Annotated in this window: 207 protein-coding genes, 1 other RNA gene, 2 pseudogenes and 1 riboswitch (2 of these 211 running past the window's edge); of the genes and pseudogenes, 77 read left to right on the plus strand and 133 right to left on the minus strand. The window is 70.5% G+C overall.

What is annotated here, in order from left to right:
- Positions 1-527: the start of a glycosyltransferase family 2 protein gene (locus Q9R13_RS06825; protein ID WP_310964314.1), read on the minus strand. 1,795 nt of this gene lie to the left of the window's left edge; only the first 527 of its 2,322 coding nucleotides appear in the window; its start codon is at positions 525-527; its stop codon lies off the left edge, out of view.
- A gap of 123 nt (positions 528-650) precedes the next feature.
- Here Q9R13_RS06825 and Q9R13_RS06830 point away from each other — a divergent pair, with 123 nt between their 5' ends.
- The 6 genes from Q9R13_RS06830 to Q9R13_RS06855 all read left to right on the plus strand — a co-directional run bounded on the left by Q9R13_RS06830 (position 651) and on the right by Q9R13_RS06855 (position 10,310).
- Positions 651-1,889 (plus strand): MFS transporter, encoded by a 1,239-nt coding sequence (locus Q9R13_RS06830; protein WP_310964315.1) that lies wholly within the window; start codon positions 651-653, stop codon positions 1,887-1,889.
- Positions 1,886-5,590, plus strand: coding sequence for a nitrate reductase subunit alpha (locus Q9R13_RS06835; RefSeq protein WP_310964316.1), 3,705 nt, complete (start codon positions 1,886-1,888; stop codon positions 5,588-5,590). The genes Q9R13_RS06830 and Q9R13_RS06835 overlap by 4 nt, the downstream gene beginning before the upstream one ends.
- Before the next feature lie 14 nt (positions 5,591-5,604).
- Positions 5,605-7,335 (plus strand): nitrate reductase subunit beta, encoded by a 1,731-nt coding sequence (gene narH / locus Q9R13_RS06840; protein ID WP_310964317.1) that lies wholly within the window; start codon positions 5,605-5,607, stop codon positions 7,333-7,335.
- Between the two features lie 8 nt (positions 7,336-7,343).
- On the plus strand, positions 7,344-8,024 hold the full coding sequence (gene narJ / locus Q9R13_RS06845) for a nitrate reductase molybdenum cofactor assembly chaperone (protein WP_310964318.1): 681 nt from the start codon (positions 7,344-7,346) through the stop codon (positions 8,022-8,024).
- Positions 8,021-8,737, plus strand: coding sequence for a respiratory nitrate reductase subunit gamma (narI, locus tag Q9R13_RS06850; RefSeq protein WP_310964319.1), 717 nt, complete (start codon positions 8,021-8,023; stop codon positions 8,735-8,737). The genes narJ and narI overlap by 4 nt, the downstream gene beginning before the upstream one ends.
- A gap of 142 nt (positions 8,738-8,879) precedes the next feature.
- Positions 8,880-10,310: a S53 family peptidase gene (locus Q9R13_RS06855; protein ID WP_310964320.1), complete on the plus strand. Its 1,431-nt coding sequence runs from the start codon at positions 8,880-8,882 to the stop codon at positions 10,308-10,310.
- A gap of 96 nt (positions 10,311-10,406) precedes the next feature.
- Here the strand turns inward: Q9R13_RS06855 and Q9R13_RS06860 are convergent, their stop codons facing one another.
- Positions 10,407-10,679, minus strand: coding sequence for an acylphosphatase (locus Q9R13_RS06860; protein ID WP_310964321.1), 273 nt, complete (start codon positions 10,677-10,679; stop codon positions 10,407-10,409).
- Between the two features lie 30 nt (positions 10,680-10,709).
- A complete protein-coding gene (gene hppD, locus Q9R13_RS06865) occupies positions 10,710-11,942 on the minus strand; it encodes a 4-hydroxyphenylpyruvate dioxygenase (protein ID WP_310964322.1) in 1,233 nt (410 codons plus the stop codon).
- Between the two features lie 82 nt (positions 11,943-12,024).
- On the opposite strand from hppD, the gene Q9R13_RS06870 reads away from it, so the two are divergent.
- Together Q9R13_RS06870 and Q9R13_RS06875 are read left to right on the plus strand one after the other, a co-directional pair.
- Positions 12,025-12,486 (plus strand): Lrp/AsnC family transcriptional regulator, encoded by a 462-nt coding sequence (locus tag Q9R13_RS06870; protein WP_310964323.1) that lies wholly within the window; start codon positions 12,025-12,027, stop codon positions 12,484-12,486.
- 139 nt (positions 12,487-12,625) lie between these two features.
- A complete protein-coding gene (locus tag Q9R13_RS06875) occupies positions 12,626-13,558 on the plus strand; it encodes a right-handed parallel beta-helix repeat-containing protein (protein WP_310964324.1) in 933 nt (310 codons plus the stop codon).
- 19 nt (positions 13,559-13,577) lie between these two features.
- Here the strand turns inward: Q9R13_RS06875 and Q9R13_RS06880 are convergent, their stop codons facing one another.
- The 6 genes from Q9R13_RS06880 to Q9R13_RS06905 form a co-directional block, all read right to left on the minus strand.
- Complete coding sequence (locus tag Q9R13_RS06880; protein WP_310964325.1) at positions 13,578-15,389, minus strand: bifunctional metallophosphatase/5'-nucleotidase; 1,812 nt, start codon at positions 15,387-15,389, stop codon at positions 13,578-13,580.
- Positions 15,390-15,453: 64 nt separating this feature from the next.
- The gene (locus tag Q9R13_RS06885) at positions 15,454-17,199 is read right to left on the minus strand and encodes a DEAD/DEAH box helicase (RefSeq protein WP_310965051.1); all 1,746 of its coding nucleotides are present in this window, start codon (positions 17,197-17,199) and stop codon (positions 15,454-15,456) included.
- A 53-nt stretch (positions 17,200-17,252) separates the two neighbouring features.
- Entirely contained in the window at positions 17,253-18,176 is a 924-nt protein-coding gene (locus tag Q9R13_RS06890) for a zinc metalloprotease (RefSeq protein WP_310964326.1), read from the minus strand.
- A 32-nt stretch (positions 18,177-18,208) separates the two neighbouring features.
- Positions 18,209-18,442, minus strand: a complete 234-nt coding sequence (locus Q9R13_RS06895) for a DUF3039 domain-containing protein (RefSeq protein WP_310965052.1) — start codon at positions 18,440-18,442, stop codon at positions 18,209-18,211.
- Between the two features lie 116 nt (positions 18,443-18,558).
- Positions 18,559-19,113 carry a YqgE/AlgH family protein gene (locus tag Q9R13_RS06900; RefSeq protein WP_310964327.1) on the minus strand — a complete coding sequence of 185 codons (555 nt, stop codon included), beginning with the start codon at positions 19,111-19,113 and terminating at the stop codon, positions 18,559-18,561.
- A 127-nt stretch (positions 19,114-19,240) separates the two neighbouring features.
- Positions 19,241-19,789, minus strand: a complete 549-nt coding sequence (locus tag Q9R13_RS06905; protein ID WP_310964328.1) for a hypothetical protein — start codon at positions 19,787-19,789, stop codon at positions 19,241-19,243.
- Between the two features lie 172 nt (positions 19,790-19,961).
- On the opposite strand from Q9R13_RS06905, the gene Q9R13_RS06910 reads away from it, so the two are divergent.
- The gene (locus Q9R13_RS06910; protein WP_310964329.1) at positions 19,962-20,687 is read left to right on the plus strand and encodes a TetR/AcrR family transcriptional regulator; all 726 of its coding nucleotides are present in this window, start codon (positions 19,962-19,964) and stop codon (positions 20,685-20,687) included.
- 9 nt (positions 20,688-20,696) lie between these two features.
- On the opposite strand, the gene Q9R13_RS06915 is transcribed toward Q9R13_RS06910, so the two are convergent.
- From Q9R13_RS06915 to Q9R13_RS06925, 3 genes are all read right to left on the minus strand, one after another.
- Positions 20,697-21,722, minus strand: coding sequence for a DUF3048 domain-containing protein (locus Q9R13_RS06915; protein WP_310964330.1), 1,026 nt, complete (start codon positions 21,720-21,722; stop codon positions 20,697-20,699).
- Between the two features lie 94 nt (positions 21,723-21,816).
- Complete coding sequence (locus Q9R13_RS06920) at positions 21,817-22,572, minus strand: SDR family NAD(P)-dependent oxidoreductase (RefSeq protein ID WP_310964331.1); 756 nt, start codon at positions 22,570-22,572, stop codon at positions 21,817-21,819.
- 125 nt (positions 22,573-22,697) lie between these two features.
- Positions 22,698-23,117 (minus strand): HIT family protein, encoded by a 420-nt coding sequence (locus Q9R13_RS06925; protein WP_397219158.1) that lies wholly within the window; start codon positions 23,115-23,117, stop codon positions 22,698-22,700.
- 100 nt (positions 23,118-23,217) lie between these two features.
- Here Q9R13_RS06925 and Q9R13_RS06930 point away from each other — a divergent pair, with 100 nt between their 5' ends.
- The gene (locus Q9R13_RS06930; protein WP_310964332.1) at positions 23,218-23,550 is read left to right on the plus strand and encodes a hypothetical protein; all 333 of its coding nucleotides are present in this window, start codon (positions 23,218-23,220) and stop codon (positions 23,548-23,550) included.
- Positions 23,551-23,619: 69 nt separating this feature from the next.
- Here Q9R13_RS06930 and ssrA read toward each other — a convergent pair.
- Positions 23,620-23,991: a transfer-messenger RNA gene (ssrA, locus tag Q9R13_RS06935) on the minus strand.
- A gap of 143 nt (positions 23,992-24,134) precedes the next feature.
- Between ssrA and Q9R13_RS06940 the strand changes: the two genes are divergently transcribed.
- Positions 24,135-24,779, plus strand: coding sequence for a class I SAM-dependent methyltransferase (locus tag Q9R13_RS06940; RefSeq protein ID WP_310964333.1), 645 nt, complete (start codon positions 24,135-24,137; stop codon positions 24,777-24,779).
- Here the strand turns inward: Q9R13_RS06940 and Q9R13_RS06945 are convergent.
- Genes Q9R13_RS06945 through ftsE form a run of 5 tightly spaced genes read right to left on the minus strand, consistent with a single transcriptional unit; the run spans position 24,763 to position 29,123 of the window.
- The gene (locus Q9R13_RS06945; RefSeq protein ID WP_310964334.1) at positions 24,763-25,650 is read right to left on the minus strand and encodes an amidohydrolase family protein; all 888 of its coding nucleotides are present in this window, start codon (positions 25,648-25,650) and stop codon (positions 24,763-24,765) included. The genes Q9R13_RS06940 and Q9R13_RS06945 overlap by 17 nt on opposite strands.
- Before the next feature lie 15 nt (positions 25,651-25,665).
- Positions 25,666-26,142: an SsrA-binding protein SmpB gene (smpB, locus tag Q9R13_RS06950; RefSeq protein WP_310964335.1), complete on the minus strand. Its 477-nt coding sequence runs from the start codon at positions 26,140-26,142 to the stop codon at positions 25,666-25,668.
- A gap of 32 nt (positions 26,143-26,174) precedes the next feature.
- Positions 26,175-27,443, minus strand: coding sequence for a peptidoglycan DD-metalloendopeptidase family protein (locus Q9R13_RS06955; protein WP_310964336.1), 1,269 nt, complete (start codon positions 27,441-27,443; stop codon positions 26,175-26,177).
- Positions 27,444-27,501: 58 nt separating this feature from the next.
- The gene (ftsX, locus tag Q9R13_RS06960) at positions 27,502-28,422 is read right to left on the minus strand and encodes a permease-like cell division protein FtsX (RefSeq protein ID WP_310964337.1); all 921 of its coding nucleotides are present in this window, start codon (positions 28,420-28,422) and stop codon (positions 27,502-27,504) included.
- A gap of 11 nt (positions 28,423-28,433) precedes the next feature.
- A complete protein-coding gene (gene ftsE / locus Q9R13_RS06965; RefSeq protein ID WP_310964338.1) occupies positions 28,434-29,123 on the minus strand; it encodes a cell division ATP-binding protein FtsE in 690 nt (229 codons plus the stop codon).
- A gap of 150 nt (positions 29,124-29,273) precedes the next feature.
- On the opposite strand from ftsE, the gene Q9R13_RS06970 reads away from it, so the two are divergent.
- Positions 29,274-29,876, plus strand: a complete 603-nt coding sequence (locus tag Q9R13_RS06970) for a hypothetical protein (protein WP_310964339.1) — start codon at positions 29,274-29,276, stop codon at positions 29,874-29,876.
- A 22-nt stretch (positions 29,877-29,898) separates the two neighbouring features.
- Here Q9R13_RS06970 and prfB read toward each other — a convergent pair whose 3' ends face one another.
- The 6 genes from prfB to Q9R13_RS07000 all read right to left on the minus strand — a co-directional run bounded on the left by prfB (position 29,899) and on the right by Q9R13_RS07000 (position 36,164).
- Entirely contained in the window at positions 29,899-31,011 is a 1,113-nt protein-coding gene (prfB, locus tag Q9R13_RS06975; protein WP_310964340.1) for a peptide chain release factor 2, read from the minus strand.
- Positions 31,012-31,104: 93 nt separating this feature from the next.
- On the minus strand, positions 31,105-32,274 hold the full coding sequence (locus Q9R13_RS06980; RefSeq protein ID WP_310964342.1) for a hypothetical protein: 1,170 nt from the start codon (positions 32,272-32,274) through the stop codon (positions 31,105-31,107).
- Entirely contained in the window at positions 32,267-32,968 is a 702-nt protein-coding gene (locus Q9R13_RS06985) for a response regulator transcription factor (RefSeq protein WP_310964343.1), read from the minus strand. The genes Q9R13_RS06980 and Q9R13_RS06985 overlap by 8 nt, the downstream gene beginning before the upstream one ends.
- Before the next feature lie 40 nt (positions 32,969-33,008).
- Complete coding sequence (locus tag Q9R13_RS06990) at positions 33,009-34,838, minus strand: Ig-like domain-containing protein (protein WP_310964344.1); 1,830 nt, start codon at positions 34,836-34,838, stop codon at positions 33,009-33,011.
- On the minus strand, positions 34,835-35,482 hold the full coding sequence (locus Q9R13_RS06995) for a signal peptidase I (protein ID WP_310964345.1): 648 nt from the start codon (positions 35,480-35,482) through the stop codon (positions 34,835-34,837). Before Q9R13_RS06995 ends, Q9R13_RS06990 begins: the two co-directional genes overlap by 4 nt.
- 142 nt (positions 35,483-35,624) lie before the next feature.
- Complete coding sequence (locus tag Q9R13_RS07000) at positions 35,625-36,164, minus strand: TasA family protein (protein ID WP_310964346.1); 540 nt, start codon at positions 36,162-36,164, stop codon at positions 35,625-35,627.
- Positions 36,165-36,305: 141 nt separating this feature from the next.
- On the opposite strand from Q9R13_RS07000, the gene Q9R13_RS07005 reads away from it, so the two are divergent.
- Positions 36,306-36,947 carry a LysE family translocator gene (locus tag Q9R13_RS07005; protein WP_310964347.1) on the plus strand — a complete coding sequence of 214 codons (642 nt, stop codon included), beginning with the start codon at positions 36,306-36,308 and terminating at the stop codon, positions 36,945-36,947.
- Between the two features lie 19 nt (positions 36,948-36,966).
- On the opposite strand, the gene Q9R13_RS07010 is transcribed toward Q9R13_RS07005, so the two are convergent.
- The 8 genes from Q9R13_RS07010 to Q9R13_RS07045 all read right to left on the minus strand — a co-directional run bounded on the left by Q9R13_RS07010 (position 36,967) and on the right by Q9R13_RS07045 (position 41,934).
- Positions 36,967-37,245 (minus strand): excalibur calcium-binding domain-containing protein, encoded by a 279-nt coding sequence (locus tag Q9R13_RS07010; protein ID WP_310964348.1) that lies wholly within the window; start codon positions 37,243-37,245, stop codon positions 36,967-36,969.
- A gap of 167 nt (positions 37,246-37,412) precedes the next feature.
- Positions 37,413-37,841, minus strand: a complete 429-nt coding sequence (locus Q9R13_RS07015; RefSeq protein WP_310964349.1) for a pilus assembly protein TadG-related protein — start codon at positions 37,839-37,841, stop codon at positions 37,413-37,415.
- On the minus strand, positions 37,838-38,290 hold the full coding sequence (locus Q9R13_RS07020; protein WP_310964350.1) for a hypothetical protein: 453 nt from the start codon (positions 38,288-38,290) through the stop codon (positions 37,838-37,840). Before Q9R13_RS07020 ends, Q9R13_RS07015 begins: the two co-directional genes overlap by 4 nt.
- Complete coding sequence (locus tag Q9R13_RS07025) at positions 38,287-38,688, minus strand: TadE family protein (protein WP_310964351.1); 402 nt, start codon at positions 38,686-38,688, stop codon at positions 38,287-38,289. The genes Q9R13_RS07020 and Q9R13_RS07025 overlap by 4 nt, the downstream gene beginning before the upstream one ends.
- A complete protein-coding gene (locus Q9R13_RS07030; RefSeq protein ID WP_310964353.1) occupies positions 38,663-38,824 on the minus strand; it encodes a hypothetical protein in 162 nt (53 codons plus the stop codon). The genes Q9R13_RS07025 and Q9R13_RS07030 overlap by 26 nt, the downstream gene beginning before the upstream one ends.
- 34 nt (positions 38,825-38,858) lie before the next feature.
- Entirely contained in the window at positions 38,859-39,797 is a 939-nt protein-coding gene (locus Q9R13_RS07035) for a type II secretion system F family protein (RefSeq protein WP_310964354.1), read from the minus strand.
- Positions 39,794-40,642 carry a type II secretion system F family protein gene (locus Q9R13_RS07040; RefSeq protein WP_310964355.1) on the minus strand — a complete coding sequence of 283 codons (849 nt, stop codon included), beginning with the start codon at positions 40,640-40,642 and terminating at the stop codon, positions 39,794-39,796. The genes Q9R13_RS07035 and Q9R13_RS07040 overlap by 4 nt, the downstream gene beginning before the upstream one ends.
- A complete protein-coding gene (locus tag Q9R13_RS07045; protein ID WP_310964357.1) occupies positions 40,642-41,934 on the minus strand; it encodes a CpaF family protein in 1,293 nt (430 codons plus the stop codon). Before Q9R13_RS07045 ends, Q9R13_RS07040 begins: the two co-directional genes overlap by 1 nt.
- 383 nt (positions 41,935-42,317) lie before the next feature.
- Here Q9R13_RS07045 and Q9R13_RS07050 point away from each other — a divergent pair, with 383 nt between their 5' ends.
- Positions 42,318-49,646, plus strand: coding sequence for an IPT/TIG domain-containing protein (locus Q9R13_RS07050; protein ID WP_310964358.1), 7,329 nt, complete (start codon positions 42,318-42,320; stop codon positions 49,644-49,646).
- On the opposite strand, the gene ligD (Q9R13_RS07055) is transcribed toward Q9R13_RS07050, so the two are convergent.
- The 4 genes and pseudogenes from ligD (Q9R13_RS07055) to ligD (Q9R13_RS07070) all read right to left on the minus strand — a co-directional run bounded on the left by ligD (Q9R13_RS07055) (position 49,630) and on the right by ligD (Q9R13_RS07070) (position 52,200).
- A complete protein-coding gene (gene ligD, locus Q9R13_RS07055; protein WP_310964359.1) occupies positions 49,630-50,562 on the minus strand; it encodes a non-homologous end-joining DNA ligase in 933 nt (310 codons plus the stop codon). The genes Q9R13_RS07050 and ligD (Q9R13_RS07055) overlap by 17 nt on opposite strands.
- A 34-nt stretch (positions 50,563-50,596) precedes the next feature.
- Positions 50,597-50,923 (minus strand): rhodanese-like domain-containing protein, encoded by a 327-nt coding sequence (locus Q9R13_RS07060; RefSeq protein WP_458295169.1) that lies wholly within the window; start codon positions 50,921-50,923, stop codon positions 50,597-50,599.
- Positions 50,906-51,265 (minus strand): annotated as a pseudogene (trxA, locus tag Q9R13_RS07065) (thioredoxin); the annotation flags it as partial. The pseudogene trxA and the gene Q9R13_RS07060, both read right to left, overlap by 18 nt.
- The gene (ligD, locus tag Q9R13_RS07070; RefSeq protein ID WP_310964360.1) at positions 51,262-52,200 is read right to left on the minus strand and encodes a non-homologous end-joining DNA ligase; all 939 of its coding nucleotides are present in this window, start codon (positions 52,198-52,200) and stop codon (positions 51,262-51,264) included. The gene ligD (Q9R13_RS07070) and the pseudogene trxA, both read right to left, overlap by 4 nt.
- A gap of 17 nt (positions 52,201-52,217) precedes the next feature.
- On the opposite strand from ligD (Q9R13_RS07070), the gene ku reads away from it, so the two are divergent.
- The 3 genes from ku (at position 52,218) to Q9R13_RS07085 (ending at position 55,413) form a co-directional block, all read left to right on the plus strand.
- Positions 52,218-53,222, plus strand: coding sequence for a non-homologous end joining protein Ku (gene ku, locus Q9R13_RS07075; protein ID WP_310964361.1), 1,005 nt, complete (start codon positions 52,218-52,220; stop codon positions 53,220-53,222).
- Between the two features lie 216 nt (positions 53,223-53,438).
- Positions 53,439-54,758 (plus strand): hypothetical protein, encoded by a 1,320-nt coding sequence (locus Q9R13_RS07080; RefSeq protein WP_310964362.1) that lies wholly within the window; start codon positions 53,439-53,441, stop codon positions 54,756-54,758.
- A gap of 7 nt (positions 54,759-54,765) precedes the next feature.
- Positions 54,766-55,413: a class F sortase gene (locus Q9R13_RS07085; protein ID WP_310964363.1), complete on the plus strand. Its 648-nt coding sequence runs from the start codon at positions 54,766-54,768 to the stop codon at positions 55,411-55,413.
- Positions 55,414-55,423: 10 nt separating this feature from the next.
- Here Q9R13_RS07085 and Q9R13_RS07090 read toward each other — a convergent pair whose 3' ends face one another.
- From Q9R13_RS07090 to Q9R13_RS07125, 8 genes are all read right to left on the minus strand, one after another.
- A complete protein-coding gene (locus Q9R13_RS07090; RefSeq protein WP_310964364.1) occupies positions 55,424-56,356 on the minus strand; it encodes an SDR family NAD(P)-dependent oxidoreductase in 933 nt (310 codons plus the stop codon).
- Between the two features lie 37 nt (positions 56,357-56,393).
- On the minus strand, positions 56,394-58,268 hold the full coding sequence (locus tag Q9R13_RS07095; RefSeq protein ID WP_310964365.1) for an ABC transporter ATP-binding protein: 1,875 nt from the start codon (positions 58,266-58,268) through the stop codon (positions 56,394-56,396).
- Positions 58,265-60,031, minus strand: a complete 1,767-nt coding sequence (locus Q9R13_RS07100) for an ABC transporter ATP-binding protein (RefSeq protein ID WP_310964366.1) — start codon at positions 60,029-60,031, stop codon at positions 58,265-58,267. The genes Q9R13_RS07095 and Q9R13_RS07100 overlap by 4 nt, the downstream gene beginning before the upstream one ends.
- Before the next feature lie 60 nt (positions 60,032-60,091).
- Positions 60,092-61,492, minus strand: coding sequence for an amidase (locus tag Q9R13_RS07105; protein WP_310964367.1), 1,401 nt, complete (start codon positions 61,490-61,492; stop codon positions 60,092-60,094).
- 12 nt (positions 61,493-61,504) lie between these two features.
- Positions 61,505-62,593 carry an ABC transporter permease gene (locus Q9R13_RS07110; protein WP_310964368.1) on the minus strand — a complete coding sequence of 363 codons (1,089 nt, stop codon included), beginning with the start codon at positions 62,591-62,593 and terminating at the stop codon, positions 61,505-61,507.
- A complete protein-coding gene (locus Q9R13_RS07115; protein WP_310964369.1) occupies positions 62,590-63,486 on the minus strand; it encodes an ABC transporter ATP-binding protein in 897 nt (298 codons plus the stop codon). The genes Q9R13_RS07110 and Q9R13_RS07115 overlap by 4 nt, the downstream gene beginning before the upstream one ends.
- Positions 63,487-63,508: 22 nt before the next feature.
- On the minus strand, positions 63,509-68,332 hold the full coding sequence (locus Q9R13_RS07120) for an NAD-glutamate dehydrogenase (RefSeq protein ID WP_310964370.1): 4,824 nt from the start codon (positions 68,330-68,332) through the stop codon (positions 63,509-63,511).
- A 97-nt stretch (positions 68,333-68,429) separates the two neighbouring features.
- Positions 68,430-69,278: a tryptophan 2,3-dioxygenase gene (locus Q9R13_RS07125; protein WP_310964371.1), complete on the minus strand. Its 849-nt coding sequence runs from the start codon at positions 69,276-69,278 to the stop codon at positions 68,430-68,432.
- Between the two features lie 117 nt (positions 69,279-69,395).
- Between Q9R13_RS07125 and Q9R13_RS07130 the strand changes: the two genes are divergently transcribed.
- Positions 69,396-69,878: a DUF2505 domain-containing protein gene (locus tag Q9R13_RS07130; protein ID WP_310964373.1), complete on the plus strand. Its 483-nt coding sequence runs from the start codon at positions 69,396-69,398 to the stop codon at positions 69,876-69,878.
- Positions 69,875-70,360 carry a DUF2505 domain-containing protein gene (locus Q9R13_RS07135; protein ID WP_310964374.1) on the plus strand — a complete coding sequence of 162 codons (486 nt, stop codon included), beginning with the start codon at positions 69,875-69,877 and terminating at the stop codon, positions 70,358-70,360. The genes Q9R13_RS07130 and Q9R13_RS07135 overlap by 4 nt, the downstream gene beginning before the upstream one ends.
- Positions 70,361-70,515: 155 nt before the next feature.
- On the opposite strand, the gene pruA is transcribed toward Q9R13_RS07135, so the two are convergent.
- From pruA to Q9R13_RS07150, 3 genes are read right to left on the minus strand one after another with little or no spacing between them, the layout of a single operon-like run.
- Complete coding sequence (gene pruA, locus Q9R13_RS07140; protein WP_310964375.1) at positions 70,516-72,153, minus strand: L-glutamate gamma-semialdehyde dehydrogenase; 1,638 nt, start codon at positions 72,151-72,153, stop codon at positions 70,516-70,518.
- Positions 72,154-72,211: 58 nt separating this feature from the next.
- Positions 72,212-72,535, minus strand: coding sequence for a DUF6912 family protein (locus Q9R13_RS07145; RefSeq protein WP_310964376.1), 324 nt, complete (start codon positions 72,533-72,535; stop codon positions 72,212-72,214).
- Positions 72,532-73,980, minus strand: a complete 1,449-nt coding sequence (locus Q9R13_RS07150; protein WP_310964377.1) for a WS/DGAT/MGAT family O-acyltransferase — start codon at positions 73,978-73,980, stop codon at positions 72,532-72,534. The genes Q9R13_RS07145 and Q9R13_RS07150 overlap by 4 nt, the downstream gene beginning before the upstream one ends.
- Positions 73,981-74,110: 130 nt before the next feature.
- Here Q9R13_RS07150 and Q9R13_RS07155 point away from each other — a divergent pair, with 130 nt between their 5' ends.
- Positions 74,111-74,521 (plus strand): hypothetical protein, encoded by a 411-nt coding sequence (locus tag Q9R13_RS07155; RefSeq protein WP_310964378.1) that lies wholly within the window; start codon positions 74,111-74,113, stop codon positions 74,519-74,521.
- 1 nt (position 74,522) lies between these two features.
- A complete protein-coding gene (locus Q9R13_RS07160; protein WP_310964379.1) occupies positions 74,523-75,863 on the plus strand; it encodes a hypothetical protein in 1,341 nt (446 codons plus the stop codon).
- On the opposite strand, the gene Q9R13_RS07165 is transcribed toward Q9R13_RS07160, so the two are convergent.
- From Q9R13_RS07165 to Q9R13_RS07180, 4 genes are all read right to left on the minus strand, one after another.
- Positions 75,842-76,213: a hypothetical protein gene (locus Q9R13_RS07165; protein ID WP_310964380.1), complete on the minus strand. Its 372-nt coding sequence runs from the start codon at positions 76,211-76,213 to the stop codon at positions 75,842-75,844. The genes Q9R13_RS07160 and Q9R13_RS07165 overlap by 22 nt on opposite strands.
- Positions 76,214-76,240: 27 nt before the next feature.
- The gene (locus tag Q9R13_RS07170; RefSeq protein WP_310961331.1) at positions 76,241-77,539 is read right to left on the minus strand and encodes an ISL3 family transposase; all 1,299 of its coding nucleotides are present in this window, start codon (positions 77,537-77,539) and stop codon (positions 76,241-76,243) included.
- A gap of 103 nt (positions 77,540-77,642) precedes the next feature.
- Positions 77,643-78,500 carry a hypothetical protein gene (locus tag Q9R13_RS07175; protein ID WP_310964381.1) on the minus strand — a complete coding sequence of 286 codons (858 nt, stop codon included), beginning with the start codon at positions 78,498-78,500 and terminating at the stop codon, positions 77,643-77,645.
- A 3-nt stretch (positions 78,501-78,503) separates the two neighbouring features.
- Positions 78,504-79,151 (minus strand): CpaB family protein, encoded by a 648-nt coding sequence (locus tag Q9R13_RS07180; RefSeq protein ID WP_310964383.1) that lies wholly within the window; start codon positions 79,149-79,151, stop codon positions 78,504-78,506.
- A gap of 95 nt (positions 79,152-79,246) precedes the next feature.
- Between Q9R13_RS07180 and Q9R13_RS07185 the strand changes: the two genes are divergently transcribed.
- Complete coding sequence (locus Q9R13_RS07185) at positions 79,247-79,507, plus strand: helix-turn-helix domain-containing protein (protein ID WP_310964384.1); 261 nt, start codon at positions 79,247-79,249, stop codon at positions 79,505-79,507.
- A gap of 8 nt (positions 79,508-79,515) precedes the next feature.
- Here Q9R13_RS07185 and Q9R13_RS07190 read toward each other — a convergent pair whose 3' ends face one another.
- Positions 79,516-80,061, minus strand: a complete 546-nt coding sequence (locus Q9R13_RS07190) for a hypothetical protein (RefSeq protein WP_310964385.1) — start codon at positions 80,059-80,061, stop codon at positions 79,516-79,518.
- A 127-nt stretch (positions 80,062-80,188) separates the two neighbouring features.
- On the opposite strand from Q9R13_RS07190, the gene Q9R13_RS07195 reads away from it, so the two are divergent.
- Together Q9R13_RS07195 and Q9R13_RS07200 are read left to right on the plus strand one after the other, a co-directional pair.
- A complete protein-coding gene (locus Q9R13_RS07195) occupies positions 80,189-80,854 on the plus strand; it encodes a LysM domain-containing protein (RefSeq protein WP_310964386.1) in 666 nt (221 codons plus the stop codon).
- Positions 80,851-81,357, plus strand: a complete 507-nt coding sequence (locus Q9R13_RS07200; protein ID WP_310964388.1) for an Rv3235 family protein — start codon at positions 80,851-80,853, stop codon at positions 81,355-81,357. Before Q9R13_RS07195 ends, Q9R13_RS07200 begins: the two co-directional genes overlap by 4 nt.
- A gap of 27 nt (positions 81,358-81,384) precedes the next feature.
- Here the strand turns inward: Q9R13_RS07200 and secA are convergent, their stop codons facing one another.
- From secA to Q9R13_RS07275, 15 genes are all read right to left on the minus strand, one after another.
- A complete protein-coding gene (gene secA, locus Q9R13_RS07205) occupies positions 81,385-84,165 on the minus strand; it encodes a preprotein translocase subunit SecA (RefSeq protein ID WP_310964389.1) in 2,781 nt (926 codons plus the stop codon).
- A gap of 60 nt (positions 84,166-84,225) precedes the next feature.
- Complete coding sequence (locus Q9R13_RS07210; protein WP_310964390.1) at positions 84,226-84,858, minus strand: class I SAM-dependent methyltransferase; 633 nt, start codon at positions 84,856-84,858, stop codon at positions 84,226-84,228.
- Positions 84,855-86,066, minus strand: coding sequence for a winged helix-turn-helix domain-containing protein (locus tag Q9R13_RS07215; protein ID WP_310964391.1), 1,212 nt, complete (start codon positions 86,064-86,066; stop codon positions 84,855-84,857). Before Q9R13_RS07215 ends, Q9R13_RS07210 begins: the two co-directional genes overlap by 4 nt.
- Positions 86,067-86,156: 90 nt before the next feature.
- Complete coding sequence (locus Q9R13_RS07220) at positions 86,157-86,849, minus strand: response regulator transcription factor (RefSeq protein WP_310964393.1); 693 nt, start codon at positions 86,847-86,849, stop codon at positions 86,157-86,159.
- A gap of 106 nt (positions 86,850-86,955) precedes the next feature.
- Positions 86,956-87,567, minus strand: a complete 612-nt coding sequence (gene hpf / locus Q9R13_RS07225) for a ribosome hibernation-promoting factor, HPF/YfiA family (RefSeq protein WP_310964394.1) — start codon at positions 87,565-87,567, stop codon at positions 86,956-86,958.
- 346 nt (positions 87,568-87,913) lie between these two features.
- Complete coding sequence (locus tag Q9R13_RS07230; protein WP_310964395.1) at positions 87,914-88,645, minus strand: ComF family protein; 732 nt, start codon at positions 88,643-88,645, stop codon at positions 87,914-87,916.
- A gap of 189 nt (positions 88,646-88,834) precedes the next feature.
- Positions 88,835-90,604: an LpqB family beta-propeller domain-containing protein gene (locus Q9R13_RS07235; protein ID WP_310964396.1), complete on the minus strand. Its 1,770-nt coding sequence runs from the start codon at positions 90,602-90,604 to the stop codon at positions 88,835-88,837.
- The gene (gene mtrB, locus Q9R13_RS07240) at positions 90,601-92,238 is read right to left on the minus strand and encodes an MtrAB system histidine kinase MtrB (RefSeq protein ID WP_310964398.1); all 1,638 of its coding nucleotides are present in this window, start codon (positions 92,236-92,238) and stop codon (positions 90,601-90,603) included. Before mtrB ends, Q9R13_RS07235 begins: the two co-directional genes overlap by 4 nt.
- Positions 92,219-92,956, minus strand: a complete 738-nt coding sequence (mtrA, locus tag Q9R13_RS07245; RefSeq protein WP_310964399.1) for an MtrAB system response regulator MtrA — start codon at positions 92,954-92,956, stop codon at positions 92,219-92,221. Before mtrA ends, mtrB begins: the two co-directional genes overlap by 20 nt.
- Positions 92,957-92,975: 19 nt before the next feature.
- Entirely contained in the window at positions 92,976-94,415 is a 1,440-nt protein-coding gene (gene ahcY / locus Q9R13_RS07250) for an adenosylhomocysteinase (protein WP_310964400.1), read from the minus strand.
- A gap of 120 nt (positions 94,416-94,535) precedes the next feature.
- Positions 94,536-95,480, minus strand: coding sequence for a cation diffusion facilitator family transporter (locus tag Q9R13_RS07255; RefSeq protein ID WP_310964401.1), 945 nt, complete (start codon positions 95,478-95,480; stop codon positions 94,536-94,538).
- Positions 95,480-96,496: an SIS domain-containing protein gene (locus tag Q9R13_RS07260; RefSeq protein WP_310964402.1), complete on the minus strand. Its 1,017-nt coding sequence runs from the start codon at positions 96,494-96,496 to the stop codon at positions 95,480-95,482. The genes Q9R13_RS07255 and Q9R13_RS07260 overlap by 1 nt, the downstream gene beginning before the upstream one ends.
- Positions 96,497-96,510: 14 nt before the next feature.
- Entirely contained in the window at positions 96,511-96,681 is a 171-nt protein-coding gene (locus Q9R13_RS07265; RefSeq protein WP_310964403.1) for a Trm112 family protein, read from the minus strand.
- A 2-nt stretch (positions 96,682-96,683) separates the two neighbouring features.
- Positions 96,684-98,048 carry a phosphomannomutase/phosphoglucomutase gene (locus Q9R13_RS07270; RefSeq protein ID WP_310964404.1) on the minus strand — a complete coding sequence of 455 codons (1,365 nt, stop codon included), beginning with the start codon at positions 98,046-98,048 and terminating at the stop codon, positions 96,684-96,686.
- A gap of 45 nt (positions 98,049-98,093) precedes the next feature.
- Positions 98,094-98,456, minus strand: coding sequence for a DUF3499 domain-containing protein (locus Q9R13_RS07275; RefSeq protein WP_397219406.1), 363 nt, complete (start codon positions 98,454-98,456; stop codon positions 98,094-98,096).
- Positions 98,457-98,511: 55 nt separating this feature from the next.
- Here Q9R13_RS07275 and Q9R13_RS07280 point away from each other — a divergent pair, with 55 nt between their 5' ends.
- Positions 98,512-98,955, plus strand: coding sequence for a metallopeptidase family protein (locus Q9R13_RS07280; RefSeq protein ID WP_310964406.1), 444 nt, complete (start codon positions 98,512-98,514; stop codon positions 98,953-98,955).
- A 16-nt stretch (positions 98,956-98,971) separates the two neighbouring features.
- On the opposite strand, the gene Q9R13_RS07285 is transcribed toward Q9R13_RS07280, so the two are convergent.
- The 3 genes from Q9R13_RS07285 to Q9R13_RS07295 all read right to left on the minus strand — a co-directional run bounded on the left by Q9R13_RS07285 (position 98,972) and on the right by Q9R13_RS07295 (position 103,513).
- Entirely contained in the window at positions 98,972-100,396 is a 1,425-nt protein-coding gene (locus Q9R13_RS07285) for a DUF5719 family protein (protein ID WP_310964407.1), read from the minus strand.
- Complete coding sequence (locus Q9R13_RS07290) at positions 100,393-103,167, minus strand: glycosyltransferase (RefSeq protein WP_310964408.1); 2,775 nt, start codon at positions 103,165-103,167, stop codon at positions 100,393-100,395. The genes Q9R13_RS07285 and Q9R13_RS07290 overlap by 4 nt, the downstream gene beginning before the upstream one ends.
- A 91-nt stretch (positions 103,168-103,258) precedes the next feature.
- Positions 103,259-103,513, minus strand: a complete 255-nt coding sequence (locus tag Q9R13_RS07295) for a WhiB family transcriptional regulator (protein ID WP_310964409.1) — start codon at positions 103,511-103,513, stop codon at positions 103,259-103,261.
- A 211-nt stretch (positions 103,514-103,724) separates the two neighbouring features.
- Between Q9R13_RS07295 and cofD the strand changes: the two genes are divergently transcribed.
- Complete coding sequence (gene cofD / locus Q9R13_RS07300; protein ID WP_310964410.1) at positions 103,725-104,729, plus strand: 2-phospho-L-lactate transferase; 1,005 nt, start codon at positions 103,725-103,727, stop codon at positions 104,727-104,729.
- On the plus strand, positions 104,726-105,679 hold the full coding sequence (gene cofE, locus Q9R13_RS07305; RefSeq protein WP_310964411.1) for a coenzyme F420-0:L-glutamate ligase: 954 nt from the start codon (positions 104,726-104,728) through the stop codon (positions 105,677-105,679). Before cofD ends, cofE begins: the two co-directional genes overlap by 4 nt.
- 77 nt (positions 105,680-105,756) lie before the next feature.
- Here the strand turns inward: cofE and Q9R13_RS07310 are convergent, their stop codons facing one another.
- Positions 105,757-106,851 (minus strand): mannose-1-phosphate guanylyltransferase, encoded by a 1,095-nt coding sequence (locus Q9R13_RS07310; protein ID WP_310964413.1) that lies wholly within the window; start codon positions 106,849-106,851, stop codon positions 105,757-105,759.
- A gap of 49 nt (positions 106,852-106,900) precedes the next feature.
- Between Q9R13_RS07310 and Q9R13_RS07315 the strand changes: the two genes are divergently transcribed.
- Positions 106,901-107,653 (plus strand): TIGR03089 family protein, encoded by a 753-nt coding sequence (locus Q9R13_RS07315; protein ID WP_310964414.1) that lies wholly within the window; start codon positions 106,901-106,903, stop codon positions 107,651-107,653.
- Here Q9R13_RS07315 and Q9R13_RS07320 read toward each other — a convergent pair.
- The 7 genes from Q9R13_RS07320 to Q9R13_RS07350 form a co-directional block, all read right to left on the minus strand.
- On the minus strand, positions 107,650-110,727 hold the full coding sequence (locus tag Q9R13_RS07320; protein ID WP_310964415.1) for an FG-GAP-like repeat-containing protein: 3,078 nt from the start codon (positions 110,725-110,727) through the stop codon (positions 107,650-107,652). The two genes, Q9R13_RS07315 and Q9R13_RS07320, sit on opposite strands and share 4 nt — an antisense overlap.
- 156 nt (positions 110,728-110,883) lie before the next feature.
- Positions 110,884-111,672 (minus strand): ABC transporter ATP-binding protein, encoded by a 789-nt coding sequence (locus Q9R13_RS07325; protein ID WP_310964416.1) that lies wholly within the window; start codon positions 111,670-111,672, stop codon positions 110,884-110,886.
- Positions 111,673-112,722 (minus strand): ABC transporter permease, encoded by a 1,050-nt coding sequence (locus Q9R13_RS07330; RefSeq protein WP_310964417.1) that lies wholly within the window; start codon positions 112,720-112,722, stop codon positions 111,673-111,675.
- Positions 112,719-114,704, minus strand: a complete 1,986-nt coding sequence (locus tag Q9R13_RS07335) for a glycosyltransferase (protein WP_310964418.1) — start codon at positions 114,702-114,704, stop codon at positions 112,719-112,721. The genes Q9R13_RS07330 and Q9R13_RS07335 overlap by 4 nt, the downstream gene beginning before the upstream one ends.
- On the minus strand, positions 114,704-115,891 hold the full coding sequence (glf, locus tag Q9R13_RS07340) for a UDP-galactopyranose mutase (RefSeq protein WP_310964419.1): 1,188 nt from the start codon (positions 115,889-115,891) through the stop codon (positions 114,704-114,706). Before glf ends, Q9R13_RS07335 begins: the two co-directional genes overlap by 1 nt.
- A gap of 57 nt (positions 115,892-115,948) precedes the next feature.
- Entirely contained in the window at positions 115,949-117,763 is a 1,815-nt protein-coding gene (locus tag Q9R13_RS07345) for a glycosyltransferase (protein WP_310964420.1), read from the minus strand.
- A gap of 59 nt (positions 117,764-117,822) precedes the next feature.
- On the minus strand, positions 117,823-119,271 hold the full coding sequence (locus Q9R13_RS07350) for an LCP family protein (RefSeq protein WP_310964421.1): 1,449 nt from the start codon (positions 119,269-119,271) through the stop codon (positions 117,823-117,825).
- 167 nt (positions 119,272-119,438) lie between these two features.
- Between Q9R13_RS07350 and Q9R13_RS07355 the strand changes: the two genes are divergently transcribed.
- From Q9R13_RS07355 to Q9R13_RS07365, 3 genes are all read left to right on the plus strand, one after another.
- Positions 119,439-120,653 carry an LCP family protein gene (locus Q9R13_RS07355; RefSeq protein WP_310964422.1) on the plus strand — a complete coding sequence of 405 codons (1,215 nt, stop codon included), beginning with the start codon at positions 119,439-119,441 and terminating at the stop codon, positions 120,651-120,653.
- Positions 120,650-121,516 carry a crotonase/enoyl-CoA hydratase family protein gene (locus Q9R13_RS07360; RefSeq protein WP_310964423.1) on the plus strand — a complete coding sequence of 289 codons (867 nt, stop codon included), beginning with the start codon at positions 120,650-120,652 and terminating at the stop codon, positions 121,514-121,516. Before Q9R13_RS07355 ends, Q9R13_RS07360 begins: the two co-directional genes overlap by 4 nt.
- Before the next feature lie 161 nt (positions 121,517-121,677).
- Positions 121,678-123,519, plus strand: coding sequence for a S53 family peptidase (locus Q9R13_RS07365; protein ID WP_310964425.1), 1,842 nt, complete (start codon positions 121,678-121,680; stop codon positions 123,517-123,519).
- 39 nt (positions 123,520-123,558) lie between these two features.
- Here Q9R13_RS07365 and paaI read toward each other — a convergent pair whose 3' ends face one another.
- Genes paaI through Q9R13_RS07380 form a run of 3 tightly spaced genes read right to left on the minus strand, consistent with a single transcriptional unit; the run spans position 123,559 to position 126,243 of the window.
- Entirely contained in the window at positions 123,559-124,008 is a 450-nt protein-coding gene (gene paaI, locus Q9R13_RS07370; protein WP_310964426.1) for a hydroxyphenylacetyl-CoA thioesterase PaaI, read from the minus strand.
- Positions 124,005-124,754, minus strand: a complete 750-nt coding sequence (locus Q9R13_RS07375) for a dienelactone hydrolase family protein (protein WP_310964427.1) — start codon at positions 124,752-124,754, stop codon at positions 124,005-124,007. Before Q9R13_RS07375 ends, paaI begins: the two co-directional genes overlap by 4 nt.
- Before the next feature lie 10 nt (positions 124,755-124,764).
- Positions 124,765-126,243, minus strand: a complete 1,479-nt coding sequence (locus Q9R13_RS07380) for a M1 family aminopeptidase (RefSeq protein WP_310964428.1) — start codon at positions 126,241-126,243, stop codon at positions 124,765-124,767.
- A gap of 335 nt (positions 126,244-126,578) precedes the next feature.
- Here Q9R13_RS07380 and Q9R13_RS07385 point away from each other — a divergent pair, with 335 nt between their 5' ends.
- Positions 126,579-128,417, plus strand: coding sequence for a hypothetical protein (locus Q9R13_RS07385; protein ID WP_310964429.1), 1,839 nt, complete (start codon positions 126,579-126,581; stop codon positions 128,415-128,417).
- A 181-nt stretch (positions 128,418-128,598) separates the two neighbouring features.
- Here Q9R13_RS07385 and Q9R13_RS07390 read toward each other — a convergent pair whose 3' ends face one another.
- On the minus strand, positions 128,599-129,783 hold the full coding sequence (locus tag Q9R13_RS07390; protein ID WP_310964430.1) for an acyl-CoA dehydrogenase family protein: 1,185 nt from the start codon (positions 129,781-129,783) through the stop codon (positions 128,599-128,601).
- Positions 129,784-129,829: 46 nt separating this feature from the next.
- Between Q9R13_RS07390 and Q9R13_RS07395 the strand changes: the two genes are divergently transcribed.
- The 4 genes from Q9R13_RS07395 (at position 129,830) to Q9R13_RS07410 (ending at position 133,514) form a co-directional block, all read left to right on the plus strand.
- Complete coding sequence (locus tag Q9R13_RS07395) at positions 129,830-131,134, plus strand: MFS transporter (protein WP_310964431.1); 1,305 nt, start codon at positions 129,830-129,832, stop codon at positions 131,132-131,134.
- Positions 131,135-131,144: 10 nt separating this feature from the next.
- A complete protein-coding gene (locus tag Q9R13_RS07400; protein ID WP_310964432.1) occupies positions 131,145-131,600 on the plus strand; it encodes a CoA-binding protein in 456 nt (151 codons plus the stop codon).
- Entirely contained in the window at positions 131,593-132,024 is a 432-nt protein-coding gene (gene arfB / locus Q9R13_RS07405; protein ID WP_310964433.1) for an alternative ribosome rescue aminoacyl-tRNA hydrolase ArfB, read from the plus strand. Before Q9R13_RS07400 ends, arfB begins: the two co-directional genes overlap by 8 nt.
- Positions 132,025-132,131: 107 nt before the next feature.
- A complete protein-coding gene (locus tag Q9R13_RS07410; RefSeq protein WP_310964434.1) occupies positions 132,132-133,514 on the plus strand; it encodes an HNH endonuclease signature motif containing protein in 1,383 nt (460 codons plus the stop codon).
- Positions 133,515-133,525: 11 nt separating this feature from the next.
- Here Q9R13_RS07410 and purE read toward each other — a convergent pair whose 3' ends face one another.
- From purE to Q9R13_RS07435, 5 genes are all read right to left on the minus strand, one after another.
- Positions 133,526-134,062: a 5-(carboxyamino)imidazole ribonucleotide mutase gene (gene purE, locus Q9R13_RS07415; protein ID WP_310965056.1), complete on the minus strand. Its 537-nt coding sequence runs from the start codon at positions 134,060-134,062 to the stop codon at positions 133,526-133,528.
- Position 134,063: 1 nt separating this feature from the next.
- A complete protein-coding gene (locus Q9R13_RS07420) occupies positions 134,064-135,227 on the minus strand; it encodes a 5-(carboxyamino)imidazole ribonucleotide synthase (RefSeq protein ID WP_310964435.1) in 1,164 nt (387 codons plus the stop codon).
- Positions 135,228-135,253: 26 nt separating this feature from the next.
- Positions 135,254-136,255: an adenylate/guanylate cyclase domain-containing protein gene (locus Q9R13_RS07425; protein WP_310964436.1), complete on the minus strand. Its 1,002-nt coding sequence runs from the start codon at positions 136,253-136,255 to the stop codon at positions 135,254-135,256.
- Complete coding sequence (locus tag Q9R13_RS07430) at positions 136,242-136,733, minus strand: PH domain-containing protein (RefSeq protein WP_310964437.1); 492 nt, start codon at positions 136,731-136,733, stop codon at positions 136,242-136,244. Before Q9R13_RS07430 ends, Q9R13_RS07425 begins: the two co-directional genes overlap by 14 nt.
- Before the next feature lie 78 nt (positions 136,734-136,811).
- Entirely contained in the window at positions 136,812-137,603 is a 792-nt protein-coding gene (locus Q9R13_RS07435) for a biotin--[acetyl-CoA-carboxylase] ligase (RefSeq protein ID WP_310964438.1), read from the minus strand.
- A gap of 41 nt (positions 137,604-137,644) precedes the next feature.
- Between Q9R13_RS07435 and Q9R13_RS07440 the strand changes: the two genes are divergently transcribed.
- Genes Q9R13_RS07440 through Q9R13_RS07455 form a run of 4 tightly spaced genes read left to right on the plus strand, consistent with a single transcriptional unit; the run spans position 137,645 to position 140,975 of the window.
- A complete protein-coding gene (locus tag Q9R13_RS07440; RefSeq protein ID WP_310964439.1) occupies positions 137,645-139,273 on the plus strand; it encodes an acyl-CoA carboxylase subunit beta in 1,629 nt (542 codons plus the stop codon).
- A complete protein-coding gene (locus tag Q9R13_RS07445) occupies positions 139,270-139,500 on the plus strand; it encodes an acyl-CoA carboxylase subunit epsilon (RefSeq protein WP_310964440.1) in 231 nt (76 codons plus the stop codon). The genes Q9R13_RS07440 and Q9R13_RS07445 overlap by 4 nt, the downstream gene beginning before the upstream one ends.
- Positions 139,501-139,504: 4 nt before the next feature.
- Complete coding sequence (locus Q9R13_RS07450; protein WP_310964441.1) at positions 139,505-140,314, plus strand: HAD family hydrolase; 810 nt, start codon at positions 139,505-139,507, stop codon at positions 140,312-140,314.
- 58 nt (positions 140,315-140,372) lie between these two features.
- Positions 140,373-140,975: a Maf family protein gene (locus tag Q9R13_RS07455; protein WP_310964442.1), complete on the plus strand. Its 603-nt coding sequence runs from the start codon at positions 140,373-140,375 to the stop codon at positions 140,973-140,975.
- 25 nt (positions 140,976-141,000) lie between these two features.
- Here Q9R13_RS07455 and Q9R13_RS07460 read toward each other — a convergent pair whose 3' ends face one another.
- The gene (locus tag Q9R13_RS07460; RefSeq protein WP_310964443.1) at positions 141,001-142,206 is read right to left on the minus strand and encodes an acyl-CoA dehydrogenase family protein; all 1,206 of its coding nucleotides are present in this window, start codon (positions 142,204-142,206) and stop codon (positions 141,001-141,003) included.
- Between the two features lie 46 nt (positions 142,207-142,252).
- On the opposite strand from Q9R13_RS07460, the gene Q9R13_RS07465 reads away from it, so the two are divergent.
- The 5 genes from Q9R13_RS07465 to efeB all read left to right on the plus strand — a co-directional run bounded on the left by Q9R13_RS07465 (position 142,253) and on the right by efeB (position 148,755).
- Positions 142,253-142,705, plus strand: coding sequence for a DUF2269 family protein (locus Q9R13_RS07465; RefSeq protein ID WP_310964444.1), 453 nt, complete (start codon positions 142,253-142,255; stop codon positions 142,703-142,705).
- Between the two features lie 71 nt (positions 142,706-142,776).
- Positions 142,777-144,573 carry an acetyl/propionyl/methylcrotonyl-CoA carboxylase subunit alpha gene (locus tag Q9R13_RS07470; RefSeq protein ID WP_310964445.1) on the plus strand — a complete coding sequence of 599 codons (1,797 nt, stop codon included), beginning with the start codon at positions 142,777-142,779 and terminating at the stop codon, positions 144,571-144,573.
- A 93-nt stretch (positions 144,574-144,666) separates the two neighbouring features.
- Positions 144,667-146,247: an iron uptake transporter permease EfeU gene (efeU, locus tag Q9R13_RS07475; protein ID WP_310964446.1), complete on the plus strand. Its 1,581-nt coding sequence runs from the start codon at positions 144,667-144,669 to the stop codon at positions 146,245-146,247.
- 55 nt (positions 146,248-146,302) lie between these two features.
- Positions 146,303-147,475, plus strand: a complete 1,173-nt coding sequence (gene efeO, locus Q9R13_RS07480; RefSeq protein ID WP_310964447.1) for an iron uptake system protein EfeO — start codon at positions 146,303-146,305, stop codon at positions 147,473-147,475.
- Complete coding sequence (gene efeB, locus Q9R13_RS07485) at positions 147,475-148,755, plus strand: iron uptake transporter deferrochelatase/peroxidase subunit (RefSeq protein ID WP_310964448.1); 1,281 nt, start codon at positions 147,475-147,477, stop codon at positions 148,753-148,755. The genes efeO and efeB overlap by 1 nt, the downstream gene beginning before the upstream one ends.
- A 15-nt stretch (positions 148,756-148,770) precedes the next feature.
- Here efeB and Q9R13_RS07490 read toward each other — a convergent pair whose 3' ends face one another.
- Together Q9R13_RS07490 and Q9R13_RS07495 are read right to left on the minus strand one after the other, a co-directional pair.
- Positions 148,771-149,505, minus strand: a complete 735-nt coding sequence (locus Q9R13_RS07490) for a maleylpyruvate isomerase family mycothiol-dependent enzyme (RefSeq protein ID WP_310964449.1) — start codon at positions 149,503-149,505, stop codon at positions 148,771-148,773.
- Positions 149,506-149,576: 71 nt separating this feature from the next.
- A complete protein-coding gene (locus Q9R13_RS07495; RefSeq protein WP_310964450.1) occupies positions 149,577-150,788 on the minus strand; it encodes a SpoIID/LytB domain-containing protein in 1,212 nt (403 codons plus the stop codon).
- Between the two features lie 276 nt (positions 150,789-151,064).
- Between Q9R13_RS07495 and Q9R13_RS07500 the strand changes: the two genes are divergently transcribed.
- Positions 151,065-152,459: an IS1380 family transposase gene (locus Q9R13_RS07500; RefSeq protein WP_310965057.1), complete on the plus strand. Its 1,395-nt coding sequence runs from the start codon at positions 151,065-151,067 to the stop codon at positions 152,457-152,459.
- 160 nt (positions 152,460-152,619) lie between these two features.
- On the opposite strand, the gene Q9R13_RS07505 is transcribed toward Q9R13_RS07500, so the two are convergent.
- On the minus strand, positions 152,620-154,017 hold the full coding sequence (locus Q9R13_RS07505; RefSeq protein ID WP_310964451.1) for an NAD(P)H-quinone dehydrogenase: 1,398 nt from the start codon (positions 154,015-154,017) through the stop codon (positions 152,620-152,622).
- A gap of 39 nt (positions 154,018-154,056) precedes the next feature.
- On the opposite strand from Q9R13_RS07505, the gene Q9R13_RS07510 reads away from it, so the two are divergent.
- From Q9R13_RS07510 to Q9R13_RS07530, 5 genes are all read left to right on the plus strand, one after another.
- Positions 154,057-154,512: a gamma-glutamylcyclotransferase gene (locus Q9R13_RS07510; RefSeq protein WP_310964452.1), complete on the plus strand. Its 456-nt coding sequence runs from the start codon at positions 154,057-154,059 to the stop codon at positions 154,510-154,512.
- A 32-nt stretch (positions 154,513-154,544) separates the two neighbouring features.
- On the plus strand, positions 154,545-155,339 hold the full coding sequence (locus tag Q9R13_RS07515; protein WP_310964453.1) for a purine-nucleoside phosphorylase: 795 nt from the start codon (positions 154,545-154,547) through the stop codon (positions 155,337-155,339).
- Positions 155,340-155,407: 68 nt separating this feature from the next.
- Positions 155,408-155,737 (plus strand): hypothetical protein, encoded by a 330-nt coding sequence (locus Q9R13_RS07520; protein ID WP_310964454.1) that lies wholly within the window; start codon positions 155,408-155,410, stop codon positions 155,735-155,737.
- 27 nt (positions 155,738-155,764) lie between these two features.
- Positions 155,765-156,262, plus strand: coding sequence for a thiol peroxidase (gene tpx, locus Q9R13_RS07525; protein ID WP_310964455.1), 498 nt, complete (start codon positions 155,765-155,767; stop codon positions 156,260-156,262).
- Positions 156,263-156,316: 54 nt separating this feature from the next.
- Positions 156,317-157,117: a crotonase/enoyl-CoA hydratase family protein gene (locus Q9R13_RS07530; RefSeq protein ID WP_310964456.1), complete on the plus strand. Its 801-nt coding sequence runs from the start codon at positions 156,317-156,319 to the stop codon at positions 157,115-157,117.
- 28 nt (positions 157,118-157,145) lie between these two features.
- On the opposite strand, the gene Q9R13_RS07535 is transcribed toward Q9R13_RS07530, so the two are convergent.
- Complete coding sequence (locus tag Q9R13_RS07535; RefSeq protein WP_310964457.1) at positions 157,146-157,625, minus strand: SRPBCC family protein; 480 nt, start codon at positions 157,623-157,625, stop codon at positions 157,146-157,148.
- Positions 157,626-157,666: 41 nt separating this feature from the next.
- Between Q9R13_RS07535 and Q9R13_RS07540 the strand changes: the two genes are divergently transcribed.
- The gene (locus Q9R13_RS07540; protein ID WP_310964458.1) at positions 157,667-159,349 is read left to right on the plus strand and encodes a phospho-sugar mutase; all 1,683 of its coding nucleotides are present in this window, start codon (positions 157,667-157,669) and stop codon (positions 159,347-159,349) included.
- A 12-nt stretch (positions 159,350-159,361) separates the two neighbouring features.
- Here Q9R13_RS07540 and Q9R13_RS07545 read toward each other — a convergent pair whose 3' ends face one another.
- Entirely contained in the window at positions 159,362-159,937 is a 576-nt protein-coding gene (locus tag Q9R13_RS07545) for a hypothetical protein (RefSeq protein ID WP_310964459.1), read from the minus strand.
- Positions 159,938-159,976: 39 nt separating this feature from the next.
- Here Q9R13_RS07545 and deoC point away from each other — a divergent pair, with 39 nt between their 5' ends.
- From deoC to Q9R13_RS07590, 9 genes are all read left to right on the plus strand, one after another.
- The gene (deoC, locus tag Q9R13_RS07550) at positions 159,977-160,963 is read left to right on the plus strand and encodes a deoxyribose-phosphate aldolase (RefSeq protein WP_310964460.1); all 987 of its coding nucleotides are present in this window, start codon (positions 159,977-159,979) and stop codon (positions 160,961-160,963) included.
- 4 nt (positions 160,964-160,967) lie between these two features.
- Positions 160,968-162,458, plus strand: a complete 1,491-nt coding sequence (locus tag Q9R13_RS07555) for an aldehyde dehydrogenase family protein (RefSeq protein WP_310964461.1) — start codon at positions 160,968-160,970, stop codon at positions 162,456-162,458.
- The gene (locus Q9R13_RS07560) at positions 162,455-163,312 is read left to right on the plus strand and encodes an aldehyde dehydrogenase family protein (RefSeq protein WP_310964462.1); all 858 of its coding nucleotides are present in this window, start codon (positions 162,455-162,457) and stop codon (positions 163,310-163,312) included. The genes Q9R13_RS07555 and Q9R13_RS07560 overlap by 4 nt, the downstream gene beginning before the upstream one ends.
- A 7-nt stretch (positions 163,313-163,319) precedes the next feature.
- A complete protein-coding gene (locus Q9R13_RS07565) occupies positions 163,320-163,937 on the plus strand; it encodes an ATP-binding protein (RefSeq protein ID WP_310964463.1) in 618 nt (205 codons plus the stop codon).
- 73 nt (positions 163,938-164,010) lie between these two features.
- Positions 164,011-165,636 (plus strand): hypothetical protein, encoded by a 1,626-nt coding sequence (locus tag Q9R13_RS07570; protein WP_310964464.1) that lies wholly within the window; start codon positions 164,011-164,013, stop codon positions 165,634-165,636.
- An 11-nt stretch (positions 165,637-165,647) separates the two neighbouring features.
- Positions 165,648-166,268 carry a phosphatase PAP2 family protein gene (locus tag Q9R13_RS07575; RefSeq protein ID WP_310964465.1) on the plus strand — a complete coding sequence of 207 codons (621 nt, stop codon included), beginning with the start codon at positions 165,648-165,650 and terminating at the stop codon, positions 166,266-166,268.
- A complete protein-coding gene (locus Q9R13_RS07580) occupies positions 166,265-167,011 on the plus strand; it encodes a polyprenol monophosphomannose synthase (RefSeq protein WP_310964467.1) in 747 nt (248 codons plus the stop codon). Before Q9R13_RS07575 ends, Q9R13_RS07580 begins: the two co-directional genes overlap by 4 nt.
- Positions 167,012-167,045: 34 nt before the next feature.
- Entirely contained in the window at positions 167,046-167,720 is a 675-nt protein-coding gene (locus Q9R13_RS07585; RefSeq protein WP_310964468.1) for a response regulator transcription factor, read from the plus strand.
- On the plus strand, positions 167,717-169,102 hold the full coding sequence (locus tag Q9R13_RS07590; protein WP_310964469.1) for a sensor histidine kinase: 1,386 nt from the start codon (positions 167,717-167,719) through the stop codon (positions 169,100-169,102). Before Q9R13_RS07585 ends, Q9R13_RS07590 begins: the two co-directional genes overlap by 4 nt.
- Here Q9R13_RS07590 and Q9R13_RS07595 read toward each other — a convergent pair.
- Positions 169,092-170,174: an adenosine deaminase gene (locus Q9R13_RS07595; RefSeq protein WP_397219202.1), complete on the minus strand. Its 1,083-nt coding sequence runs from the start codon at positions 170,172-170,174 to the stop codon at positions 169,092-169,094. The genes Q9R13_RS07590 and Q9R13_RS07595 overlap by 11 nt on opposite strands.
- Positions 170,175-170,204: 30 nt before the next feature.
- On the opposite strand from Q9R13_RS07595, the gene Q9R13_RS07600 reads away from it, so the two are divergent.
- Positions 170,205-170,657, plus strand: a complete 453-nt coding sequence (locus Q9R13_RS07600) for a MaoC family dehydratase (RefSeq protein WP_310964471.1) — start codon at positions 170,205-170,207, stop codon at positions 170,655-170,657.
- Here the strand turns inward: Q9R13_RS07600 and Q9R13_RS07605 are convergent, their stop codons facing one another.
- The 14 genes and pseudogenes from Q9R13_RS07605 to Q9R13_RS07670 all read right to left on the minus strand — a co-directional run bounded on the left by Q9R13_RS07605 (position 170,658) and on the right by Q9R13_RS07670 (position 188,179).
- Positions 170,658-171,947 (minus strand): thymidine phosphorylase, encoded by a 1,290-nt coding sequence (locus Q9R13_RS07605; protein WP_310964472.1) that lies wholly within the window; start codon positions 171,945-171,947, stop codon positions 170,658-170,660.
- Entirely contained in the window at positions 171,940-172,389 is a 450-nt protein-coding gene (locus Q9R13_RS07610) for a cytidine deaminase (protein WP_310964473.1), read from the minus strand. Before Q9R13_RS07610 ends, Q9R13_RS07605 begins: the two co-directional genes overlap by 8 nt.
- On the minus strand, positions 172,376-173,683 hold the full coding sequence (locus Q9R13_RS07615) for an ABC transporter permease (RefSeq protein WP_310964475.1): 1,308 nt from the start codon (positions 173,681-173,683) through the stop codon (positions 172,376-172,378). Before Q9R13_RS07615 ends, Q9R13_RS07610 begins: the two co-directional genes overlap by 14 nt.
- 46 nt (positions 173,684-173,729) lie before the next feature.
- Positions 173,730-174,971, minus strand: coding sequence for an ABC transporter permease (locus Q9R13_RS07620; protein WP_310964476.1), 1,242 nt, complete (start codon positions 174,969-174,971; stop codon positions 173,730-173,732).
- A complete protein-coding gene (locus tag Q9R13_RS07625; protein WP_310964477.1) occupies positions 174,968-176,488 on the minus strand; it encodes an ABC transporter ATP-binding protein in 1,521 nt (506 codons plus the stop codon). Before Q9R13_RS07625 ends, Q9R13_RS07620 begins: the two co-directional genes overlap by 4 nt.
- A gap of 153 nt (positions 176,489-176,641) precedes the next feature.
- The gene (locus Q9R13_RS07630) at positions 176,642-177,721 is read right to left on the minus strand and encodes a BMP family lipoprotein (protein WP_310964478.1); all 1,080 of its coding nucleotides are present in this window, start codon (positions 177,719-177,721) and stop codon (positions 176,642-176,644) included.
- 111 nt (positions 177,722-177,832) lie between these two features.
- A complete protein-coding gene (locus Q9R13_RS07635; RefSeq protein WP_310964479.1) occupies positions 177,833-179,020 on the minus strand; it encodes an amidohydrolase in 1,188 nt (395 codons plus the stop codon).
- A 106-nt stretch (positions 179,021-179,126) separates the two neighbouring features.
- The gene (gene meaB, locus Q9R13_RS07640) at positions 179,127-180,242 is read right to left on the minus strand and encodes a methylmalonyl Co-A mutase-associated GTPase MeaB (RefSeq protein ID WP_310964480.1); all 1,116 of its coding nucleotides are present in this window, start codon (positions 180,240-180,242) and stop codon (positions 179,127-179,129) included.
- Between the two features lie 8 nt (positions 180,243-180,250).
- Positions 180,251-182,359 (minus strand): annotated as a pseudogene (scpA, locus tag Q9R13_RS07645) (methylmalonyl-CoA mutase); the annotation flags it as partial.
- A gap of 77 nt (positions 182,360-182,436) precedes the next feature.
- Positions 182,437-184,206 (minus strand): methylmalonyl-CoA mutase family protein, encoded by a 1,770-nt coding sequence (locus Q9R13_RS07650; RefSeq protein ID WP_310964482.1) that lies wholly within the window; start codon positions 184,204-184,206, stop codon positions 182,437-182,439.
- 66 nt (positions 184,207-184,272) lie between these two features.
- Positions 184,273-184,575, minus strand: coding sequence for a hypothetical protein (locus Q9R13_RS07655; RefSeq protein ID WP_310964483.1), 303 nt, complete (start codon positions 184,573-184,575; stop codon positions 184,273-184,275).
- 75 nt (positions 184,576-184,650) lie between these two features.
- Entirely contained in the window at positions 184,651-185,427 is a 777-nt protein-coding gene (locus tag Q9R13_RS07660; protein WP_310964484.1) for a succinate dehydrogenase/fumarate reductase iron-sulfur subunit, read from the minus strand.
- Positions 185,427-187,340: a fumarate reductase/succinate dehydrogenase flavoprotein subunit gene (locus tag Q9R13_RS07665; protein WP_310964485.1), complete on the minus strand. Its 1,914-nt coding sequence runs from the start codon at positions 187,338-187,340 to the stop codon at positions 185,427-185,429. Before Q9R13_RS07665 ends, Q9R13_RS07660 begins: the two co-directional genes overlap by 1 nt.
- Positions 187,341-187,342: 2 nt before the next feature.
- Positions 187,343-188,179 (minus strand): hypothetical protein, encoded by an 837-nt coding sequence (locus Q9R13_RS07670; protein ID WP_310964486.1) that lies wholly within the window; start codon positions 188,177-188,179, stop codon positions 187,343-187,345.
- 156 nt (positions 188,180-188,335) lie between these two features.
- Between Q9R13_RS07670 and Q9R13_RS07675 the strand changes: the two genes are divergently transcribed.
- Genes Q9R13_RS07675 through Q9R13_RS07690 form a run of 4 tightly spaced genes read left to right on the plus strand, consistent with a single transcriptional unit; the run spans position 188,336 to position 192,860 of the window.
- Positions 188,336-189,067, plus strand: coding sequence for a succinate dehydrogenase cytochrome b subunit (locus tag Q9R13_RS07675; protein WP_310964487.1), 732 nt, complete (start codon positions 188,336-188,338; stop codon positions 189,065-189,067).
- A gap of 40 nt (positions 189,068-189,107) precedes the next feature.
- Entirely contained in the window at positions 189,108-191,126 is a 2,019-nt protein-coding gene (locus Q9R13_RS07680) for a fumarate reductase/succinate dehydrogenase flavoprotein subunit (protein WP_310965058.1), read from the plus strand.
- On the plus strand, positions 191,126-191,869 hold the full coding sequence (locus Q9R13_RS07685) for a succinate dehydrogenase/fumarate reductase iron-sulfur subunit (protein ID WP_310964488.1): 744 nt from the start codon (positions 191,126-191,128) through the stop codon (positions 191,867-191,869). The genes Q9R13_RS07680 and Q9R13_RS07685 overlap by 1 nt, the downstream gene beginning before the upstream one ends.
- Before the next feature lie 28 nt (positions 191,870-191,897).
- Positions 191,898-192,860, plus strand: a complete 963-nt coding sequence (locus Q9R13_RS07690) for a CAP domain-containing protein (protein ID WP_310964489.1) — start codon at positions 191,898-191,900, stop codon at positions 192,858-192,860.
- On the opposite strand, the gene Q9R13_RS07695 is transcribed toward Q9R13_RS07690, so the two are convergent.
- Entirely contained in the window at positions 192,844-193,374 is a 531-nt protein-coding gene (locus tag Q9R13_RS07695; RefSeq protein WP_310964490.1) for a 2'-5' RNA ligase family protein, read from the minus strand. The genes Q9R13_RS07690 and Q9R13_RS07695 overlap by 17 nt on opposite strands.
- A gap of 10 nt (positions 193,375-193,384) precedes the next feature.
- Positions 193,385-194,425 carry a tryptophan--tRNA ligase gene (gene trpS / locus Q9R13_RS07700; RefSeq protein WP_310964492.1) on the minus strand — a complete coding sequence of 347 codons (1,041 nt, stop codon included), beginning with the start codon at positions 194,423-194,425 and terminating at the stop codon, positions 193,385-193,387.
- A 98-nt stretch (positions 194,426-194,523) separates the two neighbouring features.
- On the opposite strand from trpS, the gene Q9R13_RS07705 reads away from it, so the two are divergent.
- The 3 genes from Q9R13_RS07705 (at position 194,524) to Q9R13_RS07715 (ending at position 197,353) form a co-directional block, all read left to right on the plus strand.
- Positions 194,524-195,018 carry an RNA polymerase sigma factor gene (locus Q9R13_RS07705; protein ID WP_310964493.1) on the plus strand — a complete coding sequence of 165 codons (495 nt, stop codon included), beginning with the start codon at positions 194,524-194,526 and terminating at the stop codon, positions 195,016-195,018.
- Complete coding sequence (locus tag Q9R13_RS07710; RefSeq protein ID WP_310964494.1) at positions 195,011-196,156, plus strand: beta propeller repeat protein; 1,146 nt, start codon at positions 195,011-195,013, stop codon at positions 196,154-196,156. Before Q9R13_RS07705 ends, Q9R13_RS07710 begins: the two co-directional genes overlap by 8 nt.
- A gap of 72 nt (positions 196,157-196,228) precedes the next feature.
- A complete protein-coding gene (locus tag Q9R13_RS07715; protein WP_310964495.1) occupies positions 196,229-197,353 on the plus strand; it encodes a GNAT family N-acetyltransferase in 1,125 nt (374 codons plus the stop codon).
- Here the strand turns inward: Q9R13_RS07715 and Q9R13_RS07720 are convergent.
- The 5 genes from Q9R13_RS07720 to Q9R13_RS20350 all read right to left on the minus strand — a co-directional run bounded on the left by Q9R13_RS07720 (position 197,340) and on the right by Q9R13_RS20350 (position 205,344).
- Entirely contained in the window at positions 197,340-198,845 is a 1,506-nt protein-coding gene (locus Q9R13_RS07720) for a cellulase family glycosylhydrolase (protein WP_310964496.1), read from the minus strand. The genes Q9R13_RS07715 and Q9R13_RS07720 overlap by 14 nt on opposite strands.
- Positions 198,846-198,876: 31 nt before the next feature.
- The gene (locus Q9R13_RS07725) at positions 198,877-200,121 is read right to left on the minus strand and encodes an MFS transporter (protein WP_310964497.1); all 1,245 of its coding nucleotides are present in this window, start codon (positions 200,119-200,121) and stop codon (positions 198,877-198,879) included.
- 49 nt (positions 200,122-200,170) lie between these two features.
- Positions 200,171-202,399, minus strand: a complete 2,229-nt coding sequence (locus tag Q9R13_RS07730; RefSeq protein ID WP_310964498.1) for an NADP-dependent isocitrate dehydrogenase — start codon at positions 202,397-202,399, stop codon at positions 200,171-200,173.
- Positions 202,400-202,544: 145 nt separating this feature from the next.
- Positions 202,545-204,731 carry a catalase/peroxidase HPI gene (gene katG, locus Q9R13_RS07735; RefSeq protein ID WP_310964500.1) on the minus strand — a complete coding sequence of 729 codons (2,187 nt, stop codon included), beginning with the start codon at positions 204,729-204,731 and terminating at the stop codon, positions 202,545-202,547.
- Positions 204,724-205,344 (minus strand): Fur family transcriptional regulator, encoded by a 621-nt coding sequence (locus tag Q9R13_RS20350; RefSeq protein ID WP_310964501.1) that lies wholly within the window; start codon positions 205,342-205,344, stop codon positions 204,724-204,726. Before Q9R13_RS20350 ends, katG begins: the two co-directional genes overlap by 8 nt.
- Before the next feature lie 177 nt (positions 205,345-205,521).
- Here Q9R13_RS20350 and Q9R13_RS07745 point away from each other — a divergent pair, with 177 nt between their 5' ends.
- Entirely contained in the window at positions 205,522-206,511 is a 990-nt protein-coding gene (locus Q9R13_RS07745) for a malate dehydrogenase (RefSeq protein ID WP_310964502.1), read from the plus strand.
- Positions 206,512-206,529: 18 nt separating this feature from the next.
- On the opposite strand, the gene Q9R13_RS07750 is transcribed toward Q9R13_RS07745, so the two are convergent.
- The 5 genes from Q9R13_RS07750 to Q9R13_RS07770 form a co-directional block, all read right to left on the minus strand.
- Positions 206,530-206,919: a DUF3017 domain-containing protein gene (locus Q9R13_RS07750; protein ID WP_310964503.1), complete on the minus strand. Its 390-nt coding sequence runs from the start codon at positions 206,917-206,919 to the stop codon at positions 206,530-206,532.
- A gap of 2 nt (positions 206,920-206,921) precedes the next feature.
- Positions 206,922-207,767 carry a bifunctional methylenetetrahydrofolate dehydrogenase/methenyltetrahydrofolate cyclohydrolase gene (locus Q9R13_RS07755; protein WP_310964504.1) on the minus strand — a complete coding sequence of 282 codons (846 nt, stop codon included), beginning with the start codon at positions 207,765-207,767 and terminating at the stop codon, positions 206,922-206,924.
- An 18-nt stretch (positions 207,768-207,785) separates the two neighbouring features.
- Complete coding sequence (gene purH, locus Q9R13_RS07760; RefSeq protein WP_310964505.1) at positions 207,786-209,378, minus strand: bifunctional phosphoribosylaminoimidazolecarboxamide formyltransferase/IMP cyclohydrolase; 1,593 nt, start codon at positions 209,376-209,378, stop codon at positions 207,786-207,788.
- 24 nt (positions 209,379-209,402) lie between these two features.
- Positions 209,403-209,499: riboswitch (ZMP/ZTP riboswitch) on the minus strand.
- 12 nt (positions 209,500-209,511) lie between these two features.
- On the minus strand, positions 209,512-210,120 hold the full coding sequence (gene purN, locus Q9R13_RS07765; RefSeq protein WP_310964506.1) for a phosphoribosylglycinamide formyltransferase: 609 nt from the start codon (positions 210,118-210,120) through the stop codon (positions 209,512-209,514).
- Between the two features lie 9 nt (positions 210,121-210,129).
- Complete coding sequence (locus Q9R13_RS07770) at positions 210,130-211,344, minus strand: cell division protein PerM (RefSeq protein WP_310964507.1); 1,215 nt, start codon at positions 211,342-211,344, stop codon at positions 210,130-210,132.
- A gap of 66 nt (positions 211,345-211,410) precedes the next feature.
- Here Q9R13_RS07770 and Q9R13_RS07775 point away from each other — a divergent pair, with 66 nt between their 5' ends.
- The 3 genes from Q9R13_RS07775 (at position 211,411) to Q9R13_RS07785 (ending at position 214,778) form a co-directional block, all read left to right on the plus strand.
- On the plus strand, positions 211,411-213,246 hold the full coding sequence (locus Q9R13_RS07775; protein WP_310964508.1) for a SigE family RNA polymerase sigma factor: 1,836 nt from the start codon (positions 211,411-211,413) through the stop codon (positions 213,244-213,246).
- Positions 213,243-214,502 carry a kynureninase gene (gene kynU, locus Q9R13_RS07780; protein ID WP_310964509.1) on the plus strand — a complete coding sequence of 420 codons (1,260 nt, stop codon included), beginning with the start codon at positions 213,243-213,245 and terminating at the stop codon, positions 214,500-214,502. The genes Q9R13_RS07775 and kynU overlap by 4 nt, the downstream gene beginning before the upstream one ends.
- 99 nt (positions 214,503-214,601) lie before the next feature.
- On the plus strand, positions 214,602-214,778 hold the full coding sequence (locus Q9R13_RS07785; RefSeq protein ID WP_310964510.1) for a hypothetical protein: 177 nt from the start codon (positions 214,602-214,604) through the stop codon (positions 214,776-214,778).
- 93 nt (positions 214,779-214,871) lie between these two features.
- Here the strand turns inward: Q9R13_RS07785 and sucD are convergent, their stop codons facing one another.
- From sucD to Q9R13_RS07800, 3 genes are all read right to left on the minus strand, one after another.
- Positions 214,872-215,765: a succinate--CoA ligase subunit alpha gene (sucD, locus tag Q9R13_RS07790; protein WP_310964511.1), complete on the minus strand. Its 894-nt coding sequence runs from the start codon at positions 215,763-215,765 to the stop codon at positions 214,872-214,874.
- Between the two features lie 31 nt (positions 215,766-215,796).
- Complete coding sequence (gene sucC / locus Q9R13_RS07795; RefSeq protein ID WP_310964512.1) at positions 215,797-216,978, minus strand: ADP-forming succinate--CoA ligase subunit beta; 1,182 nt, start codon at positions 216,976-216,978, stop codon at positions 215,797-215,799.
- A gap of 153 nt (positions 216,979-217,131) precedes the next feature.
- Positions 217,132-217,518 carry a cobalamin B12-binding domain-containing protein gene (locus tag Q9R13_RS07800; protein ID WP_310964513.1) on the minus strand — a complete coding sequence of 129 codons (387 nt, stop codon included), beginning with the start codon at positions 217,516-217,518 and terminating at the stop codon, positions 217,132-217,134.
- 232 nt (positions 217,519-217,750) lie between these two features.
- Here Q9R13_RS07800 and Q9R13_RS07805 point away from each other — a divergent pair, with 232 nt between their 5' ends.
- The gene (locus Q9R13_RS07805) at positions 217,751-218,638 is read left to right on the plus strand and encodes a M23 family metallopeptidase (protein WP_310964514.1); all 888 of its coding nucleotides are present in this window, start codon (positions 217,751-217,753) and stop codon (positions 218,636-218,638) included.
- Between the two features lie 60 nt (positions 218,639-218,698).
- Here Q9R13_RS07805 and pcrA read toward each other — a convergent pair whose 3' ends face one another.
- The 3 genes from pcrA to Q9R13_RS07820 are packed head-to-tail and all read right to left on the minus strand — an operon-like array spanning position 218,699 to position 222,172.
- Entirely contained in the window at positions 218,699-221,152 is a 2,454-nt protein-coding gene (gene pcrA, locus Q9R13_RS07810) for a DNA helicase PcrA (RefSeq protein ID WP_310964515.1), read from the minus strand.
- Positions 221,153-221,201: 49 nt separating this feature from the next.
- Positions 221,202-221,762, minus strand: coding sequence for a nucleoside/nucleotide kinase family protein (locus Q9R13_RS07815; RefSeq protein WP_310964516.1), 561 nt, complete (start codon positions 221,760-221,762; stop codon positions 221,202-221,204).
- Between the two features lie 41 nt (positions 221,763-221,803).
- Positions 221,804-222,172: a hypothetical protein gene (locus Q9R13_RS07820; RefSeq protein ID WP_310964517.1), complete on the minus strand. Its 369-nt coding sequence runs from the start codon at positions 222,170-222,172 to the stop codon at positions 221,804-221,806.
- A 218-nt stretch (positions 222,173-222,390) separates the two neighbouring features.
- Here Q9R13_RS07820 and Q9R13_RS07825 point away from each other — a divergent pair, with 218 nt between their 5' ends.
- A complete protein-coding gene (locus Q9R13_RS07825; RefSeq protein ID WP_310964518.1) occupies positions 222,391-222,765 on the plus strand; it encodes a hypothetical protein in 375 nt (124 codons plus the stop codon).
- Between the two features lie 65 nt (positions 222,766-222,830).
- On the opposite strand, the gene Q9R13_RS07830 is transcribed toward Q9R13_RS07825, so the two are convergent.
- Both Q9R13_RS07830 and Q9R13_RS07835 read right to left on the minus strand, forming a co-directional pair.
- Entirely contained in the window at positions 222,831-224,402 is a 1,572-nt protein-coding gene (locus Q9R13_RS07830) for a phytoene desaturase family protein (protein WP_310964519.1), read from the minus strand.
- Between the two features lie 32 nt (positions 224,403-224,434).
- On the minus strand, positions 224,435-225,598 hold the full coding sequence (locus Q9R13_RS07835) for a nuclease-related domain-containing protein (RefSeq protein WP_310964521.1): 1,164 nt from the start codon (positions 225,596-225,598) through the stop codon (positions 224,435-224,437).
- Between the two features lie 140 nt (positions 225,599-225,738).
- On the opposite strand from Q9R13_RS07835, the gene Q9R13_RS07840 reads away from it, so the two are divergent.
- Positions 225,739-226,503, plus strand: a complete 765-nt coding sequence (locus Q9R13_RS07840; RefSeq protein WP_310964522.1) for an enoyl-CoA hydratase-related protein — start codon at positions 225,739-225,741, stop codon at positions 226,501-226,503.
- A 22-nt stretch (positions 226,504-226,525) separates the two neighbouring features.
- Here Q9R13_RS07840 and Q9R13_RS07845 read toward each other — a convergent pair whose 3' ends face one another.
- From Q9R13_RS07845 to fdxA, 3 genes are read right to left on the minus strand one after another with little or no spacing between them, the layout of a single operon-like run.
- Complete coding sequence (locus Q9R13_RS07845) at positions 226,526-226,666, minus strand: hypothetical protein (RefSeq protein WP_310964523.1); 141 nt, start codon at positions 226,664-226,666, stop codon at positions 226,526-226,528.
- A gap of 38 nt (positions 226,667-226,704) precedes the next feature.
- Entirely contained in the window at positions 226,705-227,364 is a 660-nt protein-coding gene (locus Q9R13_RS07850; RefSeq protein WP_310964524.1) for a helix-turn-helix transcriptional regulator, read from the minus strand.
- The gene (gene fdxA / locus Q9R13_RS07855) at positions 227,361-227,705 is read right to left on the minus strand and encodes a ferredoxin (RefSeq protein ID WP_310964525.1); all 345 of its coding nucleotides are present in this window, start codon (positions 227,703-227,705) and stop codon (positions 227,361-227,363) included. Before fdxA ends, Q9R13_RS07850 begins: the two co-directional genes overlap by 4 nt.
- 57 nt (positions 227,706-227,762) lie before the next feature.
- Between fdxA and Q9R13_RS07860 the strand changes: the two genes are divergently transcribed.
- The gene (locus Q9R13_RS07860) at positions 227,763-228,308 is read left to right on the plus strand and encodes a hemerythrin domain-containing protein (RefSeq protein WP_310964526.1); all 546 of its coding nucleotides are present in this window, start codon (positions 227,763-227,765) and stop codon (positions 228,306-228,308) included.
- A gap of 17 nt (positions 228,309-228,325) precedes the next feature.
- Here the strand turns inward: Q9R13_RS07860 and Q9R13_RS07865 are convergent, their stop codons facing one another.
- Together Q9R13_RS07865 and Q9R13_RS07870 are read right to left on the minus strand one after the other, a co-directional pair.
- Entirely contained in the window at positions 228,326-230,023 is a 1,698-nt protein-coding gene (locus Q9R13_RS07865) for a TM0106 family RecB-like putative nuclease (protein ID WP_310964527.1), read from the minus strand.
- Positions 230,020-230,053, minus strand: partial view of a DEAD/DEAH box helicase gene (locus Q9R13_RS07870; RefSeq protein WP_310964528.1) — the 3' end only. The gene runs 3,254 nt beyond the window's last position; only the last 34 of its 3,288 coding nucleotides appear in the window; the start codon falls outside the window, past its right edge; its stop codon occupies positions 230,020-230,022. Before Q9R13_RS07870 ends, Q9R13_RS07865 begins: the two co-directional genes overlap by 4 nt.

The raw sequence follows: 230,053 nt of genomic DNA on the forward strand, positions 1-230,053 counted from the left end.
GGGTGCCGGACGTCCGCGGCGGCGGTCGGCTCCACGCCGGATCCGCTCCGACGGGCCCAGTGCTCGCGTCCCAGGACGTCACACAGCTCCCACAGGTAGGCACAGGCCAGCACCGCCGCGAACGCCTCGAGGGCGAGCAGCACGAACGCGCCCACCGTGCCCGACACCCCCAGCGGGCTTGCCAGGGTCCACTGGAACATGAACGCCAGGTAGACCACGAAGAGTGCGACGTTCATCGACCAGCACAGGTGCCCGCGCGCGTTCCATCGCCGGGTCAGCGGCAGCCATATCGCGCTCCCCGCCAGCAGCAGCACGAATGCGACCTCGACCGTGCGCATCCCGTGGTGGTACAGACGGATCCCGGCCGCACCCAGCACGGCGAGCACCACCGTGCCGAGGACGCTCAGCGCAAGCCGTCGCGTCCATAGCCACGCGCTGCTGCCGAAGCGCTGGGGCAGGGGCAGGAAGAGAGCGGCCGTGGCGAGCACCGCGGCGATGATCGCGGACAGCAGAAGACCGGAGAACACGGTCGCCGCGTACCCAATCGTCGTGCTGATGATCCCGTGTGCTGCGACACGCCGAGGACGGGCCGATGGTCCCTTGCCCGGATGCACGGATGTCGGGTTTGGTGGGGCATCGGGAGGACACAGATGAGAGAAGCCGCGAACAAGGCCCTGAGCACCGATGCGGTCGGGAGCGAGCGCGGGGGGTCACCCGGCAGGATGCTCGGGCTCGCGACCGTGGGATTCGCGGTGAACTTCTGGGCATGGGCGCTGCTCAGCCCACTGGGCCCGATGTTCCGCACCCAGGGGACCCTCGGCGCGCTGAGCGACTCGGACGTGGCGCTGCTGGTCGCCGTGCCGGTCATCGTCGGGTCGCTCGGACGCATCGTCGTGGGTGCCCTGACCGACAGGTTCGGCGGTCGCGTGATGTTCCCGCTGGTCACCGCGGCGACCATCGTGCCCGTCCTGTTCATCGCGTTCTTCGCGCTGGACTCCTACGCCCTGCTGCTGGTCGGAGGCTTCTTCCTCGGCATCGGCGGCACATCGTTCGCGATCGGCGTGCCGTTCGTCAACGCATGGTTCCCCCCGGAGCGGCGCGGCCTGGCCGTCGGCGTCTTCGGCGCAGGCATGGGCGGGACGGCGGTCAGCGCGCTGACCACCGTTCGGCTCGTCGACGGTCTCGGCTCCCGCGCACCGTTCCTGATCACGGCAGTGGCGCTGGCCCTGTACGCCGTCGCGTCGGCGCTGCTGCTCCGCGACGCCCCCGGCAGGCAGCGCCCCACCACCGGGTTGCTGGCCCGGATGCGCTCCAACGCCGTGCTGCCCATCACCTGGCAGGCGTGCATCCTCTACGCGGTCGCCTTCGGCGGGTACGTCGCGTTCTCGGTCTACCTACCGGCCTACCTGAAGACCCAGCACCACCTCACCCCGACCGACGCCGCCAACCGGATGGCCGGGTTCGTGGTGGTGGCGGTGCTGGCCCGCCCGGTGGGCGGTTGGGTCGCTGACCGGCTCGGACCGATCCCCGTGCTCGGCAGCTGCTTCGCCGTCGTCACGGTGTGCGCCGCGCTGGACTCGGGAGCGCCGCCGTTGCACATCGCGGGCACGATCATCTTCCTGCTGATGGCGGCTGCACTCGGGGCCGGCAGTGGCGCCACCTTCGCGCTGATCGCGCGCAGCACCGACCCGACGCGGGTCGGCGGAGTCACCGGCCTCGTCGGCGCGGCGGGCGGGCTCGGGGGCTTCGTGCCACCCCTCGTCATGGGCTACGTCTATGGTCGAACTGAGTCCTACGCGATCGGACTCTGGTTGCTGGCAGTCACCGCAGCACTGACTCTCTTGCTGACGGTGACCGTCGTACGCCGAACGGCACAGGAGGCATCATGACCGCAGATCCCCGGCCCGAGCCGGGACTGGACAACGACCTCGTCGACGCACTCGTGCGGACCCGGCGGTTCTTCACCCGGAGCGAGGTCAGTCCCGATCTGCGGACCATGCACAAGTCGGGCGGCCGCACCGCCGACGACTTCTACCGCGACCGGTGGAGCCACGACAAGGTCGTCCGCTCCACCCACGGCGTCAACTGCACCGGCTCCTGCTCGTGGAAGGTGTACGTCAAGGACGGCATCATCACCTGGGAGACCCAGCAGACCGACTACCCCACGACCGGTCCGGACCGCCCCGAGTACGAGCCGCGCGGCTGCCCTCGAGGGGCAGCGTTCTCCTGGTACACCTACTCCCCCACCCGGGTCCGCTACCCCTACGTCCGCGGCGTGCTGCTGCAGATGTTCCGCGAGGCCAAGCAGACCCACGGCGGCGACCCGGTGGCGGCCTGGGCCGATATCGTCGAGGACGCCGATCGCGCGCGCAGCTACAAGTCGGCGCGCGGCAAGGGCGGTCTGGTCCGCGCGACCTGGGACGAGGCCGTCGAGCTGATCTCCGCGGCGTACGTGCACACCATCGAGAAGTGGGGCCCGGACCGGGTCGCGGGGTTCTCGCCGATCCCGGCGATGTCGATGGTCTCGCACGCCTCGGGTGCCCGGTTCACCTCGCTGGTCGGCGGCGAGATGCTGTCGTTCTACGACTGGTACGCCGATCTGCCGGTCGCCTCGCCGCAGGTCTTCGGCGACCAGACCGACGTGCCCGAGTCCGGCGACTGGTGGGACGCGGGCTATCTGATCATGTGGGGCACCAACGTGCCCCAGACCCGCACCCCGGACGCGCATTGGATGACCGAGGCCCGCTACCGCGGCCAGAAGGTCGTGGTGGTGGCCCCCGACTATGCCGACAACGTGAAGTTCGCCGACGAGTGGCTGGCCGCGAACCCGGGCACTGACGCTGCGCTCGCGATGGCGATGGGTCACGTGATCCTCAAGGAGTTCTTCGTCGACCGCAGCACGCCGTACTTCGACGACTACGTCAAGAGGTTCAGCGACCTGCCCTACCTCGTCGAGGTGGTCGATGGGAGACCCGGCAAGTTCCTCACCGCGAGCGACGTCCCCGAGCTGGCCGGGGCCGAGAACGCGACGTTCAAGACCGTCCTGGTCGACGCGAGGAACGGCGAGCTGTTCGTGCCGAACGGATCCCTGGGACACCGGTTCTCAGCGTCGGACCGCGGCCGCTGGAACCTCGACCTCGGCGATGTCGACCCGCTGCTCACCTTGATCGGCTCCCCGGAGTCGACCGAGGTGCGGCTGCCTCGCTTCGACGGGGTCGAGGGCGCCACCGTGACGCGCGGCGTCCCGGTTCGTCGCATCGGCGACCGCATGGTCACCACCGTCTTCGACCTGCTGCTCGCCCAGTACGGCGTGGCGAGGCCCGGTCTGCCCGGTGAGTGGCCCACGTCGTACGACGACCCCAGCCAACCGGGCACTCCTGCCTGGCAGCAGACGATCACCGGCGTCCCGTCGGCCGCGGCGGAGCGGATCGGGCGGGAGTTCGCCCAGAACGCCGAGGAGTCGAGGGGCCGGTCGATGATCCTGATGGGCGCCGGCACCAACCACTGGTTCCACTCCGACACGATCTACCGCACCTTCCTCGCGCTGACCACGATGACCGGCTGTCAGGGCGTCAACGGCGGAGGGTGGGCGCACTACGTCGGCCAGGAGAAGGTCCGGCCCCTGACCGGCTACAACCAGCTCGCCAACGCACTCGACTGGTCGCGCCCGCCGCGCACGATGATCGGCACCGCGTTCTTCTACCTGCACACCGACCAGTTCCGCTACGACCACTTCGGGGCCGACGTGCTCAGCGCCGACGGACATGGGGGTCGGTTCGAGGGACTGACCGCGGCCGACCTGATCGCCAAGAGCGCTCGGATGGGCTGGATGCCGTCGTACCCGACGTTCAACCGCAACCCGCTCGACCTCGCGGACGAGGCCGCCGCTGCCGGGCGCGACGCGGCCGACCATGTCGTCGCCGGGCTCCGATCGGGTGAGCTGTCGTTCGCGGCCGAGGATCCTGATGCGCCGGAGAACTATCCCCGGGTGCTGTCGGTGTGGCGCTCGAACCTGCTGGGCTCGTCGGCGAAGGGCGATGAGTACTTCCTCAAGCATCTCCTCGGCGCGGACCACTCGCTTCGTGCGTCCGAGGCGCCCGAGGACCGACGGCCCCGCGATGTCCGATGGCGCGATGCCCCCGAGGGCAAGCTCGACCTGCTGATGACGATCGACTTCCGGCAGACCAGCACGACCGTGTTCTCCGACGTCGTACTGCCGGCAGCCACCTGGTACGAGAAGCACGACCTGAACACCACCGATATGCATCCCTTCGTGCACTCGTTCAACCCGGCGATCGCGCCACCGTGGCAGACCCGCACCGACTGGGACATCTGGCAGACGATCGCGGCGAAGTTCTCCGAGCTGGCCGGGCCACGGCTGGGCACCCGCACCGACGTGGTCGCCGTACCGCTGATGCACGACACCCCGGACGAGCTGGCCAACCCGCACGGCGCGGTGCGGGACTGGAAGTTCGGCGAGTGCGAACCGGTCCCGGGCAGCACGATGCCCAGGATCGTCACCGTCGAGCGGGACTACGGAGCGATCGCCGACAAGATGGCCTCGCTCGGCCCGCTGATGGACAGTCTCGGAGCCACGACCAAGGGCGTCACGTTCGATGAGTCCGGGCCGGTCGACTACCTCGGCAGGAAGAACGGGCTGCGCCGAGGCGGGGCTGGCAACGGTCGCCCCTCGCTGCTGCACGCCCATGAGGCCTGCGAGGCGATCCTGGCGATGTCGGGCACCACCAACGGACACCTGGCCGTGCAAGGCTTCCGCGAGCTCGAGGAGCACACCGGCCGACCGCTGCAGGATCTTGCCGCCGAGCACGAGGGCAAGCAGGTCACCTTCGCCGACACGCAGGCGCGTCCGACACCCGTGATCACCTCGCCGGAGTGGAGCGGGTCCGAGAGCGGTGGCCGACGCTACTCGCCGTTCACGATCAACGTCGAGCGACTCAAGCCGTGGCACACCCTGACCGGTCGGCAGCACTTCTACCTCGACCACGACTGGATGACGGAGCTCGGTGAGGGACTCCCGGTCTATCGGCCACCGCTGAACATGGCGACGCTGTTCGACGAGCCCGCGATCGGCAGCATGGGCGCGATCGGTGGTGTGTCAGGGGGTGACGAGCAAGGCATCACGGTGCGCTACCTGACGCCGCACAACAAGTGGTCGATCCACTCGGAGTACCAGGACAACCTGTTCATGCTGTCGCTGTCCCGGGGTGGCCAGGTGATCTGGATGAGCGAGATCGATGCCGCCAAGGTCGGGATCCGCGACAACGACTGGATCGAAGCCGTCAACCGCAACGGAGTGGTCGCCGCCCGAGCCATCGTCTCGCACCGGATGCCCGAGGGCACGGTGTACATGTACCACGCCCAGGACCGGCTCATCGACGTACCGATCAGCGAGACCTCCGGCAAGCGCGGCGGCGTGCACAACGCCCTGACCCGACTGATGATCAAGCCGACCCACCTCATCGGTGGCTACGCCCAGCTGTCCTACGCCTTCAACTACCTGGGTCCGACGGGCAACCAGCGCGACGAGATCACCGTCATCCGCAGACGTACCTCGCCGGTCGAGTACTGAGAAGGAGCAGGAACATGCGCGTCATGGCACAGATGGCGATGGTGATGAACCTCGACAAGTGCATCGGCTGCCACACCTGCTCGGTCACCTGCAAGCAGGCCTGGACGAACCGCGCCGGGACCGAGTACGTCTGGTTCAACAACGTCGAGACCCGGCCCGGACAGGGCTATCCACGCACCTACGAGGACCAGGACCAGTGGAAGGGCGGCTGGGACCTGAACAAGCGCGGCCGGCTGAAGCTCAAGGCCGGCGGCCGGTTCAAGAAGCTGCTCACGATCTTCGCCAACCCGAAGCTGCCCAACATCCGCGACTACTACGAGCCCTGGACCTACGACTACTCCACGCTCACCGACGCTCCGGCCCAGCAGCACGTGCCGGTCGCTCGTCCTAAGTCGCTGTTGACCGGCAAGGACATGCCGATCACCTGGTCCGCCAACTGGGACGACGACCTCGGCGGCTCCGAGGCGACGTACGAGAAGGACCCGGTGCTGCAGAAGATCTCGGCGGAGGTGAAGCGCTCCTTCGAGGAGACCTTCATGTTCTACCTCCCGCGCATCTGCGAGCACTGCCTGAACCCCTCCTGCGCGGCGTCGTGCCCCAGCGGCGCGATCTACAAGCGCGAGGAGGACGGCATCGTGTTGGTCGACCAGGACCGCTGCCGCGGCTGGCGGATGTGCATCTCCGGCTGCCCCTACAAGAAGATCTACTTCAACCACCGCACCGGCAAGGCGGAGAAGTGCACGTTCTGCTTCCCGCGCATCGAGGTCGGCATCCCGACGGTCTGCTCGGAGACCTGCGTCGGCCGGCTGCGCTACATCGGCCTGGTGCTGTACGACGCCGACAAGGTGCTCGAGGCCGCGTCCACCCCGGACGAGCACGACCTCTACGAGGCGCAGCGCGCCGTCCTCCTCGACCCCGACGATCCGGAGGTGCAGCGCGCGGCGGAGCAGGCCGGCATCCCGCACGACTGGGTCGTCGCGGCCCAGCGCTCTCCCATCCACGCGCTGATCAACAAGTACAGGGTCGCCCTCCCGCTGCACCCGGAGTACCGCACCATGCCGATGGTCTGGTACATCCCGCCGCTCTCGCCCGTCGTCGACGTGGTGCGCGACACCGGCGAGGACGCCGAGAGCAAGCGCAACCTCTTCGCGGCCATCGACGCCCTGCGGATTCCGATCGAGTACCTCGCCGGCCTGTTCACCGCCGGCGACACCGTGCCCGTCGACCGGGTGCTGCGCAAGCTGGCCGCGATGCGGTCCTACATGCGTGACATCAACATGGGGCGCGATCCTGACGGATCGATCCCCGCGGCGGTCGGGATGAGCGAGGAGGACATGTACGACATGTACCGCCTGCTCGCTCTGGCGAAGTACGACGAGCGGTACGTCATCCCGTCCGCGCATGCCGAGCAGGCGCACTCCCTGGAGGCACTCGGCACCGAGTGCCCGGTTGGCTCGGGACCCTTCGGGGAGGGTTCCGGGTCGCCAGTCCCGATCGCGGTGGAGAACTTCGCGATGCTCCGTGACCGGCAGACCGCGGACACGATGGCTGCGCCGGACGAGAAGGGCGGGCGCGTCAACCTGCTCAACTGGGACGGCAAGGGTCGGCCCAGCGGGCTGTTTCCGGCGGCCGGCGACGTCCGGGCGCCGGACGGCAGCGAGGCGAGCACACCGGACACCTCCCACGACGGATCCACCGGACCCGGAGGTACCGGCGGCCTGACCGGAGGGGCGGACTTCAGGTGAACACCCCGATGAGCAGGCATCCCTCGCCAGCACTGCCCGCCGATCAGCTCACCGTGGCCTGGCAGTCGGCGTCGCTGCTGCTGTCCTACCCCGACGAGGCGCTGCTCGAGCGGCTCCCGACGATCAGTGCGGCGCTCGACCTGGTGCCTGCGCGGATCCGCGACGCCCTCAGGGGGGTCGTCGACTTCCTCGCCTCGGGCGACCTCACCGCGATGCAGCAGCAGTACGTCGAGACCTTCGACAGCCGCCGGCGCACCAACCTCTACCTCACCTACTTCGCCCACGGGGACACGCGCAAGCGCGGCCTCGCCCTGCTCCGGTTCAAGCAGACCTATCTGCGCTCGGGCTTCGTCCTCGACGCCGGCGAGGCGACCGGCGGTGAGCTTCCCGACCATCTCTGCGTGGTTCTCGAGTACACCGCCTGCGTCGACCAGCGGCTTGGCTGGAAGCTGGTGCTCGACCACCGCGCCGGTCTCGAGCTGCTCCGGCTGGCGCTCCGGGAGAGCGGGTCCCCGTGGTCCGGTGCCGTGGAGGCGGTCTGCGCGACGCTGCCGAAGATCCGTGGCGAGGAGATGGAGGCCGTGCACCGACTCGCCGCGGAGGGGCCGCCGGCCGAGGAGGTCGGGCTGACGCCGTACGGCACCCCGGCCTTCGACGCCGCCCTCGAGGAGCGAGGAGTCCACGCATGAACACGTTCTGGTGGGTGATCTACCCCTACATCTGCCTGACCTTCTTCGTGCTCGGACACATCTGGCGCTACCGGTACGACAAGTTCGGCTGGACCACCCGCTCCTCGCAGCTCTACGAGGCCCGGCTGCTGCGCTGGGGCAGCCCGCTGTTCCACTTCGGCATCCTGTTCGTCTTCCTGGGCCACGTGATGGGCCTCGGTGTGCCGGAGTCGTGGACGCAGGCGGTCGGGATCTCGGAAGGGATCTACCACGCGATGGCGATCGGCATCGGCTCGGTCGCGGGCTTCTCGACCATCGTCGGGATGGTCATCCTGATCTACCGGCGGCGCACCGTCGGCCCGGTCTTCAGCGTGACCACCAAGATGGACAAGTTCATGTACGCCGTGCTCGCGTCGGTGATCGTCCTGGGCCTGGTCAACACCGCCGGCCAGATGATCAACGACTACAACTACCGCGAGGGCGTGTCGATCTGGTTCCGCGGCATCTTCCGCTTCCAGCTCCATCCCGGCCTGATGGAGCACGCGCCGCTGAGCTTCCAGCTGCACGGCGCCCTGGCGATGTTCCTGTTCGCCCTGTGGCCGTTCACCCGGCTGGTGCACGTGTTCAGTGCACCGGTGGGCTACCTGACCAGGCCGTACATCGTCTACCGGAGCCGGACCGTCACCGCTGCCGGCACCCGGCGGGAGCGGCGCGGCTGGGAGCAGCCCGGCTGAGCCGGCGATCGGCGAGCACGGCGTCTGCTGATGCAGACAATGCGCGGCAGGTCGTTGCCACGGGCAAGTAGTGGGTGTTGAATCCGAGGGTCAACACCCCGCTCTCGTTGGGGACCACCACAGCACACGAAGGAGGCGCGTCGTGCATCCACGACGTTCTCGGGGCCTTGTCGCGGCAGGAGCAACCCTCGCTGCCGTCGCCGCCCTCATCGCAGCCAACCCAGGCGGCACCACCGCCGCAGCGGCGCAGTACCCCACACCCCACCAGATGCTGCCCAAGCACGTGCAGTTCATCTCCGGCGAGGGCGCCGCCCCCGGGCCGGCCTACCGGGCCACCTCGCGGCGGTTCACCCCACCAGGGATCCAGGGGTCCTACAACCTCAAGGCGCTGTACGACGAGGGCCTGGACGGCAGCGGGAAGACGATCGCGATCGTCGACTCCTTCGGCTACCCGCAGGCCGGCGCCGATCTGAAGCAGTTCAGCCAGGACTACGGGCTTCCACTGATGTGCGGCATGCCCGACGTCGCCTGCCAGGACGGGATGGCGAAGTTCTCGACGCTGACGTTCGGCAACCACCAGGTCAAGGCCTCACCGGACAGCTCCTCGCCCGGCCAGGAGGACTCCAATGCCTGGTCCGTCGAGGTCGCGCTCGACATCGAGTACGCCCACACGATCGCGCCGGGTGCGAACATCCTGCTGGTCGCCACGCCCACGGCGGAGACGCTCGGGGTACAAGGGTTCCCGAACATGATGAACGCCGAGCAGTACGTCGTCGACCACCACCTCGCCGACGTGGTGACCCAGAGCTTCGGCGCGGCCGAGGACTCCTTCGGATCGGCGCAGTCGCTGCAGAGCCTGCGGCACGCGTTCGAGTCCGGCACGGAGCAGGGCATCACGTTCCTGGCCTCCTCGGGCGACTCCGGCAGTGTGGGCTCCTCGAAGACCCCCGTCAGCCAGGGCGGCTCGCAGCTCGACACCCCGCAGGTGGGCTGGCCCGCCTCCGACCCGCTCGTGACGGCCGTCGGCGGCACCACGCTGTGCACAGACGTGTTCACCGGCCTGACCGTCGACTCGGCGAACCCGCCGGCGGACTGCCAGCAGAACCCCGGCCAGCGTGAGGTCGGCTGGAACGGCTCGGGTGGCGGCTTCAGCCACGTCTTCGCCCGCCCGTCGTACCAGGGCACCCTGCCGGCCGGCTCGACGAGCATCCCGGACTCCGCCCGCGGCGTCCCGGACATCTCGATGAACGCGTCCTGCACGTCCTACGTGGTCGTGCTGGACACCGCGCCCGGGTACGGCGGCTACTACGGGGTCTGCGGGACCTCCGAGGCCTCGCCGATGTTCGCCGGCGTGGTCGCGATCGCCGACCAGGCCGCCGGACACGACCTCGGGCTGCTCAACAAGTTGCTCTACGGCACGCCCGCGCCGAAGTACGACGTGGTCTCCGGCAACAACACCCAGGACGGCTCGGGAGTCCCCGGCTACGCCGCCGGCACCGGCTGGGACGCCGTCACCGGTCTGGGAACGCCCGCCGACGCGCACGCCTTCGTGCACGCGATCGCCGGACGCTAGTCCCTCCCAGGTGGTGGAGCCCCCGGCCGGTCGGCCGGGGGCTCCGTCGTCGTGTCGGACGGCGCCCGATGCCGCGCCCGCTGGACGAGTGGCGGCTCAGCGAGCCTCGAAGCCGGGAGCATGCTCCACAACCGCATCACTGAGCGCGACCCGGTCCACCCGCGACCGCGGGCTCCCCTCGCGGCACCACGAAACCAGGGCGTCGACCGCCTCGGCGGCGCCCTCGAAGTGACCGCGCACCGACCCGTCGTACTCGTTGGCGACCCAGCCGCGCACCCCGAGTCGCCGAGCCTCGTCCGCACACCGGGCGCGGAAGAAGACGCCCTGCACCAGTCCGGTCACGACCACCTCGACGGCACGCTCAGCCATGACCCCATGCTGCCGCATGCCGTGATGCGCTCACAGGTTGCCGCGCAGCTCCTGCTCGCGCTCGATCGCCTCGAAGAGCGCCTTGAAGTTGCCCTTGCCGAACCCGAGCGAGCCGTGCCGCTCGATCAGCTCGAAGAACACCGTCGGCCGGTCGCCGATCGGCTTGGTGAAGATCTGCAGCAGGTAGCCGTCCTCGTCGCGGTCCACCAGGATCGCGCGCTTCTGCAGCTCCTCGATCGGCACCCGCACCTCACCGATGCGGGCTCGCAGCTCGGCGTCCTCGTAGTAGGAGTCCGGCGTGGCCAGGAACTCCACGCCGTTGGCACGCAGCGCGTCGACGGTCGCGAGGATGTCGTTGGTCGCGAGCGCGAGGTGTTGGGCGCCGGCGCCGCGGTAGAACTCGAGGTACTCGTCGATCTGTGACTTCTTGCGGGCCACTGCGGGCTCGTTCAGAGGGAACTTCACCCGGTGGTTCCCGTTGGCCACCACCTTGCTCATCAGCGCCGAGTAGTCGGTGGCGATGTCATCACCGATGAACTCCGCCATGTTCACGAAGCCCATCACCTTGTTGTAGAACGACACCCACTCGTCCATGTGGCCCAGCTCGACGTTGCCGACCACGTGGTCGAGGGCCTGGAACAGTCGCTTCGGCTGGTCCGCCTTCCGCGCCCAGGTGCTGCGCTTCTCGACGTAGCCCGGCAGGTAGGGGCCGTCGTACCGGCTGCGGTCGACGAGGGTGTGCCGGGTTTCGCCGTACGTCGCGATCGCGGCGATCCGGACCGTCCCGTGCTCGTCCGAGACGTCCTCGGGCTCGCGCACGACCGTCGCCCCGGCCCTGATCGCCTGCGCGACGCACTTGTCCACGTCGGGCACCTCCAGGGCGATGTCGGTGACGCCGTCGCCGTGCCGACGGTGGTGGTCGGCGAGCGGGCTGTCGGGGTCCACAGCGCCCTCGAGCACGAAGCGGATCGAGCCCGAGCGCAGCACGAACGACTTGTGGTCGCGGTTGCCGTTCTCGGGGCCGGAGTAGGCCTCCAGCTCCATCCCCCAAGCCGATTGGTAATAGTGCGCTGCCTGGGTGGCGTTGCCGACGCAGAACACGATCGCGTCCCAGCCGGTGACCGGGAAGACATCGCTGTCCTCGTCGTACTCCACGAGGCCGACGAGCTGCTTGAGCTGGTCCAAGGAGAGCCCGGCCTGGACCTCCTCGTCGGTGAGCGCGGTCAGGGTGCTGGCGTGGGTGGTCTCGGTGGGGGTGGTCATGGCCTGATGGTCCCCGGTGGCGGACATTGTGTGCAACAGTGGACGGATAGACTGTGCAACTTGTCCACTGTTTGAGGGGATCATGGACCAGATCGACCGCAACCTGATCGCCGTGTTCGCCGCCGAGCCGAGGATCGGTGTGCTCGAGGCGAGCCGGCGCCTCGGCGTGGCGCGCGGCACCGTGCAGGCCCGACTGGACAAGCTCCAGCGCCGCGGGGTCATCTCCGGCTGGGGACCCGAGCTCGACCCGGCGGCGCTCGGCTACCCGGTGACGGCCTTCCTCACCCTGGAGATCCGCCAGGGCGCCGGTCACGAGACGGTGGCCGCGACCTTGGCCACCATCCCCGAGGTGCTCGAGGCACACACCATCACCGGGGCGGGCGACATGTGGGCCCGGGTGGTCGCCCGCTCCAACGCCGACCTGCAGCGCGTGATCGATCAGGTCGTCGCCGACGAGCACATCGTCCGCTCCTCGACGGTGATCGCCCTGGCCACCCAGGTGCCCTACCGGGTGCTGCCGCTGGCCGGGACGAGCTCCTCCTGAGTCGACCGGCCGCCATCTCGCGGTCAGTCCCTTTCGCACCACCCGACGGTCGAAACGGGCCTAGCCTGTTGACGGGCTCCGGGGCCCGAACGGGCCTCGCGACGCTCCTCGACAGGGACGAACAGCAAGGAGGCGCATGATGAGGACAGGAACGTTGCAGGCTTGGCGGCATGCGGGTGTGTGGCTGTGTGTCAGCGGCGGGGCGGCGACCGGGCTGCTGGCGCTCGGCGTCTGGCCCGCGGGGGCGACGACACTCAGCTGCGGCAGCGTGGTCACCGAGAGCGTGACGCTGACGAACGACCTGACCGGCTGCACGGGAGACGGTCTGGACATCGGCGCCGACGGCATCACGATCGACCTCAACGGCCACACCATCAGCGGGACGGGCTCCGGCCTCGCGGGCGTCAGCAGCGGTGGACACAGCGGCGTCACGATCGCGAACGGGACCGTGCGGGGCTTCATCGCCGGCGTCACCCTCCAAGGCGGCTCTGACGGCACCGTTCGGTCCGTCACCGCGACCGGCAACCAGTTCGGGATCATCGCGACCGGCACCAGCGACGCGGCCATCACCGGCAGCACCGCGGTCAAGAACGGCCTCCCCGGCGACAACGGCAACGGCATCTCGGTCGTGGACGCCACGAACACGCTCGTCTCCGACGATGTGGCCAACGGCAACGGCTTCGGTGGCATCAATGTCATCGGCGGAGACGGGACCACCGTGGAGAGGTCCGTGGCCAACAGCAACCACGTCAATGGCGTCCTCGTCCAGGGCGCGGCCGACACCACCGTGACGGGGGTGACCGCCAACGACAACATCGACAACGGGTTCTTCGTGCGCAGCGACGCCTCGAACACGTCGATCGCGCAGAGCCGGGCGAATGCGACGCGCGAGTACGGCGGGACGAACGGCAACGGGATGCTGATCCAGAGCCCGTCAACCGTCCTCAGCGACACGGTCACCAATGGCAACCAGGCTCACGGCATCGACGCGGTGACCGGCGTGACCGCGACGCACGCGATCGCGCACGGCAACAAGGCGCCGGCCGATTGCATGAACGTCGCCTGTTCCTGACGGTTCGGTCAGGTGGCCGTCAGGTGACCGTGATCGGCTGGCCGTTCGACACCAGGCGCCAGTCGGCCGAGGCGAACTGCGCCGGGTCGATCACCTTGTTCGCGGTCACCCAGTCGATGAGCAGCTGGGTGATCGCGACCTGACGGTTGTAGACGACCGGCGCCGTCGCCACGTGTGGGAACCCGCCGCCGCCGGACTGACGGTAGTTGTTGATCGCCATCAGGAACTGCTGGTCATCGGCGACCGGGGCTCCGGCGTACTGCAGGTTCTTGATCCGGAAGCCGACCGGTTGGGCGATGTCGATGTCGTAGCTCAACGGCGCGTCCAGCCCCGCGATGGTGTCGAAGTTGTAGTCGGGGGTGCCGTTCGGCGCCGTCGGCGTCACCGCGTTGGTGACCTGGTCCATGCTGAACGGCCCGGCGCCGGACACCTGCTGGAAGTAGGCCATGTCGTATTCCAGGTAGTCGCGCACCTGGGCGCCGGTGATCTGGATGCCGAGCAGCGTGTTGTCGTAGATGTACAGCCCGGCGACGTCGCGCAGCGTGACCTGGCCGGCGGGGAACGTGGCGGACCGGTTGAACGGTGCCGCGATCGAGAGCATCGGAAGGCTGGTGCCGGTCGCGGCCTTCACCGCGTCTGCCTGCACGTAGTTGATGAAGTCGATGACCGGCACGTCCTCGACCACGGCCCGGGCTGCGGAGAGCTCCTCGGTGCAGGTTCCGATCGGCGAGTTCACGTAGTCGATGACCGTCTGGTGCTGCCGGCGTACCGCTGCAGCGACGTCCGGGCGCTCGCCGACCGTGTTGGAGTTGAGATTCTGGGAGGACGACGACGCCACCGCCCACCGGCCGCGACGCAGCTCGAGGTTCAGGTCCATCACGGCCAGCCGCATGCCCCAGTAGTCGGGCTCGCACAGCAGCACCCGGCGGCCCGTCTGCTCGTTCTCGACGAAGCGCTCGGGGATGTCCACATGAGCATGTCCCACGAGGATCGCGTCGACGTCGGGGACCTGCTGGGCGACCAGGGTCGAGGCGTTCTCGGGGTACGGCAGTGCATCGCCGTACGACGAGCTGGTGTCCATGCCCGAGTGCGCCACGATCACCACGACGTCGCAGCCCTTCTGCTTCAACTCGGGCACGAAGACCGTCGCCTGCTCCACCAGGCCGGGGAACTCCACCTTGCCCGTCACGTTCGCCTTGTCCCAGATCGCGATGCCAGGGTTGGTCAGCCCGAGGACGCCGACGGTCAACCGGGGGCCGTCCGCCGGGCGGAAGTGCCGGATCAGGTACGGCGGAAACACCGGCAGCTTCGTCGCCGGGTCGACCGCGTTCGCGCCGAGCAGGGGGAAGTTCACCTGACTCTGGAAGGTCCGCAGCAGCGGGACGCCGTAGTTGAACTCGTGGTTGCCCAGCGCGGCGGCGTCGTACCCCATCAGGTTCATCGCGTTCGCCATCGGGTGCACGTTCGTGCGGCTGATCGGGTCGACCACCGCGTAGTACTGCGCCAGCGGCGTGCCCTGGATGGTGTCGCCCGCGTCCAGCGTGAGCAACGGCTCGCCCCGGCGTTGCTCACGCATCGCGTCGATGAGGGTGGCCACCTTCGCCACCCCGACGTCGTTGTGCGCCGGGTCGTCGTACTCGGTGTTCTTGTAGTAGTCCCAGTTGAAGACGTGCCCATGCAGGTCGGTGCTGCCGAGCAGGGTGAGCCGGGTGCGCGGGCGTCCGTCGTCGCTACCTGCCCAGGCGGGGCTGGGGACGAAGCCTGCGGCTGCCAGCGCCGCGGCTCCGGTGAGGACCGATCGACGGGTGGCCGGATGGTCGGACATGTTCATCTGTATCTCCCGAGAGTTCTGCGGCCAGGCTGGTGGTTCCGCGCCGCCCCGCCGTTCTACCACCTCATCCGGTGCGTCGGGCAGCCCATTTCCGCAGCGTGTCGATGCGCTGCTGCAGCTGGGGAGCGCTCGCTGTCGCCGCCGCCGGACCGCCGCACTCCTTGCGCAGCGCGGAATGCGTCACCCCGTGGGGTTGGCCGGTGCGGTGGTGCCAGGCGGCGACCAGCCCATTGAGCTCACGGCGCAGCAGGGCCAACTGCTCGTGGGTGGCGAGCTCCTCGACCGCCGGTGCCGCCACCTGGCGACGCGTGCGGGCGCGATCGGACTGGCGCTGTCGGAGCAGGTCGCGCACCTGGTCGGCGTCGAGGAGCCCGGGGATGCCCAGGAAGTCCATCTCCTCCTCGGACCCGACGTGCACCTCTCCGGCGTGACCGAACTCGGCCCCGTCGTAGAGCACCCGGTCGAAGGTCGCGTCCGAACCGAGGGCCTCGAAGGCCGCGAGCTCGTCGGCGGAGGCGGACTCGACCTGCTGGGCCTGCTGCAGCAGGGCGTCCTCGGCGGCGAACAGGTCGGTCTCGTCGGTGATCTTGCGCGCGAGGACGTGGTCGCGCTCGATCTCCATCTCCGCGGCGAAGCCGAGCAGGTTGGGCACCGAGGGCAGGAAGACCGAGGCGGTCTCGCCGCGCTTGCGCGCCCGGACGAAGCGGCCCACGGCCTGAGCGAAGAACAGTGGTGTCGAGGTGGTCGTCGCGTAGACCCCGACGGCCAGCCGCGGTACGTCGACGCCTTCGGAGACCATCCTGACCGCGACCATCCAGCGCCGGTCGCCGATGGCGAACTTCGCGATCCGCTTCGACGCCGCCTTCTCGTCCGAGAGCACCAGGACCGGCCTCTCGCCGGCGATCCCGGCGAGAAGGTCGGCGTAGGCGCGAGCCGACTCCTGGTCAGAGGCGATCACCAGACCGCCGGCATCGGGAACGTGCCGGCGGACCTCGGACAGCCGGGTGTCCGCAGCAGCGAGCACCGACGGGATCCAGGAGCCGTGCGGGTCGAGGGCCGTGCGCAGCGCCTGCGCGGTGAGGTCCTTGGTCAAGGGCTCGCCCAGTCGGGCCGCCACCTCGTCCCCGGCCCGGGTGCGCCACTGCATCGTCCCGCTGTAGGCCAGGAACAGCACCGGACGGACCACGTGATCAGCCAGTGCGTCGCCGTACCCGTAGCTGTAGTCGGCCACGCTGCGCGGCACGCCGTCGCGGTCCGGCGCATAGCTGACGAACGGGATCGGGTTGATGTCGGAGCGGAACGGCGTGCCGGTCAGGCAGAGGCGTCGACGCGCGGGCTCGAAGGCCTCCCGGACCGCCTCGCCCCAGGACAGCGCATCGCCCGCATGGTGCACCTCGTCGAGGATCACCAGCGTCTTCTGCCGCTCGGTGCGGATCCGGAAGGCGAGCGGGTTGCTGGCCACGCCGGCGTAGGTCACCGCCACCCCGACGAAGTCCTTGCTGGAGCGGCTGGTCGGCGAGTACGTCGGGTCGAGCGGGATCCCCACCCGATCCGCCGCCTGGGCCCACTGGACCTTGAGGTGCTCCGTCGGCGCCACCACGGTGACCCGGTCGACCAGCCTGCGTCCGAGCAGCTCCGCGGCGACCGAGAGCGCGAAGGTGGTCTTGCCCGCTCCCGGCGTGGCCACGGCGAGGAAGTCCCGCGGGCTGCGCTCGAAATACTCCCCCAGCGCGGCCGACTGCCAGGCGCGGAGCCGACCGGCGGTTCCCCACGCCGCGCGGTCGGGGTAGGCGGGCGGCAGCTCGCTCAGGGGTTCGGGGGCCAGGGGTTCGGGGCTCTTCGGGTCCGGTGCGGGCCCGGGGCTCACCGGCGATACTCCGCGAAGACCCGGTCCATTCTGGCCACCTGGCCGGCGGTGAAGTGGTTCATGCAGCTGTCGTAGGAGTAGTCCATGAAGTCGTGGATCGGGTCGTTGCCGGGCTTGGAGCAGGTGTCGGCGTACCTCTCGCAGCGGTAGCTCGGGACGCCCTCGTAGGGGGTGTCGGCCACCCGGTCGCCGGGCCGGCGGCAGCCGTTCTGGAAGGTGTGGAACAGGCCCATCCAGTGCCCGGTCTCGTGGATCACGGTGTCGCCCTTGTCATAGTGACGCAGGGTGCCACCGGGCAGCGCCCGCCAGTTGACGCTGACCCCGTCCAGCCTCGGGTGGTGCCGGTACTGCCATGGGAAGCGCGACCAACCGAGCACGGGGTTGCCTCGCGGGCCACCGCCGTTGATGTAGAGGTTGAGGTCGCCGCGTCCCCCGCGATGCAGTGACTTGCGCATCCGCGTGTCTCGAGGCCCGAACAGGTAGGCGTGGTACCAACCCTCGCGCTTGGTGTAGTCGATGTGGCGGAGCACGAACGTGTACCGGGTGCGGTGCGCGTCGCGGCTGCGCTGCTTGCCGTGGAAGCCGCCGTTGAGGATCCGGATGACCCGCTTGACCTTGCGGGGGCCCGCAGGGACCCGTTCGCCCTTGTGGGTCCCCTTGATGACGTGCACGTAGACCGGGATCCGCACCTTCGCCGGGAGCCGGAGCAGCATCGGCCGACCGTTCGCCCCCGTCGTGGAGTTCACCACGGCGTCCAGATCGCGTCCGGTGACCCGCGGGGTGTCGTCGAGGCGGTGCACCGCGGGCACATGGGTGTCCGCGCTCACGATGCAGGGGGCCGCGGGCGCGGTGGCAGAAGCGGGCGTGGCGCCGGCACTCGGCTGCACGAGCAGCACGCCGCACAGGGCGAACGAGGTCACCGCGCCACTCAGGACGCGGTGTCGGACCGGCGTCACTCGTCCTCGCCCTTGCGGAGGCTCTCCCAGATGTCCTTGCACTCCGGGCAGACGGGATACCTCTCGGGGTCGCGGCTGGGCACCCAGACCTTGCCGCACAGCGCGATGACGGGCGTGCCGTTGACCATCGCGTCCATGAGCTTGTCCTTGGGCACGTAGTGCGAGAAGCGCTCGTGGTCGCCGTCGTCGGTGGGCACCACGCGCTCCTCGACGCGGGTGTCCTCCAGCACGCCGGTACCGAAGCCGGCGGGCCTGGACTCCGCGCGCGCGGGCTGTGGCTGCCCTGTGGTGGGTTCCCCGGGAATCGCAGTCACCGAATCATCGTAACCGCCGAGGTCCGAGGACGTCAGTTGACCGTGGGATCCAGCGGCATCGTGAGCAGCAACGACAACGGCTCGGGCTGTCGGCGCAGCACCTGGCGCCAGAGCACCTCGGGGTCGGTGGCGCACACGTCGCCGGGCGCCGCGGGTACGACGTACCAGGCGCCCTCGGCGACCTCGGCCTCCAGCTGGCCGCCGCCCCAACCGGCGTACCCCGCGTAGATCCGGACGCCGGCGAACGAGCCGACCTCCGGGTCCTCCAGGTCGATCACGCCGGCCCGGTCGAACACCGGCCGCCACCCGCGGGGTGCAGGCGCGCCCTCCGCGAGGACCCCGACGCCGAGGGCCCCCTCGGGCTCGACCGGACCACCCTGGAAGAGCACGGCGGGCTCGCAGGCGAGGCTGGACCACGGGTCCAGCACGCCGTCCAGGCTGACCTCTGTGGGTCGGTTGAGGACCACGCCGAGGCAGCCGGTGTCGTCGACATCGAGGAGCAGGACCAAGGAGCGCGCGAAACTCGAGTCCTCGAGCTTCGGCGACGCGATCAGCAGCTGACCCGCGGCCAGGTTCCCTGCAGCCATGGCCCCATGTTGGCACGCCAGGGAGCGCGTCCCGGGCCGACACAGGGAGGGAGGTTGCGGAAGGGAGATCCGCGTGGGGGTCGGCCCGGGACGCGCTGGTCTGTCGGGGCCCTGACGGGCCGGTCGGTCAGGCGGCGAGCACCGCCCGGATCCGCTCGACGAACGACAGGGTCGCCGCGGAGTCCTCGCTGCCGGTGTCCTGGCCGGCCAGGGCGGCGTCCAGCGCGCGAGCCTCCTGCTCGACCCGGCGGCCGGCCCGCGCCGCGGCTGCGCTCTCGTCGTTGGCGAGGCCGGCGGCCGCCGCCAGCCGGATCCACTCGCGCTCCTGTGCGCGGGAGACCGCAGTGGCCATCTCCGCGTCGTCCGGGTGATCACTGCAGCGGTCGATCAGCAGCCGCACGCCGGGCAACTCGTCCGCGGTACGACGCCAGGCGCGCGCGACCGCCAGCTCAAGGTCCATCGGCTCACGCATCAGCTCGCGTTCGATGCTTGCCGAGAGGCGGGCGTGCCACTTCAGCATCAGCGCGGAGAGCAGGTCGAGCTCCCCGTCGAAGTTCTCAGCGACGCCGGGGACGTCCATCGGCAGGACGCCGTCGCGTCGGGCGTCGGCAGCGGCGACAACGGCACGGAGGATCTCTCCGCGGTGGTGGAAGGCGTTCCAGGTCATGGTCGTCATTCCTCTCTGTTCACATACCGCTAGTACGTACTCAGGGTATGCACCGTGCCCGGCCCAGACAAACCCCTCGCTGGTGACGTGGCGCACAGCCCGAGGCCGCCGTCTCCTAAGGTGTGCGGGTGATCACCTCAGGACGCGTACCGCCCCGCTCATCGGGCCGAGGGGACGAAGCGTGACGAGCCGATCGCACGCGGAGAAGCTCCTCACCGGGATCCCCAAGGCGGGCCGCCGAGCGCAGTACTCCTCCTCGACCCGTCGAGCGCTGATCGACGTCGCGGCCCGACTGTTCGCGCAGTACGGCTACGCCGGGACCAGCCTGGACGCGATCGTCTCCGGTGCCCGCGTCACCAAGGGAGCGCTCTACCACCACTTCAGCGGCAAGCAGGCGGTCTACGAGGCGGTCTTCGAGAAGATCGAGAACGACGCCTCGGCGCGGATCAAGAAGGCGCTTCGCCGGCCGCGGGACCCGTGGGAGAAGGCCACGATCGGGCTGCGCACCTTCCTCGACGTGGTGCAGAACCCGTCCTACCAGCGTGTGGTGATCCAGGAGGGGCCGGCGGTCCTCGGCTATGAGCGGTTCCGTGAGCAGGAGGAGCGCTCCAGCTTCGGCCTGGTCCAAGATCTGGTTCGCACGGTGCTCTCCGCCTCGGACTACAACCTCAGCGAGGAGATGGTCGAGACCTTCTCGCGGATCTTCTTCGGCGCGATGTCAGCGGCCGGCGAGGCGATCGCCACGGCAGAGGACCCTGCCGCGGCGGTCGCCAGGGTCGAGGCTGCCCTCAACTTCATCCTGACTGGATTGCGCTCGTTGGCCGACGCCGGCGTCGAGCTGCCCGATCCGGTCACTGCGGAGCCCAAGCCGGAGGCCGAGGCCGAGGCTCCGCAGGAGAAGGACTGACGTCGCCCGCTACTTGGTCCAGCTGACGTGGCCACCGGCGTGGTCGACCGGCGTCAGCTCGAGCCAGACGTGCCCGGCCGGAACCTTCAGCGCGCCCTTCTTGGTGCGCAGCACCAACTGGCTGCCGAGCTTCTTCTTCGACCACGTGCCACGCTCGACCTTGCCCTTGTGGAAGAGCAGCAACGCGCCCTTCCCCTGGAAGATCGTCTCCGGGACCGGGTTCCCGGCCGGGTCGAGGTAGCCGGCGTTGCCCTCGCGGACACGCAGCACCAGGACGCTGTCGGGGTTGAACCGGTCGTTGGCAGGCGCGTAGGAGTTGGTGTTGTGGTACTTGCCGCCGGCGTACTTCCACTGCGTGGTGTGCCCGGCGGAGAACTTGACGGCGATGTTGCCCGCACGCTTCGTGCCCGCGAAGTCCTTCTCGGCACCCCACGGCAGATAGTTCGCGGGGACGACGGTCTTCTTCTTCATCGAGGCCACCAGCTGACGCAGGTGCACCATCAGGTTGTACGGCGCCGCCGAGCTGTCCCGGAAGTAGCCCGGCCCGCCGGTGTAGAACGGGATGTGGGCGTGGCTCAGCCGGCGCAGGGTCGGCGGCGCGGCACCGCTGGACACCAGGACCGCATGCAGCGGCTTCACGATGCCCATGTCGGAGGCGCGCATCGAGCGCACCGGGCCCACCAGCGACGGAACCCTGGAGTAGTAGAAGACGGCAAGCCGGGTGATCCCGCCCTCGACGAGCTCCTCGCTGACCATGTCGGCCGCCGACATGCCGGTCTGCGGGTAGCTCTCGGCGGTGTTCGGGATCTTGACGGCGAGGACGCGGTGCTTCGGCGTCTTGTTGCCGGCGGGAAGGCCGGTCAGCGGCCAGACGGCAGCGAGCGTGGAGCCGCCCTGGATGGGCTGCGACTCGGGTCGGCTCTGGGCGGGCTTCTTGCTCCCGCCGCAAGCGGCCAGGGACAGGCCGAGCGCGAGGGCGAGCAGGACGAGGGCGAACGTGCGCGTGCGCCTCTGGGGAAGTCGTGCGGAACTCATGGGCCCAAGCATGAACGAACGGGCCCCCCGATCAAGGGAGGCCCGCCCGTTTCTCACCTGAAGAGTGCGTGATGACGCACGCCATGCGGTGGTGTCAGATCTTGGCTCCGCCATCGACGTACAGCGTCTGACCGGTGATGTAGGACGCCTCGTCGCTGCACAGGAAGGCCGCTGCGGCGGCGATGTCCTCAGGGTGCCCGATCCGCTTGACCGGGTTGGCCTCGGCGTTGAGCCTGCGGAACTCGTCGACGTCCATCTTCAGCCGTCGCGCGGTGTCGTCGGTCATCTCGGTGGCGATGAAGCCGGGGGCGATCGCGTTGACGTTGACGCCGAACGCACCGAGCTCGAGGGCCAGGGTGCGGGTGAAGCCCTGCACGCCCGCCTTGGCCGCGGAGTAGTTGGCCTGACCGCGGTTGCCGTTGGCCGAGACGCTGGAGAGGTTCAGGATCTTGCCGTACTTCTGCTCCACGAACGTCTTCTGGGCTGCGCGCGACATCAGGAAGGCGCCGCGCAGGTGCACCCCCAGAACCGCGTCCCAGTCGTCGACGGTCATCTTGAACAGCAGGTTGTCGCGGGTGATGCCGGCGTTGTTCACCAGCACGTGCAGACCACCGAGCTCGGCGACGACCCGGGCGACGGCGTCCTGCACCGAGGCCTCGTCGGTGACGTTGCAGCCGACGCCGAGGGCCTTCGCCGCGCCCAGCCCACCTGCCGTGGCCGATGCCTGACCCTCGTCGAGGTCGAGCACGGCGACCGCCGCCCCCTCATCGGCGAAGCGCTTGGCGATCCCTGCGCCGATGCCGCGTGCGGCTCCGGTGACGATCGCGACCCGTCCGTCGTACCGACCCATCGATGCTGCCTCCTGTTCCGGGCGCGGAGCCCTGCTGGCCCGCACGATCTCGCCGGTCACTCTATGACCCGATCCGCGGGCGGCCCCGGCGGGCTCGGAACCGCGGAGCTCGCAGCCCTGCGTCGTCAGCGACAGCCGGCCGCCACGCGACTGGCGAAGTCCGCGCGCTCGGCGTCGTCGGCGTACCTGGTGCGCGGCCAGAAGAACCCGCGCAGGCCATCGCCCTTGGTGCGGGGCACGACGTGCAGGTGCAGGTGCGGCACGCTCTGGGAGACCACGTTGTTGACGGCCAGGAAGGAGCCCTGCGCGCCGAGCCCGTCGACCATCGCGCTGGCCAGCCGCTGGCCGGCGGCCAGGAACCCGTCGCGCAGCGACGGCGGCAGGTCTGGGAGGGTCGCCACGTGGCTGCGCGGGACCAGCAGCGTGTGGCCCTTGAACACCGGACGTACGTCGAGGAAGGCCAGGAACTCGTCGTCGGACCAGACCACGGCCGCGGTCTCCTCACCGGTGGCGATCCGGCAGAACAGGCAACGCACCTCGCTCACGCCGCCACGCTATCGGTCCTGAGCGGTGCGGCTGGACACGGCTCGGCATAGCCCGCAGTGGTCCCGGGTACCGAAACGGGTCATCCGGAGGAGGAGGGTCATGACCACTGACGAGTTACCGCTGCCGGGCTACGACGAGCTTCCCGAAGGCACGATCGAGGCCCGGATCCGCAGTTTGGACCACGACGGCGTGCAGCAGGTCCTCGACTACGAGCGATGCCACGCGGCGCGGCCGGCGATCATCCAGATCATCGAGCACCGTGCCCAGGAGCTGGCCGACGGCGCCGAGCCGACCCCCGGCGCGCCGGACGCCTTCGCCCCGGGGCCGAGGCTCGGCACCACCGCGGCTGAGGAGGCGGCCCGCATCGAGGGGCCACCGATCAACCCGCCGCCGGACGGTGAGCCGAGCGGGCCGTCATCGAACCAGCTCTGACGCCGGCGGTCACGACGATGAGGTGCGAGGTGCCCGCCCGCCGGGAACCGACGGACGGGCACCTCACCTCGGTGGAGCTGGCGGGAATCGAACCCGCGTCCTCGAGCGCCGAACCAGGTCTTCTCCGGGTGCAGTCCGCGAGGTCGCTTTTCTCGGCCCCGGCGCTGGCACGGACACGTGCGCCGACGGGCTCAGTCAGGAAAGAGTCCCGATCAACCCTCCTGACAGAGGTTGATCAGCAAGCCTCCTAGATGAGGTCAGGATCCGGGACGGAGGCAGATGCCCGGTCTGACCCTTCGATCACTGCTCAGGCAGCGAGAGCGAAGTCGTTGCGGTTTGAGTTGGCAACTATTGATTTCCAGCGAACGTTTACGAGATGACGCTGGCTTCTCGACCCGCTTCTCCTGGGACTAGCGTCCCCAGTCGAAACCAATCAGCCCCTCTTGAGTTGTGCTTCCAGCATACGCATCAACGCCCCGGCGGCCGACCGATATTCCCGGCGGGAGCCACCGGTGCCCGGCCACGGCGTCGCTCGTCCGGAGCCCTCCATGGCGGTGCCGGGCGGGCTCGGGCATGCTGGAGCGGTGACCGATCACGAGCCCACGAGCCCCGAGACCGCCGCACACTGGGATGCCCGGTACGCGGAGCGGGAGCGGATCTGGTCCGGCCGACCGAACCAGGCGTTGGTGGCGAGCGTCGAGGGCATGTCGCCCGGGCGGGCACTGGATCTCGGCTGCGGCGAGGGTGCAGACAGCCTCTGGCTGGCGGCCCGCGGCTGGCAGGTCACCGGCGTCGACGTCTCCGCGACGGCGATCGCCCGCGCCCGTGGGGCGGCGGCGGGCCAGGAGCTGATCGGAGCGGTGGAGTGGGTCGTCGCGGACCTCGCAGACTGGGTGCCTGAGCAGGGCAGGTTCGACCTGGTCTCCGCGTGCTTCCTGCACTCCAACATCGGGTTCTCGCGCACCGCGGTGCTCCGCCGGGGCGCCGACGCCGTCGCCCCGGGCGGTCATCTGCTGCTCGTCGGTCACGCTGCGCCGCCGCCGTGGGCCGCCGGTCTCCACGAGCACGCGCACGAGCTCCTCGGGCCGGCCGAGGAGCTCGCCGAGCTCGGCCTTCCCGACGACGACTGGGAGACGGTCGTCGCCGAGGTGCGTCAGCGGGAGGCGACCGGCCCCGACGGCGAGCAGGCCCTCCTCGACGACAGCGTCGTGCTCATCCGTCGCCGCTGACCGGGCCCCCGAACAGCCTGCTGCCGTTGTCCCAGCAGACCGCCCGCAGCCAGTCGGCCCCGAGGTCGAGCCGTTCCAGCGCCTCGAGCTGGTGGGCGTAGGCGTAGGGGATCGTCGGGAAGTCCGTGCCGAGCAGGATCTTGGGCTGGAGGTCGACCAGCCTTGGGAGCAGGGCGCGCGGGAAGGCCCCGGACTCCTCGAAGAAGTCGGTGAAAACCATGGTGGTGTCCAGCCGCGTCTCGTCGTACCGGTCGGCGAGGTCGAGGAACTCGGCGTACTCGGGCGCGCCGAGGTGGGCGACCACGACGCGCAGACGCGGATGCGCGCGCAGCAGACGCTCGAGGTGGGCGGGTCCGGTGAAGGCGTTGCCGACGGGCCCGGAGCCGACATGGATCACGACCGGGGTGCCGGCGTCCTCGAGGATGCCGAACGGGGTGTCCAGCAGCGCATCGTCGAGGGCGAACTCCCCCACCTGCGCATGCAGCTTGAACACCTCCACTCCCGCCTCGACCAGCTCAGCGACGGAGCCTGCCGCCTCCGGCTCGGGGTAGAAGGTCGCCGACCACAGGCACTCGGGGACCTGCGCAGCGAACTCACGCGACCAGTCGTTGAGGTAGCTCGCGATGCCGGGCTTGTGGGCGTAGGGAAGCGAGCTGAATCGGCGTACGCCGAGCGCGCGCAACTGGGCGACCCGCTCGTCGTGGCTGCCGCGGTAGCGGATCGGCCACGGACGGCCGATCTTCGGGCCGGCCCGGTCGAACTGGGCGAACACCGCCGCCTGGATGTTCGGAGGCAGGAAGTGCACATGCACGTCGAAGAGACCTGGCAGGCCCAGCGACTGCCACCAGCCCGGGACGTCGTCGTCGTTCACGGCGCGTCCCCGCCCTTAGTCCATGCCCTTGAGCCGCCGCCCGAGCGCCTGCTGCTTCTCCCGGTCGTCCTGGCGCTCCCGGAGCGACTGGCGCTTGTCCCAGTGCTTCTTGCCCTTGCCCAGCCCGATCTCGACCTTCGCGCGACCGTCCTTGAAGTACAGCGAGAGCGGCACGATCGTGTAGCCCTTCTCGGACACCTTGCGCTCGAGCTTGTCGATCTCGACGCGGTTGAGCAGCAGCTTGCGCCTGCGGCGCGCAGCGTGGTTGGTCCAGGTGCCCTGGGCGTACTCGGGGATGTGCACCGAGTGCAGCCATGCCTCGCCGGCGTCGATCTCCACGAAGCCGTCGACCAGTGAGGCGCGACCCAGTCGCAGCGACTTCACCTCGGTGCCCTGGAGCACCAGCCCGGCCTCGAGGGTGTCCTCGATGGCGTAGTCGTGTCGCGCCTTCTTGTTCTGCGCGATCAGCTTGCGCCCCTGCTCCTTGGCCATGAGCGCGATTGTCGCAGCCGCGGGCAACCCGGTCACATGTAGTTCATCGGGTTCACGGCCACGCCGTCGCGCATCACCGTGAAGTGCAGGTGGCAGCCGGTCGACCAGCCGGTGGTTCCGGCGTACGCGACCGTCTGGCCGCGCCGGACGTGCGCACCGCTGCCGACCGCGTACCGGGAGATGTGGTTGTAGATCACCGTGAAGTTGTGGCCGTTGATCTTGCCGAGATCGAGGTAGAGCCGGTTGCCCCAGACGCTGGAGTAGTACTCCGAGATCACAGTCCCGCCGTCCGCCGCGCGCTCCGGTGTGCCGCACGGCGCGTGGAAGTCGTCGCCGTCGTGGAGGCCCCAGTAGTGGTAGATCGGGTGCATCCGCCAGCCGTACGGCGAGGTGATGTAGCCCGGGACCGGGCGGAAGAGCATGCCACCGGTGTCACCGACGTGCCGGCTGTGCTGGTGGCGTGCCCTGGCCAGGATCTGCCGCTTGATGCGGGCCTCCTGGTGCTGCAACCGCTTCAGCTGGCGTACGTCGTGGGCGCGGATCCGGGCTGCCTTCGCGCGCGCGTGCTTGCGGGAAGCGACCAGTGAGACGACCTGGTTGCGCTGCCGCGCGGCCTGCTCCTCGATCGCCCGCTTCTTCGCCAGGTTGCGGGCAGCCTCGGCCCGCTGGGCGGCGACGTCCTGCTTGGCGGCCGCGACCTTGACCTCCTGCGCCGCGAGCGCCGCCTCCGTGGCCTTGAGGTCGTCCAGGTTGCTCTTCTCCCGTGCGGCGAGCGCGTGCACGGTGTTCATCTGGGTGGTGACGTCATCGGGGTTCCCGGAGCCGAGCATCGCCACCAGGCCGAGCAGCTGTGGGCTGCCGTACTCGTAGCTCTGTGCCGCCAGCACACCGATCTGGCGACGCTGGTCGGCTACGGCCGTCCGGCTCCGCTCGAGCTCGGCCTGCGCCTGCTGCAGGGCACGAACCGCCCGGTCGAGTCGCGCCTGCATCCGCTGGTCGACGACCCGGGCGGCCGCGAGCCGCGTCCTGGTCGCCTGCAACGTGCTGCGGGCGTGCGCTAGCCGGGTGCGCGCGACCTCGAGGCGCTGCCGGGCACGGGTCAGCGCCCGGCTGGACTCGTCGAGGTCACCGCGGGCGTGCTGCACGCTGCGGTGCACCTTGTGCTGTCGGTGCTTGAGGCCTCCGTGGTCGGCGAAGGCGGCATGCGACAGAAGTGGGAGGCCGACCGCAAGGCAGGTGGCGGCGGCCACGAGCGCGGATCGACGCCATGGGCTCGTGCGCAGGGGGAAGATGCGAGACACCGGGTTGCCCGTTCGTTGGGGGAAGCAAACTTGGCCCCACGAAGGTAACCGACGGTCCTCAGACTTTGAGGTATTTGCGCGTCATCACGAGTGTCGGAATCAGCGTCAGCAGGATGCCGAGCACCGTCACCTCACCGAAGGCGGCGAGCGTGTCGTGCCAGTCGATCCATTCGGTGATCCGGGAGCTTCCGCGCAGCTTTCCGTAGATCACGAAGTAGGTGAACGCACTCAGGGTCAACCCCGCCAACACGATGCCGATCAGTGCCGCGACGAGCGTCTCCATCAGGAACGGCAAGGAGATGTAGAGGGTCGAGGCACCGACCAGCCGCATGATGCCGATCTCCTTGCGACGGGCGAAGGCCGCCAGCCGGATCGTGTTGGCGACCTGCAGGATCGCAGCCACCAGCAGGAAGGCGGCGATGCCGATCGCGGCATTGCGCAGCGTCGTCATCCAGAAGTAGATCGGCTTGAGCACCGTGCGTAGGTCGCGGACATTGTCGACGCCCTGCATCCCCGACAGCTGCGACTCGATGCCCTGGAACTTCTGCGGGTCCTTGAGCTTTATCCAGTAGGACTCCTGCATGTCGCTCGGGGTCACCGTCGAGTAGATCTGCTTCTGCGACGAGTCGGTCGGTGCGTAGACCTTCTTCCAGGTGTCATAGGCCTGCTGCTTGGTCTGGCTGTAGTACGACGCCACCTCTGGGTTGGTGTCGAGCACCTGCTTGATCGCGGACTTCTGCTGCGCCGTGACGTTCGTCTTGTTGCAGTTGGGCGACTGCGAGTTCTGGTTGCACAAGAAGGCGGTGATCTGGAGCTTGCTGCCCCAGGACTGCTCGGCCTTGTGCGCCTGGGAGTTGAGAAGCAGGCCCATGCCGACGAGGGTGAGCGAGACGAAGATCGTCACGATCAACGCCACCGACATGGAGACGTTGCGGCGCAGGCCGGTGCCTGCCTCGGTGAAGACGTACTTCAGTGCCATCGGAGATTCCCTCAGTCCTGGTAGCCGTAGACGCCGCGTGACTGGTCACGCACGACCAGGCCGTCGTCGAGCTCGATCACCCGCTTGCGCATCTGGTCCACGATGCCCACGTCGTGGGTGGCCATCAGGACGGTGGTGCCGGTGCGGTTGATCCGGTCGAGGAGCTTCATGATCCCGACCGACGTGTTGGGGTCGAGGTTGCCGGTGGGCTCGTCGGCGATCAGGATCATCGGTCGGTTGACGAACGCCCGGGCGATCGCCACCCGCTGCTGCTCGCCCCCGGACAGCTCGTCGGGCATCCGCTGGCCCTTGCCCTCGAGACCGACCAGCTCCAGTGTCTCGGGCACCACCTTGTTGATGTGTGCGCGGGGCTTGCCGATCACCTGCAGCGCGAACGCGACGTTCTCCGACACCGTCTTGTTGGGCAGCAGCCGGAAGTCCTGGAAGACCGTGCCGATCTGACGGCGCAGGCGAGGCACCTTCCAGCCGGCGAGCCGGTTGAGCTCCTTGCCGGCGACGTACACGCGACCGGTGCCCGCCCGGGTCTCTCGGAGCACCAGTCGCAGGAAGGTGGATTTGCCGGACCCGGAGGGACCGACCAGGAAGACGAACTCGCCCTTCTCGACGTCGAGTGTGACGTCCTTGAGCGCGGCCTTGGTGTGGCCGGGGTACGTCGCGGTGACGTTCTCGAATCTGATCACAGGGCTGGGGCTGGCCGGTTTCGGGGAATGGGGGCTTGCACGCGCAGGGCGTCCGACCGCTGGTTGAGTCTAGGTGAGTCTGCCAACCGGGTCGGGGAACCCCCGCGCCTCGGTGTTTCGCCCTACGACGATGACCTAGGGTGGCGGGCTGTGACGCTCCGTGCCCTTGCGACCGTGTGTCTCGTGGTCGCGCTGTCGGTCCTGACCGGCTGCGCCAGCGCGACGGAGCCCCATGTGGTGGCGTCACCGACGCCGATCGCGCGACTGAACACCGCTGCGATGTCGCTGCCGCGGATGGACTTCTGCTCGCTGGTGCCGACGAGCGCCGTCTCCGCCGTGCTCGGCGGCCACAGGACCGGCTCCTCGACGTGGCGCAACGGGCAGCGTGCCGACGTCACCGGATCGGGGGCGGACGTTGTCGCCGAGCACGGCTGCAGCTGGACCGGCCCGGCCGGCTCCCGGGCGCGCGCCTGGGTCTTCGCCCGACCGGTGAACCGCGGTCTGGCCCGGCTCGTGGTGCGTGAGGCCGGCAGCGAGAAGGGCTGTCGGGCGGTGCACGGGCCGCGGTTCGGTGACCCCACCATGACCCAGCGGTGCCGGGTCGGCGGCGCCGTACGCGTGCGCCACGCCGGTCTGTTCGGCAGCACCTGGCTCAGTTGTGAGCTCCAGGCGAGCGGTCCGGTCGCCGCCGTGCGACACCGGGCCGACGCGTGGTGTGTGACGGTGGCGAACGTGCTCAACACCAGCCGCTGAGGCGGGCAGCGGCGGTGCGAGGTCAGGCCTTGGACTCGGCGCCTCGGCGCCACCGGATCCCTGCCTCGAGGAAGCCGTCGATCTCGCCGTCGAAGACGGCCTGGGGATTGCCGACCTCGTAGTCGGTGCGCAGGTCCTTGACCATCTGGTACGGGTTCAAGACGTAGTTGCGCATCTGGTCGCCCCAGCTGGCCTGGACGTCGCCCCGCAGCTCATCGAGCTGGGCCTTCTCCTCGGCCTTCTTCAGCGCGAGCAGCTTGGCCTTGAGGATCACCATCGCCGAGGCCTTGTTCTGCAGCTGTGACTTCTCGTTCTGGCAGGACACCACGGTGCCTGTCGGGAGGTGGGTCAGCCGCACCGCCGAGTCGGTCGTGTTCACGGACTGACCACCCGGCCCGCTGGACCGGTAGACGTCGACCCGGATGTCCTCGTCGGGGATGTCGATCTCGTCGGTCTGCTCGAGCACCGGCACCACCTCGACCGCGGCGAAGCTGGTCTGCCGGCGCCCCTGGTTGTCGAAGGGGCTGATCCGGACCAGTCGGTGGGTGCCGGCCTCCACGCTCAGGATCCCGAAGGCGTACGGCGCGTGCACGGCGAACGTGGCCGACTTCAGACCGGCCTCCTCGGCGTAGGAGGTGTCGAAGACCTCGATGGGGTACTTGTTGCGTTCCGCCCAGCGGGTGTACATCCGCATCAGCATCTCGGCGAAGTCGGCCGCGTCCACTCCCCCGGCACCCGACCGGATGGTGAGCAGCGCCTCACGGGCGTCGTACTCACCGGAGAGCAGGGTGCGGACCTCGAGCTGCTCCACGGCCTTGTGGATCCGGTCCAGCTCGGCCTCGGAGTCGGCGAGGATCTCGGCGTCCTCCTCCTCGCGAGCCATCTCGATCATCAGCCCGAGGTCGTCGAGGCGGGTCTGCAGGGAGGTGAACCGGTCGAGCTCGCCCTGGAGGACCGACAGCCGGCCGGTCACGCGCTGGGCGTTGGCCTGGTCGTCCCAGAGGTCCGGAGCCGCGACCTGCTCGGCGAGATCGGCGATCTCAGCGCGCATGCCGTCCAGACCGAGCACCTTCCCGATCGTCGCCATGGTCGCCTGGAGCTGCTTGGTCTCGGAGTCGAAGTCACGGGTGGCCACGGGACGAGGTTAGCGAGCACCCACTGAGCCCGCTCGTCGCGGTCGGCCGCCGCGATCCGGTCGACGCGCGCGCAACGAGGATCGGCACGCGGGTCAGCGGCGGGGCAGCCAGACCTGCAGGCCTCGCGCGTGGGTGAGGTCACCGGCGACCCGACCGCCGAGAACCCCGGCGAGGTCCGCCACCGCAGCTCTGGAGGCCGGCCGGGAGGACGACCCGGGGGCGGCGATCCTGAGCGTGACGCGCTCGTCGGCGCCGGTGAACTCGATCACCACCTCGCGCGCGTTCCGACTGATGCCGGTGCGGACGACGTCGAGCAGCTGCTCGACCGGACCGGGTGTCAGCATCAGCCGCTCCTGCTCGACCTCGCCCCGCACGAGCAACGGTGCGAGGGAGGAGCTCCAGTCGTCGAACACCCGCTGGGCCAGATCTCCCAGCGGCACCTGCGCGTCCTCGACCACCGCATGGCGACCCGTTGTGGCGACGTACTCCCCCACGCGCGCGTGCACGGCGTCGAGCGCTTCGATGCCGCGGGCGATCACGGCGCGATCCTCCGAGTCCAGGCCGGGGCGACCGGCGAGGTCCTCCAGGTCCATGCGCAGGCTGGTCAGCGGGGTCCGCACCTCATGGGAGAGCCGGAGGAGGTCGGCCCGGTCCTGCTGCAGCCGGGCTCTGAGCTGTCGGGCGCTTGCCCGTAGCGCCTCACCGATCGCCCGGGCCTCGGGCAGCCGGGTCTCGGGCAGGTCGAGGTCGAAGCGTCCGCGGCCGAGCGCGGTGGCCGCCACGGCAAGACGCGAGAACGGCGCGGCCAGCAGTCTGGCCGCCACGACACCGAGCAGCGTGGTGACGCCGAGCAGCACCAGGGTGAGGACCACCAACGAGCTGAGCCCGATCCGTACGGCGTCACCGAGCACGGAGGCGGACTGGCGCATCTGGACCGTCATGCCTCCGACCGCCGCGGAGGCGCTGACCGCTCCGTCGGCGCGGTAGTCAGCGCCCTGTGCGGACAGTGCCGGCCGAGAGGCCGGTCGCACCACGACCGCCTCGTCGAGGGCGACCAGACCGGCGAGCTCCTGACGCGAGACCGGGTGAGGAGTGTCCTCTGCGCGGGCGACGTAGCGGGCGACCAGTCGGGCGTCCTGGCGCAGCGTCGACTGCTGCTCGACACGGAGAAGGTCGTGCAACGCGAAGGCGCGCACCACGCTGAACACGATGAGGACCGTCACGGTCATCACCAGGAATGACGCAGTCAGGCGCCTATGCATCTCCGGGGCCCTCGAGGCGGAACCCGACCCCGCGGACCGTGATCACACGCTGGGCGACGTCGAGGTCCTCCAGCTTCTGACGCAGCCGGCCGACCGTCACGTCGAGGGTCTTGGTCGACCCGAACCAGTTCTCGTCCCACACCTTGGCCATCAGATCCTCGCGGGACACGACGGCTCCGGGGTGCTCGGCGAGCAGAGCCAGCACGTCGTACTCCTTCGCGGTCAGCGCGATCTCGGCATCGGCGTGGGTGACCCGTCGGGCCGCTCGATCGATGTGGAGCCCCTCGGGTGCCGTCTCCTGCTGCGTCGGTCGCGCTGCGCTGGTACGGCGTACCAGCGCGCGCACCCGGGCCTGCAGCTCGGCCAGGCTGAACGGCTTGGCGAGGTAGTCGTCGGCGCCGTAGTCGAGGCCGACCACTCGGTCCAGCTCATCACCCCGTGCGCTGAGGATGAGGATGCCGCCGGTGTAGCCGGCCTCGCGGGCACGCGAGCACACGTCGAGACCATCCATGTCGGGCAGACCGAGATCGAGGATCACCGCGGCCACCTCACCGGCCTCCTCGGAGGCCAGCCGGTCGAGCGCGGCCTGCCCCATGTCGACCCAGCTGACCTCGTAGCCCTCCCGGGTCAGCGTGCGCATCAGCGGCGCCGCGATGTCCGGATGGTCCTCGACGATCAGCACGTGGTCCGCCATGGCTGTCGATCCTATGCACCCCACACCTCCATCGCCCTGGTCACAGGTCCTTGTCCGACGCGCCGTACTCGGTCGCGGGTGAGATCGAGCACGCAAACCCGTTCGGGCTCTTCACCGCGGCCGACGGCACCCAGGTCATCGCGGCCGCTGCGCTCGAGGTGCCGAGGGTGCCACCGCCGGTCACGGTTCCCAGCGTCACGGTCACCACGGTCACCTGGACCCCAGCCACCGTCTGCGTCGCCGCGGACATGGTCGCGGTGAAGCTCGCAGACTTCTTCGCCTTGACGTAGTCCTGCCCGAAGCTCACCAGGCCGAGCCTGGTGGTGCCGAAGCTCGCCCAGTCCTCTCCGGAGACCGGACCGCCACTCACCGCCGCGTCATTGAAGACGACCGTGATCGGCGTGGCCGCGCCGGTCCAGCCGGGCAGCACGGTGCCGGTGTCGACCAGGGTCGAGTAGGTGAAGATGAGGCTGTCCCCGTTGGCGGGCTTGCCCAGCGTGGTCACGTTGGTGGCCTGGATGTCCTGGGCGCGCAGCACCGAGTTGTCGATCGTGACGGTCACCGTCGCGCTCGTGGTGACCACGCCACCACCGTCGGTCAGGACGGCGTGCAGGTCATAGCTGCCCGTCGTGATCGCGCTGCTGTCCCATGCACAGCTGTACGGCGCGCTGGTCACGGTGCACAGCGGGGTCCAGGTGCTCGATCCCGTGAGTCGGCCCTCGAAGGCGACCTTGGTGACCCCGCGGGGCGAGCTGGCGTCCGCGGTGATCGTGGTCGTCCCGCGCACGATCGCGCCTGCACTCGGCGCGGTGACCGTGACCGCGGGCGCGGAATTGTCGACCGTGCGGGTCTGGGTCGCCGCCGTGAACGCGTTCCCCGCGAGGTCGGTGGCCACGAGCCGGAAGTCGTGGCTGCCGGAGGCCAGCTTGGTGGTGTCGACCAGGCAGGAGTACGTCATCTGCGTGGTCAGTGTGCAGAGGGTGTTCCAGCTGCCCGTTCCCACCCGCTCCTGGAAGACCACGCCCGCGACGCCCGAGTCCGCGTCCGCCGCCGTGGCGGTGAGCCGGACGGTGCCGGTCAGGGTGCCCGGGGGGACGGTCAGGGTCGCCGTGGGAGCGGTGTTGTCGATGGTCACGTCGCTCTGCACGTCGTACACCGTCTGGACGAGGTTGGTCGCCACCGCACGGACGTCGTACTCCCCGGTGAGGGTCGACGCCCATGAGCAGGTGCGGGTGGAGGTGAGGGTGGCGTTGTAGCCGCACCCCGGCACGGAGGTCCACACGTTGCTGCCGGCGACGGCGTACTGGAAGTACACGCTCATCGGGAGCAGCGCGCTGTTGAGATAGGTGGCGGTGAGGGTGATGGTGCCGCTGACGGGGTCAGGCACGTCGCCGAGGACGACCGCGAGATTGTTCACCACGCGCGTCGAGCTGGTGTCCGAGGTCGTGACGAAGCCCGCGTTGTCGGTGGCGACCGCGCGCAGGTCGTAACGTCCGTCGGTGACGGACGTGGTGTTCCACGCGCAGGAGTACGGCGCGGTCGCGTCGGTGCACAGGGTGGTCCAGGTGCCGGAGTCGGTGACGGAGTACTGGATCACCACGTTGTTGACACCGCTGCCGCTGTCGGTCGCGATCGCCGCGACCTGGACGCTGCCGGTGAGCGTGCTCCCCGGGCTGGTCACCGTGACCACCGGCGGCTCCCAGTCCGGAGCGGCGCCGACGCTGACCCGGTGAGTGGTCGTAGCGGTGTAGGTGGCTCCACTGAGCCCGGTGCCGTTCAGGGCGAGCAGCGCGAGGGCACCGGCGACGAGCGGACCGACGACCCTGACCAGGGTGCGGCGGACACGGCGGTCGGCGTGCCGGGAGCTCATGTTCCGACCCGGTGCCTCGGTGCGCTCGACTGGGCCTGGATCGGCTCCCCGAAGCTGCGCGGCACCAGGGCGACGGGCGCCGGGGCCGCGGCACTGGTGGGCGCGCTCGGCGAGGAGCCCTTGCGACGGCGAAGTCCCCGGAAGAGGTCACGGGCGCTGGACAGCGCGACGAGCAGCGCGGGAATGCCGATCACCGCCATCCGGGTGGTGCGGTCCTGGAGAGCGAGCAGCGGCCAGCCGGCGTACGGGACTCCGAAGACGACGCGTGCCTGGGTCGCCCCTGTGAGCTTGAAGGTCCATGGGTCGGGATCGGGGTTGGCGTCGCCCTTGGTGCGGAACACGTCACCGTGGATCCGGACGATCCGGTGCGTGACCAGGTGCGGGATTCCTGAGTCGGCGGGGGGCAGGTAGGTGATCACGTCGCCGACCCGGAGGTCGGAGACCGGGACGACCTTGTCGAGGACGACCGACCCGAGGTCGTAAGTGCCGGTCATCGACTCGCCGGCGATCACGTAGCGGTGCAGGCCGAACGCCGCTGGCGCGATGAACGCGATCGCGGCGAGGGTGACGAGGATGGAGGCCACATTCACCAGGACGCGACGGGTGCGACCCCGTCGCGGGTTGCGGGTAGCGGTCAGCTCCATGGCCTGATCCTCGAGACGCTGTCGGTGGTGGGTGGTGCATCGGGTTGTTGCGGTAGGTGGGGGCCGGCCCGCCGTCGTACGGGACGACGGGCCGGCTCCTCCCACCCAGGAGGTGGTGCGCTCAGGCACCACGCTGAGAAGCTCAGACGCCCGAGACCCAGTTCAGGACGCCCCCGTTGGTGTTCGTCTGGGTGGTGACGTAGCTGAAGCTCGCTGAGGCCGACTTGCCCTGGTTGGTGTTGTCCGCGGTCGATGCCATCGACACGGTGTAGGTCAACGTGTCGGTCTGCCCGACGGGCAGGGCGCCGAGGTCCCAGGCGGTGCCGGTCGTCATCGCGCCGATGTCGCCGTTGTAGACGACGGTCGTGCCGTTGGTGATCTCGAGGTTGACCGCACCGGTGGCGAATCCGCTGGAGGCGGCGGTCGGGGTGAGCGCGAGGGTCGAGTCCAGGTTGCCGTCGTTCTTGATCGTCAGGGTGCCGGACTGGGTGTCGCCGGGCTTGAGGTTCGAGACGGTCAGGGTCGCGCCGTTCTGGCTGTTGGTGTGGTGCAGCGTGCCGCTGGTCACCGAGACGGAGTGCGCCGACTCTGACGTGAAGGTCGCGCCCGACCCGACGGCGACGGCGCCGGCGGCGATCAGGGTGGCGAGCGGGACGAGGATCTTGGCTCGGGTGGTGGCCATGTTGCTTCTCCTGTGGTGGGACGATCGGGTTGACCGCCGTTGCGAACAACCTCTCAATCCGGACACCACGGGACCGTCACACGAGAGCAACAGGACCTCCACATCTCGTTAACAGACGCCGCGACCTGCGACGATGACCCGATGGTCACCTCGCATCAGGTCGTCGCGTTCGGCGTCGCGGCGTTCGTGCTGATCGCGATCCCCGGCCCGAGCGTGGTCTTCGTGATCGGCCGGGCGCTCGCCTATGGGCGAGCCACCTCGCTGGCGACCGTTCTCGGCAACACTGCTGGCCTGGCCGTCGTGATGGTCCTGGTGGCCCTCGGGCTGGGCACGATCGTGGCGGAGTCACAGATGGTGTTCACGGTGGTGAAGCTGGCCGGGGCGGCCTACCTGGTCTGGCTCGGCGTCCAAGCCATCAGGCACCGGCATGCCCTCCACGTCACGGAGCAGTCATCGGCGCGGCCGCCGTTGTCGATCGGCCGGGCGGTTCGGGAAGGTGCCGTGGTCGGGGTGTCGAACCCGAAGGCCTTCATCATCTTCGCCGCGGTGCTGCCGCAGTTTCTCGACCGCGGTGCCGGTCACCTGACCGTCCAGATGGTTCTGTTGGGTGTGATCGCGCTCGTCATCGGGCTGCTGTCAGACAGCGTCTGGGCGATCGCGTCGAGCGGGCTGCGAAGCTGGTTCAACTCGCGCCCCTCGCGCGGTCGCGCGCTCGGCATGGCCGGAGGTGTGTCGATGATCGGACTCGGAGTCGGGCTCGCGGTCAGTGGCCGACCCCGGTGAACGCGGGTGAGCCTGACCTTCAGGCCTTCTCGCAGGCGATGCCGTCCTTGTCGCGGTCGAGACCCTTGTTGTGGCGCATCGCGACCTTGTAGATCTTGGTGGAGTGCTTGAAGTTCCGTACCGGTGTTCCCGAGGTGTGGTCATGCGCGTGCGCCCGACCGACCCCGTGCGGGTACTTGTGGTTGAGCTTCGTGCAGTTCTTGTAGATCCCGGTCGCGCCGGCGTCGGCGGGCGCCGTTCCGAGGGCCGCCACGGCGAGCCCCAGAGCGGCGGCTGCGGCCAGCTTCTTGGCGTTCATGCGCGCCAGTCTCGCAGCGGAGTCGTCGCGTGTCCGGCAAATCGGGCGAGCCGACCGAGCGGCTGGGTCGTCGTCGAGGAAGGCAGGCCGCGCATCGCGTACGACGCCCACAGCACTCCTGCCGACAGGAGGTTCCTGCCTAGGAGCCTGCCTTTCGCAGGGCGCAGTCAGTCGACCGCGATCACCGACGCGGCGGTCGCGACGATGCGCACACGGCGACCGACCCCGGCCACATGGAGCGGCAGGCGCATCGGCGCCGACACGTCCACGACGACGGTGTCGGCGCGGGTGCTGACGTGGAACGTCAGACCCGGATAGCGCGCCCGGATGCCGCTGGCGTCGACGTACGCCGCAACGTAGCTGCGCGCCGCTGCCGGGTCGACATCGAGCTGGGCACCCACCCCGTGCGTGTAGATCGCGTCGCCGGCGGCGCCGTCGGTGGCGGCCAGCGCCGCGGAGTCGGCGAACGCATCCAGCTCCTGGCGGCGCAAGAACGCAGCCGACGCATCCACCACGGCAGCGACCAGCACCGCCAGGACCAGCGCCATGCCGAGAATGAGCGGCGCCACGCTCCCGCGCTCGTTGCGCGCGCTCATGGTCGGGCCGCTCGATAGGTGCCGTACGGCGAGCTGTGCTCCGCGCTGACCGTCAACCGCGGAGCGTGGTCGCCGAAGACGACCGGCATCAACGGCAAGACCGCGGTACCGCTGACCTCCGCGGTGACCACCGATCCCGGCGTCAGACAGGCGTCCGGTGTCGGCGAGCAGCGGATCCGCAGATGCACGGGGCCGGTCAGCCGCTGGTCGTCGTACGCCAGTCTCGCCGCTACCTCGGCGCGCCGGTATGCCTCGGCGGAGGTGGGTGCGGTCACGAAGGCCCGGCCGGCCGATCGCGCGGCCGCGGAGGCCGCATACGCCGCGCGCTGGGTGTCGAACACGGCGAGCACCACGTAGACCATCGGGATCAGCAGCAGCACCGCCAGCCAGACGAACTCGACGATGGCGGTGCCGTCCTCGCCCCGCGGACGCCTTCGGTGCCGCGTCACTGTGCCTCCTCGACGCCGTGGCCGACGACGTCGAAGCTGACGCTGGGACCCCAGAGCCCCAGCGGCGGCACCTCGGCGTGGACGTGGACCACCACGGCACGCAGACCGTCGACAACCTCCTCGTCGGCGCTGACCCGGGATGCGTACCGCGCCGCCAAGGCATCGTTGATGCGCCGGCGTGTGTGCGCCGCGCCAGCGGCCGGACCCCGGTCGATGGTCGCGGCATACCGCGCACCTTCGGTCGCGGCAGCCGCGAGGGTGCTGCGTACGTGCATCACCAGGGCGACCTGGACGATGCCGAGGAATAGCGGGACCAGCACGATGGCGACGAGGACGAAGTCGACGACGGCGGCCCCTCGCTGGTCACGTCGCTCAGCCGGTGACCGAGTGGAGCGCATTGGTGAGCAACGAGCTCAGCTCGGGCTTGGCCACGGCGTAGAGCGCCGCCACGAGACCAGCGGTCATGACCGTGATCAGGACCCAGCCAGGGACGTCGCCCCTCTCGTTGCGGCCCCACCTGCGAAACATCTTCATCGGACTCTCCTCATCTTGTGCTCACCCGTTCGGCTCACACCACCATCCGGAGCCCGATCAGCCCCGGGAAGAACGCGAAGACGACGACGGTCGGCATCACCAGGAAGACGACCGGCACCATCATCAGGACCTCCTTGCGGGCCCCGGTCTCGATCAGCGCCCGTCGGCCGGCCTCGCGTACGTCGCCGGCCTGGGCATGGAGGACGTCGGCCAGCGGGGTGCCCCGCTCGACAGCGATCGCGATGCTCTCCGCGAACCGGGCCACCACCGGTAGACCGGTCCTGCCGGCGAGGTCATCGAAGGCGGTTGTCACCGGTACTCCGGTCTGAACGGCCGCCAGCACCGCGCGCAGCTCGGTGGCGAGCGCGCCGTGGGCACGGGCCACGACGCGGGCGAGGGCTGCGGCCGGGCCCTCTCCGGCGGCGACCGCCAGGGCCAGAAGGCCGGCGACGGCCGGGAACTCCTGCAGCATCTGACGCTCGCGGGCGACCATCGCCGCACTGAGACGGTTCTCGCGGAGCAGCACCCCGAGCACCCCGGCCGCCAGACAGAAGACAACCAGCGGCACGGTCCGGTCCGGTGCGTCGAGGGCCACCAGCGCCGCAGGTACGGCGGCGGCCGCGAACCCGATCAGCCCCCAGACCACCTGACTGACCCTGAAGTCGTGCACGGTCAGGTCGAGACCCGCACGCACGAGTCGGCGCTCGATCGACGAGGACCCGCCCAGGATGCGCTCGACGACTGCTGCTCCCCGACCCAGCAGCGGCTCGAGGAGGGCCCGCCATGTGGGCAGCGGCCTGTTGCTGAGGAGGGGGCGTCCTGCTCCTCCGCCCGGGCCGGGAAGGTCACGGATGTAGGGCAGCACCCGTAGCGGGATCGAGGTACGCCGCGCGCCCATCACGAGCCCGGCCGTGCGCCACAGGGCGAGGCCGAAGACCGCCCCGAGCAGCGCTCCCCCGAATGCCGGACTCACGAGAGGATCCGCCTCTCCACGGGCAGCCGGCCCAGCCGTAGCATCATCCGGTAGGCCACCAGGCAGCTCAACGCTCCGCCGATCAGGACCACGACTCCCGCGGGGGTGGCGTACCGGTGGATGACGTCGGGCTGGAAGCACAGCAGGAGCAGCACCAGCCACGGAGCCGCCACGGCGAGCCGGGCACCATTGACCGTCCAGGCCTGCCGGGACTCCAGCTCCGAGCGGGTCCGGGCGTCGTCACGCAAGAACCCGGAGAGACTGCGCAGCAACCGACCCAGGTCGCCACCGCCGACCTCGCGGGCGATGCGCAGCGCCTCGACGACCTGATCCCCGACGGGGTCGGCGAGCCGCACCTTCAACCGGTCCAGGGCATCGGAGAAGCGGCCGCTGACCTGATAGTCGAGGGCGAAGTCGGCGAAGGCCGACCGGAGAGGACCGGGCCCGCGTTCGGCGAGCCCGGCCAGGGCCTCGGGCAGCGAGAGCCCAGCACGGACGGCCGAGGACAGGTTGTCGACAGCCTCGGGCCAGACCTCCGCCAGCTCTCGCTGCCTGCGCCTGGCCCGCCCGCGGACACTGGCGAGCGGCAGATAGCCGGCGGCGCATCCGAACACGAGCGCCACCGGCACGGTGTGTGAGGCCACCTGCATCACCAGCGTCGCGACCACTCCCGACCCCAGGCAGGTGCCGACGAAGGCTCCGGGCCGAACGGCGTGCAACCCGGCGGAGTCGAGCAGCAGCCGCAACCGACCCTCCTGCCGAGGCCGATGCGCACGCGGCACGGCGTACGCCGACCAGGCCAGAAGCAGTCCCGCACCGAAGCACAGGCCGATGACGGCGCCCATCAGTCGGTCTCCGCCAGAAGGTGCGCCACGTCGATGCCGGCCCGCGCGAAGGCCTCGGTCCGCGTCGGCAGGCCTCCCGCTCTCACCAGCGCACCGGCGCGACGCCAGAAGATCGGCTCGATCTCGATGATGTCGTCCTCGGCGCGGCCCGGCACCGAGACGATCTCGTTGACGTGCCGAGCACCGGAGTGGTCGAGCCCGAGGTGCACCACGATGTCGACGGAGCTGGCGACTGTGGGGACGACGAAGCGCGCGGACACGTTCTCGCCGGCCAGCAGCGGCAGCGTGCACATTTTCACCAGCGCCTCCCGGGCACTGTTGGCGTGCAGGGTGGCCATCCCGGGAAGCCCGCTGTTGAGCGCCAGCAGCAGGTCGAGGCACTCCGCTGCGCGGACCTCTCCGACGACGATGCGGGTGGGCCGCATCCGCAGCGCCTCGCGGACCAGGTCGCGCAGGCTGACCTCCCCGGTGCCCTCCAGTCCGGCCTGCCTGGTCTGCAGACCCACCGTGTCGGGATGGTCGAAGCGAAGCTCGAAGACCTCCTCCGCCGTGATGATCCGGTCGCTCCCGGGCACTGCAGCCGCGAGGCAGTTCAACATCGTGGTCTTTCCTGTCTGCGTGCCGCCGGCGACGACGATGTTCAGGCCGGCACGCACGCATGCCTCGAGAAAGTCGGCGGCGCCACGAGACAGCGATCCGAGCGCGACGAGGTCGTCGAGGCGCGCAGCGCGGAGCAGGAACTTGCGGATGTTGACCGCCGCGAACTCACGGCTGATGCCCTCGAGTACGACGTGCAGCCGGTGGCCCTGGGGCAGCATCGCATCCACGAAGGGGCTGCTCAGGTCGAGCCGCCGACCACTCGCCTTGAGCATCCGCTCGACCAGGTCCTGGACCTGCGCCCGGTCGAGGATGACGTCGGTCAGCTCATGGCGACCCGCTCGGGCCACGAAGACCCGGCTCGGCTCGTTGATCCACACCTCCTCGACCTCCGGGTCATCGAGGAAGCGCTGCAGCGCACCGAACCCGGACACCCTGGCGACCAGCTCGTCGGCGACCGCGGCCGGGTCGCCGATCGGCAGCACGGCACCGGTGAGGCTGAGGTCGTCGTGGGCCCGGATCTCCTGCACCGCGATCGCGTGGACGGCGGCGGGGTCACGCTGGGGGTCGATGGCCTGATGGCGCACCGATGCCCGCACGCGTTCGGCGAGCTCCTCGACCAGCGAGTCCGGGGTCGGGGCAGCTCCGGACGGCATCCGGACGGACGTCGGCCCGGCAGGGCGCAGCGCAGTCATCGTGGTCGCACCTTTCCCGAGACATGCGATGGGCTCCTTCCTACCCCGGCTGCCCCCCTCCGGAAACCCGTGATCGAAGATCTGTGGAGAGCGAGGTTTGCCGAGGGCCCGTACCGGGCATCTGGAGGGGGCTCGGGTGCTGGACCCGCCGAATCTCGGGATCGGCGGGACAGCACCCGACCTGCTCCCCACTGCTACCAAGGCCAGCCACTGGCGCGGGATGACCCCTCAGGGATGACCCGGATTGACTATGGCCGCTGCACGTACGCCGTCCTAGCGTCGATGAAGACTCCCATCGACCTCGACTCGGTGAAAGGCGGCGTCCAAGAACAGTGCGAGGCTCGGCGCACGTTCGAGCCGGCGGGGGGCGGTCCCGCTGGCGGATGGGACGAGCCGCCTTGGTCGCGGTCATCTCCCTCGCCTCCGCGGTCGCGACCCTGCTCGTTCCAGGTCCGGCGTCTGCGGGCGGTGCGGCCGAGCTGGTCATCATCGACTCGGTCAAGGTCGGCAGCCCGGTGATGTCCACCCAGGACTCCTGCCACGGCTTCGTCGACCACGCCAGCCCGGTCATCCCGGTCACCATCGCCGCCACGTTCATCATGGGCAACGGCAGCGACCCGACCGGCCCCTACGCGACCGCGACCTGGAGCGGTGGCTTCGGCTCGTGGGACGACCACTTCGGCACGGGCTCGGCGTCCAACCACGTGCAGTTCTTCCACATCCTGCTCACGCCCGACGCCTTCGGCGACTATCACGGCGCCGGCTGGTATCAGGTGAGCGCCCTGGTGCAGGACGTCGGGCTGGCCGGGGGGATCGACACCAAGAGCGTGAACGTCTACCTCCCCCCGCCGTCGCCGACCACCGCCAAGGTCAAGTGCACGATGGCGGGCCCGATCGGACCGTCGTACGTGCTCGGCCAGATCGCCGACGAGGCCAAGAACCAGATCCGTGACCTGGTCTGTCCAGTCTGCGGACCGATCCAGGACGCCCTGGGCACCGTCAACGCCTACAACGACATCCTCAACCACTGGATGTACGACAGCGTCGTGGACGACCCGCCCGATCCCGACTACCAGGAGATCGCCTCACCCGACCCCCCGCCGGTGCTGGCCCCACCCGACGGCCTGAGCGACAACCAGAAGGCGGCCTTCACCAAGCTGGCCACCGCGCAGGCGGGCGCGATCGGACTGGTCAAGGCGATCTACACCACCGTCAACCGGATCTGGGGCGCCGACAACGCCCACAGCCGCTATTGGTACGGCAAGCAGGTCACCGCGCTGGGCGACCTGGCCGGGCAGGCCGCGACCGCACTCGATGCCCTCGATCCGCTGTGGGCGGCACTGAAGTCCGCGATCGCGCCGGACCTTCCCGAGTTCACTGTGACCGGTCACGACCTGGGAGACCGGCTCGCCGACCTTCTCGACGGCCTGCCGCCCAGCGAGTCCTCACTGCTCACCCAGCTCGGCGCGAGCTCGGCGGACCAGCACGCGATGGTCGATGAGGCGCTGTTGATCCTCGACCCGACCACCGTCGGCAGCCAGAGCGGCAAGGACGCGCTCTTCGCGCACAACGACGGCGACCTCGCCGACTCCATGCGGCTGATGCAGAAGTGGGCACAGTCGGTGGTGGTCCAGGCCCCGCCGGTCGTGACGTCGGTGAGCCCGAAGACGCTCCCCTCCTCGGGCGGCACGACGGTCACCATCAAGGGCGCCAACCTCGGATCGGTCACCGGAGTCAACTTCGGTCCGTCCACGACCCACAGCGGCCAAGGCGACATCCAGAGCTGTCTCGAGAACGAGTGCGACGTGACCGCCCCGCCCGGCAGCGGGACCGTCGACGTGGTGGCGATCGGTCCCGGCGGACCGTCACAGACGAGCACCGACGATCAGATCAGCTTCGACAGCCCGACCGTGCCGCACGTGTCCACCATCTATCCGCAGAACGGACCGACGTCAGGTCGCAACACGATCTCGATATTCGGCTCCGGGCTGTCCAGCGGCATCGTCTACTTCGGTCCCACCGCGGCGGACTCCTGGCGCTGCTCGGACACGCTGTGCACCGCCACCGCCCCGCAGAGCGAGTCCGCGGGCACCGTGGACGTCACCGTCGCCAACAGCGCGGGTACGTCGAAGTCCATCACCTCCGACCAGTACACCTACCAGGCAGGCACCCCGCCCGCGGCCGCGGCGCCGGTGGTGACCGGGGTGTCGCCGAAGACGGCGAGCAGCGCCCCCGGGCAGACCATCACCGTCACCGGCAAGCACCTCAGGGACGCCACCCAGGTCGAGCTCAACCCCACCGACGGCGACTGGGGCACCACCGTCGATGACCCGGTCGTGGTCAGCGACTCCGAGCTGACGATCACCTCGCCCGGGATCGCGGCAGGGACCTACGACGCCGTGGTCTACGGTCCCGGGGGCACCTCGGCGACCTCCACCACCGACCAGATCACCGTCAAGGACCTGGCGCCGACCATCACCAGCGTCACGCCCTCGTCGGGCCCCGGAATCGGCGGCACGAAGGTGACGCTCAAGGGCACCGGCCTCTCGAACGTCTTCCTCACCATCGGCGAGGACGGCTACCCCAGAGACGAGGTGTGCAGCTATACGACCTGCACCTTCACCATGCCGCCCCTGGAGCAGGGCGTCCCCCTCGGTCCCGTCGCCATCACCGCAGACAGCGACAACGGGAAGTCCGTGACCAGGTCGGGTGCGTTCACCTACACCGCATCGGCCAAGCCCATCGTCGAGTCGGTGACCCCCGACAGCGGCACGATGCACGGCGACACCCCCGTGGTGGTCTATGGCCACGACCTCAACGGCGGCACGGTCACCATCGGTGGCACAGAAGCCCAGGGCACGGACTATCCGGGCACCTGCTCGATGACCTCCTGCGTCGTCACCAGCCCGCCGCACGAGGCCGGCACGGTCGACGTTCGGGTGACCACGCATGCCGGCACCTCAGCCACCGGCCCGGGGTCGAAGTACTCCTACGTACACCTGGGCAAGCCGGTCGTCACGGGCGTCAGTCCCTCCTCCGGGTTCCTCCAGGACATCGGCGACGTGGTCGTGTCCGGACACGACCTCACCGGAGGCACCGTCTACGTCGGCGGCGTCCAGGCGACGTACGACGACGCCTGCTCACGCACCGAGTGCAACCTCCCCTATGCCGCACCTCAAGACAAACCCGGGACCTACGACGTCACCGTCGAGACACCGGCCGGCGTCTCCGACGTCACCGACGCCACGAAGTACACGTACTACGTCCCCACGATCACGGCGGTGACTCCGTCGTCGGGCTGGACCGACGGCAGCCAGAAGGTGACGATCACGGGGACCCACCTGTCCGCCGACGACACCTGGGAGTTCGGCGACAACCTGATGGACAACAGCGGGACGAACGGTCAGCCGAAGAGGGTCGTCTGTCCGACCAGCACCAGCTGCACGGTGAACATCCCCTCGGCCCGGAACACAGGTCAGGTCGACGTGGTCGTCACCGACCCCGCGGGCTACACCAGCTCACCGAAGACGGATGCCGACAAGTTCACCTACACCCAGCGACCGCCACCGGTCGTCACCTCGGTGTCACCCGACCACGGCGTGTCCGGTGGTGGGGACATGGTGACGGTCGGCGGCCACTACCTCTCCGGTGGCACCGTCCGATTCGGCGACACCATCGCCAACGACGACGTGGTCTGCACCGACAACCAGTGCACCCTGACGTCCCACTACGATCCCGGCTTCCCCGACCCGCCGACAGACCACACCGTGCATGTGACCGTGCAGACCGACGCGGGCACCTCGGCCACCTCGACTGCGGACACGTTCACTTACCAGCCTGCCGGCGTACCCACCATCACCGCCGTCTCCCCCGACCACGGCACGGCCACCGGCGGTACGGCGGTCACCGTCACGGGCACCAACCTGACCAACGCCAGCATCTCCTTCGGCAGCGCCGGCTCAGGGTCGGGCACCACCTGCTCGTCGACCCGCTGCACGGTCAGCACCCCCAAGCACGACCTCGGCACCGTCGACGTCACCGCCCGCACCGCCGGCGGCACCTCGAGCACCAGCGCGGCCGACCAGTTCACGTTCGAGACCCCGCCACGGCCGGCGGTGACCGGTGTCGACCCGACCAGTGGGCCGGCGTCGGGCGGCTCGATCGTGACCGTCACCGGCACCGGGCTCGCCGGCGCGACGGTGAGCATCGGCGGTGTCGACGCCACGGATGCGGACTGCACCGCCACCCGGTGCACGCTCACCCAGCCGGAGTCGGCTGCCGGGCGCACCCACGTGGTCGCGAGCACAGCAGGGGGGACGTCGCCGAACACGGCGTCCAACGCGTTCACCGTCGACCGGATCACGCTGGCCCGCAAGGACGTCCCGGACGCCAGGACAGGCAAGGTCAGTGGGGTGAACGGCGGCGGCGGGATGGCGCGTGGCCCCAACGGCGATCTGTGGTTCACCGTGCCCAACCAGGACCTGGTCGGCCGGATCGACCACACCACCGGCGCCATCAAAACCTGGCCGACCGACACCGGGGCGATGCCGATCGGGATCGCCCGCGGGCCCGACGACGCGATGTGGTTCACCGAGGAGAAGCTCGACAAGATCGTCCGCATCGACAGCACCGGTTCCCAGACGGGCTACCAGGTGCCGGGCGTGCCCAGCGACATCCGCTTCCTCACCACCGGCCCGGACGGCAGGCTCTGGTTCAGCCTGTCCACCTCGGGCGCGATCGGCGCGATGACGACCGCCGGCAAGGTGAGCATCTACCACCTGCCCGACCCGACCGTCGTGCCCTACCACCTCGCCACCGGCGCAGACGGGCGGATCTGGTTCAGCGAGTGGGGCGGCGACTCGGTCGGCGCGATCACCACCGACGGTGTCGTCACCGAGTACCCCCTGCCGACCTCGGGCGCGGTGACCTGGGACGTCACCTCCGGACCCGACGGGCGGCTGTGGATGACCCAGACGGCGGCCCGCACCGTGATCGCGGTCGACACCGCAGGCCATGTGACGACGTACCAGCTGCCGTTGCGCGAGACCGACGCCCAGGGCCTCACCTACGGCCCCGACGGTCGGATGTGGTTCGTCGCGCCCGACTCCGAGCAGGTCAGCGCCCTGGATCCGACCAGCGGGGACGTCACCGACTACCCGATGCCCGGGCCCAACAGCAACGTCGAGCCGAAGTACGTCGCCGCTGCCGCGGACGGCTCGCTCTGGGTCACCGGCGCCAGCGGCGCAGGACTGGTCCAGGTCACCGGTCTCACCTCAGACACGTCACCGACGCTGAGCAACGTCTCTCCGGCGTACGGCGCGGCCGGCACCCGCATCACCCTGACCGGCACCAACCTGGCCGGCACCAGGGCGGTCACCGTCGGAGGCACGCCGGCCACGGACGTGACGGTGCTCGACCCGGGCCACGTCGCGGCGACCGTGCCCGACGGCAGCGGAGTTGCCGACGTCACCATCACCACCCCGAACGGCACCTCGCCCACCACCAGCGCGGCCCGGTTCCACTACGGTGTCCAGCCGCCGCCAGCCCCCGTGGTCACCAGCGTGGCGCCCGATCACGGCCCGGTTGCCGGTGGCACCACCGTGACGGTCCGCGGCACCGCGCTGACGGGGGGCTCGGTGTCCTTCGGCAACCAGGCCGGCACGAGCACCAGCTGCACCGACACCGCGTGCACCTCGACGGCACCCGCGGCCGACGGAGGCAGCGTCCACGTCACCGTGAGCACTGCCGGCGGCACCAGCGAGGAGACCGATGCCGACCGCTACACCTACCAGCTGCCACCGCCGGTCGCGCCGACGCTGACGAAGATCGCGCCCAGCAGCGGGCCGACCGACGGCGGCACGTCCGTGACCATCACCGGGACGGGCCTCACCGACGGACTGGTCACGTTCGGCGGCAAGCCGGCCGCCGCCAGCTGCACCGACACCAGCTGTACGACGGTCGCGCCCTCCTCCGGCGCGGGGCCGGTCGACGTCCAGGTCAGCACCGGGGGCGGCAGCACTCCGCTCGAGCCCGCGGCGACCTACACCTATCAGCAGACCAGCGCGACGCCGACCAGCACGACCGAGAGCACCGATGACGCCACCGTGATGGAGAACCAGACGGCGTACGTGACGGCCAAGGTCACTCCGACCGAGTCCACCGGCACGGTCACGTTCATGGAGGGCTCGACCGTGCTGGGCACGGACACCCTGGACGGCGGACACGCCTACCTGGCATGGGGACCCGACGAGGAGACCGGGACGAACCTCCCGGTCGGCACCCACAAGATCGTGGCCGTCTACGCTGGCGACACCCGCGACGGCGGCCACGCGACCAGCACGTCCGAGCCCCTCACGATCACCGTCAAGGCCCTGACCCCCACGGTCACCACGCTGACAGCGGCCCCCACCTCGGGGCCGCCCGGCACCAAGGTGACGTTCACCGCGACGGTCACCAAGGGCGCCACCGGCTGGGTCGAGATCGACGACAACGGCCAATATCTCGAAGGGCCCTCGCTCAACAAGGGCACGGCGAAGGTCACGGTCTCGAACCTCGACGCCGGCGTGCACCACCTCACCGCGACCTACCAGGGCGACGAGACCCACAAGGAGAGCACCTCGGCCCCGGTCACCGTCACCATCGGTACGCCGGGCAAGCCCGGGGCACCACGCGCCGTGCATGCACTCGCGGGGATCCAGCAGGCGACGGTCACCTGGACGGCACCGGCCTCGGACGGCGGCTCCCCGATCGAGCACTACGTGGTCACCCCCTACCTCGGCGGCAGCGCGCAGAAGTCCGTCCCGACCACCGGAACCTCGACCGGGATGACCGTCACCGGCCTCACCCCCGGGAAGAGCTACGCGTTCCGGGTCGCCGCAGTCAACGCGGTCGGCACGAGCGTGCGCTCGGCGTTGAGCAACACTGTCGTGCCCACCTCGCCTCCCGGCGCCCACGCGCCACCCGCGCCGACCTCGGTGCGCCCCCGGGTGGTCAAGCGCTCCGGGCAGTGGACCAGCAGCCACGAGTCGATCCGGGTGACGTGGGAGGCGCCCGTCACCGACGGCGGCTCCGCGATCGACCACTACGTCGTCACCGCGCACCGCGACTTCACCAAGGGCTGTCCGCGACCGGGCCGCACGCACACCAGGTCGGTGGTGCACCGCTGGACGGTCGCGGCGAGCAGCACCAGCCGGACGGTCAGCCTGGCCGGCATCACGGGCCGCTGGCAGGGCCGGTGGTATGAGTGGTGCGCCGGGGCGTATGCCACCGGCCGCTACAGCTTCACCGTCACCGCGGTGAACGGCGTCGGGACGAGTCCGTCGTCGACCACCAGCAACGCAGTGCGCGCCGACTGGGTGCCCCCGCGGCCGAAGCACCCGCATGCGCACTGGACCGAGGGCTTCCCCCCCAAGCACACCTGCGTGTCTCGCGGCACCGGTCTCGGCTGCGTCACCCCCGCGCGGGCGCGGGCCCACCACAAGATCACCCTCGATGCGACCGGGTTCGGCGCCCGCGAGAAGGTCGCCGTCGTGCTGCACTCCACGTCGGTGATCCTGGGGCACCTGCGTGCCGACGGCCACGGGCGGGTGCACGGCAAGGTCCGGCTGCCGAGGAAGATCGGTCACAAGGTGCTCAAGGGCCAGCACACCATCACCCTCAAGGGCAAGCACCCACGGCGCAGCGTCGTCGTACCGCTCAAGATCTCCCGCTGAGCTGGGCACCGAACAGATCGCCTTGCTCCTCGACCCGCGCGAGGACGTCGTGGAGGTCCAGCTGCTCCAACGCCAACGGGTCGTCGGCGCCGGCCTCGACCTCGTCCCAGGTGCGGGGTGCGGCGACCATCGGACGCTCCCGCCCGCGCAGGGAGTACGGCGAGATCGTGGTCTTGGCGCCCACGTTCTGCGACCAGTCGAGGAACACCTTGCCGGTACGCCGCGCCTTCGTCATCTGTGCCAGCACCAGGTCCGGATGCGATCGCTGGAGCGCCTCTGCCAGCTCGCGAGCAAGGTCGCGCGCGTCGTCGGAGGTCCGGTCGCGGTTCAGTGGGGCGTAGAGGTGCAGCCCCTTCGAGCCGCTCGTCACCGGCGCGCAGGGCAGGTCCCGCGCGGCCAGTCGCTCGCGGACGAGCAGCGCCGCGCGGGCGCACTCGCCCAGGCCCGCCGGCTCACCGGGGTCGAGGTCGACGACCAGTCGATCGGGGTTCACCACGTCGCCGTCGTCGTCGACCGTCCACTGGTGCACGTGCAGCTCCAGCGCGGCCAGGTTGGCCAGCACGGTGAGCGCAGCCAGCGACTCGATGACCGGGAACCTCAGCGTGCCGCCCTCCCCCGAGCCCGAGCGCGAGCCCGAGGTGGGCACCTCGACGGTGCGGACCCATGACGGCAGTCCGGCGGGCGCGTTCTTCTCGAAGAACGACTGGGCACCGGTGCCGTTCGGCCAGCGGATCCGGGTGACCGCCCGTCCTGCGAGGTGCGGCAGCAGCACCGGGGCGACCTGGGCGTAGTAGTGCAGCACCTCCGCCTTGGTGGTGCCGGTGCGCGGGTACATCACCTTCTCGAGGTTGACCAGGGTGAGCACCCGGCCGTCGACCTCGACCCGAGTCTCGGTGCGCTCCGCGTCGGGTGGCATCAGCGATCCCCGATCGCCTCGACCCCGACCCGCCTCACCGGTCCAGGGCCCAGCCCCGGGCGGCCCACTCCCCGGTGCCGCCGGCGACGTTGACCGCGTCCACGCCGCGGCCGCGCAGGAAGTCGGTGACCTGTCGGCTGCGACCGCCGCTCTGGCAGATCACGTGCACCACCCGGTCGCGCGGCAGCTCGGCGACCCGCTCAGGAACCTCGTTCATCGGCATGGGCACGGCGCCGGGGACGTGGCCGGCGACGTACTCGTGCGGCTCGCGCACGTCGAGGACGTAGCCGCCCTGGGCGTGCGCGGCCGCGAACGTCTCCAGGTCGATCTCGTCGGTCGCGCCGGACTCCTGCTCGGCGATCTGCCGGCGCACGTCGTCCATGTCGAGGCCGCGGACCGCCCCGATGAGCTCCTCCAGGGCGGCCGGCGGGAGCGCGCCCGGCTGGGAGAACACGCAGATGCCGTCTCGGAACGCCATCAGCGTCGGGATGGAGGTGATCTGCGCCTGGGCGGCCAACTGCTGCTCCGCCTCGGTGTCCACCTTGGCGAAGACGAGGTCGGGGTGCCGCTCGGAGGCGGCGTCGTACACGGGGGCGAAGCTGCGGCACGGGCCGCACCACGCGGCCCAGAAGTCGACCAGCACGATGTCGTTGCCGGTGACGGTCCGCTCGAACTCCGCGGTGGTCAGGTCGAGGGTGCTCATGGGTCTCCAGGGCTGTGCAGGTCCTGCGTGGTCAGGTCGGTGCGGATGCCACGGTACGCCGGCTGCCGCAACCGGCCGTCCGCCGTCACGGCCAGGAACTGGACGTCCACCACCAGTCGCGGCTCGACCCACACCGTCCCGGCCCGGTCGACACGAGGGAGCTCGTCGAGGAACGGCGAGTCGGTGACGGCGAGCGGCCTCAGCTGCTCGCCCAGGACGCGTCCGGCCCGCCCAGCCACCCCCGACCCGACCTTGCCGCGATAGCGCAGGCCACCGCGCTCGGGAGCCCCCACGAGGAGGGCGCCGAGGCGCTGGTCACTGTCGGTCTCGAAGCGATAGCCGCCCACCACGAAGGACCCCGTCGGCCGCAGGGGGAACTTCAACCAGTCGCGGCTGCGCCGTCCCGGCTGGTAGCGGGACTCGAGACGCTTGCTCACGATCCCCTCCAACCGCTGTTGCTCGGCAGCGGCGAGGAGAGAGGGCCCGTCGTCGTACGTCGGCGGCACCAGGCACGACGGCCCGTCCAGGGTCAGGTCCGCAAGCCGGGCACGGCGCTCGTGCAACGGCCGGTCCATGAGGTCGACCCCGCCGCGCCGGAGCAGGTCGAAGACCACGAGCGTCACCGGGTCCGATGCCGCCAACCGCTCGGCACGGGCCGGGTCCCGCACGTGCATCCGGTCGGCGAGTGCGCCGAAGGAGGGCACGCCATCACGCAGGGCCACGATCTCGGAGTCGAGCAGCAGCCCACCCCGGTCCGACCTCAGCGACCGCAGCTCGGGATAGGCCGCCGAGACGTCGTTCTCGTTGCGGGACCACAGCCTGGCGCCGGAGGCGCCTACCTCGACGAGGGCACGGATGCCGTCCCACTTGACCTCGTGGCACCAGTCCGGCCCGACGGGTACCCGCTCGCCGCGGGTGGCAAGCATGGGGCGCATGGGGCCATCCTGTACCCATGAGGGCGATCTGGAAGGGCGCGGTTTCGTTCGGGCTGGTCAGTGTCCCGGTGAAGCTCTACGCGGCCACCGAGAGCAAGGACGTGTCGTTCCGCCAGGTGCACGCGGCGGACGGTGGTCGGATCAAGTACCAGCGGGTGTGCAGCATCGACGGCGAGCTCGTCGACTATGCAGACATCGCCAAGGGCTACGAGACCGAGGACGGCGAGATGGTCGTGCTCACCGACGACGACCTCTCCGCACTGCCGGTCAGCAGCAGCCGAGAGATCAGCGTGGAGAAGTTCGTGCCCAGCGAGCAGATCGACCCGATGCTGTTGGAGAAGTCCTACTACCTGGAGCCGGAGAAGTCCGGCACCAAGCCCTACGCCCTGCTGCGCGAGGCACTCGTCGAAGCCGACCGGATGGCGCTGGTGACCGTGTCCCTGAGGAACCGGACCTCGCTGGCGGTGCTGCGCGTTCGCGACACCGACGAGGGCGGGGTTATCGTGATGCAGACCATGATGTGGCCCGACGAGATCCGTACGCCGGACTTCTCGGTCGGAGCGGCAGACGCCGCCAAGCCGAACGAGGTCAAGATGGCCACCATGCTCGTCGAGACCCTCGCCGGTGACTTCGACGCGACCGAGTTCGAGGACGACTACCGCCAGGCGGTCGAGGACCTGGTGCGCACCAAGGTCGAGGGCGGCGAGGTCAAGGCGCCTGCGGCGCCGGCGAAGACCGGTGGCGAGGTGGTCGACCTGCTCGCTGCGCTCCAGCGCAGCGTGGACGCCGCCCGGTCCGCCCGAGGCGAGACCACCTCCGACGAGGCCGACAAGGCCGACAAGGCCGACCGCACGGTGTCGAAGCGGGCAACAGGCAAGAAGGCCCCCGCGAAGAAGGCATCGTCGCCGTCGGGCAGCAAGAAGGGCGCCGCCAAGAAGCCCGCCGGCAAGGCCACGAAGAAGTCCGCCGGGAAGTCGAGCAGCAAGCCCGCGTCGAAGTCTTCCTCGCGCAGGGCCAGCTGACCCCGGGCCGGTGCCCGGCTCACGGAGCACTTCCGCGGCGCCGAGCGCGGGCGACCCGGGTAAAACCCGACATTTCACCTGAGTATCGAAATTGTGACCCGGGTGGCTCGAAAGGGTGACCATTCGCTACGGTGCTCGTTGTAGTGGAGGGCCGATATGGCCGCCGTCAGGCTTGTGAGCGACAACGAGGGAATTCCAGTGAATAGAAACTACAAGATGGTGGGCGCATTTGTGGGGGTCGCCTCGCTCGCCGTCCTGGCCGCAGGGCCAGCAGCGGCAGCGACGCCCGTCTCCCAGGCGACTGCCCAGTCGCTCCAGGTCGACCTGGCCGGCCAGCACCTGGTCAGCCAGATCACCACGGCCATCAACGACGGCACGGGGCAGAAGACCGTTGACAACAGCACGGTCCCCACCCTGGCCACCGCGCTGCAGGGCAACAACGCGCTCGGCGTGGGCGTCGCCCCGCAGCTCGCTGGCGCGACGATCGCCGACAACGGCGACGGACTGTCCTACGCATGCGCCGGCATCGCCGGCACCGGCGGCGGCATCGTCAAGGTCGGCAACAGCAGCTGCAAGATCAACGGTCAGCCGCTGACCCTCAACCTCGGCTCGCTCAATCTTGACGTCAAGGACGTCCTCGGCCCGGGCGCGATCAGCGGTCCGCTCGGTGACGCACTCAAGCCGATCACGCTGCCCGTGGGCACGACCGTGGACCAGATCGTCAAGCAGGTCACCTCCGCGCTCGAGGGCACCCCGCTCGGTGACATCTCCCTGGGCGGCTCGCTGAGCGCCATCGAGGGCATCTGCACCGCGAACCCGACCAGCGCAACCGGCACCGCCAACATCGTCGACACCTCGGGCGGCTCGGCCAACACGCCGATCTCGCTGACCCTGCCCGGCGCAGGCAAAGTGACGCTGCTCGACCTGCCGGCCAACCCGCCGGTCAACTACTCGGTCGTGCCGAACCCGACCGCGCTGGTCGACCTGCTGCTCGGCCCGAACGGCACCGTCGACACTGAGCTTCAGAACGCCCTCAACGGCGCGCTCAAGCCCCTTGGCGCAGCACTGCAGAAGCTGCTGGCGCCGGTGCTCCAGCAGGTCCTGCCCCAGATCGTCACGGCGCTGAAGCCGGCGCTTGACGCGATCAACGAGAACCTGCTGTCGCTGACCCTCAACGAGCAGTCCAAGGGTGACGGCGGCCGGTCCATCGCCGTGACCGCCTTCGACCTGCAGGTGCTGCCGGCCGCGAAGAAGTTCACCGGGGCCTCCCTGGTGGGCGCCAAGATCGGCCACGTCACCTGTGGCCCGAACGGCCGGGTCTCTGCCCCGACCCCGAGCCCGACGCCCACGCCGAACCCGGGCCCCAACCCCGGTCCGCACCACGGCCCGGTCCCGCACCACGTGGACTCCGGTCTGGCCTCCTACAACCAGCCGAGCAACCACGACGCCCTGATCGCTGCCTTCGCAGCACTGCTGGCGCTCGCGGGTGTGGGTGGCACGGCGGCGTACCGCCGGTTCTGGATGCCGCGAGGGTGATCCAGGCTTGACGCAAACCCCGCTCAGGTCGGTCCTCGACAGGCTCGAGAAGACTGGGCGGACACTGACGGCCGTCGCACTGTGGCTCCTCCTGGGGGCCACAGTCGGCGGCCTCGTGTTCCCCGCCGAGCCGGGCATCGCCGCACCCGGCTACCACGACCTGGCGCGACCCGCGGCCCCGGTGCGGCTACTGGTCCCCTCCCTGCATATCGACGCCCCGATCGTGCCGATCGAGGTCACCGGGGACACCTTGGACCCGCCGTCGAACCCTCGCGAGGTCGGCTGGTGGAGGGGCAGCGCCAAGCCGGGCTCGTTCACCGGTCAGACGGTGATCACCGGACACACGGTGCACACCGGCGGCGGTCAGATGGACCACCTCGGCTCGATCAAGCAGGGCGGCATCATCAAGATCGTGACCCCCCTGGACACGATGTGGTACCGCGAGACGAGCGTGGTGGTCTACTCCAAGGAGCAGCTGTCCAGGCACGCCCAGGACCTCTTCTCGCAGAAGCGGAAGCACAACCGCCTGGTGCTGATCACCTGCACCGGCTGGACCGGCGTGGAGTACACCAGCAACGTGATCGTCTTCGCCAAGCCGCTCGGCGTCCCGAACCCGAAGCCGCACAAGAGCGACAAGGCACGCCACCAGGGCTGAACGGGGCCAGTCAGGCGCCGGAGCCGGACGAGTCCCGACCTGCGACCGCGCCCCGAGCTGCTCGAGAGTCCGGGACGCGGCGATCGGTCGCCGCCATCAGTGCGTCCATCAACCGCGGGGCGAGCAGCCCGAGCACCTCGCCCACGTTGCTGACCGTGGAGCCCAGGGTGAGCGGACGGTCCTCCAGCGCCCGTACGACGAGGGCTGCGGCCTGCTCGGGTGTCTTCGCCGGGGCGTGCCGGTAGGCCTCGGTGGCCACGATCATGTCGGTGCGCACCAGGGAGAGCCGTACGTTGGTGAAGGTGACGTTGTCGTGCCAGGCCTCGCGGCCGGCGATCCTGCCGAAGGTGTCCAGTGCTGTCTTCGAGGCGATGTAGGCCGCGAACTTGGGGGCCTTCAGCTGCACGCCCCAGGTGACGATGTTGACGACGTGACCGAAGCGCTGCTCGCGCATCGTCGGAAGCAGCCCGAGGGTGAGCCGGACCGGCCCGAAGTAGTTGATCGCCATCGTGCGCTCGAAGTCGTGCATCCGCCCGTACGAGTACTTCAGCGACCGGCGGATCGACCGACCCGCGTTGTTCACCAGCATGTCGACGTGACCGTGCTCGTCGAGGACCCGTGCGACCAGGGCGTCCACGGCCGGGCCGTCGGTGAGGTCGCACGACAGGCCGAACGCGGTTCCGCCGGCCTCCTGGATCTCCTGGACCACCCGATCCAGGTGCTCCTGACGCCGCGCCACCAGCAGCACGGTCGCGCCTCGCTCGGCCACCAGCTTCGCGGTCGCCTCGCCGACGCCCGACGAGGCGCCGGTGACCATCACGGTCCGCCCCGACAGCGGGCTGGGCAAGGGGTGGCCGGCCAGCCGCGCGACCGGCGCGACGAGGTGTCGGCGTACCACCGCACGTGGACTGATCAGCAGCGGACTCTGCAACGGGCGGGCCACGAGACCCCACCCTAGTCGGGTCTTCCCGAGGCCGCGGTCAGGCCAGGGAGTCCAGCCAGGCGCGGTGCAGGTCGGAGAATCGGCCGGTGCCACCACGGACGAGTGCGTCGGGGCTGCCGTCCTCGACGATCCGGCCGTGCTCCATCACCAGGACCCGGTCGGCGATCTCGACGGTGGAGAGCCGGTGCGCGATGATCACCGCGGTGCGTCCGGCGAGGACGGTGCGCAGCGCATGTTGGACCAGCCGCTCGGAGGGGATGTCGAGCGAGGACGTCGCCTCGTCGAGGATCAGCACCGCCGGGTCCGCGAGGAAGGCACGGGCGAAGGCCACCAGCTGACGCTGCCCGGCGCTCAGCCTGCCGCCACGGTTGGCGACGTCGGTGGCATAGCCGCGCGGGAGTGCCTGGACGAAGTCATCCGCACCGAGCGCCCGGGCGGCTGCCTCCACCTGCTCGTCGGTCGCCTCGGGGCGGCCGAACCGGATGTTGTCGGCGATGGTCCCGGAGAAGAGGTAGTTCTCCTGGGTCACCATCACCACCGAGCGCCGAAGCGACGTGGAGTCCAGGTCGCGCAGGTCGATCCCGTCGAGCAGGACCGAGCCCTCCACCGGGTCGTAGAACCGGGTGGCCAGCTTGGCGAGGGTCGTCTTCCCAGCGCCCGTGGTGCCGACCAGGGCCAGCGTCTGGCCGGCCGGGATGGTCAGGTCGAGGTCCGGGAGCACCGGCGCGTCCTCGACGTACCGGAATGCGACGTGGTCGAAGCGCAGCTCGCCGCGTGCCTCGGGCAGCGGCCGGGCCGTCACCGGCTCGGGCACGCCGGGCTCCTCCTCGAGGACGCCGGCGAGCTTCTCCAGCGCGGCCGACGCGGACTGGAAGGTGTTGTAGAACTGCGAGATGTCCATCATCGGCTCGAAGAACTGCCGCAGGTAGAGCAGGAACGCAGCCAGCACACCGACGGTCACGACGCCGTCGTAGGCGAGATAGCCGCCGTAGAGCAGCACCACGCCGATGGTGAGGTTGCCGATCAGCTTGATGCCGGGCATGAACCACGCGACGAGACGGAAGGCGGCCAGGTTGGCCTGGCGGTACTGGTCGTTGACGTCGTCGAAGATCTCCTGGTTGCGCGGCTCGCGTCGAAAGGCCTGGACCGCACGGATCCCGCCCATCGACTCCACGAAGTGCACGATGACCAGGGCCACCTTCTCGCGGGTGCGCCGGTAGGTGCGCGCGGAGCTCTTCCGGAACCAGTTGGTCAGCCACGCCAGGAACGGCCCGCAGGCAAGCGCCACCAGTCCCAGCCGTACGTTGAGGACCAACAGCAGCACCGCTGTCCCGAACAGCGTCAGCGCCGCGGTGACGAGCCCGTCGAAGCCGTTCTCGAGCATCTCGTAGATCGCCTCCATGTCGGAGGTCTGCCGCGAGATGACCCGGCCCGAGGTGTAGCGCTCGTGGAAGGCGGGGCTAAGCGCCTGGAACGTGGCGAAGACGCGCTCGCGGACGGTGAACAAGATGTCCTGCCCGACCTGGCCCGAGCGGACCAGGAACAGGTTGCGCGACAGCGCCTGCACCACCGTGGCGAACAGCATCACCCCGACGACGATGAACAGCGGTCCGGTGTTGCCGGTGTCGCGGATCGGCGGGATCCCGCTGTCGATGCCCTCCTTGACGAGGTAGGGGATCGACAGCCGAGCGGCGTTCTCCAGGACGACGACGAGGACCAGCCACCAGATGGTGCGCCGGTACGGCGTGAGCAGTTCGCCGAGCAGCCGCCGGGACCCGCCGGGGCGGCCCAGCTGCTCTGCGCTCTCGTCGCGGTCCTCCTGCTCGTCGAGACGGCCGCGCCACTGCCGCACCCGGTCGGGCGGTGGGGTGTCGGAGGAACTCGTCGTGGAGGTGTTCGTCCGGGTGCTCATGCGCTGGCCACCTCGGTGGGCGCGGCCGAGAGCAGCTCCCGATACGCCGGCACGCGAGCCAGCAGCTCGCTGTGCTTGCCGACGTGGGTGATCGTGCCGTCCTGGAGCAGGGCGACCCGATCGGCCAGCAGCACCGTCGAGGCCCGGTGGGCGACCACCAGGCCCGTGGTGTGGGTGAGCACGCGGTCGAGTGCCTCCTCGACCAGCTTCTCGGTGTGCACGTCGAGCGCCGAGAGGGTGTCGTCGAGGACGAGCACCTTCGGCCTGGCCAGCACGGCGCGTGCGAGCGCGAGTCGCTGGCGCTGGCCGCCGGACAGCGAGAGTCCCTGCTCGCCGATGCGGGTGTCCAGCCCCCAGGGCAGCTCGTGCACGAAGGCTGCCTGCGCGGTGTCGAGCGCCGAGGCCACCTCCTCGTCGCTGGCGTCGGCACGGCCCAGGGTGAGGTTCTCGCGGGCGCTCATCGAGAACAGGGTCGGCTCCTCGAAGGCGGTCGCGACCAGCGTGCGCAGGTGGCTGAGCTCGAGCTCGCGCACGTCGACCCCGTCGATGGTGACCCGGCCGCCGGTCACGTCGTACAGCCGTGGGACCAGCGCGGTGAGCACGGTCTTGCCCGAGCCGGTCGCACCCACCAGCGCCACCGTCTCCCCCGGAGCGATGTCCAGGTTGACGTCGCGCAGCACGGGCGGCTCGTCGGGCCCGGCGTCGGGGAACGCGAAGTCGACGTGCTCGAACCGGAGGTGGCCCTGCGGCCGCTCGATGACTCGGCTGCCGGAGACGATCTCGGAGCCGGTGTCGAAGATCTCCAGCACCCGCGCGGAGGCGGTCATCGCCTCCTGGGCCATTGCCAGGATCACGCCGAGCGAGGCCACCGGCCACACCAGCGACAGCAGCAAGGTGATGAAGGCGACCAGCGTGCCGGGGGTCAGGTTGCCGTGGCCGACGCCGATCGCGCCGAGGAGCAGCACCACCACGACGGCGAGGTTGGGGATCACCTCGAGGAAGGTCCAGAACTTCGCCGACAGCCTGACCTTCTCCAGGCTGGTGCCGCGCAGCCGCAGCGCGGCCTCGGCGTACTGCTTCGAGACGTGGTCGGCCCGGCCGAACGACTTGATCACCCGAATGCCGACCGCGCCTTCCTCGGCGCGGGTCGCCAGGTCCCCCTGCTGGTCCTGAACCTGCCGGGAGACGACGACGTAGGCCTTCTCGAAGCGCATCGAGACCCACACGATGGGTACGGCGGCGGCAGCGACCACCAGTCCCAGGGGGAGGTACATCCGCACCAGCACGACCGTGGTGACCACGAGCTGGACGATGTTGGTGAACAAGAACAGCATGCCGAACCCGCTGAAGCGGCGGATCTGGGAGAGGTCGGTGGTGGCGCGCGAGAGCAGCTGCCCCGACTGCCAGCGCGAGTGGAAGCTCATCGGCAACTGCTGCAGGTGGGCGTAGATGTCGTGGCGCAGGGCGGTCTCGACCTCGAGGACCGCGTTGGACTGCACCCAGCGACGCAGCCAGATCAGCGCGGCCTCCAGCACGCCCAGACCGATCGCGAGCAGCCCGAGCGGGAGAACCGGACCGATCCGGTGATGAGCGATCGGACCGTCGATCATCGCCTTGATCACCAGTGGGATCACGATGGCGAGGACGACGCCGCCCAACGCCGCGACCAGCATCACGGCGAGCTCGACGAGGTGCGGACGGAGGTAGCCGCGCAGCCGCCACAGGGAGTGGACACCAGCAGGAGGATGTGGATCGGCACGCATTCTTCACCGCACTCTAGTTGGCCGAGACAACCTCCTGCGACCGTATTTCCGGTCGAGACCTCACCACGCGGGCATGCTCCAGGGACGTTCCCGCTCCAGCTGGGCCGCCAGGGACAGCAGCGTGGTCTCGTCGCAGCGACGCCCGACGAGCTGGACGGCGAGGGGCAGCGCGTCAGGGCCGATGCCGGCCGGGACCGATGCAGCGGGGTGGCCGGTCACGTTCCACAGCGCGGTGTAGGCGATCATCGGCATCGCACGGCGGGACAGGGTGAGCGTGCCGCCCGTGTCCAGGGCCCCTACGGCGCGGGGCCGCTCGGCGATCGTCGGCGTCAGCAGCACGTCGACACCGTCGGGTGCTGCGAAGACCCGGTCGGCGCGCTCCGCGACCCGCTCCCCCGCCCGCAGCGCGGCGCGGAGCACTCGCTGGGTGACCCAGCTGCCCAGCCGGTAGGTCTCCCGGGTACGGCGCTCGAGCCGGTCGAAGTGCTCCACCGCATCGGCCTCGGACCGGACGCCGCCGAAGAACTGGGGGACGAACGCGGCCGTCGGGTCGGGGTAGTGCGGGTCGACCTCGCGAACGTCGTGGCCGAGCCTGGCCAGGGCGTCCGCGGTCTCGCGCACGGCGCGCACCGACTGCAGGTCCGGTCGGACGCCCTTGCCGACCGGCGCGGTGGACCAGCCGACCCGCAACGTGCCGGGCGGGCGGAGTGCGGCCTCGACGAAGGACGACGACGGATCCGCGGCGCGGAACATGTCACCGTCCACATTGCCGCGCAGCACGTCATAGACCAGCGCCGAGTCGAGCACGGAGCGGGTCAACGGCCCGATCGTGCCCAGCGACCACCACAGGTGCGGCACCGGCGACGACGTCACCCGGCCGCGCTCGGGCTTGAGTCCGAACAGCCCGCAACAGGCTGCGGGGATCCGGATCGAGCCCCCGCCGTCACCGCCGAGGCCGAACGGCACCATCCCGGCCGCGACCGCCACGGCGGTGCCCCCGCTCGAGCCACCCGGCGTCCGCGTGCGGTCCCAGGGGTTGCGGGTGTGGCCACCGGCAACGGACTCGGTGAACGGCCACTGGCCGAACTCGGGCATCCTCGTCTTGCCGATCACCACGGCGCCGGCTTCGCGCAGCCGGCGTACCACCTCGCTGTCGGCGCGTGCCGGCGTGCTGTTGCCGCGGCCGCCGAAGGTGGTCACGCAGCCGACGACGTCGATCTCCTCCTTGACCGCGACGGGAACGCCCTGCAGCGGTCCGGGCTGTCCGCCTGCCTGCAGGTGGTCATCGAGGCGGTCCGCCTCGGCCCGGGCCCGGTCGGCCAGCACCACCGAGAACGCGTTCAGCGCGGGGTCGCGCTCGGCGATCCGCGCCAGGCAGTCCTCGACCACCTGACCGGCGGTGATGTCGCCGGTCCCGACAGTGCGTGCGATCTCCCCGGCCCCCAGGTCGGCCAGATTCATCGTCGGCTCCTCTCAGCTCTCCCAACGGAACAGGCGCGCAGCGACCGCAGTGAGCACGACCGCGAACCCCAGCAGGATGCCCATCGGCACCAGCGCCGCGGCAGGGCCCTGTCCGCGCACCATCACGTCGAGCATGCCATCGTTGAGGTGGCGCAGCGGCAACAGACGGGAGATCGTCTGCAGCCACGCAGGCGTGCCGTCGAGGCTGAAGAAGGAGCCGCTGAGGAACGCCATCGGCAGCACGATGAAGTTCGCCAGGTTGATTGCGCCCTCCGTGGTCCGGGCCAATGCGCCGGCGAGCAGGCCGATCGACATGAACGACAGGGTGCCGCTGACCAGCAGGGGCACCCCCACCCACCAGGAGCCGGTCAGCTGCAGGCCGAACAGCGCCATGCCGAGGCAGACGAAGACCGCCATCTGCACCAGGGCGACCACCACGGTCACCAGGATGCGGGCAGCGACGATGGTCCGTGCGCGCACCGGCGCGAGCTGGAGCCGGCGCAGGAGCTTGCTCTGCCGCCAGCCCTGCAAGGTGGCAGCAGCGCCGAAGGAGGCACTCATCGCGACAGCCCAGCCGAGCAGCCCCGGGGTGACGAACTGGATGACCTTCAGCGACTTGTCCTCGACGCGCTCGGCTCGGAAGGAGTACTGCGGGAGCGATCCCGACGCCTGCAGGTTCGCGGCGGTGACGAACGCGCTCAGCGTTCCCTGGGTGACGGCCGCCTTCACCTGGTCGGTCTGGGTGTAGTGGGCGACCAGGGTGTCACCACGCATCTCGATCGCCGCGTCGGCGTCACCCTTGCGCACCTTGGCCAGGGCGGCCTCGCGATCCTGGGTGCGACTGACGTCGAAGGAGCGGTGGAAGGCCCGCCCAGCACCTGCCGGAAGATGGTCGACGAGGGGTACGGCGCCGATCTCGACCAGCTTGCCGGGGCTCTGGTCGGCACCGTTGAAGATGCCACCGAACAGCACCAGGAACATCAGCGGGAAGATCACCGCGAAGAAGACCGACATCCGATCGCGCAGGAACCCCTTGAGGATCGCCACCGCGACCGCACCGAACGCCCCCCGACCAATCCTGGGGCCGATCCTGGAGCTCATGCGCGGTACTCCCGTCCGGTGAGCTGCAAGAAGACGTCCTCGAGCGTCGCTCCCTTCACCTGGAGGCCGTCGAGCAGGTCCCTCGCAGCAAGCTCGGAGAGCACCTCGGCGGGTCGGTGTGTGGTCAGCGTGGTGGTCGACCCGTCCTCGTCGACTCGCTCCACGCCGGGCAGCAGGCCTGCCTCCGCGCCCGCCAGACCGCCGGCCAGCATGATCCTGACCGGAGCCGCGAGGCCGCGGACCAGGGCCGCGGGCGTGTCGAGCTGGAGGATCCGACCGCGGTCCATGATCGCAACCCGGTCGCACAGCGCCTCTGCCTCGTCCATGTAGTGGGTGGTGAGCACCACCGTGCGACCGGACTCATTGAGGCCGGAGAGCAGGTCCCAGAGGTTGCGGCGTGCCTGCGGGTCGATCGCCGCGGTCGGCTCGTCGAGGAAGACCACCTCGGGGTCGTGCACGAGCGCGCAGGCGATCGCAAGCCGCTGCGACTGCCCTCCGGAGAGGTTCTCGGTGCGGGTGTCCGCCTTCTCGCCGAGCCCGACCCGCTCGAGCCATTCGTCGCCGCGGCGAGGCGGCAGGCCGTAGAGCGCGGCGAAGGTGTGGATCTGCTCGCGTGCAGTGAGCCGCTCGAAGTACGCCGAGGTCTGCAGCTGTACGCCGATCCGCGGGAGCAGTGCCTGGTTGCGCGGCCACGGCGGCTCACCGAGCACCAGGACCTCCCCGGAGTCTGGTCGGCGCAGCCCCTCGACCAGCTCCAGGGTGGTCGTCTTCCCGGCACCGTTGGGCCCGAGGATGCCGAAGAACTCTCCCTCGGCCACCTCGAAGCTGACGCCATCGACCGCCCGCGTCTCGCCGTACGCGACGGCGAGGCCCCTCACCTCGATCGCCCCCATGGGCAACGACCCTAGGGGGTTGTCAATCGAGAAGTGAGCGCACCACCCGGAGCGCGACCGACAGCCGGGCGAGGTCGGTCACGTCGTCGTCGCAGATCTCCTCGAGCTGCGCGGTGGCTCGCTGCACCAGCTCCTCGCTCGGGCCGCTGCCGGCCAGCTCCTGGGCGGTGAGCTGGGCATGTACGGCGTGCAGGTCGTCACGCAGCGAGGCCCGCGCCATCGTCTGCCACCGGTCGTCGCGGGGCAACGCGAGGATCCTGGTCACCAGACCTGGCAGGCCGAGCCGCTCACCCAGGGCGAAGTGGGTGCGGGCCACCTCCATCGGGTCGATCTCGTCGCGCGCGCTGGTCTCCACGATGCTCAGCAGCATGTACGCCGGCGGGCACCCGGCGACCTTCTGGGCGAACTCCTCGGGCACCCCCTTGCCGACCAGTTCGTCCCGGCGAGCGTTGAACGCCTCGAGCTCCCGGCCGATCAACAGCTCCGGCAACGCGGCCATCAGCTTCTCGACCGTCACCTCGAACTGCTCGACCAGCGCCTCGCTGTCCAGCGGTGCGCGCCGGTTGTTCACCAGCCAGCGGCTGGCCCGCTCGATGAGGGTGCGGACCTCGATGCGCATCCGGGTCTGCACGGCGGCATCCACGACGTTGTCGAACCCGTCGATCTCGGTCCACAGCCGGCTCGCGCCGTAGACCTCCCGCGCCACGAAGTTCGCCTTCGCCAACGAGTCGACCGACGCTGCGGTCTCCCCGGAGAGGCGGTGGTAGTAGGTGATGCCCGCCCCGTTGACCAGGTCATTGACGATCTGCGTCACCACGATCTCGCGACGCAGCTGGTGCTCCTCCATCTGGGTGCGGTACCCCTGGCGCATCTTGCTCGGGAAGTATCCGTAGAGGTCACTGCGCAGGAACGGGTCGTCGGCGATGTCGGTCTGCAGCAGCCGGTCGGCGAGCACGATCTTCGTGTAGGCGAGCAACACCGAGAGCTCCGGTGACGTCAGCCCTTCGCGGCGCTCCAGTCGGGCCGCTACCTCGCGCCGGCTCGGCAGTGCCTCCAGGTCCCGGTTGAGCACGCCCGACCTCTCCAGGGTGCGCATCCAGTCCTCGTGCACATGCAGCAGCGCCGGCGCCTGCGCCTCGGAGTTGGCCAGCGCGAGGTTCTGCCGGTAGTTGTCGACCAGGACCAGCTCGGCCACCTCGTCGGTCATCGAGGCGAGCAGATCGTTGCGCTGCTTCGTGGTCAGGTCGCCGTCGGTGACCACCCGGTCGAGCAGGATCTTGATGTTCACCTCGTGGTCGGAGGTGTCCACGCCGGCGGAGTTGTCGATGAAGTCGGTGTTCAGCCGCCCGCCGTGGCCGCCGCAGCCTTGCTGGGCGTACTCGATGCGACCCCGTTGGGTGAAGCCGAGATTGCCGCCCTCCCCCACACAGCGCGCGCGCAGCTCACCGCCGTCGACGCGGATCGCGTCGTTGGCCTTGTCGCCGGCGTCTGCGTGACTCTCGCTGGTCGCCTTGACGTAGGTGCCGATCCCACCGTTCCACAGCAGGTCGACGGGTGCGAGCAGGATGGCACGCATCAGCTCCGCCGGCGTCAGCTTCGCCTGGTCGACGCCCAGGGCCGCCCGGACCTGCTGGCTCAGCGGGATCGACTTCGCACTCCTGGGGAAGACGCCGCCGCCCTCGGAGATCAGCGAGGTGTCGTAGTCCTTCCACGACGAGCGGGGCATCTCGAAGAGCCGGCGCCGCTCGGCGTACGACGTCGCCGGGTCCGGATCGGGGTCCAGGAAGATGTCGCGGTGGTCGAAGGCCGCGACCAGGCGGGTGTGCTCCGAGCAGAGCATCCCGTTGCCGAACACGTCGCCGGACATGTCGCCGATGCCGACACAGGTGAAGTCCTCGCTCTGACAGTCCACGCCCATCTCGCGGAAGTGCCGCTGCACCGACACCCACGCTCCCCGGGCGGTGATGCCCATCGCCTTGTGGTCGTAGCCGACCGAGCCACCCGAGGCGAAGGCGTCGCCGAGCCAGTAGCCGTAGTCGGCGGAGACCTGGTTGGCGATGTCGCTGAAGGTCGCGGTGCCCTTGTCCGCGGCCACCACCAGGTAGGTGTCGTCCCCGTCGTGGCGCACCACACCCGACGGAGGTACGACGCTGCGGCCGTCCGGACCCGCGACCAGGTTGTCGGTGAGGTCGAGCAGTCCACAGATGAACGTCTTGTAGCAGGCGATGCCCTCCGCCAGCCAGGCGTCACGATCCACCGCCGGGTCGGGCAGCTGCTTGGGGAAGAAACCACCCTTGGAGCCGACCGGGACGATCACGGTGTTCTTCACCATCTGTGCCTTGACCAGGCCGAGCACCTCGGTGCGGAAGTCGTCGCGGCGATCGGACCAGCGCAGGCCGCCTCGCGCGACTGCGCCGAAGCGCAGGTGGACGCCCTCGACCTTGGGCGAGTAGACGAAGATCTCGTACCTGGGCCGAGGCTCGGGGAGGTAGCCGATGTCGGCAGGCTCCAGCTTCAGCGAGAGGTAGTCGTGCTGGCGCCCGTCGCGATCTCGCTGGAAGAAGTTCGTCCGCAGAGTGGCCTTGATCGAGACCAGGTAGGAGCGCAGGATGCGGTCCTGGTCGAGGCTGGCCACGTCGTCGAGGGCACGCAGCAGCCGTTCCTCGATCTCGGCGCACTTGGCCACCCTGGCCTCACCGTCGGCGGCGAGGTCGCCGTTGCGGCCGGGGTTGAAGCGGGCCTCGAACAGCTGGATCAGCAGCCGGGTGATGTCGACGTTGAGCCGCAGCGCGCCCTCGATGTAGTCCTGGGCGAACGGCGTGCCGCCCTGGCGCATGTACTTCGCGTAGGCGCGGAGCACGGTGGCCTGGCGCCAGGTCAGCCCCGCGGCCAGCACGAGCGCGTTGAATCCGTCGCTCTCGTTGCCGCCGTCCCAGACCGCCTTGACGGTGTCGGCGAACAACGCCCTGGCGTCCTCGGGCAGCGGGCCCCCATACCGGAGCCCGAAGTCATAGATCCAGGACTCCCGGTCCAGTCCCTCCAGGTGGTAGGGCCGCTCGTCGACGACCTCGACCCCCATCGTGGACAGCACCGGCAGCACGTCGGAGAGGGACAGCGCCGGCCCGACTCGGAAGATCTTCAGTCGGGCCTCGCCGTCCTTGCCGTCGAGGCGCTCGTGCAGTGCGAGCGCCAGCCCGTCGTCGCCCTCGATCGCCTCGAGCCGGGCCAGGTCGGCGGCACCGGCGGCCGCGGGGTAGTCCTCCTTGTAGGCCTCGGGGAAGGAGTCGGCGTACTTGCGGGCCAGCCGGCTGCCCTGCTCCTCGCCGTGCTCGGCAAGCACCGCGCTGACCAGGTCGTCGCGCCACGATCGGGCGGCGGCGGCACATCGACGCTCGAGGTCCGCGATGTCGGCGTCGGCCAGCTGGTCGCCCTTCGGCGGCCGTACGACGAAGTGCAGCCGGGCCGCGAAGGCCTCGCCCACGTGGGCGGTGTACTCGATGGACTCGCCGTGCAGCTGGTCCTTGAGGATCGCCGCGATCCGCTCCCGGACGGCGGTGTTGTAGCGCTCCCGAGGCAGGTAGACCAGACAGGAGAGATAGCGGCCGTAGACGTCTCGGCGGACGAAGAGCTTCAGCTGGCGCCGCTCCCGGGTGTGCACCACCTGGCCGGCGATCGGCACCAGGTCGTCGACGGAGGTCTGGAAGAGCTCGTCGCGAGGGTAGGTCTCGAGCACGTCCATCAGGGCCTTGCCCGCATGGCTCATCGGCTCGAAGCCGGAGGCATCGAGGACCGCGCGCGCCTTCTCGCGCAGCATCGGGATCCGGGTGACCGACTCGGTGTAGGCGGCCGAGGAGAACAGCCCGAGGAACCGCTGCTCGCCGGCCACCTCACCGTCGGCGTCGAACGTCTTCACGCTGATGTAGTCGAGGTGGACCGGCCGATGCACGGTCGCGGTCGAGTTGGCCTTCGCCAGCACCAGCAGAGTCTTCTCGCGAGCCTTCTCCGCGACCAGCGGCGGGAGCACGCCCGGCCCCTCCGGATCGGAACGCAGGATCCCGAAGCCGGTGCCCGGGACGGCAATGAGCACTTCGTCCCCCCCTCGCCGCTCGAGGCGGTACTCCCGGTAGCCCAGGAAGGTGAAGTGGTTGTCGGCCACCCAACGCAGCAGCGCGGTCCCCTGCTCGACCTCGTGGGCGGGCAGGGGCGGCGGGTCCTCCTCGAGCTGGCCGACGATCCGCTCCATCTGTGCACGCATCTTCGGCCAGTCCTCGACCGCCTCGCGGACATCGGTGAGGACCTTCTCGAGCACCTGCCGGATCGCGTCTACCTCCTCGGCCGGGACGCGGTCGATCTCGATGTGCATCCAGGACTCCCGCTCGAGATCGTGCGCGGACGTCTCCGCCCGGTCGTCGAGCACCTCCTGGAGGGCGCCGGTGAGGTCTCGTCGTACGACGAACTGGGGGTGCACCACGAGGTGGACGTCGTGCTGCCCCTGGTCGAGCGCCATCGACACCGAGTCGACCAGGAAGGGCATGTCGTCGGTGACCACCTCGACGACGGTGTGCCCCTGGGCCGTCCACCCGTGCTCGGGAACGGTGGGGGTGAACACCCGCACCAACGCGGTGCCCTGGGGTCGACTGGCCGCCGTCCGGAGGTGGTGCAGCACGACGCCGAAGAGGTCGTCCTCGGTGCGGTCGAGCAGGTCCTCCGGGGCGACGTGCCGGTAGTAGCCGCGCACCAGGTCGGCGAGGTTCACGCCCTTCGGCGCGGTGCCGGCGCGCCCCTGCGCCAGGTCGCACAGCCTACCGAGGAGTTCTGACTTGCCCGTGTCCAGCGAGTTGCCCACAACTCCGACACTAGACCGGTGGGCGCCGCCGGACACCTCAGGCCCCACAGTGTTTCAGTCTCGGATCCGAGATGGTTTCATCGTGCGGTCGGGCGACTCACAGCACGGACCGCAGCTCCCACAACAAGGGGTAGTAGCGAAGGTCGAGCCGGGTGCGCAGGTACGCCGCCCCGGTCGACCCGCCGGTGCCGGTGCGAGCCCCGATCATCCGCTCCACCATCACCACGTGCCGAGCCCGCCAGGCTGCGGCGAGCTCGTCGTGCTGGAGGAGTCCCTCGGCCAGTCCCCAGATGTCGGCGTACGACGAGCGGTCGTGCGCGACGGTGCGCAGCGACCGGGTCATCGCCTCGTCCGAGGACGTGTCCAGACCTGCCGCGTCCAGCACATGCACGAAGCCGTCCCACAGGGTCGGCTCGGCGAGCCGCTGCTCGAGACGGGCCGCCTCCTCGGGCGTCAGACCTCGGAACCGCTTGACGAACGCGGGGTCCTTGGCCCCCGAGAGGAACTCCAGCTCGCGGAACTGCACCGACTGGAAGCCGCTGGCAGGGGCGAGCCGCTGGCGGAACTCGAGGAAGTCCTGAGGCGTCATCGTCTCCAGGACGTCGATCTGCTGGATCAGGACCCGCTCGATCACGTGCATCCGGGTCAGCAGGTGTCGGCACAGCCAGAGCCCACCGGCTGATCCGCTGCGCGGTCCGACGTTGCGCTCATCGCTCGCGGGCTCGGTGGAGATGAGGGCGTCGCGGACAGCGACCGCCTCGTGGAGCAGTTGCTGGAACCACAGCTCGTAGACCTGGTGGATGGTGATGAACAGCAGCTCGTCGTGGGCCGGCGGGTCCGACTCCAGGTGCTGGGCGTCGAGCAGCTCCGGCAGCCGCAGATAGCTGCCGTAGGTCAACCGCGCACCCTCCTCGCCGAAGTGCGCGTCATCCACCGGTGCCGTCATGGGCCCAACGTAGCCGAGGCTCGACCGGGTCAGGCTCTGCCGCTCCCGCGGGGCGGCAGACGGCGAATGGGGAGACATGGCTAGGCGAACGCCCCGGTGTCCACCATGATGTGCCCCATGAGACTGCGCCAGGAGCTGACCTATGACAGCCCCGTCGACCAGGTCTTCGCCATGGTCACCGACCCCGCCTTCTGGGACGAGGTGGCCGACGCGACGGGCGCCCTCTCCAGCACGTCGACAGTCGAGGAGAGCGCAAGCGGCACCGTGGTGGTGGTCGTCGACCAGCAGCAGGAGGTGACCGGCGTCCCCGCGTTCGCGAAGAAGTTCGTCGGCGACTCCACACGGTCGATCAAACGGCAGGCCTGGGATGGTCACCGGAGCACCTTCGAGGTGGAGACCCCCGGAAAGCCGACGCACATCATCGGCACCGCCGCGCTGACCGTCACCGACGGCGGCACCCTGCTCACCTACGACCTCGAGGTCAAGGCGAGCGTCCCCCTGGTCGGTGGCAGGCTCGAGAAGCTCGTCGTCGACCTCACCACGGACGGATTCGACAAGGAGCAGGCTGTGGGCACGGCCTGGCTGAGAGGAAACCGATGAAGCAACTGCGCCACGACATGCGGTACGACGGAGCCACGACCGAGCAGGTCTACACCATGCTCGCGAACCCGGACTTCCGCGAGAAGGTGTGCGACTTCCAGCGCTTCCCGAAGCGGACGGTGACCATCACGCCGTCCGACACCGGCATGGCGGTGCGGATCGACCAGTTCCGTCCCGCCGACGAGGTGCCGTCGTTCGCCAAGAAGTTCGTCGGTGCCGAGATCAACATCGTGCAGGAGGAGCAGTGGAGCTCTCACACCTCCGCCGACCTCACCGTGGCCATCCCGGGCAAGCCGGGTGACATGTCCGGCACCGTCTCCCTCGCCGAGAGCGACGGCGGCACCACGGAGACGGTCTCAGTCGACATCAAGGTGAACATCCCGCTGGTCGGCGGCAAGATCGAGGACCTGATCAGCGGGCTGCTGCTCAGGGCGCTCAAGGCCGAGAACAAGGTCGGCCGCGACTGGCTGGCCCAGGCCTGAACGGCCAAGGTCACCGTCGTCGGACCGGCGCCGAGTGACCCAGACCGTCACCGCGAGCAGCACGAACGGCCCGAAGGCGAGCAGATAGACCAGGGCGTGCTCGTAGGGGTGCAGCGTGCCCAGATGCCAGGCCGGGACGCCGACGACGAGGCGAGTCATCCCTCCGTTGCCATGTGCGGGTAGCGGTGGTCCGTCGGCGGGTCGAAGGTCTCCTTGATCGACCGCGGTGAGGTCCAACGCATCAGGTTGGCCATCGATCCCGCCTTGTCGTTGGTCCCCGAGGCGCGCGCGCCACCGAAGGGCTGCTGCCCGACGACGGCGCCCGTGGGCTTGTCGTTGACGTAGAAGTTGCCCGCCGCGAAGCGGAGCGCCTCCTGGGTCCAGGCGATCGCCGCGCGGTCCTGGGCGATCACCGCCCCGGTCAGGGCGTACCTCGCCACCGACTCGAGCTGGCCGACCACCTTCTCGTAGCGGTCGTCGTCGTAGACGTGCAGGCCCAGGATCGGCCCGAAGTACTCCTCGGTGAAGATCGCGTCCGCTGGGTCACGGGACTCAACGATGGTCGGCCGCACGAACCAGCCCACCGAGCCGTCGGTCTGGCCGCCCACGAGGACCTTGAGCTTGTCGGAGCGACGCGCCCGGTTGATCGCCCGGCGATGCTTGTCGAAGGCCCGCTCGTCGATGACAGCGCCCATGAAGTGGGAGAAGTCGGTGACGTTGCCCATCGACAGCGACTCCGTCTCGGCGAGCAGCGAGTCCTTGAGCTTCTTCCACACCGAGCGCGGCACGTAGGCCCGGGACGCGGCCGAGCACTTCTGCCCCTGGTACTCGAACGCCCCCCGCAGCAGCGCCACCCGGAGCACGTCGACGTCCGCCGAGGGATGGGCCACCACGAAGTCCTTGCCGCCGGTCTCCCCCACGATGCGCGGGTAGGACCGGTAGCCGGCGATGTTCGCGCCGACCTCGCGCCACAGGTGCTGGAAGGTGGCAGTCGAGCCGGTGAAGTGGATGCCGGCCAGGTCCGGATGGGCCAGCAGCACCTCGGAGACCGCGAGCCCGTCGCCGGGCAGCATGTTGATCACACCCGGCGGCAGCCCCGCCTCCTCCAGCAGCTGCATGGTGAAGTGCGCCGCGAGCTGCTGGGTCGGCGACGGCTTCCAGATCACCGTGTTGCCCATCAAGGCCGGCGCGGTCGGCAGGTTGCCGGCGATGGCAGTGAAGTTGAACGGCGTGATCGCGTAGACGAATCCCTCCAGCGGACGGTGGTCGCTGCGGTTCCATACCCCGCGTGCGTTCGCGATCGGCTGCTCTGCCAGCACCTGACGACCGAACGCGACGTTGAACCGCCAGAAGTCGATCAGCTCGCAGGCGGCGTCGATCTCGGCCTGCCACACTGTCTTGGACTGGCCCAGCATCGTCGCGGCGTTGAGTCGGGCACGCCACGGACCGGCGAGCAGGTCGGCCGCCTTGAGGAAGATCGCCGCCCGATCGTCGTACGACATCGCCCGCCAGGCCGGCGCCGCCTTCGCCGCCGCGCGGCAGGCGGCCTCCGCATCCGCCCGGGTCGCGTGCTTGAGCACGCCGAGCACCGAGGCGTGGTCGTGAGGCTGGGTCACCGCCAGCTCGGCCCCGCCGCCCATCCGGCGGCGGCCGCCGATCGTGGCGGTCAGGTTGATCTGCCGGGAGGACAGTCGGCTGAGCTCCGCCGCCACCGCGGCCCGTTCGGGGCTGCCCGGCGCGTAGGAGAGGTTCGGCTCGTTGGTGGGAGCCGGCGGAAGGGTGATGGCGTCCATGCTGGCGATGTTGTCAGACAATCCCCGGACGTTCCACCCGGGCCGATCCCGGCGACGGTCAGGACGCCAACAGGGCCGGGATCTCCTGGGGTGCGTACCACGCCAGGTCGCCGTCGACCGTCGCCTGACCGGCCGGGTCCGCATGCACGGCGACCACCCGGTCGAAGGGCACGGCTGCGTCCGGGTCCGCGCACTCGGCGACGACCACCACACGTCGGGGCGCCCCCAGCTCCCGACTCGCGTCGGCCGCGGCCATCAGCGCGTCGTACTCGGTCTCCTCGTCCTCCTGCTCGGCCACGAACCGCTCCCCGCCCGCCGGGACGGCACCCGCGGCCGCCCACGTTGCGAGCTGCTCGAGGGAGGCGGCGACGTAGACCCTCATCCCTTCGGCCCCGGCCTGGTCGGCTTCCGGCGTCCACGCGGGGCGCGCGGGCGGGTCTCGCTGGCGCTGTCGACCAGCTCGTCCAGCGCCTCGGTGACGCACTGGCCGAGCACCTCGATGTCCGGGAGCGCGTCGCGGTCGGCGGTGATGCCGTAGTAGACGCCGCCGTCGTACGACGTGACCCCGATGGCGAGCCCGAACCCGGGGTGCAGCGGCGGCACCGGGTACGACGCCGTCATCTCGGCCCCGGCAAGGTACATCGGGAACTGCGGGCCCGGCACATTGGTGATCACCAGGTTGGCGCCGTGGTCGTCGGCCGCCGCCAGCCTGGCACCGAGCGCATGGAACGTCGTCGGGGCGAACCCGGCGACCCCCGCGATCCGGTCCGCGGCCACCGCCTTGCCGGTGTCGCGGTGCGCACGGAGCTCGTAGGAGACCTGGTGCAGACGGACCACCGGGGACGTCTCCCCGATCGGCAGGTCGACGAGTCGGGCCACCACCTGCGAGCCCAGCGACGTCGGCTCGAGCTCCTCGTCGATGACGCTCATCGGCACCAGGGCCCGGATCTTGCGGCCGGTGCCGACGGCGTCGGCGCGGGTCATCAGCCAGTTCCGGATCGCTCCGGTGAGCGTTGCCAGGATGACGTCGTTGACGGTGCCGCCGTGGGTGCGGCGGACCTTGCGGTGGTCCTTCAGCGCCGTCCGCACACACAGCACCCGGCGCTGCGACGACGGCTCGAGATTGAACGGCGACGCCGGGGCGCTGCGCCGGTTGGTGAGCGCACCCGCCACCTCGCCCAGACGGCCCGCCATGCCACCCGCCGCTCGCGTCATCCCGTCCGCGACCAGCCGCGCACTGGTCAGCGCGAGCCGCGGGTCCCGGGCAGTCTCCTGGAGCGCTCCGAGGACCAATCCGGCCTGGGTCGGCTCCGGCTCCGGGGACCACTGCTGGTGCACCACCTGATGGGGACCGGGATCGACGTCGAGGAGTACCTGCCCGAGGTCCACGGTGGAGATCCCGTCGACGAGGATCTCGTGCGACTTCGACAGCAGAGCGACCTTCCCGTCCTCGAGCCCCTCGACGAAGTAGACCTCCCACAGCGGCCGGTCCGGATCCAGCCGGCGCGAGGCGATCCGGGCGGTCAGCTCGCGCAGCTGCTCCAGCGTGCCCGGCCGCGGCAGCGCGGACCGCCGTACGTGGTAGGCGAGGTCGAAGTCAGGGTCGTCGACCCAGACGGGGTGCGCGAGCCCGCCCGGGACCCGCCGTACCCGTTGCCGGTAGCGGGGCACGAAGGCGATCCGGTCATCGATGTGGGCCACGAGCGCGCCGTAGTCGAACCCTGAGTCACGAGGGTCGAACACCTCGAGAGTCACGTTGTGCATCGGCGTGTGCGGGGTCTCCTGGGCGAGCAGCGCCACGTCGCGCGTTCGCAGTCGCTCGGTCATCGTGGACCTCCGCATCGGTCGATCGGGCCGTGAGTGATGAACGTTCAGTCCGTTGTGAGATTCTGGCAGAGCCCGGCTCGCCCGGGCCGAGCCGTCTCAGGGCGACGAGCGCCCGCCACCGGAGGTCCCGATGAGGTTGTCCCGCGCGCTGCTGACCGTCGCCGCCGCCCCCATGGTCGCTGTGCTCGTCGCGGGCTGCGGCTCCAGCGGCGACACGCACGTCCACGAGGACGGCACCGTGGTCACCGCTCGCCCGACTCCGGCATCGGCGAAGCCGGGCGGCACCGTGGTCCGGATCACCATCACCGCCGACGACGTCCACCCCTCGGGCAGCCGGGTCCAGGTGCCCCTGGGCAAGCCGGTGACCCTGCTGATCAACGCCGCCCACGCAGGAGAGCTGCACGTGCACAGCACCCCTGAGCAGCACGTCGACTACCCCCAGGGGACCTCCGCTGCGCGGCTGGTCATCCAGCAGCCGGGCGTCGTCGACGTGGAGAGCCACACCCTGGACAAGCTGATCGTCCAGCTCGAGGTCAAGTGACTTGATCCTGCTGCACGGGCTGGGTGGCGCCAAGGACCTCCCGGTCCCCGCCCCCCTCGCCATCGCGGGTGGAACGGCGGCGCTGGTGGTCTCCTTCTGCGTGTTGGCGCTGGCCTGGCGACAGCCGCGGTACGACGCCGCGCACCAGGGCCGTCCCCTCCCATCCCTGCTCGCGGCGGTCCTCGACGGTCGACCGTTCGCGTGGCTGCTGCGGGTGCTCGGACTGCTCTTCTTCGGCTGGTCCACCTGGGCGCTGGTCTCCGGGCCGGACAACAACAACAATCCCGCGCTCGGCGTGTTCTACGTCCTGGTGTGGGTGGGCGTCGTGCCGGCCTCGCTGCTGTTCGGCAGGGTCGCGCGCGCCGTGAGCCCGGTGCGGACGATCAACCTGGCACTGGCGAGACTCCGGGGGGTCGACCCCGGCGCCGGTCTCTACGCATACCCGGCGCGGCTCGGCCAGTGGCCAGCAGCCATCGGGCTGTTCGCCTTCGTGTGGCAGGAGCTGGCCAACCCCGACCAGGTGGCGCTCGGCTCGATCCGCCTCTGGCTCGCGGTCTACGTCGCCGTCATGCTCATCGGCGCGGCTCTCTTCGGCGACGTCTGGCTCGAGCGGGCCGACCCGTTCGAGGTCTACTCCGACCTGCTGGCGCACCTCTCGGTGTGGGGCCGGCTGCCGGTGCAGCCCGGACCGAACGGACGGCCGGGCCGGCTCGTCGTACGGACTCCGCTGTCGAACCTCGACGCACTGGTGCCCCGGCCGGGGACCGTCGCGGTGGTCGCCGTGCTGTTCGGCTCGACGGCGTACGACTCCTACAAGGACACGCTGCGCTGGGTGAACTTCATCGAGGGGCTCGGGGTCAACAGCGAGCTGCTCAACACCGCGGCACTGCTGGGCTTCTGCCTGGTCGTCGGGATCACCTTCACGATTGCCGCGCGGTGCACGGCGGTCGGGGACCGGATCGCGCACCGCGCGCTTCCCCGGGTCTTCGCCCATGCCGTGGTGCCGATCATCGTGGGCTACATGACTGCGCACTACCTGAGCTACTTTGTCTCCCAGGGCCAACAGACCCTCACCTTCCTCAGCGACCCGCTGGTGCGTGGCGACGACTACCTGGGCACGGCGGGCCTGAGCCCGAACCTGTGGCTCAACTTCCACCCGACCCTGCTGGCCTCCGTGAAGGTTGCCGCCGTCGTGCTGGGACATGTCGTCGGTGCGGTCGCGGCCCACGACCGGGCGATGAGGCTGTTGCCCGCGCGGCACCAGGTCACCGGTCAGCTCGGGATGCTCGTGGTGATGACCTGCTACACCGCGACGGGGCTCTACCTGCTGTTCGGCATCTGAGCGGGCCGACCTTCCGGCAGAGCCACCCGGCACAGGTCGGCCACGGCCGTGCGCAGGGCCGAGTCGCCGGACTCGGTCAGGCTCCGACCCGCCACGATCGCCCGGTCCACCGCGGTCCGGTCCTCGGGCAGGAAGTGCACGGGGACGCCCGGAGCGTAGCCCTCGACCATGCCGACGATGTCCTGGCGCCGCCAGCCCAGGGAGGCGCGCATCCGGTTGACCACGACCTGGACCGGCGTACCGGGCGCGAGCTCGCCGAGGTCGACCAGTGCCCGGGCGAGCCGCGCCAGGCCGGTGGGCTCCGCCGACCCGACCAGAACCACCTCGTCCGCCGCTGCAATCGCCTCCAATGTGGGCCCTCCTGACTGATCTGTGGGTTAGTTGCGGCCCGGGAGGGCGGGTCGGTGCCCGCCGAGGGTGAGCATCGCCAGCGCGATCAATGCCTCGGCGGAGTGGAACCCGAACGCCATCCTGGTCAGCAGCCGGATCTTGGTGTTGGTCGACTCGATCAGCCCGTTGGACAGGTTGTGCTCGATCGCGGCGAGGATCCGGGAACGGTGCTTGACGATGCTCTTCTGCAGTTTCACGAACGCCGGGATCCGGCAGCGTCGCGCCCAGCTGATCCACCGGTCCAGGGCCTCGGCGGCTGCCGCGTGGGGTAGTCGGAAGACCAGCCGCAGGCCTTCTTTGAGCAGATAGGCGCGATACAACCGCGGATCGGTGGCCGCGATCCAAGCCAGCTTGGTCTGCTGGTTCTCGGTGAGATCTTCGGGGTTCTTCCACAACGAGTAGCGGGCTCCCTTCAACGACTTGGCCCGTTCGCTGCCCGGTCGCGGCGGTGCGTCGGCGCGAGGACGTCCACGCGGCCGCTTGGGTTCGGTTCTGGCCTGCTTGCGGGCGTCGTTCCACGCCTCACGCCGGACCTCATCGAGCGCCTCGGTCGCCCATTTGACGATGTGGAACGGATCGGCCACCCGGACCGCGTTCGGGCACCGCCCGGCGACGATGGTGTCGATGAAGTCGGCCCCATCAGCCGAGACGTGGGTGATCAGCTTGCAGCGTTCTTCGCCGAGGAGATCGAAGAACTCAGCGACGGTGGCGCTGTTGCGTCCCGGTGCGGCCCAGACCAGTCGCCGCTGGTCGTGGTCGACGACGACCATCAAGTACTTGTGCCCGCGCTTGTAGCTGATCTCGTCGATCCCGATGCGCCGCAGCCCGGCGAAGCGGTCGTGCTGGGTCTCGATGTCGGCCCAGACCCGGGAGATGATCGAACCCACGGTGCGCCAGGCGATCCGCATCAGCTCGACCACGCATGACTTCGAGGCCTGGGTGGCCAGCCATGCCACCTGATCATCGAAGCTCAGCGTGTGGCCGGCGTCGTGGCGGGCCCAGGGCACGTGGGCGACCACCACGCCATGGGCCCGGCAGGTCACCCGCGGCGCGTCAGCCTCGACCATCGCGACCATCGTGCCCAGGTCCAGCGCCCGCCAACGCCTCCTGCCCGCACCGGCGTCATAACCCGGACAGCGTCGCCGACAACGCCCGCAGCGGCCACGCTGCCGCTTGGTCGGCCGCACGTAGGCGACCAGCACCTGGTCGTCCTCGTCGAACTCGACCCGCTCGATCACCGTCTTCTCGACCCCGAACACGCCCCGCCATAGGCTGACATCACGCACGCCGCTCTCCTGTGCACCTGGTTCCTGTTCCTAGACAGCTCAGAAACCTAGACAGGAAGCGGCGTGTGGCTCGTTCAGGCGCGCTCAGGCACCCACAGGTACGTCAGGAGAGCCCCAATGTGGTGGTGTTGCGACCCATCGCACCGGGGCCCGCCAGCCCATCGGTCTCGACGCTGAACCCGCAGTCGACCACGACGTCGGCCTGCTCGGCAGCGAGCGCAAGCACCTCATCGACGACGCCGGGACGGACCTCGATCCACCGGTCCGGCCGCGGCAGGCCCGTCACCACGTCCAGACACTCCGCCACCCGACGACGGCAGTGGGCGAAGGAGCTCACCACGAGCGCACCCTCGTTGACGAGTCGGGCGCACGCGAGCAGCCCGGACACCTCGTCGAGCACACCGAGGTGCTGCGCGACCGCTCCGCCGTACGGATCGGCGTCGACCAGCACGGTCGCCCTTCCCGCAGCCGCGTGCTCGGCTGCCAGTCCGACCGCCACCGTGGTCCGGCCCGGCGCACCGGTCGCGCCCCAGACCGTGACCACCCGACCGCGCGAGCCCGGCATCGCCGTCGGCTCCGGCGCCGCTGCAGGCGCAGCAGTCGCCAGCAGGCTCTCGACGGCGTCGGCGACATGGGCCGGCTCCGTGACGGCGCTGATCCCGAGCCGGGCCAGTCGCTCCAGCTGGGCAGAGTCTCCCGTGGTGGCCACGGCGAGGATGCGGACGTCGTCCTGACGCAGCCGGCGTACAGCGTCGGCGTCGAGACCCGGCAGCCCACCGGCCACGACCGCGACATCGGCTCGACCCGACGACGTCGCGGCGAGCAGGTCTGCCAGATCGACACACCGGCGCAGCACCACCATGCCCGCGGCGGCCAGCCCGCCCAACACCTCCGGCTCCCACTCGGCGCGGCCGGCGGCGAGCAGCACGCAGGGTCGCGGCCCGGCATGGGCGCCCACCACGGCTCAGCCCCTCCTGGTCAGCACGAGGCGACCCGAGGCCGCCCGGCCCAAGGCGCGGCCGAGCCGATCAGCGGTGCCGGCGGGGACGGAGACGATGACCTGGCGAGTGGACTGGGGCGCGAGCGCGTCACCTTGGCCACCCAGCGCCAGCACCGAGACGTCCTCCAGCACCAGGCGGGCGTCGGGCGCCCCACCGACGGTGCCGGCGGCCTTCTCGGGCACCACCCATACGTCGACGACCGAGCCGGCCCGGACGGTGCCGGGGATGTCGTCACGCGCGACGCTCAGCGGCACCTCGATCCCGGGATCGGCGGATGCGGTCTGCAGCGCGGCGCGCGGCAGCAGCTCGCCGGCGCTCAGCGGACGGGAGAGCGTGGCGCCCGCGGGAGGCGGCTGGTCGGCCCGGACGTAGCGTCCGGCGAGTCCCTGGTCGGAGAACCTGACGCGACGTGTGTCGAGGTCGCCGGCCTTGACCTCGGCCCCTGCCGGGAGGCTGCGACGCACCACGACCATCGCGACGCTGTCGTCCGCCGAGGACAGCAGCCAGCCGCCAAGCAGCACACACGCGGCCATGACGGCGACGCCGATCACCAGGCGCGGATCGCGCCATCTCAGGACGTGGGCGCGGGTGGCCGCAGGAGTGCTGCTCATCGGGTTCCTTCCCAGAGATGCGTCAAACGGACTTTCCACAGGCATCGGGCCCTGAACGTTCGCAACCACGCCGAATCGGTGGCACAGTGGCTGCCGTGACTTCGAACCCCGACGCACCCCGCCAGGGCCGCCGGTTCCTCCAGCTGGCCGACGTTGCCGAGGTGCTCAACATCTCCGGCTCGCAGGCCTACGCCCTGGTCCGTCGCGGTGACATCCGTGCGGTGAAGATCGGCGGACGTGGGCAGTGGCGCGTCGAGGCCACCGAGCTCGAGGCCTATATCGAGCGGCTCTACACCGAGTCCGAGCGGTTCGTGGTCGAGCATCCGTTCGCCGACGAGGTCGACGCGGACCTCTGAGCACGCGCTCACCGGCGTACCCGCACCGCGGCGACCGCCGCAAAGGGCACGGCGCTGCCACCCCCAGACCCCTCGAGCACGAAGAAGTCTGAGCCGACACGACCCGGCCGGCCCTCCATCCGATCCCCGTCCACCAGGTGCACCACGCACCCAGCCGCATCGTCGCCGAGCCGCCGCAGCGCTGAGCGCATCGACAACCTGGCCAGCGCAGGGCGGGCGACCTCGTCGACGACCCGAGCCGACAGCCCGTCGACGGCGAGCAGCGCAGGCACGCACACCAGCCAGCGCGCACGTGTCTCGCCGAGGATGCAGAAATCGGATCCCACCCGCTCGAGCTCGCCGCGCACGCGCAGTCCGTGAGGCAACCGGACGCTCAGGACCTGGCCCACGGATCCGTGCAGTCGCCCCAGCAGGTCCACCGCGGCGTACTCCGCGACACCCAGCTCGGCGACCGCCTCGTCACGCTCGGAGAGCTGCATCCCCTGGGCCTGCTGCTCGAGGTCCTCGAAGACCTCCTGCAGCCGGTCGTCGTTGGTCGGGCCCTGGTCGCGCATGGCGGCTACCTTCCCCGCAGGGCTGTCCGCTAAACACATTCGACCGCGCCCAGCTGTGGACAACCGGTTGACAGCGATTGCTATCGCGCCTTTTATAAGGCAAACACAAGCAAACGCAGGGGTCGACATGGTTCTCGGGGAACCCTCCATCGGACGCGCCACGCTCGCGGTGACCGCCACCGGCGTGCTCATGGGCGCGGCCACCGTGCTGCTGGCGCATTCGCTGGTCCCCGCTGCTCCATTGCCGGACTTCGGAGCCGCCCTGACCCTGCTCGCCACGTGGGCGTTGCTGGCGTCGCTGGGCTGGGCCGTACTGGTGTCCGCGGCGGTCCTCCTCCAGGCGCTCACGGGCCAGCGCCTCCTGGTGCGGATCTGCTGCCCCGCGGCCTGGCGACGTCCGGTGCTCGTGCTCTGCGGGGCCGCGCTGGTGAGCGGTGTCGCCGGTCCGAGCGTCGCGGCCGGGGGAAGCGGCACGTCCCCCGTCGACGGACCGCGCACAGCCGGTCTCCCCCGGCTGGACCGCCCGGCCGGCGGACCGGCTCCTGCAGCCCCGAGTCGTGGACAGGACGCGCAGGTCCGGGTCCGCCCCGGCGACTCGCTGTGGCGCATCGTCGCGCGCCGGAACCCGCACGCCACCGCCGACGTGGTCGACGCGCAGGTGCGCCGGCTCTACCAGGCGAACCGCGGGGCCATCGGGCCCGACCCCGACCTGATCCAGCCAGGAACGCTGCTCCAGCCCATCCAGCCCATCCAGCCCATCCACCCCACCGACGACGACAGGACCGAGCCATGACCGTCTCCAGGATTCCCACCCGCGGCACCGGTACGGCGAGCATCACCACGATCCGGGCCCCGCGCGGGGGCCGGGCACCGGTGGCGAGTACCCAGGGCACCCTGGCCCTGGACTTCGGCGGTGTGGCCATCGCACGGCAGCCGGACATCCGACCCGCACCCGCCCTGCAGCACACGCTGGAAGCCTTCGCGCGCCGATTCTGTGCCGCGGTCGTCGAGGTGATCGGGGGCGACCGTGGTCCCCAGCAGCTGCTGCGCTGCACCACCGAGTCCGTCTATGAAGAGCTCCGTCAACGTGCGGCGGCCCTGGCCGGCACGACCGGCAGCGACCAGCGGCTGCGCCGGCTGCGCGCCCAGATCCGGAGCGTGCACCTGTCCTGCCCGTCGGCCTCCTCCGCCGAGCTCAGCGTCCACGTCCGTCATGGCGCGCGGTCACGGGCGATCGCCGCCCGCCTCGAACACCGCGACGGGCGCTGGATCTGCGTCGCCCTCCAGTTCGGCTGACGTCGGCGACCCGCCGCGGGGCGCTGCCTAGCCGTTGACGCGAGTGGTGAGGCCGGTGGGCCCGGTCGGCGATCCGTGGCAGTGCTTGTACTTCTTCCCCGAACCGCACGGGCACTTCGCGTTCCGGCTCACGCCCGCGAACGGGTCGTCGGCGTTGGTCACCGGGGTGCCCTTGACCTCGACGTCGCCGTCCTCGCTGGGAGCCGAGTACGAGAGGTTCTGCGGAGCGCGGGGAGCGTCCAGGCCCTTGGCCCGGACCTGCGGCTGGGACTGAGCCTCGGGAGCCTCGAGCTCCTCGCCGGCCTCAGGCTCGTCGTCCTCGAGCTGGACCTCGAGGTGGAACAGGAAGCCGACAGTCTCCTCACGGATGCCCTCCTTCATCGCGGAGAACATGTCGAAGCCCTCACGCTGGTACTCCACCAGCGGGTCACGCTGGGCGTAGCCGCGCAGCCCGATGCCCTCACGGAGGTAGTCCATCTCGTAAAGGTGCTCGCGCCACTTGCGGTCGAGCACGGAGAGCAGCACCCGGCGCTCGAGCTCCCGCATCATGTCCGACCCGAGCTCCGCCTCGCGGGCGTCGTAGGCCTTGTGGGCGTCGGCCTGGATGTCGGCCAGCAGGGTGTCGCGGTCCAGGCCGTCGCGGCCACCGACCTCGGCCTCGAGCTGCTGGTAGCGCAGCGAGACCGGGTAGAGGGTGCCGAGCGCGGCCCAGAGCGCGTCAAGGTCCCACTCCTCGGGGAAGCCCTCGGTCGCGGCGACCACGTACGACGCCAGCACGTCGTCGATCATCTGCTTGATCTGCTCGTGCAGGTCGGCGCCCTCGAGCACCTCGCGCCGCTCCGCGTAGATGACCTCGCGCTGCCGGCTCATCACGTCGTCGTACTTCAAGACGTTCTTGCGGGACTCGAAGTTCTGCGCCTCGACCTGGCCCTGCGCGGACTGGATCGACTTGGTCACGGACTTCTGCTCGATGGGCACGTCGTCGGGGACGCGCAGAGCGAGCAGCACCCGCTCCACCCACTCGGACTTGAACAACCGCATCAGGTCGTCCTCGAGCGACAGGTAGAAGCGGGACTCCCCGGGGTCGCCCTGACGGCCGGAGCGTCCGCGCAGCTGGTTGTCGATCCGTCGGGACTCGTGGCGCTCGGTGCCCAGCACGTAGAGACCACCGAGTGACTTGACCTCGTCGTGCTCGGCCGCGACCTGCGCCTCGACCTTCTCCACTGTTGCCGGCCAGGCGGCTTCGTACTCCTCGGGACTCTCCACCGGGTCGAGCCCGCGACTGCGCAGCTCCTGGTCGGCGAGGAACTCCACCGATCCGCCGAGCATGATGTCGGTGCCTCGACCGGCCATGTTCGTCGCGACCGTGACCGCGCCCTTGTGGCCCGCCATCGCGACCACCTTGGCCTCGTCGGCGTGCTGCTTGGCGTTCAGCACGGTGTGCGGGACACCACGCTGGCGGAGCAGTTGCGAGAGCCGCTCGGACTTCTCCACCGAGGTGGTGCCGACCAGGACCGGCTGACCCCTGCGATGCCGCTCCTGGAGGTCGTCGGCGACCGCGTTGAACTTGGCGTCCTCCGTGCGATAGACGAGGTCGGGCTGGTCGATCCGGATCATCGGCAGGTTGGTGGGGATCGGGACCACGCCGAGCTTGTAGATCTTGTCGAACTCCGAGGCCTCGGTCATCGCCGTACCGGTCATGCCGGAGAGCTTGTCGTAGAGCCGGAAGTAGTTCTGGAGCGTGATGGTGGCGAGCGTCTGGTACTCCTCGCGAACCTCCACGCCCTCCTTGGCCTCGATGGCCTGGTGGAGGCCGTCGTTGTAGCGCCGGCCCGACAGGATCCGGCCGGTGTGCTCGTCGACGATCAGCACCTCGCCGTTGAGGACGACGTACTCCTTGTCGTTGCGGAACAGCTCCTTGGCCTTGATGGAGTTGTTCAGGAACGAGATCAGCGGGGTGTTCGCCGACTCGTAGAGGTTGTCGATGCCGAGATAGTCCTCGACCTTGGTGATCCCCGGCTCGAGGATCGACACGGTGCGCTTCTTCTCGTCGACCTCGTAGTCGATGTCCTTGGTCAGCCGCAGCGCGACCTTGGCGAACTCGCCGTACCACTTGACGTCGTCCTCGGTCGGCCCCGAGATGATCAGCGGGGTCCGCGCCTCGTCGATCAGGATCGAGTCGACCTCGTCGACGACGGCGAAGTTGTGGCCTCGCTGCACGCACTCCTCCAGCGAGCTGGCCATGTTGTCGCGCAGGTAGTCGAAGCCGAGCTCGTTGTTGGTGGCGTACGTGATGTCGCAGTTGTACGCCTCACGCCGCTGGTCGGGGGTCATGTCCGGGAGGATCACGCCGACGGTGAGCCCCAGGAAGTGGTGGACCCGGCCCATCATCTCCGACTGGTACTGGGCCAAATAGTCGTTGACGGTGACGACGTGGACGCCCTTGCCACTGAGCCCGTTGAGGTAGGCCGGCAGGGTGGCGACCAGGGTCTTGCCCTCACCGGTCTTCATCTCGGCGATGTTGCCCAGGTGCAGCGCGGCACCGCCCATGATCTGCACGTCGAAGTGCCGCTGGCCCAGCACCCGCTTTGCGGCCTCCCGCACGGTGGCGAACGCCTCGGGCATCAGGTCGTCGAGGGTCTCCCCGTTCGCGAGACGCTCCTTGAACTCCGCGGTCATGCCCTGCAGCTCGACGTCGGACATCGTGACGAAGTCGTCCTCGATCGCGTTGACCGCCTTGCTGATCGTCTCCAGCCGCCGAAGGATCTTGCCCTCGCCGATGCGAAGGACCTTGTCGATCACGGTCACAGGAGTCTCCCCAGGTGGAATGCACGAAGTCATGGGCCCGCGCCGCGGGCGGTGACCATCCTAACGGGCTGGCAGAACCCGACGGGCCCGTCCGAGGATTGCCGGCGACATCGGCATCCGGGATCCGCGCGGAACGCTGAACCTGTCCAGCTCGGAGAAGGTGAATCCGGCCTCCTCGACCTGGGCTGCGATATCGCGTCCGCAGTGGCAGCCACCGAAGAGCCGAGGCCACACCGTGGCGTCGAGGGCGTCCTGGACGTGCCGCAGCACACCGGGCCGGTGCGCCCGGACGTGCTCGAACAGGCGCAGCTCGCCTCCCGGCCTCAACACCCGGGCGGCCTCGGCGAGCGCGGCCGGCAGGTCGTCGACCGAGCACAAGACCAGGCAGAACACCACGGCGTCCGCGGCCGCGTCGGGCAGCGGCAGATCGGCGGCGTCCCCGTCGACGACCTCCACGCGGTGGGGGGCACTGGCAACGGCACGGCGGCGCAGGTAGGGCTCGGGCTCGACCGCGACGACCCTGGTGACCTCGGCCGGGTAGTGCCGGAAGTTCGCACCGTCGCCGGCCCCGACCTCGACCACGGTGCCAGCGAGCCCATCCAGCAGCCGAGCCCGCAGCCCCGGTCCGCCGCCCCGCTCGAGGCCGCGGGCGACCACGTTGCTGTAGAACCTGGCGAAGACCGGGTTGTTCATCGCAGCTCCTCCAGAAGTGGACCGCTCAGGTCACCCTGCCGCTCCACACGGACGTCGTCCACCCCGAGCCAGCCCGCGAGCTCGCGCAGCTCGGCGGCCAGCTCGGCCGCGGTCTCGGGGGGCGCGCCGGGCTCGGCGTACGCCGCCTTGACCTGCAACGCCCGTTGCTTCCGGTCAGCCTTGAGGTCGACGCGGCCGACGAGTCGGCTGCCGAGCAGGAAGGGCAGCACGTAGTAGCCGTGCACGCGCTTCTCAGCCGGCACGTAGATCTCGATGCGGTAGTGGAAGTCGAAGAGTCGTTCGGTGCGCTGGCGTTCCCAGACCACCGGGTCGAACGGGCTGAGCAGGGCGCGGGCGTCGACCCGGCGGGGCACCCGGGCGTCGCGGTGCAGGTACGTCGGCCCTCGCCACCCCTCGACCTCGACCTGGACCAGCTCGCCGGCGTCGACCAGGTCCCGGATCGCGCGGCGCGCATCGGTCACGCGCATCCGGTAGTAGTCGGCCAGGCACCTGGCCGTTCCGACGCCGTGGGAGCGAGCCGCTCGGCGGACCAGCTCCCGATCCGCGTCGGCCCGGGTCGGCGTGGGCAGGTCGAGCACCCGAGCGGGGATGACCCGCTCAGGGAGGTCGTAGCGCACCTCGAACTGGTCGTTGCGACCGGCGATCGCCAGGTCGCCGACCATGTAGAGGAAGTCGAGGACCTTGCGTGCCTCCGACCAGTTCCATCCCCAGTGCTCCCGGGTCCGGGCACCGCCGCCGAGCTCGTCCTCCAGGTCACGCGCGGTCACCGGCCCGCGAGCGCGCACGGCCGCGAGTACGTCGGCCTCCAGGCCCGGCCTGGTGTCCGCGACCGGCCACCACTTGCCTCGGCGGGCGCGGTACTCCTCCATCCGGTGCCGCATCACCGGCCACAGCTCGACCGGCATCAACGCCTGCACGTGCGCCCAGTACTCGACCAGTCGACGCGGCCGACTCGGCGTGCCGGAGCCGGCCCGGCGCAGCAGGTCGACGTCGTAGCTGCCCATCCTGGAGAACAGCGGCATGTAGTGGGCCCGCTGGAGCACGTTGACCGAGTCGACCTGGAGCAGGCCGGTCCGGGCCAAAGTCCGGTCGACGGTCCGCAGCGTCGGCACCGTGTGCCGCGGATCGCGGAATCCCTGGGCGACCAGCGCGACCCGTCGCGCCTGGGCCCTGCTCAACGACTCCATACCGCGAACCCTAGGCGGCCGCACCGACCCACCGACTCCCGCGGCGATCGGCCGAGGACGTGCTGACGGCGCAGCGGTCACGCCGTGCGGTCACGGAAGGTCGAGAAGCTTCTCGCGGACGGCGTACATCACCGCTTCCATCCGGGAGTGCAGCTGAAGCTTCTCCAAGATGTTGCGGACGTGGTTCTTCACCGTGTTCTCGCTGATGAACAGCTCTTTGGCGGCCTCCCGGTTGTTGAGGCCCTTGGCGACCAGGCGGAGCACCTGCAGCTCTCGGTCGGTGAGCCGGGGTGTGGGCACCTGGTCGCGGCCGGCCCGGGCCATCTCCTTGAACTCCACGATCAGCTTGGCCGCCATCGACGGGCTGATCAGCGACTGCCCCTCCGCGACCACCCGGATCGCCTGGGCGACCTCCTCGATCGAGGAGTCCTTGAGCAGGTAGCCCGACGCGCCGTTCTTCACGGCCTCGTACAGGTCGCCCTCCTCGTCGCTGACCGTCAGCATGATGATCTTCGTCGACGGCACGAGCTCCTTGATCCGGATGCAGGCCTGCAGTCCGGAGCTGCGCGGCATCCGCACGTCGAGCAGCACCACGTCAGGCACGGTCTCCACGGCGAGGTCGACCGCGGCATCGCCGTCACCGGCCTCACCCACGACGTCGATGTCGCCCTCAACGCCGAGCAGCATGGTCAGCCCACGCCTGAACAACTCCTGGTCGTCGACCAGAATCACCCGCACCTGCCCCCGGGGGGACGCCGGGACCTCGGAGGATGCCTCGGACACCATCACATCATGTCAGACGCACATGACCCGAAAGGGCCAGTTCGGGTCATCCGTGCCGACCCGGGTGGGCTGCTCCGGCGGCGGCCGGATCAGCCCACGGCGTGGCTCAACTGAGGTCGAGGGAGATCACTCCGTAGTCGTACCCCCGACGCCGGTAGACCACGCTCGGCCGTTCGCTCTCCTTGTCGACGAACAGGTAGAAGTCGTGCCCGACCAGCTCCATCTCGTAGAGCGCCTGCTCCAGACCCATCGGCGAGGCGCGGTGGGACTTCTCCCGCACCACCAACGGACCGTCTCCGTCCACGGTGACCGGCCCGACGCTGTGCTCGGCCACCGCGTCGGCGCCCTCGGCGAAGTCGGCCGGTGCCGCGACCCGGGCCATGGCCTGAGCCACCGACTCGGGCGGACGGCCACGGTGCACCTTGCGTCGGTCCGAGGCCTTGCGCATCTGGGCCGCCATCTTGTCCAGGGCCAGGTCCAGGGCGGCCATCTTGTCCTCCGCACAGGCTTCGGCACGGACGATCGGCCCCCGGGACATGGCCGTCAGCTCCACGCGTACGGCGCGGTCGGGCTGGCGGGGGCTCTTCTCCTTCTGCAGCAGGACCTCCATCCGGATGATCCGATGATCGTGCTTCTCCAGCTTGGTGAGCTTGTCCTCGACGTGTTCCCTGAACCTGTCCGACACCTCACAGTGCCGTCCGCTGACCACGATGTCCACGCAGGCCTCCCTAGGTCGCTTGCTGGTGAGAAGCGGAGTCCGTCCGGCCGACCTGGTCTTCGTCCCCACACCCGCCTGCTGAGACGTTCGCAGCTCTTCTGCCACTACTGGCCTTCTCCCCCGGGCGCCACGTGTCTGACGTGGCGTGGAGGGCAGGACTTACGACTAAGCCGCACCGTGATCGGTGGACGCGACACAATGCCACGCGCACCTTACGTGGACCGTTTCGCCTGCGACTGGCATCGGCTTGCCGAGAGGGGTCACACCTGACCTCGGACTTTCGTCCGGCCCGGAGCAGCCCCTGCTCGACGCAACCACGGACCCGGACGGACTCCATACCGAGACGTTAGTCGGCCGGTGGTGAAAAGGGTAGGTGGCAGCGCGGAAGGGGCTCGACGACCGCGCGACGACGGGTGGCGCAGACGCACGCGATCGCGAAGACACTGATGCCGGCGTCCGCGAGGGCGCGCTGGGCCTCGCGGGCGGTGGCTCCCGTGGTGAGCACGTCGTCGCAGACGACCACCCGCACCGGCTGCTCGGTCCTGGCCAGCACCGCGCGCGCCCGGGGGTCGACCGCCATCGACTCGCGCAGGTTGTCGGCGCGGCCGGCCAGGCCGAGCCCGGCCTGGTCGGCGACCCGTCTGCGCTGGCGCAGCAGACCCAGGGTGCGGGCCTCGATGCCCCCGCGACGGCACCGGGCGGCGGCCGTGCGGACGATCCGCAACAGCGGGTCGTGCCCCCGGGCGCGGACCACAGCCGGCCGGGATGGGACCGGAACCATCACCAGGGGAACCTCCTGCAGCGGCAGCCGCATCACCACCCCCGCCAACACCCGTCCGAGCGGACGAGCAAGCGCGAACCCCTGGTGCTCCTTGTGGGCGAGGACCAGGGCGCGCAGCGGGTCGGCGTACTCGTCGGCCGCGAACGAGGGCGCCAGGCCGGGCGGGCACGGCGTCGGCCGGACCGCGAGACAGGCGTCGGGCAGGGCACGGTCGCACGACCGGCACAGCAGTCGGCCCGGCTCACCGCAGCCGACACAGACTCCACCGTGGAACAGATCCCACCAGGCGTCGCGCACCCCGTCATCGTGGCGCCTGGAGTGGGCCGTCGGTAGCCGAGCGGGCATGGCTGTGGACGGCGCAGTGCCTGCGGGACCGGTCTGTGCCTGCTCCGCCGTCGTCCGTGTCGAGGCTCGCGTGATCGGCGCCTCGCGCCTCAACGCTCCCTCGCTCGGCACGGGTCCGAGCAAGCTCGTCCTCGGCCTCGCTCAGTTCGCGTAGGCCGCGGCGGTGAGGTGGGCCACGCCTCCCGACTCCCACTTCCCGACCGCGTCCAGCCGGGCCAGCCGGCCGTGGGCCAAGAGCAGCAGCGACAACCCGCTGTCGGAGTTGACGACCAGGGCCTGGGCGTCCTGGGGGAAGATGTCCGGCGGCACGGGGTTGCCTGCCCCCGGCGAGCCGTCCGACATCGCGTAGACCACCCGGCTGCTCTGCTCGTCGGGCCGGGTCAGCACCGCGAGCAAAGTCGGCGTCCGCCAGCCGACGTCGACGACCGGTCCCAGGTGGTGCGATGGGTCGTAGGAGGCGACCGGAACGGGCTCGGGCTCGACTCCACGGAGCACCGCGCCACCAGCCCTGCGCTGGACCGTCACCACCGTCACCCGCGGCCGCTGCGAGTCGGCGAGGCCTGCGGCGAAGCGGCTGCCGTCCGGCGACACGGAGAACGAGGAGACGTCCTGCCCGCTGACCCCACGGAGGTCGACGACCCGGTCGACACCGTTGCGGATCACGTGCACCACCGCACCGCCGGCGGTTCGGTCGACGAGCCACAGGTCGCCGAACTGGTCGTACATCGGCCGGAGCAGATCAGTGCCCCCGCGGAAGACCTTCTCGACCGGACTGGACGGACTCGACGTCATCGCGGCGTACGCCGTGGTGCCGCTCTCCGAGACCGCCGCGACCGTGTCTCCCGACCGGTCCAGGGCGACCGAGCGCAGCGCGAAGCCACCCTTCCCGAGTCCGCCGGAGACCGCCTTGGCGGAGCCACCGGACACGGTGACCACCCGGCCGCCGCGCACCGCGACCAGCTCGCGGGTCGCGCCCAGTCCGGTCGGCGCGAACTCACTGCCGTCCTGGACGCTGAGGTCGGTGCGCCCATCGGGGAGCGCCACCGGCGTGCCCGCGACGGTGATCCGGACGCGGGTGACGCCCGGCACGCTGCGCAGTGTCCACGCGAGCTGGATCATGGCTCGGTTGAGCTCGTCGGGCGCCAGCTTGAGGATCTCGTTGCCCAGCGGCACCTCGGCGACACCGTTGTCGGTGATGGCCACCGAGAAGTCCATGCTCGCTCCCGCAGGGAACGACGACCGCACGACCGAGGCCAGCCGCGGCTCGGGTCCGGTGAGCAGTCCGCGAACCAGGCTGGTGGCCGTCTGCTCGCCGCGTGGGATGTAGACGGGCTCGGGCACCAGAACCCTGCCGGTGTGGTCGAAGAAGTAGAGGTTGTACAGCCCGAACTGGTCGTCGAAGTAGCCGGACCGCACCATCAACGCGCTGAGCGGGTCGTCGATCCGCCACTGCCCGGACTCCCGGACGAGATGGAAGTGCACGGTCCTCGTGCGCGACGGCCCCGGCTTCCAACTGCCCCGCGAGTCGAGCTCGTGGGCGTCCGAGAAGCGGGCCGTGACGCGACCACCGGCCGCCGAGAGGCTGGACGCGTCGTACACGATCGTGCCTCCGTCGGGCTTCCACGACTGCTTGGCCTGGTCGGAGAGGAACGTGCGGGCCGTCGCGTAGCTGACCGGGTTGGCCTGCATCGCGGACAGGAACCCGGACACGATCTGCTGGGGGTCGGCACCGTGCGCCGGACCTGCCGGGTCGATGTAGGGGAGCTCCTGCGGGGTGGCGTCCACGCTCGTGGCACGGCGCTGGACCGGTCCGCTCTCGGGCAGCAGCGAGCACCCGACCGTGGGCAGGCACACCAGCACCGCGATCGCGATCCCCAGGAACCGTCGACGCGTGCGGCCAGTCGTCGTCATCCGGACACCTCCTCGGCCGGGGCGGGGAGGTCCTCCGGGACCAGTGGCAGCGCGCTGTGGGTGAGCGGATCACCGGCCCGGCGCGGGATGCTCAGTCGGAACTGGGCGCCCTTGCCCGGGGCGCCCCAGGCCTGCAGCCAGCCGCCGTGCAGCCGGGCGTCCTCCAGCGCGATCGACAGCCCTAGCCCGGTGCCACCGCTGGTCCTGGCCCGCGCCGGGTCGGCACGCCAGAACCGGTTGAACACCATCGCCTGCTGGCCCGGCTGGAGACCCACGCCATGGTCGCGGACGGTGATCGCAACGCCCTCGTCGTCGGCCGCCAGTCGCACCACCACGCTCGAGCCCGGTGCCCCGGCGTGGTCGATCGCGTTGGTGACCAGGTTGCGCACCACCCGCTCGAGGCGGCGGCCGTCGACCTCGGCCACGACCGGACCGGGGGCCGCCACACTGACGACGACGCCACGCTGGGCGGCCAGCGGTGCCGCTGCGTCGACCACCCGGTGGACCAGGTCGACGAGGTTGGTGTCCGAGAGCTCCAGGGCCGCTGCCCCGGCGTCGAACCTGCTGATCTCCAGGAGGTCGCCGAGCAGGTTCTCGAAGCGATCGAGCTCGGTCTGCAGGAGCTCGGCGGAGCGCGCGGTCACCGGATCGAAGCCGGCACGCGCGTCGTGCAGGACATCACTGGCCATCCGGACCGTGGTCAGCGGCGTACGCAGCTCGTGGGACACGTCGGAGACGAACCGGCGCTGCACCCGGGAGAGCTCGACGAGCTGACGGATCTGGTTCTGCAAGGCGTCGGCCATCTGGTTGAAAGACACCGCGAGCCGACCGATGTCGTCCTCCCCGCTGACATGCATCCGCTCCTCGAGCCGCCCGGATGCGATCCGCTCGGCGACCCGCCGCGCCAGCCGGACCGGAGTGATCACCTGGCGCGTGACCAGCCAGGTCACTCCCGCGACCAGCACCAGCAGCAGCAGCCCCGAGGTGAGCAGCACCCGCCGCATCAGGTGCAGGGTCTGTAGCTCGTCGGTCATCGGGAACACGTAGTAGACGGCGTAGGTTCCGCCGTCGGTGGGCAGCACGACCGTGGAGCCGACGACCACCCCGGCGACCGAGGCGCGGTGCTGGGTGGGCTCGAACCTCACCTTCGTGTAGGTCCATGCCGTGCCGCCGCCGCCCTCGACGACGGAGCGCAGCCGTTGCGGAACGCTCTCCGGCTCGATCTCCGGCGACGTCTGCATGTCGAGGCTCTGCGCCGCGCTTCCCTTCGTGACGGGGCCGAGCACCACCACGTCGTACCCGCGCACGTTTCCACGGGTGACGAGGTTCTCCACGAGCTGCCGCAGCTGGGTCTCGGGGTCGAAGCCCGAGCCACCGGCAGCACCGAGCCCGTCCTGGGCCGTCGCGGTCTCGCTGGCCGCCTCGGTCAACGCCGAGGACACCCGCCCCTGGACCAGGCCGTCGGCGATCTGCCGGATCATCAGCAGGCCGACCGTGCCGACCACCACGGCGCTGAGCACCACGATGCTGACCACGACCCGGGTCCGCAACGACCGCCGCCAGAAGGTCAGCCCGCGGGTGAGTACGCCGTGCCGGGCGGGGCCGGTCGGCCTCTCAGAGCTCGTGCCCGCCACCCGCGCGCCCCACGCCCTGCGGCGTCGCACCGGCCTTGTAGCCGACCCCGCGGACCGTGACCACGATCTCCGGGTTCTCCGGGTCATGCTCGACCTTCGCACGCAGCCGCTGGACGTGCACGTTCACCAGTCGGGTGTCCGCGGCGTGCCGGTAGCCCCACACCTGTTCGAGCAGCACCTCGCGGCTGAACACCTGGCGCGGCCGCCGCGCCAGACAGACCAGCAGGTCGAACTCGAGCGGGGTCAGCGAGATCGGTCGGCCGGCACGAGCGACGGCGTGACCGACCACGTCGATCTCCAGGTCGCCGATGTGCAGCGACTCCGGAGTCGGCTCGGTCAACCGACGCACCCGGGCACGGATCCGGGCGACGAGCTCCTTGGGCTTGAAGGGCTTGGCGATGTAGTCGTCGGCCCCGGACTCGAGCCCGGTCACCACGTCGATCGTGTCGCTCTTGGCGGTGAGCATCACGATCGGGGTGCCGGACTCGGCCCGGATCTCGCGACAGACGTCGATGCCGTCCTTGCCGGGGAGCATCAGGTCGAGGAGGACGACGTCCGGCTTGTACTCGCGGAACGCCGCCAGGGCGTGGTCGCCCCTATCGACGACCTGCGCATGGAAGCCCTCGTTGTGCAGCACGAGCGTGAGCATCTCGGCCAGGGCCGGGTCGTCGTCGACGACCAGGACCTTGGTGCGGCCGACCGCGTCCGCGCTGACCATCACTCCCCTCCTCGACCCCTCAGTAGCGGTAGTGGTCCGACTTGTACGGACCCTCCACCGGGATGCCGAGGTAGCCGGCCTGCTCGTCGGTCAGCGTGGTCAGGTTGACGCCGAGAGCACCGAGGTGGAGCCGGGCGACCTCCTCGTCGAGGTGCTTGGGCAGCACGTAGACGCCCGTGGGGTACTCCTCGGTCTTGGTGAAGAGCTCGATCTGGGCCAGTACCTGGTTGGTGAAGGAGTTCGACATCACGAACGACGGGTGACCGGTCGCGTTGCCGAGGTTCATCAGGCGACCCTCGGAGAGCACGATGATCGTCGTGCCGGCACCCTCGCCGTCGTTGAACGTCCACAGGTCGACCTGCGGCTTGACGTTCTTGCGGGTCGCCACGCCCTCGGCCTCGAGGCCGGCCATGTCGATCTCGTTGTCGAAGTGGCCGATGTTGCCGACGATCGCGTTGTGCTTCATCCGGCGCATCTGCGCGACCGTCACGACGTCCTTGTTGCCGGTCGAGGTGATGATGATGTCCGCGATCGGGAGGCTGTTGTCGAGGGTGTCGACCTGGTAGCCGTCCATCGCCGCCTGGAGCGCGCAGATCGGGTCGATCTCGGTCACGATGACCCGGGCTCCCTGGCCCCGCAGCGACTCGGCGCAGCCCTTGCCGACGTCGCCGTACCCGCAGACCACGGCAACCTTGCCGCCGATGAGTACGTCGGTCGCGCGGTTGATCCCATCGATCAGCGAGTGCCGGCAGCCGTACTTGTTGTCGAACTTCGACTTGGTCACCGAGTCGTTGACGTTGATCGCCGGGAACAGCAGCGAGCCGTCGCGCATCATCTCGTAGAGGCGGTGCACGCCGGTCGTGGTCTCCTCGGTGACCCCCTTGATCGCGTTCGCGATCGGGGTCCAGTGGTTCGCGTCCTTGGCGAGCTGGGCCTGCAGGGACTCGAAGATGACCTTCTGCTCGTGGCTCGCGGCCGTCGCCGGGTCCGGCGCTGCTCCGGCCTTCTCGGCCTGGACGCCCAGGTGCACGAGCAGGGTCGCGTCGCCACCGTCGTCGAGGATCATGTTGGGCACGGTGCCCTCCCAGTCGAGGATCCGCTGGGTGCACTCCCAGTACTCCTCGAGCGTCTCGCCCTTCCAGGCGAAGACCGGGACACCGGCGGGCGCGTCGACGGTGCCGTTCGGCCCGACGACCACCGCGGCCGCTGCGTGGTCCTGGGTGGAGAAGATGTTGCACGACGCCCAGCGGACCTCGGCACCGAGCGCCACCAGGGTCTCGATGAGCACGGCGGTCTGGATGGTCATGTGCAGCGATCCGGCGATCCGGGCGCCCGCGAGCGGCTTCGAGTCGCCGTAGCGCTCACGCATCGCCATCAGGCCGGGCATCTCGTGCTCGGCGAGGGCGATCTCGGTGCGGCCGAAGTCGGCGAGGTTCAGGTCGGCGACTTTGAAGTCCATGCTGATTCCTTGTCAGGTCGAGGCAGGTTCGAGTGAAGGGGCGGACGAGTCCGAGGGTCGGATGAGGCATCCCACCCAGGCGTCTGGCCACGATCTCGTGCGAAAGGCGCGAGGCCCATCCTAGTCACACGGTCGGAGGATGTCGGGCTCGACGTAGATCACCCGTGCGCTGGGCTCCGCGGCGCGTACGGCGGCCTCGGCCCGGTCGATGGTGGCAGCCACCTCGGCGGCTGCGTCGGTCGCTGCGACGGCCACTTTGATCCCGACGAGCAGCTCCTCCGGACCCAGGTGCAGCGTGCGCATATGGATGACGCCGTCGACACCGTCCGTGCCCAGGACGGCGGCGTGGATCCGGTCCTGCACGCTCGGGGCGGCGGCCTCACCGATGAGCAGGCTGCGGGTCTCGACGGCGAGGACGACGGCGACCGCGACGAGCAGGAGCCCGATCAGCGCGGTGCCGATCACGTCGAACACCGGGCTCCGGGTCAGCAGGGACAGGCCGACGCCGAACAGGGCGAAAGTGAGGCCGAGGAGCGCTGCCGCATCCTCGAGCAGGACCACCGGCAGCTCCGGAGCCTTCGCGCGCCGGACGAACTCGGTCCAGCTCGCTTCGCCGCGCAGCCGGTCGGCCTCGGCGACCGCCGTCCGGAGCGAGAGACCCTCCATCACGATCGCGCCGATGAGGACGACCAGGGGCACCCACCACCAGCGTCCGTCGAGCTGGCCGAGATCGTGCGGGTGCCCAGCGACCTCGTGGGCCTTGTGCCAGGCCTCGTAGAGCGCGAACAGCCCGCCGACGCTGAACAGCACGATCGACACTACGAAGGCGTAGATGTAGCGCTCGCGGCCGTAGCCGAAAGGGTGCTCGGGCGTGGCGACCCGCTTCGACGCGCGGCCGCCGAGGAGCAGGAGGACCTGGTTGCCCGAGTCCGCGACCGAGTGGATGGCCTCGGCGAGCATCGACGACGACGCCGTCAGCGCGAACGCCGCGAACTTCAGCACCGCGATGCCGAGATTCGCACTGAGCGCGGCGACCACCGCGCGGGTTCCACCCTCGGTCGACATCAGACCTCGCCGATCTGCAGGTAGGTCGCGGCATAGGTGCCGGTGGCCAGCAGCGCGGCGTAGCGGCACACCTCGCCCTCGGCGCTGGTGGCGACCGTCTCGACGCGGACGTCGTTGCCGCGAGCGGCTTCGACGAGCTCGTCCCTGGTCTCGGCGATCGCCGGGTCGGCCAGACCGTCCTCGAGCACGACCAGCGCGGGTCGGGCGTCCACACCGGAGTCGGTGACCGGGTCGGCGAAGACATCGCGCGGCACGGCAGCCCTGATCACCGGCAGGAGGTGCTCGGCATCGGCCGCGAGCGCGGTCCGGCCGGTGACTCGTCGGACGGACTCCGCGATCCGTCGTGCGGCGCGAGCGGCCAGCACCGTGCCGCCCCACAGCAGTGGGTTGGCGTCGGCGATCCCGATCGCGAGGATCTTCGCGGGGTTCACCGCGAGGTCCTGGCGCGGAGCACAGGCGACCGCGACGTCGTCGAGCGCGGTGGCGACCCGCTCCGGCTCGGTGGCTGGTGCGAGGCCGAGCCGGTCGAGCAGGTCCAGCATCACCACGGCGGTGGCCAGCTGGTCACCTGTGGTGGTGGGCAGCACCGTCGAGTAGCGACCCGCGGCATGCCCGGCCACCAGGGAGTCCGCTGGACAGGCCACCACCAGCGGGCAGCCGCGGCGTACCGCCTCGGCGACCACCCGGGCAGTGGCGACGTCGTTGCCGCGCGGTGCGAGCACCACGACGAGGTCGAGGCTCCCGGACCAGCCAGGGAGGCCGGGCCCGGGCCAGGCGAGGAAGGGCACCGGACAGACCGGCTCGAGCACCGCGCGCAACAGCCGGGAGTCCGGGCCGGCGGCGACGACCGCGCGGGGACGGGTGCCCGCGAGCTGCATGACCGCGTCCCGCACGGATCCCTCGGTGCTGACGCTCTCCCGGCGCACCCGCGCGCCTGCCTCCGCATGCCTGCGCAGGACCTGGTCGAAGCGGTCGAGCACGACCTCGTCGTCAAGCCGTCCGTCGTCGAAGCTCATGTCCCCGCGCCGGGTCAGTCGGGCTTGCGGGCCTCGTCGACCAGCAGCACCGGGATGTCGTTGCGCACCGGGTAGGCCAGCCCGCAGCCGGTGCACACCAGCTCGTCGTGGGCCTCGTCGACGGCCAACGCCTGCCGACAGGCCGGACAGACGATCAGCTCGAGCAGTTGTTCGTCGAGATTCATGGTCAGTCCTCTGCCCTGATCGTGGCGAGCACCTCGTCGCGCACGCGCTCCATCGTTGCCGCGTCCTTGCCCTCCGCGTTGAGGCGCAGCAGCGGCTCGGTGTTGGACGCACGCACATTGAACCACCAGTCGGGGTGCAGCACGCTCAGGCCGTCGAGGTGGTCGACCTCGACGCCGTCTCGCCCAGCCCAGCCGCGCTCGAGCTCCTCGAGCACCGCGGACTGGTCGGCGACCTCGGAGTTGATCTCCCCACTGGCGACGTGGCGGTGGTACGGCGCCAACACCTCCGAGAGCGGCTGGTCGGTCTCGGCGAGGGCTGCCAGCGCGTGCAGCGCGGCGAGCATGCCGGAGTCGGCCCGCCAGAAGTCGCGGAAGTAGAAGTGCCCGGAGTGCTCGCCGCCGAAGATGGCGTCGGTCTCTGCCATGGTCGCCTTGATGAACGAGTGGCCGACCCGGGTGCGCACGGGCCGGCCGCCCAGCTCAGCCACGATCTCGGGCACCCCCCGCGACGTGATCAGGTTGTGGATGACGACCGCGCCGGGCTCCTTGCGCAGCTCGCGTGCGGCGATCAGGGCGGTGAGGACGCTGGGGCTCACCAGCTCGCCGCGCTCGTCGACGAGGAAGCACCGGTCCGCGTCGCCGTCGAAGGCCAGGCCGACGTCCGCGTCCACCTCGCGCACCTTGGCCTGGAGGTCGACGAGGTTCGCGGCCTCGATGGGGTTGGCCTCGTGGTGGGGGAAGCTGCCGTCGAGCTCGTAGTACATCGGGACCACGTCGGCCTCGATCCGACCGAGCACCTCGGGCGCGGTCAGTCCGGCCATCCCGTTGCCGGCGTCCACGGCGACCTTGAGTCGGCGACCGCTGACCGGTGCGAGCTCGAGGAGGTACGACGCGTAGTCGGCCAGGACGTCCTGCTCGCTGACCGTCCCGGGTCGGTCGGCCACCTGGTCCTCGCCCCCGGCCACCCGGTCGCGGATCTCGACGAGTCCGGACTCGGCACCGATCGGCTGGGCGCCCGCCCGGCACATCTTGATGCCGTTGTAACGGGCCGGGTTGTGGCTCGCGGTGAACATGGCGCCCGGGTGAGCGAGGTGGCCCGAGGCGAAGTAGAGCTCGTCGGTCGAGCACAGTCCGATCAGCACCACGTCGGCTCCGGCCCGGGCCGCTCCCTGGGCGAACGCCGTCGCCAGATCCGGTGAGGAGGCGCGCATGTCATGACCGATGACGACCGTGTCAGCACCGGTCACCACGACGAACGCGTTGCCGACCCGGTCGGCGAGGGTCGGGTCGAGCTGGTCCGGAACGACGCCGCGGACGTCGTACGCCTTGAAGATCGCCGTCAGGTTGTCCAGGTCGGTGGTCACCATGCGGTCGACCCTAGTGGTCCGTGGGTCAGAGCCGTTGGTGCGGTGTCACTCGTCGTAGCTGAGCATCCGCAGGTGACCCTTGCGGGCCACCTCCCGACCGGGCTCGTCGGCCGCTGCCTGCGGCGTCGGTCGCGGCTGGGCCGCTTCGCGCACGGCGTCGGCGAGGGCGAGCAGGTCGTCGCCGGAGGGACCCTGGGGGTCATCATGGGCGAGGCGGACCACCTCCCAGCCACGGGGGGCGCTGAGTCGCTCGCTGTGCACGTCGCAGAGGTCGTAGGCGTGCGGCTCGGCGAAGGTGGCGAGCGGGCCGAGCACGGCGGTCTGGTCGGCGTACACGTAGGTCAGGGTGGTGACCGCCGCACGACCGCAGGCCGTGCGCGAGCATCGGCGCAACGAGTTGACGGGCACGGTCACGAAGCAGACGCTACCGCGACAGCGCCGCCATGCCGACTAGGCTCGCGGCATGAGCCGCCAGACCCGTGACCGCCGCGGTCGCGGCCTCCGCGGGCCGGCGTTCGGGCTTCCCTCGGGGCCGTCGGACCCGGCACCGGACGGCGTCCCCGCGAAGCGCACCCGTGCCCAACGCTTCGACGCGATCGCGGTCTCGGCGATGCAGGACCTCTGGGGCCGCTTCCCCGAGGAGCTCGGCATGGTGCAGCTCGGCGTCGAGGAGGTGCCGCTGCTTCCGGAGAACTGGAGCCCGGACAGCATCCCGCTGGCGTCGTACGTCGAGGCCAGCGGCTCCGCACCCGCCCGGGTCGTGCTCCTGCGCCGGCCGATCGAGCACCGCGCCCAGGGTCCGGTCGAGCTGGAGGCGCTGATTCTCACGGTGCTCGTGGAGCAGGTCGCCGAGGTGCTCGGGCTGCGGCCCCAGGAGGTCCACCCGGACTACGACGCCGAGGACTGACCGGGACGAAGTCGGCTCACCAACCGGGCCGGACGGTGGGGACATGGGTGTCCGCGGACGTCGGGCTGAGCGGGATCACCGCCAAGGTGTTGCCACCGGGCTTGCCGAGCAGGACGTTCCCGGTCACGCGCCCCTGGTCCGTCGTGACCCGGAGCGCGACCGCGTGCGCCCACACGGGGATCGTGGCAGCACCACGCGGCGGAACGTTCACCCGCCGCGATCCGACGGATCCGCCGGCGGCGTCGTAGCCGGTCACCACGACCTTGGCCGTCACCGGCGCGGCGGCGCCCTTGCCGGTCGCCGCGTCCCCGACCAGCACGAGCTGAGCGGGTTCACCGACCGGCAGACCGACGACAGCGCCGGCCCCGATCGGTGGCGCGCTCCCGGCGTACGCCTCGTCGAGGCCGCGGGTGGTCCGAACAGTGGCAGCGACCGGCACCTGGCTGCTCAACCGCACCGCCATCGGCCGGGACCTGGCGACCGCGCCGAGGTCGACCGGGAGCACGGTGCTCGGGGGGACGCGCACCGAGGCGTCCCGTGCCGGGGCGAAGGTCCCGTTGCGGCCGACGAGCGCCAGCTGGACGATGGCCTCCTTCTGGGCCGGGTTGGCGATGAGGACGGTCGCGCGCCGTGGGCTCGCCGCCAGACCTACCAGGGTGGCCGAACGGCTGGCGCCGGGCTGATCGGTCACCCAGTCGTTCGCCGGCTTCTCGATCACGCTCGCCGACCACACCTCGGCCGCGGAGGCGGTGACCAGGCCACGCGACGCGCTGACGTGGACCGCGAGGTCACCCACCGACGGCGCGACCTTCTTCAGGTCCAGGCGTACGGCGTGGCCACTGTCGATCCGCAGCCCGTGCAGGCCCGGTGAGCGGACCGGGCCGTCCGGTCCCAGCACGTCGACGTCCACGATCGCGGCGCCGGGCCGGGGGTTGTCCAGGGTGAGCACGCTGTCGTGGCTCGTGCTCCCACCGACGCCGACGAACCACCAGTCGGGCCGGGGCGACGGGCAGGCGCCTGCTGCCAGCCAGCGTGCCGACGACGCCGATCGCACGGCGTAGCCCCGGGCGGCCTGTCGTGCGGAGACGTGGACGCGGCTGGGCTGCCGGCCGAGGGCGAACGCACGGCGGGTTGCGGGGCGGCCGTCGACGGTGGTGCCACCCGATGCCGGGCCGACGTGGCCGACGCGGGCGACGGCGCCCGGCAGGCCTCCCGCGCAGGAGAGGTCACGGCCCAGCGTGGCGGTCCGGCTGGTCGGCCCGTGCTCACCGGTGGCGCGCGGGACGGTGCCGGCACCGAGCAGCGCGAGCACGGTCAGCACGACCACGCCCAGGACGAGCAGCAGCCCACGGTCCACCCCGGAAGTGCGCGTGCCCTGAGGCCGCGTCGTCGACCTGCGCGGACCGCGCCGGGTCGGGGTGCGGGTCACCCGGCGGATCATGACGCCCTCCTCGTGGGCATCGCCAGCACCACACCGGCCAGCAGCGCGAGCAGCTCGACGGCCAGCAGCCACGGGTGCAGCAGGCTGCCCGAGGAGTCCACGCCGGTCAGGCTCTGGTGCGGCACCACCCGCCAGGCCCGGGCATGCGGATTGGGCGCGCTCGCCGAGGCGAAGCCGCTCGACGCGTCCAGGGCACCCGCGACGGCGGGACTCACCGGCGCCGGCGCGAAGACGTAGGCGATGCCGTTCGCGGCGAGGACCGAGGCGGAGGTGGCCGATCCGCCGCCGACCAGGTTGGTCACGGCCCTGGCCACGGCGGAGTCAGGCGCGGTCATCGCCAACACCGCGTCGTCCCCGAGGTAGTCGACCCCGGGACGCAGCACCTGGTAGCTCACCGCACGCTGGCGACCGGCGCCCGGGCCGCCGCGCAGGACCATCGCGGCGTTGTCGTGCCGGGCGGACGCGAGCTCGACCATGTAGGCCGGCACCCGGGCGCCCGCAGAGCGGTGCAGCGGTCCCTCGGTGCCGTGCGCCAGCCACCATCCGGTGCCCACGACGGGCGCCATCACGGCGGCCAGCAGGGCGATCGCGGCAACCGGCTGGCGCCAGCCGAAGCTGGCTCCGGCCACCACCCTGAGCGCGCCGTCGGCCGCGAGGGCCGCAGCGGTGACCAGGGCGCCGAGGACGAGAAGCATCGCGAATCCCGGCCATGCCCGGAACGGTTCCGGGATCCCCGGCAGGCTGATCTCCACCCGCGCCAGTACGAGCACACAGAGCGCGCCGAGCAGGGCCACGATCCAGGCCCGCAGCACGCGGGTCCTGGTGTCGACGCGGACCAGGGCGACGAGGGCCGCGAACGCGATGCCCAGGGTGATCCAGGCCGGCGCGGCGCCCGGTCCGCCGCTGTTCCCCGCAAGGAGGTGCCACAGGTCGGGACGCACCGGGACCGAGGCAGCCCGGCCGGCCTCCACGAACGCGATGCCGGGCGCGGCGAACAGGTTCGGCAGCGCCGGCGCGACCAGGAGCAGCGGCAGCACGACGAGCGCGGCGCGCTGGGTCCACCGCAGCGCCGGCACGCCGATCCGCGGAGCGAGGAGGACCAAGATGATGACCGGTCCCAGCACGATCGGGGCGAAGGCAGTCAGCAGCCCGACGAGCAGGGCGGTCCGCCACACGGCCCGGGCGCGCCGGTCGGCGCTCGGATCCGCGAGACCCAGTGCCGCCGTCGCGGCCCATGGCAGCACCATCGCGCCCACCACGGTGCCGAGCCTGCCCTGGCTGACCGAACCGGACAGCACCGGCAGCAACGCGTACGCCGCCGCGCCCCAGACCGGCGCCCAGCCGCCGACGGTCACCCGTCGCAGGAAGCGCAGTGCCCCCAGCAGGGTGAGCGGGACGGTGAGGCAGAACAGCAGCCACACCACGAGTCCGGGCTGACCGAAGAGGACCGAGCCGGCGACGGCGAGCGGCAGCAGGTACGGCGGCCCCGGGGCCGCGCTGCCCTGCCCGAGCCAGTGCCAGGAGGCGACCCAGGTGTGCCACCAGTGGCCCACTCCATCGGGCACGGCCCAGAGCGCGCCGCCGTGCAACGGAGCACCGTGCAGGAGGTCCCGGCTCGCGACCAGAGCGACCACGAAGAAGAACACTGCTGCCCACACCGACGGACTGCGCACCAGCCTGGTGAGCAGTGGCCGGGAGGACGGCTGCGCGCCGCGGCGCCGGCCGAGCGCCTCACGGACGACGTGCACCAGCGCTCGGAGCACCTCGATGCCGAAGTCGAGCCCGTGCCGCCACGGCATCCAGACCGGGGCCAGCAGTGGCCGGACGTCCCGATCGGACACGGTCGCCGCACGACGCCGTGCCCTGCGAGCAGCGAGCAGGCGGCCGGGGTGCCCGTAGACGACGCCGAGGGCAGCCAGCTCCTCACGGGCCTCCGCCGGCGCCCTGACGAGAAGGAAGCCGAGCGAGCGCAACAGCCCGGCTACGAGCAGTCGGAGCAGACGATAGGGATGCGCCCTGGACGATCCGTTGGCGAGCACGGTGAAGACGGCGGCCGCGCGCTCGTCGCGGCGCGGTCGTTCGGTGAGCACCCCGCGGCGGCGCCCGCGGTGGGCCGCCTCGACGTGGAACATCACCGCGTCCGGCGACACAGTGACCTGCTGACCCTGCCGGGCCAGCCGCCAGCCCAGGTCGATGTCGTTGCCGAACAACGGCAGCTCGTCGGCAAGTCCGGTCTCGGCGAGGACCTGGTGGCGCACCAGCATGCCCGCGGTGTTGACCGCGAGCACCGGCCCCACGTCATCGTGCTGGCCCTGGTCGTACTCCCCCGTCTCCAGACCGGTCTCGCGCCGGCCGGTGCCGGAGATCGTCACGCCCACCTCGAGCAGCCGCTTCAGCGAGGGCCACTCACGCAGCTTCGGCCCGACGACAGCGACCTCGGGCGCCGCCACTCGTGCCGCCGTGGTCAGCCTCTCGAGGCAGTGCTGTCCCGGTGCGGAGTCGTCGTGCAGCAGCCAGATCCAGTCCTCCGGATCCGGCGCCGGGAGCGCGGCCAGGCCCGCGCGCACGGCGGCGGCGTACGTCGTGTCGGCGGGGAGCCCGATCACCGGGCTGCCCAGCGCGGACTCGACCAGCGCGACCGAACCGTCGTCGGACCCGGTGTCGACCGCCACCACACGGTCGGGCCGCAGGGTCGAGGCATCCAGCGCGGCCAGCACCTGCGGAAGCCATCGCTCGCCGTTGTGGCTGACGAGCAACGCGGTGACCTTCACGAGTGGTCACCCTAACGGCGTGACCCGGCCGGCTCCGAACCGAGCGCATGCGGGACACCGATGGTGCCCGCCGGGGCCGCCCGCGCGTGGGTCAGACGGCGCGCTTCTTGAGCTTGCGCCGCTCCCGCTCGGACAGCCCGCCCCAGATGCCGAAGCGCTCGTCGTTCTGCAGCGCGTACTCCAGGCAGTCGCCGCGCACGTCGCAGGTCAGGCAGACCCGCTTCGCCTCCCGCGTCGAGCCGCCCTTCTCCGGGAAGAACGCCTCCGGGTCGGTCTGGGCGCACAACGCGCGCTCCTGCCAACCGCTGTCCTCACCGTCACCCTCGAGCAGATAGAGCTCTCGCACAATCTTCGTCCCTTCGACCCTGCGACCCTGACGGGCCGCGATGTGTTGTGCCTTCTCATGTGTGGCGATTCCGCTGGCTGCCCTGTGGCCGTCATTCGGTGCGGGGAATGACGTCGAGGTGACGAACCACATTGGTGTGATTACATGCCTGTCGTCCCACAAAGTCAAGCCCGCATCTGCTATGCAGCGGGCGGCACGGGAGACTTGTCGCATGGCCGATCCCACTGTCCCGTTGCCCGCCCGCGTCACGGTCCTGTCGGGCGGTGTCGGCGGTGCCCGCTTCGTGCAGGGACTGCTCCGTTTGGCCGAGCGCACGCAGTCTTCCACCGAGGTCACCGTGATCGCCAACACCGGTGACGACATCTGGCTGCACGGCCTCAAGGTGTGCCCCGACCTGGACACCGTCATGTACACCCTCGGTGGCGGCATCGACACCGAGCGCGGTTGGGGACGCATCGACGAGACCTGGCGGGTCAAGGACGAGCTCGCGGCGTACGGCGTGGAGCCGACCTGGTTCGGCCTCGGCGACCGCGACCTGGCCGCCCACCTGGTGCGCACGCAGATGCTCGCCGCGGGGTACTCGCTGTCACAGGTGACCGAGGCACTCTGCGTCCGCTGGCAGCCCGGCGTACGCCTGCTGCCGATGACCGACGATCGCGTCGAGACCCACGTCGTGATCGATGATCCCGTCGACGGCGAGCGTCGAGCGGTGCACTTCCAGGAGTACTGGATCCGACACCACGCCGAGGTGCCGGCACACGCCGTCGTCCCCATCGGGATGCCCGACGCGAAGCCCGCCCCCGGTGTCCTCGAGGCGATCGAGAGTGCCGACCTGGTGCTGCTGCCGCCGTCCAACCCGGTCGTCTCGGTCGGCACCATCCTGGCAGTACCGGGCATCCGGGACGTGATCAGGAGCACCGACGCGCCGGTGGTGGGAGTGTCCGGGATCATCGGCACCGATCACGTCCGCGGCATGGCCCGCCAACTCCTCGAGGTGATCGGCGTCCGCTGCACTCCCGGTGCGGTCGCACTGCACTACGGCGCACGCAGCGATGACGGGATCCTCGACGGATGGCTGGTCGACAGCACCGACGCAGCCGTCGTCGCCGAGGTGGAGGGCAGCGGCATCCGCTGCCGCGCCGTACCGCTGTGGATGACCGACCACGACGCCACTGCCGACATGGCCCTGGCCGCGATCGAGCTCGCCCGCGGATGAGCATCGAGCTTGACGCGCCGGACGGGATCGGCGAGGTCCGACCGGGCGCCGACCTCGCCGCGATGATCGCGACGGCTCTCGAGCTGCGCGATGGCGACGTCGTGGTGGTGACCAGCAAGGTGGTGAGCAAGGCGGAGGGCCGGCTGACCGACGGCACGCGAGACGACGCGCTGCCCGGCGAGACGGTGCGGGTGGTCGCCCGTCGCGGACCGGTCACCATCGTTGAGAACCGCCTGGGTCTGGTCATGGCTGCCGCGGGCATCGACAACTCCAACGTCGCGCCGGGGACCGTCGCGCTGCTGCCTGCGGATCCCGACGGCAGCGCGCGCGCGATCCGCGCCCTGCTACGCGAGAGCACTGGCCGCAACGTCGCGGTCGTGATCAGCGATACCTCCGGCCGGGCCTGGCGCCTGGGGCAGACCGACATTGCCATCGGTGTCGCGGGGCTCGCGCCCCTGGAGCCGTTCGCCGGTCGCGTCGACGCCTATGGGAACCCCCTGGCGGTGACCGAGCCGGCAGTCGCCGACGAGATCGCCGCGGCCGCTGAGCTCGCCGGCGGCAAGCTGGCCGGACGCCCGCTCGTCCGAGTACGGGGACTGGACGACCGGGTCCTTCCCCCCGGCGAGGACGGGCCGGGCGCGCGTTCCGTCGTACGTCCGCGGGAGCAGGACCTCTTCTCGCTCGGCGCCCGCGAGGCCGTCGTCGCCGCCGTCGCCGGGGACGACCCCGGTGCCTTCGGTCCTCCGGCCACCGCCCACGAGGTGGGGGCAGCGCTGGCGCGCTGCGGACTCCACGTCGGCCCCACCGACAGTGGCCTGGTCGTCGACACCGCCCACCCCGCGGCCGTCACCCGCGCGGCCTTGGTCGCCCGAGCCCACGGCTGGGTCATCGAGCCCGGGTCCCCCACCAGCCGGCTTTCGATCCCGGTCGCAGCGAACGAGGAGCCCTGACTCAACGGGCGAGGAGCCCTGACTCAACGGGCAAGAACTCCCCACTCAACGGGCGAGGACTCCCCACTGAACAAGCCTCAGGTGAGGTCGGCGCGGCCGGCGTCCTTGAGCAGCTCGACGGCGGCCTTGACGTCCTGCGCGTGAGCGAGGTCGGTGACCAACAGCGCGTCACCGGCGTCCACCACGACGACGTCGTCGAGACCGAGCACGACGATCGGTCGGTCGTGCGCGACGACCACGCCGGTGCTGTCCCGGACGTGGACGAGGTCGGCGGGGCCGAGGACCTTGACCCCCCGGCGGCCCGCGTCCTCGGGCAGCAGACCAGCCAACGACGCGAAGTCGCCGATGTCGTCCCAGCCGAACGACCCCGGCACCGTGGCCACCATCCCGCGGGCCGCCGCCGGCTCGGCCACCGCGTGGTCGATGGCGATCCGGGTCAGCCCGGGCCACAGCTCGTCGAGCCTCTCGGGCTCGGCCGCGATCGTGCGCAGTCCGTCGGCGAGGCCGGGGTGCTCGCGGGCGAGCTCGTCGAGCAGCACGCCGGCCCGGCTCACGAACATGCCGCCGTTCCAGCGGTGCTCCCCGCCCGCCAGATAGCGCCGAGCGGTCTCGGCATCGGGCTTCTCCACGAAGGACACCACCTCGCGAGCGGTCCGGAAGCCCGGCAACGGCGCGCCGACGCGCAGGTAGCCGAACGCGGTCGAGGCATGGGTCGGCTCGATGCCGATGGTGACGATCCGCCCCGTATCCGCGACCAGCGCCGCCTCGGCGACGCACGCCCGGAACGCCTCAGCGCCGCCGATCACGTGGTCGGCGGCGAACGAGCCGAGCAGCGCCTCGGGCTCGCGTCGCTCGAGGATCGCGGCGGCCAGCCCGATCGCCGCCATCGAGTCGCGGGGGGACGGCTCGGCGACCACGTCCTCGGCACCCAGCTCCGGCAGCTGCCGCCGTACGGCGTCGGCGTGTCGAGCGCCGGTGACCACCATCACCCGCCCGCCGACCAGGGGCACCAGCCGGTCGACCGTCTGCTGCAGGAGGGTCCGGCCGGCGCCGGTCAGGTCGAGCAGGAACTTCGGCTCTCCTGCACGGGAGAGCGGCCAGAGCCGGGTGCCGGCGCCTCCTGCCGGGACCACCGCCCACATCCGGTCCAGCACCGCGGTCGGGTCGTCCACCTGTTGCCCTTCGCTCAGCCGTGGTCGGCGTCGGTCTACTGTCGTGCGGGTGAGCGCACCCGGCGAGGACACCTTCCCACGGCTGCTGGAGTCGCTGCTGCGGAACTCCCCCGGACGCCCGCTGGTGACGGCGTACGACGAGGCCACCGGCGACCGGACCGAGCTGTCGGTCACCACCTACGCCAACTGGGTGGCCAAGACCGCGAACCTGCTGCTCGAGGAGTACCTGCTGGACCCCGGGGACCGAGTCCGCCTCGCCCTGCCGCCGCACTGGTTGACCACCGTCTTCCTGGGCGCGGCCTGGTCGACCGGCCTGGTGATCAGCACCGACCCCGGGGTGACCGCCGACCTCGTGATCACCGGCCCTGAGCACGACGGCAGCACCGAGGCCGACAGCGCCGTGCTCGCCTGCTCGCTGCTGCCGTTCGCGGTCCGCTTCCCCGACCCGCTCCCCGCCGGGGTTGACGACTTCGGGCTGCTCTGGCCCGGGCAGCCCGACGCCCCGCCCGTCGTGGACGCGCCCACAGGCGCGACGATCGGCTGGCTGGATGCGGCCGGGTCGCACAGCCAGTCCACACTCCTCGACGCCGCCCGCGCCGCCTCGGCGGGGTGGCACGGGAACCGCCTGATCACCGACGTCGGACCCAGCGAGGCGCGCGGCACGAGCACGTTCCTCGCGGCACTCGTCCGGTCCGGCTCGCTGGTGCTCGTCGCGAACGCCCGAGACGAGCGGTGGCCCGCCCGCCTCGAGGGCGAACGGGCCACCGACGTGCTGCGGTCGAGTCCGGAGGCGGGTGCCTAGTCGGCGAGGCGGTACTTCCCCAAGCCGCTGCCGACGAACTGGCGGGGGCCGAAGCCCGTCGCCGTTCCCGGAATCAACCACAGCGTGTTGTCGGACCGTTGTCGGCCCAACAGGTCAGGACGTCCGTCCCCGTTCACGTCCCCGGGTCCGATCACCCAGTCGTAGGTGGACTTCAGGGATGCCGCGACGGTCCGCAGCGGCGAGGACGTGCCCTTGACGACGCCCGCGAGCGGGACGAAGGAGCCATCGGCGGCGTCGATGGTCGAGTCGGCACGAGGTCGCGGGTCCCAGCTGCCCGGACCCATCTGGTTGAAGGTGCGCATCGCGGTCCTCGTCTTGATCGCCGGCAGGAAGCCGCTTCGGCCGTCGCTGGGGAAGATCCGCATCGCACCGCTGGGCTGTCGGCCCATCAGGTCGGGCCGGCCGTCGCCGGTCACGTCACCGACTGCGGCGAGCATCGTCAGCCGGCTCCAGCCGGTCGACATCACCCGTCCGGGTCGGAAGCGTCCGTGGCCCAGACCCAGATGGAGCATCAGCACGTCTCCACCGCGCTGCCGGCTCACGAGGTCGGGCAGACCGTCCCCGTTCCAGTCGCCGACGGTGTAGATCGCTGTCGTGGGGCTGGTCCTGAGGTGGGCCGACACGGGGCGACGGAGGTTGACCAGGTCGTTGTTCGCGAGCACCTCGAGGCGGTTGCCCACCCGGCCCAGGATGTCCGGACGCTTGCCGCCCGCCAGTTGGGCACCACTCATCTGCCGGAGCCCGCCCATTCCTGGGAACGGTCCGTAGGGATGGCCGAAGCCACCTGTGCCGTTGCCCGCGAGGATCAGCGCGGTGCCGTTCCAGCGGTTGCGGACCAGGACGTCCCCGGCCCTGTCACCGGTCAGGTCACCGGCCCCGCTCAGGCCGTTGTAGGCCTTGCTCAGGGTCTGAACCCACCTCGCGGGGCGGAGCCGACCCGACGCGCTGCCGAGCGCCACGTAGAGGCCATGCGCGGGGGTGAGTGCGACGACGTCCGGCACCTTGTCTCCGTTGAGATCGCCGGCGACCGCCGTCTGGGCGAAGCGGGTCCAGTTGCGGGCGAGCAGGCGTCGCTTCCCGAAGGCGCCCACCCCGGGGGCGCCCGGGTAGAGGTACAGCGACCCGTTGCGACGGTCGATCCCGACGAGGTCGGCCCGGCCGTCGCGGTTCCAGTCGCCGGCGGAGAACAGCCGTGCGACGTGGCGCATCGGACGGGTGTGGGCGACGGGTCTCGCCGAGATGTGCCCGGCTCCGTCGCCCCGGTAGATGGCCCACGACCGGCTGCCACGGGTCCGCGCCATCACGTCGCCGTTGCCGTCGCCGGTGACGTCGCCGACCGCCACGATCCTGCTCATCTGCGCCCAGGCACCGGTGCTGGCCACCGCCGGGCGGAAGCCCACCATCCCGCCGGTGCGCAGTACATAGAGGCTGCCGTCAGATCGTTGGGCCACCAGGTCGGGCTGGGTCGCGTTGCCCATGATGTTCGACGTGCGCGGGAAGGACATCCTCGGCTGGGCTGGTCCGTAGGGCGTCTTCTTGAGCGGGTTGTACGCCGTGGGTGTCGGTGTCGGTGTCGGTGTGCTGCCGCCGGTCTGCGCCGCGATCTGGATCTGTCTGGCCTCAGTGCGGATGTAGGGCAGCTTCGCGTAGAGATAGCGACCCGGACAGGCCGTCTGTCCGACGTCCCGGTGCCCATTGATCGCGTGCAGCGTGTAGCCGCGCAATCGGATCCCGGTGGCGTTGGCCTTGATGTTGTACATCGACAGCTTCCAGGCGAACAGTCGGGCATAGGCGTCGAGCAGCACCTTCGGCGGCTCGGCGATGTCGTAGTTGCCGATCGCCGACATCGCGAAGGACACGTCGTTGAAGCCCAGGGTGTGGGCGCCGATCACCGGCCGGTCCACCCCGCCGTACCGCCCCTCCCAGATTCGGCCGAAGCGGTCGACGAGGAAGTTGTAGCCGATGTCGCGCCACCCGCGGGAGATCACGTGGTAGGCGTAGATGCCGCGGATCAGTGCCGGCACGTCCTTGCGGGTGTAGTTGTTGGCGTTGACCGTGTGGTGCACGAAGCCGGTCTTGATGGTGCCGTAGTCCGGCGGCCCCTGCTCGCGCAGCTTCTCGTTGGCGCCCCACTGTGCCCGGGAGAAGATCTGCGGCTTGGGCGCGACCTTCATCGCGCTCAGCGCGACGCTGCTGCCCGGCCGCGAGACCGCCTGCTCCGCTGCGGGGGTCGCGAGCTTGCTGGTGTCCTCGATCGGTGCCCCGGTCGCGCTCGCGTCCGACGCCGGCAGCTTCGCGGTGTCGATCGCCGGCTTCTCCTTGGTGAGGTCGTCCCGGCCGGGGTTGATCAGTGCGAGCTGGAGGCCTGCGGGCACCCTGCCCCCGGCGGCGGCGACACGCATCTGCACCTGGTCCACGTCCCCGACGACGAGCGCGTCGGTCCCGGGGCGAGCGTGGGCGTTGTCGGCGTCATCGGAGGCGTCCGGCCCGTGGTCGTCGTGATACTGCAACTGCTGCCAGGACGACCAGGTCTCCCCGGTCAGGGTGCGCACCTGGAAGGCGATCTGGTCCTCAGCAGGCTCGGTGCCGGGAGCCCAGGTGACGCCGACCGTCGCGTAGCCCGCCACCGCCTCAGGAGCGCTGGTGAGCGCCACCGGCAGGCCGTGGATCGTCGCCCGCGGCGCGCTCGGTACGACGGGAGCGCTGCGCTGCGAACCATGGCTCGGGGTCGAGTCAGGACGGGGGGCAGGAGTGCCCTTGGCGGTGTCCGGTGCCACGCTGCGCGCGTCTGCCCTCGTCGCGCCGCCGGCAGGTGCAGCAGCGTCGAGGGTGACCTCACGCACCTTCGGCGTGATCGCCTTCTGGTCGACGTAGGCAGGGTGGACGTCGACGGCCGCAGTCAGGTCCCGCGCGAGACCCGTCCCGGCGTCGGGCTGGGGCCCCACGATGTCCAGCGTCACCACGCCGGCCGCGGTGACGCCCACCGCGAGCACGGTCGCAGTGACCAGCAGCTGCTGGCACACGGTGATGTACCGGGACTTGTTGAACGGCATCGGAAGGACTCCATGTGAGGGGGAAGTAATTCACACGAGTACCAAGTTTCACACCATTAACAGGGGTCACCGCAAGCAATTCCCGACAATTACAAATGTGTAATTCGCAAACAACAATGATGTCATTTCGATGGAATTACCGCGATATTCCGCCGGTCAGATGTCGGCGCCGAGCTCCTCGTCCATCTCGGCGTCGAGGTCGGACTCATCCTCGCCGTCGCCGTCGTACTGCAGGTAGCGGATGCCCTCGGCGACGTCACCGTCGAAGTTGAGCTTGCCCGACTCCAGCACCAGGACCCGGTCGCACATCGAGCGCACCGACGCGGCCGCATGGGAGACATAGAAGATCGTGGTGCCCTGGTGACGGATCTCCTGCATCTTGGCGAGGCACTTCTTCTTGAACGGGCGGTCCCCCACCGCGAGCACCTCGTCGGCCAGGAAGATGTCGGCATCGACGTGGACCGCGATCGAGAAGCCGAGCCGGGCGTACATGCCCGAGGAATAGTGCGAGACCGGGGTGTCGAGGAACCTGCCGATGTCGGCGAAGGCAACGATCTCGTCGAACTTGCGGTTGATCTCGGCCTCGCTCATCCCCAGGATCGCGCCGTTGAGGAACAAGTTCTCCCGCCCGGTGAGCTGCGGGTGGAAGCCGGCGCCGGTGGCGATCAGGCCGGCGATCCGGCCGCGGGTGAGGATCTTGCCCTTGTCGGGGTTCAGCACGCCGTTGATCAGCTTGAGCAGGGTCGACTTGCCGGAGCCGTTCAGGCCCATCAGGCCGATCGCCTCCCCCTGCTCGACGGTGAAGGAGACGTCGTTGACCGCCAGGAAGGTCTCCTGGAGCGGCAACCTGCGTACGGTCGCGACCGCCATCTGCTTCAGGGTGCGGTGGTACTGCATGCTGAACTCCTTGGAGACCGCATCGACCACGATCGACTCGCTACCCATCTACATCCGCTCCGGGAACTTGCCCTCGACCCGGGAGAAGAACCGCTGGGCGAAGTAGAGCAGCACCGCGCACGCCACCAGCATCACGAGGCCCCTCTCGAAGAGGTCCGGTGGGAACTCCACGGTGTGGCCTCCCCCCGGCTGGATCAGCCCGGAACCCTGCTTGCGGTTGGCCGGGACCACGCCCCACCAGAAGAACCGCTGCATCAGCAGCACCGCCTCGGCGACCGGGTTCGCCATGTAGACCTGGTAGAGCCACGGATGCACGTGCTGCAGCTGGTAGATCCGGGAGAACGGATACATCATCGGCACCATGAAGTGCAGGAACTGCAGGAGGGTCTGGACGATGTTCTGGAAGTCCTTGTAGAACACGTTCAGCGCGCTGAAGAACAGTCCGAGCGCCAAGGAGATGCACACCAGGATCCCGACGCCCAGGAGCGCGGCGATGATGCCCGAGATCGAGATGTGCCAGCCCGACAGCACGCAGATGAAGATCAGCACCAGGATCTGCGGGAAGGTGTGGTAGGCGGCCACCACCATCGCGGCCACCGGGAAGGTCTCCCGGGGCATCCGCATCTTCATCACCAGTGACCGGTTCTGCCAGATCGACCGGGTCCCGCCGCTCCAGGTCTCGGTGAAGTAGTGCACGAAGACGATCCCGCAGAACAGGTGGATCGCGAACGACGGAAAGCCCTGGTGCAGGTTGAACACGAAGCCGAAGACCACGAAGTAGATCGCGAACCGCATCGCCGGCTGGATGTAGGACCAGAGCAGGCCGAGAAGCGAGGCCGCGTACATCGACGCCAGCAGCCGGGACACGATCAGCCGAAGCAGGTAGGGCTGGCGAAGGACCTCGATGATCCCGCCGTGCGGAGCGGGCTGCACCAGCGGCGCGTCCACGCGGCGCTCGAGCCTCGGCCCGTCGAACGCGGCCACGACCGGCATCGACTCGGCCTTCGCGCGCGCCAGTCGGCGGGCGCGCTTCGCCGCATCGGCGCGACGGCCCTTCTGATCGGATCCGGGGCCGCTCGCCTTGTTTGCAGCCCTCACGTGGGCTCCTCGACCGAGGCCTTGAAGGTCGCCTCCCAGGTCTCCGGCGAGGTGATCTCCCCGAGCGCCTCGCGGTAGCGCTGGGCGAGCTGCGGCCACTCGCGGTAGAGCCGCTGATGCAGTTCGCCAGAACGCGCCAGCAGGGCACGGAACTGCTCAGGATCGCGCTGGTAGAGGGCGGCTCCGGTCTGGTCCTTCATGCTGACCACTGCCGAGTCCATCGTGCCGAGCTTGTACCACTTGGCGTCCATGGCGGGCACGACGGCCTCGGGGTGCTCGCGAGACAGCGGGCGGACCTTCGAGAGCTGGCGCAGCGTCCCGACGCAGGCAGCGACCAGCCGGGCAGGCATGCTCGGGACCTCGGTGACGTCACCCTTCTTGCGCGGCTTCGATCGTCGGACGGGCGGGAACGCATCGGGGTCGGCCTCGATCCGAGCGTCCTGGAAGCGCTTGACCTGGGCACGCACCGCGCCGAGCTTGCTCGGCAGGTCCGCGTGCAGCTGTTCGGGACCCGCGAGCACGTCCTGGAGTGCTTGGCAGCGCAGCTCCGCGGTGGAGTACTGCATCGAGATGAGGTGCTTGACCTGGACGTTGAAGCTCTCACGCAGCAGCTTGCCGCCGTGCGGGAACGGCGAGTGCAACAGCGCCGCGACGAAGCGATTGCGCTCGTGGAAGTAGGCCTGCCAGTCGACCTCGTCGTTCTTGTCGGTCCACGGGATGTGCCACACCGCAGCACCGGGCATGCTGACCGTCGGGTAGCCGGCCGCCTTCGCCCGGAGGCCGTACTCGGAGTCGTCCCACTTGATGAACAGCGGAAGCGACAGGCCCAGCTCGGCGAGCACCCGGGTGGGGATCAGGCACATGAACCAGCCGTTGAAGTCCACGTCCACCCGCTGGTGCAGCCAGCGCGCCGAGCGCAGGTTGCGGGCGCTGAAGTCCCAGTCGAGGAACACCCCGGGCGCCGACATCCACCAGAATCGCCACGGCTGCACGATCTCGCCGAAGCTGTAGAGCCGGGACCGCGAGTAGAGGCTGAACATGTGGCCCCCGACGATCGTGGGGCGACGAGCCAGGTCCCCGAAGGTGACCGAGCGGATGATGCCCTCCGGCTCGCACACGACGTCGTCGTCCATGCACATGAAGTACGTCGCGGTGCCGCGCGCCAGGGTCTCCATCTGGCCACGGGCGTAGCCGCCGGACCCGCCGAGGTTGGCCTGCTCGATCACCCGGAGCCGATCGCCGAGCAGATGCTCGGCCGCCGGGAACTCCGTGGAGTCGACGACCTTCTGGGTGCCCTGCTCGACGACGATGACCTCATCGAGGTAGTCCCGCAGGTCGTCGTCGGCACCGATCTGGCCGAGCAGGCGGGCGCAGAAGTCGGGGCGGTTCATCGTGGTGATGCCCACGGTCACGGTGCCGTGCTCGAGCCGGTCGTCGGGGACCTCGGCGGTCCACTCGCCGGACTCGACCACCACGTCGGTGTCACCGGCGACCACGTCGTACCAGTACCAGCCGCCGTCGGCGAAGGGCTTCAGCGACAGCGCGAAGTCGAAGCTGCCGGCGTCCTGGTCGTCGGTGCTCGCCGAACCGACGCGCTGGGACCGGCCGTTCGCCATCGAGCGGTAGACGGTCACCGTCGCGCCGCGGCCGCGAAGCCGCACGGTCAGGGTGACCTCACTGACGACGGTCCAGCGACGCCAGTAGCTGGCCGGGAACGCGTTGAAGTAGGTGCCGAACGAGAGTCGGTCGCCGCTGGCGATGCGCAGCGCGTGCCGGCCCTCGATCTGATCGGGGTGCAGCACCAGACCCGTCGAGGTCGACTGGCGCAGCGCCGCGGCGTTGACCGCTCGTGCGCTGCGGTTGCCGCCGACGTCGTACTTGTCGGCGTCGAGGTTGGCCGCCTCCAGGTCGACGTAGAGGCTGAACACGTCGGTGTCGCGATCCAGCGGCAGGATCTGTCGCTGCAGCAAGCGGGTGCCCATCAGGCGTCCACCCCTCCGGACTTGAGCTCGGCGCCGTCACGGAAGTGCGGCGCGAGCTGGTTGTCGAACATCGAGAGCGCAGAGCCGATCGCCATGTGCATGTCGAGATACTTGTACGTGCCCAGGCGACCGCCGAACAGCACCATCGGCTCCTTCCTGGCCAGGTCGCGGTAGCGGAGCAGCTTGTCCCGGTCCTCCGCGGTGTTGACCGGGTAGTACGGCTCGTCGCCCTTCTCGGCGAACCGGCTGTACTCGCGCATGATCACGGTCCTGTCGTCGGGGTAGTCCCGCTCGGGATGGAAGTGCCGGAACTCGTGGATCCTGGTGAAGGCGACGTCCTCGTCGGGGTAGTTCATCACCGACGTGCCCTGGAAGTCACCGGTGCCGACGACCTCGCGCTCGAAGTCGAGGGTGCGCCAGGAGAGCTCGCCCTCGGAGTAGCCGAAGTACTCGTCGACCGGCCCGGTGAACACGATCGGCACGGTGCCGGTGAACTCGTGCCGCACCTCGAAGAAGTTCGTGTCGAGCCGGACCTCGATGTTCTCGTGGTCGGCCATCCGCTCAAGCCAGGCGGTGTAGCCGTCGACGGGCAGGCCCTCGTAGGTGTCGTTGAAGTAGCGGTTGTCGTAGGTGTAGCGCACCGGGAGGCGGCTGATGATGTCCGCGGAGAGCCTCGAAGGCTCGGTCTGCCACTGCTTGGCCGTGTAGTGCGCGATGAAGGCCTCGTAGAGCGGCCGCCCGATCAGCGAGATGCCCTTCTCGACGAAGTTCACCGGCTCCTTGTCGCCGAGCTCGGCGGCCTGCTCGCGGATCAGCGCCCGGGCCTCGTCAGGGCTGTAGGCCGCGTCGAAGAACTGGTTGATCGTGCCCAGGTTGATCGGCAGCGGATAGACCTGCCCGTCGTGGTTGCTGTACACGCGGTGTTGGTAGGAGGTGAAGTCGGTGAACTGCCTGACGTAGTCCCAGACCCGCTTGTTGGAGGTGTGGAACAGGTGCGCGCCGTAGACGTGCACCTCGATGCCGGTCTCCGGGTCCGGCTCGCTGTATGCGTTGCCGCCGATGTGCTTGCGGCGCTCGAGGACCAGGACCTTCAGGCCCAGCTCACGGGCGCACCGCTCGGCGACCGTCAGCCCGAAGAATCCGGAGCCGACGACGACGAGGTCGGGGCGCTGGGCATCGGCTTCCACAGATTCTCCTCAAGAGCCCGCACCGGGGCGTACACACACTGCTTTCGGTGCGTCAGTCTAGCGGCGGACCCGGGTGGACCGGTTTGCCAACAGGCTGCGGTAGGCGACCTTTCTCACACCCTCCGGGACCAGGCGGTAGCCACCCCGAACGACGACGTTGCGCAGGTACTCCGCCCGGGAGGTGATGCCGAGCATCCGCAGCCGTCGCTGCAGGGCCAGCTCCGAGCGCAACAGGGCCGCCCCGCCCCGGCGGGCGTAGGCACCCTCCCCGACGCGGTAGTAGACGAGCGGGTCCGGCAGGTTCGCGGGCACCGCACCCCCCTCGACCATCCGCGTGAACAGCAGGTAGTCCTCGAGCAGCGCGAGGTCGGTGTAGCCACCGGCTGCCGCAACTGCCGACCGGCGGTAGACCACGGTGGGGTGGTTGAACGGGTCACGGAAGCGGATGACCCGGCGGATCTCGTCGGGGTCGATCGGCGGCGTACGACGCCCTACGACGTCGTCGCGGTCGCGTCCGAACTCCCAGAGTCCGGAGCCCACGATGTCCGCGCCGGCCTCGATCAGTGGGAGCTGGCGCTCGAAGCGCTCCGGAGCGCTGAGGTCGTCTGAGTCCATCCGGGCGACGATCTCGTGGGAGCAGGCCGCCAGTCCGGCGTCGAGCGCCGGGCCCAGGCCGATGTTTCTCGGCAGCCGCACCACCCGGGTGGGCACCTCGCTGCGGCCGGTCAGCTCCTCCACGACGCGAGCGAGTGCGGCCGGCACCGGGCCGTCCTGGACCAGCACCACCTCGTCGGGCGGGCGGGTCTGCTCGAGGACGCTGGTGCGGTAGGCGTCGCGCAGCTGATCGGGGTCGTCGCCGGCCCAGGTGCTCATCAGCATGCTGAACGGCTGTCGGCCGAGTGGGCGGGCCGCGGCGTCGGGCCAGCCGGCCTCGGCGAGCACCGTCCGGTTGGGCCGCGGCCGGGACCACAGCCCTTCACGGAATCCCCGCCGGGTCGCGGATCGCAGGGTCGCCCGGTCCGCCGAGCCGCGATAGGTACGTCGCCAGCGGCGGAGCGTGGACCCGCCGTACAGCAGCTTCTCGTGCGGAGCCAGGCCCGTGGAGTGGCGGAACAGCCAGAGCTTGTTGCGCACCTCGAAGAAGAAGCGCTCCCCCGGGTCGGCGTCGGTGGACCCGTAGGTCCGGGTCTTGTGCACGACCACACTGCCCGGCACGTAGAGACCGGCCCCGCCGCGCACGAGCCGGGTGGTGTACTCGAAGTCGTCGTTCCACAAGAAGTAGTCGGCCACCGGCAGACCGCGCTCGCGTATCGCATTCGCGTCGCACATCACCGACACGAAGGAAGCCGAACGGATCGGGACTGCGTCGACCGCATCAGCCGCGACCCGCTCGGCCGAGGTCGCTCCTGGCTTGGGTCGCGGCGTGTTCATCGGGTGATCGCGACCATCGGTCCACACCACCTTGCTCGCCAGCAGCGACGGCCGGCCGCCGGGGTGGTCCTGCCAGGCACGGACCAGCACAGCGGCCGCGTCGGGGGTGGGCACGGTGTCGTCATCGAGCAGCCAGACCAGGTCGGGGTCGTGGGTCAGGGCACGCTCGATGCCCACCGCGAATCCTCCCGCGCCTCCGGTGTTGCGGCCCAGGGAGACCACGTCGAGGCCGTCGGCGAAGGATGACCGCAGCAGCGCTGCCGTCTCGTCGGTGGAGGCGTTGTCGACGACCACGATCTCCTCGGGTGGCGTCGACTGGCCGCGCAGCGCGACCACAGCCTCCTGGAGCAGCTCGACGCGGTTCCAGGTGACGACCACGGCGACCACGCGCGTCCGGGCCGGCCCTGTGACCGGAGCGGGAGTGGTGGGCAGCTCGGACACGACACAGCACCCTATCCGCGCCGCTGCCCGTGCTCGGCGCCCGACTCGGATGCCGCCGGTCAGCAGGCGTCGGAGAGGTTCGAGGCCTGGTTCGCGGCGTACCCACTGCTCAGGCTGCCGTACGACCCGCCGGTGGTGACCCCGGAGACATGGTGCTTCCTGTGCTTCTTGGCTGCGGCGTGGCCCGACGCCTTCGCTGGGGCGATCGCCTTCTTCACGGCCGCCTGGATCGTGGCGATGTCCGGGTGGCCGGTGTTGACCATCGGCGGCACGAACGACACGGTGCGCACCGGTTGGGAGCGTGCCTTCAGCGCAAGCTGGATGAAGGTGTCCAGCTCGGACGCGGGCAGGTCGGTGGTGAGCAGGGTCTCCCCCGCGTCCGCGATCGACTGGAACTTCAGCACCACCCTCTGCGGGCTGACCTGGTGCAGCATCGCATTCATCACGCACTTCTGGCGGGCCATCCGCGAGTAGTCGTCGGCCGACTCCCGCGACCGGGCGAACCAGAGCGTCTGGTAGCCGTTCAGCTTGCGGTAGCCCGGCTGGATGTAGCCGGTGACCGGTCCGCCGATCCCACCGATCGGGATCCGGTCACGCACGTGCAGCTTGACGCCGCCCACGGCCTCGACGAGCTTGCGGAACCCGAGCAGGTTCACCATCGCGTAGTAATTGATCTTCAGCCCGGTGATGCCCTCGACGGCCTCCTTGGTGGCCTCGACCCCGGGGTTGGCGACGCCCTTGAACACCGACTTGTGGTCCGCGGCCCAGGTGGCGAGCGAATTGAGCTCGTGCAGGCCGAGCTGCTGCGGGTCGTTGATGCACCGGGTGTTGCAGGTGTAGCCGTGCGGGAACTGCTTGGCCATCCTCGAGCCGGGCGCGAACGGGAAGTTCAGCATGTTGCGGGGCAGGCCGAAGAGGACGGTCCGGCCGGTGTCGGCGTCGATGCTGGCCACCGTCATGCTGTCCGGGCGCAGTCCCCAGCGGTCGGCGCCGGAGTCACCCCCGAGCAGCAGCACGTTGTAGCGGCCGTCGTGCACCTGGGTGACCGAGCCGTTGCCGAAGACGGACGTGATCAGGTTCTTCTCGACCGTCACCACGTGCGAGAAGAACAACAGCGAACCGGCGACCGTGAAGCAGAGCACGCCATTGAGGCCCACCATGGCGAGGCGCTGCTGGCGCTGCAGCGCGAGCGGGTCGCCGAGCATCCAGGAGTCGACGAACAGGTAGGCCCAGCCCACCGCCATCCCCATCAGCACGAACCTGATCAGCCCGAGGATGACCGTGTTGGTGCCGAACCAGAAGATGAAGCTGTGGAAGGTCAGGCCGAGCAGGACGACCAGGACGAGAGATCCGAGCAGCGCCAACCAGATCCTGATCGCGATCCGGCCGACCTCCTTGCGCCCGGCGACCAGCTGGGCGGAGCCGGGCAGCACCAGGGTCATCACCATCAGCGCGACCGCGCGTCGGAACCGGACACGGGTCAACTGGGCGCGGTAGTCCTGCGGCATCACGACCTGGGTGCACCTCTCGGGTCGGTGGCGGGGAGGGGAAGGTTCCCCGCACGTCCGCCCAGTATCACCAGTCACACGTGCCACAGGGGTCACGGCACGCCGAGGATTCCGAATCGGCCGGGCGCACGCGGGGCGATGTGCGCCTGCACGGTAGCGTCTGGGCCATGCCCGACCGCCCCACGCGCCGATCCGGCGGAGCCGACGAGCCGGAGTACGGCTGGCTCTACGGCAGCAAGTCCGGCGCCGCTGCCGCCGACCAGCCGGACGAGCCGACCCGGATCATGCCGACGGTCTCCCGTCCCGGAGCCCGGGACCCGCGTGCCGGGCAGCCCTCCGGTGCGCCTCCGGCACGCCCTCCCGCCCAGCCGCCTGCCCAGCCTCCGACGGGACCGCGCGGGGCGGGGCCCCGGGCGCCGCGCCCCCGTCGCCGCCGACGCTGGGGCAGGATCGTGCTCACGGTGGTGGTGCTCTGGCTGGTCTTCCTCATCGTCGTGCCGCTGTGGGCCTGGGGCCGGGTGGACAAGATCAACGCGTTCCCGTCCGGGCACCGACCGGCCGACCAGCCGGGCAGTAACTACCTGCTGGTCGGCTCCGACAGCCGCGAGGGCCTGTCGAAGGCGGAGAACCGCAAGCTCGGCACTGGCGGCGTCTCCGTGGACGGCGGCCGTACCGACACCATCATGATCCTGCACACCGGGTCCGGTCCGAGCATGCTGCTCTCCATCCCCCGCGACTCCCTGGTACCTATCCCTGGCCATGGCACCACCAAGGTCAACGCGGCGTTCGCATACGGCGGCCCCAGGCTCCTCGTCCAGACGATCGAGCAGGACACCGGGCTGCACATCGACGACTACGTGGAGATCGGTCTCGGCGGCTTCGTCAACGCAATCGACGCCATCGGCGGGGTGACCATCTGCCCGCACCGCAGGATCAACGACCCGCGCGCCAACCTGCACGTCAAGAAGGGCTGCCAGAAGGCGGACGGCGCGACCGCGCTGGGTTGGGCGAGGTCGCGACACGCGTTCAAGCTCGGTGACATCGAGCGGGCCGAGCACCAGCGCCAGGTCGTCAACTCGATCGGCGCCGGCATCAAGTCGCCCTGGACCTTCCTCTTCCCGTGGCGCTACTACGCGATCAACAAGGCGGTGACGACGTCGCTGAAGGTCAACAAGGGCATGAGCCTGTTCTCCGCGGCGAACTTCGCCTGGGCGATGGGGCGGGTCAACGGCAAGAGCGGGATGACCTGCACGATGCCGATCTCCGACCTGGCCGTGCACTGGGACCGGACGCGGGCGCTGCAGCTGCTGCGGTACCTGAAGCACGACCGTACGTCGGACATCCCGAAGTCGCTGTGCACCAAGTCAGGACTGCCCAAATGAGCTACCAGACCCTCCGCGAGGAGATCGATGACGACGGCATCGTCACGCTGACCCTGGACCGTCCGGACGCCCTCAACGCCTTCACCGTGACCATGGCCACCGAGCTCGAGCAGTTCTTCCGCCGGGCTGCGGACGACGACGCCGTCCGGGCCGTCGTGGTGACCGGCGCAGGGCGGGCCTTCTGCGCCGGCATGGACCTGACTCGTGAGGGCAACGTCTTCGGACTCGACGAGGACGTCGCGGTGACGCCCGACGACCTGCGCGACCGGCTCACCGAGGAGCCCTTCCAGAGTGGGGTCCGCGACACCGGCGGCAAGGTCACGCTCGCCATCCACGACTGCCCCAAGCCGGTGATCGCCGCGATCAACGGGCCCGCGGTCGGCATCGGGGCCACCATGACGCTCGCCATGGACATCCGGATGGCATCGACCCGGGCGCGCATCGGCTTCGTCTTCGGGCGCATCGGGATCGTCCCCGAGGCCGCCTCGACCTGGTTCCTGCCCCGCATCGTCGGCCTCCAGCAGGCCCTGGAATGGATCTACGCCGCCGACATCCTCACCGCCGAGGAGGCACTGGCCGGCCGGCTGCTGCGGTCGGTCCACGAGCCCGACGACCTGCTGCCCGCGGCGCACGACCTGGCTCGCAGCTTCGTGAGGAACCGCTCGCCGCACGCCCTGGGCCTCGCCAAGCGACTGCTCTACCGCAACGCCGGCACGCCGTTCCCGGTCGATGCGCACCGCGCTGACTCGCTCGCGATGTGGCACGCCTCCCAGGCGGACGGCAAGGAGGGCGTCCGCGCCTTCCTCGAGAAGCGCGACCCGGAGTTCACCCACCGGGCCTCGGAGATCCCCGACGTCTTCTGACACGGCCGAATCCGTGCGGCGAGGTGGTGACGAGCAGGAGCCGCGACAGTCGACCGCGTGAAGGCCGTCGGCCTTCGCCAGATCTCGACAGCCGTGTGACCTTTGCCGGGTCAGATCGTTGCGCAATTCATCATCCTGCTCGGGAGTCGGAGGATCACCGCATGCGCATGCCCATCGGTCGCAGGACCGCACTCGCCACCCTCACCGCGCTCGCGAGCGCGACTGCACTCGGGTTGGCTCCGGCGGCCCACGCCGCCCCCACCGGACTGCTGCCGACGCAGCTGCTCTCGACGGTGACCCAGAACGTGCTTCCAGGTCTCGCGAACGCGACCAGGCTCGGCGCGGACACCGGCTCGGTGCTGCACCTGGTCGTGACCGTGCCTCGGCCCGACCCGTCCGGCGAGAGGGCGCTGATCCGCGCCGAGCACACCCCGGGCAACGCCGCCTACCGGCACTTCCTGACACCGGCCCAGTTCGCGTCCCGCTTCGGGGTGCCGTCGACCCAGCAGCAGGCCGTGCGCTCGTTCTTCACCCAGGGCGGGGCCCACGTCGACTCCGTCTCGAGCGCCGGTGACATCTACAGCGTTCACGGCACCACCGCAGTGCTCGGTTCGCTGCTGCACACCTCGTTCGGCCGCTACCGGATCAGCGGCACCACATTCGTCGCGAACACCTCGGCGCCGGTCACCCCGGCCAGCCTGAAGATCCGCAACATCGTGGGCCTCAACACGCTGCAACGGTTCCGCACACCCGCGAAGGCGATTCGTCAGCAGGGCACCTGCCTGGGCAGCACCTGCATCGGGGGCACCACGCCCCAGGACCTCTGGAAGGTCTACGACCAGCCCGCGACCCACACCGGAGCCGGCCAGTCGATGGCGATCTTCGGCGAGGGACAGACCGACGGCGTGATCAGCGACCTGCGCGCCTTCGAGGCCAAGTTCGACCTTCCCCAGATCCCGGTCACGGTCAAGCACCCGGCCGGCGACACCGACTTCTCCGACGACTCCGGGCACCCGGAGTGGAACATCGACACCCAGGCCGCCTCGGGGATGGCGCCCGACGCCGACAACCTGACCCTCTACTTCGGCTCGGACCTCAGCGACGCCGATGTGGCCAAGGTCTTCTCCCAGTTCACCGACGACGCCACCGGACCGATGCAGGCCTCGGCGTCGTACGGCGAGTGCGAGACCGTCCCCGTGGTCTCCTCGATCGCCGCCAACCCGCTGCTCAACCCGTCGCTGCCGATCGGCCAGGGGCTGGGCAACAACAGCGACGCGACCCTCACCCAGATCACCCAGCAGGCAGCCGCCGAGGGCAAGACGATCTTCGCCTCCACCGGCGACACCGGGTCGTCGTGCCCGGTGGTGTTCGCGTCGGTGATCGGCGCCGGCAACGGCGTGCTCAACCAGGGTGTCCCGGTCACCAACTCCCCCGCCTCGCTGCCGTGGGTCACCGCCGTCGGCGGCACCGTGCTCTACACCGACGGCTCGGGCAACCGGAGCCGCGAGTACGGATGGGCGTTCTCCGGCGGTGGCTCCACCTTGTTCACCCCGGCGCCGGCGTACCAGATCGGCACCAAGAACCTCGACATCCCGTGCCTGCAGCCCCTCGGTGCGACCTGCCGGGGCATCGCGGACGTCTCGGCCCAGTCCGGTGACGTGACCGGCAACGGCTACGACATCGTGATGAGCGGCACCTACACCGAGGGGGGCGGAGCCGGCACGTCGCTGTCCTCCCCGCTCTGGCTGGGCATGTGGACGCGGGTGCAGTCGGCCGCGCCGACGGCCGCGGGCAACGGGTTCGCGAACGAGCAGCTCTACCGCGTCGGGAACGCCGCTGCGTCGTACTCCCGGGACTTCTTCGACGTCAGCTCGCTGGACACCTCGACCGGGCTTCCCGCCACCAATGGCCTCTACCCGACGCTTCCCGGGTGGGACTACGTGACGGGCTTCGGTACGCCGAAGGTGGCCGGCCTGATCCAGGACATCGACGGCGTCTCCTGATCCCGGGTCCGGGGCTGAGCGTTCGCCGATCCTGGCCGCTCAGCTCTCCCCGGGGGACGCCAGCAGCCGGCCGCCGAGCTCACGGCTGCGGCCATCGAACTCGGCGACCACCTCGTCGGTGCCGTCCGGGCGGGTGCGGGCCACGGTGACGTCGTAGGTCCCGTCACGTCCCTCGCGAGCACGCTCCACCGCTGTCGCGACCAGCACGTCGCCATGGTGCGTGGGACGGCGGAACCGGATCTGTGCGCTTGCCGCGACCGTGATCCGGTCGTAGGTGTTGCAGGCGAACGCGAAGGCACTGTCGGCCAGCGTGAACGTGTAGCCGCCGTGGCCGATTCCGTGGCCGTTGACCATGTCCTCGCGCACGGTCATCCGCAGCACCGCACGGCCAGGACCCACCTCGAGGAGCTCCATGCCGAGGTCCCGGCTGGCCCGGTCCTCGGACCACATCGTGCTGGCGCAGGCGCGGGCGAGCTCCTCGGGGTTCACCCCCGCAGGGTACGGCGGAGCAGGCCCTGCAGCTCGGTGAACATCCGCTCGGCCGCGGCCTCGTCGTACATCGAGGTGTCCGCCATCGTGTAGCCGTGCGGCGCCCCGGCGTACACCTCGTTCTTCGCGGTGAGACCGGCAGCGGCAATCGCCTCACCGAGGGTGGCGATCGCCTCCGGGGGCATCGACCCGTCGTTGTCCGCGTGACCGAAGACGAGCTCGGCGCTCGCGTCGGCGAGCGCGAGGTGGGGGCTCTCGGGATCGTCGGTGACCAGCCCGCCGCCGTGGAAGCCGGCCGCGGCAGCGACCAGGTCCGGGTGGGCGCCGGCGGCCCGGACCGCGAACCGCGCACCCATGCAGTAGCCGGTCACCGCGACCGGCCCCGGCGCGACGCCCTCGAGGTCGGTGAGCGCGGCGAGGTAGGCGGCATTGTCGGCGCGCATCATCGGCCCGTCGAAGGCACGCACCCGTGGCATCACCGTGGCGAAGAACTTCTCGCGCTCGCCCGGCTCGCGGAGGTCGCCCTGCGGGGCGAGGTCGGCGGCCCGCCCGCTGCGGTAGAACAGGTTCGGCGCCAGCACGACGTAGCCCCAGTCCGCGATCCGGTCGGCCATCTCCTCGATGCGCGGACGCAGGCCGATCGCATCGATGAAGAACAGCACCCCTGGATGGTCGCCATCGGCGTCGGAGCGGGCGAGGTAGGCCTCGGCGGTGCCGTCGGGCACGGCAAGATCGATGTACGGCATGCCGACGACCCTACAACCAGTTGCGTTGGACAACCGCCCTGGGTACCGTCCTGCGGCCGTCGACTCCGGGGACCGCCGGCATGTGGCGACCGAGCAGCCAGTCGTGGAAGAAGTGGGGCGGAACGTCGAGCCGGGACCGGATCCACGACAGGTACGCAGATCGCGTCGCGTTGCCCCCGGCGTGCGTAGCCAGACCCGGCCAGTCCCGGACCATCGACCAGAACGCCTGACCGCCCACGTGCCGACGCAGCTGGTCCCACATCAGTGCCGGCGGGAAGTAGACGTTGTCGGCGGCGAAGACGTATCGGTCGTAGTCTCCCGGCGGCCCGAAGGCGTCCCACCCGGCCTGGGCGCGCGGCACCTCCTGGCCGAGCACGTCCGTCAGGGTCGTGTGGTGCCGCTGCCCGAGCCAGTCGTACTGCAGCAGCGTCGCCATCCCCTCGTTCATCCAGACGTCACGCCAGTCCCTCGGCGTGACCAGGTCGCCGTACCACTGGTGGGCGACCTCGTGGACGAGGGTGTCCTTCGCGGTGTCGTAGGCGGTGTCCCCGACGGTGACCAGGGTCTGGTTCTCCATCCCGCTGTCGTAGCCCTTGACCACGATCACCGAGAGCGACCCGAATGGGTAGGCACCGAGTCTGCGCTCGACCCAGCGCAGCGCGGCGGGCAGGTATCTCGCGCGGTGCAGCGCCCGGCGGTCACCGCGTGGCGTCCACAGCGTCACCGGCACGCCATGCACCGCCGGCCTGCGGGTCTGGCGGTAGCGGCCGAACTCCACGGTCGTGAGGTACGACGACGCCGGTGCGTCGAGATGGAAACGGGTGATCTCCTGACCGCGTACGCGATGGCGTGCGACGAGCCGACCGTTGGCGACCCCGACCTGAGGGGCCGGCACGGAGAGCCGGAAGTCGTAGAACGCCTTGTCGGAGGGCTGGTCGTTCACGGCGTACCAGTGGAACGCGCCCACCGGCTCGTCATTGGTGAAGACGTCGCCGGTGCGGGTTCGGTACATGCCCACCGCGTTGCGCTGAAGCGCAAGCGGCGGCGCTTGGGGCAGCGTGCCGGCGTACCTGATCCGCAGGGCGTGCATCGACCCTGCGCGCACCGCGTGGTGGACGACCAGGACCTGCTTGGCGTGGCTGACCCGGACGGGCCGACCGTCCAGCTGCGCCGAGGAGACACGCATCCGGCCGCCGAGGGCGAGCCGCACCACCCGGGTGCCCCTGGCGGCGCGGAAGGTCAGTGTCTCGTCGCCGTGCAGCCGGTGTTGCGCGGGTGCCCAGCGGAGGCTGAGCCCGTAGTGCCACGCATCCACCCCCGGCATGGAGTGCGCAGGGTAGACGCTGTCCCGCCTCGGGATGGACGACCCCTGGCACCAGGCGGCACAGTCGGCGGCAGCCGGTCCGGGCTGGACCAGCGTTGTGACGAGCACGACCGATGCGCCGAGCAGGACCGCGATCCGGTGCGACCAGCTCCCCCTATGATCCACGATCCTGAATGTACGCCCGCTGCCCGGGCACAACGGCCGGTCTTGCCGACGGCTCTACCGGGCGGTTCCTGTGGGACAAGGTCCGCACGGCTTTCCTTGCCCTGCCGTGGCGGCTGTTTTGGATGCCGTCCAGACATCGCGCGTGAGTGGGCGGCATCGAGCTCGTCGTTGATGTGGCGGGCGCCCGGAGAGCACCGTCGACGATGGGTGCCAGCGGTCCGCGAGCCTCAGTTCGGTCCGTCCGGGCACTTCGCCGAAAACGTGGGTGGGCGCGCGGGCGTGGCTCTACGCTGCGCTGGACCAAGGTCTGGTCCGCCGTCGTCCCGGGAGGTCCCGTGCGTCGTCCGATCGCAGCCAGCGTGGTGCTGGCCACCGCGGCTGCACTCGCCGCACCGATGTTCGCTGCCACCGCGTATGCCACCACGAACCCTGTGGTCACCGCCTACTCCGACACACGGCAGACCCCGTACTCCTACGAGCAGACGAACGACGGGAACATCCTGCGCGAAGCGTGCGCGGACGCGGCACCGAAAGCCGCTCGGCTCTCGCTCGCAACCGCGTTGCGGCACGCTGGCCACCTGGTGTCCAAGGCATCCCACGGAAAGGGCGCGCGCAAGCTGGCCCACAGCGCATCGGGCAAGACCGAGGACGCGGCGATGACCGGCGCGGTCTCTGCCGTGGTCGACGGAAGCCCGGTCGCCGCGCTCGCCGCGCTGCTGCGCGCGCACCACCTCGCGCGGAAGGATCCGGTGCCGCTCATCGACGGCGCCGCCCTGCTCGCCCAGATGGGCAAGCCCAACGAGGCCCTCGCCTTGTTGCGGGCGGTGAAGACCAAGCGACTGCCCGCACACGCACCGTTCACCGTGCCGTGGCCGGCCGTGATGTCGGCCGCGCGCGGTGCAGCCCAGCTCGACCTGCACCACTACGACGCGGCGATCACTGCCTACGCGGCGGCGCGCAAGGCAAACAAGCTGTTGCCCGAGGCCAACCAGGGACGCGCCGCGGCGTACGCGTGCAAGAACGACGACCAGCACGCGATGGTCTTCCTGACCGCCGGTACGACGCGGCAGCAGTTCCCCGACGGCGACTTCGTCGGTGGCGACCCGACCTCCGGCGGCCAGCAGGTCGCCGGACCGGAGGTGCTCGACACCCACCACGGAAAGACCATCACCCTCCCCAACTTCAAGCTTCCGCAGACGGTCGCGGAAGGCGCCGCGTTGAATCAGCCGTACCAGAACTACATTGAAGGGAAGTTGCGTGACCAGGAGAGGGCCGTCGACGCCGCAGCGCAGGCGGCGAGTGTGCCCTACGAGAAATTCATCGACGCCCCGACGACGACTCCGGCGACGGCCGGACGTGCGCAAGACATCCTCCACGCCGTGGCAGAGACGGGCGTCGATCCCTCGGTCAAGCCACTGTGGGACAAGGCCTGGGCAGCCGAAGGCGTCCTGAGCGAGAAGATGACCAGCGTGCTGGGGCAGGCCCCGTGTTCGGACAAGGGCGCGTCGCAGGGCGAGCTCCGGGCGGACACCATCGCGTTCGACACGGACTGGCGCAAAGCGCTCGCTGCCGACTACCGTCTGGGTACTGCGCTCGCAGCGAACCTGAAGACCCCGGCGGCACACGAGTACGCGATCGCGCAGGCGCGCTCGCATGCATGGAACAACATCGACTTCCTTGCCCACGAAGACAGTCGGATCGACTTCTACGACTGGCTGTGCCAGGACGAACAGTCGGGGTCCGGGGATCCCGTCAGCGGCTCGGTCGCGACACCCCCCAGCGCCGCATGCCCCACGGGCATCCAGGGCATGGCGATCAAGTTCAAGCTCTTCGGCATCACCGTGAGCGTCAGCTGCGAGGTCGTCAGCGCGAGCGTGGCGACCAAGGGCTGGATCGGCGCGTTCGTCAGCGGGACCTACGACTTCGGCAAGCGACAATTGACGATCTTCGGCGGACCCCAGGTGAGTGTCTCGACGCCGGACGGTCCGACGAAGTTCGGCGGATCGGTCAAGGACGGGATCTACGTGACCGTCGGCGACAAGGGGATCGAGGACATCGGCGCCAGGTACCAGCACGGCGTGACGTCGACCGTCGGGTCGGTGTCGACCAAGATCGCGGGCGACAAGATGGACTTCACCTTCGTCGGCGCGTTCTCCAGTGCGTTCAGCCGGTGAGCCGTTCGGGCATCAGGGCATCTTGCGCCCTTCGTGCGGGTGGTCCACCGCGCGGATCTGTCACACAGCGTCACATAGGTGCGCGCCGCGTGGTTCGACTCGTTCGTAGCCGGTCTGGTGCAACACCCGGCGCTCACCGGATCCCGGGCATCGCCCTTGCCGATATGACTGCGAAACCCGCTCAGAGCTCGGACTGGACCCCCGCAAGGAGCTGTCGTGCCATCACGATCCGCTGCACCTGGTTGGTGCCCTCGTAGATCTGGGTGATCTTGGCGTCGCGCATCATCCGCTCGACGGGGTAGTCAGAGGTGTAGCCGTAGCCACCGAGGACCTGGACGGCATTGGTGGTGACCTCCATCGCGACGTCGGAGGCGAAGCACTTCGCCGCCGCACCGAAGAAGGTCAGGTCGGCGTCCCCGCGCTCGGACTTCCCCGCCGCGGCGTAGGTCAGCTGCCGGGCCGCCTCCACCTTCATGCCCATGTCGGCCAGCATGAACTGCAGGCCCTGGAAGTCCGCGATCGGCCGGCCGAACTGCTGACGCTGCTTGGCGTAGTCCAGCGCGTAGTCCACCGCGCCCTGAGCCACCCCGACCGCCTGCGCAGCGATCGTCACCCGGGTGTGGTCCAGGGTCTTCATCGCGGTCGCGAACCCGGTGCCCTCCGCGCCAATCATCCGATCCGCCGGGATCCGCACGTTGTCCAGGTAGACCTCCCGGGTCGGGGAGCCCTTGATGCCCAGCTTCTTCTCCTTCGCCCCGAACGAGACGCCCTCGTCGGACTTCTCCACCACGAACGCCGAGATCCCCTTGCTGCGCGCCTCCGGGTCGGTCACCGCCATCACCGTGTAGAACTCCGACTCCCCGGCGTTGGTGATCCACCGCTTCACCCCGTTGAGCACGTAGAAGACCCCCTCGCTGGTCTCCTCACGCACCGCCTTGGTCTTCATGCTCACCGCGTCCGACCCCGCATCCGGCTCGGACAGGCAGTACGAGAACCCACCCTCACCGCGAGCCAACGCGCCCAGGTACCTCGTCTTCAGCTCCTCCGAGCCCGAGATCTGCACCGGCAACGAACCCAGCTTGTTCACCGCCGGGATCAGGCTCGCCGACACACACGCCCGAGCCACCTCCTCGATCACCAGCACGGTCGCCAGGGCATCCGCTCCCGCACCGCCGTACTCCTCCGGCACGTGGGGTGCGTGGAAGTCCGCCGCCAACAACGCCTCGGCCGCCTCCGACGGATAGCGCACCTGCTCATCGACCTCGGCAGCGAACGGCGCCACCTTCGCGTCACACACCGCCCGGACCGCCTCACGCACCGCACGGTGCTCGTCGGACAGCGTGAACAAGGGGAAGTCAGAGGTCATGGCCCGATTCTATGGGCCGGCGACCGCCCTGCTTGGATGGCTGCCGATGAGTGGAATGCGGCGGCTGTTCGCCGACACCCGACCCCTGGCGGTCCCGGAGTTCCGGCGACTGTGGTCGGCGAACATCATCACCGTCATCGGCGCCCAACTGACCGTCGTGGCGGTGCCGGCGCAGATCTACGACCTGACCCGGTCTTCGGCGTACGTCGGCCTGACCGGGATCTTCGGCCTGGTCCCGCTCATCGTGCTCGGGCTGTACGGCGGCGCGCTGGCGGATGTGATGGACCGGCGTCGACTGCTGATGATCACCACCGCCGGACTCATCGTCACGAGCGGGATCTTCTGGCTGCAGGCGTTCCTCGGGATGCGCAGCGTCTGGCTGCTGCTGGTCGTGTTCGCGCTGCAGCAGGCGTTCTTCGCGGTGAACCAGCCGACTCGCAGCGCGCTGCTGCCCCGCCTGGTGCCCACGGAGCAGCTGCCCGCAGCCAATGCGTTGAACATGACCGTCAGCCAGTTCGGAGCGATCGCGGGTCCGTTGATCGGCGGCGCGCTGATCCCGGTCCTCGGCTACTCGTGGCTCTACCTGTGCGACACGATCACGCTGACCGCCACCTTGTGGGCGGTGTGGACCCTCCCACCGATGCTGCCCGAGGGTGTCACGGGTCGTGCCGGGGTCCGCTCGGTGCTCGACGGGCTGGGCTACCTGCGCGGCCACAAGGTGCTGCTGATGTCCTTCGTCGTCGACATCATCGCGATGGTGTTCGGGATGCCGCGGGCGCTCTTCCCCCAGATCGCGCACCAGAGCTTCGGCGGACCCGTCGAAGGTGGCCTCGCCTTCGCCCTGCTCTTCGCCGGGATCCCGCTCGGCGCCGTCCTCGGCGGGATCTTCTCGGGGTGGGTCTCCCGGGTGTCGCGACAAGGGCTCGCGGTCGTGGTCGCGATCGTGGTGTGGGGCGGGGCCATGGTGCTCTTCGGGCTGGCCTCCGGCGCGGCGCACGGCCGGGCCGGACCGTTCCTGGGCCTGGCGCTGCTCGGGCTGGTGATCGGCGGGGCCGCCGACATGGCCTCGGCGGCGTTCCGATCGACGATGCTGATGGAGGCAGCCGGCGACGCCGTACGGGGACGGCTGCAGGGGGTCTTCATCGTGGTGGTGGTCGGCGGGCCCAGGATCGCGGACGTCGCGCACGGCGGTGTCGCGGCTGTTGCCGGCACCGGTCCGACCGCTGCCGGAGGCGGCGTGCTCGTCGTCGCACTCGTCCTGGTCGCCGCCGCTGTGGTGCCGACGTTCGTCCGCTACCGGGTCTCCCGCGGCGGGTCCGGAGCCGGTCCGTCGCCGCGTACGACGTCGTAGGCTCCAGGTCATGGCACTCCCCTGGCAGGATCAGGCCGCGATCGACCTGATGCTGGACGACTGTGTGACCTGGGCGGTCGTGGGACTGTCGGGCGACCCGTCGCGTACCGCGTACGAGATCGCAGCGCTGCTGCAGCACAAGGGCAAGCGGATCGTGCCGATCCACCCTCGCTTCGACGACCCCGCCGAGCCGGGCACCGTGCTGGGCGAGCAGGGGTATCCAACGCTGGCCGCCGTCCCCTTCCCCGTCGACGTCGTGGACGTGTTCCGGCGGTCGGGCCAGGCCGGTCCGTTCGCCGACCAGGCCGTGCAGATCGGCGCCCGGGGCGTCTGGTTCCAGCTGGGGGTGGTCGACCAGGCTGCCTTCGAGCGGACCCGTGCCGCCGGCGTACCGATGGTGATGGACACCTGCCCCGCGATCGAGTGGCGCCGGCGACCGCCGCCGAGGGCTCCCAGTAGTGCCTGACCTCTTCGTGCCGCCGGGCCCGGGACTCCCTGAGGGCCTGGTGATCCCCGGCGACGAGCTGGTGGAGCGCTTCTCGAAGTCGTCGGGGCCCGGCGGCCAGTCGGTGAACACCACGGACAGCCGCGTCGAGCTGAGCCTCGACGTCGCGCACTCGCCGTCACTGACCGAGGCACAACGGCAGCGCGCCGCGGCGATGCTCGGCGGCCCGACGATCACCGTGACCGCCTCCGAGCAGCGCTCCCAGCACCGCAACCGGATGGCGGCCAGGGAGAGGCTCGCCGAACGGCTCCGCGCGGCGCTGGCTCCCCCACCGCCGGCACGCGTGCCCACGAAGCCGACCCGCGGCTCGCAACGGCGCCGGGTCGAGGGCAAGCGCCGGCGCGCGCAGATCAAGGCGATGCGACGCCGCGTCGACAAGGGCTGAGCGGCGGGCTCAACTCAGCCCAAGGCCGCAGGGACTCCGGCGCCAGACACCCAGCGTTCTTCGAATGTATCTGCGATTGTGTCGGTGTTCGGGCCTAGGGTTGTTTCATGGTCTCGGGGAGCAGCGTTCGCGGCGATGTGTCGGTTGCGGGTGCGGTGCTGGCCGGGATCCGGGCGGACCAGGAGGTCGTGCAGGCGGCTGAGGCGTCCAAGCTGGCCGGGGTGCTGGCCTGGTGTGAGCTGCATGTGACCGAGGACCCGGACCGGGCAGCCACCTGGGGTGGGGCCCCGGTCCGGCTCGGGGGCGTCGGGTGTCCGTGGGTCGGTGAGTTCACCCTCACCGAGCTCGCGGCCGGGCTGGGGATGAGCCCGGCCGGGGCCCGGGCGCTGGTGGCCGAGGTGCTCGAGCTGGCGTTCCGGCTCCCACGGTTGTGGGCGCGGGTGCAGGGCGGGGAGGTGGCGGCGTGGCGGGCCCGGCGGATCGCCGAGCAGACCCAGATCCTCACCATCGAGGCCGCCGGGTTCCTCGACGCCCAGGTCGCCGGGTTCGCCGCCCGGATGGGCGCCACCGCGGTGGACCGGCTCCTCGCCGAGGCGGTGGCCCGGTTCATGCCCGACCTGGCACGCGAGCAGCGCGAGCAGGCAGCGGATGCTCGCCGGTTCGACATCGACCACGCCCGGGTCTCCTTCGCCGGGACCAGCCGGGTCGAAGCCGAGCTGGACCTGGCCGACGCGCTGGACCTGGACGCCGCGATCGCCGCACTCGCCGCAGAGCTGAAGCAGCTCGGCGCCGACCTCGGCCTGGACCAGCGCCGGGCACTGGCCGCCGGAGAGCTGGCCCGCCGCCAGCTCGCCCTGGACCTCGACACGGCAACCGGCACCGGCACCGACACCGACACCGACACCGTGGACCAGCCCGCCGAAGATCGGCCCCCTGCCCGGGCCGCCCGGGGGCACGGTCGCCGGGACCTGACCCTGTACGCACACCTGCCCACCGACACGCTCCACCCCACCCCGACCGAGGCCGCAAGCACCCCCCACGCCCTCGCGGGCGCGACCGTCAGCCTGGAGGGACACCACGATCCGGTGATCACCCTGGACACCCTGCGGGACTGGCTCACGATCTCCGCAGACATCCATGTCACGATCCGCCCGATCATCGACCTCAACGCCGACCTGACCAGCACCAGCCGATTCGCCGCCGGACCGCACCGCGAACAGATCATCCTGCGCGACCGCACCTGCGCCGCACCCCACTGCAGCCGCCCGGCCCGACACCTCGACCTGGACCACACCACGGCCTGGGACGACCAGGGCCCACCCGGGCAGACCAGATCGTCGAACCTCGCCGCGCTATGCCGACACCACCACCGAGCCAAGACACTGACCAGCTGGACCTACCAGCAGCTACTCCCCGGCGTGCTCCTCTGGAAGACCCCACACGGGCTCCGCCACCTCACCACCACCGGCCACACCATCGACCTGAACTGACGGCGAAGTCCTCAGAACCCCAGCCTGTGCCCGGCCTCGCCGCGTACGGCCTTGCCCTTCTCCTGCGCGGTCGCCTTCAGCGCCGCCTGGAAGTCGGTCATCCGCTGCCGCAGGTCGGCATCGGAGGCCGCCAGGATCCGTACGGCGAGCAGCCCGGCATTGCGGGCGTTGCCGACCGCCACCGTGGCGACCGGAACCCCGGCTGGCATCTGCACGATCGAGAGCAGCGAGTCGAGGCCGTCGAGGTACTTCAACGGCACCGGGACGCCGATCACCGGCAGCGGGGTCACCGCGGCGAGCATGCCGGGCAGGTGGGCCGCCCCGCCGGCGCCGGCGATGAGCACCTGCAGCCCGCGACCGGCGGCGTCCTTGCCGTAGGCGAGCATCTCCTCGGGCATCCGGTGCGCCGAGACGACGTCGGCCTCGAAGGCGACGTCGAACTCCGCCAGCGCGTCGGCTGCGGCGCGCATCACCGGCCAGTCGGAGTCCGAGCCCATCACGATCCCGACCCGGGGACCGGCGCCAGCCGACGCCCCGCTCAGGTGCATGTCACTCACTGGCATCTCCCAGCTCTCCGGCGAACCACGCGGCCGCGTGTCGGGCGCGCTTCAGGCAGTCGTCGAGGTCTTCACCGTAGGCGTTGACGTGGCCCACCTTGCGACCGGGACGCAACGACTTGCCGTAGAGGTGCACGCGCAGCCGCGGATCGCGGGCAAGCGCGTGCGGGTAGCCGTCGTACAGTGGGGCGGCGCCGCTGACCGGCAGGATGTTGACCATCACCGTCCACGGCGCCCGGGCCTCGGGCGCCCCGAGCGGCAGGTCCAGCACCGCACGCAGGTGGTTCTCGAACTGCGAGGTGACCGCACCGTCCTGGCTCCAGTGGCCGGTGTTGTGCGGACGCATCGCCAGCTCGTTGACCAGGACGCGGCCGTCGACGGTCTCGAAGAGCTCCACGGCGAGGATGCCGGTGACGCCGAGCTCGGCTGCGATCCGCATCGCGATCTGCTGAGCCTGCATCGCCAGGGCGGGTGCGAGATCGGGGGCGGGTGCGACCACCTCGGTACAGATCCCGTCGCGCTGCGTCGAGGCGACCACCGGGTAGGCGGCGACCTGCCCGCTGGGCGACCGGGCGACCAGTGCGGAGAGCTCGCGACGGAAGTCGACGCGCTCCTCGGCCAGCAGGCGGACCCCCGCAGCAGCGGCCACCTCGAACGCCTCGGCAGCCTCGGCCTCGGTGTCGATGAACCACACGCCCTTGCCGTCGTACCCCCCGCGCGTGGTCTTGAGCACGCACGGGAGTCCGAACGCGCGCACGTCGCGTGGAGACGAGACGAAGCTGTACCGCGGAGACGCGATGCCCAGCCCGCTGAGGGCCTCCCGCATCACCCCCTTGTCCTGGGCGTGCACCAGCGCGTCCGGCCCCGGTCGGACGGCGACGCCGGCTTCCTCGAGGGCGTGCAGGTGCCCGGTGGGAACGTGCTCGTGGTCGAAGGTGACCACCGCGCACCCCGCGGTGACCTCCCGCAGCGTGTCGAGATCGGTGTGGTCGCCGACCACGTGGTCTGCGATGACCTGGGCGGCGGAGGCGTCGGGGCCCTCCGCGAGCAGGCGGAGCGGGACGCCCATCACGGCGGCCGGCTCGGCCAGCATCCTGGCCAACTGCCCTCCCCCGATGACGGCGACGGTCGGCACAGGCTGGTCGGCGGGTGGCACCCGGGCAGACTACCGAGGGCGCCGGGTCAGCCGGCGTGTCGGGGGCGGGTACGCCGCGCCGTGGCAGGCACCACGTCGCCGAAGCCTCGCAGCGGGCGGGCCGGCAGGCTGCGCACCTCGAAGTCCTGCCCGGACACCTCGGCGGCCGTTGCCTGGTCGATGATCACCCGGTTGCGTCGGGCCACGGTCGTCAGCCGTGCGGCCAGGTTGACCGACGGTCCGAACACGTCGCCCATGCGCAGCACTGCCGGACCGGTCGCCACGCCCACGCGTACGTCGGGCAGCCGCTTGTCGCCCCCGATCACGCCGATGATGTCCAGCCCGATGTCGATGCCGCCTGCCGGGCTCGCCGACACGAACAGCACGGAGTCACCGAGGCTCTTGATGATCCGACCGCCGTGCTCCGCGATCACGTCGTGGGAGCGGGACTCGAAGACCGCCACGAGCTCCCCGATGCGATCCTCGTCGAGCTCGTTGGTGACCGCAGTGAAGTTGACCAGGTCGGCGAACCCGACGGTCACGGTCGCCATCGGGGTCTCCTCCTCGGGCTGCAACAGCTCGGCGCGGGCCACTGCCACCGCCAGGTGGCGTCGCCAGGCGTAGAGCAGCACCTCGTCGAATATCGGCGCCATCTGGCTGACCAGCTGGGTCGACGCGGCGAACCGGTCCTCCAACGAGCTTGCTTCGGAGGTCCGCTCCGCGGAGAGCACTGCGGTGAGGTTGTCGACCTCCCAGTCCGCCAGCCGCGACATGGTCGACCCGACCGCGCGCGCCATCGCGACGATCGTGTCCTCGTCCAGGCCCATCCCACGCACGGTCTCGATCGCCGTCAGCGCACGCACGTCCGGCTCGGTGAACGCGACAGCGTCGACCGCGTCGGGGAACCCCAGCGCGCGCCAGAGGCGCCGCGCCTGGGCGACGGTGACGCCGGATGCCTGCGCGACCTGCTCTGCGGTGAGCTCCGGCGCGCTGCCCAGGATGGTGCGCTCGAGCTCGGAGCGCAGAACGTCGTGGTCAGGTTCCGTCATCGGTCTTCGCATGGTCGAAGAGCTGGTCGGCGATCTTCAGGTGCAGTTGCTCGACGTGGGGTACGTCGGGCAGCGTGACCCGGCCGTGGGTGCTCGCGTCGGAGATCACCAGGGTGCCGCAGCCCAGCATCCGGTCGAGCAGCCCGCGCTCGTAGGAGACGTCGCTGATCCGGCTGAGCGGGATGTCGTGGCCCGTGCGGGTCAGCACCCCGGAGCGGGTCAGCAGCCGGCGATCGGTCACCGTGTACGTCGCGGTCAGCCAACCCAGCGCCGGCCACACCGTGAAGGCGAGCAGCAGGAGGACGGCGACCACCCAGACCACGTCCTCGAGCAGGCCATGGGTGTGCACGGCCAGGAAGCCCGCGCCCACCAGGACGACGACCAGGACCGCGAGTGGCGCCAGGAGGGCCTTGGGGTGGGTGCGGGTGCTGAACACCACCTGCTCGCCCTCATTGAGCAGCCGCGGGGAGATCGCCATGTCCCCGATCATGTCACCCGGATCGTGTCACCCCGATCATGTCACCGGAACCGGTCACCCGAGATCGTGGCGACCGGATCATCCGGCCGGTCGCACGTGCAGGACATCACCGGCACCCACCGGCACCCTCTCACCGTCGACGATGACCACCAGGCGACCGTCCACGTCCACGTCCACGGCGGTGCCGCGCAGCGCGCGTCCGCCGGGCAGCTGCACCTCGACCTCGCGGGTCAGGGTCGCGCACCGCTCGCGATAGGCGGCCACCAGCGCGACGGGGTCCACCCGCAGCGCGTCCACGTGCTCTGCGAGCGCGGCGAGCACCAGGCCGAGCAGCATGGTGCGGTCGACGCGCGCACCGGCCAGCGAGAGCGAGGTGGCAGTCGGCACCGGGAGCTCGTCGGCATCCAGGTCGACGTTGATGCCGATGCCGATGACCGCTCGCGGCGGCTGCCCGGTCCGCTCGACCAGAATTCCCGCCAGCTTCCCCTCCGCTCCATCGGCCGCGCCCTCGACCAGCACGTCGTTGGGCCACTTGAGCACCGCATCCACGCCACACCGCCGTACGGCCTCGGCCACGGCGAGCCCGGCCGCCAGCGGAACCAGCGGCCAGCGCGCGTCCGGCAGTCCGGGGTCGACGACCGCGGAGAAGGTGAGCGCGGTGCCCGGCGGGGTCTGCCACGAGCGGTCGAGCCGACCCCGACCGGCGGTCTGGTGGTCGGCGACCACGACCGACCCGGGGGCGGGCTGCTGCACCGCGACGGCATTGGTCGACGGCGTGCTCGGCAGCAGCGTGACCACCCACTGCGACCCGGCCGCCTCCTGCAGCGCTGGCTGCCCGAGTGGTGACCGGGGGGCGGGAGTCGGTGACATGACGACTAGATTGGCCCAGAACTACGAGGAGGCCAACCAGCGTGAGCTCACAGCCGGGTCCAGTCGACGCCGACACCGACGTCCCCACCGACATCGACATCCACACCACGGCAGGCAAGCTCGCCGACCTCGACCGACGCATCGAGAAGGCGGTTCACGCCGGCTCGGCGAAGGCCGTGGAGAAGCAGCACGCCCGTGGCAAGAAGACCGCCCGCGAGCGGATCGAGCTGCTCTTCGACGAGGGTTCCTTCGTCGAGCTCGATGAGCTCGCCCGGCACCGGTCCACCTCATTCGGCCTGGAGAAGAACCGGCCGTACGGCGACGGCGTGATCACCGGCTACGGCACCATCGACGGCCGTCAGGCCTGCGTGTTCTCGCAGGACTTCACCGTCTTCGGCGGCTCCCTGGGCCAGGTCTACGGCGAGAAGATCACCAAGGTGATGGACCTGGCGATGAGGACCGGCTGCCCGATCATCGGCATTAACGAGGGAGCCGGCGCCCGCATCCAGGAGGGCGTGGTCAGCCTCGGCTTGTACGGCGAGATCTTCAAGCGCAACGTGCACGCCTCCGGGGTCATCCCGCAGATCAGCCTGATCATGGGCTCCTGCGCCGGCGGCCACGTCTACTCCCCGGCGGTCACCGACTTCACGATCATGGTCGACGGAACCTCCAACATGTTCATCACCGGGCCCGACGTGATCAAGACCGTCACCGGCGAGGACGTCACGATGGAGGACCTGGGCGGCGCCCGGGCACACAACACCAAGTCGGGCAACGCCCACTACATGGGCGCCGACGAGGAGGACGCGATCGAATACGTCAAGGCGCTGTTGTCCTACCTGCCGCAGAACAACCTCGACGAGCCTCCGGCCTACGTCCCCGAGGGCTCGGCGGCCGACCGCCTCGAGATCACCGACCTCGACCGCGAGCTGGACACCCTGGTCCCGGACTCCCCCAACCAGCCCTATGACATGAAGACCGTGATCACCTCGATCCTCGACGACGGCGAGTTCCTCGAGGTGATGCCGCTGTTCGCCGGCAACATCGTCGTCGGCTACGGCCGGGTCGAGGGCAAGCCCGTAGGCGTCGTGGCCAACCAGCCGATGCAGTTCGCGGGCACGCTGGACATCGACGCCTCCGAGAAGGCCGCGCGCTTCGTGCGCACCTGCGACGCCTTCAACATCCCGGTCCTGACCTTCGTCGACGTGCCCGGATTCCTGCCTGGCACCGATCAGGAGTGGAACGGCATCATCCGGCGCGGCGCGAAGCTGATCTTCGCCTATGCCGAGGCCACCGTTCCGCTGGTCACGATCATCACCCGCAAGGCGTACGGCGGCGCCTATGACGTGATGGGCTCCAAGCACCTGGGCGCGGACATCAACCTTGCCTGGCCGAGCGCCCAGATCGCGGTGATGGGTGCCCAGGGCGCAGTGAACATCCTCTACCGCAAGGAGCTCGCGAAGGCCGACGATCCGGAGGCACGTCGCGCGGAGCTGATCCAGGACTACGAGGACACCCTGGCCAACCCGTACGTCGCCGCCGAGCGCGGCTACGTCGACGCGGTGATCGCCCCCCACGAGACCCGAGTCGAGGTCGTCCGGGCACTGCGTCTGCTGGCCACGAAGCGCGAGACGCTGCCGGCGAAGAAGCACGGGAACATCCCGCTGTGAGCGAGGTGGACGGCGTCCCGGCCGAGCAGCCGCCGCTGCTGAGGGTGCTCACCCCGGGCACCACGGCCGAGGAGGTGGCCGCGCTCGTCGCGGTGCTCTCGGCGATGGGATCGGACGCACCCGAGCCGCCGCGCCGGACCAGCGCGTGGTCGGACCCCCGACGCAGGCTCACCCCGTCGTACCCGCACGGACCGGGCGGCTGGCACGCGAGCGGGCTCCCGCGCTGATCGGGTGATCCGGCTCGTCGCGACTGATCTGGACGGCACCCTGCTGCGTTCCGACCTCACCGTCAGCCGACGGACGAGGGCGGCACTGGACCGGGTGCGTGCGGCCGGCGTACCCGTGGTGCCGGTGACGGCCCGCCAGCCGATCGGGCTGGCCCCGATCGCTGCGGAGGCGGGCTTCGAGGGATGGGCGCTGTGCGGCAACGGCGCGCACGGCCTGCACCTGTCCACCGGCGAGACCCTCTTCGAGGCGCACCTCGACGTGGCGGTCCAGCAGGCTCTGGCCGAGGCACTGAGCTCCGCCGTCCCGGACCTGCTCTTCGTGAGCGTCCGCGAGCGCGGTGACGTGTTCGTCGCCCAGCACGGCTACGCGGCGATGGCCTCGTTCAGCGACCACAAGCGCGATCCGGCCACCATGGCTGAGCACTCCCTCGCGGACGTCCTCGCCGAGCCGAGCCTCAAGCTCGTCGTCCGCCATGCCAGTCTGCCCAACGACGAGCTGGTCGCGACGATCCGCGGCCTGGGGCTGGCCGGCTTCGAGGTGACGCACTCCGGTGCTCCATTCGTGGAGGTGCTCGCCCAGGGCGTCACCAAGGCCTGGGGCCTGGACCGACTGTGCCGCCATCTCGGCGTGGACCGCGCAGAGGTGCTGGCCTTCGGCGATGCACCGAACGACGCGGAGATGCTGGCCTGGGCGGGCCGCGGAGTCGCGGTCGCGAACGCCGCGCCCGAGACGCTCGCCGCCGCGGGCGAGACCACCCTGAGCAACGAGGAGGACGGCGTCGCCGCCGTGCTGGAGGCCCTGCTACCGGACTGAGCCACGACACCGACCCCGCACGACCCGGCCGCGGCGCCGGGCGCACTAGGGTCAGAGGGTGTCGCAGCCGCTGCCCCGCCTCGTCCTGGCGTCCCAGTCCCCCGCCCGCCTGAAGACCCTGCAGCAGGCCGGGCTGCGCCCGCATGTGGTGGTCAGCGGCGTCGACGAGTCACGGGTCGAGGAGGACGACCCGAGCGCGCTCGTGCTGCGGTTGGCCCAGCTCAAGGCGGTGGCCGTCGCGGCCCACGAGCCGCGAGCCCTGGTGGTCGGGTGTGACTCGGTGCTGGAGTTCGAGGGCGCGACGTACGGCAAGCCGACCGATGCCGCGGACGTGATCGACCGCTGGCAGCGAATGCGCGGCAAGGTCGGTGTGCTGCACACCGGCCACTGCGTGATCGACACCCACCGCGAGGTCTGGCTGGCCAGGGCGGCCGCCACCCAGGTCCGGTTCGCCCAGGTCTCCGACGACGAGATCCGCGCCTACGTGGCGACCGGCGAGCCGTTGCGCGTCGCTGGGGCGTTCACCCTGGACGGGCGCGGCTCGGCATTCGTCTCGGGGATCACCGGCGACCCCCACAACGTGGTCGGACTCAGCGTCCCGCTGCTGCGGCTGATGTTCGAGGAGCTGGGCTTCGTCTGGACCGACTTCTGGGGCCACTGAGCAACGCGAGCGGCCCGCCGGACAGCTACTCGACCGGAAGGCCCAGGCCCCGCGCGATGAGCATCCGCTGCACCTCCGAGGTGCCCTCGCCGATCTCGAGCACCTTGGCATCGCGGTAGAACCGTGCGACCGGATACTCCTCCATGAAGCCATAGCCGCCGAACACCTGGGTCGCGATCCGGGTCGCGGTCACGGCGGCCTCGGTGGCGTGCAGCTTGGCGATCGCGGCAGCGTGCTTGAACGCAGCGGGCGCCGGTCCCCCGGGCCGGCCCATCGCGTCCTTCATCGCGGCCGCCTTGTAGGTGAGCAAGCGCGAGGTCTGCAGCATCACCTCGAGGTCGGCGATCTGGAACGCGACGCCCTGCTTGCGACCGATCGGCCCGCCGAAGGTCTGCCGCTCACCGGCGTACTGGACGCTCATGTCCAGGCACGCCTGGATGCTGCCGACCGCCAGCGCGGCGATCGCGACTCGACCGTCGTCGAGCGTGGCCAGGAACTGTGCGAAGCCGCGGCCCCGCTCGCCGAGGAGGTTGGCCTCGGGCACCCGGCAGTCGGTGAAGGTGAGGGGATGGGTGTCGCTGGCGTGCCAGCCGAGCTTGTCGTAGGCCTTCTCGGCGGTGAAGCCGGGCGTGCCTGCGGGGACCATGATCGTCGAGATCTCCGGCCTCTCCGGCCCTGAGCCGGTCGCCGGGCGTACGCCGGTGCGGGCCGTCACGGTCACCAGCGAGGTGATCTCGGAGCCGGAGTTGGTGATGAACTGCTTGCTCCCGTTGATCACCCATTCCCCGTCAACGAGCTCCGCCTTGGTCCGCGTCGCTCCCGCGTCCGAGCCAGCTCCGGGCTCGGTCAGTCCGAACCCGGCCAGGCGCCGCCCTGCAACGAGGTCGGGGAGCCAGGTCTGCTTCTGCTCCTCCGTGCCGAAGGTGAGCACCGGGTTGATGCCCAGGCCCACGCCGGCCTCCAGCGTGATGCCCATCGACTGGTCGACGCGGCCGAGCTCCTCGATCGCCAGGCACAGCGAGGTGAAGGCACCGTCGTGGGTGCCGGCCCCGCCGTACTCCTCCGGCGCGGTGAGGCCGAAGAGCCCCAGGTCGCCCATCTTGTGCACGACGTCGACCGGGAAGACGTGCTCCCTGTCCCACTGCGCCGCGTGCGGGGCGATCTCCTTGTCCGCGAAGTCGCGGACGATACGACGGAACTGCTCGTGCTCGGGGGATAGGTCGAAGCTCATGGCAGCCATGGTAGTTAGCGATTGTTAACCACGCTAGCCTGCGCGCATGTTCAAGATCATGCTGGCTCTGCACCTGCTCACCGCGATCTTCGCGATCGGGCCGCTGGTGGGCGCCGTGACCACCGCCTCCCGCGGGCTGCGCAGCGGCGACGCCACCGCCACCGCCACCTCCGCGCGGACCTTGACGATCTACTCCTACGCCTCGGTCATCGTGGTCATCTTCGGCTTCGGGCTGATGTCGGCCAAGGCGCCGTGGGACAAGTCGAAGACCGTCGCGGACTTCGGTGACACCTGGATCTGGCTGTCCCTGCTGCTGTGGCTGGTCGCCATGGCGCTGGTGCTCGCCGTGGTCGTCCCGGCACTGAAGAAGGCCGGGGTCGCGATCGGCGGCAGCCAGCCCGTCAACGCCCTGGTGGGCCGGGTCGCCGGGGCCGGCGGAGTGGTCGGCCTGCTGTTCGCGGCCATCGTGTTCTTGATGGTCTACCAGCCTGGGAGCTGAGACCCGACGAACGCCGGAGCCGGCACGCCCATAGACTCCGGTTGACTTCCCGCATTGCAGAAGGAGCGAGCGTGCCCGACATCAAGCCGCTGCAGAAGGTTCTCGTCGCGAACCGTGGCGAGATCGCCGTCCGAGTGGTTCGCGCCTGCAAGGACGCGGGCATCGCATCGGTCGCGGTGTACGCCGACCCCGACCGTGATGCCCTGTTCGTCCGGCTCGCCGACGAGGCACACTCCCTCGGTGGCGCGACACCCGCAGAGTCCTATCTCGACATCGAGAAGATCGTCGCGGTGGCGAAGAAGTCGGGTGCCGACTCGGTGCACCCCGGCTACGGCTTCCTCGCCGAGAACGCCGACTTCGCCCAGGCGGTCCTTGACGCCGGGCTGGTCTGGATCGGCCCACCGCCGGCCGCCATCGAGGCGCTCGGCGACAAGGCCAGGGCCAAGCACATCGCCCAGAAGGCCAACGCCCCGCTGGCTCCGGGCACCAAGGATCCCGTCAAGGACGCCGACGAGATCGTCGCATTCGCGAAGGCCAACGGCCTGCCGGTGGCGATCAAGGCGGTCTTCGGCGGCGGCGGCCGTGGGCTCAAGGTCGCTCGCACCCTCGAAGAGATCCCCGAGCAGTTCGAGTCGGCGGTCCGTGAGGCGGTCGCGGCATTCGGTCGCGGCGAGTGCCTGGTGGAGAAGTTCCTCGACCGGCCGCGGCATGTCGAGACCCAGTGCCTTGCGGACCAGCACGGCAACGTCGTGGTGGTCTCCACCCGGGACTGCTCGCTGCAGCGCCGACACCAGAAGCTCGTCGAGGAGGCCCCTGCGCCGTTCCTCTCCGAGGATCAGCTGGCCCGCCTCTACGAGTCGTCCAAGGCGATCCTGAAGGAGGCCGGGTACGTCGGCGCCGGCACCTGCGAGTTCCTCGTCGCCGCCGACGGCACGATCTCCTTCCTCGAGGTCAACACCCGCCTGCAGGTCGAGCACTGCGTCTCCGAGGAGGTCACCGGCATCGACCTGGTCCGGGAGATGTTCCGGGTCGCCGCTGGGGAGGAACTCGGCTACGACGACCCGGAGATCCGCGGCCACTCCATCGAGTTCCGGATCAACGCCGAGGACGGCGGCCGCAACTTCATGCCCGCGCCCGGAACCCTGAGCAGGTGGCAGCCGCCGAGCGGCCCGGGGGTGCGCCTCGACGGCGGCTATGTCGAGGGCGAGACCATTCCCGGTTCGTTCGACTCCCTGATCGCGAAGCTGATCGTGAGCGGCCGGGACCGCACCCAGGCCCTCGAGCGGTCCCGTCGCGCACTGGCGGAGTTCGTGGTCGACGGCATGCCGACGGTGATCCCCTTCCACCGGACGGTCGTCGAGGACCCGGCGTACGTCGGCGCCTCGAACCCGAGCGGTGTCGGCGCCTTCGGCGTCTACACCACCTGGATCGAGACCGACTTCGACAACCAGATCGAGCCTTACTCCGGCGCGACGGCGGAGGCCCCGGAGGCCGCCGAGCGGCAGCACGTCACGGTCGAGGTCGGCGGCAAGCGGCTCGAGGTCGTCCTCCCTGCGGGCCTCGGCGGGCTCGGCGGAGCCTCGACCGGGCCCGGGGCGAAGAGGCCGAAGCGGTCCGCTGCCAGGAAGGCGGGTGCCGCCGTGTCCGGCGACGCGGTCGCGAGCCCGATGCAGGGCACGATCGTCAAGGTGGCCGTCGAGGACGGCGCGACGGTCGCCGAGGGCGACGTCATCGTCGTGCTCGAGGCGATGAAGATGGAGCAGCCCCTCAAGGCCCACAAGGCGGGCACGGTCACGGGTCTGTCGGCGGAGGTCGGCGCCACGGTCACCAATGGCGAGGTCGTCTGCGAGATCAAGGACGCCGGCTGAGGCCTGCGCCCGTCCGCACGACCCGAACGGCGTCACGACGCGCACCCGTTCTACACTTCTGAGGTCAGCCTTACCTAACCTCCGGAGCAGACCGTGCTGCCGACCTTCGTCATCGGACTTCGAGAGGGCCTCGAAGCGGCCCTGATCGTGGGCATCATCGCGGCGTTCCTGCGTCGGCAGCGCCGCGGCGACCTGCTCCGTCAGATGGCCGGCGGCGTCACGCTCGCGGTCCTGGTGTGCATCGGCGTCGGCGTCGCCCTCGAGGCCTTCTCCCGCGACCTGCCCCAGCAGCAGCAGGAGGGCCTGGAGACCGTCATCGGCCTGCTGGCCGTCGCCATGGTCACCTACATGGTGGCGTGGATGAAGGAGCACTCCCGCGGTCTCAAGCACCAGCTCGAGGGTGCCGCGGCCGAGGCGATGGCCGGCGGCGGCTCGCGGGCGGGGCGGGCCATGGTGTTCATGGCCTTCCTCGCCGTGCTGCGCGAGGGATTCGAGACGGTCGTCTTCCTGCTCGCCGCCTTCAACGAGTCCGGCGCCGGTGCCGCGGCGCTGGTCGGCGCAGTCCTGGGCATCGCGGTGGCGATCGCGCTCGGCTACGGCATCTACCGCGGCGGCGTGCGGATCAACCTCTCGAAGTTCTTCCGAGCCACCGGCCTGGTGCTGGTCCTCGTGGCCGCCGGGCTCGTGGTCAGCGCGCTCCACACCGCCCACGAGGCCGGCTGGCTCGATGTCGGCCAGCAGCAGGTGCTGGACCTCTCCTGGCTGGTGCAGCCGGGGTCGGTGCTCTCCTCCTTGCTGACCGGCATGCTCGGCATCCAACCGCACCCCGCCCTGATCGAGGTGGTGGGCTGGCTGGTGTACCTCGTCCCGGTCGGTGTCTTCGTGACCTGGCCCCAGCACCGCCCAGTGCCGCTGCGGGGCCTGGCCCGCGGGTTCACGGCGGGAGCGGTCCTCGCGCTCGCGTCCGGCACCGTCGTCGCCGTGCTCGCACCGTCCGCACCGACGAGCCGACCGACCACGACGGACAAGACGATCAGCGCTCGGGTGCTGGCGGTCGAGGCGGACTCCGCAACCGTGCGCACCCAGGACCTGTTCCCGCTGACCGGCCGGGACCGGGGTCCGCGCGCGCTCCACCTGACGCACACCGGGGCGACGACCATGTCCGGGGTCGCGGCGCAGACCTACCAGGTGCGACTGTTCGGTCGTGGGAGCGGCCCCGCGACACTGACCACACGGGCGGCTGCGGCACTGAACGGCGGCCGCCTCCCGGTCGGCGTGCTGCCGGGCTCCCACCACTCGATCGCCGCGAGGTACCGCACGACCAGGGTCCTCGACGTCTCCATCGAACCGCGCACCCGGCGCGTGCTGGACGTGCACTGGTCGGCTACCGAGCACGTCGAGGTACCTGGCCCCGCCGGCGACACCCTCACCCTGGGCCGACCGCTGCGCAAGGCCGCAGCCTCCCTGTCGACGAGCGCCCGCGACGCTGCCACCGCTGCCGCGAAGGACGACCTGGCGACCCTGGATCGCCACCGGCACATGACCTCCCTGGGCTGGCTGCTGGGCAGCCTCGGCGTGGCCGGATCGATCGGCGCGGCGCTGGTGCAGCGCCGGCGGCGGGCCGGCGCGACCGTCCCCGCGATGGAACCGACCCCGGAACCGAGTCGTGGATGAGGTTAGGCTAACCTAACTTCCATTCGTCGAAACCTGCTCGCTGATGGAGATCCCCATGCGCCCTGCCACGACCCACGCCGTCGGGACCGGACTGCTCGCCTTCGCGCTCCTGCCCGTGCTCGCCGGCTGCGGCTCCGGCGACCCTGCTCGAACGGCGGACCCCTCGGGCGGCAGCGCCCACCACGCCACCGTGACGATCACCAGTGCACACGGATGCAGCCTCGACCGGACCACGCTCGGGGCAGGCGGGATCACCTTCTCGGTGAAGAACGTCGACGCCACCGCGGTCTCCGAGGTCGAGCTGCTCAGTGGCCAGCGGATCGTCGGCGAGAAGGAGAACCTGCCGCCCGGCTTCGGCGGCACCTTCTCGGTCAACGCCGACGCCGGCAACTACACGCTCTACTGCCCCGGCGCCACCCCCGAGCGGCAGGCCGTGACGGTCACCGGCACCGCCGCGACCACCGACGAGAGCACCGCGACCCTGCTCCGCAAGGCCACCAGGGGCTACTCGACGTACGTCAGCACACAAGTGGGCTACCTCCTCCAGGGCGTGCGCAAGCTCGACCGTGCGCTGCACGGCGGCAACCTCCGCGCGGCCCAGGTCGCCTATGCGCAGGCCCGGCCCTTCTACGAGAAGATCGAGCCCGTCGCGGAGTCGTTCACGGTCGGCCGGAACAACCTGGACGCCGACATCGACGCCCGGGCCAACGACGTGCCGGCGAGCCGCTTCATGGGCTTCCATCGGATCGAGAAGGGCCTCTTCGCGGACAAGAGCCTCGACGGCCTGGCCCCCTTCGGCGACGGCCTGGTCCGCAACGTGAAGAAGCTGCAGAAGCTGACCGCCGGGCTCAGGTATCAGCCGACCGAGCTCGCCAACGGCGCCCAGGAGCTCCTCGACGAGGTCGCGGCCACCAAGGTCACCGGCGAGGAGGAGCGCTACTCCCACATCGACCTGCTCGACGTCGCCAACAACGTCGAGGGCGCCGAGCAGGCCTTCGCCCAGCTCACGCCGGTCATGAAGGAGGTGGACGGGGACCTGACCGAGCAGATCGAGCACCGCTTCGCGGCATTGGACAAGCTCGTCGAGAGCTACCGCGACGCGAACGAGCCGTCGGGCTACCGGCTCTACACGACGCTCGACCCGTCGGACAAGCGTCAGCTCGCCGCCGCGGTCAAGGCGGTGCAGGAGCCGCTGTCGCGAGTGGCAGCCACGGTGGCCACCGCCTGATGGACGGCTCCGGGACGAGCGACATCTCGGCGCACCCCTCGCCGCGCGGGGCCGGCCGTCGAGCCTTCCTCGGCGGTGCGCTCGGCGCTGCCGGCCTGGCGGTGGGAGGGGCCACCGGCTTCGGCATCGGCCGCGACAGCCAGCCCTCGCGCGCGGCCAGCGCGACCCTGCCGTTCTACGGACGGCACCAGGCCGGCATCTCCACCGCGACCCAGGACCGGCTGGCCTTCGCCGCGTTCGACGTGACGACCGGCGACCGGATGGAGCTGGCCCGGATGCTCGGCACCTGGGCGGCCGCCGCGGAAAGGCTGACCCGCGGCGAGCAGATCGGCCCGGTCGAGACCCACCCCCAGGCCCCGCCGGTCGACACCGGCGAGGCCGTCGGGCTGTCCGCGTCGCGACTGACCGTCACCGTCGGGTTCGGGCCGAGCCTGTTCGACGATCGGTTCGGGCTCGCCGACCGGCGGCCCGCCGTACTCAGCGACCTGCCGGCGCTGCCCGGCGACAGTCTGCGCAGGGAGATCAGCGGTGGCGACCTCGCAGTCCAGGCCTGTGCCGACGACCCCCAGGTGGCCTTCCACGTGATCCGCAATTTCGCCCGACTGGCCCGCGGTACGGCGGTGATGCGCTGGTCGCAGCTGGGCTTCGGCAAGACCGCCTCCACCTCGTCGGCCCAGGCGACACCGCGCAACCTGATGGGATTCAAGGACGGCACCCGCAACATCAAGGAGCAGGACCACCACGACTTCGAGAGGTTCGTCTGGGTCGGCGACGAGACCGACCAGGATTGGATGAGGGGCGGCAGCTACCTGGTCACCCGCCGGATCAGGATGCTCATCGAGTCCTGGGACACCGACTTCCTCGCCGACCAGGAGAACGTCTTCGGCCGGGTCAAGGACACCGGCGCCCCTCTCACCGGGACCCACGAGTTCGACACTCCGGACCTGTCGGCACGCGACGGCCACGGCAACCCCGTCATCCCGCTCAACGCCCACATCCGGCTGGCCGCGCACGAGACGAACGGCGGCACCCGGCTGCTCCGCCGCGGCTACTCCTACACCGACGGCATCGACCCGGTCACCGGGTACCTCGACGCCGGCCTGTTCTTCATCACCTTCCAGAAGGATCCGGACCAGTTCGTCCGGATCCAGCGCAAGCTCGGCAGCCGGGACCTGCTCAACGAGTACATCCAGCACACCAGCTCGGCGGTGTTCGCCTGTCCTCCGGGGCTGTCCGGCCCCGGTGACTGGTGGGGAAGGACGCTCTTCGCCGAGACGTGAGCGATGCGAGACGGCTCAGCGGGCAGCCGGCCGCGCCCAGGGGCCGAGTCGCGGCAGCGCACCGCTGCCGCAGGCGACACCCTCACCGGCACCCCGACCGGTCAACCACCAGCCGAGTGCGGCGGCCGAGCCGGTGACGACCGGGCCACCCGTGGCCCCGACCTGCCAGTCCCGGCCGAGGTCGGTGGCCCTGACGAGGAACGGGCCGTCGACGGCGTGGTCGGCGGACACGCGGTCGAGAAGCTCGGCGCAGAAGTCCGCCGGCCACGCCGCGCAGGTGTAGCCGGCATCGAGATCGGCGTGGTGGATCTCCACCTCGCGGCGGCGCGTCACCGGCAGCTCGGCGACCGAGAAGGTCGGTCCGCCGGGAACCCGTGGAACCGAGCCGCTGCGGGCCGTCGGCGGAAGCTCGGCGTACGCCGTCGCGAAGCGGGTGCAGGCGGCGACCAGCCGGGCGCGCAGCTCCACGGGAGCCGCGCCGGCGAGCTCCTCGATGTCGGCGTCACGCTTCTCGCCGGAGTCGTAGACCGCCACCCCGGCGTCACGGACCAGCCCGTGCAGGGCACGGTTGAAGCCCTCGGCGTTCAGGGCCAGGTGGGCGACCACGTGGGCCCGGGTCCAGCCCGGGAGCAACGACGGCTCGGCCAGCTGGGGAACGGTCAGTGCGGAGACGGTGTCGAGCAGCGCTCTGGTGCTCGTGGCGAGAGGGGTGTGGCCGGTCTCCCCGGCCACGTCGGATGCAGCGGTCACGTCCAGACACTATGCCCACCCCGGCAGCGGTTGACACCCCCGCCGATGCTCGTACCCGGCGCGACGCGGGGTCAGCGACCCAGCTGGAACCAGGTGCTGCGCAGCCGGTAGACCGACTGCAGGTCGGTGCCGCTGATCCGCGCACTGCCCTTGCTCCCGCGCAGGGTGATCGCCCAGACCCGGCCCTGCCACTGTCCGCCTCCTTCACGCTGGGTCACCGTGACCCGACGGAGCGTGCCGATCGACGGGTACCGTCGCTCGAGCGGCGCCGCCGAGACCCTGACCGACCACGTGTGCACGCCGTTGCCGGAGAAGCCGTCGTACGGGTCCTGCTGGTGTGGCAGGTAGGGCTGGGAGCCGGCGGAGGTCCAGCCGCCCGAGGAGGCGCTGAACTGGGTGAACGCCGGCTGGCCGTGCCAGCTCAGGTATCTGCCCGCGGTGTCGCGCACTGCGGCGTTGGTCGTCGAGTACTCGCTGGCGACCCCGCCATAGACCTGGCACGCAGTCGTGTCGCAGATCTGATACCAGCTGTTGAGGTTGGCGGCCCGCTCGAACAGCGCGTAGGTGCGGGCTGCCACGGCCTGGGCCTTCAGTGCTGCCGGCCTCCACGAGGCCGGCATCTCCGCGGCGACCACGCCCTGCACGTAGTCGTCGATCGGCAGCACGTTGACGGTGTCGCTGACTGCTCCGGCAGGGGCGGCGGACGCACCGCGCAGGGTCCCGCGCAGGACCTTCGGGCCCGACGGGGTGACCAGCGTCAGCAGGTGGGCCGGTGAGCTGAACTCCCCGTCGCCGACCAGGCGCCACCGACCGTTGGGGAGCCGCCAGGTGTGCCAGCCGGTGGAGTTGTGGAACTGGACCCAGGTACGCCGCTGGCTGATCTTCAGCCGCCACTTCTTGACGCCGGTGCGCGTCGGCAGCCGGTAGACCGTGCCGGTCCCCCGGTCCTTGACCCGCAGGCCCGGCCGGACCCTGACCTGCACGTCGCGGGTGGTGTCGGAGGTGATCAGCACCGCGATGTTGCCGCTGTAGGTCGAGAATCGGGTGCCCGGGTAGTAGAACTTCACGATCTTGCGATAGCCGAGTCCCTGCAGCGCCGCGCCCTGGGCGCCGTACTGCGACATCCCGTGACCGTGGCCGAAGCCGTGCCCGTTGATGGTGAACCTGCCGGACGCCGGCACCTTGAACGTCTGGTCGACCGAGACGGCGCCCGCCGGTGGCGCGGCCAGCACGAGCAGCAGGGGCGCAGCGAGCAGCGCGCGGAAGGGGCGAGGAAGATGCATGTGTGAGTTCCGGGATCCATGGGTCAGAAGTGACGAATGAGCCGTCACGATATGTCACCGGAAGCGAATTGAGAATGCGTGAACAAATACCGCTGAATAACTACAAGAATGTAATTCGAGCAGCTGCCGCGAATGCGGCCCAGCAGCCAGGGTCAGCCTCAAATCACCGATTCGTACGGCGTTGGTCGGTGCGGCTGAGCGAAGAGGGTGCTCCTGACCTGCACGATCATGGTTACCACGCCTTGATCAGAGCAGTTTCAAAGGAGCACCCTCTTGGTGACGAAGTCTTGCACGCTCGACCGCATCCGGGTGACAGCCGATGATGAGAACGGCGTGTCCGACGCCGGACTCCTGATCGCGGCCACCCTGGGGGACCGGCTCGGGCTCGGTCCGTTGCTGCGTGAACACCTCACCGTCCCGGGCAGCGCTGGCGCGAACCCGGACCGGAAGTGCCTGACGTTGATCCATTCGCTCCTGGCGGGTGGGGACTGCATCGAGGACGTCAACGCCCTACGGGCCGGGTCCACTGGCGCGGTCCTGGGGCACAAGGTCGCCGCCTCCTCGACGGTCGGCACCTTCCTACGCTCGTTCGGGTTCGGCCACGCCCGCCAACTCGACGCCGTGACTCGGCGCCTGCTCGCCCGCGCCGTCACCGCCGGCGCACATCCCGGATTCAGCGAGTCGGTCACGGTCGACATCGACTCCACCCTCTGCGAGACCTACGGGTTGAAGAAGGACGGTGCTCGCGGCGTGATGCGCACCGGGCTGCGGGGCTATCACCCGCTGCTCGCCGTTATCGCGGGAACACCTGACATCGCCGGCGTCGTGGCACACGCCCGGATGCGTCGGGGCCGGTCGAGCGACTCCACCAGCGCACCGGTGTTCATCAAGGAGACCATCAGCCGACTCCGCAGCGCGGGCGCGGCCGGTGAGATCGTGCTCCGCGCCGACTCGGGGTTCTACCTGTCCGATGTGGTCACCGCCTGCCGCAACAACGACGTGCGCTTCTCCATCACCGCTCGCATGATCGGCTCCGCTGTGAAGGACAAGATCGCAGCGATCGCCGAATCCGAGTGGACCCCGATCGACTACTTCCTGCCCGGAGCCGGGGTCGCGGAATTCACCTTCATCCCGTTCGCGAGCGGTCCCCGCGGCAAGCTGCTGGCCGAGCGCGGCGAAATCCATCCCGTCCGGCTGATCGTGCGTCGCACCCCACTCACCGACGCTCAAGCAATCAACCGCGGCCAGGACCCCGATCAACCAGCGCTGTTCCCGATCTACGACTACCACCCGATGATCACCGACCGAACCGGCGAGATCGTCGAGATCGAGGCCGACCACCGCCGCCACGCCGAGGTCGAGCTCACTATCCGCGACCTCAAGCACGACATGGCGATGAACCACTTCCCGACCAAGAGCTTCGGCGGGAACGCAGCCTGGCTGATCCTCAACACCATCGCCCACAACCTCACCCGATGGGCAACCCGGCTCGGCCTGGCCACCGCACCGGTGATGACCAAGAAGATCCGCCGCCGGATCTACAACGTCACCGGCCGCCTGGTCCGCACCGGGCGACGACTTGTCCTGCGCCTACCCCGCCGATGGCCTTGGGCCGCACTGATCACCGCTGCCATCGAACGGCTACGCGCCCTACCAGCCGCCAGCGGCTGACCTCCCGCATCCCGCCCGCCACGACCCGAGGACCCAGGAGAAGCCGGACAGACCGGCAGGACACTCCTGCCCTCCACCCGACCACCGACGTCAGAGGCTGGTCAGCAACCCCTCAACGGCCCGAGTGCGCCTAACCCGCCTCAGATCGGTGATTTGAGGGTCAGCCTCGGTGCAGGCGGCGGGCGGCCTCGGCGATCGAGCCGCTGTTGGACGGGTAGACCGTGAACGCCTGGGCGACCTGGTCGGCGGTCAGTGACTCGGCGACGGCCAGCGACACCGGATGGATCAGCTCGCTGGCCCGTGGACCGACCACCACCCCACCGACCACGATGCCGGTCCCGGGACGGGCGAACAGCTTCACGAAGCCGTCCCGCACGCCCTGCATCTTCGCGCGCGGGTTGCCGCTCAACGGCAGCATCACCACCTCGGCCGCGATCTCACCGGCGTCCACCGCCTGCTGGCTCCAGCCCACGGTGGCGATCTCCGGAGCGGTGAAGACGTTGCTGGAGACCTTCTTGAGGTCCAGCGGGCTGACCGCATCACCCAGGAAGTGCCACATCGCGATCCGGCCCTGCATCGCAGCCACCGAGGCCAGCATCAGGACGCCGGTGCAGTCCCCGGCGGCGTAGACCCCCCGGGCCGTCGTACGCGAGACCCGGTCGACGGTCACGAAGCCACGCTCGTCGAGCGCGACACCTGCCTCCTCGAGGCCGAGGCCGTCGGTGTTGGGAACCGAGCCCAGAGCGAGCAGACAGTGCGAGCCCTCGACGGTGCGGCCGTCGGTGAGCGTCACGGTCACGCTGTCGCCGTGGCGGACCACCGACTCCATCCGGGACCGGCCCAGCACGGTCATGCCGCGGCGGATCAGGACGTCCTCGAGGACCTCGGCGGCGTCGGCGTCCTCGCCGGGCAGCACCCTGTCGCGCGAGGAGACCAGCACGACGTCGATGCCCAGCGCGTTGTAGGCACTGGCGAACTCCGCGCCCGTGACGCCGGACCCGACCACGATCATCCGGGAGGGCTCTTCGGTCAGGTCGTAGACCTGCTCCCAGGTCAGGATCCGCTCGCCGTCGGGCTGGGCGCTCGCGAGGGTGCGTGGCGCGGCTCCGGTGGCGACCAGGACAGCGTCGGCCTCGAGGACCTGTGTGTCCCCGTCGGCGCGCTCGACGACCACCCGCTCCGGCGACTCCAGCCGCCCCCGCCCCCGCACCACGTCGATCCCGTCGCGGGCCAGCCGACTGCCGATGTCCACGGACTGCGCGAGGGCGAGACGCTTGACGCGCTCATTGACCCGGACCAGGTCGACCACCACGCCGCCGTCGCCGATGAGCACGCCGAGCTCGTTGGCGCCCTCGACCTCGGTCATCAGCTCGGCGGTCGCGATGAGCGTCTTGCTCGGCACGCAGTCGGTGAGCACGGCCGAGCCGCCGGGTCCGGCGCTCTCCACGACCGTGACCCGGGCGCCGAGCTGGGCCGCGACCAGGGCGGCTTCGTAGCCGCCGGGGCCGCCGCCGATGATCGCCACGCGGTCGGGGTGCCTGCTCTGCGCTCGTGTCACCGGGCCATTGTGGCGTACGCACGCCCTACCCTTGCGGGCATGACCCTGCACGCCGCCTACGGGTCGAACCTCGATCCGGCGCGGATGAACGAGCGCTGCCCGCACTCGCCGTTGCACGCGACCGGGTGGCTGCAGGGCTGGCGACTCACCTTCGGCGGCGAGGACCACGGCTGGGACGGCGCCCTCGCCACGATCGTCCAGGATCCGTTCGAGCAGGTCTTCGTCGCGGTGTACGACGTGAGCGGCGACGACGTGCTCGCCCTGGACGGCTGGGAGTCTGCCGACACCGGTCTCTACCGCAAGGTCCGGGTGCGGATCTCCACCCTCAGCGGTGAGGTGGTGGCCTGGGCCTATGTGCTCGATGCGTTCGAGGGCGGACTCCCCTCGGCCAGCTACCTCGGCGTGCTCGCCGACGCCGCCGAGGCCGCCGCCGCCCCCTCCGACTACGTCGCCGCCCTCCGCGCGCGCCCGTGCCGCTCTGTCTTCGGCGGCTGACCGACGCTGCCGACGCACCGTAGGCTCGGCCGGTGACCAGCTATCAGCAGGCAGCCGCCGAGGCAGCCGACGTCCTGCGCGAGAAGACCGGGATCGCGTCCCACGACATCGCCCTGGTGATGGGCTCGGGATGGCTGCCTGCGGTCGACGCGCTCGGCCCGGCCCTGGCCGAGATCTCCACCGCGGAGCTGCCCGGCTTCGCGCCGCCGGCCGTTGCCGGCCATGCCGGCAGGATCCGCTCGGTCCGGGCCGGCGATCGGACCCTGATGGTCTTCCTCGGCCGGACCCACTTCTACGAGGGGCACGGCGTCCGGCCCGTCGTCCACGGCGTCCGTACGGCGGCAGCGGCCGGCTGTCGCACGGTCGTGCTCACCAACGGGTGTGGCGGGTTGCGCACCTCCTGGACCCCGGGCACACCGGTGTTGATCAGCGACCACATCAATCTGACGGCGACCTCGCCCATCGAGGGTGCCCACTTCATCGACCTGACCGACCTCTACAGCGCGCGCCTCCGGGCACTGTGTCGCGAGGTCGAGCCCGGACTCGACGAGGGCGTCTACGTGCAGCTGCCGGGCCCGCACTATGAGACGCCGGCCGAGATCGGCATGGTCCGCGCGATCGGCGGCGACCTCGTCGGGATGAGCACCACGCTAGAGGCGATCGCGGCGCGCGAGGCGGGCCTGGAGGTGCTGGGCATCTCGCTGGTGACCAACCTTGCGGCCGGGATCACCGGCGAGCCGCTGAACCACGCGGAGGTGCTCGAGGCCGGCCGCTCCGCAGCCGCCAGGATGGGTGCCCTCCTCGGGGCCGTGGTGCCGAAGATCTGACTGCGGACGGCATGGCTGTGGTCGGGACCGGGCACCTGCCTTCCGAGAGGCGAACCGGAGGCAGACAGATGACCGAGCGACAGACCCCGCGGCCGACCGGGACCAGCAGCGAGCAGTTCACCGAACAGCCGTCGGACGAGGACGCGGAGCGGATCGAGGCCGAGCGCCAGGATCGGCTCGCCCCGGAGAACCGCCCCGAGAACGCCGAGGTGGACAACACCGGCCGCACCTTCGACACCGAGGCCGGCATGTTCACCGACGCCGAGGGCTACGACGAGCTCTCCGAGGAGGACAAGCCGTACGACGACACTGCGGGCGAGACCGGCACGGTGCGCTCTGTGCGTGGACCCGACGACGAGCCCGGAACCGAATCCGCGGAGGAGCCGGCCATCGAGTGAGTCACCCGGGGTGCTTGAATCGGACCCATGGCAACCACCAACTTCAAGGGCACCCCCGTCAACACCGCCGGCGAGCTGCCGGCCCCCGGCGACAAGGCTCCGGCGTTCACCCTCACCGGCACCGACCTGGGCGACCTCGAGTCCGCCTCGCTGGCCGGCAAGCGGGTCGTGCTCAACATCTTCCCGAGCATCGACACCGGCGTCTGCGCCGCGAGCGTACGACGGTTCAATGAGCTGGCCGCCGGCCTGGACAACACCACCGTGGTCTGCGTCTCCCAGGACCTGCCGTTCGCGCAGGGCCGGTTCTGTGGCGCCGAGGGCATCGAGAACGTGACCGTCGGCTCGGGCTTCCGCTCCGACTTCGGCACGGACTTCGGCGTCCGGATGACCGACGGTCCGATGGCGGGGCTGCTCGCCCGCTCCGTGGTGGTCCTCGACGCCGACGGCACGGTGATCCACACCCAGCTGGTGCCGGAGATCACCCAGGAGCCCGACTACGACGCCGCCGTCGCTGCCCTGGGCTGACTCGCCGGGTACGTCGGAAGCCCGCTGGCCCTACCGGCGAGTAACCTTCTGCGCATGACCCGTTACGTCACGTGCACGGTCGCCGACGGCGTGGCCCACGTCCGCCTGACCCGGCCCGAGAAGCTCAACGCGCTCACCCTGCAGACCCTGCACGAGCTCGCCAGGACCGCGCGCGAGCTCCGACGCGACCGCGCCCTGCGGGCTGTCGTGCTCAGCGGCGAGGGCGCCTCGTTCTGCGCGGGGCTCGACTTCGGATCGGTGCTGAAGACGCCCACCGGCATCGCCCGCGCATTCGTGCCAGCGCCCTGGCGCGGGACCAACGCCTTCCAGGAGGCCTGTTGGGCCTGGCGCCGGCTGCCGGTACCGGTCATCGCCGCGGTGCACGGTCACTGCTACGGCGGGGGCCTGCAGCTCGCGCTGGCCGCCGACTTCCGGATCGCCGCCCCTGACTCCGAGTGGTCGGTGCTCGAGGGACGCTGGGGCCTGATCCCGGACATGACCGGCGTCCGGTCCCTGGCCGAGCTCGTCGGGATCGACCGAGCGAAGCTGCTGACGATGAGCGCGGCCATGATGAGCGGCAAGGAGGCCGCCGAGCTCGGCCTGGTCACCGAGGTGGCCGCCGATCCGCTGGCCGCGGCGTACGAGCTGGCGGGCCGGCTCGCCGAGCGCTCCCCCGATGCCCTGGCCGCCGCCAAGCGGCTGTTCAACGGCACCTGGACCGCCTCTACCCGACGCACCTTCGGACGCGAGCGCGTCGAGCAGCTGTTCCTGCTCGCCTCGGCGAACACGAGGGCCGCCCGAGAGGCCGCGTTCAAGAAGGCGTCGCCGGTCTTCGGCCCGCGTGGGCGTCGCTGACCGCAGCGCCGACCGCGGACGATCACCTTCAGCCCGTGCGCGGACCGGTGTCCCCAGCGAGTGCGGACGCGATCCCCGCGTCGAAGCCACGCATCATCACCGCGTGGTTCCAACGCAGCATGGGCTTGATGACATACGACGCCCACGCCAGGGCGCCCCGGGCGACCACCTCCTGGAAGTACTCCAGCCGGGTCCCGCCCTGGTGGGCACACAGCGACCAGCGAGCCAGTCCGTCGATCGGCCCGGAGATCCGCACCTCGAGCTCGGTCGGCGCGCGGCTGACCGCATCAAGGACGAGCTCCAGGTCGTAGGGCAACACGGAGCGGCAGACGACCAGGGCCGTGTCGGGCCCCAGGCTGGCGACAGCGCGCACCTGCGGCCACCAGCTCGGGTAGCGCTCGAGGTCGAGCAACAGGGCGTGGACGCGCTCGGGAGACGCCGACACCTCGCACGAGTGCGTGAACCGGTAGCGCGACAGCACCATGCCCACGATCATCCCCTGCGGCAACCGTCGCGCGCCTCCCGACGCCAGGTGGTTGTATTTCCCGCATGGGCCAGCACTCCACCCGAGACGACCTGATCGAGCGTGCCCGCGCCTGGGCGGCACAGGACCCCGACCCGCAGACCCGAGCCGAGCTGGAGGATCTGCTCGCCAGCGCCGACGATCCCGCGGTGCAGGCCGATCTGGCCGACCGCTTCCGCGCCTCCCTGGAGTTCGGTACGGCGGGACTGCGCGGCGCCCTCGGCGCGGGACCCAACCGGATGAACCGGGTCGTGGTGCTCCGGGCGGCAGCCGGGCTCACCGCGTACCTGCGTGGGAACGGCGAGACCCGTCCTGTGGTGATCGGCTACGACGCACGGCACAACTCCGCCGTCTTCGCGCGCGACACCGCCGAGGTGATGTCCGCAGCCGGCTTCCGCGCGCTGCTGCTCCCCCGGCCACTTCCCACCCCCCTGCTCGCGTTCGCGATCCGTGACCTCGACTGTGCGGCAGGGGTGATGGTGACCGCGAGCCACAACCCACCACAGGACAACGGCTACAAGGTCTATCTCGGCGACGGCAGCCAGATCGTCCCGCCGGCCGACACCGACATCGCAGCGGCCATCGACGTGGTCGGCCCGGTCGCGGAGATCCCGCGCGACGGCGAGCGCATCGAGCTGCTCGGCGATGACGTCCTGGACCGGTACCTCGACAGTGTCGTCGGCCTGGTCGACCCGCAGGGACCGCGGGACCTCACCATCGCCTACACGCCCCTGCACGGCGTCGGGGGCGACACCGCCGTGGCCGTGCTCCGACGCGCGGGCTTCCCCGCGCCCCACGTCGCGGTGCAGCAAGCCGAGCCGGACCCGGCCTTCCCGACGGTCGCCTTCCCCAACCCCGAGGAGCCGGGGGCGATGGATCTCGCGCTCGCGCTGGCCGCCGAGGTGGGCGCGGACATCGCCGTGGCCAACGACCCGGACGCCGATCGCTGCGCGGTCGCCGTGCCCACGGCCGACCGCGGCCACTCCGGGACCGGCTGGCAGATGCTCCGCGGTGACGAGGTCGGTGCCCTGCTCGCCGACCACCTGCTGTCCCGGGGCAAGCGCGGCGTCTACGCCCAGTCGATCGTGTCGTCGAGCCTGCTCGGCAAGCAGGCCGAGGCCGCGGGCCAGCCGCACCAGGAGACCCTCACCGGCTTCAAGTGGATCGGCCGCATCGAAGGCCTCGCCTTCGGCTACGAGGAGGCGCTCGGCTACTGCGTTGACCCGGAGCACGTCAAGGACAAGGACGGCCTGTCCGCACTCCTCACGGTCTGCGAGATGGCGGCCGAGGCGAAGGCCGCAGGCCGCACCCTGCATGACCGGCTCGACGACATCGCTCGCCGGTTCGGCCTGCACGCCACCGACCAGCTCTCGGTGCGGTTCGACGACCTCGACGCGATCCCGGCCACGATGCAGCGGCTGCGCGAGGCACCGCCGACCTGCCTCGGTGGCCTCGCGGTCCAGCGCGTCGACGACCTGAGCCAGGGCGCTGGTGGCCTGCCGCCGACCGACGGCCTGCGCTACCAGCTCGCCGACCGGGCCCGCGTGATCATCCGGCCCTCTGGCACCGAGCCGAAGGTCAAGTGCTACCTCGAGGTCGTCGTGCCGGTCGACGGGGACGATCCCGAGGGGGTCGACGCCGCCCGCATCGCGGCCGCGGGTCGGCTCGACGCGATCCGTGCGGACGTCCAAGCGGCCGCTGGCCTCTGAGAGCAGAGATGCTCAGAGCAGCAGGGTCACCACGAAGACGACCGCCAGCACGCCGGTCACCGCGATCTCGGGCCACGCCCATCTCCGCCGTACGACGCCCTCGCCCGGCGTCGCGTCCTTGAGCCGGACGGCCACCTGCTGCTCGAGGAAGTCGGGCAGGTCCGAACCGGCCAGCCGGGTGCGGGGAGTGTCGGGCTCGGTGCCGCGGGTCGGGGTCTGCCTCGTCATCGCCCGGCGGCTCCGGCCGACGCCGACACCGACGTAGCGGCGCTCCCCGACGAAGACGTGCGTCACCGAGCGGACCGTGACCCGGTCGACGAGGCCGTAAGGAACCGACGTGTCGGAGAAGACGTTGCGCAGCAGGATCCCGTCGTCGCGCAGGACCACCCGCGAGCGGAGCAGGAACGCCCAGATCAGCACCGCCACCAGCAACGCGCCGATCACCACTCGGGCCATCGGGAGTCCGCCCCCGCCGGTGACGGCCATGATGATCACGATCACGACGATGCACTCGCCCAGCCAGCCGGAGACCGATCCGCTGGTGGGTCCCAGGGAGGGCTCGGTGACGGGGCCGGACGATGCGCGCACCCGCACACCCTATGCACACCGAGCCCCTATGCTGGGCGGGTGACGACCGGCCCGTTGACCCTGTCGGCCGCCGGACTGGACTCGGTCTCGGAGGCGACCTCCTCCGACGCGGCCCTGCGACGGTTCCTGCACGGGCTCCCGGGCGTCGACCAGGTCGGCGCGGAGCAGCGTGCCGCGACCCTGTCGACTCGGTCGATCAAGACCACCGCCAAGCAGTTCGCGATCGACCTCGCGATCCGGATGGTCGACCTGACCACCCTCGAGGGCCAGGACACGCCCGGCAAGGTCCGTGCCCTGTGCGCCAAGGCGGTGCACCCGGATCCGGCCGACCAGACCTGCCCCGCCACCGCGGCGGTCTGCGTCTACCCCGACATGGTCGCCGTCGCGAAGCAGGCGCTGGGGTCAAGCGGGGTCCACGTCGCCTCGGTGGCGACCGCCTTCCCGAGCGGCCGGGCGGCGCTCCCCGTCAAGCTGGCGGACACCCGCGACGCGGTGGCGGCGGGCGCCGACGAGATCGACATGGTGATCGACCGCGGCGCGTTCCTCTCGGGTCGCTACCTGCAGGTCTTCGACGAGATCGTGGCGGTCCGCGAGGCCTGCGAACGGCCGGACGGCAGCCGCGCCCACCTGAAGGTGATCTTCGAGACCGGCGAGCTCCAGACCTACGACAACGTACGACGTGCCTCGTGGCTGGCGATGCTGGCCGGTGCGCACTTCATCAAGACCTCGACCGGCAAGGTGCAGCCGGCCGCGACCCTGCCGGTGACGCTGGTCATGCTCGAGGCGGTGCGTGACTTCCGTGAGGCGACCGGGCAGATGGTCGGGGTCAAGCCGGCCGGTGGGATCCGGAGCAGCAAGGACGCGATCAGGTACCTCGTGACCGTCAACGAGATCGCCGGTCCGGACTGGCTCGACCCGGACTGGTTCCGCTTCGGTGCGAGCACCCTCCTCAACGACCTGCTGATGCAGCGCACCAAGCTGCTCACCGGCCGCTACTCCGGCCCCGACTACTTCACCCTGGACTGATCACATGGCCGACGCCGAGGTGCCCCAGCGCACCCGCTCCCGCACCGACCCCGCGACCGCGTTCACCTACGCCCCGGCCCCGGAGTCGCGGGCGATCGTGGACCTGCGCTCGTCGTACGGCCTGTTCATCGACGGCGTGTTCGTCGACGGCAGCGGCAGTGGGTTCAAGACGATCAACCCGGCCACCGAGGAGGTGCTGGCCCAGGTCGCGGAGGCGACCGAGGCGGACGTCGACCGGGCCGTGCGCGCTGCTCGGAAGGCCTTCCGCTCGTGGAGCCGGATGAAGGGATCCGAGCGTGGCAAGTACCTCTTCCGGATCGCCCGGATCATCCAGGAGCGTGCCCGCGAGCTGGCCGTGCTCGAGTCGCTCGACAACGGCAAGCCGATCCGCGAGTCCCGGGACGTCGACGTGCCCACCGTCGCCGCGCACTTCTTCTACTACGCCGGCTGGGCCGACAAGCTCGAGTTCGCGCTGCCGGAGGGAAGGAACGGCGGGGGGGACCCCAGGCCACTCGGCGTCGCCGGCCAGGTGATCCCGTGGAACTTCCCGCTGCTGATGCTCGCCTGGAAGATCGCCCCGGCGCTGGCGTGTGGCAACACCGTCGTGCTCAAGCCGGCTGAGACGACGCCGCTGACCGCGCTGCTGTTCGCCGAGATCTGCCAGCAGGCCGACCTGCCGCCGGGCGTGGTCAACATCGTCACCGGGGCCGGCGAGACCGGCCGTGCCGTGGTGGGCCACCCGGACGTCGACAAGGTCGCCTTCACCGGGTCCACGGAGGTCGGTCGTGCGATCGCGAGGTCGGTCGCCGGGACCTCCAAGAAGGTGACGCTCGAGCTCGGCGGCAAGGCGGCCAACATCGTCTTCGACGACGCCCCGATCGACCAGGCCGTCGAGGGCATCGTCAACGGCATCTTCTTCAACCAGGGCCATGTGTGCTGCGCGGGCAGCCGGCTGCTGGTCCAGGAGTCGATCGCCGAGGACGTGCTGCACCGTCTCAAGCGTCGGATGAAGACGCTGAGGGTCGGCGACCCACTCGACAAGAACACCGACATCGGCGCGATCAACTCCGCCGAGCAGCTGACGAGGATCCGCGAGCTCTCCGAGATCGGCGAGCAGGAGGGTGCCGGACGGTGGTCGCCGGCGTGCGACCTGCCCGACCGTGGCTTCTGGTTCCCCCCGACGATCTTCACCGGCGTCTCCCAGGCCCACCGGATCGCGCGCGAGGAGATCTTCGGGCCGGTGCTCAGTGTGATCACCTTCCGCACGCCGAAGGAGGCCGTCGAGAAGGCGAACAACACGCCGTACGGGCTGTCGGCCGGAATCTGGAGCGACAAGGGCTCACGGATCCTCTGGGTGGCCTCGCAGCTGCGGGCCGGGGTGGTCTGGTCCAACACGTTCAACCGCTTCGACCCGGCCAGCCCGTTCGGCGGCTACAAGGAGTCCGGCTACGGCCGCGAGGGCGGCCGCCACGGCCTGGAGGGCTACCTGCGATGAGCCGCGCCGACATCCGCAAGACCTACAAGCTGTACATCGGCGGCGCGTTCCCCCGCTCCGAGTCGGGTCGCTCGTTCATGGTCGAGGACGCCAAGGGCGCGTTCTGGGCCAACGCGTCCCGCGCCTCGCGCAAGGATGCCCGTGACGCGGTCAAGGCGGCGCGGGCGGCGTTCGGGGGCTGGTCCGGGCGGACCGCCTACAACCGCGGCCAGGTCGTCTACCGGATCGCCGAGGTTCTCGAGGGACGACGCGACCAGTTCGAGGCCGAGCTCCGCCGGTCGGAGGGGGTGACCCCGGCCAAGGCGCGCACGAGCGTCGACGCCAGCATCGACCGGCTGGTCTGGTACGCCGGCTGGGCGGACAAGATCGCCCAGGTCACCGGTGCCGCCAACCCGGTCGCCGGACCCTACTTCAACCACTCCGCACCCGAGCCCAGCGGCGTCATAGCGGTGGCCGCGCCGAAGGACCCGCTGCTCGGCCTGGTCTCGGTGGTGGCACCGGTGATCACCACCGGCAACACCTGCGTGGTGATCGCCAGCGAGCCGCACCCGCTGACGTCGATCACCCTGGCCGAGGTGATGGCCACCAGCGACCTGCCCGGAGGGGTCGTCAACGTGCTCACCGGCTCGGTGCCCGAGATCGCCCCGTGGCTGGCCTCGCACATGGACGTCAACGGGCTCGACCTCACCGGCGTGACCGACCCGGAGCTGGCCCGCGAGCTCGAGGTGGCGGCGGCCGAGAACCTCAAGCGGGTACGCCGGCCGGCGGAGGAGGACCTGCTCGCGACGCCGGCCCTGGACCGGATGACGACCTTCCTGGAGACCAAGACGGTCTGGCACCCGATGGGTCTGTAAGGGATCCATGGCTGCGGTGGTGGTCCTCGCCGGACCGTCCGGCGTCGGGAAGTCCCGGCTCATCGAGCACCTGGGGCTGCCCGTGCTCCGGCTGGACGACTTCTACAAGGACGGCGACGACGCCTCGCTCCCCCACCGGGCCCTGGCCGGCGGCGCCCCGATCGTCGACTGGGACGACCCCGCCTCGTGGCACCTCGATGACGCACTCGCGACCATCGCGAGACTGTGCGCCGACGGACGCGCCCAGGTGCCGGTCTACGACATCTCCCGCAGCGCCCGCACCGGGACCAGGATGCTCGACCTCGCCGGCGCCCCGTGCTTCGTCGCGGAGGGCATCTTCGCCCAGGAGGTGGTCGCCGGGTGCCGGCACCACGGTCTGCTCGCGGACGCGATCTGCGTGGACCGAAGCCGACTGCTGACCTTCGTGCTACGGCTGCGCCGTGACCTCCGGGAGCACCGCAAGCCCCCGCTGGTGCTGCTGCGCCGGGGCCTGTACCTGGCCCGCGCCCAGCGCCGGATCGTGGAGCATGCCCGGTCGCTCGGCTGCCGAGTGCTCCCGCCCGACGCCGCCGCCGCGGCGATCGGCGCGCTGGCCCGCCCGGACGCGCAGCAGGCCCGCTCCTGAACTTCTGCTGAGGGATCTCGCCTCTGGGCGAAGGTTCATGGTTCCTTCACCTGCGCTCCTTAGCGTCGAGCCGATGAGCAGTGAAGCACTCACGCGCTCTCCCGAGACCGGCCTGTTACCCCCGCAGGCCGGTCACCGGGAGGCCGAGACCGACCGCCGGGGCCTCCGGCGAGGATCCGGTCTGCCCTCGCGGCGGCTCGCCGACCTGCCCGGTGTCTCCCTCGCGCGGCGGCACCCGGTGCTGCTGGCCGTTCTGGCGACCGTGGTCCTGCACCTGCTCTTCCTCTCCCGCGCCCTCGGGGCGGACGAGGGCGGCTTCTCGATGGTCGCCCGGTTCTGGCAGTACCCCGGGCACTATCTCTACGGGCCCCAGTGGGTGGACCGCCCGCCGGGCCTGATCGCGGTCTTCGCCGTGGCCAACCACCTGGGTCCCTACGGCGTCCGGCTGATGGCAACCATCGTGGCGGCCTGTCTGGTGGCCGCCGTGGCGGCTGCCGCGCGGGTCCTCGGTGGGCCGAGGGCGGCAGGCTGGGCGGCCTGGACCGCGGCAGCGATCGGGTCCTCCTCGATGCTCGATGCCGAGGCCCTCAACGGCGAGCTGATCGCCTCCGCCTTCGTCGCCGCCTCGATGGCCGCGACGGCCGCCGCCGTACGCATCGGCCCGAAGCGCTCCCACGCTCTCGTGCTCGCCGCCCTGGGCGGTGCCCTCGCCTCCTACGCGCTGCTGGTCAAGCAGGACTTCGGGGACGCCCTTGCCTTCGGCGTGGTGCTGGTGCTGTTCAGCCGCAACGTGCCCCAGCGCTGGCGACACCTGCTCGCCTTCGCCGGCGGCGCGGCCGTCCCGCTGGTGGGCGCGGTCGTCTGGTCCCAGTCCCACGGCGGCCTCGGTGCGCTGCTCTTCGCCTGCGTCCAGTTCCGGGCCCAGGCCGCCCATGTCATGGCGGACTGGTCCTCAGCGGCGCCGCACCGTCGGGCGAAGGATCTCGCAGAGCTGACGGTCGTCTCCGGGCTGCTCCCCCTCGCCGCCCACCTCCTGGTCAGCCAGCGGCGCCGCCTTCGCCAGCTCCACCCGGTCGCGCTGGCGCTGGTCGCTGCGGGCCTGGTGGAGACCGTCGGCGTCATCGGCGGGGGCAACTACTGGACCCACTACCTGCTCGCCTACGGCCCGACCCTCGCCATCACTGCGGGCCTCGCGGCACGACACTGGATGCCCGGCCACCAGCTCACTCGTCGGCTGGTCCTGCTGGTCGTGGCGGTCGTCCTGGCCACCAGCCCGGTGACCGCGTACTGGATGCACCGGTACCCCGGCTCACCCCGCGCGATCGCCAGCTGGGTCGCCGCAGCCGCCCATCCCGGCGACACCATCGTGGTGCCCTACACCCACGCGGACGTGATCGGGGAGTCCGGCCTGCGCCCGGTCTACCCCTACTCGTGGAGCCTGCCCCTGCGCACGCTCGACCCCCATCTCTCGCTCCTGGTCCGCACCCTCGACGGCCCGTCCGCACCGACCTGGGTCGTCCAGTGGGACGGCGAGCACACCTGGGGCCTCGACCCGGGCGATCGGGTGCCGATGGCGTTGCGGACGCACTATCGCCTCGTCCGCAACCTGTGCGGGCGCCCGGTCTGGCTGCATGACGGCGCGCGCCGCACTCTCCCACCCACCCCGAACCCGACCGCGTGCCATCGCGGCGGAAGCTGAAGGACGACCCCATGAGCACCTCTGGTTCATCGCTGGGACAGCACCTCGTCTCCCTGCAGAAGGGTTGGTTCCTGCAGGTCAACGACTTCAGCCGGCACACCTCCTGGCTCCACGAGCCGTTCCACCTGTACGCCGTGTACGGCGTGGCCCTCTTCGGCCTGCTGCTTCTCGGCACCTGGTGGTTCTCCGGACGCCGGCAGGGCGTGTCGATGGTGGCCCGCTCGCTCTGGGCGCCGTGCGGGGTGCTGATCGCGGTGGGTCTGAACCAGCCGCTCGGACGGCTGGTGGCCGAGGCCCGCCCCTACACCGTGTTCCCCCATTCCCTGACGCTGGTGGCGAGGACGACCGACTTCTCCTTTCCCAGCGACCATGCCGTGATGGCCGGAGCGGCGGCCGCGGGCATCTGGCTGGTGAGTCGCCGGCTGGGGCTGGTCACCACCGTGCTGGCCGTGCTGATCGCGTTCGCCCGCGTCTACGTCGGGGCGCACTGGCCGATCGACGTGGTCGCCGGTCTCGCCTTCGGTGCGCTGGTCACCCTCGTGGGGCATCTGCTGCTGCACCGTCCGCTGGAGTGGGTGGTCGACCGGATCGGTCGCACGGCTCTCTCCCCGCTGGTGAGGGCTGCAGCGTGAACCCCGGACGTGATGCCGTCATCGTGGTGCCGACGTACGACGAGGCAGCGAACATCGACGAGGTCCTCGACCGGCTCGCCGCCGCCGTACCCGACGTCGACGTGCTGGTGGTCGACGACAACAGCCCCGACGGCACGGCGGCCCTGGTCCGGGCCCGGCCCGACCACGGCCTGCGCTGCCACGTCCTGGACCGACCGGGCCGACAGGGCCTCGGGGCTGCATATCGGGCCGGCTTCGGCTGGGCGCTGGACCGCGGCTACAGCGCCGTCGTCCAGATGGACGCTGATCTCTCACACCCGCCTGAGCGGGTGCCGGCCCTGCTCGAGGCGCTCGAGCGCTCCGACGTGGCGATCGGCTCCCGGTACGTCGTCGGCGGCGGGGTCGAGAACTGGCCCTGGCACCGGCGGTTCATCTCCTGGGCCGGCAATGCCTACGTGCGCTGGGTGCTCGGGGTCGAGGTGCACGACAACACCGCGGGGTTCAAGGCCTTCCGGCGGGCGGGGCTGATCGAGATCGGGGCGGTGGACTCCGACTCCGACGGCTATTGCTTCCAGGTCGAGAACACCTGGCGCGCCGCGCGCCTGGGCCTGCGGATCATCGAGGTGCCGATCACCTTCCGGGACCGCACCGCCGGGACCTCCAAGATGTCCGGAGCGATCGTGCTGGAGGCGGTCCGCCGGGTGCTCCTCTGGCGATGGAACGAGACCTTCACCGGCGCGACGCGCAGGAAGGCTCTGGTCTGAGCGGCCCGCTACGACGATCACTAGGCTGACCACCGTGCACGTAGTGGTCGTCGACGACGAGAAGCGCCTGGTCGCGCTCATCCGCAACTACTTCGACGACTTCGAGGTGACCTCGACCGGCTGCCACGACGGCAGCACCGGCCTGGCGGCGGCCCGTGCGCCGGGCGTCGACGTCGTCGTGCTCGACCGGATGCTGCCGGGCCTCACCGGTGTCGAGGTCTGCCGTCAGCTGCGCACGGAGGGCAACGACGTACCGGTGCTGATGCTCACCGCACGAGGCGCCGTCGACGAACGGGTCGAGGGTCTCGAGGCCGGCGCCGACGACTACCTCGTCAAGCCGTTCGCGCTCGAGGAGCTGCTGGCCCGGGTCCGCGCACTCGGCCGGAGGCGCCCGGTCTCCGACGACCAGCGGTGGACGGTCGGCGACGTGGTGTTCGACCCGCTCGGCCACCAGCTCTGGGTCGCGGGCGAGAAGGTGGCGCTCTCCCGTCGGGAGTTCGCGATGCTCGGCTCCCTGGTGGAGCACTTCGGCCGCGTGGTGACCCGCCAGCGGCTCTTCGAGGACGTGTGGCCGGAGGGCATCGACATCCGCAGCAACGCCCTGGACGTACACATGTCCCGGGTCCGCAAGGCACTGTCCAACTCGGCCGAGGTGCAGGTGGTCACCCTGCGGGGGATCGGATACCGGCTCGACCGGGAGCCCGGGTGAACCGAGGACGCAGCCGCTCCCGGCCCAAGCGGCCGATCGTCATCCGCCTCGTGCTGGCGGTCGCGGTCACCATGGTGCTGGTGCTGGTGCTCAGCTCGGCGTTCATCTACTGGCGGGTCGCCTACGCGCTGAGCCGCCAGGTCGACCAGGACCTGCAGGCCTACCGCGAGGTGGTGGAGCGCGCCCTGGAGACCGGTGCGGTTCCGGTGAACGACACGCCGGGCGAGACCTACCAGACCTATACGCTGCACGGCCAGATCATCGGAGGCACCGCGAAGACCCGGCTCGCCGACGCCGACACGATCCGCAAGGCCGCCGCCGGCCATCCCCAGCAGGACGACTCCGGGCACGTGCTGCCGCCCTCGCGGCACCCCTATCGAGTGGTCACCTCGACCGTCCGTACGCCGGCCGGCAAGGTCGTCGCCGCCTACGCGATCAGCCGGACCAAGCACGACGAGGCACTGCGCGAGCTGCTGCTGCAGCTGGTCATCGCCGACCTCTTCACGCTGCTCGCCTCGACCGGGGTCGGCTTCTGGACGGCCCGCTCGGCGCTGGGCCCCGTCGAGCGCTACCGCCGGGCCGCGGCCGCCGCGGTGAGCGACGCCGATGCCACCTTGCCGGTGCCCGAAGGCGATGACGAGCTGACCCGACTCGGACACACGTTCAACGACCTGCTCGCCCGGCTTGCCGCGGTGAACGCGCGGGAGCGGCAGTTCCTCGCGGACGCCTCGCATGAGCTGCGTTCACCACTCACCGTGATGCGCAGCGAGCTCGAGTGGACCCTGCTGCGCCCCCGCCCGCAGGAGCAGACCCACGAAGCGCTCGAGTCCATCCAGGCGCAGGTGCTCCGTCTGATCGACATCTGCAACGCGCTGCTCGAGCTCGAGGAGCTGCGGGCCACCAGCCAGCCCGGAACTGAGCGGGTCGACCTCTCCGAGCTGGCCCAGGACACCATCGACCGCGCGGCGAGCACTCCGGAGGCCGCCGGGCGAGCGCTGGAGCTCGACGCCCCGGATCCGGTGACGGTACTGGGCCGCTCGCGCTGGCTCGAGCTGGCCGTGGGCAACCTGCTCACCAACTCGTTGCGGCACGGGGCCGGGCAGGTCCGGATCTCGGTGAGCGCCGACCCCGCCCACGCCGTGCTGATCGTCCGCGACGAGGGGCCCGGCTTCCCACCGGAGTTCATCGACAACGCCTTCGACCGGTTCAGTCGCGCCGACGTGAGCCGGACCACCCGCGGGACCGGCTTGGGGCTCTCCCTGGTGCAGGCCGTCGTCGAGGCGCACCACGGCACCGCCGCGATCCGTGGCTCGAGCGTGGTGCTGCGGATCCCGTTGGCACCGCCGGCGCCGCCCGAGCCCGAGGACGACCTCAGCCCTTGAGCGCGGCGTACCCCGGCTTGATCACGTCGTCGATGATCCGCAGTCGCTGGTCGAAGTGGCAGAAGGCCGACTTCATCGCGTTGATCGTGAACCAGCGCAGGTCGTCCAGCCCGTAGCCGAACGCCTCGACCAGGGCCGTCATCTCCTTGCTCATCGAGGTGCCGCTCATCAATCGGTTGTCGGTGTTCACGGTGACCCGGAAGCGCAGCTCGGTGAGCAGGCCGATCGGGTGGGCGGCGATCGACGCAGCCGCCCCGGTCTGAACGTTGGAGTGCGGACACAGCTCCAACGGGATCCGCTTGTCACGGACATAGGCCGCGAGCCGGCCCAGCTCGACCCGGTCGCCGGTCACGTGGATGTCGTCGATGATCCGGACCCCGTGGCCGAGCCGGTCGGCGCCGCACCACTGGATCGCCTCCCAGATCGAGGGAAGCCCGAACGCCTCTCCGGCGTGGATCGTGAAGTGGGCGTTCTGCCGCTGGAGGTACTCGAACGCGTCGAGGTGCCGGGTCGGTGGGTAGCCGGCCTCCGCGCCCGCGATGTCGAACCCCACGACGCCCTCGTCGCGGAACTTCACGGCGAGCTCGGCGATCTCCCGCGACCGCGCCTGGTGTCGCATCGCGGTGAGCAGCTGCCGGACCACGATCCGGCCGTTGCTCGCGGCCATGCCCTCATCGAACCCGCGCTGCACCGCCTGGACCACCTGGTCCAGGTCGAGTCCGCCACCCAGGTGCTGCTCCGGGGCGTAGCGGATCTCGGCGTACACCACGCCATCGGCCGCGAGGTCCTCCACGCACTCGCGGGCGACCCGCTGCAGCGCCTCCGCGGTCTGCATCACTGCGACGGTATGGTCGAAGGTCTCCAGGTAGCGCTCCAGGGAACCGGAGTCCGCGGACTCGGCGAACCAGTGACCGAGCGACTCGGCGTCGGAGGCCGGCAGCCGGTGCCCCACCTGGACTGCGAGCTCGACGATCGTCGCCGGGCGCAGCCCCCCGTCCAGGTGATCGTGCAGCAGCACCTTGGGTGCTTCCCTGATGACGTCCGCCGAGAGGGTGCCGGTAGGTTCAACCATGTCTGACATCCAAGCAGCAGGAGCAACCGCATGCGCGTGTTCACCACGTTCGACGAGATCGCCGCGGCCGCCGGGCAGGAGCTCGGCACCAGCGAGTGGGTCGAGATCACCCAGGAGCGCGTCGACCAGTTCGCCGACGCGACCGGCGACCACCAGTGGATCCATGTCGACGTCGAGCGGGCTGCGGCCGGCCCCTTCGGAGGGACCATCGCGCACGGCTACCTGACCCTGTCGCTGGTCCCCTGGCTCGGTGGCCAGGTGTTCGGGCTGGAGACGCCCGGCGCCAAGCTGAACTACGGGGTCAACAAGGTCCGCTTCCCCAGCCCGGTGCGGGTGGGCTCCCGGGTACGGGCCACGGTGACCGTCAACGGCGTCGTGGACATCCCGGCCGGCAAGCAGCTCACCATCGGCTATGTGGTCGAGATCGAGGGTGAGGACAAGCCGGCCTGTGTCGCCGAGACCGTCGTACTGCTGCTGCCCTGATCAGCTGATCCTGTCGCGGACCAGCGGGTCGGGGGTGTACGGCGTGCCCACCGGCGCGATCCGGTAGCCGCCGTCCAGCGCCTCGAGGGCCCGTTCGAAGCGGTCGGGCTCGTCGGTGTGCAGGGTCAGCAGCGGCTGATCGACGGCCACGACGTCCCCCGGCCGGGCGTGCCACTCGACGCCGGCACCGGCCTGGACCGGGTCGCCGGCACGGGCCCGCCCGGCGCCGAGCCGCCACGCGGCGAGCCCGACCGCCATCGCGTCCAGCTCCACGAGCACGCCGGACGAGGGCGCGTTCACCACGTGGGACTCACGCGCGGTCGGCAACGGCGCATCCGGGTCCCCGCCCTGGGCGGTGATCATCCGGCGCCACACGTCCATCGCCGCACCCGAGGCGAGATGCTCCGACGGGTCGACGTCGTCGCGCCCGGTCGCGGCCAGCATCTCCCCGGCCAGCGCGACGGTGAGCTCGACGACGTCCGCCGGTCCGCCGCCGGACAGCACCTCCACGGACTCACGGACCTCGAGAGCATTGCCGGCGGTGAGGCCGAGCGGGACCGCCATCTCGGTGAGCAGAGCGACCGTGTGCACCCCCGCGTCCGTGCCGAGGTCGACCATCGTGCGCGCCAGCTCACGGGCCTGCCCGAGGTCCTTCATGAAGGCGCCCGAGCCGACCTTGACGTCGAGGACGAGGGACCCGGTGCCCTCGGCGATCTTCTTGCTCATGATCGACGAGGCGATCAGCGGGATCGCCTCCACCGTTCCGGTGACGTCCCTGAGCGCGTACAGCTTCTTGTCCGCGGGGGCGAGTCCCGAGCCCGCCGCGCAGATCACCGCGCCGATGCCCTCGAGCTGGGCGAGCATCTCGTCGTTGGTCAAGGCCGCCCGCCACCCGGGGATCGACTCGAGCTTGTCGAGAGTGCCGCCGGTGTGTCCGAGCCCGCGCCCGGACAGCTGCGGGACGGCGACGCCGTACGACGCGACCAGGGGTGCCAGCGGCAGCGTGATCTTGTCGCCCACGCCGCCGGTGGAGTGCTTGTCCGCGGTCGGTCGGGACAGCCCGGAGAAATCCATCCGCTCACCCGACGCGATCATCGCGGCCGTCCAGCGAGCCGTCTCGTGCCGACTCATGCCGTTGAGCAGGATGGCCATCGCCAGCGCCGACATCTGCTCGTCCGCCACCGCTCCGCGGGTGTAGGCGTCGACCACCCAGTCGATCTGGCTGTCGCTCAACGCGCCGCCGTCGCGCTTGGCGACGATCACCTCGACCGCGTCGTGCGCCTCAGCCATCCCGACCCCCTCGATCATGACTCGCCAAGTGCTCGGCGCCGAACGCCTCCGGGAGCACGTCGTCCATGCCACGCACCCCGCCCACCGTGAGCAGCTGCAGGGCGGCACCACCGTGCTCCCAGAGCAGCTGCCGGCAGCGACCACAGGGCATCAGCACCTGGCCGTCGCCGTCCACGCAGACGAAGTGGGTCAGCCGGCCCCCGCCGGTCAGGTGCAGCTGCGAGACCAGCCCGCACTCCGCGCACAGGGTGACGCCGTACGCGGCGTTCTCGACGTTGCAGCCGGCGACCAGGCGACCATCCTCGACGAGCGCGGCGGCACCCACGGGGTAGCGGGAGTACGGCGCATAGGCGTGACCCATCGCCTCGACCGCGGCAGCGTGCAGCGAACGCCAGGGCTCCTGCGCGAGCGCAGCCGCGACCGCGGCGTCATCCCTTGACATAGGGCTCCCCGTCGGCCGCCGGTGCACGCACCCGACCAACCAGACCGGCCACCGCGAAGATCGTGGCGAGGTAGGGCAGCATCGCCAGGAAGTTGGACGGGATCGAGGGCACGGTGATCGCGAGCAGCGTCTGCAGCGCGGAGGCGAAGCCGAAGAGCAGCGCCGCGCCGACCGCTCCGCGTGGACTCCAGCGTCCGAAGATCAGAGCGGCCAGGGCGATGAAGCCGTTGCCGGAGGTGATGTTCTTCGCGAACGCGCCCACGGCGCCGACGGTGAAGTAGGCGCCGCCAAGGCCGGCGACCGCCCCACCGAGGACGACGTTGCGGTAGCGCATCGCCAGCACCTTGATGCCGACGGTGTCGGCTGCCTTGGGATGCTCTCCGAGCGCACGGGTGCGCAGTCCCCACCGGGTCCGGAACAGCGCCACGTCGATGACGACGATCAGCACGTAGGCCAGGTAGACCACGATGTTGGCCTGGAACAGCAGCGGACCGAGGATCGGGATCTTGCTGAGCAGGGGGATGTCGATCGACTGCAGCACCTGCGGGCTGTTCAGCGACTGGGCGTTCGGCTGCATGAAGGCGTCGTAGAAGAAGCCGGTCAGCCCGAGCGCGAACACATTGAGCACCACGCCCAGAACCACCTGGTTGACGAGGTACTTGATCGAGAACAGCGCCAGCAGGACGCCCATCAGGGCGCCGGCGACCATCGCCCCGAGCAGCCCGTAGTAGCTGCCGATCAGACTGCCCACGAGCGCGGCGGCCCATGCGCCCGCCAGCATCTGCCCCTCGATGGCCACGTTGATCACACCGGACCGCTCGCACAGCACCCCGGCCAGTGCGCCGAGGATCAGCGGGACGGCCAGAGCGATGGAGTTCTGCAGCAGCCCGACGACGTCGATGGTGGTGCCGTCGCCGCGCGCGGAGACCCAGCACAGGAAGGCGATCATGAATGCGACGAGCGCACCCGCGGTCACCCACGGCATCGCGCGGCGGGTGAATCCACGGGCTAGCTGCCACCCGCCCAGCACGACGATCAGCGCGCCAAGCAGCACCGCACTCCAGCGGCCCGAGACCACGATGTCTGGCACCTTGAGGGTCACGCCGCCGGAACCCAGCCGGAGCGTCGCATCGTGGCTGGCATGCAGCGCCATGCCGAGGAACTCGATGGTGACCGCACCGAGGAGCACCAGCAGGATGCCGCTGATCACCCGCTGACGCACGGTGGTCCGGCTGATCACCTTGTGCTGGACGACGATCTCCTCGTCGAGGGCGTCGGCGGTCGTGGCGCTCATCGGCGGGCTCCTTGCGCGGGTGCGAGCTGGCTCGCGGGAAGGTCCATCAGCCGTTCCAGCCCTTCGCGAGCTCGGCACCGACACCGGCGCCGGAGGACTTCATCCGGAAGATCGCTCGGATCACGGCCGGTGCCGCGATGAACAGCACGATCAGGGACTGGATCACTTGGACCAGGTCGATCGGCGTGTAGGTCTGCATCACGCTGCCGCCCGCGTGCAGGGCGCCGAACAGCAGGCCGGCGAACACGATGCCTACCGGGTTGGCCCGGCCCAGCAGCGCGACGGTGATCGCATCGAAGCCGATGCCAGCATCGATGTCCTGGGTGACCTGGGTGTTGGTGCCGAGGATCTGACTCACTCCGGCCAGCCCGCACAGCGCGCCGGCGATCAGCATCACCGTGGTGTAGCTGCGCTCGACGCTCATCCCTGCCGTCCGCGCTGCCGCCGGGTTGGCGCCGACGGCACGCAGCCGGAAGCCGAGGCGGCTGTATTTCAGCAGCCACCAGGTGAACGCCGCGGCCAGCAGCGCCAGGATCAGCCCGGCGTGCACGCGCATCGTGCTGCCGAACAGCGGGAACAGCGTCGCGTTGCTGTCGACCGGCAGCGAGATCGCCTGGCCGTACGGCGGCGCCTGGAACCCGCGGACCGACAGCAGGTAGCCGAGCAGGGAGTAGGCGACGTAGTTGAGCATGATCGTGGTGATCACCTCGTGCGCCCCGGTGCGGGCCTTCAGCCAGCCGGAGATGCCGCCCCAGATCGCGCCGCCGAGCATGCCGGCGAGGATCGCGGCGATCACATGGATCACGGCGGGCAGGTGCCAGTGGAAGCCCACGAACCCCGCGAACACCGCGCCCATGATGACCTGTCCCTGGCCACCGATGTTGAACAGGCCGGCGCGGAAGGCGAGCCCGACCGACAGGCCGCCCGCGATCAGCGGAGTGGCGTTGACCAGCGTCTCCGAGATCGGTCCGAGGTAGCCGGCCAGGGTCCCGTTGGCGGCAGTGTTCGGGTTGAAGATCGCACCCTCGAACAGGGCCCGGTAGGCGTGCCCGATCGCGGTGCCCGCACTGGTGAACGTGTCCCACGGGTACTGGAAGAAGTACGACGCGGCGTTGCGGGTGTCCTGGTCGGAGATCGCGATCAGCACGGCCCCGATCACCATCGCCGCGACGAACGCCAACAGGGTCACCAGCACGGTGTCCCAGGTGCCTCGTCGCTTCGGCTTCGCGTCGGGGGGTGCGTCGGGGGCCGGCTGGTCGGCTGGCAGCGGGGCGGTGTCGGTACTCATCCCACTGTCTCCTGCACGGGGTCGGTGTTGCCGGCCATCAGCAGCCCGACGGTTCCGGCGTCGGTGCCGCCGGGCACCTCGCCGATGATCCGGCCGCGGTACATCACGCCGATGCGGTCGGCCAGGCCGAGCACCTCGTCGAGCTCGCTGGACACCAGGATCACGGCTGCACCGCTGTCCCGCTCGGCGACGATGCGCCGGTGCACGAACTCCATCGAGCCGACGTCGAGTCCTCGGGTCGGCTGGGCGACGACGAGGAGCTTCAAAGGACGGGAGAGCTCCCGGGCGAGGACCACCTTCTGCTGGTTCCCGCCGGAGAGCGTCGAGGCGGCGTGGTCGATGGAGGAGGTCCGTACGTCGTACTCCGCGACCCGCTCCTCGGCGTTGCTCCGGATCCGCTTCAGGTCGAGGTTGACCCCGCGCGCATAGGGGGCGTTGTCGTAGAGGTCGAGGACGAGGTTCTCGGCAACCGAGAAGCTGCTGACCAGCCCGTCGTGCAGCCGGTCCTCAGGGACGTAGCCGACGCCGCTGTCGAGGATCGCATCGGTGCTGGCCTTCGTGACGTCGCGTCCCGCGATCGAGATCTTCCCCGACTCCAGCGCACGGAGCCCGATCAACGCCTCGGTGAGCTCGGTCTGGCCATTGCCCTGCACCCCGGCGAGCGCATAGATCTCGCCACCGCGCACCGAGAAGCTGACGTCGTCGACGAGCACCTGGCCGACGTCGTCGACGATCCTGATCTCGTCGGCGCGAACCACCTCGCCGGCTGGCTGGGCCGGCTCCTTGTCGATGTTCAGCTTCACCGGTCGGCCCACCATCATCGAGGCGAGCTCGGCGGCCGACGCCGTCGGGCTCGCCTCCCCGATGACCTTGCCCCGGCGGATCACGGTGATCCGGTCCGCCACCGCCCGCACCTCACGCAGCTTGTGGGTGATGAACACGATCGAGGTGCCGGCCTCCTTCAGGGTGCGCATCACCTCCATCAGGTCGTCGGTCTCCTGCGGAGTGAGCACCGCGGTCGGCTCGTCGAGGATCAGCACCTTCGCGTTGCGCACCAGCGCCTTGATGATCTCGACGCGCTGCTGCACCCCGACGGGAAGGTCCTGGACCAGGGCGTCGGTGGGGACCTTGAGCCCGTAGCGCTCCGAGACCTCCTCGACCGACCTGCGCGCACGTCGACGGTCCAGGAAGCCGAACCGGCTCGTGCGCTCGTTGCCCAGCTCGACGTTCTCGGCGACGGTGAACACCGGGATCAGCATGAAGTGCTGGTGCACCATGCCGATGCCGGCCGCCATCGCGTCGCCCGGCCCGGAGAAGGTGACCGGCTCGTCGTCGACGAGGATCTGGCCCTCGTCGGGCTCGTACAGGCCGTACAGCACGTTCATCAGCGTGCTCTTGCCGGCGCCGTTCTCCCCCAGCAGCGCATGGATCTCCCCGGGGTTGACCACCAGGTCGATCGAGTCGTTCGCGGTCAGCGCGCCGAACCGCTTGGTGATGCCACGCAGCTCGAGTTTCACCGGACCTCCCTCTCCTGCGACACCCCACCCTAGGACCGCCGGGCACGGCTGCGGGGGAGCATCACCAGACGATGCTCCCCCGCGCCGTACAGCACCCGCCGGGTCAGACCGGTCGGCTCACGAGGGCCGCCCGGCCCTCATGGGCCGGCTGTCTCATTTGGGCTGGTGGGGTGAGGTGATCTTGATCTTGCCCGAGCTGATGTCGGACTTGACCTGGTCCAGCTCGGACTTCAGCTTGGCCGGGACCTTGGAGGCGAAGTCGTGGAACGGCGCCAGGCCGGTCCCGCCGTTGGCCAGGGTGCCGATGTAGTTGCCCGTCGGGTACGTCCCGGAGGCGGCCTTCTCGACGTACTCCTGCACCGACTTGGTGAGGTTCTTCGTCACGCTGGTGATGAAGTACTTGCAGTACTGCGCAGCGCTCTGGCAACCGTCGGTGTCGACCCAGATCACGTTGACCTTGCCACCCGAGGCCTGCGCCGCCGCGCCGGCACCCAGACCGGTGCCACCGGCGACCGGGAAGATGATGTCAGCGCCCTGCTGGATCAGGCCCTGGCTGATCGTCTTGCCCTTGTTCTGGTCGGTGAACGAGTTCGCGAAGAGGCCCGCCTTCTGCTTGTTCTCGTCCCAGCCGAGCACCTTGACGTGTGTCTTGTGCTGCTGGTTGTAGTAGTTCACACCCTCCCAGAAGCCGTCCATGTAGATGGTCACCGGCGGGATGTTCAGGCCACCGAAGGTGCCCACCTTTCCGGTCTTGGTCATCCCCGCAGCCAGGTAGCCACCGAGGAAGCCGCCCTGAGCGGTGTTGTACTGCAGGCCGTAGACGTTCGGGCCGCTCGAGGGCGCGTCGATCTCGGCATACTGCTGCTTGGGGTTCGCCTTCGCGATCTTCGCCACCGCGGTGCCCATCAGGCCACCGACCGCGATCACCGTGTTGCATCCGCGGTTGGTCTCGGTGGTGAGGTTCGGCGTGTAGTCGTTCTGGGAGTTCGACGAGACGTACGAGATCTTGATGTTCGGGTTCGCCTTGTTGGCGGCCTGCAGACCGGCCCACGACGACTGGTTGAACGAGTGGTCGTCCACGCCACCGGTGTCGAGCACCATGCAGGCGGTCAGGGACTTGCCCGAGCTGCCGCTGGTGCCGGTCTTGTTGTTGTCGCTGGCTGGCTTGCCACAGCCCGCCGCGAGAAGCGCGATGGCGCCTGCGGCTGCGACGATCTTGGTTGCGTGACGCAAGATGGTTCTCCTCGCTCAGGTCCCCGCCGCGGTCGCGGCGCGAAGGCTTGGGCCACGATAGACACAGATGGCCCACCGGTCACCCCTTCCGGCGAGGGTGGATTCGATCTGTTACCTCTCGGTGACCAACGTCTCCAGCGCCGCTGCGGCCAGCACCTTGGCACCGACCGCCACGGCCCGCTCGTCGACCCGCAGGTCGCCCTGGTGGAGGTCGTAGGTAGGTCCTCCGGGCGTGCGGGTCCCCAGCCGACCCATCGCGCCCGGCACCTTCTCGACGTACCAGGCGAAGTCCTCGCCGCCGAGGCTCTGCTGGCTGCTCACGTGCCCCGCTTCACCGAGGACCCCCTCGACAGCACGGGCGAGCGCGAGGGTCGAGGCGTGCTCGTTGACCACGGGAGGGACGCCGCGCACATAGGAGACCTCGGCATTGACGCCGTACGGCGCGAGGATCTCGACGATCGTGCGGCGCACCAGCGCCTCGGCGTCGGCCCAGGCGAGCGCGTCGAGCATCCGCACGGTGCCGGCGGCCCGGCCGGTCGACGGGATCACGTTCATCGCGGAACCGGCCCGGACCAGGCCCCACACCACGCTGACGCCGGCCCGCGGGTCGAGGCGACGCGAGAGGACGGCGGGGAGCTCGGTGACCAGCTTGGACAGCGCGAAGGTGAGGTCCTCGGTCAGGTGTGGACGAGACGTGTGCCCGCCGGAGCCGGAGAGGCGCACGTCGAGGGAGTCGGCCGCGCCGGTGAGCGGCCCCTCGCGCAGACCCACCTCGCCCACGTCGAGCGCGGGATCGCAGTGCAGCATGAAGATCCGGTCGACCTCGTCGAGTGCGCCGGCGGCGATGGACATCAGTGCTCCGCCCGGCATGATCTCCTCGGCCGGCTGGAACAGCAGCCGCACCCGCCCGGGCAGCCGGTCCGCAACGCTCGTCAACGCCAGACCCGCCCCCAGCAGCGCAGTGGTGTGCACGTCGTGGCCGCAGGCGTGCGCGACCCCGGCGACGGTGCTCCGCCACGGGTCGTCGGTGCGGTCCTCGACGGGCAGCGCGTCCAGGTCGGCACGCAGCGCGACCAGGGGCCCGTCGCCGCCGGCGACGTCCACGATCATCCCGTTGCGGGGCAACGGCCTGGCGCTCAGGCCTGCTTCGTCGAGCCGCTTGGTCACCATCGCGCTGGTGCGCTCCTCGGTCCAGGAGAGCTCGGGGTGGGCGTGCAGGTCGCGACGGAAGTCGACCAGCTCGGACTCCAACCGGTCGACCTCGGCGACGACTTCGCTGAGCAACGACGGGGAGGGCACGGTCCTTGATGCTACTCGGCCAGGTCGGCGCACGACCGCACCCCGGCCGGCGAACCCGACGCCGTCCCGCTCCACCACGACCCCGGATCGACCGGGCCCGGCCCGCTCAGCGCTCGCGTTCTTGCGCAGGCCCGCCGTCGTGATCGTCGCTGCGGCCGTCGTAGGCCTCCAGGATCCGATCCGCGGCCACCGGGGCGACCAGGTCACCCGCGAGCAACTCGGCCCGCACCTGATCGCGGATCGCCCGCACCCGCGGTGAGCGGCGCAGCCGCTGGTCGAGCTCCTCGCGGACCAGGGCCCAGGTGAAGTCCAGCTGCTGCTCGGCGCGCTTGCGCCGCAGCCCCTCGTCTCCGAGGTGGTCGCGGTGTGCCAGCACCTTGGCCCACACCTCGTCGACACCCGTGCCGGTGAGTCCCGAGCAGGTCAGCACCGGCGGCAGCCAGTCGTCGCTGCCGTGCACCATCCGGATCGCACCGGAGAGCTCGCGCGCCGCCATCCGGGCCTCCTGGGCACGGTCGACGCCCTGCCCCTCCGAAGGGCGCTGTCCTGAGCCTGTCGAAGGGCGCTGTCCTGAGCCTGTCGAAGGGCGCTGCCCGGAGCCTGTCGAAGGATCGGCCTTGTTCACCGCGATCACGTCGGCGAGCTCGAGGATGCCCTTCTTGATGCCCTGGAGCTGGTCGCCGGTGCGGGCGAGGGTCAGGAAGCAGAACGTGTCGACCATCCCGGCGACGGTCACCTCGGACTGGCCGACTCCCACGGTCTCGACCAGGACCACGTCGTACCCGCCGGCCTCGAGCACGACCATCGCCTGCGCAGTGGCGCGGGCGACGCCCCCGAGGGTGCCGGCAGACGGCGACGGGCGAATGTAGGCGTTCGGGTCCGCGGAGAGCCGGGACATCCTGGTCTTGTCGCCGAGCACCGAGCCACCCGTGCGCACCGAGGACGGGTCGACGGCGAGGACGCCCACGCGATGCCCGGCCGCGGTCAGGTCGGTGCCGAGCGACTCGATGAAGGTGGACTTGCCGACGCCCGGAACGCCGGAGATTCCGACCCGCACGGCGAGCGGCGCGTCGGCGGCCGCGGTCAGCGCGGAGAGCAGCTTGCGGGCGGCGACCCGGTGGTCGTCCCGGCCGCTCTCGACGAGCGTGATCGCCCGGCTGATCGCCGCCCGGTCACCGCGACGTACGCCGTCGACGAGCGCGCCGACCTCCGGCTCGGCCACGGCGGGCCTCAGTGACCGAGCCGCGACGTGAGCACATCGAGCAGCTCACGTGCCGACTCCGCGATCACGGTGCCCGGCTGGTAGACGGCGACCGCGCCCATCTCCTTCAGCGTCGGTACGTCATCGGGCGGGATCACGCCCCCGACGACGATGATGATGTCGGGCCGGCCGAGGTCCGCGAGCGCCTGCTTGAGCGCCGGTACCAGCGTCAGGTGCCCTGCGGCCAGGGAGTTGACCCCGACGATGTGGACGTCGGCGTCGACGGCCTGCTGCGCGACCTCCTCGGGCGTGGAGAACAAGGGCCCCACGTCGACGTCGAAGCCGAGGTCAGCGAACGCCGTGACGATCACCTTCTGGCCCCGATCGTGGCCGTCCTGGCCCATCTTGGCGACCAGGATGCGGGGACGCCGCCCCTCGTCCTCGGCGAACTTCTCGGTCGCGTCCAGGACGCTGCGGATCAGCTCGTTGTCCGCACCGGACTCGCGCTTGTACACACCGGAGATGGTACGAATCACCGCCTGGTGACGCCCGTACACCTTCTCCAGCGCGTCCGAGATCTCCCCCACGGTCGCCTTCGCTCGAGCAGCGTCGACGGCCAGGGCGAGCAGATTGCCGTCGAGTGACCCGTTCCGGGGTCCGTCGGCCGCGGACTTCGTCAACGCGGCGAGCGCGCTGTCGACCTGGTCCTGATCGCGCTCGGCGCGCAACCGCTCGAGCTTCGCCAGCTGCTGCTTGTAGACGCTGGCGTTGTCCACGCGCAGCACGTCGAGCGCGTCCTCGTCGGCCAACCGGTAGCGGTTGACCCCGATCAGCGCCTGCTGCCCCGAATCCAGTCGTGCCTGGGTGCGAGCCGCCGCCTCCTCCACGCGCATCTTCGGGATGCCCTGCTCGATGGCCTTCGCCATCCCGCCGGCCTGCTCGGCCTCACGGATGTGCGCCCACGCCTTGGCGGCCAGGTCGTGGGTCAGCCGCTCGACATAGTAGGAGCCGCCCCACGGGTCGATGGAGTACGTCGTGCCCGACTCCTGCTGCAGCAGCAGCTGGGTGTTGCGGGCGATCCGCGCGGAGAAGTCGGTCGGCAGCGCGATCGCCTCGTCCAGCGCGTTGGTGTGCAGCGACTGGGTGTGACCCTGGGTCGCGGCCATCGCCTCGATGCAGGTCCGCTGGACGTTGTTGAACACGTCCTGCGCGGTCAGCGACCAGCCCGATGTCTGGCTGTGCGTGCGCAGACTCAGTGACTTGGGGTTCTCCGGGCCGAACTCGCGGACCAGCCGCGCCCACAGCGCGCGCGCGGCGCGGAGCTTGGCGACCTCCATGAAGAAGTTCATCCCGATCGCCCAGAAGAAGCTCAGCCGCGGGGCGAACTGGTCGATGGTCAGCCCGGCACCGAGACCGGCGCGGATGTACTCCACCCCGTCGGCGAGCGTGTACGCGAGCTCCAGGTCGGCGGTCGCCCCGGCTTCTTGGATGTGGTAGCCGGAGATGGAGATGGAGTTGAACCGCGGCATCCGCTGCGAGGTGTAGGCGAAGATGTCGGAGATGATCCGCATGCTCGGCTGCGGCGGGTAGATATAGGTGTTGCGGACCATGAACTCCTTGAGGATGTCATTCTGGATGGTCCCTGCGAGCTGTTCCGGCTTCACCCCCTGTTCCTCCGCCGCGACGATGTAGAGCGCGAGCACCGGCAGCACGGCGCCGTTCATCGTCATCGACACCGACATCTGGTCCAGCGGGATGCCGTCGAAGAGGGTGCGTGCGTCGTAGATCGAGTCGATCGCGACGCCCGCCATGCCCACGTCGCCGCGCACCCTCGGGTGGTCCGAGTCGTAGCCGCGGTGGGTGGCCAGGTCGAAGGCGACGCTGAGCCCCTTCTGCCCCGCGGCCAGGTTGCGGCGGTAGAAGGCGTTCGACTCCTCAGCAGTGGAGAAGCCGGCGTACTGGCGGATAGTCCACGGCTGGGTGGTGTACATCGTCGGGTACGGCCCGCGCAGGAACGGGTCCAGGCCCGGGAACGTGTCCAGCGCGTCGAGACCCTCGAGGTGCTCGGGGCCGTAGACCGGCAGGATCGGGATGCCCTCGGGTGACTCCCACGGCTGCTGCTCACCCGTCGCAGTCGCCGAGGCCGTCGAGCGGGATCCGGTCGGGGCCCGGCCGTCGTCGACCAGGGGCAATCCGGCAAAGGTCTTCGGCACCGTCATCGGAGCTGCTCCCTCGTCCTGGTCAGGAACTCCAGCGCGTCCACACCGGCCGCGCAGTTGTCGTCGCACCCCTCGAGCGGCTTCCCCGCGACGACGACCCATCGGGCGCCCGCTGCGCGCAGCGCCTCGGCCAGCGGGGTGCCCCACTCGGCGTACGCCGCATCCGCACCGACCAGGCAGACCACGGGCTCACCGTTGTAGTGCGCGAGAACGGCATCGACATCGTCATGGGCTCCCTCGTTGACCACGTCGATGCCACCGGCTGCGAGCAGGTTGGTGGCGAACGTGGCCCGCGCCGTGTGTGCGGCGACGCTGGCCATCGTGGCGAGGTAGACCTTCGGTTCGACCGGTGCGGCCCGCAGCTCCTCGAAGGCGTGGCCGTAGGGCTTCACGGGCAGGCCGCCTCCGGCGTACGGCGTGCGCTCGGGCAGCGACTCGTGCAGGTTGGGGAACTCCGACAGGCCGGTGAGCGGGCGCTTGCGGGTGGCGACCTGGCGGTCCCGCTCGGCGACGACGGCCCCGATCCGGTCCTCGAGTCCGGCGAGCCCGGCCAGCGAGCCGTGCTCGTCGCCGCTCGCGGCCGTCTCGAGCAGGCCGAGCTCGGCCCAACCGGCCACCGCGAGATCGTCGGTGAGCTTCTCGACCAGGTGCGAGCCGCCGGCTGGGTCCGCCACCGCGCCGACGTGTGACTCGGCAACCAACAGCGAGGAGGTGTTCCGGGCGATCCGGCGGCTGGCGTTGTCGGGCAGCCCGATCGGCGCGTCGAAGGGCAGCACGGTGACCGCGTCGGCGCCGCCCACGCCGGCGGCGAAGGTGGCGACGCAGGTGCGCAGCATGTTCACCCAGGGGTCGTAGCGACTCATCATCGGGCGGCTCGTCACCGCGTGCAGCCGCATGCTCCCGGTGCCGGCTCCGCTGAGCTCGAGGACACGTGCCCACAGCCGGCGCGCGGCGCGGAGCTTGGCGATCGTGGGGAACTGCTCGTCGGTCGCGGCCAGTCGGAACTCGATCAGCGAGGCCGCGGCGTCGACGTCGTGTCCGGCCTCGACCAGCTCGCGAAGGTAGCCGGCTCCGACCGCCGCCACGTAGCCGAGCTCCTGGACGTCGGAGGCGCCGAGGTCGTGCACCACGGTCCCGTCGACGACCACCGCCAGGCAGCCCAGCTCGGTGGCCAGCCGCCCCGCGGGCTCTACCAGCCCGTGGGTGTGCCGGCTGCTCATCGCCGCGCTGAAGCCTCCGGTCCGGATCGCCGCGCCGACAGGGTCGACGCCCAGGTTGGTGCCGTCGGCCAGTTGCGTGCCCCGCGCCAGCGTCGCGAAGGCCTGCGCGACCTCGAGCTGGTCGCCTGGTGCCTCCAGGATCACTGGGGCGAGGTCGAGCAGGACCGGCTCGAGCACGGTGACCAGGTCGGCCAGGGCGAGGCCGTGCTCACCGACCTGGAGCCACACCGAGGTGGCGCCGTTCTCCAGGTCGGCCAGCACCGCCTGCTTGGTGGCCGTGGCGTCGGGGTCGGCGTGGACGGGACGGATGTCCCAGTCGCCGTTGCGGGTCGGTCGTCCCGAGGAGACCAGACCGGAGAGGAGGTCAGGGGTCCCCAGCGGGGGGATCGCGATGCCGTCGAGCGTGCGGCGGGTCAGCCTCGCCCACACGTCCGCGTCGGGAGCGTCGTCGGCGAGCCGACCGGACTTGCGCAGCACCGCCGCAGCCAGGCGCTCCCAATCGGCGCGACCGTGGGTCGCTCCGGTCTCCAGGGGCACGGATTCCATGCTGCGCAGAATAGGTAACCCGGCCGAGCCCGGCCACAGACTGTGACCTTTCCGACCACCGCGGGCTCACCGAACCGGGACGGGACCAACGACGACGGGGCCAACGACATCGTCGTCGATCATCGTCGCCGCGACGTGGCGACGTTGCCGACCTCGAGCCACGCTCGCCCAACGCACGCTGACGTTCAGGTGGAAGCCGTCACGCACGGTCAGCGGCCAGTCGGGCCGGTCACTGCCCAGCACCTGCTGGTTACGGCCAGCCACCGGCGAGCTGCGAGCGCAGCGACCCAGCTGGGGCCGACCGCAGTGGCCGCGGCCCAGGGCCAGGGCCAGGGCCAGGGCCAGCGACCATAGGTGTTCACCGGGCATCGGGAAGCGGAGCCGTCCCGCCCGAGCCCCTTCCTACGCCGCTGGAGACGAACGCGCTCCGGTGCGGCCGCGTCCTCACACCTCGGTCCGATCGTCGTAGTCCCTGCTCCGGATGCCGATCTTGTTGCCCAGCCACACCAACGGGTCGTACTTGCGGTCCACGACGCGTTCCTTCATCGGGATGATCGCGTTGTCGGTGATCTTGATGCCCTCCGGGCACACCTCGGTGCAGCACTTGGTGATGTTGCACATCCCGATGCCGGCCGCCTCCTGGGCGAGCTGCCTGCGGTCGTGGGTGTCCAGCGGATGCATGTCCAGCTCGGCGTACCGCAGGAAGAACCGCGGACCGGCGAACGCCGGCTTGTTGTCCTCGTGGTCACGGACGACGTGGCAGACGTTCTGGCACAGGAAGCACTCGATGCACTTGCGGAACTCCTGGCCGCGCTCGACGTCGACCTGGGCCATCCGGCGCTTGCCGTCTGCGTCACGTGGGCCGAGCTCGGCGGCCGGGAGCTGCTTGGCCTTCTCGTAGTTGAAGGAGACGTCGGTGACCAGATCCCGGATCACCGGGAACGTGCGCATCGGAGTCACCGTGATCGTCTCGGTCGGCTCGAAGTCCGAGAGCCGGGTCATGCACATCAGCCGCGGCCGGCCGTTGACCTCGGCACTGCAGGACCCGCACTTGCCGGCCTTGCAGTTCCAGCGCACCGCGAGGTCGCCGGCCTGGGTGGCCTGAAGTCGATGGATCGCGTCGAGCACCACCTCGCCCTCGGAGACCTCGACGGAGTAGTCCCCGAGCTCGCCGCCGGAGGCGTCCCCACGCCAGACCCGCATCTTCAGCTCGTAGCCCATCACTGCCCGCCCTTCATGCCCGCCGCGCCACCGGCCGGGGTCGGTCCGTCCTCGAAGTACTTCTGCAGCTCATCGGGCATCACCGGCAGCGGCTTCTCCGCCAGATCGACACCCTCACCGGTGGCGTCGAGGGTCAGCACGAGGTTCTTGGTGCCCCACGTCGGGTCGGTCTTCGGGAAGTCGTCGCGCGTGTGTCCGCCGCGCGACTCCTGGCGGGCGAGCGCCGCCTTCGCGATGCACTCGGAGACCAGCAGCATGTTGCGCAGGTCCAGGGCGAGGTGCCAGCCGGGGTTGTACTGCCGGTTCCCCTCGACGAGCAGGTGCCTGGCGCGTTCCTTGAGCCGCTGGATCTCCTCCAGCGACCGCTCCAGCTCCGCGGCGGTGCGAATGATCCCGACCAGGTCGTTCATCGACTGCTGCAGATCGTGCTGGATGGTGTAGGGGTTCTCGGTGTGCTCCCCGGCCGCCTCGAACGGCGACAGAGCCGTGCGCTGGGCGGTCCGCACGTCGTCGTCGCGTACGGCGGGCCGCGGACTCAGCCCGGCGGCGTACTGGGCGGCGTGCTCGCCGGCCCGCTTGCCGAAGACCAGCAGGTCGCCCAGCGAGTTGCCCCCGAGCCGGTTGGAGCCGTGCATGCCTCCCGAGCACTCCCCCACCGAGTACAGGCCGGGGACCGCGCTCACCTCCGTGTCCGCGTCGACCTCGACGCCGCCCATCACGTAGTGGCAGGTCGGCCCGATCTCCATCGGCTCGGCGGTGATGTCGACGTCGGCCAGCTCCTTGAACTGGTGGTACATCGACGGCAGCCGCTTCTTGATGAACTCCGGGCTCCGCCGGGACGCGATGTCCAGAAACACCCCTCCGTGCGGTGACCCGCGGCCGGCCTTGATCTCGGCGTTGATCGCTCGGGCGACCTCGTCACGCGGGAGCAGCTCGGGCGGCCGACGGTTGTTGGTCTTGTCGTCGTACCAGCGGTCGGCCTCCTCCTCGGTGTCGGCCGTCTCGTCCTTGAAGTAGTCGGAGATGTAGTCGAACATGAAGCGCTTGCCCTCGGAGTTGCGCAGGATGCCGCCGTCGCCACGCACCGACTCGGTCACCAGCAGCCCCTTGACCGATGGGGGCCAGACCATCCCCGTGGGGTGGAACTGGACGAACTCCATGTTGATCAGCGAGGCGCCCGCGCGCAGTGCGAGGGCATGGCCGTCGCCGGTGTACTCCCACGAGTTCGAGGTGACCTTGAAGGACTTGCCGATGCCGCCGGTGGCCAGCACGATCGACGGAGCCTCGAAGAGGATGAAGCGCCCGGTCTCCCGCCAGTAGGCGAACGCACCGGAGATCGGGCTCGACGGATCGTCGCCGGCCTTGAAGAGCTCGGTGACCGTGCACTCCATGAAGACGTCGATGCCCAGCTGCACCGTGCGCTGCTGCAGGGTCCGGATCATCTCCAGCCCAGTGCGGTCGCCGACGTGCGCCAGTCGTGCGTAGCGATGGCCGCCGAAGTCGCGCTGGGAGATCAGCCCGTCCTCGGTGCGGTCGAAGAGCGCCCCCCAGTCCTCCAGCTCGAGCACCCGCTCGGGCGCCTCCTGGGCGTGCAGCTGCGCCATGCGCCAGTTGTTCAGCATCTTCCCGCCACGCATGGTGTCGCGGAAGTGCACCTCCCAGTTGTCCTCGGGCCAGCGGTTGCCCAGGGACGCGGCGATGCCGCCCTCGGCCATCACGGTGTGGGCCTTGCCGAGCAGCGACTTGCAGACGATGGCGACCTTGGCACCGGCCTCATGCGCGGCGATGGCCGCACGCAGCCCGGAGCCGCCGGCGCCGATCACCACGACGTCGTACTGGTGGTGCTCCCTGCCCCCTTCGGCGTCTCCGGACAGCTCGTTGCCGGTCATCGGGTGTCGCGTGGACTCGCTCATCGTCAGAAGAACCTCGGGTCGGTGATGGTGCCGCTGGCGACCAGCCGCACGTAGAGATCGGTCAGGGCCACGAAGACGAGCGAGGCCCACGCGATCTGGGCGTGCTTCGCGTTGAGACGGGTGGCCTGGCTCCACATCCAGTAGCGCACCGGGTGCTTGCTGAAGTGCCGCAGCCGGCCCCCGACCGCATGCCGGCACGAGTGGCAGGACAGGTTGTAGAGCCACAACAGGGCCGCATTGACGATCAGCACCAGGGTGCCCAGCCCCATGTGGCCCCAGTTGCCCTGATGGTCACGGAAGGCGATCACGGCGTCGTAGGTGAGGATCGCATTGAAGATCAGGGTGATGTAGAAGAAGTAGCGGTGCACGTTCTGCACGATCAGCGGGAACTTCGACTCCCCCTTGTATCCGTTGCGCGGCTCCGGGACGGCGCAGGCCGGCGGCGAGAGGAAGAACGAGCGGTAGTACGCCTTGCGGTAGTAGTAGCAAGTGGCCCGCAGGCCGGCCGGGAAGATGATGATGATCAACGCCGGCGTGACCGGGTCGATGCTGCCGAACCAGCCCCAGCCGCTGTTCGCGACACAGTTCGCGGTCAGGCATGGGGAGTACATCGGCGAGATGTACGGCTCCCAGTAGTAGTCCTTGTTGATGAACACCGCGTAGAGCAGGTAGAGACCGACGATGCCCAGGGTGAGTCCGTAGGCCAGCGGCGTACGCCACCACGGATCGGTACGCAAGGTGAGCTTCCCGATCCGCGCGCGCCCCGGCGCTCGTACGCCGGCAGCACCTCGTCGGCTCGCAGGACTGGACTCGCGCACTGGCTGGCGCACGTCGGCCATCGACACCTCCGCAGACTCGAGTCCGACGGCGGCCGAACTCTCCGCCTGTCTACTTCATCGGGACCGTCCACGGGAAGGGGGCACGCTGGTCGAACGTCTTCTAAGTCACACGGACGGCGTCAAGTTACCGACAGGTAGGGCGATACCGTGACCTCCGTGGCAACCCAGATTCAGAGCCCCACCCTCGTCAAGGGCGCCCGCGGCTCACAGTCGACGATCGCGCTGAAGCTGCTCATGGCGACCAGCGGGATCATCTTCATCCTCTTCGTGCTCGCCCACATGTACGGCAACCTCAAGGCGTTCGCCGGACACGATGCCTACGACACCTACGCAGCGCACCTGCGCACCATCGGCGAGCCGATGCTGCCGCACGAGGGCTTCCTCTGGGTGATGCGGGCGGTGCTGCTGCTGTCGCTGGTGGTGCACGTCGCGTGTGCAGTGGTGCTGTGGCGACGGGCACGCGCGGCCCGGCCGGTGCGCTACCAGGTGAAGAAGCACGTCGGGGCGACCTTCGCGAGCCGATTGATGCGCTGGGGCGGGGTCACCATCCTGCTGTTCGTGATCTGGCACCTGCTCGAGTTCACGATCGTCAAGATCAACGTGCGGCCCGACCAGCTGCCGACCGACCGCCACGACCCGTTCCTGCTGCTGGTCGACAGCTTCAACGTCTGGTGGATCACGCTGATCTACGTCGTGGCGATGGCGATGCTCGGCGCGCACCTGCACCACGGCATCTGGAGCGCCTGCCAGACGCTCGGCTGGACCCTCAACACCCGGTCGCGCCGGCTGGCCCGACAGATCGCGTTCGTGCTGGCGCTGATCATCTCCGTCGGCTTCGTGGCCGTGCCGATCTTCATCGCCGCCGGCGTCATCACCAAGACCAGCTGACGACTCGCCCCTTTCGCGGAGGACCACCCCCATGACCGACATGCCTGACACCACCCTGACCTCGGATCCGTCGTACGACGGCCCGGGCGAGTTCTCCGACGACGCCGCCGGCTACTACACCCTCGGCGATCCGGTCCAGGACACCAAGGCCCCCCAGGGCCCGATCCAGGACCTGTGGGACGAGCGCAAGTTCACCTCACGGATGGCCAACCCGGCGAAGCGCCGTACCCTCTCGATCATCGTGGTCGGCACCGGCCTCGCCGGCGCCTCCGCCGCCGCCACCCTCGGTGAGGCCGGCTACCAGGTGCGGTCCTTCTGCTACCAGGACTCCCCGCGTCGGGCGCACTCGATCGCCGCCCAGGGCGGCATCAACGCCGCGAAGAACTACAAGGGCGACGGCGACTCGGTCTACCGACTCTTCTACGACACCGTGAAGGGCGGCGACTACCGGTCGCGGGAGTCCAACTCCTACCGACTGGCCCAGGTCAGCGTCGACATCATCGACCAGTGCGTTGCCCAGGGTGTCCCCTTCGCTCGCGAGTACGGCGGGCTGCTCGACAACCGCTCCTTCGGCGGCGTGCAGGTCTCCCGCACCTTCTACGCCCGTGGCCAGACCGGGCAGCAACTGCTGATCGGCGCCTACCAGGCCCTCGAGCGCCAGGTTCAGGCCGGGACGGTGGAGACCTTCACCCGCCACGAGATGCTCGAGCTCGTCGTGGTCGACGGCCGCGCCCGCGGCATCATCACCCGCGACCTGGTCACCGGCGCGATCGAGACCCACACCGCGGACGTGGTCGTGCTCGCGACCGGCGGCTACGGCAACGTCTACTACCTGTCCACCAACGCGATGGGCAGCAACGTCACTGCGTCGTGGCGGGCCTACCGCAAGGGCGCCTACTTCGGGAACCCCTGCTACACGCAGATCCACCCGACCTGCATCCCGGTCACCGGGCACCACCAGTCCAAGCTGACCCTGATGAGCGAGTCGCTGCGCAACGACGGCCGGATCTGGGTGCCGAAGAAGAAGGCCGACTGCGAGAAGAGCCCGCGGGACATCCCCGAGGAGGACCGCGACTACTACCTGGAGCGGATCTACCCGTCCTTCGGCAACCTGGTCCCCCGCGACATCGCCTCCCGACAGGCCAAGAACATGTGCGACGAGGGTCGCGGTGTGGGCCCCGAGGTCGAGGGCGTGCGCCGCGGTGTCTACCTCGACTTCGCCGACGCGATCAAGCGTCTCGGCCGACCGGCCATCGAGGCGAAGTACGGCAACCTCTTCGACATGTACGCCCGGATCACGGGCGAGGATCCCTACAGCTCGCCGATGCGCGTCTACCCGGCGATCCACTACACGATGGGCGGCCTGTGGGTCGACTACGACCTGCAGAGCAACCTGCCCGGCCTCTTCGTCGCGGGCGAGGCGAACTTCTCCGACCAGGGCGCCAACCGGCTCGGCGCATCGGCACTGATGCAGGGCCTGGCCGACGGCTACTTCGTGCTGCCGAACACGATCCGCGACTACCTCGCCGACGGGCCCTTCGAGCAGGTGCCCGACGACCATCCGGCTGTGCTCGAGGCGCTGGAGTCGGTGCGCACCCGGGTCGAGCACTTCCTCACCGTCGACGGCACCCGGAGCGTGGACTCCTACCACCGCGAGCTCGGCAATATCATGTGGGAGTTCTGCGGCATGGAGCGCAGCGCCGACGGCCTGCGGAAGGCGATCGACCTCATCCGCGGCCTGAAGGACGACTTCTACCGCAACGTCAAGGTGCTCGGCGCGGCCGACAACATCAACCAGAGCCTTGAGAAGGCGGGCCGGGTCGCGGACTTCTTCGAGCTCGGCGAGCTGATGTGCATCGACGCGCTGAACCGCCGTGAGTCCTGTGGCGGTCACTTCCGCGCTGAGTCCCAGACCGAGGACGGCGAGGCGCTTCGGCACGACGACCAGTTCGCGTACGTCGCGGCCTGGGGCTTCGCCGGCGACCACGCACCACCGGTGCTGCACAAGGAAGAACTCACCTACACCGCCATCGAGATGAAGCAGCGGAGCTACAAGTAATGCGACTGACCCTGAAGATCTGGCGCCAGGCCGACGCCTCCGCACCCGGTGCGATGCACGACTACCAGCTCGACGACGTCTCCCCCGACATGTCCTTCCTGGAGATGCTCGACGTCCTCAACGAGGAGCTGAACACCCGCGGCGAGGAGCCGATCGCCTTCGACAGCGACTGTCGCGAGGGCATCTGCGGCATGTGCAGTCTGATGATCAACGGCCAACCTCACGGCCCGGAGGTCACCACCACCTGCCAGTTGCACATGAGGTCCTTCTCCGACGGTGACACCGTCGTGATCGAGCCCTGGCGCGCTGGACCGTTCCCGGTCCTCAAGGACCTGGTGGTCGACCGTAGCGCCTTCGACCGGATCATCCAGCAGGGCGGCTACATCTCGGTGAACACCGGCGCCGCTCCCGACGCCCACGCGATCCCGGTGCCCAAGCAGAACGCCGACCGTGCCTTCGACGTCGCCACCTGCATCGGATGCGGCGCCTGTGTCGCGGCCTGCCCCAATGGCTCGGCATCACTGTTCGTCGGAGCAAAGGTCACCCACCTCGGCGAGCTGCCCCAAGGACAGGCCGAGCGCGACACCCGCGTGGTGAACATGGTCGCCCAGGCCGACGCCGAGGGCTTCGGCGGCTGCACGAACATCGGTGAGTGCACGGCCGCCTGCCCCAAGGAGATCCCGCTCGACGTGATCTCGCAGCTCAACCGCGACCTGCGCACGGCCATCCGCCACGGCCACTGACCCCGCGACACGGCCTACACTCGCCCCTGTGCCTGGACATTCCCGAGGAAGGACCATCCTCTGCAGTCTGGTGCTCGCCGCCGGCGGCGTACTCGTCGCTGCGCCGTCCGGCACCGCTGATCCGGGGGTAGCGGCCGCTCCGATCGTGCACCGGTTGCGGGTGCACGACAAGGCTGCGGTGAACTACGCCTACTGGACGCGGTACGCCGACCTTCGACGGGTGCGCACCGGATTCACCGGAAGCGTCCTGGGCTGTCTGCCCGGCACCGACTCCCCGGCGTCACTGACCGCGACGATGCGGGCGATCAATCTCATGCGTGGCCTGAACCACCTCGACCCGGTGACCTTCTCCGCGCGACTCAACGACCGGTCGATGTTGACCGCACTGATGATCGCTGCGAACCGGACGCTGAGCCACTACCCCGATCAGAGCTGGCTCTGCTACACCCGCGCAGGCGCACGCAACGCGGCCGACTCGAACCTGGCCTACCGGTACCCACGGATCAACCCGGTGGGCGTGGTGAGGATGTACATGACCGACGACGGAGCGGAGAACCGCAGCGTCGGCCACCGACGCTGGCTCCTCTACCCGTTCACCACGACGATGGGGTCCGGGACCACCCACACGACGAATGCGATGCACGTGCGTGGCGACACCACACGCACCCGCCACAACCCGGCCTGGGTGTCCTGGCCGAGCCGCGGCTGGTTCCCGGCTCCGCTCGTCCCGGGACGGCGCTGGTCACTCAGCTCCGGGCACCGCCACGCCGACTTCAGCCACGCGCGGGTCCGGGTGCACCGCAACGGCCACCGGGTCCGGGTCTCGCGGATCGCCGCCGGCGACCGGTACGGCATGCCGACGGTCGTGTGGCACCTGCACGAGCGGATCCACCCGCGGGCCACCTACCACGTGGTGGTCCGCAACGTCCGCATCCACGGTCGGTCGGTCGATCGCTCGTACTGGGTGGAGCTGTTCAGGCCGAGACGCTGACCCGGCTGCCCAGCGGGAAGGACCGCGTGGTGTGCCAGCCGGTCACCTCGTCGTGCAGGTAGAGGTGGAACGCACCGGCCTCGAAGCTGCAGTCGTAGTCACCGAGATCGGCGAAGGCCCGGTCCAGCAGCGCGTCCTCGACGTCGTGGGCCACGGTGACGTGCGGGTGGTAGGGGAACCGGAGATCGGCGGCCAGCGGCCCGGTGCGCACCCGGGCGGTGAGCTGCTCGCATTGGGAGATGCCCTCCACCACGACGACGAAGACGACCGGTGAGATGGGCCGGAACGTGCCGGTGCCGCGCAGATGCAGGGTGAACGGCGCCGACTCCGAGGCGATCGACTCGAGGTGCTCGACGATCCCGGGCAGGTCCTCGTCGGCGACCTCGTACGGCGGCAGCAGCGTGACGTGGGTGGGGATCAGCCGCGCCGACTCGTCCCCCAGCGCGACCCGGTAGTCCTGGAGCAGGCTGCCGTGCGGGTCGGGGACCGCGATCGAGACACCGATGGTGGACATTGACCGCAGCCTAGTCGCGTCCCGAGCCGATCCGGATCAGCCCGACACGGTCGTAGACGTCGGAGAGTGTGCGGCTCGCCACCTCGCGCGCCTGCGCAGAGCCGCGCTCGAGGACGGCCTCCAACTCGGCACGGTCATCGAGCAGCTCGAGGGTCCGGCTGCGGAAAGGGGTGACGAAGTCGACGACCACCTCGGCGAGGTCCTTCTTGAAGTCGCCGTAGCCGCGGCCGGCGTACGCGTCCTCGAGCTCGGGCACCGTGCGTCCGGACAGCGAGCTGTAGATCGTGAGCAGGTTGGAGACGCCGGGCTTCTCCTCCGGATCGAAGCGAACCTCGGAGCCGGAGTCGGTGACCGCGGAGCGGATCTTCTTCGCCGACACCGACGGCTCGTCGAGCATGTCGATGATCCCGGCGGCGCTCGACGCCGACTTCGACATCTTCGCGGTGGGGTTCTGCAGGTCGTAGATCTTGCCGGTGCTCTTGAGGATGTAGGGCTCCGGCAGCGGGAACGTCTTCTTGTAGCGGTGGTTGAACCGCTGCGCGAGGTCGCGAGTCAGCTCGAGGTGCTGGCGCTGGTCCTCGCCCACCGGGACGTACTTCGGCCGGTAGAGCAGGATGTCGGCAGCCATCAGCATCGGGTAGGCGAACAGCCCGACCGAGGCCGCGCCCTCCCCGTCCTTGCCGGACTTGTCCTTGAACTGGGTCATCCGACGTGCCTCGCCGAAGCTGGTGATGCACTGCAGCACCCATCCGAGCTCAGCATGCTCGGGCACGTGGGACTGCAGGAACATCGCGGAGCGCGCCGGGTCGACACCGCTGGCGATCAGCTGCGCGGCGCAGGCCACGAACCGCTTGCGCAGCTCCTTGGGGTCCTGCGGCACCGTCAGGGAGTGCAGGTCGGCGATGAAGTAGAACGCCTCGTGCCCGTCCTGCAGGCTGGCCCACTGCCGCAGCGCACCCAGGTAGTTGCCGAAGTGGAACGAGTCACTGGTCGGCTGGATGCCGGACAGCACGCGCGGCAGGGCTGCAGGGGTGGTGGACATGGCCGCCATTCTCTCAGTCGTCCGCGCCGCACAACGCCGGTGGGTCGATGCAACCTGGTCGGCCCCTGGTGAGTCGCACAGGTGAGAGTGTGAGGCGAGGAGGTGCGATGTCGGGCGAGGATCAGCTCCGCGATCTGTACGACGCGTCGTACCCCCGACTCGTCGGCCAGCTCACCGCCTTCACCGGCAGCCGCGCCGAGGCCGAGGACGTGGTGCAAGAGGCCTTCGTCCGGGCGCTCGGCCGCAGCCGCGGCTTTGCCCGCGTCGACAACCCCGAGGCCTGGCTGCGTACCGTCGCGGTCAATCTCGCGCGGAGCCGCTGGCGGCGGGTACGACGCTTTGCCGGCCTGCTTCCCGATCTCGTCCCGGACCAGCACCCCGACCTCGGTCCCGACCGGGTGGCGCTGCTCCACGCGCTCGAGGCCCTGCCCGCGGCGCAGCGCGAGGCGATCGCGCTGCACCATCTCGCCGACCTCCCGGTCGCGGACATCGCCTCGGCGCTGGGAGTACCGGTCGGCACCGTCAAGGCACGGCTGTCGCGCGGCCGGGCCGCGCTGGCGGACCTGCTCGCAGACGACCCCGAGGGGGCTCCCCGTGCCTGACTTCCCTGACCTCGTCACCCCGGCCACCCGGGCCACGAAGCCGCCACCGTTCGAGTCGCTGGTGGCCCGCGCCCGGGTCCGACGCCGGACCCGGGTCGCGACCACGCTGACGTTGGTCGTGGTCGCGGTGGTGGCGATCGCCGCCGGCTCGGCACTGGCCGGGCGACACGCCACGACACGACCGATCACCCCGCCGACGCCGAGCCCGGACGCTCGCACCGCCGCGATCGTGCGCACCGGGTCACTGGTGAGCTATGCCGCTGCGCCCGACGGCTCCGTGCTCACGGTCTGGCAGAGGTGTGCGCGCGGTGACGCGCACTGTGCGGCGGCATGGCGGTTGACGACACGTGCGGGAAGCTGGTCCGGCTTGGCCCACGGCTCCGAGCCGTTCGCCTACGCCGCCGGCAACGCGTTCGTGGTGACGAGCTGGGACCGACTGGGGGACGTGGTCGACAACGACGGGACCGCAAGGCCGCTGCGCCATGTCCGCTCGCTGGTGCCGGCACGCGGTGACGTCACCGTGCGCAGCGCGAAGGGTCTGCTGCTCCTCGATCCGCGCACCGCGGCTGTGGCGGAGCTGCCGCTGCCTCCGGGTGCCGACGCGCTGGCCGAGGCGACCGTGGACGTCGACGGCACCGTCTACGCGCTGCCGGCCTTCGCCGGGCCGGGGAAGGTCTGGGTCGCCCGATTCCGCGACCGACACTGGACCCACGTGGTGCTCTCCCACGGCGGGGCACGGGGCACGATGCCCGGCTACGTGGTCGCCTCAGGCAGCCACGCAGCCGCGCTCTCGAGCTTCGACGGCGCGACCATCCTCCCCGTCGGAGTCCTCGGCGTGACCGCGGACGGAGGCGACACCTGGACGATGCTCACGAAAAGCGCGCTGCCCTTCGGCGCAGTGGACTCGATGGCCGCCACATCCGGCGGAACCCTCTACCTCACCACTCCGGACGGCGAGGTGTACCGGAGCGCCGAGCCGAACTGGACACGGTTCGAGCGCGTCGCCGCCCCGAGACGAACCGGTGAGCTCCAGGGTGTCGGCGACCAGGTCGTGGCGCGCATCGGCACGGCGAAGCATCCACGGCTGATCGTGTTCGATGACTCTGGCTGGCACCCGTGGCCCGCGGCGCTGCGTTGAGGCGCTGGTCACCGGACGACCACCGGTGAAACCGCGTTGCGCCCGTGCCGCCTCGGTTGGCAGGGTGCGCCCATGACGGTTCCGGTGCTCACCGATGGCGGCGTGACTCTGCGCCGCCATACCGACGACGACATCGATCGCTGCTTCGAGCAGTGCGTCGACCCGCTCAGCGTGGAGTGGACGACGGTGCCGACGTCGTACACCCTCGACGACGCCCGGCGGTTCGTCCGGCACGCGATGCCCGGCGGTTGGGCGACCGACCAGGAGTGGGGCTTCGCCGTCGAGTACGACGGCCGGTACGCCGGCACCATCAGCCTGCGCCCGCACCACGGCGGGGAGGGCGAGGCCCGGGCCGAGGTAGCCTACGGCTCGCACCCCGACGTGCGGGGCACCGGTGCGATGGAGCGCGCGCTGCGGCTGTTGCTGGAGTGGGGGTTCTCCGAGAAGGGCCTGCACACGGTGATCTGGTGGGCCAACGAGGGCAACTGGGCCTCGCGCCGGCTGGCGTGGCGGGTGGGGTTCGACATCGTGCCGGGCGTGGTGCGGCGCTGGCTGCCGCACCGTGGCGAGCTGCGGGACGCCTGGGTCGGCACCCTGCTGAGCGACGACGACCGAAAGCCGCGCGGTCCCTGGCTGGACACCCCGGTGCTGCGCCTTGACGGTCTCACGATGAGGGCTCCCGAGGACCGCGACGTCCCGCGGATCGTCGAGGCCTGCTCCGACCCGGTGAGCAGGCACTGGCTGCGGCACATGCCCGACCCCTACGGTCCTGCCGACGCCCGCGCCTGGATCGAGAGCCGTCGCGCCGGCGCGGCCCGCGGGGACGTCGTGACCTGGGCGATCACCGACGCCGCCACCGACCTGATGCTGGGGGCGCTGAACCTGTTCTCCATCGACCGCGAGGACGGGCAGGCGGAGGTGGGCTATTGGGTGCATCCGGACGCACGCGGCCGCGGGGTGGCCAGCACCGCTACCCGGGCCGCCTGTCGGCACGCCCTCATTGACCTCGAGGACGGCGGCCTGGGGCTGACCCGGGTGGATGCGATCGCCGCGGTCGACAACCACGCATCGCGCGGCGCCCTGCGCGGAGCCGGGATGCGTGAGGTGGCCACCGAGCGCTCGGCGATGATCATCGCCGGCACGCCTACGGACGCGGTCCGCTACGACATCGTCGCAGCGGATCTCAACGCGGACTGACCGTCACCGTCACCGTCGCGGCACCCGGCGACTGGCTGACGGCGAGCCGCGGCGCGTTCGGCGCGGACACGACGCTGCCGCCGACCACACGAGCGGTGTAGCCACGGGGGTACTCGATGACAGGGGTGGCGATCGTGCTCCGCGCTCCGGCCGAGAAGCGGCCGTTCCCGAGGGCTCGTCGGGTCGACCAGGTCGCGGAGAAGACCGAGGACGTCCGGTCGAAGGAGTACGCCGTCGGCGTCCCCGCTACCGCGACCGGGTGTGGCACCGCGAGGGCGCGGAGCTTGTCGGTCTCGACATTGGCGCCCGACGGCGGCTCGGCGGGATCCAGCACCAGTGCCTGTTCCGCGCCCGGCCCCGAGGTGGTCGGGTCGCCGCAACCGCAGTAGGCCCAGTAGGTCCAGCCGACCCGGTGGGTGGCCGCGCGGTTGACCATGTCTGCCAGCACGGTCTGGTCGGTGGTGGCCCCGAACTCCGTGAGCAGCGGGGTCGCCCCGGTCAGCTGCAGCTGGCGCTCCATGCCGTTCCACACCCGGTTGTTCAGCACGTTGCACGCGGCTCCGGTGAGGTCGGTGCGCTGCACCTTCAGGGAGTGCGACACGCAGTAGTCATGGAAGGAGAACCCGAGGTCGGCCCCGGTCGGCCGGACGAACGTGCTGACCCCGCTGTTGAACAGCAACGTCGGCTCGTAGAACACCGGCAGCCGCGGTTGGACCGTGTGCACCGCGTCGATCACCTTCTGGCTCATCCGCTGCACCTTGGCGTCCAGCGAACGACACCCGAGCGGGATGCAGGTCGCGTACGCCGTGCCGGGCCACGGCTCGTTGAACACATCGATGCCGAGCAGACCGGGCGTGGTCGCCATGAACGCGACCACGTGCCGCCAGGCCGCGGCGTAGTGGTCGACCAGGCCGACGCCGTCCGGCGCCGCAGCGTTGTTCCAGAAGTGGTCGTAGGCGCGGTTCATCGCGGGGTTGAGGAAGTAGTTCGCAGGGAAGCCTGCCTGCGGCTGGTTCGGCACGCCCTGGTCGATGACCGCCCAGTCCGGTGCGCCCTCGCCCTGGAACCTCTCGTTGTAGAGGTCCTGATGGAAGTCCAGCAGGCTGCGGATGCCGTGTCTGGCCAAGGTGCGCACGGTGGCCCGGATGTGGGCGAGATAGTCGTCGTCGTACTCCCCTGGTCTCGGCTCCACGGCCTTCCAGATCAGCCCCAGCCGGACGGCGGTGAAGCCGTTGCGCTGAAGGAACGCCGCGTCGTCGGCGCCGAACCCGGCCGCGTCCGGACGGTACGGCGCGAGCTTGTAGACCATGTTCACCCCGGCGGTGATCAACGCTCGGCCTTGGCTGTCCACCAGGAAGCGGCCCGCGGTCTGCGGTCGCGCTGCCGACCTCGAGGTCGAGGCTGTCTCGGCCTGCACCTGCGCCTGCAGCGCGGCGACCATCGCGAGCCCGACCAACCCGGCCAGCACGGCCAGCGCACCACGTCGTCCCATGCCTCGCCCAACGACGCGGCCGTCGGACCGGTTATGCGGCAACCGCGCGGCGTAGGTGCAGCAGGGCGGAGGCGAGCAGGACGAGGAGGCCCGCGACCGAAAGGCCGACCCCGACCAGCGCGGGATCGCGGTAGCCGCCGCTGGCGCTGACCACGATGCCCCCGAGCCAGGCGCCGAGCGCGTTCGCGATGTTCAGTGACGCGTGGTTGAGCGCGGCGCCGAGCGTCTGGGCCTCCCCCGCGACGTGCATCAGCCGCAGCTGCAGGTTGACCACGAGCACCGACCCGAGGGTGGTGATCGCGAAGGTGACCGGCAGCGCCCACCAGCCGTACGGCGCGACCGCCCAGAAGACCAGCAGCACCAGGCCCATCCCGGCCGACCCGATCGCCAGCGACCGCATGATCGACCAGTCGGCAAGCTCGCCGGCCACCCAGGTGCCGAACACCATCCCCAGCCCGAAGGACAGCGTGAAGACCGGGACCACCGACTCCGAGAGGCCGCCGACCCGGGTCACGGTCGGGGCGATGTAGGTATAGACGGCGAACATCCCGCCGAACCCGACTGCGCCGATGAGCAGGGTGAGCCAGACCTGGGGTTCGGCGAAGAGCCCGAGCTCGCGGCGTCCGGTCGCGTGACGGTCTGCGGGCATCGCCGGGATGAACGCGCGGACCAGGACGATGGTCAGCAGGCCCAGGGCCGCGACCAGGACGTAGGCCGCGCGCCAGCTCAGGTCCTGACCGAGCCAGGTCCCGGCCGGGACACCGAACACGTTGGCCACCGAGAGCCCGAGCATCACCAGCGCGACCGCCCGGCCCTTGCGCCCCGGGGCGGCCAGGGATGCGGCCACCAGGGAGGCGACTCCGAAGTACGCTCCGTGCGGCACCCCGGAGAAGAACCGGGCGATGAGCAGCAGTCCGTAGCTCGACGCCAGGGCGCTGGCGGCGTTGCCGACCACGAAGGCGACCATCAGCGCGATCAGCAGCCCGCGCCGCGGCAGTCGGGCGCCGAAGTACGCCAGTACCGGGGCGCCGATCACCACACCGAGGGCGTACGCCGAGATCGCGTGGCCGGTCGTCGGGATCGACTCGTGCACTCCGTGCGCGATCTGCGGCAGCAGTCCCATCGACACGAACTCGGTGGTGCCGATCGCGAAGCCGCCGGTGGCGAGCGCGAGAACGGCCGCCCCGAAGTGGGCGCACGGCGGGGTGCCGGATCCGTCACTCGACGCCGCGGTGGAACGAGGCGCGTGAGGGCGCGGGCTCGACGGTGTGGTCACCTCATCGGCAACCGTGCTGCGACGACGGCCAGTCCTCAGGGTGCGGTCCTCACAGGGCGGCCAGGATGTCGTTGAAGGTCTTCGACGGACGCATCACCGCGGCGGTCTTCTCCGCATCGGGGCGGTAGTAGCCGCCGATGTCCACGGGCGATCCCTGGACGGCGACCAGCTCATCGGCGATGGCAGCGGCGTTGTCGCGCAGCTTCGTGGCCACGTCCGTGAACGCCGAGGCCAGATCGGCGTCGTCGTCCTGCGATGCCAGCTCCTCGGCCCAGAAGAGCGCCAGGTAGAAGTGGCTGCCGCGGTTGTCGGTGGTGCCGAGCTTGCGCCCCGGCGAGCGGTTCTCGTCGAGGAACGTCGCCGTCGCCCGACCGAGCGTGTCGCCGAGCACCTTGGCGCGGGCGTTGCCGGTCGCCTCGGCGTACTTCGCGAAGCTCTCCGCGAGCGCGAGGAACTCGCCGAGGCTGTCCCAGCGCAGGTAGTCCTCCTTGACCAGCTGCTGGACGTGCTTGGGCGCCGAGCCGCCGGCGCCGGTCTCGAACAGGCCGCCCCCGGCGATCAGCGGCACCACCGAGAGCATCTTGGCCGAGGTGCCGAGCTCGAGGATCGGGAAGAGGTCGGTCAGGTAGTCGCGCAGCACGTTGCCGGTCACCGAGATGGTGTTCTCGCCCTTGCGGATCCGCTCCAGGGAGTAGGCCGTGGCCAGCTCCGGGCTGAGGATCTTGATGTCCAGCCCCGAGGTGTCGTGGTCGGGGAGGTAGGCCTTCACCTTCGCGATCAGCTCGGCATCGTGGGCCCGGCTCTCGTCGAGCCAGAACACGGCCGGGTCGCCGGTGGCTCGTGCGCGAGTGACCGCGAGCTTGACCCAGTCCTGGATCGGGACGTCCTTGGTCTGGCAGGCGCGCCAGACGTCACCCGCCTCGACGTCGTGCTCGATCAGCACCTCGCCGGCTGCGTTGAGCACCCGCACGGTGCCTGCGACGGGGATCTCGAAGGTCTTGTCGTGCGAGCCGTACTCCTCGGCTGCCTGCGCCATCAGCCCGACGTTGGGCACCGACCCGATCGTCGCCGGGTCCAGTGCGCCGTTCTTGCGACAGTCGTCGATGACCGTCTGGTAGACGCCGGCGTAGCTGGAGTCCGGGATCACCGCGAGGGTGTCGTGCTCGGCGCCGTCGGGGCCCCACATGTGGCCGGAGGTGCGGATCATCGCGGGCATCGACGCGTCCACGATCACGTCGGAGGGGACGTGCAGGTTGGTGATGCCCTTGTCCGAGTCGACCATGGCCAGCTCGGGACCGGCCGCGATCGCGGCGTCGAACGCCGCCTTGATCTCCGCGCCGTTGGCCAGGGAGTCCAGGCCGGCGAGGATGGATCCCAGGCCGTCGTTCGGGCTGAGCCCTGCCGCGGCCAGGTCGGCGCCGTGCCTCGCGAAGACGTCCGGGAAGAACGCCTTCACCACGTGGCCGAAGATGATCGGGTCGGAGACCTTCATCATGGTCGCCTTGAGGTGCACCGAGAAGAGGACGCCCTCGGCGCTCGCGCGGGCGATCGCGTTGCGCAGGAACGCCTCGAGGGGGGCCGCCTGCATCACGGTGGCGTCGACCACCTCGCCGGCCAGCACACCGATGCCGTCCTTGAGCACGGTGGTGGTGCCGTCTGCGGCCTCGAGCTCGATCCGCAGGGTGTCTGCCGCCTCGAGGACGACCGACTTCTCGTTGGAGCGGAAGTCGTGCCCGCCCATCGTGGCGACGTTGGTTCGCGAGTCAGCGCTCCACGCGCCCATCGAGTGCGGGTGCTTGCGGGCGTAGCCCTTCACCGCGTCCGGTGCGCGGCGGTCGGAGTTCCCCTGCCGCAGGACCGGGTTGACCGCGCTGCCCTTGACCTTGTCGTAGGCCGCGCGGACCGTGCGCTCCTCGTCGCTGCCCGGGCTCTCCGGATAGTCGGGCAGGTCGAAGCCCTGCGCCTGGAGCTCCTTGACCGCCGCCTTGAGCTGCGGGATCGATGCGCTGATGTTGGGCAGCTTGATGATGTTGGCCTCGGGCCGCTCGGCGAGCGCGCCGAGCTCGGCCAGGGCGTCCGTCCCGGCACCGGCTCGACGCTGCTCCTCGGTGAGCCGGTCGGGGAAGCTGGCCAGGATCCGGCCGGCCAGCGAGATGTCCCGGGTCTCCACCGAGACGCCGGCGCTGCCGGCGTACGCCTCGACGATCGGCAGGAAGGAGTACGTCGCCAACAGCGGCGCCTCGTCCGTCAGGGTGTAGATGATCGTCGAGTCCGCCACCGGTTGTTCCTCTTCTCGCGCCGTGAATGTCTTGATCTCAAGATATCTCCCGGGCACCGGACCGGTGCGACCCGGGTCTGGTGCCATCCTGCCCGAGGCCGGCCCCTGCGCGCGAGGCCGGCCCCGGAAGGGGATCGAGGGCGGATCAGTGCAGGTCGAACCGGTCGCGCTCCATCACCTTGGTCCACGCCGCGACGAAGTCCTTCACGAACTTCTCCTGGGAGTCGGTGGCGCCGTACACCTCGGAGATCGCACGCAGCTCGGAGTTGGAGCCGAACACCAGGTCGACCGCGGTGGCGGTGCCGCGCAGGTCGCCGCTGGCCAGGTCCCGGATCTCGTAGACGTTCTCCTGGTCCTGCGAGGCCTTCCACTCCGCGCCCGGGGCGAGCAGGGTGGCGAAGAAGTCGTTGCTGAGGACCCCGGGCCGGTCGGTCAGCACGCCGTGCTTCGTCCCGCCGTTGTTCGTGCCCAGCACGCGCATGCCACCCACGAGCACGGTCATCTCCGCAGGCGTGAGCCGCAGCAGGTTCGCACGGTCGACCAGCAGCATCTCGGGCTGCAGCTTCTCCCCCGCCGCCAGGTAGTTGCGGAAGCCGTCGGCACGCGGCTCGAGCACGGAGAACGACTCGACGTCGGTCTGCTCCGCGGTCGCGTCGGTGCGCCCCGCGCGGAACGGCACCGTGACGTCGACGCCGGCGTCCCTCGCCGCCTTCTCGACGGCCGCACAGCCGCCGAGCACGATCAGGTCGGCCAGCGACACCCGCTTGTCGTTGCTCTGGGCGGCGTTGAACTCCTGCTGCACCTGCTCGAGCCTCTCCAGCACGGTGGCCAGCTCGGCGGGCTCGTTGCCCTCCCAGCTGCGCTGCGGCTCGAGGCGGATCCGGGCACCGTTGGCACCCCCGCGCTTGTCGGTGTCGCGGTAGGTCACCGCGGCCTTCCATGCGGTCGCGGCCAGCTGGCCGACGCTCAGGCCCGAGTCGAGCAGCTTCGCCTTCAGCGCGGCGATGTCGTCGTCACCGACGAGCTCATGGTCGACGGCCGGGACCGGGTCCTGCCAGATCTGCGGCTCGGGAACCCACGGGCCGAGGTAGCGGGAGACCGGGCCCATGTCACGGTGCAGCAGCTTGTACCAGGCCTTGGCGAAGGCCTCTGCGAACTCGTCGGGATGCGCCAAGAAGCGCCGGCCGATCTTCTCGTACTCCGGGTCCATCCGAAGCGACAGGTCGGTGGTGAGCATCGTCGCTCGGCGTCGCTTGTCGGGGTCGAACGGATCGGGCGTGGTGTCGCCGCCCTCCTTGGCGACCCACTGCTTCGCGCCGGCCGGGCTGTCGGTGAGCTCCCACTCGTTGCCGAAGAGGATCTCCAGGAACCGGTTGTCCCACTGCGTGGGGGTGTCGGTCCAGGTCACCTCGAGGCCGCTGGTGATCGTGTCGGCGCCCTTGCCGCTGCCGTACGTGCTCTTCCAGCCGAGTCCCTGCTGCTCGATCGGAGCGGCCTCGGGCTCGGGACCGACGTGGTCGGCCGGCCCCGCGCCGTGCGTCTTGCCGAACGTGTGCCCGCCGGCGATCAGCGCGAAGGTCTCCTCGTCGTTCATCGCCATCCGGCGGAACGTCTCCCGGATGTCACGCGCCGCAGCGATCGGGTCGGGGTTGCCGTTGGGGCCTTCGGGGTTGACGTAGATCAGGCCCATCTGAACCGCGCCGAGCGGGTTGGCCAGCTCGCGGTCACCGCTGTAGCGCTCGTCGCCGAGCCAGCTGTCCTCGGGACCCCAGAAGATCTCCTCGGGCTCCCAGATGTCCTCACGCCCGAACGCGAAGCCGAAGGTCTTGAACCCCATCGACTCCATGGCCACGTTGCCCGCGAAGACGAGCAGATCCGCCCAGGAGAGCGACCTGCCGTACTTCTGCTTGATCGGCCAGAGCAGCCGCCGACCCTTGTCGAGGTTGGCATTGTCGGGCCAGCTGTTCAGCGGCGCGAACCGCTGCGAGCCGTCGCCGGCGCCACCGCGCCCGTCGGCGATCCGGTAGGTGCCTGCCGAGTGCCAGCTCATCCGGATGATCAGGCCGCCGTAGTGACCGAAGTCGGCCGGCCACCAGTCCTGCGAGGTGGTCAGCACCTCGACGATGTCGCGCCGCAGCTCGTCCAGATCGACCTTCTTGAACTCCTCGCGATAGTCGTACTCCCCCAGCGGGTTGGACCGCTCAGAGTGCTGGCGCAGCACCTGCAGCGGCAGCTGGTTGGGCCACCAGTCGCGGTTGCTGCTCGGTCGCCTCCGCTTCGGCTCGGGTGACGCAATGACCGGGTTCTCGCTCTCGCTGCCGTGCTCAGACACGTCGGTTGCTCTCCTGTCTCGCTGCTCGCGCCCCGAGGTCGGGGTCGCTGTTCGTTGCTGGGTGGTTGGTTGCTGGGTGGTTCGTTGCTGGGTGGTTCGTTGCTGGGTGGTTCGTTGCTGGCTGGATCGTTGCTGGCTGGTGCGTCTCTGGCCGGCTGGTCTCCGGGCCGTTGACCGCGGGGCTCCGCGGATCCGCACCCTCGGTGATGCAGTCGGGGCAGGTCCCCCAGTACACGACCTCGGCCTCGTCGATGACGAAGCCATGGGTCTCGGAGGCATCCAGGCACGGACGCTCGCCGACGGCGCAGTCGACGTCGGCCACGGTGCCACAGCTGCGGCACACGACGTGGTGATGGTTGTCGCCGACCCGGAGCTCGTAGAGCGCCGCCGAGCCCGCCGGCTCGATCCGGCGGACCAGTCCCGCGCCGGTGAGCGCGCGCAGCACGTCGTACACGGCCTGGGTGGAGATCCGGCCCAGGCTGAGCCGCGCCAGCTCGCCGAGCCGGTCGGCGTCGGAGTGCGGATGGTCGGCCAGGCCGGTCAGCACCGCGACCCGCGGTCCGGTGACGCGCAGGCCGGCCCCGCGGAGCAGGGCTGCCGGCTCGGTGGTCACGACACCGACTCAATCACCCTTTCTGGAATCATTCAAGATGCTGGTTCGAGTCCAGCCGCCAGACCCGGTACGCCGTGCCGCGGGCGCTGCGCTAACGTCGAGCCGTCCCCCGGCGCGCGTCCTCGCGGCCACGGGACATCGTCGTTGCGAAGTCGTCGTCAGCAGTCAGGAGCGCACGTGTCCACCACTCCCCTCAAGGTCGCCGTCACCGGCGCCGCCGGCCAGATCGGCTACAGCCTGCTCTTCCGCCTCGCCAGCGGCGCCTTGCTCGGGCCGGACCGCCCGATCGAGCTGCGTCTGCTCGAGATCACCCCGGCCCTGAAGGCGCTCGAAGGCGTCGTCATGGAGCTCGACGACTGCGCCTTCCCCACGCTCGCGGGCGTGCAGACCGGCGACGACCCCGAGAAGATCTTCGACGGCGTGAACCTCGCTCTGCTCGTCGGCGCCCGCCCGCGCGGTCCGGGCATGGAGCGCGGCGACCTGCTCGAGGCCAACGGCGCGATCTTCACCGCCCAGGGCAAGGCGCTGAACAAGGTCGCGGCCGACGACGTGCGCATCGGGGTGACCGGCAACCCGGCCAACACCAACGCCCTGATCGCGATGACCAACGCCCCCGACATCCCTGACGAGCGGTTCTCGGCGCTCACCCGGCTCGACCACAACCGGGCGATCTCGCAGCTCGCCGCGAAGACCGGCGCCGCGGTCACCGAGATCAAGAAGATGACGATCTGGGGCAACCACTCCGCCACCCAGTACCCCGACGTGTTCCACGCCGAGGTCGGCGGCCGCAACGCTGCCGAGGTCGTCGGTGACCAGGGGTGGATCGAGAACGACTTCATCCCGACCGTGGCCAAGCGCGGCGCCGCGATCATCGACGCGCGTGGCTCGTCCTCAGCAGCGTCGGCCGCCTCGGCGACCATCGACGCCGCCCGGGACTGGCTGACCGGCTCGGCCGAGGGCGACTGGGTCTCGATGGCGGTCAAGTCCGACGGGTCGTACGGCGTCCCCGAGGGTCTGGTGTCGTCGTTCCCGGTCACCACCAGCAACGGCGACTGGGCGATCGTCCAAGGTCTCGAGATCGACGACTTCTCCCGCGCCCGGATCGACGCGTCGACCGCCGAGCTCGCCGACGAGCGCAGCGCGGTCACCGAGCTGGGCCTCATCTGACCCCGGGCCAGCCCCGGGTCAGCGGGGCTGGTTGGGGATGTTCACCGCGAGGATGATCGCCAGCACACCGACGGCGGCCAGGGCGGCCACGTCGAACCACTTGCTGCGCACCCGGAGCATCCCCCCGTTGAGGTCGCTGAGCACCAGCCGCGCCACCGCGCCGAGCAGCAGGCCGGCCCCCACCACGACGACGCCGTTGCGCCATGGGCCGAAGGCGACCACGCCGAGTCCGGCCAGGCAGATCGCGAGCACCGCGAGGTAGACCGCGCCGCCCCACGTCGACGGCCGACGTCTCGGCGCGGGCTCCGGCACCGGCCCGGGCACCCCCGGGACGGGGGTGCCGGGCGCCGGCTGGGCTGGATCGGGCTGGGCAGGATCGGGCTGGGCAGGATCGGGCTGGGCTGGCACCGTCAGCCAGCCGCCTGCTCGGCGGAGCGCACCACGTTGGACAGCAGCATCGCGCGGGTCATCGGGCCGACCCCGCCCGGGTTCGGCGACACCCAGCCCGCCACGTCGTGCACCTCGTCGGCCACGTCGCCGGCGATCTTGCCGTCGACACGCGAGACACCGACGTCGAGCACCGCCGCGCCGGGCTTGACCATCGACGCGCTGATGATCCCGGGTACGCCGGCCGCGGCGACGATGATGTCGGCCGATCGGGTGTGCGCTGCCAGGTCGCGGGTCCCGGTGTGGCACAGCGTCACCGTGGCGTTCTCGCTGCGCCGGGTCAGCAGCAGCCCGAGCGGCCGCCCCACGGTGAGCCCGCGGCCCACCACCACGACCTCCGCGCCGGCGATCTCCACACCGTGCCGGCGGAGCAGCTCGATCACGCCGACGGGCGTGCACGGCAGCGGCCCCGACTGGCCGAGAACCAGCTTGCCCAGGTTGACCGGGTGCAGTCCGTCGACATCCTTGTCGGGGTCGACCCGCGACAGCAGCGCGAACTCGTCCAGCCCGGTGGGCTGCTGCACCAGGAAGCCGGTGCAGGCGGGGTCCGCGTTGAGCTCGTCGATCACCGCCTCCACCTCGGCCTGGGTCGCGGTGGCCGGGAGGTCACGCCGGATCGAGGTGATGCCGATCGAGGCGCAGTCCTTGTGCTTGGCGCCGACGTACCAGCGCGAGCCCGGATCGTCGCCGACCAGGACCGTGCCGAGCCCGGGGGTGACGCCCTGCTCCTTGAGCTTGGCGACGCGCTCAGCCAGCTCCGCCTTGATGGTGCGCAGGGTGGCCGTGCCGTCGAGGATCTGTGCGGTCATGAGGTTGCTCCCTTGCGCTCAGTGGAAGAAGTGCCGCGTGCCGGTGAGGTACATCGTCACGCCGGCCCTCTCGCAGGCCTCGACGGTCAGATTGTCACGGACTGAGCCGCCGGGTTGCACGATCGCCCGCACACCGGCGTCGAGGAGCACCTGGGGCCCGTCCTCGAAGGGGAAGAATGCATCGGAGGCGGCGACCGAGCCGACGGCGCGGTCCCCCGCCCGTTCGACAGCGAGCTTGCAGGAGTCGACGCGGTTGACCTGACCCATGCCGACGCCCACGGAGGCGCCGCCCGAGGCGAGCAGGATCGCGTTGGACTTCACCGCTCGCACGGCCCGCCAGGCGAACGCGAGGTCGGCCAGCGTCGCCTCGTCGGCCGGCTTACCGGTCGCGAGTGTCCAGTTCGCCGGGTCATCGCCGTCCGCCTGGAACCGATCGGCCTGCTGCATCAGCAGGCCGCCGCAGATCTGCTTGAACTCCACCCCTCGGCCGCCGTGGCCGCTGGTGCGCAGGATCCGGATGTTCTTTCCGCCGCGAGGCAACGACTGCAGGGCCTCGACCACGCCCTCGTCGTACGCCGGCGCCACGATCGCCTCGGTGAACGTCTCCTCCATGGCCGTGACCATGGCCAGCGACACCGAGGTGTTGACGGCGATCACTCCGCCGAAGGCGGAGGTCGGGTCGCAGGCGTTCGCCTTCACATAGGCGTCGACGACATCTGAGCCGACCGCGATGCCGCACGGGTTGGCGTGCTTGATGATCGCGACGCAGGGCTGGTCACCGTGGTCGTACGCCGCCCGCAGCGCCGCGTCGGTGTCCTGGTAGTTGTTGTAGGACATCTCCTTGCCGTGCAGCTGCTCGGCCGTGGCGAGGGAGTCATCACCGTCCGGACTCACGTAGAGCGCGGCCGACTGGTGGGCGTTCTCGCCGTAGCGAAGGGTCGCCTTCTTCTCATAGGCCGCACCCACCCAGGCCGGGAAGCTCGACCCGTCGCTGGTGTCGGCGAGCACGCTGCCCATCCAGGACGCGACGGCCACGTCGTACGACGCGGTGTGCGCGAACGCCTCGGCGGCAAGCCGCTTGCGCTGCTCGAGGGTGAAGCCGCCGGCAGCGACCGCGGCCAGCACGTCGGGGTAGCGCGTGGGCGAGGTGACGATCGCGACAGAGGGGTGGTTCTTCGCGGCGGCACGCACCATCGAGGGGCCGCCGATGTCGATCTGCTCGACGCACTCATCGGCGCTCGCGCCGGACTGCACGGTGTCGCGGAACGGGTAGAGGTTCGAGACCACGAGGTCGAAGGGCTCGATGCCCAGGTCGGCGAGCTGCTGGACGTGACTGTCCAGGCGCCGGTCGGCGAGGATGCCCGCGTGCACCTTCGGGTGCAGCGTCTTGACCCGTCCGTCGAGGCACTCGGGAAAGCCGGTGAGGTCCTCGACACGGGTCACCGGTAGCCCGGCGCCGGCGATCAGCGCGGCGGAGCCGCCGGTGGAGACCATCTCCACGCCGGCCTCGTGCAGGCCACGGACGAGCTCCTCGAGCCCGCTCTTGTCGTAGACCGAGACCAGGGCGCGCCTGATCGGGATCCTGTGCTCGGCGTTCGTGGGGTCGGTCATGGGTGCACTCCTCACCTCGTCGGATGAGGGCACCCAGGCGTTCGATGCACGCTCGCTGCCTCTGAATTCCACAGAGCACTCCCCGGTGGTCGTCCCACCTGCGCCAGTCGTGTGAGGCACACTCTAGGACAGATCAGCCGCCGAACCGAACCCGGCGGCCCTCGATCCTGAATCCCTCCCGCGCCATCCGGCCGACAGCCTCGACCAGCATCGACCGCTCCGCGGACTTGATCCGCTCGTGCAGCGTCTCGACGGTGTCGTCGTCCTCCACCCGCACCGCCCGCTGGTCCACGATCGGTCCGGTGTCGACCCCATCGTCGATCACGAACAAGGTGCAGCCGGTGACCCGGACGCCGTACTCCAGGGCGTCCCGCGGGCCGTGCATGCCGGGGAAGGAGGGCGACAGCGCCGGATGGGTGTTCACCGTGCGGGCGCCGAGCGCGGGCAGGTAGGAGGAGCCCAGCAGCTTCATGAAGCCGGCCAGCACCACCACATCGGGCCGGTACGACGAGACCTCGCCGGTGACCGCGGCGTCCCACTCCGCACGGCTGGGGAAGTCGTCGACCCGGTGCACGAAGGTCGGCACCCCGGCCTGCTCGGCCCTGGTCAGAGCCTGGATGCCGTCACGATCAGCGCCGACGGCGACCACCTCGGCGCCGTACGACGGATCCGCGCAGGCATCGAGCAGCGCCTGCAGGTTGGTGCCGGAACCCGAGACGAGGACGAGCAGACGTGCGGTCACCCGCAGAGGCTACTGCCCGCCCGACCTCCGGGCGGCACGCCGCTGCCACGCGGAGGCGCCGACCCCGCCGAGGATGCCGCCCAGGCTCATCCCGCCAACGGCGACGACCAGCAGTTGCGCGGAGGGGACGCCGATGTCTGCCATCCGGCCGGTGCCCATCGGACCGCCGGCGAGGGCGGCCAGCAGCCACACCAGCGCGCCGGCCCCGAGGCCGCTCCCGAGGCCGCGCAGCACGGCTGCGTCCCAGGCCAGCACGGGCCGTCGACGCTGGACGAGCACGGCGCCGGCGAGGGCGCACAACGGAGGAGCCGCGAGGAACGCCCCCCACCAGCCGGGTGTGCTGCCCGGGCCGGGCAGTGCGGCCAGCAGCGGGAACGCGGGCAACGGCCCGAGGGTCACCGCGGTCGCAGTGACCGACGTCCCCGTGCCCACGGCGAACCCCGGCCCGGCCAGCCAGGACGTCGCCAGTAGTACCGCGTTCGGCGCGACCAGGGCGCTGGCCAGCAGCAGCATCAAGGCGTCGCCGAAGGACAGGTGCAACGACGAGAACAGGTCGGCGGTGTCATTGAAGGACAGCACGAGGGACACCGCGCTCAGCACGGCTCCGGCGGCCACGAGGAGCATGGCGCCGGAGAGGGCACCGGTGACGATGCTGCGCACCTGGTCGGGCACGGCCTGCCACCATGTGGTCAGCCGACCGGTGCCCTGCGCGAGGCCCAGCCCGCAGCCGACCACCGGAAGGACCAGACCGCCCAGGACCGCACGAGGGACACTGGGCTCCGCGCCGGAGCGGGTGGCGAGCAGGGCGACCAGCACGGCGAGGACGACGTACACGCCGGCGCAGACCAGCACGGCCGTCGCCAGCGACCTGTCGTCGCGGGCCGGCTCGGCGTTGCGGGCGGCCCATCGCCCGCTGCGGTAGCCCACCACGAGGACCATCAGGGTCAGTCCCAGCGGCGTGATCCCGATCGGTCCACCCGCCGCGGAGAGGTCGGCACCGTGGCCGAGCAGCCACGCGTCCGCACCGACGCGCAGCGCGTCGGTGGTCTGTCCGTGGGCGCCGGCATCGGCGAGGAACCAGCCGATCACGGCGACGGCCATGCAGAGCACGAGGGTGGCGCCGACCGTCACCGCAGCGGCGAGGGCGCCGGCGGCCACCAGCGGCCGCTGCTCGGCGCTGCCCGCACCGGTGCTGAGCCGGGGACGGCTGATCAGATCTGTCATCGGTCCTATCCTCGCCCACGCGGCGATGCGGATCAGGACATGCCACGCGGGTAATCTCCACCTGTCATGTCCCGCCGCCATCGTCCCCACCCACGCAGCCGCGCCGGGCAGGAGCCCGCCGACTTCGACGCGTTCTACCTCGGGTCCCGCCGTCGGCTGCTGCTGCAGTGCCTGGCCCTCACCGGCGACCTCAGCGCGTCGCGTTCGGCGGTTCGCGACGCCTTCGTGGCCGCGCGTCACCACTGGCGCAAGGTCGGCCATCTCGATCAGCCCGAGGACTGGGTGCGGCCGCGCGCGTGGTCGACCGCGCAGAGGCGCAGCGTGGCCCGGATCTGGCACCGCGAGAAGGGCCTGACCGAGCAGCAGACTGCCGTACTGGACGCGCTGAGCAGGCTCAGCGACGCCCAGCGCCGTACCCTCCTCCTGGCCCAGCTCGCCTCGGTGAGCCTGCCCCAGATCGGGCGCGAGCTCGCCCAGACGCGGATGCTGACCGAGCGCAACCTGCAGCAGGGCACCGACATGCTCGCCCTCACCCTGGGCTGCGACGCCTCCGCGATCCGCACCCATCTCGCCTCGCTGGCCCCGCTGGTCAGCTCCCCGGGCCTGCCGCGGGTCACCGTGATCCGACGCAGCGGACAGCGGCGCCGGCGGCTGCACGCCGCCACCGGATCCGTCCTGGCGCTCGCGGTCACCGTTGGCGCGGGCTGGTTCGTCAGCGCCGGCGGGCATGGCACCGAGACGGTGCAGGCGCAGACCCATCCCGTCACCCGTGCGATGCTGCTCTCCCCGGGGCAGGTCGCTCCGATCGCCCCGAAGCAGACCTGGCAGGTGGTCCGCACCGACGACAACACCTCCGGCAGCGGGATCAACACCATCTGCCAGCGCAGCCGCTTCGCTGACGACCGGGGCCTCGGCACCTGGGTGCGGGCGCTGCATGCCGACGGCAAGCCGGCGCGCGATGTCATCCAGACCGTCGAGATCTCGGCCAGTCCCGGCGCCGCCCGCCGTGCCTTCGCCACCACCCTGGGCTGGTACGCCGGGTGCCAGGAGGCACGTGTCCAGCTCGGTCGCTCCTATCGGGTCTCGAACCTCGGCGACCAGGCCGAGGCGCTGCGGATCAACCTCGCCGGCAAGCAGCGACGCAGCTTCGTGCTGGCCATCGCCCGCAGTGGTTCGCTGACCAGCTCCACGGTGCTGACCACCCACGGGTCCCGGCCCGACCCGCTGCGACCGGTGCTGCAGGTCGCGGCCGCGGCGATGAGGGACGTCTGCCCGTCGAGCGCGGTCACTCACTGCGTCACCGGGCCGATCCGTGTCACGCCGGTGCTGCCGCCACCATCCGGCGAGGTGCCGGGCATGCTCGCCACCCCCGACCTGCCGCCGATCGCCACCATCGACAAGCCGTGGGTCGGGACCGACCCGATCACGGGCGGGCCGAACCTGGCCGCGACGACCTGCGACCACGCGAACTTCGCCGCCGCCGGCTCCGCTCCGCCACGCTCGCGCACGTTCCTCATCCCGCAGGCCAGGCTGCCGGAGCGTTTCGGCCTCACCGAGGTGTACGGCACCTTCCCCAGCACGAGGTCGGCCCGGAAGTTCGTCACGACGATCCGGCATCGGATGGCCACCTGCCAGCACCACCAGCTCGGCACGACCATCTCCCACCACACCGACCGCATGCACGGACTGCGCGGTTCGACATACTCCGTATGGCGGCAGACCGCGGAGATCAACCGGAAGAAGGCCGTGGTCAGCTTCTGGATGGGGATCGCCCAGGTCGGGCGGCACGTCGCCCAGGTGAACCTCACACCCTCGCGTCACGATGACGTGGCCGCACCGACGTTCCGTGCGCTGGTCGCGCGCGCCAGGGACCGGCTCTTCGAGCTGAAGGGGACCTCGTGACCAGCCGCGACGAGGCACTGGCGCTCGACCGGGGCAGCGCCCTGGCAGGCATGCGGGGCCGCTTCGACCTCCCGCCCGGCGTCATCTACCTCGACGGCAACTCCCTGGGTGCGCTTCCCGTCGGTGTGGCCGACCGGATGGCGGAGGTGCTGCACGACGAGTGGGGGCGGGGACTGATCCGCTCATGGAACGCGCTCCCTGACGGAGGCGGCGACTGGATGGGGCTCTCCGCACGGGTCGCCCGACGGCTCGCCCCGCTGCTCGGAGTGGCCGCCGCCGACGTACATCTCGGCGACTCCACGAGCGTCACGCTGTTCAAGACGATGGTCGCCGCTGCGCGCCTGCGTCCGGGCCGTCGGGTGCTGGTGATCGAGCCCTCGACCTTCCCCACCGACGGGTACATCGCTGAAGGAGTCACCGACCTGCTCGGACTCGAGCTGCGCTGGTGCGACCCGGCCGATCCGGTTGCGGCCGTGGACGAGGACACCGCGCTGCTCTCACTGACCCACGTCGACTTCCGGACCGGCGCGATGTTCGACCTCGCGACGGTCACTGCCGCCGCACACGAGCGCGGTGCCCTGGTGCAATGGGACCTGTGCCACTCCACCGGCGCCGTCCCCGTCGACCTGACCACAGCCGACGCCGACTTCGCGGTCGGCTGCACCTACAAGTACCTCAACGGCGGTCCGGGCTCGCCCGCGTTCGCCTGGGTGGCACCGCGCCACCAATCGGACCTACGACAACCGATCACCGGCTGGATCGGGCACGCCACGCCGTTCGCGATGAGCCGTGAGCACGTCCCCGCGGCCGGGATCGCGCGGATGGCCTCCGGTACGCCGCCGGTGCTGGCGCTGGCCACCCTCGACGCCGCTCTCGACGCCTTCGAGGGAGTCACCATCGCTGCCCTGCGGGCCACGTCGCTGTCTCTGACCGACCTGTTCATCCGGCTGCTCGACGAACGGCTGGGCACGGGGGCAGGCGTGGAGATCGTGACACCCCGCGAGCACGACCGCAGGGGCAGCCAGGTGTCGTTCCGGCACCCGCAGGCCTACGGCATCGTCCAGGCGCTCATCGCCCGGGGAGTGATCGGCGACTTCCGCGACGATGGCGACCGGCCGGGCATCGCCCGGTTCGGGTTCGCTCCGCTCTACGTGCGCCACGTCGACGTGCTCGACGCCGTCGACCAGCTGGTCGGCGTGCTGGAGGGTGAGGAGCACCTCGACCCGTCGTACGCCACCCGCAACAGGGTCACCTGACTCCGGCTGCTTGTGCCGGACGCGGGAAAGCGGGACGCTCGAGACATCGGACGCTCGAGGCATCGGACACTCGAGGCATCGGACACCAGGGAGATGCGGATGTTCTGGATCGTCGTGCTCGCGCTGGTGGTGACGGCCTTCGGTGTCGCGTGGTGGAGCAGCGGACGGGCCCCGGGCCGCCGTGACCAGATCAGCCCGGCCGACGACAAGCGGCACAACGACGCGTACCTGGAGCACGGCCGCAACGACGTCTCGGGCAAGCTGCCACCGTCGTGACCGTCCGGCCCGCTCTGGTCCGAGAACGGAACGACGTCCTGCGAACCGGCCGCCGGAGCAGCCAGGTCGCAGGACGTCGTCGCGCGAGTTGGCTCAGCTGTTCTGCAGGATGGCCCGCATCAGCTCGGCGGTCTCCGACGGCGTCTTGCCGACCTTGACCCCGGCGGCCTCGAGGGCCTCCTTCTTGGCCTGAGCGGTACCGGAGGAGCCGGACACGATCGCACCGGCGTGGCCCATCGTCTTGCCCTCGGGCGCGGTGAAGCCGGCGACGTACCCGACCACCGGCTTGGTGACGTGGGCCTTGATGTAGTCGGCCGCCCGCTCCTCGGCGTCGCCCCCGATCTCGCCGATCATCACGATCGCCTTGGTCTCCGGGTCGTTCTCGAAGGCCTCGAGCGCGTCGATGTGGGTGGTGCCGATGACCGGGTCACCGCCGATGCCGATCGCGGTGGTGAACCCGAAGTCGCGCAGCTCGTACATCATCTGGTAGGTCAGCGTGCCCGACTTCGACACCAGCCCGACCGGGCCCTTGCCCGCGATGGTGTGGGGGGTGATCCCGGCCAGGGACTCGCCCGGGGTGATGATCCCCGGGCAGTTCGGACCGATCATCCGGGTGCCGCCGTGGTTCGTGGGGCCCTGCAGGTAGGACCACACCTCGGCGGTGTCCTGCACCGGCACGCCCTCGGTGATCACGACCAGCAGCCCGATGCCCGCGTCGATGGCCTCGATGCACGCGTCCTTGGTGAAGGCAGGCGGCACGAAGACGACCGAGACGTCGGCACCGGTCTCGGCCATCGCCTCCTTGACGGTGCCGAAGACGGGCAGTTCCTTGCCGGAGAGCTCGACGGTGGTGCCGGCCTTGCGCGCGTTCACGCCGCCGACGATGTTCGAGCCCGCCTCGAGCATCAGCGTGGAGTGCTTCGACCCCATCCCGCCGGTGATGCCCTGGACGATGATCAAGCTGTCCTTGTTGAGGTAGATCGCCATGTTCTCTTCTCTCGTCCTTCGTCCCGGGCCGTCAGGCGGTGGTGGTCGCTGAGTTGGCCAGCTCGGCGGCCTTGTCGGCCGCACCGTCCATCGTGTCGACCTGCGTCACCAGTGGGTGGTTCAGCGCATCGAGGATCTCCCGGCCCTTGTCGACGTTGTTGCCGTCCAGGCGTACGACGAGCGGCTTGGTGGCCGCGTCGCCGAGGATCTCCAGGGCGCCCTTGATGCCGTTCGCGACCTCGTCGCACGCGGTGATGCCACCGAACACGTTGACGAACACCGACTTGACCTGCGCGTCGTTGAGGATGACGTCGAGCCCGTTGGCCATCACCTGGGCGTTCGCACCGCCGCCGATGTCGAGGAAGTTCGCCGGCTTCACGCCGCCGTGCTTCTCACCGGCGTAGGCGACCACGTCGAGGGTCGACATCACCAGGCCGGCCCCGTTGCCGATGATTCCGACGGCACCGTCGAGCTTGACGTAGTTCAACCCGAGATCCTTGGCCTTCGCCTCGAGCGGGTCGGCCTCCTCGCGGATCGCGAACTTCTCGTGGTCGGGGTGACGCACCTCGGAGGCGTTGTCGTCGAGGCTGACCTTGCCGTCCAGGGCCTCCAGCTTGTCCTCGGCGAGCCGGGCGAGCGGGTTCACCTCGACCAGCGTCGCGTCCTCCTCGACGAAAACCTTGTAGAGGGCCTGGATCATCGTGACGGCCTGCTCGAACACGGGCTCGGGGAAGGACGCCTCGGTCGCGATCTCGCGGGCCTTGGCCTCGTCGACGCCGGCTCCTGGGTCGACCGCGATCTTCTTCACCGCGTCCGGGTTGGTCTTGGCGACCTCCTCGATCTCCACGCCGCCCTCGACCGATGCGATGCACAGGTACTGGCGGTTCGCGCGGTCCAGCAGGAACGAGAAGTAGTACTCCTCCTCGGGCGGGGTGGCCGGCGTGACCAGGACCCGGTTCACGGTGAGGCCCTTGATCTTCATGCCGAGGATCTGCGAGGCGTGCTCGAAGGCCTCCTCCGGGGTCTTGGCCAGCTTCACGCCGCCGGCCTTGCCGCGGCCGCCCGCCTTGACCTGCGCCTTGACGACCGTGACGCCGCCCATCTTCTCGGCGGCTGCCTTGGCGTCCTCGGCGGTCTCGACCACTTCACCGAGGGTCGTCACCACGCCGTGCTTCGCGAAGAGCTCCTTCGCCTGGTATTCCATCAGGTCCACGGTTCACCCGTTCTTCCACGATCGTCGACTGGCCGGGCGCAGCCCGGTGGCGGGACCGGTCAGCGGCCCCGCTCGACCTTAGACCCGGCGCGGCGGGCCGGGCCACGGGGGTCCGTCGTCACGTCGGTCACACCGCAGTGGTCGCGGGGGAGGTCACGACGCCTCGTAGTCCGCGACCCAGCCGGTGATCTCCGTGGTCGTCGCACCGGGCGTGAACACCTTCGCGACGCCCATCTCGCTCAGCGTCGGCAGGTCCTCCTCGGGGATGATCCCGCCCCCGAAGACGCCGATGTCGGTGGCGTCGCGCTCGGCGAGCAGATCCAGGAGCCGCTTGAACAGCGTCATGTGCGCGCCGGAGAGCACCGAGAGGCCGATCAGGTCGGCGTCCTCCTGGATCGCGGTCTCGACGATCTGCTCGGCCGTCTGGTGCAGGCCGGTGTAGATGACCTCGTGGCCGGCGTCCCGCAACGCACGAGCCACGACCTTGGCTCCTCGGTCGTGCCCGTCCAGTCCGGGCTTGGCGACCACGATCCTCAGCATGCGGTTGAGGTTATCCCGTGGCCACCGGCGGCCCGCACCGCACCCGCGGGCATTCTCCGTCCTCCCGCCTTCCGGCGGGTCCGAACGGCCCCAACTGCACCCGCGGAGAGCTACTGGTCCACAAATGGGCCAACCGGAGTTTCCGGACCCGTTGCCATTCCGTTACTGTTTGCGATCGTGCGCCCGGCCCAGGCCGGGATGCCGGGGAATCAGCACCGACCACCAGGGACTCATGGGCAACCATCGGGCAGACACGCGCGGCCTCCGGGCCGCCGCCGCGGAGACTCCTGCCGCGCCGGCGGGAGGACGACGCAAGGCCACTCGGGCCGACCGGGTACGGCGCTCCCCACGGCGCCCGTCGTCGATCACCGGCCCGACCGGCTTCATGAGCCGGATCCCGGCAGCACCCACGCTGGTCGGCGCTACCGCGCTCCTGGTCGCCGGCGCGGGAGCGATCGGGCTGAGCAGTGGCCAGCTCCCCGGCCGGACCCACCTGCAGCTCTCCGCCGGCGCGAGCGCGCTGGGCGGCACCGACGCCTTCGCATTCTCACGCGACGACTCCCGGGCCCGGGCGATCAGCCGCGACTCCGAGCGCCAGGCGCTCCAGGACGCTGCGAACCAGCAGCTCAAGAACGAGGCGGAGAAGCAGAACCAGCAGCGCAGTGCCGCGCTCACGTCGCTGGCGAAGGACGCCGAGAAGCGCGCCAGCCAGATCGCCGAGAACCAGTGGCACCTACCGACCCTCAACTACCACCTGACCGGCCGGTTCGGCATGGTGAGCGGGCTGTGGGCCACCTTCCACACCGGCCTGGACTTCGCCACCGCCACCGGGACCCCGATCTTCGCGGTCGCCAACGGCGTGATCACCTCCACCGGCTGGGACGGCCCCTACGGCAACAAGACCGTCGAGACCCTCGATGACGGCACCGAGATCTGGTACGCCCACCAGTCCGAGATCGACGTCCAGCCCGGCCAGAAGGTCACCGGCGGACAGACGATCGGCAAGGTCGGCTCGACAGGCAACACCACCGGACCGCACGTGCACATCGAGGTTCGGCCCGGTGGCGGCGACCCGGTCGACCCCTACCCGGCCTTCATCCAGCACGGCGTCACGCCGTAGCGCGGGTCGGATTCGCTCGCCCGGACCGGTTCCCCCGGACCGGTTGCCCCGGACCGTTGCTCAGAGCTTCTCGACCGGTGCGTAGCGAAGCAGCAGCCGCTTGACACCCTCGCTGCCGAAGTCGACGGAGGCGACCGCGTTGTCCCCCGCCCCCTCGACCGTGACCACGGTTCCCAGCCCGAACGTGTCGTGGGTGACCCGGTCCCCCGGGTCGAGCTGCGGGACCTTCCGGCCTGCGGTGGCCTTCTGCGCCGCGTCGAGCCGTGCGGCTGCCGCGCCGAACCGGCGCTGTGCCGCCCGGCTGGTCGGTGGCGCGAAGGCCGGCCGCCCCCACGAGGTCTGCTCGGCGGCGGTCCGCCGCCAGTCGACGAGGTCCACCGGCAGCTCGTCGACGAACCGGGAGGCCGGGTTGTGCTGCGGCGCTCCCCAGGCCGATCGCACGACGGCACGGGAGACGTAGAGACGACGACGGGCGCGGGTCAGCCCGACGTACGCGAGCCGGCGCTCCTCCTCCAGCTCGGTGCGGTCCCCCAGGGAGCGCAGGTGCGGGAAGACGCCGTCCTCCAGTCCGGTCAGGAACACCACCGGGAACTCCAGGCCCTTGGCCGTGTGCAACGTCATCAGGGTCACCACTCCGGGGCTGTCCTCGTCGGGTGCGTCCGGCACCTGGTCGGAGTCGGCCACCAGTGCGACCCGCTCGAGGAAGTCACGCAGGCCCGGGGTCGCCGCAAGCCCGTCGGCGTCGGCGGGGTCGACGGACGGGCCCACCACCGGGTCGTCGGCGAACTCACGGGCGACGGCGACGAGCTCGGCGAGGTTGTCCACCCGGGTCTCGTCCTGCGGGTCGTCGGAGTCCTCGAGCTCCTTGAGGTACCCGGTCAGGGCCAGGGCCTGCTCCAGGACCACGTCGGCGCGCTCACCGGCGTCCGCCATCGACTGCAGCTGCTCGATGACGTCGACGAAGCCACGGATCGCGTTCAGTGACCGGCTGGCCACGCCCGGGGCTTCGTCCGCCCGACGCAGCGCCTCCCAGAAGGTGAGGCCATCCCGGTTCGCGAACGCCTCGACGCACGCCTCGGCGCGGTCCCCGATCCCGCGCTTCGGCGTGTTCAGGATGCGGCGCAGCGAGACCTGGTCAGCCGGGTTCACCAGCACTCGGAGATAGGCGAGCGCGTCGCGCACCTCGCGGCGCTCGTAGAAGCGCACCCCACCAACCACCTTGTAGGGCATGCCGACGCGGATGAACACCTCCTCGAACACTCGCGACTGCGCATTGGTCCGATAGAAGACCGCCACCTCACCGGCTCGGACCTGCCCCTGGTCGGTGAGCCGGTCGATCTCCTCGGCCACGAACCGTGCCTCGTCGTGCTCGTCGTCGCCGACGTACCCGACGATCCGATCTCCGGGTCCGGCGTCGGTCCACAGGTTCTTCGGCTTGCGGCCGGCGTTGTGTCCGATCACGGCGTTGGCGGCGCTGAGGATCGTCTGGGTGGAGCGGTAGTTCTGCTCGAGCAGGATCGTCCGGGCGTCCGGGAAGTCCTGCTCGAAGTCGAGGATGTTGCGGATGTTGGCGCCACGGAAGGCGTAGATCGACTGGTCGGCGTCGCCGACCACCATCAGCTCGGCGCCCCGGACCCGCTCCTCCGGAGGGCGCACGTCGTCGCCCTCCTCGGGCTCGAAGGGGTTCCCGCACAGCTCGTGGATCAGGGCGTACTGCGCGTGGTTGGTGTCCTGGTACTCGTCGACCAGCACATGTCGGAACCGGCGTCGCCACCCCTCGCGCACGTCGGGGAGGGCCCGGAACAGGTGCACGGTGCTCATCAGCAGGTCGTCGAAGTCCAGAGCGTTGGCCTCGCGGAGCCTGCGCTGGTAGAGCTCGTACGCCGCGGCGTAGGTCTCCTCCAGAGCGTTGCGCGCGTCGTTCTTGGCCGCGTCCACGTCCTGGAGCTCGTTCTTGGCGTTGGACACCCACCCCAGGATCGACTTCGGGGGGTAGCGCTTGACATCGAGCTCCAGGTCGCGGCACACCAGCGTCATCAGCCGCTTGGAGTCCGCGGCGTCGTAGATCGAGAAGTTCGAGGTGAAGCCGAGCCCGGCGCGGTGGGACGCCGTGGCCTCCTTGCGCAGGATCCGCACGCACGCGGAGTGGAAGGTCGAGACCCACATGATCTTCGCGCGACCGCCGACCAGCTCGGCGACCCGCTCGCGCATCTCCGCGGCGGCCTTGTTGGTGAAGGTGATCGCCAGGATCGACCCGGGATGTGCGTCGCGCATCGAGATCAGCCACGCGATCCGGCGGGTGAGCACCCGGGTCTTGCCCGAACCCGCACCGGCGACGACGAGCAGCGGGGCACCCTCGTGGACGACCGCGGCTCGCTGCTGGTCGTTGAGACCCTCGAGGAGCTCCTCCCGGCCCGGCCGGCGTCGTCGGGCGCTGTGCTCGGCGGCCTGTCCGGCGGCCGGCTGGGAGGTGTCCGCGCGGACCGCGATGCCGGGGATCGGGAAGTCACTCATCGCACCCCAACCCTACGTGGGCACGCGGACAGCCTCCGCGCTGCGCGGATCATGAGAGGTCGACGACCCGGTCGGCGAGGTCGCGCGTGGCCGCGACGAGCTCAGCGTTGGCGGCATCCACCCGGTCGACCCACTCCCGCGCCGCCTCGGGTGTCTTCCCGAATGCGACGTGCCGGGCGACCAGCCGCTGTCGCCGTACGTCGTCTGGAAGGTCGAGGTACCAGACCTCGTCCAGGGCGTCGCGTACCTCGCGCCAGTCGGGTCGGTCCAGCAACAGGTAGTTGCCCTCGGTGACGACCAGCGCCGCCTCGGGGCGCACCACGATCGCGTCGGGGACCGGCTCCTCGACCGACCGGTCGAAGCCGGGAGCCCAGACGGCTGTGTCGGCATCGCGCAGCCTGCGCAGAAGGGCGGCGTACCCGACCGTGTCGAACGTCTCCGGCGCGCCCATCCGGTCGCGCAGCCCACGCCGGACGAGCTCGTCCGGGCGCAGGTGGAACCCGTCCATCGGGACCGCGACACGTCCGGCGGGCTCCTCCGCGACGAGGCGGGCCGCGTAGGTCGACTTGCCGCAGCCCGGTGGACCGGTGAGGCCGAGCAGACGTCGCACTCGCCGAGGCTAGGGCACGGCTGGCCGGCGCAGGCACGGATTCAGCGCAGGTAGATCAGGTACGCACCGGCCACCGCAGGCAACCAGCCGAGAACCAGCCACGGGGTCAGTGGGGACCGCTTGTGGATCAGGAAGCCGGCCGCGACCGCGACCATTCCGATGAGCGCCGCGATCACGATCAGACCCGCCTGCGCGCCCGGACGGTCGGCGTCGAGGAAGTACGCCGCCACCACGATGCCCGCGGAGAGGTGTTCGATGGTGGTGACCGCGAGCACCGACATCACCCACTTCTGCACCTGGGTGAGGCTCATCGAGCCGCCGCGCTGCTGCGGCGGCCGCGGGTTGGCCGGGTCCATCAGGTGCCGCGCCCGGCGGGCGGGCGGCACCGCGGGCAGACGATCGGGGGTCATGGTGTGAGGATTGTCCCCCGCGCTCGACCTGCCCCGACCCAAATCGGGCACTGTGGCCCGTGATCCCGCACACAGGGCGTCCGGCATCCCTCGCTGCAGCAGATTTCGGGGGACCCCGTGCGCAAACCGGGCAGGTGCCGATATGGTCTACGGCGGACAGCATCGACATCACCCGCCGCGTCTGCGTCGGGGGCCCGGTTACCTTCGGAGAGATAAAAATGGCGGAGACCTACGTCACCTATAACGGCTACCAGTACGACGCTCGCATCCTTGGTGCTCCGCTCGAGATCATCCGGCTGCGCGAGCGTCTGAACGAGGCCAAGAGCATCAACGCGAGCACCCTCGCCCTCGGCCTTGCCGTCGAGTCTCTCGAGCGGATCCTCGCGGACCGCCTCAAGGGCACCCACGTGCTCGCGCGCCGTGCCGACGAGGACCTGGTCTGCGTCTGCGGCCTCGTCGTATCTGCCGGCACCGACGTCGCCAGCGCGCCGGGCCACCTCAACCAGGAGACCTGGCTGCCCGCCGACAGCAGCGCCGGCAGCACCTCCTCGGCTGCATCGTGGAGCAGCACCTCCACCGCCGAGTCTGAGTGAGCCGCTAGGTTCCCAGCACCGTCCAGGGCGCGACGGTCGGCCAGTGCCGACCGTCGCGCCCTGCGCTATCGGCGACGCAGCTGCGCGTGCGCCAGAGCCGCTCGGGCCGCGTTCGCTCCGCAGGCACCGTGCACCGCACCGCCCGGGTGCGCGGATGCCGACCCCAGGTAGAGGCCGCGCACGGGCGTCTCGGCACGACCCAGCCCCGGCATGGGACGCAGCACTGCCTGCTGGCGCAGTGCGGCGGTGCCGCCGTTCAGCGCTCCGTTGACCAGGTTCTCGTCGCGCGCGTGCAGGTCCCACGGGGTGAGCACCCGGCGCGCCAGCACCATCGACCCGAACCCCGGCGCGGCCCTCTCCATCCGTTGCTGGATCCGGTCCGCCATCCGCTGCGCGTCGTCGTGGTCCCACACACCGCGGATCACACCGGTCTCGTCGGCACCGAACCGCTGCGGCACGTGGGTGTACGCCCAGGCCGACTCCGCACCCGCAGGGGCCCGGCTCGGGTCGGCGAGGGCCATCTGCCCGACGACCAGGAACGGCGCCGCCGGCACCACCCCGGCGGCGATCCGCGCCTGGTCGGCGGCGATCTGGTCGAGCGAGTCGGTGACGTGCACCGTGCCGGGCTGCGCGGCGGGCGCCTCTTGCCAGGGGATCGGCCCGCTCAAGGCCCAGTCCACCTTGACGGTGCCGGGGTCCCAGCGGAACCGTCGCATCCACCGCCGGGTCCGGGCGGGCACGTCCTCCGGACGCAGTAGGTCGCCGTACAGCGCGGGTGCGCTGACGTCGGCGACGACCGCGTGCCGGACCCGGATGACGTCGCCGTGCGAGGTGCGGACGCCGACCGCCCGACCGTCGCGGACCAGCACCCGGTCCGCGCGGGTGGCCAGACGCAGCTCGCCCCCGGCACGGGCGAATCGCTGCACCATGGCGGCGCTGAGCATGCCGGCCCCTCCTCGCGGTACCGGGAAGCCGTGGTGCTGGGCGAGCATGCTGAGCAGCCAGCCGATCAGGGCGGACCCGGGCGCGTCCACGGAGATGTCGGAGTGTGCGGCGTTGCCGCCGATCAGCAGTCCGGGCGCCGTGCCCGCGAAGCGGTCGCGGGCGAGGGTGGCTGCGGGGCCGAGGAGTCGCCGGAGGAAGGCGACACCGCCGGCCCGACGTACCCGAGCCAGCGCCGCGGCTCCGTGCCGGATCGGCGGGAAGGGCGAGAGCAGCGCGGCCACCAGCTCCTCGCCGATGGCGTCCCACTCCGAGCAGAGCGCGAGCCAGGCATCACCGTCACCCGGCGCGAGCGCATCGAGCCCTGCTGCCGTGTCAGCCCGGTCGCGGTGCAGCAGCGCCCAGCCTCCGCCCGGCATCGGGGTCCCGACGGCTGCGGGCGCGCGCATCCACTCCAGGCCGTGACGCTCCAGGTCGAGTCCCCGGATCACGGGTGAGGCGACCGCCATCGGGTAGAACGCACTGAAGGTGTCGTGCACCCACCCCGGGCGCACGTCCTCGTCGCTGGCGACGGCGCCTCCCGGTCTCGACTGTGTCTCCAGGAGAACGACCTGCCAGCCGGCGTCGACCAGCAGGTTGGCGGCCACCAGCCCGTTGGGACCGCTACCGATCACCACCGCGTCCACCACGCTCATGCCGTCCACGATGACAGGGCCGGACGGACCGGTCAGCCGACCGTCCAGGTGATCAGGTCGCCGGACGGCGCCAGCGCGACGCGCACCTGGCCGATCTTCACCCGCGTCGGCAGGGTGAAGGCGAAGTAGCCGCTCGCCGTCGCCCCCGGTCGCAGCCGCAGCGAGGAGGACATCAGTGGACCCGCAGCGACGCGTCCGATCCCGCGGTCGGGTGCATGGGCCAGGGCTTGTACGTCGACGAGGCGGACGCTGGTCCAGCCGTGCAGCCGCCATGGGCCGCTGCCTTCGTTGTGCACGGTGATCCTGACGGCGATCACGTGCGTGCCGGCCGGCACCCGTCCCGCTCTCGCGGTGGTCGGGGTCGGCCGATCGGCGGTGATCCGCAACGGCGGGTGGAACGGGGTCCGGGCTGTGACCACCGGTGTGCCGATCGCGGCGGTGACGTGCTCCTGCCCTCTCAGGCCGTCCACCCAGTCGCGGACACGGGGCCCCACGGTGACGCCGGCCAGTGCCACCGCCGCCACCAGCAGCGCGGCCACCAGCCAGCGCACCCGGTGGTGGCGCTCGGGCGCGAGTCGGCGGGCACCGGGCGGGGCAGGCTGGGGGTCCTCGGCCCGCGCCAGCTCCGCCGTCCTCCGCAGCGTGCGGTCCGCAGGTCGAAGCGAGGAGGCGAGCGCGCGGGTGACGGCCCGCAGGTCTTCGGCGTCGAGCCGGCCCGGCTCGTCGAGCAGCACATCGAGCACGTTCTCCGTCGAGGACAGCAGCACCCCGCGGGTGCTGCCGTCGACCGGCTCGGGGCGGGGGAAGCAGAGCACCGGAGTCACCGGGACGCCCGGCACCAGGGACGACACCGCGGCGGCCGCCTCGACGGCGTCGCCGACCGCGACCACCCGGAGCGCGCCACGGCACCGCAGCGCGCCCTCGTCGACCGAGATCGCCCCCGACCAGTGGTGCTCGGAGACCACGAACACGCCGGCGGGCCCGGCGACCACGTGGTCGATCAGGCTGCCCGCCCGGCCCGGCCACACTCGGTCGTGGAGGACCAGCCAGCCGTTGGCTCGCATCAGGTTCAGCACCGGCGCCGCAGACGCGCCGACCCCGGGCCGCGCGTCGGCCGCGGGCAGGCGCGACCGACCGGCCGTCCGGGCAGGCCGGACCCGACGACGGGACAGCGCGTGCGCAGACCCCCCAGCCATGAGCTCCCTCCCGAACCCCGCCAGGCTTGCTTCCTCCGAGGTGACCGTAGCGGTCCGGGGCCCCCGGAGAACAGGTAATCGGGAGTCCGCGCCCGGAGACGGTCGATCGGGGCGGTCGGCGGCGCCGTACCCTCGTGGCCGTGAGCACCGACGAGCTGCAGGTAAGGCGCCGGCCCGGAGTGGTCGAGGTGGTCTTCAACCGCCCCGAGCGGCGCAACGCCTTCACCAGCCGGATGTACGCCGACATGCGCGCCCTGTGCGACGAGCTGCGCGAGGACCCGGCGGTCCGGGTGCTGGTGCTGCGCGGTGCGGGTGGCAGGGCGTTCGCGGCCGGCAACGAGATCTCCGACTTCGTCGACAGGGATGCGGTCAGCTACGAGGCCGGCATCCGCGAGCTGCTCGTGACACTCTTCGGGCTGCCGCAGGTCACCGTCGCGGCGGTCGAGGGGGCGTGCGTCGGGGGCGGCCTGGCGGTCGCCACGCACTGCGACCTGCGGATCTGCACACCCGACGCCCGGTTCGGCTACCCGATCGCGCGGACACTGGGCAACGCGCTGTCCGCCTCGATCGTCTACCGCTGCGCCACGGTCTTCGGCGAGTCGCTGACCCGCGAGATGCTGCTCACCTCACGGCTGACGACGGCCGACCGGGCGTACGCCGTCGGCGCGGTGATGGCGGTCGTCGACGACCTCGACCCCGAGCTGGACACCGTCGTGAGCGGGCTGCTGTCCGCCTCAGGGGTGACCATCCGCGCGACCAAGGCCCAGCTGACCGCGCGTGCCGCCACACTCGAGGCGGAGCCGGAGTCGGACGACGCGCTGCTGGCGGAGGTCTACGGCGGCCCGGACTTCGCCGAGGGCGTGCGGGCCTTCCTGGCGCGGGAGAAGCCGGCCTTCCAGCCGTGAGCGCACCGGCCCCGAGGCCGGGTCAGTGCCGGTTGCGGTCCCTGGTGGCCTCGCCCGCCTTGACGGCGAGGATGAGGCCGATGCCGATCACGCAGACCACCATGACTGCGCCCGCGATGAACCACCCCAGGGCGGTCGTCGCGACCGTCTGCAGCGCCACCATCTGAACCTCCTCTGTTCCGATTACCCCAGCCGTTGCGATCACCCCAGCTGTGCCAGGCACATATCGGGTTCGACGAACGCCTCGAGCGCGTCCACGGTGACCGGACCCGTCGCCGGATCGGCGTCACCGAACTCGGCTGCTGCCCCCTGCATCAGTCCGAGGTGCACCGGGCAGATCACGTCGCGGTGGTCGCCGACCAGCTCCAGGAACGGGCAGTGCCGCAGGGCGATCTGCTCGCGGCTGCGTCCGTCCCCTTCGACGGTACGCCGCTGCGGCGCGAATCCCAGATCGGCGAGCAGGCCGACCAGTCGATCCGTGACCGACCGGCCTGCACCGCCGCCGTCGGAGCGCGTCGCGGCGAGTCGCCGGCCCCAGGCACGACCGGAGGCGCGCGCACGACGTACCCCGTCCGGCCCCACAGCCAGGCTGCCGGCGAGGATGCCGGCGAGGAGCTCGAAGTTGCGCGGCCCGTCCGGATCCATTCCGGAGCTGGCGCGGAAGCGCAGCGCGGGACGACCCGGACCGGCCTCCACGGGACGGGAGGTCACCTGATCGACCCGACCGCGTTCGAGAAGTCCGTCGAGATGGAAGCGCACGGTGTTGGGATGCACACCCAGGGCGCTCGCGATCTCCACGATGGTCATCGGCCCGGTCGCCTCACGCAACACGGCGAGCACGTCGTCGCGGCGCCCGGTCATGACGCCTGCGGCGGCAACCCGGCCACCAGCGGGGTGTCGACGCCGAGCGGGCCGAGCTTGGTCGCGCCGCCCGGGGATCCCAGCGGAGCGTCCCGGCCATCGAGAGTGGCGCTGAAGAACAGATCGTTGTCGGCGAGGTACGGCGCCAGCTCGGCGGGCAGGTCGTCCTCGTAGTAGATCGCCTCGACCGGGCACACCGGCTCGCACGCGCCGCAGTCGACACACTCGTCGGGGTGGATGTAGAGGCTGCGGCCGCCCTCATAGATGCAGTCGACCGGGCACTCGTCCACACAGGCACGGTCCATCACGTCGACACAGGGCTGGCCGATCACGTACGTCACCCCTCTAGTTTATACAAAGATGTCTTGTATAAACTAGAGGGGTCGAGAGGAACCTCCGTGGCCGAACCATCCACTCACCAACCGGACATTGGCGTCCCAGGACCCGGCGCGCTCCGGGCCGCGCTGGAGCGCGAGCACCGCGCCATCGACGGCGGCGTCGAGGACTTCCTCGCCGGTGCCGGTGGCCTCGATCAGGCCGAGCGGCGGCTCCGCGAGGCGCTCACCGCGCTGCGCCGCCACATCTACCTCGAGGAGGAGTTCCTCTTCCCCCCGATGCGCAGCTCGGGACTGCTCGCACCGGTCTTCGTGATGCTCTCCGAGCATCGTGACCTCTGGCGGACGATGGACCTTCTCGAGGCCCAGCTCGACGGGGCGGGGCTCGACGGGGCGGGGCTCGACGGGGCCCAGCTCGACGGCGTCGTGGACGCGTCGAGGCAGACCGCGGCGACCCTGCTGGCCCAGCTCGACCGGCACAACACCAAGGAGGAGCCGATCATCTACGGCGCCGCCGACACGACGCTCACCGAGGACGCCCGCGCCGAGCTGGCCGACTTCATCTCCCACGAGCAGCTGCCCGCCGGGTGGACCTGCCAGGGCGCGTAGGCGACCGACCTGCGCCGTCAGCGGTGGGTGCTCGGTGATTGGCTGAGCCCCGTCCGCACCGCAGCGGTGGCGCGGACGTCGTCCTCGTTGTAGTCGAGCAGTCGACGCCGGGCCCGGGCGCCGTCCGCCCCGTCCGCGCGCGCCTCCTCCAGCCAGAGCTGCGACTGCAGGCCGCCCGGATCGTCGTCGCGCCAGTGGAAGCCGAACGCGGGAGCGACCCGCTTGATGCCGAGCCCGTGCGCGCCGAAGTAGTGCGCCGAGACCAGCTTGTGCAGGTCGACGAACAGCGGTAGCAGGTCGGCCACGGCCGTCGTACCGAGAACTCGCTTGAGCTGGGTCGCCTCCACCGGGGAGTAGTGGTAGACCAGCACCCGCTCCCCGCGGGACCGCGCCTCGGCGAGCAGCTCGCGCAGCCAGGCGACGAACTGGCCGGCGAGGGCACGCTCGCCGGCCTCGTCGACGACCTCCCAGGACACGATCGGCCGGTACTGCGACGAGCCGCCATGGTGCACCAGCGCACCCCAGAGATAGACCCGTTGGTCGACACCCCACTCGAGGTCGAAGTCCACCTCGACCTCGGCCCGCGGCACCGGGATCGGGCCGGTGCCGATCCTCTCCATCTCGACCCCGTCACGGATCATCCGGGCCCGCCTCACCACCCCGGCGAGCCGGTCGGGCGCGTCCGGCAGGTGCGTGACCTCGGGCAGGTAGTCGGCGAGGAACGCCTCGTCCGTCGGGTCGAGGGACGCCAGCGACGCCAAGGACGCGTGCCCGAGCCGGTCCAGGACCAGCCATTCTCGGCGCGACAGCGTCCCGCTGGTGATCTGTGCACTGGCCGCGTCAGGGGCATCGGTCAGGCAGAGGTCAAGCCACGGGCAGCTGGTGCACTCGTCGGTGAACACCGGGACCACCAGCGGCTCCGGGTCATCGGCCCCGCCCGTGCGCGCCGCGGCGACCCCGGCCACCCGCACCCGGAAGTCGTGCTCGTGGTCGTACCGTTCGAGCGCACTGCGACGCGCCGAGCCACGGCTACGGGAGTACGTCGTGAAGGCCGGCCGATCCAGGTCGTGCCATACCAGCACCATGCCCGAGGGATCGATCTCGGGCAGAGCGTCGGTGCCGATCACGAACCCGCATGCGGAGTCGGCTGCGTGACCGCAGGCCTGCAGCATCCGCCAGTAGTGGGCCAGCTGCAAGAAGTCGTCCGCGCGCTGACTGACCCGCATCGCCCGGCCGGCGAGCACGCCAGTCACGGCCGGCGCGGCCGGGCCGGACCAGGTCAACGCCCCCTTCCGGGCGGCGCGGGTCATCAGGTGGGCCTTGACCTCACCGGGGACGTAGCCGGCGCCGACCCGGACCAGGAGGTCGGGCCGCCCCTTCCGGCCACCGTCGACGTCGTCGGGCAGCCAGCCGCCGATCACGACCTCGGCGCCCGAGCGCATCGCAGCCACGGTCGCCTCGACCGCCGCCGTCCGACCGTCCGCCGCGGAGACATCGACGTAGCGGTCAGGTCCGAGGGCCGCACGCAGCCGCCCGAGCACGTCCTGCTCGTGCACCAGACCGGCCTCCACCCGGAGCTGGATCGGTGCCGGCAGCACCCACTCGCCCTTCGGGACGGTCGGGTCCCACTCGTTGTGCACCCGGCGGGCGCACCGCTTGGCGTCGTATGCGCCCAGTAGCACTGTCGCACCGTTGGTCGCCGGTCCTCCCGTCACGGGTCACCTCCTACGCGGTCGCCGGGGGCG

Origin of the sequence: Nocardioides marmorisolisilvae, from assembly GCF_031656915.1 — a bacterium.
In the GTDB taxonomy this organism is placed as follows: domain Bacteria; phylum Actinomycetota; class Actinomycetes; order Propionibacteriales; family Nocardioidaceae; genus Marmoricola; species Marmoricola terrisoli.

What these genes read in the sequence shown, in the direction of transcription:
- Q9R13_RS07320 (WP_310964415.1), bottom strand. Translation starts at nt 110,727, where the DNA reads ATGCCGTTCAACAAGTCCCGGTACATCACCGTGTGCCAGCAGCTGCTG.
- Q9R13_RS07365 (WP_310964425.1), top strand. Translation starts at nt 121,678, where the DNA reads ATGCGCATGCCCATCGGTCGCAGGACCGCACTCGCCACCCTCACCGCG.
- Q9R13_RS07045 (WP_310964357.1), bottom strand. Translation starts at nt 41,934, where the DNA reads ATGACTGCGCTGCGCCCTGCCGGGCCGACGTCCGTCCGGATGCCGTCC.
- Q9R13_RS07610 (WP_310964473.1), bottom strand. Translation starts at nt 172,389, where the DNA reads ATGTCAAGGGATGACGCCGCGGTCGCGGCTGCGCTCGCGCAGGAGCCC.
- Q9R13_RS07715 (WP_310964495.1), top strand. Translation starts at nt 196,229, where the DNA reads ATGACGGTTCCGGTGCTCACCGATGGCGGCGTGACTCTGCGCCGCCAT.
- Q9R13_RS07100 (WP_310964366.1), bottom strand. Translation starts at nt 60,031, where the DNA reads ATGCGTGCCGATCCACATCCTCCTGCTGGTGTCCACTCCCTGTGGCGG.
- Q9R13_RS07520 (WP_310964454.1), top strand. Translation starts at nt 155,408, where the DNA reads ATGACCGAGCGACAGACCCCGCGGCCGACCGGGACCAGCAGCGAGCAG.
- Q9R13_RS07575 (WP_310964465.1), top strand. Translation starts at nt 165,648, where the DNA reads ATGAGCACCTCTGGTTCATCGCTGGGACAGCACCTCGTCTCCCTGCAG.
- Q9R13_RS07720 (WP_310964496.1), bottom strand. Translation starts at nt 198,845, where the DNA reads ATGGGACGACGTGGTGCGCTGGCCGTGCTGGCCGGGTTGGTCGGGCTC.
- Q9R13_RS07010 (WP_310964348.1), bottom strand. Translation starts at nt 37,245, where the DNA reads ATGAACGCCAAGAAGCTGGCCGCAGCCGCCGCTCTGGGGCTCGCCGTG.
- Q9R13_RS07040 (WP_310964355.1), bottom strand. Translation starts at nt 40,642, where the DNA reads ATGGGCGCCGTCATCGGCCTGTGCTTCGGTGCGGGACTGCTTCTGGCC.
- Q9R13_RS07825 (WP_310964518.1), top strand. Translation starts at nt 222,391, where the DNA reads ATGGCGGAGACCTACGTCACCTATAACGGCTACCAGTACGACGCTCGC.
- Q9R13_RS07770 (WP_310964507.1), bottom strand. Translation starts at nt 211,344, where the DNA reads ATGACAGATCTGATCAGCCGTCCCCGGCTCAGCACCGGTGCGGGCAGC.
- Q9R13_RS07270 (WP_310964404.1), bottom strand. Translation starts at nt 98,048, where the DNA reads ATGGTGACCACCGACCTGGACAACCTGACGGCGATCTTCAAGGCGTAC.
- Q9R13_RS07080 (WP_310964362.1), top strand. Translation starts at nt 53,439, where the DNA reads ATGGTGGGCGCATTTGTGGGGGTCGCCTCGCTCGCCGTCCTGGCCGCA.
- pruA (WP_310964375.1), bottom strand. Translation starts at nt 72,153, where the DNA reads ATGGACGCCATCACCCTTCCGCCGGCTCCCACCAACGAGCCGAACCTC.
- sucD (WP_310964511.1), bottom strand. Translation starts at nt 215,765, where the DNA reads ATGGCGATCTACCTCAACAAGGACAGCTTGATCATCGTCCAGGGCATC.
- Q9R13_RS07325 (WP_310964416.1), bottom strand. Translation starts at nt 111,672, where the DNA reads ATGGGTAGCGAGTCGATCGTGGTCGATGCGGTCTCCAAGGAGTTCAGC.
- tpx (WP_310964455.1), top strand. Translation starts at nt 155,765, where the DNA reads ATGGCAACCACCAACTTCAAGGGCACCCCCGTCAACACCGCCGGCGAG.
- Q9R13_RS06900 (WP_310964327.1), bottom strand. Translation starts at nt 19,113, where the DNA reads ATGGCTGCAGGGAACCTGGCCGCGGGTCAGCTGCTGATCGCGTCGCCG.
- purE (WP_310965056.1), bottom strand. Translation starts at nt 134,062, where the DNA reads ATGCACCTGAGCGGGGCGTCGGCTGGCGCCGGTCCCCGGGTCGGGATC.
- Q9R13_RS07835 (WP_310964521.1), bottom strand. Translation starts at nt 225,598, where the DNA reads ATGGCTGGGGGGTCTGCGCACGCGCTGTCCCGTCGTCGGGTCCGGCCT.
- Q9R13_RS07460 (WP_310964443.1), bottom strand. Translation starts at nt 142,206, where the DNA reads ATGAGCTTCGACCTATCCCCCGAGCACGAGCAGTTCCGTCGTATCGTC.
- Q9R13_RS07210 (WP_310964390.1), bottom strand. Translation starts at nt 84,858, where the DNA reads ATGAACAACCCGGTCTTCGCCAGGTTCTACAGCAACGTGGTCGCCCGC.
- Q9R13_RS07565 (WP_310964463.1), top strand. Translation starts at nt 163,320, where the DNA reads ATGGCTGCGGTGGTGGTCCTCGCCGGACCGTCCGGCGTCGGGAAGTCC.
- Q9R13_RS07650 (WP_310964482.1), bottom strand. Translation starts at nt 184,206, where the DNA reads ATGGAATCCGTGCCCCTGGAGACCGGAGCGACCCACGGTCGCGCCGAT.
- Q9R13_RS07655 (WP_310964483.1), bottom strand. Translation starts at nt 184,575, where the DNA reads ATGCCCGGTGAACACCTATGGTCGCTGGCCCTGGCCCTGGCCCTGGCC.
- Q9R13_RS06995 (WP_310964345.1), bottom strand. Translation starts at nt 35,482, where the DNA reads ATGGAGCTGACCGCTACCCGCAACCCGCGACGGGGTCGCACCCGTCGC.
- narJ (WP_310964318.1), top strand. Translation starts at nt 7,344, where the DNA reads ATGAGCAGGCATCCCTCGCCAGCACTGCCCGCCGATCAGCTCACCGTG.
- Q9R13_RS07685 (WP_310964488.1), top strand. Translation starts at nt 191,126, where the DNA reads ATGCGACTGACCCTGAAGATCTGGCGCCAGGCCGACGCCTCCGCACCC.
- narH (WP_310964317.1), top strand. Translation starts at nt 5,605, where the DNA reads ATGCGCGTCATGGCACAGATGGCGATGGTGATGAACCTCGACAAGTGC.
- Q9R13_RS07135 (WP_310964374.1), top strand. Translation starts at nt 69,875, where the DNA reads ATGAAGCAACTGCGCCACGACATGCGGTACGACGGAGCCACGACCGAG.
- Q9R13_RS07660 (WP_310964484.1), bottom strand. Translation starts at nt 185,427, where the DNA reads ATGGGCTACGAGCTGAAGATGCGGGTCTGGCGTGGGGACGCCTCCGGC.
- Q9R13_RS07850 (WP_310964524.1), bottom strand. Translation starts at nt 227,364, where the DNA reads ATGACCGGGCGCCGCGACGACGTGCTCGCCGTGTTGCGTGAGGCGACC.
- Q9R13_RS07195 (WP_310964386.1), top strand. Translation starts at nt 80,189, where the DNA reads ATGGTTCTCGGGGAACCCTCCATCGGACGCGCCACGCTCGCGGTGACC.
- Q9R13_RS07150 (WP_310964377.1), bottom strand. Translation starts at nt 73,980, where the DNA reads ATGACCGAGCGACTGCGAACGCGCGACGTGGCGCTGCTCGCCCAGGAG.
- Q9R13_RS07360 (WP_310964423.1), top strand. Translation starts at nt 120,650, where the DNA reads ATGAGCTACCAGACCCTCCGCGAGGAGATCGATGACGACGGCATCGTC.
- Q9R13_RS06875 (WP_310964324.1), top strand. Translation starts at nt 12,626, where the DNA reads ATGAGGACAGGAACGTTGCAGGCTTGGCGGCATGCGGGTGTGTGGCTG.
- Q9R13_RS06980 (WP_310964342.1), bottom strand. Translation starts at nt 32,274, where the DNA reads ATGCATAGGCGCCTGACTGCGTCATTCCTGGTGATGACCGTGACGGTC.
- Q9R13_RS07015 (WP_310964349.1), bottom strand. Translation starts at nt 37,841, where the DNA reads ATGAGCGCGCGCAACGAGCGCGGGAGCGTGGCGCCGCTCATTCTCGGC.
- Q9R13_RS06930 (WP_310964332.1), top strand. Translation starts at nt 23,218, where the DNA reads ATGACCACTGACGAGTTACCGCTGCCGGGCTACGACGAGCTTCCCGAA.
- trpS (WP_310964492.1), bottom strand. Translation starts at nt 194,425, where the DNA reads ATGGCGGCCATGTCCACCACCCCTGCAGCCCTGCCGCGCGTGCTGTCC.
- Q9R13_RS06860 (WP_310964321.1), bottom strand. Translation starts at nt 10,679, where the DNA reads ATGGCTGAGCGTGCCGTCGAGGTGGTCGTGACCGGACTGGTGCAGGGC.
- Q9R13_RS07235 (WP_310964396.1), bottom strand. Translation starts at nt 90,604, where the DNA reads ATGACGACGACTGGCCGCACGCGTCGACGGTTCCTGGGGATCGCGATC.
- ligD (WP_310964360.1), bottom strand. Translation starts at nt 52,200, where the DNA reads ATGCGCCCCATGCTTGCCACCCGCGGCGAGCGGGTACCCGTCGGGCCG.
- Q9R13_RS07105 (WP_310964367.1), bottom strand. Translation starts at nt 61,492, where the DNA reads ATGAATCTGGCCGACCTGGGGGCCGGGGAGATCGCACGCACTGTCGGG.
- Q9R13_RS07805 (WP_310964514.1), top strand. Translation starts at nt 217,751, where the DNA reads ATGGGCAACCATCGGGCAGACACGCGCGGCCTCCGGGCCGCCGCCGCG.
- Q9R13_RS06985 (WP_310964343.1), bottom strand. Translation starts at nt 32,968, where the DNA reads ATGGCGGACCACGTGCTGATCGTCGAGGACCATCCGGACATCGCGGCG.
- Q9R13_RS07680 (WP_310965058.1), top strand. Translation starts at nt 189,108, where the DNA reads ATGCCTGACACCACCCTGACCTCGGATCCGTCGTACGACGGCCCGGGC.
- Q9R13_RS07050 (WP_310964358.1), top strand. Translation starts at nt 42,318, where the DNA reads ATGGGACGAGCCGCCTTGGTCGCGGTCATCTCCCTCGCCTCCGCGGTC.
- Q9R13_RS07350 (WP_310964421.1), bottom strand. Translation starts at nt 119,271, where the DNA reads ATGCCGCAGGACTACCGCGCCCAGTTGACCCGTGTCCGGTTCCGACGC.
- Q9R13_RS07005 (WP_310964347.1), top strand. Translation starts at nt 36,306, where the DNA reads ATGGTCACCTCGCATCAGGTCGTCGCGTTCGGCGTCGCGGCGTTCGTG.
- Q9R13_RS07260 (WP_310964402.1), bottom strand. Translation starts at nt 96,496, where the DNA reads ATGAGCTTCGACGACGGACGGCTTGACGACGAGGTCGTGCTCGACCGC.
- Q9R13_RS07665 (WP_310964485.1), bottom strand. Translation starts at nt 187,340, where the DNA reads ATGAGCGAGTCCACGCGACACCCGATGACCGGCAACGAGCTGTCCGGA.
- purH (WP_310964505.1), bottom strand. Translation starts at nt 209,378, where the DNA reads ATGACCGACCCCACGAACGCCGAGCACAGGATCCCGATCAGGCGCGCC.
- Q9R13_RS06990 (WP_310964344.1), bottom strand. Translation starts at nt 34,838, where the DNA reads ATGAGCTCCCGGCACGCCGACCGCCGTGTCCGCCGCACCCTGGTCAGG.
- Q9R13_RS07845 (WP_310964523.1), bottom strand. Translation starts at nt 226,666, where the DNA reads ATGGTGGCGCTGCAGACGGTCGCGACGACCGCCCTGGGGTGGTTCATC.
- Q9R13_RS07180 (WP_310964383.1), bottom strand. Translation starts at nt 79,151, where the DNA reads ATGAGCAGCACTCCTGCGGCCACCCGCGCCCACGTCCTGAGATGGCGC.
- Q9R13_RS07510 (WP_310964452.1), top strand. Translation starts at nt 154,057, where the DNA reads ATGACCCTGCACGCCGCCTACGGGTCGAACCTCGATCCGGCGCGGATG.
- Q9R13_RS07615 (WP_310964475.1), bottom strand. Translation starts at nt 173,683, where the DNA reads ATGAGCGCCACGACCGCCGACGCCCTCGACGAGGAGATCGTCGTCCAG.
- Q9R13_RS07595 (WP_397219202.1), bottom strand. Translation starts at nt 170,174, where the DNA reads ATGGTTGAACCTACCGGCACCCTCTCGGCGGACGTCATCAGGGAAGCA.
- Q9R13_RS07190 (WP_310964385.1), bottom strand. Translation starts at nt 80,061, where the DNA reads ATGCGCGACCAGGGCCCGACCAACGACGACCGGCTGCAGGAGGTCTTC.
- Q9R13_RS07430 (WP_310964437.1), bottom strand. Translation starts at nt 136,733, where the DNA reads ATGGCGATCTCCCCGCGGCTGCTCAATGAGGGCGAGCAGGTGGTGTTC.
- Q9R13_RS07555 (WP_310964461.1), top strand. Translation starts at nt 160,968, where the DNA reads ATGGCCGACGCCGAGGTGCCCCAGCGCACCCGCTCCCGCACCGACCCC.
- Q9R13_RS07375 (WP_310964427.1), bottom strand. Translation starts at nt 124,754, where the DNA reads ATGCCGTACATCGATCTTGCCGTGCCCGACGGCACCGCCGAGGCCTAC.
- Q9R13_RS07355 (WP_310964422.1), top strand. Translation starts at nt 119,439, where the DNA reads ATGCCCGACCGCCCCACGCGCCGATCCGGCGGAGCCGACGAGCCGGAG.
- ftsX (WP_310964337.1), bottom strand. Translation starts at nt 28,422, where the DNA reads ATGGCACTGAAGTACGTCTTCACCGAGGCAGGCACCGGCCTGCGCCGC.
- Q9R13_RS07155 (WP_310964378.1), top strand. Translation starts at nt 74,111, where the DNA reads ATGAGGTTGTCCCGCGCGCTGCTGACCGTCGCCGCCGCCCCCATGGTC.
- smpB (WP_310964335.1), bottom strand. Translation starts at nt 26,142, where the DNA reads ATGGCCAAGGAGCAGGGGCGCAAGCTGATCGCGCAGAACAAGAAGGCG.
- ku (WP_310964361.1), top strand. Translation starts at nt 52,218, where the DNA reads ATGAGGGCGATCTGGAAGGGCGCGGTTTCGTTCGGGCTGGTCAGTGTC.
- narI (WP_310964319.1), top strand. Translation starts at nt 8,021, where the DNA reads ATGAACACGTTCTGGTGGGTGATCTACCCCTACATCTGCCTGACCTTC.
- Q9R13_RS07255 (WP_310964401.1), bottom strand. Translation starts at nt 95,480, where the DNA reads ATGTCGACCGAGGGTGGAACCCGCGCGGTGGTCGCCGCGCTCAGTGCG.
- Q9R13_RS07285 (WP_310964407.1), bottom strand. Translation starts at nt 100,396, where the DNA reads ATGATCCGCCGGGTGACCCGCACCCCGACCCGGCGCGGTCCGCGCAGG.
- pcrA (WP_310964515.1), bottom strand. Translation starts at nt 221,152, where the DNA reads ATGAGTGACTTCCCGATCCCCGGCATCGCGGTCCGCGCGGACACCTCC.
- Q9R13_RS07095 (WP_310964365.1), bottom strand. Translation starts at nt 58,268, where the DNA reads ATGAGCACCCGGACGAACACCTCCACGACGAGTTCCTCCGACACCCCA.
- Q9R13_RS07620 (WP_310964476.1), bottom strand. Translation starts at nt 174,971, where the DNA reads ATGAGTACCGACACCGCCCCGCTGCCAGCCGACCAGCCGGCCCCCGAC.
- Q9R13_RS06905 (WP_310964328.1), bottom strand. Translation starts at nt 19,789, where the DNA reads ATGACGACCATGACCTGGAACGCCTTCCACCACCGCGGAGAGATCCTC.
- cofE (WP_310964411.1), top strand. Translation starts at nt 104,726, where the DNA reads ATGAGCATCGAGCTTGACGCGCCGGACGGGATCGGCGAGGTCCGACCG.
- Q9R13_RS07495 (WP_310964450.1), bottom strand. Translation starts at nt 150,788, where the DNA reads ATGCATCTTCCTCGCCCCTTCCGCGCGCTGCTCGCTGCGCCCCTGCTG.
- Q9R13_RS07115 (WP_310964369.1), bottom strand. Translation starts at nt 63,486, where the DNA reads ATGGGGGCGATCGAGGTGAGGGGCCTCGCCGTCGCGTACGGCGAGACG.
- efeB (WP_310964448.1), top strand. Translation starts at nt 147,475, where the DNA reads ATGGACGGCTCCGGGACGAGCGACATCTCGGCGCACCCCTCGCCGCGC.
- Q9R13_RS06915 (WP_310964330.1), bottom strand. Translation starts at nt 21,722, where the DNA reads ATGAGTTCCGCACGACTTCCCCAGAGGCGCACGCGCACGTTCGCCCTC.
- cofD (WP_310964410.1), top strand. Translation starts at nt 103,725, where the DNA reads ATGGCCGATCCCACTGTCCCGTTGCCCGCCCGCGTCACGGTCCTGTCG.
- Q9R13_RS07785 (WP_310964510.1), top strand. Translation starts at nt 214,602, where the DNA reads ATGTTCTGGATCGTCGTGCTCGCGCTGGTGGTGACGGCCTTCGGTGTC.
- Q9R13_RS06880 (WP_310964325.1), bottom strand. Translation starts at nt 15,389, where the DNA reads ATGAACATGTCCGACCATCCGGCCACCCGTCGATCGGTCCTCACCGGA.
- Q9R13_RS07560 (WP_310964462.1), top strand. Translation starts at nt 162,455, where the DNA reads ATGAGCCGCGCCGACATCCGCAAGACCTACAAGCTGTACATCGGCGGC.
- Q9R13_RS07410 (WP_310964434.1), top strand. Translation starts at nt 132,132, where the DNA reads ATGGTCTCGGGGAGCAGCGTTCGCGGCGATGTGTCGGTTGCGGGTGCG.
- Q9R13_RS07390 (WP_310964430.1), bottom strand. Translation starts at nt 129,783, where the DNA reads ATGACCTCTGACTTCCCCTTGTTCACGCTGTCCGACGAGCACCGTGCG.
- Q9R13_RS07335 (WP_310964418.1), bottom strand. Translation starts at nt 114,704, where the DNA reads ATGGGCACCCGCTTGCTGCAGCGACAGATCCTGCCGCTGGATCGCGAC.
- Q9R13_RS07265 (WP_310964403.1), bottom strand. Translation starts at nt 96,681, where the DNA reads ATGAATCTCGACGAACAACTGCTCGAGCTGATCGTCTGTCCGGCCTGT.
- Q9R13_RS07025 (WP_310964351.1), bottom strand. Translation starts at nt 38,688, where the DNA reads ATGCGCTCCACTCGGTCACCGGCTGAGCGACGTGACCAGCGAGGGGCC.
- Q9R13_RS07465 (WP_310964444.1), top strand. Translation starts at nt 142,253, where the DNA reads ATGTTCAAGATCATGCTGGCTCTGCACCTGCTCACCGCGATCTTCGCG.
- Q9R13_RS07030 (WP_310964353.1), bottom strand. Translation starts at nt 38,824, where the DNA reads ATGAAGATGTTTCGCAGGTGGGGCCGCAACGAGAGGGGCGACGTCCCT.
- Q9R13_RS07215 (WP_310964391.1), bottom strand. Translation starts at nt 86,066, where the DNA reads ATGGAGTCGTTGAGCAGGGCCCAGGCGCGACGGGTCGCGCTGGTCGCC.
- Q9R13_RS07435 (WP_310964438.1), bottom strand. Translation starts at nt 137,603, where the DNA reads ATGTCACCGACTCCCGCCCCCCGGTCACCACTCGGGCAGCCAGCGCTG.
- Q9R13_RS07800 (WP_310964513.1), bottom strand. Translation starts at nt 217,518, where the DNA reads ATGCTGAGGATCGTGGTCGCCAAGCCCGGACTGGACGGGCACGACCGA.
- Q9R13_RS07695 (WP_310964490.1), bottom strand. Translation starts at nt 193,374, where the DNA reads ATGTCCACCATCGGTGTCTCGATCGCGGTCCCCGACCCGCACGGCAGC.
- Q9R13_RS07755 (WP_310964504.1), bottom strand. Translation starts at nt 207,767, where the DNA reads ATGACCGCACAGATCCTCGACGGCACGGCCACCCTGCGCACCATCAAG.
- efeO (WP_310964447.1), top strand. Translation starts at nt 146,303, where the DNA reads ATGCGCCCTGCCACGACCCACGCCGTCGGGACCGGACTGCTCGCCTTC.
- Q9R13_RS07540 (WP_310964458.1), top strand. Translation starts at nt 157,667, where the DNA reads ATGGGCCAGCACTCCACCCGAGACGACCTGATCGAGCGTGCCCGCGCC.
- Q9R13_RS07775 (WP_310964508.1), top strand. Translation starts at nt 211,411, where the DNA reads ATGTCCCGCCGCCATCGTCCCCACCCACGCAGCCGCGCCGGGCAGGAG.
- Q9R13_RS07830 (WP_310964519.1), bottom strand. Translation starts at nt 224,402, where the DNA reads ATGAGCGTGGTGGACGCGGTGGTGATCGGTAGCGGTCCCAACGGGCTG.
- Q9R13_RS07425 (WP_310964436.1), bottom strand. Translation starts at nt 136,255, where the DNA reads ATGACGGAACCTGACCACGACGTTCTGCGCTCCGAGCTCGAGCGCACC.
- Q9R13_RS07130 (WP_310964373.1), top strand. Translation starts at nt 69,396, where the DNA reads ATGAGACTGCGCCAGGAGCTGACCTATGACAGCCCCGTCGACCAGGTC.
- Q9R13_RS07570 (WP_310964464.1), top strand. Translation starts at nt 164,011, where the DNA reads ATGAGCAGTGAAGCACTCACGCGCTCTCCCGAGACCGGCCTGTTACCC.
- Q9R13_RS07705 (WP_310964493.1), top strand. Translation starts at nt 194,524, where the DNA reads ATGTCGGGCGAGGATCAGCTCCGCGATCTGTACGACGCGTCGTACCCC.
- Q9R13_RS07820 (WP_310964517.1), bottom strand. Translation starts at nt 222,172, where the DNA reads ATGACCCCCGATCGTCTGCCCGCGGTGCCGCCCGCCCGCCGGGCGCGG.
- hppD (WP_310964322.1), bottom strand. Translation starts at nt 11,942, where the DNA reads ATGACCACCCCCACCGAGACCACCCACGCCAGCACCCTGACCGCGCTC.
- Q9R13_RS07000 (WP_310964346.1), bottom strand. Translation starts at nt 36,164, where the DNA reads ATGGCCACCACCCGAGCCAAGATCCTCGTCCCGCTCGCCACCCTGATC.
- ahcY (WP_310964400.1), bottom strand. Translation starts at nt 94,415, where the DNA reads ATGGACTTCAAAGTCGCCGACCTGAACCTCGCCGACTTCGGCCGCACC.
- Q9R13_RS07605 (WP_310964472.1), bottom strand. Translation starts at nt 171,947, where the DNA reads ATGGCTGAGGCGCACGACGCGGTCGAGGTGATCGTCGCCAAGCGCGAC.
- Q9R13_RS07125 (WP_310964371.1), bottom strand. Translation starts at nt 69,278, where the DNA reads ATGACGGCACCGGTGGATGACGCGCACTTCGGCGAGGAGGGTGCGCGG.
- Q9R13_RS07530 (WP_310964456.1), top strand. Translation starts at nt 156,317, where the DNA reads ATGACCCGTTACGTCACGTGCACGGTCGCCGACGGCGTGGCCCACGTC.
- Q9R13_RS07670 (WP_310964486.1), bottom strand. Translation starts at nt 188,179, where the DNA reads ATGGCCGACGTGCGCCAGCCAGTGCGCGAGTCCAGTCCTGCGAGCCGA.
- Q9R13_RS07110 (WP_310964368.1), bottom strand. Translation starts at nt 62,593, where the DNA reads ATGAGCTCCAGGATCGGCCCCAGGATTGGTCGGGGGGCGTTCGGTGCG.
- Q9R13_RS07200 (WP_310964388.1), top strand. Translation starts at nt 80,851, where the DNA reads ATGACCGTCTCCAGGATTCCCACCCGCGGCACCGGTACGGCGAGCATC.
- Q9R13_RS07145 (WP_310964376.1), bottom strand. Translation starts at nt 72,535, where the DNA reads ATGAGGGTCTACGTCGCCGCCTCCCTCGAGCAGCTCGCAACGTGGGCG.
- Q9R13_RS07400 (WP_310964432.1), top strand. Translation starts at nt 131,145, where the DNA reads ATGGCACTCCCCTGGCAGGATCAGGCCGCGATCGACCTGATGCTGGAC.
- ligD (WP_310964359.1), bottom strand. Translation starts at nt 50,562, where the DNA reads ATGCCACCCGACGCGGAGCGCACCGAGACTCGGGTCGAGGTCGACGGC.
- Q9R13_RS06830 (WP_310964315.1), top strand. Translation starts at nt 651, where the DNA reads ATGAGAGAAGCCGCGAACAAGGCCCTGAGCACCGATGCGGTCGGGAGC.
- Q9R13_RS06835 (WP_310964316.1), top strand. Translation starts at nt 1,886, where the DNA reads ATGACCGCAGATCCCCGGCCCGAGCCGGGACTGGACAACGACCTCGTC.
- Q9R13_RS06920 (WP_310964331.1), bottom strand. Translation starts at nt 22,572, where the DNA reads ATGGGTCGGTACGACGGACGGGTCGCGATCGTCACCGGAGCCGCACGC.
- Q9R13_RS07600 (WP_310964471.1), top strand. Translation starts at nt 170,205, where the DNA reads ATGCGCGTGTTCACCACGTTCGACGAGATCGCCGCGGCCGCCGGGCAG.
- Q9R13_RS06870 (WP_310964323.1), top strand. Translation starts at nt 12,025, where the DNA reads ATGGACCAGATCGACCGCAACCTGATCGCCGTGTTCGCCGCCGAGCCG.
- Q9R13_RS07280 (WP_310964406.1), top strand. Translation starts at nt 98,512, where the DNA reads ATGAGCCGCCAGACCCGTGACCGCCGCGGTCGCGGCCTCCGCGGGCCG.
- mtrA (WP_310964399.1), bottom strand. Translation starts at nt 92,956, where the DNA reads ATGGTCAGCGCGGACGCGGTCGGCCGCACCAAGGTCCTGGTCGTCGAC.
- Q9R13_RS07395 (WP_310964431.1), top strand. Translation starts at nt 129,830, where the DNA reads ATGAGTGGAATGCGGCGGCTGTTCGCCGACACCCGACCCCTGGCGGTC.